Annotated in this window: 201 protein-coding genes and 2 pseudogenes; 121 read left to right on the top strand and 82 right to left on the bottom strand. The window is 70.9% G+C overall.

Features of this window, described 5'->3' with window-relative positions; genetic code table 11:
• Positions 1–132: 132 nt before the first annotated feature.
• Positions 133–669 carry a TetR/AcrR family transcriptional regulator gene (locus ACIRL2_RS19535; protein WP_395860482.1) on the top strand — a complete coding sequence of 179 codons (537 nt, stop codon included), beginning with the start codon at positions 133–135 and terminating at the stop codon, positions 667–669.
• 210 nt (positions 670–879) lie between these two features.
• Here ACIRL2_RS19535 and ACIRL2_RS19530 read toward each other — a convergent pair whose 3' ends face one another.
• The 6 genes from ACIRL2_RS19530 to ACIRL2_RS19505 form a co-directional block, all read right to left on the bottom strand.
• Entirely contained in the window at positions 880–1,263 is a 384-nt protein-coding gene (locus ACIRL2_RS19530) for a hypothetical protein (RefSeq protein ID WP_402233636.1), read from the bottom strand.
• Between the two features lie 85 nt (positions 1,264–1,348).
• Positions 1,349–2,947, bottom strand: a complete 1,599-nt coding sequence (locus tag ACIRL2_RS19525; RefSeq protein WP_402233634.1) for a nickel transporter — start codon at positions 2,945–2,947, stop codon at positions 1,349–1,351.
• Positions 2,944–4,242 carry a tetratricopeptide repeat protein gene (locus ACIRL2_RS19520; RefSeq protein WP_395860475.1) on the bottom strand — a complete coding sequence of 433 codons (1,299 nt, stop codon included), beginning with the start codon at positions 4,240–4,242 and terminating at the stop codon, positions 2,944–2,946. The genes ACIRL2_RS19525 and ACIRL2_RS19520 overlap by 4 nt, the downstream gene beginning before the upstream one ends.
• 3 nt (positions 4,243–4,245) lie before the next feature.
• Positions 4,246–5,697 (bottom strand): DUF4331 domain-containing protein, encoded by a 1,452-nt coding sequence (locus ACIRL2_RS19515; protein WP_402233632.1) that lies wholly within the window; start codon positions 5,695–5,697, stop codon positions 4,246–4,248.
• 290 nt (positions 5,698–5,987) lie between these two features.
• The gene (locus ACIRL2_RS19510; RefSeq protein WP_395860471.1) at positions 5,988–6,437 is read right to left on the bottom strand and encodes a MarR family winged helix-turn-helix transcriptional regulator; all 450 of its coding nucleotides are present in this window, start codon (positions 6,435–6,437) and stop codon (positions 5,988–5,990) included.
• A gap of 65 nt (positions 6,438–6,502) precedes the next feature.
• Entirely contained in the window at positions 6,503–7,759 is a 1,257-nt protein-coding gene (locus tag ACIRL2_RS19505; RefSeq protein ID WP_402233629.1) for an MFS transporter, read from the bottom strand.
• Positions 7,760–8,060: 301 nt separating this feature from the next.
• Between ACIRL2_RS19505 and ACIRL2_RS19500 the strand changes: the two genes are divergently transcribed.
• Entirely contained in the window at positions 8,061–8,987 is a 927-nt protein-coding gene (locus ACIRL2_RS19500; RefSeq protein WP_402233627.1) for a LysR family transcriptional regulator, read from the top strand.
• A gap of 98 nt (positions 8,988–9,085) precedes the next feature.
• Positions 9,086–11,575: a hypothetical protein gene (locus tag ACIRL2_RS19495; RefSeq protein ID WP_402233624.1), complete on the top strand. Its 2,490-nt coding sequence runs from the start codon at positions 9,086–9,088 to the stop codon at positions 11,573–11,575.
• 49 nt (positions 11,576–11,624) lie between these two features.
• Here ACIRL2_RS19495 and ACIRL2_RS19490 read toward each other — a convergent pair whose 3' ends face one another.
• Positions 11,625–12,206 (bottom strand): TIGR03086 family metal-binding protein, encoded by a 582-nt coding sequence (locus ACIRL2_RS19490; RefSeq protein ID WP_402233621.1) that lies wholly within the window; start codon positions 12,204–12,206, stop codon positions 11,625–11,627.
• Positions 12,207–12,464: 258 nt separating this feature from the next.
• Between ACIRL2_RS19490 and ACIRL2_RS19485 the strand changes: the two genes are divergently transcribed.
• The 5 genes from ACIRL2_RS19485 to ACIRL2_RS19465 all read left to right on the top strand — a co-directional run bounded on the left by ACIRL2_RS19485 (position 12,465) and on the right by ACIRL2_RS19465 (position 19,721).
• Complete coding sequence (locus ACIRL2_RS19485) at positions 12,465–13,634, top strand: alkaline phosphatase PhoX (RefSeq protein ID WP_395860462.1); 1,170 nt, start codon at positions 12,465–12,467, stop codon at positions 13,632–13,634.
• Positions 13,635–14,383: 749 nt separating this feature from the next.
• Complete coding sequence (locus ACIRL2_RS19480) at positions 14,384–16,627, top strand: MMPL family transporter (RefSeq protein WP_402233618.1); 2,244 nt, start codon at positions 14,384–14,386, stop codon at positions 16,625–16,627.
• A 309-nt stretch (positions 16,628–16,936) separates the two neighbouring features.
• Positions 16,937–17,155: a hypothetical protein gene (locus ACIRL2_RS19475; RefSeq protein WP_395860458.1), complete on the top strand. Its 219-nt coding sequence runs from the start codon at positions 16,937–16,939 to the stop codon at positions 17,153–17,155.
• A gap of 98 nt (positions 17,156–17,253) precedes the next feature.
• Complete coding sequence (locus ACIRL2_RS19470) at positions 17,254–18,114, top strand: hypothetical protein (protein ID WP_402233614.1); 861 nt, start codon at positions 17,254–17,256, stop codon at positions 18,112–18,114.
• 611 nt (positions 18,115–18,725) lie between these two features.
• A complete protein-coding gene (locus ACIRL2_RS19465; RefSeq protein ID WP_395860454.1) occupies positions 18,726–19,721 on the top strand; it encodes a phosphatidylglycerol lysyltransferase domain-containing protein in 996 nt (331 codons plus the stop codon).
• 349 nt (positions 19,722–20,070) lie between these two features.
• On the opposite strand, the gene ACIRL2_RS19460 is transcribed toward ACIRL2_RS19465, so the two are convergent.
• The 5 genes from ACIRL2_RS19460 to ACIRL2_RS19440 form a co-directional block, all read right to left on the bottom strand.
• Entirely contained in the window at positions 20,071–21,090 is a 1,020-nt protein-coding gene (locus ACIRL2_RS19460; RefSeq protein WP_395860452.1) for a LacI family DNA-binding transcriptional regulator, read from the bottom strand.
• Positions 21,091–21,375: 285 nt separating this feature from the next.
• Positions 21,376–23,010, bottom strand: coding sequence for a glycoside hydrolase family 13 protein (locus tag ACIRL2_RS19455; protein ID WP_395860449.1), 1,635 nt, complete (start codon positions 23,008–23,010; stop codon positions 21,376–21,378).
• A gap of 139 nt (positions 23,011–23,149) precedes the next feature.
• Positions 23,150–24,061: a sugar ABC transporter permease gene (locus ACIRL2_RS19450; protein WP_395860446.1), complete on the bottom strand. Its 912-nt coding sequence runs from the start codon at positions 24,059–24,061 to the stop codon at positions 23,150–23,152.
• Positions 24,058–25,086, bottom strand: a complete 1,029-nt coding sequence (locus ACIRL2_RS19445) for a carbohydrate ABC transporter permease (protein WP_395860444.1) — start codon at positions 25,084–25,086, stop codon at positions 24,058–24,060. The genes ACIRL2_RS19450 and ACIRL2_RS19445 overlap by 4 nt, the downstream gene beginning before the upstream one ends.
• Before the next feature lie 284 nt (positions 25,087–25,370).
• Entirely contained in the window at positions 25,371–26,666 is a 1,296-nt protein-coding gene (locus ACIRL2_RS19440; RefSeq protein ID WP_395860442.1) for an extracellular solute-binding protein, read from the bottom strand.
• A gap of 575 nt (positions 26,667–27,241) precedes the next feature.
• On the opposite strand from ACIRL2_RS19440, the gene ACIRL2_RS19435 reads away from it, so the two are divergent.
• The 11 genes and pseudogenes from ACIRL2_RS19435 to ACIRL2_RS19385 all read left to right on the top strand — a co-directional run bounded on the left by ACIRL2_RS19435 (position 27,242) and on the right by ACIRL2_RS19385 (position 40,849).
• On the top strand, positions 27,242–28,759 hold the full coding sequence (locus ACIRL2_RS19435; protein ID WP_402233608.1) for a carboxylesterase/lipase family protein: 1,518 nt from the start codon (positions 27,242–27,244) through the stop codon (positions 28,757–28,759).
• A 634-nt stretch (positions 28,760–29,393) separates the two neighbouring features.
• Positions 29,394–30,464, top strand: coding sequence for a FecCD family ABC transporter permease (locus ACIRL2_RS19430; protein WP_395860438.1), 1,071 nt, complete (start codon positions 29,394–29,396; stop codon positions 30,462–30,464).
• Positions 30,461–31,522, top strand: a complete 1,062-nt coding sequence (locus ACIRL2_RS19425; protein ID WP_402233606.1) for a FecCD family ABC transporter permease — start codon at positions 30,461–30,463, stop codon at positions 31,520–31,522. Before ACIRL2_RS19430 ends, ACIRL2_RS19425 begins: the two co-directional genes overlap by 4 nt.
• 105 nt (positions 31,523–31,627) lie before the next feature.
• The gene (locus tag ACIRL2_RS19420) at positions 31,628–32,497 is read left to right on the top strand and encodes an ABC transporter ATP-binding protein (protein WP_395860434.1); all 870 of its coding nucleotides are present in this window, start codon (positions 31,628–31,630) and stop codon (positions 32,495–32,497) included.
• Between the two features lie 106 nt (positions 32,498–32,603).
• Positions 32,604–33,674 (top strand): iron-siderophore ABC transporter substrate-binding protein, encoded by a 1,071-nt coding sequence (locus tag ACIRL2_RS19415; protein ID WP_402233603.1) that lies wholly within the window; start codon positions 32,604–32,606, stop codon positions 33,672–33,674.
• Positions 33,675–33,720: 46 nt separating this feature from the next.
• Entirely contained in the window at positions 33,721–35,598 is a 1,878-nt protein-coding gene (locus ACIRL2_RS19410) for an ABC transporter ATP-binding protein (protein ID WP_402233600.1), read from the top strand.
• A 114-nt stretch (positions 35,599–35,712) separates the two neighbouring features.
• Positions 35,713–37,413 (top strand): ABC transporter ATP-binding protein, encoded by a 1,701-nt coding sequence (locus tag ACIRL2_RS19405; RefSeq protein WP_395860428.1) that lies wholly within the window; start codon positions 35,713–35,715, stop codon positions 37,411–37,413.
• A 120-nt stretch (positions 37,414–37,533) separates the two neighbouring features.
• Positions 37,534–37,857 carry a YciI family protein gene (locus tag ACIRL2_RS19400; protein WP_402233596.1) on the top strand — a complete coding sequence of 108 codons (324 nt, stop codon included), beginning with the start codon at positions 37,534–37,536 and terminating at the stop codon, positions 37,855–37,857.
• A 12-nt stretch (positions 37,858–37,869) separates the two neighbouring features.
• Positions 37,870–38,019: pseudogene (locus ACIRL2_RS19395) on the top strand (transcriptional regulator); the annotation flags it as partial.
• Between the two features lie 60 nt (positions 38,020–38,079).
• On the top strand, positions 38,080–39,861 hold the full coding sequence (locus ACIRL2_RS19390) for an immunity 49 family protein (RefSeq protein ID WP_402233594.1): 1,782 nt from the start codon (positions 38,080–38,082) through the stop codon (positions 39,859–39,861).
• Between the two features lie 88 nt (positions 39,862–39,949).
• Complete coding sequence (locus tag ACIRL2_RS19385; RefSeq protein ID WP_395860422.1) at positions 39,950–40,849, top strand: hypothetical protein; 900 nt, start codon at positions 39,950–39,952, stop codon at positions 40,847–40,849.
• 22 nt (positions 40,850–40,871) lie between these two features.
• Here ACIRL2_RS19385 and ACIRL2_RS19380 read toward each other — a convergent pair whose 3' ends face one another.
• Complete coding sequence (locus ACIRL2_RS19380) at positions 40,872–41,813, bottom strand: DUF1838 family protein (RefSeq protein ID WP_402233591.1); 942 nt, start codon at positions 41,811–41,813, stop codon at positions 40,872–40,874.
• A gap of 164 nt (positions 41,814–41,977) precedes the next feature.
• Between ACIRL2_RS19380 and ACIRL2_RS19375 the strand changes: the two genes are divergently transcribed.
• Positions 41,978–42,874, top strand: coding sequence for a metalloregulator ArsR/SmtB family transcription factor (locus ACIRL2_RS19375; RefSeq protein ID WP_402233588.1), 897 nt, complete (start codon positions 41,978–41,980; stop codon positions 42,872–42,874).
• Positions 42,871–43,473 (top strand): dihydrofolate reductase family protein, encoded by a 603-nt coding sequence (locus tag ACIRL2_RS19370; protein ID WP_402233585.1) that lies wholly within the window; start codon positions 42,871–42,873, stop codon positions 43,471–43,473. The genes ACIRL2_RS19375 and ACIRL2_RS19370 overlap by 4 nt, the downstream gene beginning before the upstream one ends.
• Before the next feature lie 169 nt (positions 43,474–43,642).
• Here the strand turns inward: ACIRL2_RS19370 and htpG are convergent, their stop codons facing one another.
• Together htpG and ACIRL2_RS19360 are read right to left on the bottom strand one after the other, a co-directional pair.
• Entirely contained in the window at positions 43,643–45,568 is a 1,926-nt protein-coding gene (gene htpG / locus ACIRL2_RS19365; protein ID WP_402233583.1) for a molecular chaperone HtpG, read from the bottom strand.
• 102 nt (positions 45,569–45,670) lie between these two features.
• Entirely contained in the window at positions 45,671–46,378 is a 708-nt protein-coding gene (locus tag ACIRL2_RS19360) for a type III effector protein (RefSeq protein ID WP_402233580.1), read from the bottom strand.
• Positions 46,379–46,629: 251 nt separating this feature from the next.
• Between ACIRL2_RS19360 and ACIRL2_RS19355 the strand changes: the two genes are divergently transcribed.
• Entirely contained in the window at positions 46,630–48,330 is a 1,701-nt protein-coding gene (locus ACIRL2_RS19355; protein WP_402233578.1) for a DUF885 domain-containing protein, read from the top strand.
• 196 nt (positions 48,331–48,526) lie between these two features.
• Here ACIRL2_RS19355 and ACIRL2_RS19350 read toward each other — a convergent pair whose 3' ends face one another.
• Entirely contained in the window at positions 48,527–49,465 is a 939-nt protein-coding gene (locus ACIRL2_RS19350) for a LysR family transcriptional regulator (RefSeq protein WP_395860409.1), read from the bottom strand.
• Between the two features lie 101 nt (positions 49,466–49,566).
• Here ACIRL2_RS19350 and ACIRL2_RS19345 point away from each other — a divergent pair, with 101 nt between their 5' ends.
• Together ACIRL2_RS19345 and ACIRL2_RS19340 are read left to right on the top strand one after the other, a co-directional pair.
• Positions 49,567–50,580, top strand: coding sequence for a zinc-binding dehydrogenase (locus ACIRL2_RS19345; RefSeq protein WP_402233575.1), 1,014 nt, complete (start codon positions 49,567–49,569; stop codon positions 50,578–50,580).
• Between the two features lie 156 nt (positions 50,581–50,736).
• Positions 50,737–51,474 carry a hypothetical protein gene (locus ACIRL2_RS19340; protein WP_402233572.1) on the top strand — a complete coding sequence of 246 codons (738 nt, stop codon included), beginning with the start codon at positions 50,737–50,739 and terminating at the stop codon, positions 51,472–51,474.
• A 530-nt stretch (positions 51,475–52,004) separates the two neighbouring features.
• On the opposite strand, the gene ACIRL2_RS19335 is transcribed toward ACIRL2_RS19340, so the two are convergent.
• Positions 52,005–52,907 carry an RNA polymerase sigma-70 factor gene (locus tag ACIRL2_RS19335; protein ID WP_402233569.1) on the bottom strand — a complete coding sequence of 301 codons (903 nt, stop codon included), beginning with the start codon at positions 52,905–52,907 and terminating at the stop codon, positions 52,005–52,007.
• A 226-nt stretch (positions 52,908–53,133) separates the two neighbouring features.
• Here ACIRL2_RS19335 and ACIRL2_RS19330 point away from each other — a divergent pair, with 226 nt between their 5' ends.
• From ACIRL2_RS19330 to ACIRL2_RS19320, 3 genes are all read left to right on the top strand, one after another.
• Positions 53,134–53,619 carry a carboxymuconolactone decarboxylase family protein gene (locus ACIRL2_RS19330; RefSeq protein WP_395860402.1) on the top strand — a complete coding sequence of 162 codons (486 nt, stop codon included), beginning with the start codon at positions 53,134–53,136 and terminating at the stop codon, positions 53,617–53,619.
• A 221-nt stretch (positions 53,620–53,840) separates the two neighbouring features.
• Positions 53,841–54,500 (top strand): hypothetical protein, encoded by a 660-nt coding sequence (locus tag ACIRL2_RS19325; RefSeq protein WP_402233566.1) that lies wholly within the window; start codon positions 53,841–53,843, stop codon positions 54,498–54,500.
• Between the two features lie 401 nt (positions 54,501–54,901).
• A complete protein-coding gene (locus tag ACIRL2_RS19320) occupies positions 54,902–55,639 on the top strand; it encodes a 2-phosphosulfolactate phosphatase (protein ID WP_395860971.1) in 738 nt (245 codons plus the stop codon).
• 105 nt (positions 55,640–55,744) lie between these two features.
• Here the strand turns inward: ACIRL2_RS19320 and ACIRL2_RS19315 are convergent, their stop codons facing one another.
• A complete protein-coding gene (locus ACIRL2_RS19315) occupies positions 55,745–56,506 on the bottom strand; it encodes a TetR/AcrR family transcriptional regulator (protein WP_402233563.1) in 762 nt (253 codons plus the stop codon).
• A 302-nt stretch (positions 56,507–56,808) separates the two neighbouring features.
• On the opposite strand from ACIRL2_RS19315, the gene ACIRL2_RS19310 reads away from it, so the two are divergent.
• Complete coding sequence (locus tag ACIRL2_RS19310; RefSeq protein ID WP_402233560.1) at positions 56,809–59,055, top strand: MMPL family transporter; 2,247 nt, start codon at positions 56,809–56,811, stop codon at positions 59,053–59,055.
• 106 nt (positions 59,056–59,161) lie between these two features.
• Here ACIRL2_RS19310 and ACIRL2_RS19305 read toward each other — a convergent pair whose 3' ends face one another.
• Positions 59,162–59,833: a TetR/AcrR family transcriptional regulator gene (locus ACIRL2_RS19305; RefSeq protein ID WP_402233558.1), complete on the bottom strand. Its 672-nt coding sequence runs from the start codon at positions 59,831–59,833 to the stop codon at positions 59,162–59,164.
• 190 nt (positions 59,834–60,023) lie between these two features.
• Here ACIRL2_RS19305 and ACIRL2_RS19300 point away from each other — a divergent pair, with 190 nt between their 5' ends.
• On the top strand, positions 60,024–60,410 hold the full coding sequence (locus tag ACIRL2_RS19300; RefSeq protein ID WP_402233555.1) for a hypothetical protein: 387 nt from the start codon (positions 60,024–60,026) through the stop codon (positions 60,408–60,410).
• A 483-nt stretch (positions 60,411–60,893) separates the two neighbouring features.
• Here the strand turns inward: ACIRL2_RS19300 and ACIRL2_RS19295 are convergent, their stop codons facing one another.
• Positions 60,894–61,328, bottom strand: coding sequence for a hypothetical protein (locus ACIRL2_RS19295; RefSeq protein ID WP_395860390.1), 435 nt, complete (start codon positions 61,326–61,328; stop codon positions 60,894–60,896).
• A 61-nt stretch (positions 61,329–61,389) separates the two neighbouring features.
• Positions 61,390–62,052 (bottom strand): NADPH-dependent F420 reductase, encoded by a 663-nt coding sequence (locus tag ACIRL2_RS19290; protein ID WP_402233551.1) that lies wholly within the window; start codon positions 62,050–62,052, stop codon positions 61,390–61,392.
• A 663-nt stretch (positions 62,053–62,715) separates the two neighbouring features.
• On the opposite strand from ACIRL2_RS19290, the gene ACIRL2_RS19285 reads away from it, so the two are divergent.
• Positions 62,716–63,147 (top strand): ester cyclase, encoded by a 432-nt coding sequence (locus ACIRL2_RS19285; protein ID WP_395860387.1) that lies wholly within the window; start codon positions 62,716–62,718, stop codon positions 63,145–63,147.
• A gap of 306 nt (positions 63,148–63,453) precedes the next feature.
• Here ACIRL2_RS19285 and ACIRL2_RS19280 read toward each other — a convergent pair whose 3' ends face one another.
• Positions 63,454–64,164 carry a class I SAM-dependent methyltransferase gene (locus tag ACIRL2_RS19280; RefSeq protein WP_402233789.1) on the bottom strand — a complete coding sequence of 237 codons (711 nt, stop codon included), beginning with the start codon at positions 64,162–64,164 and terminating at the stop codon, positions 63,454–63,456.
• Positions 64,165–64,227: 63 nt separating this feature from the next.
• On the opposite strand from ACIRL2_RS19280, the gene ACIRL2_RS19275 reads away from it, so the two are divergent.
• From ACIRL2_RS19275 to ACIRL2_RS19265, 3 genes are all read left to right on the top strand, one after another.
• Positions 64,228–64,728, top strand: a complete 501-nt coding sequence (locus ACIRL2_RS19275; RefSeq protein ID WP_395860385.1) for a MarR family winged helix-turn-helix transcriptional regulator — start codon at positions 64,228–64,230, stop codon at positions 64,726–64,728.
• A gap of 104 nt (positions 64,729–64,832) precedes the next feature.
• On the top strand, positions 64,833–64,958 hold the full coding sequence (locus tag ACIRL2_RS19270; protein ID WP_402233547.1) for a hypothetical protein: 126 nt from the start codon (positions 64,833–64,835) through the stop codon (positions 64,956–64,958).
• A 557-nt stretch (positions 64,959–65,515) separates the two neighbouring features.
• Positions 65,516–66,604: a methyltransferase domain-containing protein gene (locus ACIRL2_RS19265; protein ID WP_402233787.1), complete on the top strand. Its 1,089-nt coding sequence runs from the start codon at positions 65,516–65,518 to the stop codon at positions 66,602–66,604.
• Positions 66,605–66,890: 286 nt separating this feature from the next.
• Here the strand turns inward: ACIRL2_RS19265 and ACIRL2_RS19260 are convergent, their stop codons facing one another.
• Together ACIRL2_RS19260 and ACIRL2_RS19255 are read right to left on the bottom strand one after the other, a co-directional pair.
• Positions 66,891–67,268: an aldo/keto reductase gene (locus tag ACIRL2_RS19260; RefSeq protein WP_395860965.1), complete on the bottom strand. Its 378-nt coding sequence runs from the start codon at positions 67,266–67,268 to the stop codon at positions 66,891–66,893.
• Between the two features lie 155 nt (positions 67,269–67,423).
• Positions 67,424–68,578: an MFS transporter gene (locus ACIRL2_RS19255; protein ID WP_402233544.1), complete on the bottom strand. Its 1,155-nt coding sequence runs from the start codon at positions 68,576–68,578 to the stop codon at positions 67,424–67,426.
• 372 nt (positions 68,579–68,950) lie between these two features.
• Between ACIRL2_RS19255 and ACIRL2_RS19250 the strand changes: the two genes are divergently transcribed.
• From ACIRL2_RS19250 to map, 3 genes and pseudogenes are all read left to right on the top strand, one after another.
• Positions 68,951–69,457: a MarR family winged helix-turn-helix transcriptional regulator gene (locus ACIRL2_RS19250; RefSeq protein ID WP_395860375.1), complete on the top strand. Its 507-nt coding sequence runs from the start codon at positions 68,951–68,953 to the stop codon at positions 69,455–69,457.
• A 78-nt stretch (positions 69,458–69,535) separates the two neighbouring features.
• Positions 69,536–69,985, top strand: a pseudogene (locus ACIRL2_RS19245) (MFS transporter); the annotation flags it as partial.
• Between the two features lie 217 nt (positions 69,986–70,202).
• The gene (map, locus tag ACIRL2_RS19240) at positions 70,203–70,970 is read left to right on the top strand and encodes a type I methionyl aminopeptidase (RefSeq protein ID WP_402233785.1); all 768 of its coding nucleotides are present in this window, start codon (positions 70,203–70,205) and stop codon (positions 70,968–70,970) included.
• Positions 70,971–71,116: 146 nt separating this feature from the next.
• Here the strand turns inward: map and bla are convergent, their stop codons facing one another.
• The 8 genes from bla to ACIRL2_RS19200 all read right to left on the bottom strand — a co-directional run bounded on the left by bla (position 71,117) and on the right by ACIRL2_RS19200 (position 79,119).
• Complete coding sequence (gene bla / locus ACIRL2_RS19235) at positions 71,117–72,028, bottom strand: class A beta-lactamase (RefSeq protein WP_395860369.1); 912 nt, start codon at positions 72,026–72,028, stop codon at positions 71,117–71,119.
• A gap of 474 nt (positions 72,029–72,502) precedes the next feature.
• Complete coding sequence (locus ACIRL2_RS19230) at positions 72,503–74,050, bottom strand: FAD-binding oxidoreductase (RefSeq protein WP_402233540.1); 1,548 nt, start codon at positions 74,048–74,050, stop codon at positions 72,503–72,505.
• A gap of 206 nt (positions 74,051–74,256) precedes the next feature.
• Positions 74,257–74,679, bottom strand: coding sequence for a hypothetical protein (locus tag ACIRL2_RS19225; protein ID WP_402233537.1), 423 nt, complete (start codon positions 74,677–74,679; stop codon positions 74,257–74,259).
• A 275-nt stretch (positions 74,680–74,954) separates the two neighbouring features.
• The gene (locus tag ACIRL2_RS19220; protein ID WP_395860363.1) at positions 74,955–75,548 is read right to left on the bottom strand and encodes a YbhB/YbcL family Raf kinase inhibitor-like protein; all 594 of its coding nucleotides are present in this window, start codon (positions 75,546–75,548) and stop codon (positions 74,955–74,957) included.
• A gap of 330 nt (positions 75,549–75,878) precedes the next feature.
• Positions 75,879–76,781: a hypothetical protein gene (locus ACIRL2_RS19215; RefSeq protein WP_402233535.1), complete on the bottom strand. Its 903-nt coding sequence runs from the start codon at positions 76,779–76,781 to the stop codon at positions 75,879–75,881.
• Complete coding sequence (locus tag ACIRL2_RS19210) at positions 76,778–77,575, bottom strand: MerR family transcriptional regulator (protein WP_402233532.1); 798 nt, start codon at positions 77,573–77,575, stop codon at positions 76,778–76,780. Before ACIRL2_RS19210 ends, ACIRL2_RS19215 begins: the two co-directional genes overlap by 4 nt.
• A gap of 174 nt (positions 77,576–77,749) precedes the next feature.
• Positions 77,750–78,217, bottom strand: a complete 468-nt coding sequence (locus ACIRL2_RS19205) for a hypothetical protein (RefSeq protein ID WP_395860357.1) — start codon at positions 78,215–78,217, stop codon at positions 77,750–77,752.
• 200 nt (positions 78,218–78,417) lie between these two features.
• Positions 78,418–79,119, bottom strand: coding sequence for a DUF4232 domain-containing protein (locus ACIRL2_RS19200; protein ID WP_395860355.1), 702 nt, complete (start codon positions 79,117–79,119; stop codon positions 78,418–78,420).
• A 176-nt stretch (positions 79,120–79,295) separates the two neighbouring features.
• Between ACIRL2_RS19200 and ACIRL2_RS19195 the strand changes: the two genes are divergently transcribed.
• Positions 79,296–80,876 carry a helix-turn-helix domain-containing protein gene (locus ACIRL2_RS19195; protein WP_402233528.1) on the top strand — a complete coding sequence of 527 codons (1,581 nt, stop codon included), beginning with the start codon at positions 79,296–79,298 and terminating at the stop codon, positions 80,874–80,876.
• A gap of 199 nt (positions 80,877–81,075) precedes the next feature.
• On the opposite strand, the gene ACIRL2_RS19190 is transcribed toward ACIRL2_RS19195, so the two are convergent.
• Positions 81,076–81,960 (bottom strand): alpha/beta fold hydrolase, encoded by an 885-nt coding sequence (locus ACIRL2_RS19190; protein ID WP_402233525.1) that lies wholly within the window; start codon positions 81,958–81,960, stop codon positions 81,076–81,078.
• A 726-nt stretch (positions 81,961–82,686) separates the two neighbouring features.
• Complete coding sequence (locus ACIRL2_RS19185) at positions 82,687–83,118, bottom strand: hypothetical protein (protein WP_402233523.1); 432 nt, start codon at positions 83,116–83,118, stop codon at positions 82,687–82,689.
• Positions 83,119–84,011: 893 nt separating this feature from the next.
• Between ACIRL2_RS19185 and ACIRL2_RS19180 the strand changes: the two genes are divergently transcribed.
• Positions 84,012–85,025, top strand: coding sequence for an NlpC/P60 family protein (locus ACIRL2_RS19180; RefSeq protein ID WP_395860347.1), 1,014 nt, complete (start codon positions 84,012–84,014; stop codon positions 85,023–85,025).
• Between the two features lie 151 nt (positions 85,026–85,176).
• On the opposite strand, the gene ACIRL2_RS19175 is transcribed toward ACIRL2_RS19180, so the two are convergent.
• The gene (locus tag ACIRL2_RS19175; protein WP_395860345.1) at positions 85,177–85,734 is read right to left on the bottom strand and encodes a pyridoxamine 5'-phosphate oxidase family protein; all 558 of its coding nucleotides are present in this window, start codon (positions 85,732–85,734) and stop codon (positions 85,177–85,179) included.
• Between the two features lie 351 nt (positions 85,735–86,085).
• On the opposite strand from ACIRL2_RS19175, the gene ACIRL2_RS19170 reads away from it, so the two are divergent.
• On the top strand, positions 86,086–87,108 hold the full coding sequence (locus ACIRL2_RS19170; RefSeq protein WP_395860343.1) for a zinc-dependent alcohol dehydrogenase family protein: 1,023 nt from the start codon (positions 86,086–86,088) through the stop codon (positions 87,106–87,108).
• A gap of 117 nt (positions 87,109–87,225) precedes the next feature.
• Here ACIRL2_RS19170 and ACIRL2_RS19165 read toward each other — a convergent pair whose 3' ends face one another.
• Positions 87,226–87,354 (bottom strand): LPFR motif small protein, encoded by a 129-nt coding sequence (locus tag ACIRL2_RS19165; protein WP_395860341.1) that lies wholly within the window; start codon positions 87,352–87,354, stop codon positions 87,226–87,228.
• 251 nt (positions 87,355–87,605) lie between these two features.
• On the opposite strand from ACIRL2_RS19165, the gene ACIRL2_RS19160 reads away from it, so the two are divergent.
• Entirely contained in the window at positions 87,606–87,830 is a 225-nt protein-coding gene (locus ACIRL2_RS19160) for a hypothetical protein (RefSeq protein WP_395860339.1), read from the top strand.
• 220 nt (positions 87,831–88,050) lie between these two features.
• Here the strand turns inward: ACIRL2_RS19160 and ACIRL2_RS19155 are convergent, their stop codons facing one another.
• Complete coding sequence (locus tag ACIRL2_RS19155) at positions 88,051–88,458, bottom strand: SHOCT domain-containing protein (protein ID WP_395860337.1); 408 nt, start codon at positions 88,456–88,458, stop codon at positions 88,051–88,053.
• A 395-nt stretch (positions 88,459–88,853) separates the two neighbouring features.
• On the opposite strand from ACIRL2_RS19155, the gene ACIRL2_RS19150 reads away from it, so the two are divergent.
• The 3 genes from ACIRL2_RS19150 (at position 88,854) to ACIRL2_RS19140 (ending at position 90,784) form a co-directional block, all read left to right on the top strand.
• Positions 88,854–89,501, top strand: a complete 648-nt coding sequence (locus ACIRL2_RS19150) for a GAP family protein (RefSeq protein ID WP_395860335.1) — start codon at positions 88,854–88,856, stop codon at positions 89,499–89,501.
• A gap of 557 nt (positions 89,502–90,058) precedes the next feature.
• Positions 90,059–90,481: a DUF6325 family protein gene (locus ACIRL2_RS19145; protein WP_395860963.1), complete on the top strand. Its 423-nt coding sequence runs from the start codon at positions 90,059–90,061 to the stop codon at positions 90,479–90,481.
• A gap of 36 nt (positions 90,482–90,517) precedes the next feature.
• A complete protein-coding gene (locus ACIRL2_RS19140; RefSeq protein ID WP_402233517.1) occupies positions 90,518–90,784 on the top strand; it encodes an SHOCT domain-containing protein in 267 nt (88 codons plus the stop codon).
• Between the two features lie 99 nt (positions 90,785–90,883).
• Here ACIRL2_RS19140 and ACIRL2_RS19135 read toward each other — a convergent pair whose 3' ends face one another.
• Positions 90,884–92,158: a hypothetical protein gene (locus ACIRL2_RS19135; RefSeq protein WP_402233514.1), complete on the bottom strand. Its 1,275-nt coding sequence runs from the start codon at positions 92,156–92,158 to the stop codon at positions 90,884–90,886.
• 278 nt (positions 92,159–92,436) lie between these two features.
• Between ACIRL2_RS19135 and ACIRL2_RS19130 the strand changes: the two genes are divergently transcribed.
• The 4 genes from ACIRL2_RS19130 to ACIRL2_RS19115 all read left to right on the top strand — a co-directional run bounded on the left by ACIRL2_RS19130 (position 92,437) and on the right by ACIRL2_RS19115 (position 99,191).
• Complete coding sequence (locus tag ACIRL2_RS19130) at positions 92,437–95,145, top strand: LuxR C-terminal-related transcriptional regulator (RefSeq protein WP_402233512.1); 2,709 nt, start codon at positions 92,437–92,439, stop codon at positions 95,143–95,145.
• A gap of 42 nt (positions 95,146–95,187) precedes the next feature.
• Positions 95,188–95,703 carry a hypothetical protein gene (locus ACIRL2_RS19125; RefSeq protein ID WP_402233510.1) on the top strand — a complete coding sequence of 172 codons (516 nt, stop codon included), beginning with the start codon at positions 95,188–95,190 and terminating at the stop codon, positions 95,701–95,703.
• Between the two features lie 184 nt (positions 95,704–95,887).
• Positions 95,888–97,501 carry an MFS transporter gene (locus ACIRL2_RS19120; protein ID WP_402233507.1) on the top strand — a complete coding sequence of 538 codons (1,614 nt, stop codon included), beginning with the start codon at positions 95,888–95,890 and terminating at the stop codon, positions 97,499–97,501.
• 250 nt (positions 97,502–97,751) lie between these two features.
• A complete protein-coding gene (locus ACIRL2_RS19115) occupies positions 97,752–99,191 on the top strand; it encodes a diacylglycerol/lipid kinase family protein (RefSeq protein WP_402233504.1) in 1,440 nt (479 codons plus the stop codon).
• Positions 99,192–99,296: 105 nt separating this feature from the next.
• Here ACIRL2_RS19115 and ACIRL2_RS19110 read toward each other — a convergent pair whose 3' ends face one another.
• Positions 99,297–99,581: an amphi-Trp domain-containing protein gene (locus tag ACIRL2_RS19110; RefSeq protein WP_395860323.1), complete on the bottom strand. Its 285-nt coding sequence runs from the start codon at positions 99,579–99,581 to the stop codon at positions 99,297–99,299.
• Positions 99,582–99,941: 360 nt separating this feature from the next.
• Here ACIRL2_RS19110 and ACIRL2_RS19105 point away from each other — a divergent pair, with 360 nt between their 5' ends.
• From ACIRL2_RS19105 to ACIRL2_RS19095, 3 genes are all read left to right on the top strand, one after another.
• A complete protein-coding gene (locus tag ACIRL2_RS19105; protein WP_402233501.1) occupies positions 99,942–100,223 on the top strand; it encodes a three-helix bundle dimerization domain-containing protein in 282 nt (93 codons plus the stop codon).
• 256 nt (positions 100,224–100,479) lie between these two features.
• Positions 100,480–101,124: a dihydrofolate reductase family protein gene (locus tag ACIRL2_RS19100; protein ID WP_395860318.1), complete on the top strand. Its 645-nt coding sequence runs from the start codon at positions 100,480–100,482 to the stop codon at positions 101,122–101,124.
• A 247-nt stretch (positions 101,125–101,371) separates the two neighbouring features.
• Positions 101,372–102,136 (top strand): SDR family NAD(P)-dependent oxidoreductase, encoded by a 765-nt coding sequence (locus ACIRL2_RS19095; protein ID WP_402233498.1) that lies wholly within the window; start codon positions 101,372–101,374, stop codon positions 102,134–102,136.
• Between the two features lie 166 nt (positions 102,137–102,302).
• Here the strand turns inward: ACIRL2_RS19095 and ACIRL2_RS19090 are convergent, their stop codons facing one another.
• The 3 genes from ACIRL2_RS19090 to ACIRL2_RS19080 form a co-directional block, all read right to left on the bottom strand.
• Positions 102,303–102,911, bottom strand: a complete 609-nt coding sequence (locus ACIRL2_RS19090) for a TetR/AcrR family transcriptional regulator (RefSeq protein ID WP_395860314.1) — start codon at positions 102,909–102,911, stop codon at positions 102,303–102,305.
• A gap of 124 nt (positions 102,912–103,035) precedes the next feature.
• Complete coding sequence (locus ACIRL2_RS19085) at positions 103,036–103,311, bottom strand: hypothetical protein (protein ID WP_402233495.1); 276 nt, start codon at positions 103,309–103,311, stop codon at positions 103,036–103,038.
• 463 nt (positions 103,312–103,774) lie between these two features.
• On the bottom strand, positions 103,775–104,611 hold the full coding sequence (locus tag ACIRL2_RS19080) for a class II glutamine amidotransferase (RefSeq protein WP_402233492.1): 837 nt from the start codon (positions 104,609–104,611) through the stop codon (positions 103,775–103,777).
• A gap of 588 nt (positions 104,612–105,199) precedes the next feature.
• Here ACIRL2_RS19080 and ACIRL2_RS19075 point away from each other — a divergent pair.
• The 13 genes from ACIRL2_RS19075 to ACIRL2_RS19015 all read left to right on the top strand — a co-directional run bounded on the left by ACIRL2_RS19075 (position 105,200) and on the right by ACIRL2_RS19015 (position 123,080).
• The gene (locus ACIRL2_RS19075; RefSeq protein WP_395860310.1) at positions 105,200–105,520 is read left to right on the top strand and encodes a cupin domain-containing protein; all 321 of its coding nucleotides are present in this window, start codon (positions 105,200–105,202) and stop codon (positions 105,518–105,520) included.
• Between the two features lie 74 nt (positions 105,521–105,594).
• Positions 105,595–105,747: a hypothetical protein gene (locus ACIRL2_RS19070; RefSeq protein ID WP_395860308.1), complete on the top strand. Its 153-nt coding sequence runs from the start codon at positions 105,595–105,597 to the stop codon at positions 105,745–105,747.
• Positions 105,748–106,082: 335 nt separating this feature from the next.
• Complete coding sequence (locus tag ACIRL2_RS19065) at positions 106,083–107,708, top strand: ATP-binding protein (RefSeq protein WP_402233488.1); 1,626 nt, start codon at positions 106,083–106,085, stop codon at positions 107,706–107,708.
• Complete coding sequence (locus ACIRL2_RS19060) at positions 107,708–108,145, top strand: roadblock/LC7 domain-containing protein (protein WP_402233485.1); 438 nt, start codon at positions 107,708–107,710, stop codon at positions 108,143–108,145. Before ACIRL2_RS19065 ends, ACIRL2_RS19060 begins: the two co-directional genes overlap by 1 nt.
• Positions 108,142–108,522, top strand: a complete 381-nt coding sequence (locus tag ACIRL2_RS19055; protein WP_395860302.1) for a DUF742 domain-containing protein — start codon at positions 108,142–108,144, stop codon at positions 108,520–108,522. Before ACIRL2_RS19060 ends, ACIRL2_RS19055 begins: the two co-directional genes overlap by 4 nt.
• Complete coding sequence (locus ACIRL2_RS19050; protein ID WP_402233482.1) at positions 108,503–109,096, top strand: GTP-binding protein; 594 nt, start codon at positions 108,503–108,505, stop codon at positions 109,094–109,096. The genes ACIRL2_RS19055 and ACIRL2_RS19050 overlap by 20 nt, the downstream gene beginning before the upstream one ends.
• On the top strand, positions 109,093–110,385 hold the full coding sequence (locus ACIRL2_RS19045) for a cytochrome P450 (RefSeq protein WP_402233479.1): 1,293 nt from the start codon (positions 109,093–109,095) through the stop codon (positions 110,383–110,385). Before ACIRL2_RS19050 ends, ACIRL2_RS19045 begins: the two co-directional genes overlap by 4 nt.
• Before the next feature lies 1 nt (position 110,386).
• Entirely contained in the window at positions 110,387–112,252 is a 1,866-nt protein-coding gene (locus ACIRL2_RS19040) for a helix-turn-helix domain-containing protein (RefSeq protein WP_395860296.1), read from the top strand.
• Between the two features lie 281 nt (positions 112,253–112,533).
• Entirely contained in the window at positions 112,534–113,283 is a 750-nt protein-coding gene (locus ACIRL2_RS19035; protein WP_402233476.1) for a restriction endonuclease, read from the top strand.
• Positions 113,284–113,393: 110 nt separating this feature from the next.
• Positions 113,394–117,965 (top strand): HAMP domain-containing protein, encoded by a 4,572-nt coding sequence (locus ACIRL2_RS19030; protein ID WP_402233473.1) that lies wholly within the window; start codon positions 113,394–113,396, stop codon positions 117,963–117,965.
• Positions 117,966–118,020: 55 nt separating this feature from the next.
• Entirely contained in the window at positions 118,021–120,579 is a 2,559-nt protein-coding gene (locus ACIRL2_RS19025; protein ID WP_402233471.1) for a SpoIIE family protein phosphatase, read from the top strand.
• A gap of 154 nt (positions 120,580–120,733) precedes the next feature.
• Positions 120,734–121,147, top strand: a complete 414-nt coding sequence (locus ACIRL2_RS19020) for an ATP-binding protein (RefSeq protein ID WP_402233783.1) — start codon at positions 120,734–120,736, stop codon at positions 121,145–121,147.
• 667 nt (positions 121,148–121,814) lie between these two features.
• Positions 121,815–123,080, top strand: coding sequence for a pyridoxal phosphate-dependent aminotransferase (locus ACIRL2_RS19015; protein WP_402233469.1), 1,266 nt, complete (start codon positions 121,815–121,817; stop codon positions 123,078–123,080).
• 44 nt (positions 123,081–123,124) lie between these two features.
• On the opposite strand, the gene ACIRL2_RS19010 is transcribed toward ACIRL2_RS19015, so the two are convergent.
• Together ACIRL2_RS19010 and ACIRL2_RS19005 are read right to left on the bottom strand one after the other, a co-directional pair.
• Positions 123,125–124,009 carry a MurR/RpiR family transcriptional regulator gene (locus ACIRL2_RS19010; RefSeq protein ID WP_395860283.1) on the bottom strand — a complete coding sequence of 295 codons (885 nt, stop codon included), beginning with the start codon at positions 124,007–124,009 and terminating at the stop codon, positions 123,125–123,127.
• A gap of 130 nt (positions 124,010–124,139) precedes the next feature.
• Positions 124,140–125,615: a PP2C family protein-serine/threonine phosphatase gene (locus ACIRL2_RS19005; RefSeq protein ID WP_395860281.1), complete on the bottom strand. Its 1,476-nt coding sequence runs from the start codon at positions 125,613–125,615 to the stop codon at positions 124,140–124,142.
• A 389-nt stretch (positions 125,616–126,004) separates the two neighbouring features.
• On the opposite strand from ACIRL2_RS19005, the gene ACIRL2_RS19000 reads away from it, so the two are divergent.
• Positions 126,005–126,271: a GlsB/YeaQ/YmgE family stress response membrane protein gene (locus ACIRL2_RS19000; protein ID WP_395860279.1), complete on the top strand. Its 267-nt coding sequence runs from the start codon at positions 126,005–126,007 to the stop codon at positions 126,269–126,271.
• Positions 126,272–126,587: 316 nt separating this feature from the next.
• Here ACIRL2_RS19000 and ACIRL2_RS18995 read toward each other — a convergent pair whose 3' ends face one another.
• Positions 126,588–126,983, bottom strand: coding sequence for a hypothetical protein (locus ACIRL2_RS18995; RefSeq protein WP_402233466.1), 396 nt, complete (start codon positions 126,981–126,983; stop codon positions 126,588–126,590).
• A gap of 360 nt (positions 126,984–127,343) precedes the next feature.
• Here ACIRL2_RS18995 and ACIRL2_RS18990 point away from each other — a divergent pair, with 360 nt between their 5' ends.
• Positions 127,344–127,832 (top strand): isochorismatase family protein, encoded by a 489-nt coding sequence (locus ACIRL2_RS18990; RefSeq protein WP_402233463.1) that lies wholly within the window; start codon positions 127,344–127,346, stop codon positions 127,830–127,832.
• A gap of 56 nt (positions 127,833–127,888) precedes the next feature.
• On the opposite strand, the gene ACIRL2_RS18985 is transcribed toward ACIRL2_RS18990, so the two are convergent.
• From ACIRL2_RS18985 to ACIRL2_RS18970, 4 genes are all read right to left on the bottom strand, one after another.
• Positions 127,889–129,598, bottom strand: a complete 1,710-nt coding sequence (locus tag ACIRL2_RS18985) for a hypothetical protein (protein WP_402233460.1) — start codon at positions 129,596–129,598, stop codon at positions 127,889–127,891.
• A 347-nt stretch (positions 129,599–129,945) separates the two neighbouring features.
• Positions 129,946–130,716 (bottom strand): class I SAM-dependent methyltransferase, encoded by a 771-nt coding sequence (locus ACIRL2_RS18980; protein ID WP_395860273.1) that lies wholly within the window; start codon positions 130,714–130,716, stop codon positions 129,946–129,948.
• Positions 130,717–130,729: 13 nt separating this feature from the next.
• Positions 130,730–131,542, bottom strand: coding sequence for an LLM class flavin-dependent oxidoreductase (locus ACIRL2_RS18975; RefSeq protein ID WP_395860271.1), 813 nt, complete (start codon positions 131,540–131,542; stop codon positions 130,730–130,732).
• Complete coding sequence (locus ACIRL2_RS18970) at positions 131,539–132,393, bottom strand: alpha/beta fold hydrolase (protein ID WP_402233458.1); 855 nt, start codon at positions 132,391–132,393, stop codon at positions 131,539–131,541. Before ACIRL2_RS18970 ends, ACIRL2_RS18975 begins: the two co-directional genes overlap by 4 nt.
• Positions 132,394–132,500: 107 nt before the next feature.
• Here ACIRL2_RS18970 and ACIRL2_RS18965 point away from each other — a divergent pair, with 107 nt between their 5' ends.
• Positions 132,501–133,406 carry a LysR family transcriptional regulator gene (locus tag ACIRL2_RS18965; protein ID WP_402233455.1) on the top strand — a complete coding sequence of 302 codons (906 nt, stop codon included), beginning with the start codon at positions 132,501–132,503 and terminating at the stop codon, positions 133,404–133,406.
• Between the two features lie 127 nt (positions 133,407–133,533).
• On the opposite strand, the gene ACIRL2_RS18960 is transcribed toward ACIRL2_RS18965, so the two are convergent.
• The 3 genes from ACIRL2_RS18960 to ACIRL2_RS18950 form a co-directional block, all read right to left on the bottom strand.
• Complete coding sequence (locus ACIRL2_RS18960; RefSeq protein ID WP_402233452.1) at positions 133,534–135,036, bottom strand: glycoside hydrolase family 6 protein; 1,503 nt, start codon at positions 135,034–135,036, stop codon at positions 133,534–133,536.
• A gap of 286 nt (positions 135,037–135,322) precedes the next feature.
• Positions 135,323–135,868 carry a tetratricopeptide repeat protein gene (locus ACIRL2_RS18955; protein WP_402233449.1) on the bottom strand — a complete coding sequence of 182 codons (546 nt, stop codon included), beginning with the start codon at positions 135,866–135,868 and terminating at the stop codon, positions 135,323–135,325.
• Positions 135,869–135,955: 87 nt separating this feature from the next.
• Positions 135,956–137,710 (bottom strand): type IV secretory system conjugative DNA transfer family protein, encoded by a 1,755-nt coding sequence (locus ACIRL2_RS18950; protein ID WP_402233446.1) that lies wholly within the window; start codon positions 137,708–137,710, stop codon positions 135,956–135,958.
• Positions 137,711–138,295: 585 nt separating this feature from the next.
• Here ACIRL2_RS18950 and ACIRL2_RS18945 point away from each other — a divergent pair.
• Positions 138,296–138,814, top strand: coding sequence for a cupin domain-containing protein (locus tag ACIRL2_RS18945; RefSeq protein ID WP_402233444.1), 519 nt, complete (start codon positions 138,296–138,298; stop codon positions 138,812–138,814).
• 305 nt (positions 138,815–139,119) lie between these two features.
• On the top strand, positions 139,120–142,059 hold the full coding sequence (locus ACIRL2_RS18940; protein WP_395860961.1) for an ATP-binding protein: 2,940 nt from the start codon (positions 139,120–139,122) through the stop codon (positions 142,057–142,059).
• Between the two features lie 491 nt (positions 142,060–142,550).
• Here ACIRL2_RS18940 and ACIRL2_RS18935 read toward each other — a convergent pair whose 3' ends face one another.
• On the bottom strand, positions 142,551–144,863 hold the full coding sequence (locus ACIRL2_RS18935; protein ID WP_402233780.1) for a HelD family protein: 2,313 nt from the start codon (positions 144,861–144,863) through the stop codon (positions 142,551–142,553).
• Positions 144,864–145,070: 207 nt separating this feature from the next.
• Here ACIRL2_RS18935 and ACIRL2_RS18930 point away from each other — a divergent pair, with 207 nt between their 5' ends.
• Together ACIRL2_RS18930 and ACIRL2_RS18925 are read left to right on the top strand one after the other, a co-directional pair.
• Positions 145,071–145,982, top strand: coding sequence for an RNA polymerase sigma-70 factor (locus ACIRL2_RS18930; RefSeq protein ID WP_402233441.1), 912 nt, complete (start codon positions 145,071–145,073; stop codon positions 145,980–145,982).
• A gap of 67 nt (positions 145,983–146,049) precedes the next feature.
• Positions 146,050–146,826, top strand: a complete 777-nt coding sequence (locus tag ACIRL2_RS18925) for an SDR family oxidoreductase (protein WP_395860255.1) — start codon at positions 146,050–146,052, stop codon at positions 146,824–146,826.
• A gap of 281 nt (positions 146,827–147,107) precedes the next feature.
• Here the strand turns inward: ACIRL2_RS18925 and ACIRL2_RS18920 are convergent, their stop codons facing one another.
• A complete protein-coding gene (locus tag ACIRL2_RS18920) occupies positions 147,108–147,731 on the bottom strand; it encodes a TetR/AcrR family transcriptional regulator (protein WP_402233439.1) in 624 nt (207 codons plus the stop codon).
• Between the two features lie 113 nt (positions 147,732–147,844).
• Here ACIRL2_RS18920 and wrbA point away from each other — a divergent pair, with 113 nt between their 5' ends.
• Together wrbA and ACIRL2_RS18910 are read left to right on the top strand one after the other, a co-directional pair.
• A complete protein-coding gene (wrbA, locus tag ACIRL2_RS18915) occupies positions 147,845–148,453 on the top strand; it encodes an NAD(P)H:quinone oxidoreductase (protein WP_395860251.1) in 609 nt (202 codons plus the stop codon).
• A 693-nt stretch (positions 148,454–149,146) separates the two neighbouring features.
• The gene (locus ACIRL2_RS18910) at positions 149,147–149,461 is read left to right on the top strand and encodes a DUF2795 domain-containing protein (protein WP_402233436.1); all 315 of its coding nucleotides are present in this window, start codon (positions 149,147–149,149) and stop codon (positions 149,459–149,461) included.
• A gap of 126 nt (positions 149,462–149,587) precedes the next feature.
• Here the strand turns inward: ACIRL2_RS18910 and ACIRL2_RS18905 are convergent, their stop codons facing one another.
• Positions 149,588–150,340, bottom strand: coding sequence for a phosphatase PAP2 family protein (locus tag ACIRL2_RS18905; protein WP_402233433.1), 753 nt, complete (start codon positions 150,338–150,340; stop codon positions 149,588–149,590).
• 196 nt (positions 150,341–150,536) lie between these two features.
• Between ACIRL2_RS18905 and ACIRL2_RS18900 the strand changes: the two genes are divergently transcribed.
• Positions 150,537–151,133, top strand: a complete 597-nt coding sequence (locus ACIRL2_RS18900; protein WP_402233430.1) for a hypothetical protein — start codon at positions 150,537–150,539, stop codon at positions 151,131–151,133.
• A 448-nt stretch (positions 151,134–151,581) separates the two neighbouring features.
• Here ACIRL2_RS18900 and ACIRL2_RS18895 read toward each other — a convergent pair whose 3' ends face one another.
• A complete protein-coding gene (locus tag ACIRL2_RS18895) occupies positions 151,582–151,992 on the bottom strand; it encodes a hypothetical protein (protein WP_395860243.1) in 411 nt (136 codons plus the stop codon).
• A gap of 91 nt (positions 151,993–152,083) precedes the next feature.
• Positions 152,084–152,347 carry a hypothetical protein gene (locus tag ACIRL2_RS18890; protein ID WP_395860241.1) on the bottom strand — a complete coding sequence of 88 codons (264 nt, stop codon included), beginning with the start codon at positions 152,345–152,347 and terminating at the stop codon, positions 152,084–152,086.
• Between the two features lie 268 nt (positions 152,348–152,615).
• Here ACIRL2_RS18890 and ACIRL2_RS18885 point away from each other — a divergent pair, with 268 nt between their 5' ends.
• Positions 152,616–153,554: a protocatechuate dioxygenase gene (locus tag ACIRL2_RS18885; protein WP_402233426.1), complete on the top strand. Its 939-nt coding sequence runs from the start codon at positions 152,616–152,618 to the stop codon at positions 153,552–153,554.
• A gap of 333 nt (positions 153,555–153,887) precedes the next feature.
• Positions 153,888–155,978: a SpoIIE family protein phosphatase gene (locus ACIRL2_RS18880; protein ID WP_402233424.1), complete on the top strand. Its 2,091-nt coding sequence runs from the start codon at positions 153,888–153,890 to the stop codon at positions 155,976–155,978.
• A gap of 161 nt (positions 155,979–156,139) precedes the next feature.
• Here the strand turns inward: ACIRL2_RS18880 and ACIRL2_RS18875 are convergent, their stop codons facing one another.
• Entirely contained in the window at positions 156,140–156,619 is a 480-nt protein-coding gene (locus ACIRL2_RS18875) for a winged helix-turn-helix transcriptional regulator (RefSeq protein WP_395860957.1), read from the bottom strand.
• Between the two features lie 127 nt (positions 156,620–156,746).
• Between ACIRL2_RS18875 and ACIRL2_RS18870 the strand changes: the two genes are divergently transcribed.
• Both ACIRL2_RS18870 and ACIRL2_RS18865 read left to right on the top strand, forming a co-directional pair.
• A complete protein-coding gene (locus ACIRL2_RS18870; protein WP_331770049.1) occupies positions 156,747–157,241 on the top strand; it encodes a PaaI family thioesterase in 495 nt (164 codons plus the stop codon).
• Between the two features lie 240 nt (positions 157,242–157,481).
• Complete coding sequence (locus ACIRL2_RS18865; RefSeq protein ID WP_402233421.1) at positions 157,482–158,486, top strand: YdcF family protein; 1,005 nt, start codon at positions 157,482–157,484, stop codon at positions 158,484–158,486.
• Between the two features lie 84 nt (positions 158,487–158,570).
• Here ACIRL2_RS18865 and ACIRL2_RS18860 read toward each other — a convergent pair whose 3' ends face one another.
• Entirely contained in the window at positions 158,571–158,969 is a 399-nt protein-coding gene (locus tag ACIRL2_RS18860; RefSeq protein WP_402233418.1) for a nuclear transport factor 2 family protein, read from the bottom strand.
• A 333-nt stretch (positions 158,970–159,302) separates the two neighbouring features.
• Here ACIRL2_RS18860 and ACIRL2_RS18855 point away from each other — a divergent pair, with 333 nt between their 5' ends.
• The 3 genes from ACIRL2_RS18855 to ACIRL2_RS18845 all read left to right on the top strand — a co-directional run bounded on the left by ACIRL2_RS18855 (position 159,303) and on the right by ACIRL2_RS18845 (position 162,350).
• On the top strand, positions 159,303–159,404 hold the full coding sequence (locus ACIRL2_RS18855) for a putative leader peptide (RefSeq protein WP_395860229.1): 102 nt from the start codon (positions 159,303–159,305) through the stop codon (positions 159,402–159,404).
• A 296-nt stretch (positions 159,405–159,700) separates the two neighbouring features.
• Positions 159,701–160,321, top strand: coding sequence for a cysteine dioxygenase (locus ACIRL2_RS18850; protein WP_395860227.1), 621 nt, complete (start codon positions 159,701–159,703; stop codon positions 160,319–160,321).
• Between the two features lie 307 nt (positions 160,322–160,628).
• Entirely contained in the window at positions 160,629–162,350 is a 1,722-nt protein-coding gene (locus ACIRL2_RS18845) for a type IV secretory system conjugative DNA transfer family protein (protein WP_395860225.1), read from the top strand.
• 69 nt (positions 162,351–162,419) lie between these two features.
• Here ACIRL2_RS18845 and eno read toward each other — a convergent pair whose 3' ends face one another.
• Together eno and ACIRL2_RS18835 are read right to left on the bottom strand one after the other, a co-directional pair.
• A complete protein-coding gene (gene eno / locus ACIRL2_RS18840) occupies positions 162,420–163,703 on the bottom strand; it encodes a phosphopyruvate hydratase (protein ID WP_402233414.1) in 1,284 nt (427 codons plus the stop codon).
• Between the two features lie 353 nt (positions 163,704–164,056).
• Positions 164,057–165,421, bottom strand: coding sequence for a phosphotransferase (locus ACIRL2_RS18835; RefSeq protein WP_402233411.1), 1,365 nt, complete (start codon positions 165,419–165,421; stop codon positions 164,057–164,059).
• 631 nt (positions 165,422–166,052) lie between these two features.
• On the opposite strand from ACIRL2_RS18835, the gene ACIRL2_RS18830 reads away from it, so the two are divergent.
• Together ACIRL2_RS18830 and ACIRL2_RS18825 are read left to right on the top strand one after the other, a co-directional pair.
• A complete protein-coding gene (locus tag ACIRL2_RS18830) occupies positions 166,053–167,300 on the top strand; it encodes a sensor histidine kinase (protein WP_395860219.1) in 1,248 nt (415 codons plus the stop codon).
• Positions 167,301–167,825: 525 nt separating this feature from the next.
• Positions 167,826–168,047 (top strand): hypothetical protein, encoded by a 222-nt coding sequence (locus ACIRL2_RS18825; protein ID WP_395860217.1) that lies wholly within the window; start codon positions 167,826–167,828, stop codon positions 168,045–168,047.
• A gap of 157 nt (positions 168,048–168,204) precedes the next feature.
• Here the strand turns inward: ACIRL2_RS18825 and ACIRL2_RS18820 are convergent, their stop codons facing one another.
• From ACIRL2_RS18820 to ACIRL2_RS18810, 3 genes are all read right to left on the bottom strand, one after another.
• On the bottom strand, positions 168,205–168,369 hold the full coding sequence (locus ACIRL2_RS18820) for a hypothetical protein (RefSeq protein WP_395860215.1): 165 nt from the start codon (positions 168,367–168,369) through the stop codon (positions 168,205–168,207).
• Between the two features lie 92 nt (positions 168,370–168,461).
• Positions 168,462–169,136, bottom strand: coding sequence for a hypothetical protein (locus tag ACIRL2_RS18815; RefSeq protein ID WP_395860213.1), 675 nt, complete (start codon positions 169,134–169,136; stop codon positions 168,462–168,464).
• A 354-nt stretch (positions 169,137–169,490) separates the two neighbouring features.
• The gene (locus ACIRL2_RS18810) at positions 169,491–170,768 is read right to left on the bottom strand and encodes a hypothetical protein (protein WP_395860211.1); all 1,278 of its coding nucleotides are present in this window, start codon (positions 170,766–170,768) and stop codon (positions 169,491–169,493) included.
• Positions 170,769–171,073: 305 nt separating this feature from the next.
• On the opposite strand from ACIRL2_RS18810, the gene ACIRL2_RS18805 reads away from it, so the two are divergent.
• A complete protein-coding gene (locus tag ACIRL2_RS18805) occupies positions 171,074–172,543 on the top strand; it encodes a hypothetical protein (RefSeq protein WP_402233406.1) in 1,470 nt (489 codons plus the stop codon).
• A gap of 203 nt (positions 172,544–172,746) precedes the next feature.
• Here the strand turns inward: ACIRL2_RS18805 and ACIRL2_RS18800 are convergent, their stop codons facing one another.
• Complete coding sequence (locus tag ACIRL2_RS18800) at positions 172,747–173,688, bottom strand: EamA family transporter (RefSeq protein WP_402233403.1); 942 nt, start codon at positions 173,686–173,688, stop codon at positions 172,747–172,749.
• 38 nt (positions 173,689–173,726) lie between these two features.
• On the opposite strand from ACIRL2_RS18800, the gene ACIRL2_RS18795 reads away from it, so the two are divergent.
• A complete protein-coding gene (locus ACIRL2_RS18795) occupies positions 173,727–174,293 on the top strand; it encodes a CGNR zinc finger domain-containing protein (protein ID WP_395860206.1) in 567 nt (188 codons plus the stop codon).
• 64 nt (positions 174,294–174,357) lie between these two features.
• On the opposite strand, the gene ACIRL2_RS18790 is transcribed toward ACIRL2_RS18795, so the two are convergent.
• On the bottom strand, positions 174,358–174,792 hold the full coding sequence (locus tag ACIRL2_RS18790) for a VOC family protein (protein ID WP_402233401.1): 435 nt from the start codon (positions 174,790–174,792) through the stop codon (positions 174,358–174,360).
• A gap of 511 nt (positions 174,793–175,303) precedes the next feature.
• Here ACIRL2_RS18790 and ACIRL2_RS18785 point away from each other — a divergent pair.
• Positions 175,304–175,642, top strand: coding sequence for an NIPSNAP family protein (locus ACIRL2_RS18785; RefSeq protein ID WP_395860204.1), 339 nt, complete (start codon positions 175,304–175,306; stop codon positions 175,640–175,642).
• A 126-nt stretch (positions 175,643–175,768) separates the two neighbouring features.
• Here ACIRL2_RS18785 and ACIRL2_RS18780 read toward each other — a convergent pair whose 3' ends face one another.
• The 3 genes from ACIRL2_RS18780 to ACIRL2_RS18770 all read right to left on the bottom strand — a co-directional run bounded on the left by ACIRL2_RS18780 (position 175,769) and on the right by ACIRL2_RS18770 (position 178,465).
• Positions 175,769–176,191: an ATP-binding protein gene (locus tag ACIRL2_RS18780; RefSeq protein ID WP_395860202.1), complete on the bottom strand. Its 423-nt coding sequence runs from the start codon at positions 176,189–176,191 to the stop codon at positions 175,769–175,771.
• 96 nt (positions 176,192–176,287) lie between these two features.
• On the bottom strand, positions 176,288–177,787 hold the full coding sequence (locus ACIRL2_RS18775; protein WP_402233398.1) for an MFS transporter: 1,500 nt from the start codon (positions 177,785–177,787) through the stop codon (positions 176,288–176,290).
• A gap of 63 nt (positions 177,788–177,850) precedes the next feature.
• Positions 177,851–178,465: a TetR/AcrR family transcriptional regulator gene (locus ACIRL2_RS18770; protein ID WP_402233396.1), complete on the bottom strand. Its 615-nt coding sequence runs from the start codon at positions 178,463–178,465 to the stop codon at positions 177,851–177,853.
• Positions 178,466–178,901: 436 nt separating this feature from the next.
• Here ACIRL2_RS18770 and ACIRL2_RS18765 point away from each other — a divergent pair, with 436 nt between their 5' ends.
• The 4 genes from ACIRL2_RS18765 (at position 178,902) to ACIRL2_RS18750 (ending at position 183,273) form a co-directional block, all read left to right on the top strand.
• Complete coding sequence (locus tag ACIRL2_RS18765) at positions 178,902–179,792, top strand: ABC transporter ATP-binding protein (protein ID WP_395860953.1); 891 nt, start codon at positions 178,902–178,904, stop codon at positions 179,790–179,792.
• Positions 179,789–180,661: an ABC transporter permease gene (locus ACIRL2_RS18760; protein WP_395860197.1), complete on the top strand. Its 873-nt coding sequence runs from the start codon at positions 179,789–179,791 to the stop codon at positions 180,659–180,661. Before ACIRL2_RS18765 ends, ACIRL2_RS18760 begins: the two co-directional genes overlap by 4 nt.
• A gap of 144 nt (positions 180,662–180,805) precedes the next feature.
• Positions 180,806–181,951 carry an ABC transporter substrate-binding protein gene (locus ACIRL2_RS18755; protein WP_402233392.1) on the top strand — a complete coding sequence of 382 codons (1,146 nt, stop codon included), beginning with the start codon at positions 180,806–180,808 and terminating at the stop codon, positions 181,949–181,951.
• A gap of 440 nt (positions 181,952–182,391) precedes the next feature.
• Complete coding sequence (locus ACIRL2_RS18750) at positions 182,392–183,273, top strand: HpcH/HpaI aldolase/citrate lyase family protein (protein ID WP_402233390.1); 882 nt, start codon at positions 182,392–182,394, stop codon at positions 183,271–183,273.
• 263 nt (positions 183,274–183,536) lie between these two features.
• Here the strand turns inward: ACIRL2_RS18750 and ACIRL2_RS18745 are convergent, their stop codons facing one another.
• Positions 183,537–184,532, bottom strand: coding sequence for an alpha/beta fold hydrolase (locus tag ACIRL2_RS18745; protein ID WP_402233387.1), 996 nt, complete (start codon positions 184,530–184,532; stop codon positions 183,537–183,539).
• Positions 184,533–184,676: 144 nt separating this feature from the next.
• Here ACIRL2_RS18745 and ACIRL2_RS18740 point away from each other — a divergent pair, with 144 nt between their 5' ends.
• Complete coding sequence (locus ACIRL2_RS18740) at positions 184,677–185,264, top strand: helix-turn-helix domain-containing protein (protein ID WP_395860189.1); 588 nt, start codon at positions 184,677–184,679, stop codon at positions 185,262–185,264.
• A 250-nt stretch (positions 185,265–185,514) separates the two neighbouring features.
• On the opposite strand, the gene ACIRL2_RS18735 is transcribed toward ACIRL2_RS18740, so the two are convergent.
• Positions 185,515–185,802, bottom strand: coding sequence for an elongation factor 1-alpha C-terminal domain-related protein (locus ACIRL2_RS18735; RefSeq protein WP_395860951.1), 288 nt, complete (start codon positions 185,800–185,802; stop codon positions 185,515–185,517).
• A 162-nt stretch (positions 185,803–185,964) separates the two neighbouring features.
• Between ACIRL2_RS18735 and ACIRL2_RS18730 the strand changes: the two genes are divergently transcribed.
• The 4 genes from ACIRL2_RS18730 to ACIRL2_RS18715 all read left to right on the top strand — a co-directional run bounded on the left by ACIRL2_RS18730 (position 185,965) and on the right by ACIRL2_RS18715 (position 190,442).
• A complete protein-coding gene (locus ACIRL2_RS18730) occupies positions 185,965–186,513 on the top strand; it encodes a cysteine hydrolase family protein (protein WP_395860187.1) in 549 nt (182 codons plus the stop codon).
• 729 nt (positions 186,514–187,242) lie between these two features.
• A complete protein-coding gene (locus ACIRL2_RS18725; protein ID WP_402233778.1) occupies positions 187,243–187,857 on the top strand; it encodes an RNA polymerase sigma factor in 615 nt (204 codons plus the stop codon).
• Positions 187,854–188,873, top strand: coding sequence for a CU044_5270 family protein (locus tag ACIRL2_RS18720; RefSeq protein ID WP_402233383.1), 1,020 nt, complete (start codon positions 187,854–187,856; stop codon positions 188,871–188,873). Before ACIRL2_RS18725 ends, ACIRL2_RS18720 begins: the two co-directional genes overlap by 4 nt.
• Positions 188,874–189,080: 207 nt before the next feature.
• Entirely contained in the window at positions 189,081–190,442 is a 1,362-nt protein-coding gene (locus tag ACIRL2_RS18715) for an SMI1/KNR4 family protein (protein ID WP_402233381.1), read from the top strand.
• Between the two features lie 80 nt (positions 190,443–190,522).
• Here the strand turns inward: ACIRL2_RS18715 and ACIRL2_RS18710 are convergent, their stop codons facing one another.
• Both ACIRL2_RS18710 and ACIRL2_RS18705 read right to left on the bottom strand, forming a co-directional pair.
• Positions 190,523–190,885, bottom strand: a complete 363-nt coding sequence (locus ACIRL2_RS18710) for a DoxX family protein (RefSeq protein WP_402233379.1) — start codon at positions 190,883–190,885, stop codon at positions 190,523–190,525.
• 197 nt (positions 190,886–191,082) lie between these two features.
• Positions 191,083–191,607 (bottom strand): cupin domain-containing protein, encoded by a 525-nt coding sequence (locus ACIRL2_RS18705; protein ID WP_402233376.1) that lies wholly within the window; start codon positions 191,605–191,607, stop codon positions 191,083–191,085.
• Positions 191,608–191,702: 95 nt separating this feature from the next.
• Here ACIRL2_RS18705 and ACIRL2_RS18700 point away from each other — a divergent pair, with 95 nt between their 5' ends.
• Positions 191,703–192,554 (top strand): LysR family transcriptional regulator, encoded by an 852-nt coding sequence (locus ACIRL2_RS18700; RefSeq protein ID WP_402233776.1) that lies wholly within the window; start codon positions 191,703–191,705, stop codon positions 192,552–192,554.
• 103 nt (positions 192,555–192,657) lie between these two features.
• On the opposite strand, the gene ACIRL2_RS18695 is transcribed toward ACIRL2_RS18700, so the two are convergent.
• The gene (locus tag ACIRL2_RS18695; protein ID WP_402233373.1) at positions 192,658–193,344 is read right to left on the bottom strand and encodes a hypothetical protein; all 687 of its coding nucleotides are present in this window, start codon (positions 193,342–193,344) and stop codon (positions 192,658–192,660) included.
• A gap of 257 nt (positions 193,345–193,601) precedes the next feature.
• Between ACIRL2_RS18695 and ACIRL2_RS18690 the strand changes: the two genes are divergently transcribed.
• The 4 genes from ACIRL2_RS18690 to ACIRL2_RS18675 all read left to right on the top strand — a co-directional run bounded on the left by ACIRL2_RS18690 (position 193,602) and on the right by ACIRL2_RS18675 (position 196,988).
• Positions 193,602–194,597, top strand: coding sequence for an STM4015 family protein (locus ACIRL2_RS18690; protein ID WP_402233370.1), 996 nt, complete (start codon positions 193,602–193,604; stop codon positions 194,595–194,597).
• Positions 194,598–194,681: 84 nt separating this feature from the next.
• Complete coding sequence (locus tag ACIRL2_RS18685) at positions 194,682–195,023, top strand: hypothetical protein (RefSeq protein ID WP_402233367.1); 342 nt, start codon at positions 194,682–194,684, stop codon at positions 195,021–195,023.
• A gap of 191 nt (positions 195,024–195,214) precedes the next feature.
• Complete coding sequence (locus tag ACIRL2_RS18680) at positions 195,215–195,541, top strand: DUF1330 domain-containing protein (protein WP_395860170.1); 327 nt, start codon at positions 195,215–195,217, stop codon at positions 195,539–195,541.
• Positions 195,542–195,737: 196 nt separating this feature from the next.
• Positions 195,738–196,988, top strand: a complete 1,251-nt coding sequence (locus ACIRL2_RS18675) for a protein-glutamine glutaminase family protein (RefSeq protein WP_402233364.1) — start codon at positions 195,738–195,740, stop codon at positions 196,986–196,988.
• Between the two features lie 321 nt (positions 196,989–197,309).
• Here the strand turns inward: ACIRL2_RS18675 and ACIRL2_RS18670 are convergent, their stop codons facing one another.
• Positions 197,310–198,764 (bottom strand): PhoX family protein, encoded by a 1,455-nt coding sequence (locus ACIRL2_RS18670; protein WP_395860166.1) that lies wholly within the window; start codon positions 198,762–198,764, stop codon positions 197,310–197,312.
• Between the two features lie 288 nt (positions 198,765–199,052).
• On the opposite strand from ACIRL2_RS18670, the gene ACIRL2_RS18665 reads away from it, so the two are divergent.
• The 8 genes from ACIRL2_RS18665 (at position 199,053) to ACIRL2_RS18630 (ending at position 206,366) form a co-directional block, all read left to right on the top strand.
• Positions 199,053–199,328, top strand: a complete 276-nt coding sequence (locus tag ACIRL2_RS18665) for a hypothetical protein (RefSeq protein WP_395860164.1) — start codon at positions 199,053–199,055, stop codon at positions 199,326–199,328.
• Positions 199,316–199,633 (top strand): hypothetical protein, encoded by a 318-nt coding sequence (locus ACIRL2_RS18660; protein ID WP_395860162.1) that lies wholly within the window; start codon positions 199,316–199,318, stop codon positions 199,631–199,633. Before ACIRL2_RS18665 ends, ACIRL2_RS18660 begins: the two co-directional genes overlap by 13 nt.
• A 543-nt stretch (positions 199,634–200,176) precedes the next feature.
• Positions 200,177–201,058 carry an STAS domain-containing protein gene (locus ACIRL2_RS18655; RefSeq protein ID WP_395860160.1) on the top strand — a complete coding sequence of 294 codons (882 nt, stop codon included), beginning with the start codon at positions 200,177–200,179 and terminating at the stop codon, positions 201,056–201,058.
• A complete protein-coding gene (locus ACIRL2_RS18650) occupies positions 201,055–201,453 on the top strand; it encodes an STAS domain-containing protein (protein ID WP_395860158.1) in 399 nt (132 codons plus the stop codon). Before ACIRL2_RS18655 ends, ACIRL2_RS18650 begins: the two co-directional genes overlap by 4 nt.
• Entirely contained in the window at positions 201,450–201,884 is a 435-nt protein-coding gene (locus tag ACIRL2_RS18645; protein ID WP_395860156.1) for an anti-sigma regulatory factor, read from the top strand. Before ACIRL2_RS18650 ends, ACIRL2_RS18645 begins: the two co-directional genes overlap by 4 nt.
• On the top strand, positions 201,881–202,945 hold the full coding sequence (locus ACIRL2_RS18640) for an ATP-binding protein (protein ID WP_395860154.1): 1,065 nt from the start codon (positions 201,881–201,883) through the stop codon (positions 202,943–202,945). Before ACIRL2_RS18645 ends, ACIRL2_RS18640 begins: the two co-directional genes overlap by 4 nt.
• Positions 202,945–204,711 carry an ATP-binding protein gene (locus ACIRL2_RS18635; RefSeq protein ID WP_402233357.1) on the top strand — a complete coding sequence of 589 codons (1,767 nt, stop codon included), beginning with the start codon at positions 202,945–202,947 and terminating at the stop codon, positions 204,709–204,711. The genes ACIRL2_RS18640 and ACIRL2_RS18635 overlap by 1 nt, the downstream gene beginning before the upstream one ends.
• Positions 204,708–206,366 carry a SpoIIE family protein phosphatase gene (locus ACIRL2_RS18630; RefSeq protein ID WP_402233355.1) on the top strand — a complete coding sequence of 553 codons (1,659 nt, stop codon included), beginning with the start codon at positions 204,708–204,710 and terminating at the stop codon, positions 206,364–206,366. The genes ACIRL2_RS18635 and ACIRL2_RS18630 overlap by 4 nt, the downstream gene beginning before the upstream one ends.
• 13 nt (positions 206,367–206,379) lie before the next feature.
• Here the strand turns inward: ACIRL2_RS18630 and ACIRL2_RS18625 are convergent, their stop codons facing one another.
• Positions 206,380–206,838, bottom strand: coding sequence for an ATP-binding protein (locus tag ACIRL2_RS18625; protein ID WP_395860149.1), 459 nt, complete (start codon positions 206,836–206,838; stop codon positions 206,380–206,382).
• A 464-nt stretch (positions 206,839–207,302) separates the two neighbouring features.
• Here ACIRL2_RS18625 and ACIRL2_RS18620 point away from each other — a divergent pair, with 464 nt between their 5' ends.
• The 4 genes from ACIRL2_RS18620 to ACIRL2_RS18605 all read left to right on the top strand — a co-directional run bounded on the left by ACIRL2_RS18620 (position 207,303) and on the right by ACIRL2_RS18605 (position 212,884).
• Positions 207,303–208,955, top strand: coding sequence for a PucR family transcriptional regulator (locus tag ACIRL2_RS18620; protein ID WP_395860147.1), 1,653 nt, complete (start codon positions 207,303–207,305; stop codon positions 208,953–208,955).
• A gap of 169 nt (positions 208,956–209,124) precedes the next feature.
• A complete protein-coding gene (locus ACIRL2_RS18615; protein WP_395860145.1) occupies positions 209,125–210,519 on the top strand; it encodes a diaminopimelate decarboxylase in 1,395 nt (464 codons plus the stop codon).
• Positions 210,516–211,349 (top strand): M55 family metallopeptidase, encoded by an 834-nt coding sequence (locus ACIRL2_RS18610; RefSeq protein WP_395860143.1) that lies wholly within the window; start codon positions 210,516–210,518, stop codon positions 211,347–211,349. Before ACIRL2_RS18615 ends, ACIRL2_RS18610 begins: the two co-directional genes overlap by 4 nt.
• A gap of 107 nt (positions 211,350–211,456) precedes the next feature.
• The gene (locus ACIRL2_RS18605; RefSeq protein WP_402233351.1) at positions 211,457–212,884 is read left to right on the top strand and encodes an amino acid permease; all 1,428 of its coding nucleotides are present in this window, start codon (positions 211,457–211,459) and stop codon (positions 212,882–212,884) included.
• 25 nt (positions 212,885–212,909) lie between these two features.
• Here the strand turns inward: ACIRL2_RS18605 and ACIRL2_RS18600 are convergent, their stop codons facing one another.
• On the bottom strand, positions 212,910–213,854 hold the full coding sequence (locus tag ACIRL2_RS18600; RefSeq protein ID WP_402233348.1) for an NAD(P)H-binding protein: 945 nt from the start codon (positions 213,852–213,854) through the stop codon (positions 212,910–212,912).
• Positions 213,855–214,116: 262 nt separating this feature from the next.
• On the opposite strand from ACIRL2_RS18600, the gene ACIRL2_RS18595 reads away from it, so the two are divergent.
• From ACIRL2_RS18595 to ACIRL2_RS18585, 3 genes are all read left to right on the top strand, one after another.
• On the top strand, positions 214,117–214,362 hold the full coding sequence (locus ACIRL2_RS18595; RefSeq protein ID WP_395860137.1) for a hypothetical protein: 246 nt from the start codon (positions 214,117–214,119) through the stop codon (positions 214,360–214,362).
• A complete protein-coding gene (locus ACIRL2_RS18590; RefSeq protein ID WP_402233345.1) occupies positions 214,349–214,825 on the top strand; it encodes a Clp protease N-terminal domain-containing protein in 477 nt (158 codons plus the stop codon). Before ACIRL2_RS18595 ends, ACIRL2_RS18590 begins: the two co-directional genes overlap by 14 nt.
• Positions 214,826–215,053: 228 nt before the next feature.
• Positions 215,054–216,214: a serine hydrolase domain-containing protein gene (locus ACIRL2_RS18585; RefSeq protein WP_402233342.1), complete on the top strand. Its 1,161-nt coding sequence runs from the start codon at positions 215,054–215,056 to the stop codon at positions 216,212–216,214.
• Between the two features lie 348 nt (positions 216,215–216,562).
• On the opposite strand, the gene ACIRL2_RS18580 is transcribed toward ACIRL2_RS18585, so the two are convergent.
• Positions 216,563–218,245 carry an FKBP-type peptidyl-prolyl cis-trans isomerase gene (locus ACIRL2_RS18580; protein ID WP_402233340.1) on the bottom strand — a complete coding sequence of 561 codons (1,683 nt, stop codon included), beginning with the start codon at positions 218,243–218,245 and terminating at the stop codon, positions 216,563–216,565.
• A 525-nt stretch (positions 218,246–218,770) separates the two neighbouring features.
• On the opposite strand from ACIRL2_RS18580, the gene ACIRL2_RS18575 reads away from it, so the two are divergent.
• From ACIRL2_RS18575 to ppk2, 5 genes are all read left to right on the top strand, one after another.
• Positions 218,771–219,364, top strand: coding sequence for a hypothetical protein (locus tag ACIRL2_RS18575; RefSeq protein ID WP_395860129.1), 594 nt, complete (start codon positions 218,771–218,773; stop codon positions 219,362–219,364).
• Positions 219,365–219,678: 314 nt separating this feature from the next.
• Positions 219,679–220,035, top strand: coding sequence for a PRC-barrel domain containing protein (locus ACIRL2_RS18570; protein ID WP_402233337.1), 357 nt, complete (start codon positions 219,679–219,681; stop codon positions 220,033–220,035).
• A complete protein-coding gene (locus ACIRL2_RS18565; protein WP_395860125.1) occupies positions 220,032–220,427 on the top strand; it encodes an ATP-binding protein in 396 nt (131 codons plus the stop codon). Before ACIRL2_RS18570 ends, ACIRL2_RS18565 begins: the two co-directional genes overlap by 4 nt.
• A gap of 89 nt (positions 220,428–220,516) precedes the next feature.
• Entirely contained in the window at positions 220,517–221,458 is a 942-nt protein-coding gene (locus tag ACIRL2_RS18560) for a YihY/virulence factor BrkB family protein (protein WP_395860123.1), read from the top strand.
• 295 nt (positions 221,459–221,753) lie between these two features.
• A complete protein-coding gene (ppk2, locus tag ACIRL2_RS18555) occupies positions 221,754–222,722 on the top strand; it encodes a polyphosphate kinase 2 (protein ID WP_395860121.1) in 969 nt (322 codons plus the stop codon).
• An 80-nt stretch (positions 222,723–222,802) separates the two neighbouring features.
• On the opposite strand, the gene ACIRL2_RS18550 is transcribed toward ppk2, so the two are convergent.
• Both ACIRL2_RS18550 and ACIRL2_RS18545 read right to left on the bottom strand, forming a co-directional pair.
• Positions 222,803–223,429, bottom strand: coding sequence for an alpha-ketoglutarate-dependent dioxygenase AlkB (locus ACIRL2_RS18550; protein WP_395860120.1), 627 nt, complete (start codon positions 223,427–223,429; stop codon positions 222,803–222,805).
• Between the two features lie 253 nt (positions 223,430–223,682).
• Positions 223,683–224,792: an acyl-CoA dehydrogenase family protein gene (locus ACIRL2_RS18545; RefSeq protein ID WP_402233332.1), complete on the bottom strand. Its 1,110-nt coding sequence runs from the start codon at positions 224,790–224,792 to the stop codon at positions 223,683–223,685.
• 188 nt (positions 224,793–224,980) lie between these two features.
• On the opposite strand from ACIRL2_RS18545, the gene ACIRL2_RS18540 reads away from it, so the two are divergent.
• Both ACIRL2_RS18540 and ACIRL2_RS18535 read left to right on the top strand, forming a co-directional pair.
• Positions 224,981–225,583, top strand: a complete 603-nt coding sequence (locus tag ACIRL2_RS18540) for a CGNR zinc finger domain-containing protein (protein ID WP_395860117.1) — start codon at positions 224,981–224,983, stop codon at positions 225,581–225,583.
• Between the two features lie 5 nt (positions 225,584–225,588).
• Positions 225,589–225,984 (top strand): SRPBCC domain-containing protein, encoded by a 396-nt coding sequence (locus tag ACIRL2_RS18535; RefSeq protein WP_395860115.1) that lies wholly within the window; start codon positions 225,589–225,591, stop codon positions 225,982–225,984.
• A gap of 188 nt (positions 225,985–226,172) precedes the next feature.
• Here ACIRL2_RS18535 and ACIRL2_RS18530 read toward each other — a convergent pair whose 3' ends face one another.
• Entirely contained in the window at positions 226,173–226,877 is a 705-nt protein-coding gene (locus ACIRL2_RS18530; protein ID WP_402233329.1) for a hypothetical protein, read from the bottom strand.
• 445 nt (positions 226,878–227,322) lie between these two features.
• A partial coding sequence (locus tag ACIRL2_RS18525) for an NlpC/P60 family protein (protein ID WP_402233326.1) occupies positions 227,323–228,288 on the bottom strand: 966 nt, incomplete at its 5' end.

Here is a 228,288-nt window from a genome sequence, read left to right as displayed (position 1 = left end):
GGGAGCGGGGGTCGGAGCGGAAGCCCGTCGAGATCGAACCTGTTCATGACCGGTCGGTCGGTCATAAGGTGTTCATCCGGGGCGCAACTGTCAAGACCACCAGGTGGTTTGACTCTCCAACAGAGGTGATCGATGGCACGACCGGCGGGACCGGGCCGTGAGGCGTTGTTGCGGGCGGGACTCGAAGTCGCGGACGCACGCGGGTTGTCCAGGATGTCGGTGAACGCCGTGGTGGAGACGGCGGGCATGGCGAAGGGCAGCTTCTACCAACATTTCAAGGATCGCCGCGGCTACCTCGTGGCACTGCACCGCAGGTACCACGGCGGCCTGGAGGAGCGCGTCCTGGCCGAGGTGGAGGGCCTCGCGCCGGGCCGCGAACGCCTGGTGGCCGGCGTGCACGGCTACCTGGACGCCGGCCTGGCGACCACCGGTACCCGTGCACTGCTGGTCCAGGCCCGTACGGACCCCGATCTCTTCGAGGAGACCCGCGAACGCAACGCCCGCACCAGGGCCCTGGTCCTGCCCGAACTCGTGGCCCTGGGCTGGGATCCACCGGAGCCGATGGCGCACCTGCTCGTCGCGATGGTCTTCGACATCACCCTCGAGGAACTCGTCGCCGGCCGCCGCGACGACCTGCGGGAGGCGCTGCTGCGGCTGCTCGTGCGCTGATCCGCACAGTCGAGCCGCGCGGCTCACGCGCTCGGGCCGGGTCGTTCGCGCCGTCCGCGAGGGCGCCTCGGCGCCGCGTGCGCGTCGAGCGACGGTGCCATCCGGCCCGCCGGACCGGACGTGAACGTCGCAGCCCGCGGCACCCGGGCCGATCGGCCCGGGTGCCGCGGTTGGGCCCGGGCGACGGGCCGGGCCGACTCGGACCGACCGTCACGGCGACGGTGTCGGGTCCTCGTCCGGCACGCCTCCGCCGCCGAGTTCGCCGGACAGATAAGCCGCGTCCGCGCCCATGTCGACGTACAACCGCGCCCACGCGAGGTCGGTCGCCGTCGCGGGTTTGCCGTCGCAGTAAGGCTTGCGCCCGTTCGCCGTGTAGTGCTCCAGCACGTTCAGGACCTTCGCGGTGTCGCCCTCCTCCTGCGACGTGTACTCCGGTCCGGGTCGCGACCGCTGGTGCTCCTGGCACGTCGCCGTCGTGGGCGCGGCCTCGAACGAGGCACGCTCGGGATTCTCGTCCTTGCCCGACCCCGTGCACCCGGCGGCGCAGGCCCACAGCGCGGCCACCGCGAGCGCCGTGCCCGTCGTCGCCCGCATCCTCGTCCTCATCGGGGTCCTCACCCTCGTCGTCATCGGGACCGACTCCCTTCCTCATGTGTGCGTCGACATACGGCGATGGGCCTCAGCCCACCGCGCGAACGGTGAACACCACGCCGACCGCGATCACGGACACGGCGGTGGCGAGCGGGAGATATCGCGACCACCACGAACCCCGCAGGTGCCGGGACGTGGGTCGCAGGCGGACCAGGACCAGGCCGGCGGCGGTCAACACGGCGGCCATGCCCAGTCCGTAGGCCAGCACGAGCAGGACGCCGAACACGGTGCGCCCGAGCGCGACGGCGCCCAACAGGACGACCAGCGCGGACGGGCTGGGCACCAGGCCGCCGACGACACCCATGCCGATCAGGACACCGCGCCCGGGGCGCGTACCGCGAACGGTCGGATCGGCTGGGGCGTGGGCGTGGGCGTGGGCGTGGGCGTGGGTGTGGGTGTGGGCGTCGGCGACGGTCGTTTGGTCGCGGGAATGCGAATGCGCGTGGGCGTGGGCGTGCGCACGTGTGTGGGAGTGGGAATGCGCGTGGGAGTGCCCACGGGCGTGTCCGTGTCCGCGGTACGCGTGCACGACCGCGCGATCGCCCCCGGCCCGACCCGCCCGCAGCGCGAATACCGCCGCGCGCAGCAGCCACACCCCGATGCCCGCCACGAGCAGCCCGCTCGCAGCCCCGAGCCACATCAACACTCGCTCGCCGGTCAGCGACGTCGACACGCTCAACAACGTCCCGACCACCAGCACCCCGGCCGTGTGTGTCAAGGTCACCGCGGCCCCCACCGTCACCGCGTCGCGCACTCCCTGACGACGCCCGTCCGCACCACGCGTGGCCAGGTACATCGCCATGATCGTCTTGCCGTGCCCGGGCAGGGCCGCGTGCGAGCCGCCCAGTACGAGTGCCAGCAGGACCGCGGCAACGCCCGCCCCCACGGTCAGGTGGTCCGCGCCCAGCACCGCGTCGAAGCGACGTTGCACACCCGCGTACGCCCCTTCGATCAGGTTCGGCGTCGATCGCCGCACGCCCGGCACGGGTGCATCCGTGCCAGGACGCACCCGCAGGTCCGCGCCGCGCACATCCGGCGGGGAGGAGAGCAAGTCCACCGGGTAGGAACGCAGTCCGCCACTCGTGCTGGTCCGGGGCACCGGGGAGGTGCCCAGCGCGACACCCTCGCCGGAGGCGGTGACCTCGTGCCACCCGGCCCGGCCCGGATGGTTGTCGTTCCGCACGGAGACCCTGGCGGGGCGGGACAGATCGGCCGCCGCGCCCAACCGACACTCCGTGCGCGTGGTCGACAGGCCCGCGGCGCCCGGCACCAGCTCGGCGCCCGCCCGCAGCACCGTCCAGGCCGCAGCCGGCCGCCCGTCGATCCACAGCCGCAACCCGTCGGCCAGACGCGGACATTCGGCGTCCGCGTGGGCCTGCAACTCGGCGGCCGAGACGTGTCCGTCGTGGTCGAGGTCGCGCCGTCCCGCCTCCTGGAGCGTGGGAATCTCCGCCTCGTCCACGAGCGCGAGGTCCTCCACCCGATCGGGACGCAGCGTCAACAGGTGGGCCTGATTGACGCTGATGTTCCCCAACGGGTGCGCCGACGCCCCGGGCGCTGCCCCGACGAGCACACCCATGGCGACCAACAGGGCCGCACACCCGGCAACCGCCCACCGCGCCCTCATCGCCCGCCTCCCGAGGTCCCGGAGGCCGCCGAGGTCCCCGTACGACCGGCGCCGGCCGTACCGCCGGCGTTCCCCGCGTCCGCCGCCTTCCCCGCATCCATCGACGCGGCAGCGCGGATCGCCGCCGCGTGGGCCAGTACGTCCGGATCACGCCACCCACCCGCCGTGGCCTCCGTCGCGTAGGGCAGCGCCGCGTCGGCGCGCCCCGCCCGATACAGCGCCCAGGCCAGCGCGTCCGCCGTGTGCACCGAACCTCGGCGGGCCCGCTCCGCCTCGGCGCGCCCGACCGCCTCGGCCGGATCGCCGTGGTCGGCCTCGAACACCGCCCGGGCCACGTCGTCCGTCGCGCCCTGCGCCTCCTGCACCGCGAACTGGGCCGCCACGAGCCGGAACTGCTCGCGGGCGAGCTCCGCCCTTCCGGCCCGCTCGGCCAACTCGCCGTAGCGGATCAGGTATTGGGCGATCGGCGCGGACGCGATCACCCGGTCGTACTCGGCGAGCGCCTCGTCCACGCGTCCCACGTCGGCCAACGCCGCGGCCCGCCCCGCACGCAAGGCCGGATCGCCCGGCGCCGTCCGCAGCCCCGCCTCGTAGGAGCCGAGTGCCCCGGCGGGATCCCCGTAACGGCGCGCCAGTTCGCCCTGCCACAACCGGCAGTACGCGACCTCGTCCCGAGTGAACGCGCCGTCGAGCGCCCGATCGAGCGCGGTGCGCGCGCCCTCCACGTCGCCACGCAGTTCCAGGTCGTAGGAGGCGCGGGTGAACGCGGCCACCGACGGGCGCAGGTCGAGCATGTGCTGGATCGCCTCGGTGGCGCCCTCGGTGTCGCCGAGTTGGGTGGCGGCGTCGGCCAGCGCCCCGTACGCGGGCGCGTGGTACGGATCGGCCTCGATCGCCCGGACCGCCGACTCCTTCCCGGCGGCGAAGTCGTGGCGGGCGTTCGCCAGCGCTGCGGACGCCACCAGCGCGGTCACCCGCGTCGGCGTCCCGGGCCCGGACAACGCCAGCGCCCGATCCAACGCCTGGCCCGCCCGGACGTACAACGACGCGTCGCCGGTGACCCGGGCCCGCTCCACGTACGCCCCACCCAGCGCGGCCAACGCCGCTGCGTCGTCCGGCACTTCACGCAACCGCGCCTGCGCGGCGGCGATCGGGTCGGCCGGTGACGCCGCCCGCGCCCCGACCGGGGAAGCCTGGCTTCCCCGGTCGGTGTCCAGTGAGCGCACGGCGACGGGAGCCGCGATCAGCACGATCCCCGCCACCGCACCCGCGCCCCACACTCGCAGCGTCGGCACGATTCACCCGCTCGGCGCGTCGACGGCACGGTTCACCGGCCAGTACTCCGGCAGCGCGACATAGGGGAACGTCGCCGCGAACGGCCGGTTCCCGGCGTCCACCATGTCCCCGCGCGCGAGCGCCGGCACCGGCCGGCCGGTGGCCACGGCCCCCTCCAGCGCCTGGAGTTCGATGTCCACGACGTCGTCGGTCAGCCGACGCCCATTGGGGAACCCGGCCAAGTCGCCACCGAGCACCCCGAGTCGGTTCGGCTTCGCGGTGGGCGGGATCGACATGTTCAGCCGCATCTCCTCCGCCGGCACGAACGTCTTCGGATCCACGTCCTTGTTCAGCAGTTGCGAGTTCAGGTCGACCTGGATGGGACCGTTGGTCGCCTTCGCGATGCCGGTCAGGAAGATCTCCACCAGGTCCGCGCGCGGGCCCTGCGGGGCCTTGATCCCGTAGATCTTCTCGATCAGCCCGGGTACCTCGGGCCGGTTCACCCGGTCGACGAGCTCGGGTACGGTCCGGTCCTGGTCCGGGGTCAGCGCGTTGAACCGGTTCTTCAGCCCGGCGGGCATCACGACCTCGTTCACCAGCGGATTGCCCAACCGCGACACCTGTACGTACCGGCCCCAGTCACGGTCCTTGCCGTCGGCCACCACCACGTTCATGCCGCGCCGCGACGTCGTGCTCCACACCCCCACGACCGGGTTGCGCCCGGGGTCGTTGCGCAACGCCAGTGCCGTCTTGGGGACTTGGAGTACCAATGTGTTCACGTTGTACCCGGCAACCGTGTCCTGCCCGACCTCCTTGAGGTTGCCGCCGTACAGCAGGTCGAAGACCCGCAGGTCCAGGAAGAACGGGTCCTCGGTCTGTCCCGCGAACACCCGCCCACCGCCCGGAAGATCGTGCAGCGCGGCGTCGCGCAGGCCCCTGTAGTCCGGCATCGACGCGGCACCCACCCGCGAGGGCGCCACGCGTCCCTGGTCCAGCAGCGTCCGCGCGTTCGTGCCGCGGATCTCCTGGAGTGTGTACCGCTGCCGGAACAGCAGGTTCTCGTCGTCCAGCGAGGTGACCGGCCCGTTGTTGTACAGGAAGGTGTCGTTGCCGCGCCGGTCCTCGTCGCGGAACGTCCAGCGGTAGGTGACGTCCGGCTTGCCGTCGCCGTCCGAGTCGATGTTGATCTCGTAACGCGCGTCGGTGGCGAACGGATGGAAGTTGGGGCCGCCGTTGGGCTCCTGGAACGGGACGACGTTGGCCACCAGCGTCACGGTGTCCGGACGGTCGGGGCTCACGAATGCGTACACGTCGGTGTTGTCCAGTTGCGGACCGGCCGCGATCAGCGGTGCCTCGCGATGGCTGGACGCCGTGGCCGGAGCGGCGTCGGTGAGCGCGACGCTGCCCGCCGCGAGCAGCGCGCCGACCGCGACCAGCGCCGCGGCGGACCGATGGCGGTGTATGTGGTGGTTCATGGCGGGGTTCCCCCTCGGCATCGCACGGCATGGCCTGCCGTGGCACCTCTGATTCGGTGTCGGCCGACCCGCGGTTTGCCCACGATTGCCGCGGAGGTGTAACAGCCTTGTCCCCGGCCGAGGTTCGCGCCGGGTTCCACCGACGACCCGGTGGCATGCGTATCGACGAGAGGCGTTCGGGCGCACACGCGGACGGGCCCGCGCACGTACGCCGTGCGCGGGCCCGTCCGGTGCGGGTCAGCGGCTTTTCGTCATGGAGGTCTCCGCATCCGCATTCGTCGTCCGTTTCGTCATGTCCCGATCCGCTCGTGCACGTTGGCGATCATGCGGCGCAGTACTTGCACGGTCAGGGCGTAGTCCTCGTCCGGGATGCCGGCGTGGATTCGCTCCCGGACCCGGGGCGCGATCGCCGCGAGACGGGCTCGGCCCGTGCGGCCGGCGGCGGTGAGGGTGAGTCGGCCGTCGTGGCCGGGTGTGATCCAGCCGCGATCGAGCAGGTCGTCGACGATCGTGGCGTAGGTGGACACATCGCCGACCTGGGGTGTCATGTACTCGCGCAGCGCCTCGGTCAGGGCTTCGCGGGTCAGACCGCCCTCGTCGGCGGCGAGCCGGTTCAGCGTCATCCAGTGCCGTTGGCTCAGGCCGAGCTTCGCGTGTTCGGCGTTGATGAAGGCGATGACCGCGGTGTGTGCCGCGCCGGTCCAGTACCCGGCGGGCTGATTGGCGAGTGTCTCGTCCATGGCGGCTCCGTTTCGGTATGTGCCGGTCGACGGCGTGCCCGGCCCGGCGACGGCGCGGGGGCCGCTCACCGAGGGGCCGTGACGTCTCGACCCCGGCGGGTGCCCCCGCCGGCGCGCCACATCGCCAGGGTCGTGGGGAGCGCGAGGACGGCGCCGGTGGTCAGCACGGCGGTCAGCGCGACATTGTTGGCGACGATGCCGCCGAACAGGGCGCCGAGCGCGATGGCCAGGTTGAACACGGACGTGTTCAGCGCGGTGGCCGCCTCGGTCGACTCCGGTGCCGACTTGAGGATCCAGGTCTGTACGCCGACCGGCACACCGCCGAAGGCCAGTCCCCAGACGATCATCAGGGCCGTGCCGCCGATCGGGGTGCGGCCGACGAGAGGGAAGATCGCCAGGACGGCGGTCAGTACGACGCTGATGGTGACGATGGTCACCCGGACGTCGCGGGCCGAGGCGGCACCCGCGAGGAAGTTGCCGGCGATGCCCGCGGCACCGAAGCCCAGCAGCAGCGGGCCGACCATGCCCTCGTCGATTCCCGACACGTCCTGTAGTACGGGGCTGACGAAGGTGAACGCGGCAAAGTGGCCGCTCACCAGCAGGAACGTGGCCAGGACGCCCGCCCGCACCACCGGATTGCGGAACTCCCGTGCCAGTGTCCTTAGTTGCACGGCCTGGCCGGCCGGCAACGGGGGCAACAGGACGAACAGGGCCACGAGGACGATCACCCCGAGCCCGGCGACGGCGACGAACGCGATCCGCCAGTCGCCGAGCCCGCCGATCAGCGTTCCGGCCGGTACACCGAGCACGTTGGCAGCCGTGGCGCCGCCGAAGACGATGGCGACCGCTCGGGGAACGGACCGCTCCGGGACCAGGCGCACGGCGAGCCCGGCCGCGAGGGCCCAGAACCCGCCGATGCTGATCCCGACGAGAAAGCGTGCGGCGAGCAGGATCGCGAAGTTGGGGGCGAGCGCGGACAGGACGTTGGCGGCCACCATCAGGACGATCAGACCGAGCAGCACGATCCGCCGGTCCAGGTGGCGGATCGCCACCGGCAGCAGCGGCGCCGTGGCGGAGGCGACCAGGCCGGGGACCGTCACCATCAGCCCGGCGGTGCCCTCCGAGACGTGCAGCGACGAGCCGATGAAGGGAAGCAGCCCCACGGGCAGGGATTCGACGGTGACCAGGGCGAAGGTGCCGACCGCCATCGCCGCGACGGCGAGCCACCTGCGCAAGGGCACACGCTCGTTGTCCCGAGGGGCGGGGGTGGGTGTCTCGGGCCTGTCGACGGCGATGTCGACGCCGACATCGACGGCGGTCATCGGGCCACCCCGATCGACCGGTGCGCGGGGGTCGGGAAAACGTCCCGGGGGACGGTGCCGCCGGTGGTTTGCGGGTTCATGCGTTGTCTTCCTGATGATCGTGCGGACATCGGGTGGTTGTGCGGGCACGCAGGACATGGCTCCGCGAAAAAGGGAGGGGGATCGGCGTGACCCGGCAACGTCCTCCCGGGCGGGCCCGGAGCCGGAAGGCGTGCATGTCCACCCTGCTGGGCACCGTCGGCGTCGACAAGGTGAGATAGTGGGTCGATCATTTAGCCGGATTCAACGATGGGGCGCGTCGATGCTCGAGCGGGTGGAGTTGGAGGCCTTCCTGACGCTGGCCGAGGAACTGCACTTCGGCCGCACCGCCGAACGCCTGCACCTGAGCACCGGCCGGATCAGCCAGACGATCCAGAGGCTGGAACGCCGGATCGGGACCCCGCTGTTCGAACGCACCAGCCGGAACGTCCGGCTGACCGCGGCCGGTCGGCAACTCCACGACGACCTGTTGCCGGTGTACCGGGAACTGGAGGCCGGGCTGCAGAAGGCGATCGACGCCGCGAAGGGCGTCGAGCACGTGCTGCGGGTCGGGTTCCTGGGGCCCGCGGTGGGACAACTCACGCTCCACGCCGCCCGGTTGTACGCCGAGCGGCTGCCCGGCTGCCGGGTGCAACCCAGGGAGTTGCAGATCTTCGACGCGCTCCCTCGGCTGCGCGACGGTGACGTGGACCTGGTGATCGTGACCCTGCCGCATCAGGAGCCGGGCATGGTCAACGGTCCGGTCCTGTTCTCCGAGCACCGCATGTTGGCCGTGTCCTCGACCCATGCCCTGGCCGGTCGCGACACGGTCTCCATGGAGGATCTCGCCGCCGTCAAGCTGTTGCGGGCGGGGCGAACCGCGCCCGACTACTGGCGCGCGGAACGCACACCCCCGCGGACCCCGTCGGGCGTACCGATCGAAGCCGGCCCTCGCTTCGAAACCCTCCAGGAGGCCCTGGCCCTGATCGGCGCCGGCGAAGGCGCCTTCGTGGTCGGCGCCCAGGTCACCCGCTACTACGCCCGCGCCGACGTCGCCTACATCCCGTTCCGTGACGCCCCACCGCTGGAATGGATCCCCACCTGGCTCGGCGTCACCCCGACGAGCAACATCCATGCCTTCAGCCAGGCCGCCAGGGACGCCGCCGGCCTGCTCCACCTCGCCGCCGTCACCACCGACCTCGGCACCTGACTCCGGTCCGGGAGCACGGAGGCGGCCGCGTGCTCCGGCGGGGGCGGGCGGGGGCCTGCTCGCGGCGGGGGCGGGGTGGATCGCGTAGCGTCCCGGCCATGTCGGTGGAGCGAGACTGGTGGTACGAGGGGGAGGCGACGCACGCCGGCGTGGCGGCGGCCTTTCGCGCCGTCCGGCCCGGTGATGCCGAGGCGTTGAAGGACCGACTGCGGGCGGAGTGCACGCGGTTGTTGGGCAAGGCGCACCGAGCGCCGCCCGCGCTCGTGGACGTGGTGCTCGCATCGGGCGACGTGGAACTGCAACTTGCGTTGGCGGAGGCGGAGTTCGCCGGGACGGCGGCGCTGTGCGCGCTCGCCCGGCTGGGTCGGCCCGAGTTGGGCCGCGCGCTGTGCACATTCCGGCGCAACGACTGGGATCGGGCCGAGGTGATGGCGGCGGTAATGGCCGCGGCCGACCCGACCGATCCGGGTTGGCGCGCGCCGGACGGACTCGTCCCTTGGCTCGTCGAGGGGGACCACGTCTTCCGGCACGAACTCCTGTACACCCCGTTCGGCGAGGTCCTCGCGGCCACGCTGGTGCGGATCGGCTCGCGAATGCCACCCGATCTGCTGCTCGACCGCGTGCGCGGGCTGCGCGAGCTGGTCGGTCCGGCCGAGTTCGCGGACTTCGTGCGCCGCGCGCGGGAGGAAGAGGACGAGCTGGGGCACCCCGGACTGCTCGCCCGGATCGACGAGGAGCCGGCCGGCCCACCGGGCCCCACGGGCCTGTGGCTACTGGCGACCGGGCGGGCCCGTACCGAGCGCGGCTCGACGGTGATCGACTGGGACCTGGTCCGAGCCGAACAGGTACGCAACCCGTTGCCGGCGCCTGTCCTCACCCGACTGGTGATGGAACCCGACTGCCCCGAAGACCTCGTGCGCGAGGCGTACCGGCACGATCGCGCGGGCACCGCCCGGCTCGCCCACCGGCTGCCGGACGACCTGTCGGTGGATCCCGAACTCGAGCACGACCCCAAGTGGTGGCCGGAGTTCATCCGCCGTCGACAACGATGCGGTTGGTTGTCCGCCGAGCGCGTCCTCGCCGAGATCGCGCCCGCGGTCGACGCCCTGCGGTGCCTGGACGCGGACGAGCCCGGGAATCGGAGGGCGATCGCCGAACTGGTCGCGCCGCTGGGAGCGGACCGCGCGGCGTGGGCGGCCGTATACACCCGACTGGGCGCGTACGGGGGATCGTCGGCCGCGCTCGTGACCGATGTCCTGGCGGCACGCACCGTGAGCGGGGCGGGGCCGGACGACATCGCGCGGGGCGACGTCGTACCGGTCGGCGTCACCCCGGATCATCTCGCACGGGACGCGACCCATGCCGGGTCGCCCGGGTCGCCCGCGTCGGCCGACGCGGCGCGGGCGGGATTCCTGACGCTCTTTCGGGCCGCGCCGCAGCACGTTCGCGACGCCCTCGTGCCCGACCTCGACCTGCCCACGCTGCGCGACGTCCTCGCGTCACCGTCGACGAACGCCGCCACCCGCGCCCGGATCACCGCCGTACACGGGAGGCGGGTGTACCTCGCGCGAGCCATGTGTGCCGAGCAAGTGCCGGAATCCGTCGAGGAGTTGCTGGACCTCGACGACCCCGACGTCAACGCCGTGCTGTTTCGGGACGCGCCGCTGACGGACGCCCAGCGCGTACGCGTCCTGGCCGGTGTGGACCGCCACGGCGAGCGCGGCGCGGTGCCGACGACCGACGACCTGTTGGAAACCCTGAGCCGGCTGAGCCTGATCGAGCGCAAAAGGCACCTGATGACCGGCCTGTTCTCCGGGGACCCCCGAGTGGTCCGGCTGATCCTGCGCCGCACCCGGGTGCACACCGCGGCCGCGGCGAGCCGGATGCTGGTCGCGATCTGGGAACGCGGCGGTGCGGACGCGGTGCGTGCGCTGCTGGACGACGTCACCCCGCCGGCGCGGCAGGGGAGAACTGCGGCTCCTCCCTTCGACGCCGAGGTGGCCCGGTACGTGCGCGAGGCGCTCGCCGAACCCGACGGTCTCGATCGCATGCGTCGGTACGCCGCGACCGCCGGGGATCCGGCGCACGTGGTCGCGGAGATTCGCCGGGGCAGCGATGCGATCAGGTACCTGACCCACGAGGGCATACCGATCCCCTGGCCGGAACTGGTCGCGGCGCGCGCGGTCCGACCGCTGACCCTCGGCCCCGTCGACGCTCTGGTCCAGCGGCCGGACTGTCCCCGCGAAATCCTGCTCGACGGCCTGCGATTCCGGCCGAACGCCTACACCGGAAGGGCGTCCTGGGTCCGGGACTCCATCGAGCGCGGCACCCTCACCGTGCGCGACATCAGCGCCCACTGCGCACCGGCCGGAATGGCGCTGATGCTCACGATGGGCGTGCCGATCACCAAGGATCCGCAGGAGCACGAACGATGGATCGTCCGGGACCTGCGCGCGGCCGGCGCGATCGACCGACTGGGCGACTCGGTGCAGACCTGGACGATCGCCATCCGCATGCTGCCCGAGTTCCCCGGCACGCTCCTCGAACTGCTCGACACGGTCGCGGCGATCGTCGCGGTAGGGCAATGACGTGACCCGTCGGGGCGCGGCGGCGCGGCGGGTGCGACGCCGGTCGTGGTCACGCCCTCGCGGGTGTCGGGCTCCAGCGGGGGTCGCGGCCGGTGCGCGAGAGCAGGTCGTCGAACGGCGAGGCGTTCTCGGCGGTCGGGACGGGCTCGGCGAAGACCTTCATCTCGCGCGCGGTCACGGCCATCGTGTCGACGAGTTCGTGCAACGCGGGGATCACCCGCGGGGGTGGTGTGTACTCCCGGCCGGTGGCGCGGGCGAGATCCCACGCGTGCACGGTCAAATCGAGGAGCGCCATGCACCCCACGATCCGCGCGGGCAAGCCCATGCCACCCGACATACCCTCCTCGGCACCGGGTGCCGCCCACGCCGCGACGAGCCGGGTCGTCTCGACCTCGAAGCCGGCCCGCCAATCGCCGACCAGGAAGTCGGGAGTCGTGGAGAAGTCCACCGATTCCTTGGCGGCCAGGGCCTGGAAGTTCACGACCACCTGGTAGAGGTGATTCAGCAGGTCGCGCACCTGGTAGTCGGCGCAGGGCGTGGGCAGGCGCAACTCCTCGTCGGTGATCGCGCCGATCACCGCGACCGCCTCGCGGGAGGCGTGCCGGAGAAGCTCACTGATCGTTTCGGTCATGTGTGAACCCTAGACACGGGCCTGCCGGCACGGATTGAACAAACGCGACACGCGGCGGCGTCGCCGCGGCCGGCCGACGGCGTCGGCCGGTACGCCCTCCCGGCGAGCGTCCCGCGCCGGCGGGGCGGCCCGGACGCCCGATCGTCACCGGGAGTTCACTCGCGCGCGTATCCCGTGACGGTGCTTCGGCCGTAACGTACCCACTGGTAACGCCAGTCGCATGCGGCGGTTCCGGCCGTCGCCGGAAGGGAGTACGACATGGATCGGCGTACATTCCTGCGGGGCACCACCGTCGGAACGGGCGGGCTGGTGCTCGGTGGCTCGCTGTGGGCGTCCGCCGCACACGCGGGCCCCGCGCAGCCGGGCACCGGACCCTACGGCGCGCTCTCGCTGCCGGACGCCAACGGCGTACGGCTGCCGGCCGGGTTCACCTCGCGCGTGGTGGCCAAGAGCGGACGGTTGGTCACGGGAACCACCCACCTGTGGCACGGAGCGCCGGACGGCGGCGCCTGCTTCCGGGACGGAACCGGGTGGATCTACGTCTCCAACTCCGAACTCCCGCTGGTGGGCGGGGTCTCGGCGCTGCGCTTCGCCGCGGACGGGAACATCGTCGGCGCCTATTCCATCCTCGGCGGCTCGAACGTGAACTGCGCGGGAGGGGCCACACCGTGGGGAACGTGGCTCTCGTGTGAGGAGATCGCGTTCGGGAGGGTGTGGGAGACCGACCCGTACGGCCGCACCGGAGCGGTCAAGCGCGACGCCATGGGGCGCTTCAAGCACGAGGCCGCCGCCGCAGACCCGGACCGACGCGTGATCTACCTGACCGAGGACGAATCCGACGGCTGCTTCTACCGATTCACCCCCGACACATGGGGCGACCTCTCGCGCGGACGCCTGGAGGTGCTGTGCGCCCCGGCCGCACCGGTGGCCGGTCCGGTGACCTGGCGGACCGTACCCCGACCCGGCGACTGGCTTGCCGGAACGCGCAACCAGGTCGCCGAGGCGCGCCGCTTCAAGGGCGGCGAGGGCGTGCACTATCGGGACGGGCGGGTGTGGTTCACCACCAAGGGCGACAACCGGGTGTGGGTGTACGACGCGGCGACGAGCGTGCTGGACATCGCGTACGACGACGACCTGGTGCCTGCCGGGTCCGCGCCGCTGACCGGGGTGGACAACATCACCGGGCGGCCCAACGGCGACCTGTTCGTCGCCGAGGACGGCGGCGACCTGCAGATCTGCCTGATCACCCCGGACGACACGGTCGCGCCGTTCCTCCAGGTGACCGGCCACGACGGCTCCGAGATCACCGGCCCGGCGTTCTCCCCCGACGGGCGGCGGCTGTACTTCTCCTCGCAGCGCGGCACCTCCAACTCCCCGGCGGCCGGAGTGACGTTCGAGGTGACGGGGCCCTTCCGCGACGCGGGTTGACGCCGGTGGTGCGGGGCTCCTCGGCCCCGAAGCGGGGATGGGCGGGCGGGCGAGCCCGGAGAGGCCGCCGCCGCCCGTCCCCGCTGCCGTCACCGGTGTTGCGGACCCGAGGGCGGACGACGTTCGCGAGGTCGGGGATGGTGAACCCATTCAGCGAGGCCGGCCGGCGGTGCGGGTGGGCACAGGGTGGAGATCGGGCGCAGTGCAGGGGCGGTAGTAGCGCTTCGTTTCTACGTCCCTCGTAGTACGCGACGTCAAGCCCTGCGGGGGAGTCGTGACGGCGATCCGGCCGCAATACTTTCTAGAGTCAGACCCATACACCAAACTTTCGCGGACCCCGGGTCGGTGGAGCATTCACCGCCCAGTCAGGAGACTCGCCGCATGCAGCATCCGCACCGTCGGCCCGGCACCCACGACGACCGTCCGGTGGACCGCCGACGTCCGTCGACTGCCCGGTCGTTCGGCGGACGCTGTCCGGCCTGACCCGGATCCGCCCCGTTCCACGCCCGACCCGATCGCTTCACCGACACGTGGCACCTCCTCCGGTGGGTGTGCCGCGCCCGGACTCCCGCCCGACGTGGTGAGTCCTCCCTTGCCTTGACCCCTCGTACCGCAGTTCCCGGCACGTCCGTATGCCTTGCCTCGGCGCGCCGACACTTCCGCGTTCCGCCCGACCGGCGATGCCTGCCGCCCCGGGCCGGGCCCGCGGGCCGTTGTCGACCCCTCGACCGACCCGGAGATCCGTTTCCATGGCTACCTTCCTGTATCGACTCGGGCGCTTGACGTTCCGCCGGAGGCGACTCGCGCTGCTGATCTGGGTGGCGATCCTCGTCGCCGTCGGCGTGGGCGCCGCATCCGCCTCCAAGCCCGCCGCCAAGCCGTTCTCGATCCCCGGGATCGAGGCACAGAAGGCCCTCGACCTGCTCGAGGAGCGCAGTCCGGACTCCGGAGGTGGCGGGGCCACCGCACGCATCGTCTTCCGAGCCCCCGACGGGCAGCGGATCGATGCCCCGCAGAACAAGGCCGGCGTCGAGAAGACGATGGGCGCACTGCGCGGCACCCAGGAGATCGCCGACGCCTCCGACCCGTTCTCGGCCGCGACGCTGAGCGCCGACGGGCGGACCGCGTACGCGACGGTGGACTACCTGGTCGGGGCCGACCTGCTCAAGGACTCGTCCCGCGACATCCTCAAGGGCGCCGTGAAGCAGGGCCAGAGCGCGGGGCTGACCGTCGAGGTGGGCGGCGACGCGCTGGTCGCCGAGTCGAGCGTCGGCAACGGCGAGATCATCGGTGTGGGGGTCGCGGCCGTCGTGCTCGCGATCACCTTCGGCGCGATGATCGCCGCCGGGCTGCCGCTGCTCACCGCGATCCTCGGGGTCGGCATCGGCATAGCCGGGATCACCGCGGTGGCCGGCATCTTCGACCTCTCCGAGAGCACGTCCACGCTGGCGATGATGATCGGTCTCGCGGTCGGTATCGACTACGCGCTGTTCATCGTCTCCCGATACCGCACCGAGCTGAGGCTGGGGCGTGAACCGGAGGAGGCCGCCGGGCGGGCCGTGGGCACCGCGGGTTCGGCGGTCGTCTTCGCCGGGCTCACCGTCGTCATCGCGCTGTCCGGCCTGGCCGTGGTGAACATCCCCGTGCTCACCGAGATGGGTCTGGCCGCGGCCTTCACCGTCGTGATCGCCGTGCTCGTGGCGCTGACCTTCGTGCCGGCGCTGCTGGGCTTCGCCGGCAAGCGCATCTTCGGCCGCAAGGACCGCAAGCGCGCGGCCAAGCACGAGGCCGGTCTCGGTCACGGTAACGAGAAGCCGAACATGGGCTCGCGTTGGGCCCGCTTCGTTCTGCGCCACCCGGTGGCCGTACTGCTGTTCTCCGTGGTCGGGCTCGGCGCCGTCGCGCTGCCCGCGGCGAGCATGAACCTCGGTCTGCCGGACGACAGCGCGCAGCCGACCAGCACCACGCAGCGCCAGGCGTACGACATGCTCGCCGAGAGCTTCGGCCCCGGGTTCAACGGTCCGCTGATGCTGGTCGTGGACACCGCCAAGAGCAAGGACAGCCCGGCCGCCGCCGAGGCGGTCCGCCGTCAGGTGGAGACCCTCAAGGGCAAGGGCGTCGCGTCCGTCGGTGCCGTCGCCTTCAACGACGCCGGCAACCTGGCCACCATCCAGGTCACGCCGACGACCAAGCCGAGCGACCCGAAGACCGAGACGCTCGTTCACGACATCCGCTCCACCGTCAGGACGGCCGACTCGGCGAGCGGGTCGAAGACGCTGGTCAGCGGTACCCCCGCGCTGAACATCGACTTCTCGCAGAAGCTCAACGACGCGCTGCTCCCGTACCTGATCCTCGTGGTCGGGCTCGCCTTCCTGCTGCTGATCGCGGTGTTCCGGTCGATCCTGGTGCCGCTCAAGGCGGCCCTCGGATTCCTGTTGTCGGTCGCCGCGGCGCTCGGCTCGGTGGTCATGGTCTTCCAGTACGGCTGGCTGAACGAACTGTTCGGTGTCGAACAGACCGGCCCGATCATGAGCATGATGCCGATCTTCCTGATCGGCGTGGTGTTCGGCCTGGCGATGGACTACGAGGTCTTCCTCGTCACCGGAATGCGTGAGGCGTTCGTGCACGGCGAGAGCCCGCGCGAGTCGATCGTCAGCGGCTTCAAGCACGGCGCACGCGTGGTCACCGCCGCGGCGATCATCATGATCGCGGTCTTCGCCGGCTTCATCGGGGCCACCGACTCGATGATCAAGATGATCGGTTTCGGCCTCGCCGCGGCCGTGTTCCTGGACGCCTTCGTGGTACGCATGGCGGTCGTCCCGGCCGTGCTCGCCCTGCTGGGCAAGTCCGCGTGGTGGCTGCCGAAGTGGCTCGACCGCATCCTGCCGAACGTCGACGTGGAGGGCGAGAGCCTGCGGAAGCACATCGACGCCCGGGCCGCGGGCAACGCCGGGGAGGAAGTACCGGGCCCCGACCTGGTCAAGGTCCACTGACGGGCCCTCGAGGTGACCGACTGACGGGAACCCCGAGGTGACCGACACCCGCCGTGCCGCCGATGGGCAGCGCGGCGGGTGTCCGTGGTTCGAGGGAGTTATTGCTTATAACGAACGGCAAGTCATTTAAGGAGGCTTGGCGGTGTGATCCCTCGGATCCGATGCGGCGGGGCGGTGGCGCCCGTCGTTTTCCACCTTTTAAGCCACCGGACTCTGTACCGGCGAGGCGACGCGGGGTTCACTCGGAGTATGGCCCGGTCGGCACGTCCCGACGCCCGGTGCCCGCACCGAACGGACAGGAGAAGCCTCATGGTTCGACCCCTGATCCTCACCCGCAGGGCCCCCGCGCCCGCCCCTGCCCCCGCCGACGGCGAGCACCGCCGGCCTCTGCCCGAGCACCGCTTCGATCCCGACCTCGGCCTCAACGTCGTCGCCGACGGAACACCGCTGATCCACACGGCCGACCCCGCCGCGATGGCGAACTACACCGGCACCCAGGAAGCCGGTCGCTGGAAGAAGGACGACTGACGACGCGCGCGTGATCGGCGTGCGCCCGACCGAAGTCGCCTCCGTGGCGACGGCTCGGCGGCCACGCCGACCACGCGCGCACCCGCGAGGATGTGACGATGGACCCGTTGCTCGCCGCCGCCCTGCGCCACCTGGGCATCGAGGACCCCCCACGCCCGCTCACCCAGGACCACACCACCGCCTGGCGTGCCGGGCAATGGAAGATCAAGACGGCGACCGAACCCGCCGACGCCGCACCGCTGTTGCACGAGGCCCGCGCCGTCGCACTCCTCCACGCCCGAGGTCTGCATCCCGTCGACGCCACCAGCGGACGCCTCGCCCAAGGCGTGTGGACCGCGATCCCCTGGCGTCCGGGCACCACCCTGTGGGACTGGGGCCTGGCCGCCCGCGAAATCCCGTCACCCGAGCACGCGCGGCGGCTCCGCGGCATCGGCCGCCACGCGTTCGCCGCCCTGCACCGACTCCACGCCGCGGGATGGCGCCACGGCGACATACAACCGGCCAACATCCTCGTCACCCCCGACGGCGCGATCGAGTTCATCGACCACGACCTCACCCACCACCGCGACCTCCCCCTGCCGGGCCCCTACCGAGGCGGCATGGACCAATCCACCGCCCCCGAGATCGCCCGCGAACTCCTCGGCACCGAACCCGACGTCGACATCACCCTCACCACCGAGGCCGAGATCTACAGCCTCGGCGCGTCCCTGCGCTGGGCCTGGACCGGCCACGCCCCCGCCACCACCCGCCTGCTCGGCCCCGACGTCACCCCCCGGGACATCCTCGAGGACATCGCCACAGGGCGACACCGCCCACCCCTGTCTCCCGAACTGCCCTGGGCCGACCCCGAACTGGAGAAGCTGATCGCGGCGACGACGATCCCGGATCCGAGCCGACGAAGCACAGGTGGCTTTTCCACCGAAGATCCCCGGGCGGTGAAGCCGTCTCCCCGGCACTGACGGCCTGACCGGCCACGCTTGCCCGCCCGCGCTCCCACCTGCATGCCTGTCCGTCGACCCGTCGACCCGTCGACCCGTCGACCCGCCCTACCGACTCCGAACGGGCTCCGTCGGAGTCGGTAGGGCGGGTCGGTCTCGGGTCCGTGGGTGGGGTTGTCGTGCCGATTCGGCCCGTCGCGGGCCGAGGGGCGGCTCTCCGGTCGGGCCCGGGGTGGTGGGCGGGACGGATCGAGTGAAACTCGTGGGTGATTTCGCGGGAAGGCGTGTCGGCACGTCCGGACGGCTCGTTTGTCCTTGCGACATGATCGCCCCGAGTGCAGGGAAGCCATGACCTTCGGCAGAGAAGAGCCGTCTTTCGTCGCGGCACGAGACAACGACACGAGTTCGCGGATCCGTTTCGGCGCGGAACGGCGATACCCGAGGTGGGTCGTACCCACGACGTTCTTCGGCTTCTGCGCCGTCGAGTGCGCGGGGGGCCGGCCTGCGCCGACGGTCGCATGGGGGCGACGATGAAGGCTGCCGTCCCGGCGTCGGGTGAGCGGGACCCGGGGTCGAGTGAAGGGGCGGCGGCCGAGGTCGCCGCGGTTCCGTCGCAGGGTGCGCAGAGGCCGGTGGCGAGCGGGCGGAACGCGATCGAGGTGCTGCGCGCCCACGCCGACCATCCGAGTGCCTTCCTGGCGGTCAATTCCCGGACCCGGCACTACTACGGGAGCGGCGTTCCCGGGCTCGTCGCCTTTCGGCCGGGGTACCCGCATCACATCCAGTTCGCCGGACCTTTCGCGGCGCCCGCGGACCGAGGACGCCTGCTGGACGAGTATCTGCATATGCTCGGCCACGGCCCGGGCCGGCCGAAGTCACTGACCGCGGTTCAGCTTCGCTCCCACGACATCGCCGTCTACGCCGACCGCGGATTCGTGATCAACCAGCTCGGTGTCTCCTACGGCATCGACCTGTCCCGCTTCACGCTGCGCGGTAAGGCCCTGGCCAAGGTCCGCCAGAACGTCTCCCGGGCCCGGCGGGAGGGGGTCACCGTCACGGAGGTGGAATCCGAAGCCCTGCCCGATCGACGCACCCTGGACGACATCGACCGGGAGTGGTTGCGCGACAAGGGCCGCTACGTGCGGCAATTGGCGTTCATGGTCGGCGAACACGGCGGGATCGGCCGGACGCTGCGTCGTACGTTCGTGGCGCGCCACCGCGGGACGACCGTCGCCTACATCACGTACGCGCCGGCCTGGGGGAGTCGACCGGGGTGGTTGTGCGATCTGTCCCGCCGTCGTCCACAAGCCCCGGTCGGCACACACGAGTTGATCAACCTCACGGCGTTGAGTCGTTTCACCGAGGAGGGGGCGGGCTGGCTGCATCTCGGGCTCGCACCGTTCGTCGGGCTGGCGGACGAGCACGAACCGCCCTGTGCCTCCGGTCTTCTCGGATGGGCGATCCGGCAGGGGGCGAGACCCGGGCGCGAGCTCTACCCGGCGAGGACGCAGGCGGCCTTCAAACTCAAGTGGGCACCGCACGTGTGTGAACCCGAGTACCTGGCTTTCCAGGATCGTGTTCGTGTGGCGGCGGTGTGGCGTCTGCTGCGGGCAACCCGGGTGTTGTGATCGGTTGTCCGTGACGTCTCGGTGGGTTCGCGGCGGCGTGGGCCCACCGGCGCCGCCCTCGCGCGATCGGAACGAGGTGCCGTGTGCCGGCCCCGGCCCGGATCGACGCGAATTCGCTGTTCCACATCCTGGTCACGGCCGAGTTCAAGGTCGACCACGAGTACCAAGTCACCGTGCACGGCCTGGAATCGGAGATCGGCACGGGCGTGGACCCGGAACACGACACTCTTCGCTTCCCACCGCGGGCACCCGTGATCGAGGGTTGGCGCGGACGTCGGCGGGTTCGGGGGGACCACGCCCTCCAGGGGCGATGTCGCACCGGCCGGATCGATCGGGCCGACCCGACGGGTCAGCGCTGGATTCTCGGCCCCGAGCCCGTCGACCCGCGCACGATGAGTTCGGGGCGGAAGACGAACTCCGACCGAGGCGCCGGGATGCCGGCCAACTCGTCGAAGAGCGCGCGGACCGCCGCCAGTCCGATGGCCTGCACCGGCTGGCGGATGGTGGTCAGCGGCGGGTCGGTGTACGCGATGAACGGCGAGTCGTCGAAGCCGATCACCGAGACGTCGTGCGGGACCGAGAGGCCGCGCTCGCGAATCGTGGTGATCGCGCCCAGGGCCATCACGTCGCTCCCGCAGACCAGGGCGGTGGCGTTCCGGTCGAGCAGCGTCCGGGCGCCGGCGGCACCACCCTCGAAGGAGAAGATGGTGTTCTCCAGAAGCGCGTCGTCCTCGTCGGTGCCCAGGAGCTCGGCCATCGTCCGCAGGAAGCCCTCGGCCTTGCGGATGACCGGCACGAATCGGCGCGGCCCGGACAGCAGGCCTATTCGCTCGTGCCCGAGCTCGACGAGGTGGCTGACCGCGAGCCGCATCGCGAGCCGGTCGTCGGTGGAGAGAAAAGGCGCGTCCACGCCCTCCGCGTAGCCGTTGATCATCACCATCGGCACGTTCTCGGCCGACAACTTCGTGTAGCGCTCGATACCCGCCGTGGTGTCGGCGTGCATGCCGGAGACGAAGATGATCCCGGAGACCCCGCGCTCGATGAGCAGGTGCGTGAACTCGTCCTCGGTCGCCCCACCGGGGGTCTGCGTGCACAGCACCGGGGTGAACTCGCGCTGGGTCAGCGCGCTTTCGATGACCTGCGCGAACGCGGGAAAGATCGGGTTGTCGAGCTCTGGCGTGATCAGCCCCACGAGGCCGGCGCTGCGCCGGCGCAACCGGGTCGGCCGCTCGTAGCCCAGCAGGTCCAAGGCGGCCAGGACGACTCGCCGGGTGGCCGCGGACACGCCGGGCTTGCCGTTGAGGACGCGACTGACCGTGGCCTCGCTCACACCTGCCTGAGCAGCGATGTCGGAAAGCCTGGGGGTCATGGGAGATGACTCTAGTTGACCGGACGAAGGGAAAGTCATGTCGGGGAAATCCTCCTGCTGCGACACAGGTGACGGGTCGTCAGCACGCTGCGGGGCGAAGGGTGGGACGCCGCCCGCGAAGGCGGAGCGGATCGTTACCGGCGGCGGACCGGGTGTAACGCGGCCCGCCCCGGACGATCATCGCGACGAACGGAAAAGGTACGGCCGGGCGCCGTCGGGCCGGCCCGCCGAGGTCACCGTCGGCGGCGCCGTGCCCGCACACGGCGCCGCCGAGCGGTGCACGGCTCACTCGGCCGTCCGCTCCCACCACACCGCGGTGTCGGCCGGCAGCAGCACGCCGCCCGCTTCGGCCGCGACCAGGGGCGCACCGGCGAGCAGTTGCCGGCCGTACGCGGGGATCGTCACCGGCGCGTCGCCGAAGTTGACCACGCACACGAACTCGGCGCCGCGCTCGAAGGCGAGGCAGCCGTCCGGCGCGTCGATCCAGCGCAGTGTTCCGCCGCCCAGCCCCGGCAGGGCGCGGCGCAGGCGCAGGGCCTCGCGGTACAACTCCAGCATCGAGTCGGGTCGGCCGCGCTGGGCCTGCACGCTCAGCCCCTGCCAGTCGGCCGGTACCGGCAGCCAGCTTTCGCGCGACCCGGGCGGACCGAAGCCGAAGGGCGCCTCGGCGCCGTCCCACGGGATCGGCACCCGGCAGCCGTCGCGACCGCGGTCGGTGTGGCCGGACCGTTCCCACTGCGGGTCCTGGAGGACCTCGTCGGGCAGGTCGGTGACCTCGGGAAGGCCGAGTTCCTCGCCCTGGTAGAGGTAGGCGGAGCCGGGCAGCGCGAGGGTGAGCAGCACCGCGGCGCGGGCCCGGGCCTGCCCGAGCGGCCCGCCGCCGTACCGGGTGACGTGCCGTTGCACGTCGTGATTGGAGAGCACCCAGGTGGCGGGCGCGCCGACGTCCGCGACGGCGGCGAGCGAGTCGTCGACCACCGCGCGGAAGGCCGGCGCCGACCAATCGGTGCCCAGGTAGTGGAAGTTGAAGGCCTGGTGCAACTCGTCCGGGCGCAGGTACAGCGCGAGCCGCGCGGCATCGGGCACCCATGCCTCGGCGACCGCGACCCGATCGCCGGGGTAGGTGTCGAGCAGGGCCCGCCAGTCGCGGTAGATCTCGTGTACCTCGTCGCGGTCGAAGTACGGCAGGGCCTGCGTGCCGAGCAGGGAGATCTGCCGGTCGTGCCCGATGTCGGCGAGGGTGGGTTCCTTGAACATGCCGTGTGCGACGTCGATCCGGAAACCGTCCACGCCGAGGTTGAGCCAGAAGGCGAGGATGTCCAGGAACTCGGCGCGGACCTCGGGGTGGTGCCAGTTGAGGTCGGGCTGTTCGGGGGCGAACAGGTGCAGGTACCAGGAGCCGTCGGGCAGCCGGGTCCAGGCCGGGCCGCCGAAGACGGACTCCCAGTCGTTGGGCGGGAGTTCGCCGTCCGCGCCCCGACCGTCGCGGAACATGTAGCGCTCGCGCGCGGCGTCGCCCGGTGCGGCGGCGAGGGCCTCGCGGAACCAGGCGTGTCGGTCCGAGGTGTGGTTGGGCACGATGTCGACGATCACCCGCAGACCCAGTGCGTGCGCCTCGCGTACCAGGGCGTCGATGTCGCCGAGCGTGCCCAGGGTCGGGTCGACCGCCCGGTAGTCGGCGACATCGTAACCGCCGTCGGCCATCGGCGACGCGTAGAAGGGAGTGATCCACAGTGCGTCCACGCCCAGGTCGCGCAGGTAGGGCAGCCGGGTGCGGATGCCCAGCAGGTCGCCCACGCCGTCGCCGTTGCCGTCGGCGAAGCTGCGCACGTACACCTGGTAGATGACCGCGTCCCGCCACCAGGGCTCGGGGTTGTCCCGGGTCCGCGATGGCTCGGGGAGAGTCAGGGGGAGGTTCATGGCTGTCCTGTCGTCCTGTCGTACGGTCGGCTCACGGTGCGTTGCGGTGCGGTGTGTCGCGGTGCGACGCGGTGCGATGCGGTGAGGTGCGAAGGGATGGTGTCCGGGCGCGGCCGGTTCCGAGTGCCCGGTGTCGGGGTCAGGATTTGGTCCCGCCCGCGGTGAGGCCGGAGACCAGGTGTCGCTGGACGAAGAAGAAGACCAGCGCCGCGGGAATGGTGATGAGTACCGAGGCCGCGGTCATCAGGCCCCACTCGCTCTTGAACTGGCCCACCCAGGTGCTCAGGCCGACCGCGAGGGTGTAGTGCTTGCGGTCGTTCATGAAGGTCGTCGCGTAGGCGACCTCGCCCCACGCGGTGAGGAAGCTGTAGAACGCGGTCACCGCGAGGCCGGGCCGGGCCAGCGGCATGATCAGCCGCCAGAACGTGCCGAACGGGGTCAGTCCGTCGACCCGTCCCGCCTCGTCGATCTCGCGCGGGATCGTGTCGAAGTAGCTCTTGAGCATCCAGGCGCAGAACGGCACGGCCACCGTGCAGTAGGCGAGGATCAGGCTGCCGTAGGTGTTGATCAGGTGCAGCTTCGCCATGATCGTGTACATCGGCACGATGAGCACGGCCACCGGGAACATCTGCACGACCAGGAAGGCCCACATCAGCGGTTTGTGGCCGGGGAATCGCATCCGGGACAGGGCGTAGCCGGCGCTCGCGGCGATGAACACGCCGAGCAGCGTGGTGCCGAGCGCGACGACGATCGAGTTGCCGAACCAGCGCACGAACGAGCCGTCGGAGAGCACGTCTCGGTAGTTGTCCAGGGACAACCCGGCGAAGCTGCCCGGCTTTTGCCAGTCGTCGCCCGGCTTGAGCGAGGTCAGCGCAACCCACAGGACCGGGAAGATCCCGATCGCGCTCGCGATCAGGAGGGCGGTGTGCAGCGCGATGGAGGCGAGTCGGCCGCGTTCGCCGCGGGCCCGCCTGCGCGGCCGTGCGGTGGGTCGCCGGCCGGGGATGGTGGGCTCGGCCCGGGCGGTTCGGGGTGTGCTGGTCGTGGTCATGCCGCCTGCCCCTTGCGGTCGAGGGTGCGACGGTAGGCGGTCGCGAACAGGATGAGCATCGACAGGATGATCGCCCCGTAGGTCGCGGCCCCGGCGTAGTCGCGGATGTTGGCGAACCCGAGCTTGTAGGCGAACGTCACCAGGATCTCCGTGGAGCCGAACGGCCCGCCCTCGGTGACCAGGTAGATGACGGCGAACTGGTTGAACGTCCAGATCACGCCGAGCAGGATGATCGTCGCGCTGATCGGGCGCAGGCCGGGCAGGGTGACGTAGCGGAAGCGTTGCCAGGGCGTGGCCCCGTCCATCTCGGCGGCCTCGTACTGCTCCTGGGGGATCGACTGGAGTCCGCCCAGGATCGCCACCATGTTGAACGGCACGCCGATCCAGACGTTGACCATGATCACGGCGATCTTGGCCGTGGTCGGCTGCCCGAGCCAGTCGACGGGGTCCATGCCCGCGCCGCCGAGGATCGAGTTGATCACGCCGTTGTCCTTGTTGAGCATCAGCCGCCACGCGAACGCGGAGACGAACGCGGGCACCGCCCACGGGACGACGAGCATGATCCGGTACATCCCGCTGAACCGGACCTTGCGGTTGAGCAGCACCGCGAGGCCCAGGCCGAGCGTGTAGTGCAGGACGACGCAGGAGACCGTCCAGATCATCGTCCATTGCAGCTTCGGGTAGAAGTTGCCGTCGCTGCCGGAGAGCACGTTGCGGTAGTTCTTCAGGCCCACCCACTCGTAGGTGGCGGGGATGTGGTTGACCCCGATCGTGCGGCCCATGTTGGCCTCGTTGATGTCGGTCAACGAGTAGTAGAGCCCGCGGACGAGCGGGTATCCCACCAGCACACCCAGGACCAGGACGACCGGGAGCACCATGGCCCAGGCGTACCAGTGCGAGTCGTACGACCTGCGCAACCGGCGCAGGATCCGACGGAAGCGGCCCGCGGCGGGTTTGCGCGGTGTCTTGCCTTCGGGGACGGAGGGCGACCCGGGGGACTCCGGTGCCTCGATGGTGGTGGTCATGATGGTCCTGCCTCGTAGCCTGCGACCGCACCGTCCGTGTTCCTGACGCAGCGTCAGCCACGGTGCGGTGCCTGGGGGTTGGGGCGGGTGGGCGCGGGGATCGAGCACGCGCCCACCCGTTCGACGTGCGCGGACCGCCGGACGTACGCGGAGGTCGGACTCGCCGGTCGGGACGTCGGGGGTCGGACTCGCCGGTCGGACGCGGGGTCGGATGCGCCGGTCGGACGCGGCGGTCCGGGCGTCTCCTCGGCCCGGGTGCGGGTGTGAGGAGACGCCCGTCGTCGCTACTTGAAGTCGGGCAGGATGCCCCGGGCCGCCTTGGCGACGTCGTCGAGACCGGCCTTGGTCGAGACCTGACCGCTGTAGATCTTCTCCATCGTCGTGTCCATCGGGTCGAACAGGTCGCTCGCGCGGGCCAGGGGCGGTCCCGGCACGGCGGTGTCGAGCGCGGCGCGGAAGGCGGTGATGGTGGGATCGGAGGAGACCGTGCCCATCGAGTACGCCTCGGTCCTGGTGGGCAAAACGTGGTTCTTCTCCGCCGTGAACGCCTGGTTCTCCGGCCGGGTGAGGAACTCGACGAACAGGTAGGACGCGTCGAGGTTCTTCGAGCCCGCGTAGACGACCAGGTTGTGGCCGCCGGTGGGGGAGCCCGCCTTGCCCGTGCTGCCTGCGGGGACCGGGGCGATGCCCAGGTTGGCCTTGTCCGCGAACGCCGGACCCTTGAGGTCGTCGCCGATCGACCAGGGGCCGTTGATCATCATGGCCAGCTTGCCCTCCTTGAACATGGCCTGCATGTTCGAGTAGGCATCCTTGGTCACGTCGGTGACCGCCGCGCCGGAGTCGATCAGGTCCTTGCCGATGCCGATGGCCTTCTGCGCCTTGTCGTCGTTGACGGTGATCTTCTTCGCCTGCACGTCGACCAGCCCACCGCCCTCGCCGTAGATGAGCGGCAGCGCGTAGAAGCCCTGCGGCTTCATGAACACGCCCGCGTTCCCGGTCTTGGCCTTGACCGCGAGCCCCGCGGCCTTGACCTCGTCCCACGTGGCCGGCGGCTTGGTGATGCCGGCCTTCGCGAGCAGTTCCTTGTTGTAGAGCAGCGCGAGGGTGTCCGTCACGAGCGGGACGCCGTAGGTCTTCTGCTTGTACTGGGTGCTTGCGAACGAGCTGGGCAGGAAGCCCTCCCGGCGGTTCAGCGCGGGCGTGCCTTCGAGCGGCTGGAGGTACCCCAGCTCGGCGAAGGCCGGGTTCCAGCCGACGTCGGAGCGCAGCACGTCCGGTGCGCCGGTGCCGCCCTGGGCCGCGGTCTTGAACTTGTCGCGGGCGTCGTCGAACGGGACGTTCTCGTACTTGATCTTGATCTTGGGGTACGCCGCCTCGAACTTGGCTATCAGTTCCTTGTAGGCGGGCGCCTCGCTGGTGGAGTCGGAGGTGTCCCACCAGGTCACCGTGCCGGACACCGCCGCGGGGTCCTTGGCCGCCGCGGGCTGTCCGCCCTTGGCGCCGCCGTCGTCACCGCCACATGCGGTGAGCGTGAGCGTGAGCGCCGCGGCTGCGGCCGCCGCGGAAATGCTCCGTCGCATCTGCACTCCTCGGGAATGGGTCCGGCCACCGGGGCATCGGACCGTCCGTTGGCCGGGGCGGCCACCGGACTGCGGGAAGGAACGTAGCAACGGGAGGTCCTCCAGTGGAAGAGCTTGCAAGATATTTCCGCAACGGTTTGCGGATTGCCATCGGGTGAACGCGCCGAGTGCGGGGAAGGTCGTGTGGGCGGCTCGATGTCTGGGGTGATGCTTGGCGGAGGCGGGGTGTCGCGGGGTGGAGACGGCTCCCGGCGCTTCCGTTTTGTCCCCGGTCGAGCCCGATCTCGGGGGAAGGGCCTTGGGGTTGCCGCATATTGACGTGGCGTCAGGGCGGGCCTAGGTTCACATCGGCTTGCAAGAACTTTCAGCAAGAGCGCGTGCGCGACTTGCGGGGGTGTCGCCGGTCGGCGGGTCTTCGGCCGGTGCGGGGCGTCGTTTTTCTCCGGGCGTTGTTCCCGAGGGCGGCGGTTCGTCGTGTGTCGAAAGGTGATCCGGTGGATGTCGGGAAGACCGGCAATGGTGTGAATGCCGGATATGAGGCCAATGCCGATATGGGAGTCGGTGCGGGTGCCGGAGTGGAAGGTGAGGGCGCGACCGCGGTCGGCGATGTGTTCGCGACGCGGTACGGCGCGGTGCGCGGGCATCGACGCGTTCCGGACATGGTCGCGATCCTCGGCATTCCGTACGCCGCCCCACCCTTCGGCGTCGACCGGTTCCGCGAACCCCGCGCGCCGGCGACGTGGACCGGGATCCGCGACGGCGCGCGCTTCGGGCCGATCGCCCCGCAATCGGCACGCCTTCCGGGCACACCCGGGTGGTCGCCGGGGGACGAGGACGTGCTCACCGTCAATGTCTGGACCCCTGCCCTCGCCGGCGAACGGCTGCCCGTCCTGGTCTGGATCCACGGCGGCGCCCATACCTTCGGTTCCTCCGCGCAGCCCGACTTCGACGGTGTGGTTCTGGCCCGGGCCGGACTGGTCGTGGTCACCGCCAACCACCGGCTGGGCTTCGAGGGTTTCGGGCACGTACCGGGCGGCGCGAGCGCCGGCCTGCCCGACAACCGGGGCCTGCTCGACCAGGTCGCCGCGCTGCGCTGGGTCCGGGACAACATCGCGGGCTTCGGCGGTGACCCCGACAACGTCACGGTGGCGGGCCAGTCCTCCGGTGCCACCGCCGCGGCCTGCCTGATGGTGATGGATCGCGCACGGGGCCTGTTCCGCCGCGTCATCGCACACAGTCCCGCGGCTCCGATCCACTCGCGTGAGCTCGCCGCCGCGACGACGGCCGAAGTCGCGGCGGCGGCCGGCTGTCGGGTCACCGCCGAGGCGCTGACGGCGGCTACGCCCGGCGCGCTGGTGGCCGCTTGCGATCGGGTCGTCGACGACTACCGGCGCAATCCACACTCCGGCCGCCGGCACTACGACCCGGTCATCCACGCACCGGTGGTCGACGGCGACGTGCTGCCCGCCGACCCCCTCACCGGCCTGGCCGACGGCCGGGCGCGGGGAGTGGACCTGCTGGTCTGCCACACCGCGGAGGAGTATTGGCTCCTCGACGCCGTGGGCAGCAGTGCGAAGGTCACCACCGAACGGCAACTGGCTGTCTTCGCAGCCGACTTCGGCCTGTCCGAGGACCTGGTGACGGCGTACCGCGCGGCGATGCCGCAGGCGCCGGTCCTGGACGTCTATCTCACGATTCTCGGCGAGGTGATGTTCGGCGAGTACAGCCGGCGCCTGGCCGAACGGCACGCCCGCGCGGGTGGCCGGGCCTTCCTGTCCCGCTTCACCCGCCGTCCGAGCGCCCCGGGTGCGGTGCCGCGCGCCTGGCACTGCGCGGACGTGCCCTTCGCGTTCGGCAACCTCGATCTCGACGAGGTGCGATTCCTCATCGGCGGCCCACCCGACGACGCGGACCGCGGACTCTCGCAACGCATGGTGCGTGCCTGGGCCGCCTTCGCCGCCGGCGGCGACCCCGGCTGGCCGCATCTGGACGACACGAGCCGGCACACCCACATCTGGGATACGCGGGACCGGCCCCACGCACCCGTCCACGCACCCTGGACCGACGTGGACTTCGGCCCGTTGCACCCGTGATCACGCGCTCGACCCCAACGGCCCGCCGTCCCGGGCGCGGGCGCCCGGGCCGCGTATGTCCGCCCGTCCGTCCGTCCGCCGTTCGTTCGGCGGACGTCGGGCGGGGAGGAGCGCGCGTCGGATGTGATGGGTGGCGGCGCGAGGGTTCGGCGCGCCGGGCGTTCGGTCGGCGGGGACGGCCCGTACCGGTGGGGTAGTTGATCGGAGTCGACCGATCGGCGTCGGAAGCGGCGATGGTTTCGGTATTGGTGGGATGCGCCACATTCGACGACGGTGAGCCCCGGGTTCTCCGGACTTGACGGGCGTCGATGATCAAGTGTCCGTATTGCCCTATCGACAGTTTCATGCGTTTAACTTAGGCTCACCTAAGTCCCGGCGTGCCGCTCTGTCGACGTGCCCACCTTTCATGTCTTTTGCACGCCTGACAGGCGACTGCCCCGCACGATGGGAGTGGTATGTCGCAGGGTCTTCCTGATGACGCACCGTTGGTCCTCGACCTCGCCGGCTTCCGCTTCGGATCGTTCGACCAGGCCGCGCCGGTCGTACTCCGCGGGCACCGCGTGCGCGTCGACGGGCGGGGCGCGGTCGGGGAGTTCGCCTCGCGTCGGTCGTGTGTCCCCGATGGATCGAAGGGATGACGCGCGTCGATTCGGGCCTGGCCGCCGTCGAGCACGTCGTGCCCACCGGCGCGGAGGTCCGACGCCGGCGGGTGGTGGGTCTGGTCGCGCTCGTGGTGGTCCTCGTGGTCGCTGCGCTGGTGTCGCTGGTTGTCGGCGCGCGGGCGTTGAGTCCGGCCGAGGTGTGGCACGGGTTGTTCGCGGCGCCGGACGCGGACCAGCGGCAGAACGAGGTCAGGCTCATCGTGCAGACCGTGCGGGTGCCCCGGACGGTGCTCGCGATCGTGGCGGGCCTCGCGCTGGGGGTGGGCGGGGCGCTGATCCAGGGCTACACCCGCAATCCGATCGCCGACACGGGCTTGCTGGGGGTGAACGCCGGCGCCTCCTTCGCGGTGGTCTCCGTCGTCTCCGTGTTCGGGTTCGCCGACCCGACGCAGTATGTCTGGTTCGCCTTCCTCGGTGCGGGGGTTGCCGGTGTCGTCGTGTTCGGATTGGCGAGTATCGGCCGGGGCGCCGGCAACCCGTTGACGTTGGCACTGGCCGGGCAGGGCATCACGGTATTCCTCGCGGCGATGACCACCGCGGTCGCGTTGTCGGACAAGGCGTCGCTGAACGCGCTGCGGTTCTGGAACTCGGGCTCGGTGGCCGGTGTCGGATTCGACGTCATCCGGCCGGTGACCGTTTTCGTCGGGGTCGGGTTGGTGTTGGCCCTGGCCACGCTTCCCACCATCAACCTGCTCAACCTCGGTGACGACGTGGCGCGGGGGCTGGGCGTGAACATCACGCGAAGCCGGATCATCGGCATCGTCGCCATCACCCTGCTGGCGGGCGCGGCGACCGCGGCGTGCGGTCCGATCGCGTTCCTGGGTCTCATGGTGGCCCACGTGGCCCGGTATCTGACCGGGCCGGACTACCGCTGGTCGGTGCCGTACGCGGGTCTGCTCGGTGCCGTCGTGCTCCTGGTCTGCGATGTCGTGGGGCGGGTCGTGGCGCGACCGGGCGAGTTGGACGCGGGTGTCGTCGTCGCCCTCCTGGGCGCCCCGTTCTTCGCGGCCTTGGTGTGGCGCGGAAAGTTCAAGAGGACATGAGCGCGACAGACGTCGAACGATCGTCGATACCGGGTGTACGGCTGGGGCACGTGTCGTTCGTGTGGCGACCCCGAATGGTGCTCGTCACACTGCTGTTGGCGGCGGCGACCTTCCTGGTGTTCTGCCTGTCCATCGGCATCGGGGACTTCCCCATCGGGCTGCCGCAGGTGGTCGCCACCATCTTCGGCCGGGGTGAGCAGGTCGACGAGTTCGTGATCATGGACCTGCGGATGCCGCGTGCCATGGCCGGTCTCGTGGTGGGGATCGCGCTGGGGGTGTCCGGGGCGATCACCCAGTCGATCGCCCGCAATCCGTTGGCCAGCCCGGACGTTCTGGGCGTCACCGGGGGCGCCAGTGCGGTCGCGGTGTTCCTGGTGACGGTTTCGGGCGGGGCATCCGCGGCGATCGCGGGCACCGTGGGGCTGTCCGCGGCGGCGCTCGCGGGTGGTCTCGGCGCGGGTCTGCTGGTGTACGTCCTGTCGTGGCGGCGCGGGATCGACGGCCTCCGTCTCATCCTGATCGGCATCTCGGTGAGCGCCGTGACTCAGGCCGTCACGACCTGGCTGCTGGTCTCGGCCGACATCAGGGATGTGGCCCGGGCCCAGGCGTGGTTGGTCGGCTCGCTGGAGGATCGGTCGTGGGACGAGGTCCGGATCGCGCTGTGGTGCACGCTCGTCCTGATGATCGTCGTGGCGGTCGTCGCGTTCCAGTTCAAGCCGCTGCACTTCGGCGACGACGTCGCCGCGGGCCTGGGCGTGCGGTATGGGGCGGTGCGCGCGGTCCTGCTGTTGTGCGCGGTACTGCTGGCCGGTGTGGCGGTGAGCGCGGCGGGTCCCGTCCCGTTCGTCGCGCTGGTGGCGCCACAGGTGGCGATGCGGCTGGTGCGATGTCCGACACCGCCGATGGTCGCCTCCGCGCTGGTGGGGGCGTTGTTGCTGATCGGCTCGGACCTGGTCGCGCGTACGGCGTTGCCGATCACCCTCCCGGTCGGTGTGGTCACGGCCGCGATCGGCGGACCGTTCCTCGTGTATCTGCTGGTACGGGCGAATCTCAGGTAGCCGACGGGGCCGGTGCGGGCAGCCGCGAACCATGACGAGCCGAGACGGCGGACACAGCGCATTTCGTGGATGCAAGGTCGAGCAAATCCGAGACAAGGGGACGTAGTGGCCGCTCAGTTCATGACCGAGACCGAAGACGAGTCCGAGGTCGGGCACGTGTCACGGCTGGCGGCCGAGGGCGTCACGGTGGGGTACGGCGGCCGGGTCGTCATCGACGGCCTCGACGTGGTGATACCGCCACGGCTGGTCACCACGATCATCGGGCCCAACGGCTGTGGGAAGTCGACCCTGTTGCGGACCCTGTCGCGGCTGCTCAAGCCGACCAAGGGCATGGTGCTGCTGGACGGCGACGACATCGGCAGGCTCAAGACCAAGGAAGTGGCCAAGAAGCTCGGGCTGTTGCCGCAGGCCCCGGTCGCGCCGGAGGGGCTCACGGTGGCCGACCTGGTCGCCACGGGCCGCCATCCGCACCAGAGTTGGCTGCGCCAGTGGTCGTCGGACGACGCCGCCGTGGTGGAGCGCGCGCTGGCCATGACCGGGGTGGCCGACCTGGCGGACCGCCCGGTCGACGCGCTGTCCGGCGGTCAGCGTCAGCGGGTCTGGATCTCGATGACCCTGGTCCAGGGCACCGACCTGCTGTTGTTGGACGAGCCGACCACCTACCTGGACCTGGCGCACGCCATCGACGTACTCGACCTGGTGGACGACCTGCACGAGGCGGGGCGCACCGTGGTCATGGTCCTGCACGATCTCAACCTGGCCACGCGCTACAGCGACAACCTCATCGTGATGAAGGCGGGGTCGATCCTGGCGCAGGGGCACCCGCGGGACGTGATCACCGCCGACTTGCTGCACGAGGCGTTCGGACTGCGTGCGCGAGTGATCGACGACCCGGTGGGCGACCGACCGTTGATCGTGCCGATCGGCCGTACGCACGTCGTACTCGGCCAGGGGTCCGACGAAGATCAAAAATAGGAAGACCAACGACAATTTAGGCTAGCCTTGCCTAAGTTGTACCTGTATGGTTTGCCTGCCCTTTAACAAGAGGGGCGGCGAACGGCACGAAAGCAAGGGATTTCGGATGCTCCACCATCGAACGACGCGTATGGGGTCCCGGCGACGGTTGGCGGCGATATTGTCCGCCGCGGCGCTCGGAGTCGGCCTTCTCGCGGGTTGCGGGTCCGACTCGGACGACAAGGACAAGAAGGCGGACACGTCGAGCGGCAACGCCCCGGTCGCCGCCGCCGACGGCGTCTTCCCGGTCACGGTGGAGCACGCGTTCGGATCCACGAAGGTGGCGAAGGCCCCCAAGCGGGTCGTCTCCGTGGGCTACACCGACGACCAGGCCATCCTGGCGCTCGGCATCAAGCCGGTCGGCATGGTCGACCAGTACCCCAACCCGCCGGGCAAGACCCCCGACGTCAACACCCAGTGGGCCTGGACCAAGGACAAGTGGGGCGACACCCGCCCCGAGGTCGTGATGAACAACGGGGACTCCGCCCCCAATTACGAGAAGATCGCCGCGCTGCGGCCGGACCTGATCATCGCGGTCTACTCCGAGATCGACCAGGCCGCCTACGACAAGCTCGCCAAGATCGCCCCGACGGTGGGCCGCACCAAGGCCGAGAAAGAGCCGTTCAGCGCGCCGTGGCAGGACAACGCGATCCACATCGCCAAGGCGCTGGGCAAGTCCGACGAGGGCACCAAGATGGTGCAGGGCATCCAGGACAAGCTGGACGCGGCCCGCAAGGCGCACCCGGAGTTCGCCAACCAGACCGCCGTCGCGGTGTCCTGGTACAAGGACTCGGTCGCGCCGTTCACCACCACCGACGTGCGCGGACGATTGCTGACGGGCATCGGCTTCAAGGGTGCGACGGAGATCGACAAGATCGCGGACGGCAAGTTCTTCACGGTGCTCTCCCCCGAGCGCATGGATCTGCTCAACGTCGACCGCATCTTCGTCATCAACGACCAGGTGGACCAGGACGCGCTGAAGAAGTTCCAGCTCTTCACCAACCTGCCCGCGGCCAAGAGCGGGAAGGTGTCGTACCTGCTGGACGGCGAGGGCCCGGCGGTCGGCGCGGCCATGTCCCAGGGCACGTTGCTGTCCCTGCCGTACGCCATCGACGAACTCGTCAAGGCGGCCGGCTAGTCATGTCGATCGGCATAATCCGTCCCCGGTCCACCTCGGGCCGGGGATGAGTACCACCGACACGCGTCCGGCGCAGGCGACCCTGCGCACGGCGACCGGACGCCGGGCCACCCGATGGGTCGCGGCGCACTGCCGCGAAGTGCCGTGGCTGACCGCCGGAACCGTGCTCACCACGGTGGCCGGGGCGGCGCTCCAAGTGCTTCCCGTGCTCCTGCTCGGCCGGGTGGTCGACGGCGTGATCGAGGGCGAGTCACGCTCGATCCTGGTCACCATCGGGCTGTTGCTGGGAGCCGCCGCGATCCTTGGCGCGGCGGCCGGCGCCGCGTCGACGTACCTGATCGGACGACTGGGCGCGGACCTGCTCGCGCGGCTGCGCGAAGGCGCGGTCCGGGCGGTGCTGGGCATGCCGAGCGCACGCGTCGAGCAGGTCGGCCGAGGCGACGTGCTCTCCCGGGTCGGCGACGACGTGGCCGTGCTGTCCAAGGGCATCCGAGCGGCCGTCCCCACGGTGTTCTCGGCCGGAGTGCTGGTCGTCATCGCCACGGCCGGTATGTTCGGACTGGACTGGCGACTGGGACTGGCGGGCGCCGGCGCGTTGCCCGCGTACGCGCTGGCCCTGCGCTGGTATCTGCCCCGGTCCGCCCCGCTCTACCGGAAGCAGCGGGTGGCGCAGGCCGACCGTGCGCAGGCGTTGATCAGCGGGTTGGACGGGATCGACACGGTACGGGCGTACCGCCTCGAGGACACCTTCCGGGAGAAGGTCACCCGCGAGTCGTGGCGGGTGCGCGAACTCGGCATCGAGGTGTTCCGGTTCTTCGGCCGGTTCGTCGGCCGGGAGAACCGCGCCGAGTTCATCGGGCTGGTCCTGATCATCGTGGTCGGGTACGCCCTGTTGGAGGCCGATGCCGCCACCCTGGGCGAGGTGTCGGCGGCCCCACTGATGTTCCACCGGTTGTTCACTCCGCTGGGCTCCATCATGTTCACCTTCGACGAGGCGCAGAAGTCGGGCGCGAGCCTGACCCGGCTGGTCGGGGTGCTGGAGGAGGCGGGCGAGGATCGACTGGTGGGCGACGCGGGTGTCGCGACCGTGGGCGTCGGGTCCGCGCAGGGCGCGCCCTCGGGCGTCGCGGCTGCCGGCATCGGATCCGCGGAAGTCGCGTCCACGGGCCGCGCGTTCGTGGACGGCGCGCCGTACTCGGTGACGGTGCGAGGGCTGACGTTTCGCTATCCCGACACCGAGGAGCCCGTTCTGCGGGACGTCGACCTGACGATCCCGGGCGGTGGTTCGCTCGCGCTGGTGGGGGCGACGGGTGCGGGCAAGTCGACGCTGGCCGCGCTGATCGCGGGCATCGGCACGCCGCAGGCCGGGTCGGTGTGCGTGGGGTCGACCGACCTCGCCGATCTGGACGAGGCCGGGGCGCGGGCCCTGGTGAGCATCCTGACCCAGGAGACGCACGTCTTCTCCGGCTCCCTCGCCGACGATCTGCGGCTGGCCGCACCGGCGGCGACGGACGCCGAACTGACGCACGCGTTGCGTACGGTCGGCGCCGACGGCTGGCTCGACGCGCTGCCCGACGGGCTGAACACCGCGGTCGGCGAGGGCGGCGAACGCCTGGACGTCACCAAGGTCGCCCAGATCGCGCTGGCCCGGCTGGTACTGGGCCGGTCGCCGGTGGTGGTGCTCGACGAGTCGACCGCGGAGGCGGGCAGCGCGGGCGCGGCCGAACTGGAGCGGGCCGTGCGAGCCGCGTGCGCGGGCCGAACCACGTTGTTCGTGGCGCACCGGCTGACCCAGGCGATGGCGGCGGACCGGATCGCCGTGCTGGACGCGGGACGCGTCGTGGAGGAGGGAACGCACGAGGAGTTGGTGGCGCTGGGCGGGCGGTACGCCCGGCTGTGGCGGGCCTGGCGAGAAGGTGGTTGACGGGCGGCTCCGTCCATCCCGCGAACTCCGCCGACCCCGCGAACCCTGTGAACCCCGAGAGCTCCGCGAGTCCCGCGAACTCCGCCGACCGGAAAGCGAATGCCCGTCACCTCGATGAACACTCCCGACACGCAGCGGCCCCGCTCGGGGTCCGCCATCCTGCGCACCGCGATCCGTCGCAACGCCGGCGCCATGACCTGGGGCACCGTCCTCATGGGCATGTACCAGGCGGGAGAGACCGCCTTCCCCATCGCGATCGGCCTGATCGTCGAGCACACGTTGCGCGACCGAAGCCTGGGCTCACTCGCCCTGGCGATCGCCGCGCTGGCCGTGATCATCACGACCGTGTCGTTGTCGTGGCGGTTCGGGATGCGCATCCTGCAGAAGGCCAACACGACCGAGGCGCACCACTGGCGGGTGGAGGTCGCGGCTTGCGGTCTCCAGCCGGTGGCCAGGGACGTCGACCTCAAGTCCGGCGAGGTGCTCACCATCGCCACCGAGGACGCCGACCAGACCGCCGACATCATCGAAGTGGTGCCGCTGCTGATCAGCTCCCTGGTCGCGGTACTGGTCGCGGCGATCGCGCTGGGCCTGGCCGACATCCGGCTCGGCCTGCTGGTGATCGTGGGGACCGTCGCGATCCTGTCCATTCTGAGTGTGATGTCCAAGCGCATCGGCGCCAGTACGCGCGAACAGCAGGCCCGGGTGGCCCGGGCGGGCGCGAAGGTCGCCGACCTGATCACCGGCCTGCGCCCGCTGCACGGCTTCGGCGGCAACCACGCGGCGTTCCTGTCCTACCGCAAAGTCAGCGCGGAGGCGCGGCGGCAGGCGATCACCGTGGCCAGGGTGAACGGCGCGTACGCGGGTACCGCCCAGGCCCTCAACGCGATCCTCGCCGTAGCGGTGACCGTCACGGCGGGTCTGTTGGCGTTCGACGGGGCGATCACGATCGGCCAACTCGTCATGGCCGTGGGGCTGGCGCAGTTCATCATGGAACCGCTCAAGCTCTTCTCGGACATGCCGAAGTACGTGATGATCGCGCGCGCGTCGGCCGAGCGGATGGCGCTGGTGCTGGCCGCGCCGCCGGCGACCATCCCGGGCTCGGAGCGCCCGGCGTCGGGCGGAGACCTCGAAATCGACTGCGTGCGATACGGGTCGCTGCACAAGGTGAAGTTCCGGGTAGGCCCCGGCGAGTTCGTGGCGCTCGCCGCCTACCAGCCGCGCGCGGCGGCCGAACTCGCGTCGATTCTGGCCGTACAGGTCCCGCCCGACGCCTACGAGGGAGTCGTACGGGTCGGCGGGCGGGAGATCGCGGACCTGTCGATCGAGGCGGTCCGAGAACACATGCTGGTGAACCCGTACGACGGGGAGATCTTCGCGGGCACGCTCCGTACGAACATCGACCCGTCGGGCGGCAGTCGGATGATCCCCGAGGCCGTCGAGGCGTCGATGCTGACCGACGTCGTCGCCCTGCACCGCGAAGGACTCGAGTACGGCGTCCGCGACCGCGGCGCGAACCTGTCCGGAGGGCAGCGGCAACGGCTGTCCCTGGCCCGCGCCCTCGCCGCCGACACCGACGTCCTCGTCCTGCACAATCCGACGACGGCCGTCGACGCGGTCACCGAACAGCTCATCGCGCGCAACATCGCGAAGCTGCGCCGAGGCCGCACGACCATCGTGATCACCGGCAGTCCGGCCCTCCTGGACGTCGCGGACCGTGTGCTGGTCCTGGACGACGGCGTCATCACGGCCGAGGACACCCATCGGAACCTGCTCGCCACGGACGCGGACTACTGCTCGGCCGTGGCTCGATGACGTGGGGGCGACGACTCGTCGCGTGGCGGACGATCGATGGTGCGGGCGCCGATCGATCTGTGGGTGTCGATCGATCGTGTGGGTGTCGATCGGCGGGTGTCCTGCGGGAGGATGACCCACATGCAATTCCTCTTGATCGCCCACGACGGAACCGACGAGCACGCCGCGACCCGTCGGCTCGCGGCCAGGCCACGGCACATCGAACTGGGTGACACGATGGTCGCCGCGGGGCGAATGTTGTTCGGTACGGCGATCCTCGACGCCGATGGACGGACGATCGGATCGATGTTGGTCCTGGACTTCCCCACGCGCGCGGAGCTCGACGCCTGGTTGGCGGTCGAGCCGTACATGACCGGCGATGTCTGGCGGGACGTCGACATTCGCCCGTGTGCGGTGGGGCCGTCCTTCGGCGGCGCGGCGGGGTCTCGGCCGGGGCCGCGCTGAGCGCACCCGAAGCGCGTGGAACGACTCGACTGGCTGCCCGCCGTGCTCGCGTCGCTGGACCGGCCGTTCCTCATCGAGCGACCGGATGAACTCCGCGACCTCGTCGTGGCACTGGCCGACCGGCTCACGGACTCGGCTCGGCGGACTCCACCGCAGGCGTGAGGGACGCCGGCGGCCGATACCGTGTCGGGCCGGCCCGGCCCGCCTGCGTAGAGTCTTCGGGTGACTCGACACGACATACCTGATCCGCACCTGTCCATGCTGACCGTGCCGCAGGCCGTGTATCTGCGCGAGCTGACGGCCGACTTCTTCTTCACCCGGCATGGGGTGCGCCCGGCCGTCGAGGGCGATGTCGTCGAGCACGCGGGCCGTCTCAGCCCGCTGAAGAACCTGGCGCAGCGGTGTCGCGCGGTGGGCGAGGAGCAGTGGCCCGCGCTGGTGGAGCAACACTTCGGCAACCTGGAGACCGCGTCCCGGGGTGAGGAGAGCACGCAGGAGTTGCTGCGAGCGGCTTATCCGCGGCTGCTGCCCGACGACTTCTTTCCCGCGGACGCCGCGTCGGGCTTTCGCTACGTGCAGCCGGTGGCCGAGGGGCTCATCCTGGCCTTCGCACTGGACGCGCCCGCTTCCGTGCGGATCCTGACCGACCGGGACGTGGCGGGCGCCGGGCACCGGGAGTTGTGGACGGCGGGCGTGGCGAACCTGCGGCGCGACCCCGTGGAACACGTGGAGGTGCGCGGGCCGCAGGGTGCGCTGCTGCACTCCGTCAGCGGTGGCTCCCACTTCGTCGCGAGCAGGGCGCTGGTACTGCCCGACCTGGTCCGATCCGTCACCGGACGAGAACTGCCGGCCGCCGGGGCGCTCGTCGCCGTGCCCACGAGGCACCTGTTGGCGTTCCACGCGATTGTCGACGGGACCGTGGTGGACGCGGTCAACGATCTCGGTGCGTATGCCCTCGGCGCCTACGAGGACGGACCGGGCTCACTGTCCCCGAGGTTGTACTGGTGGCACCAGGGGCAGTTGGTCTCGCTCACGGTCTTCGACCACGACCGGCGCACCTTCTCCGTGGTGCCGCCGCAGGAACTGATGGAGCTGATGAGAAACCTGCGCGACCGGGACGGCGGCGGAGGCTCGGCGCCCGAGGTCGCCGGCGGCAGGACCGACGTCGAGCAACCCGAGCCCGCCACCGTCGAGCAACTCGCGCTTACCGTGGCCGAGTTCACCGCACGGCTGGAGCAGGACGCGAGCGGCTTCGCAGACGGCTTCGGGGCGGCCGTGGACCTTGCCCACGCCCGCTGTGCGGACGACGCCGCGTCGGCGAAGCTGGAGACGTGGGAAGCCTGGGTCACCGCCATGCAGGTCGGCAGCGCGTTGTTCGCCACCGCCCTCGCCCGGGAGGGGACCGTGCCGTGCCGGATCGGCGACCGCGTGCTCGCCCTCCCCGGCACCGCCACCGCCACCGGCATCGCGCCGTACGCTCATGCCCGTGCCTGGCTCGATGCCTTCTGGCTCGCGGTCGTCTGCCGCGAACAGGAGCGGATCACCACCCTGTGCCGGGTGCCGGTGGAAAATCTGCGCAGTGCCGATCCGGTCGACGACTACGTCCTCCACTGGATCGACACCCTGCAGAGCTACTGGCTCGGGCGGCCCATGGACGACATCGTGCAGAAGTTGGTCGCCACCATGAACACGTCCGGGCGAGATGTGGCCACCCGTACTCCCCGGGACTTCCTGGATCTGATCGACTATCAGCCAGTGGCTCTCTTCCATCGCCTCGTCACGAAGGATCACGCGGCCTTCGCGGAGGCCCTCACCGAAGCGCTCGCCCACCACGACACCTACTGGAACGGCTCGCGCGCGCCGCGTGGTCGGGTGGCGCTGGGTCCGCTGGCGATGGCGTGCCTCGCGTACGAGATGGGCTTTCCGGTGGACGTCGACAAGACGTTGCCGTACCTGCCCAAGTACCTGCTGAACCGCGAGTGGCTCGGCGAGTTCACCACCTGAACCCGGCGTCGATCGACCGCCGGGTTGGGCGGGGGAGGGAAGCGGGAAGGCTCTCGACGATGGTCCGTCGCGTCGAGGGGGAATGTCCGTGGTGCGCAAGGGTGGTTCGGGTACGAGTGCCCAAAAGGGTCATCCGTTCGGTCGTCGGCCCTCCGGCGGGTGGGCCGATGTGGTGTGGGACTGGTCGAAGTCCGGTACCCGACACGCGGCCTTGAACCGGGTGTTACGCCGGCTTCCCGGTGTCGGGTCGGCGACCGCGTACCGGTTCGGCCTGGTGGAGCGGGCGCACTACGCGTACGGGGTGCGCCGGGCCACCGAGTCTGCCGCGCGTCTGGGGCATCGGGGCGTGACGGTCGTGGAGTTCGGGGTGGCCGGCGGCAACGGGCTGTTGGCGCTCGCCGAGCACGCCCGCTACTACGCCGCCGCCACGGGCGTCGCGGTGCGGGTGGTCGGCTTCGACGGCGGGGCGGGTATGCCGCCGGCCAAGGATCCCCGGGATCTGCCCTATCTGTTCGGCCCCGGCTTCTACCCGATGGACCACGAGCGCTTGCACCCCCGCCTGGGCGAGACCGAGTTGGTGATCGGCGACCTCGCGCGGACGCTGCCGGACTACCTGGACACCCACGAGCACGAACTCCGGGCCCACCCCGTCGGGTTCGTCTCCCTGGATCTGGACCACTACACCTCCACGGCGACCGCGCTGGATCTCTTCCGCAGGCCCGGTCACGGCCACCTGTTGCCCCGGGTCACCTGTTACCTCGACGATCTCCCGGGCACCATCGACCGGATCGGCGAGGCCGCCGCGATCGCCGAGTTCAACGCCGATCACCCGGACCGGGTGATCGGCCGGGTCCTGGGCCTGCGCGCGTTCATGCCCCTCGACCCCCCGTGGGCCGACCAGATCTATGTCCACCACCGTTTGGACCACCCCGACTACGCGACCCTGGAAGTCGGCGCCACCGGCGACCGCCTGCCCCTCACCCGCTGACGGCCGGAAGTGCCCGCGTGGCTCAGCGGGGCGAGTCGCGCCACTCGCGCCAGGTGAGGCCGCGCGGGGCCAGTTCGCCGGCGTGGAACGCGGTCCAGGTGGTGGTGTTGGGGCCGGTGCCGGGGGTGTCGGGGGCACTGGTGTAGAGCGGATGCCGGGTGCGTACCAGGTCGGCCAGCCACGGCTCCAGCGCGTCGAAGCCGTCCAGCGTCCATGCGCGCGCGTGGTAGACGAGGTTGCCCGGTGTCTCGCTCTCCGCGATGCCCATCGCCGGCACGTACGGGCAGATCCGGCTCCAGCAGTTGGTGACCGGCATCGCTCCCGTCCGGGTGTCGGCGTCCGTACCGGAGTACTCGCGGGCGTCGTCCTCGTGCACCAGGAAGTCGAACAACTCCCATGACGTGTACGTCGAGTTCGCGAGGCCGAAGTCGTCGTCGATGCCGTACCGGTCGGCGAGGCGGTAGACGGGAGGCACGTCCAGGGTCCAGACCAGGTTGCGGTGCACTCGACGCGGGGCGACGGAGCCGGCCAGCGGAACCTCGGCGGGGCCGAACAGCGCGAACAGGGCGCCGGCACGGATGCGATACGACAACTGCACGCGGTCGTTGGCGATCGGTGGAAGCGGGCGGGTCCGTCCGTCCAGCGGGTTCGTCCACTCCGTCAGGACGCTGCCGTCCTTCGGATCGGTGTAGAAGACGATCTCGCGCGAGACCATGTGCAGGTCGTCGGTGCCCGGCGTGTGGACGAGCCGGCGAATGTTGTAGCCCTCGACGCCGAACAGCACCCGGCCGTGCGGGAATACCTTGCCGTGAACGTCACCGGGCACGTGGTTGTGCACGGTTCCGCTGATGCGATAGAGCATGTCGCGGCCATCGGGACGGCCGAGCAGTCGCACGAAGAGTCGGGCGTTCGCGTCGTCGAGCGACGCGATCAGGGCCTCGGGCGATGTCTTGCCGGGTTCCATACGCGGTGTCCGTCCGTCCACTCGTCTCGATCGGGTCCGACCCCATCCTTTCGTGGAATCCGACCCCCGGTGCGCCGTCGGTCGGATCTCGCCGTCGAGGGTGTGGGCAGGAATCCGGATCTATTCCTTGACTAGAATATTCGTCATCGTGAATACTACGGGACATGGACGCACTCCTCACCGCACTGGCCGATCCGGCCCGTTGGCGGCTCGTGAGCCTGCTGGCCGAGCGACCCCGCTCGGTCGGCGTCCTCGCCCAGCTCGCCGACGCGCGCCAGCCGCAGACCACCAAGCACCTGCAGACCCTCGAGCGCGCCGGCGTCGTCACCTCACAACGCACCGGCCAGCGCCGCGTGTACGCCCTCCGTCCGGGTCCGCTGCGGGACCTGGCAGCCGCACTCGTGCGGCTCGCCGACACCGCGGACCGGGTCGCCGGTCCCGATTCGACCTACGAGCGCTATGGGCTCGGCCTCCACGCCGAGCGGCTCGCCGCGGACGGGACGGGGTGGGCCGACGGCCGCTCGTTCGGGTTCCGCCGATCGCTGCCCGCACGCCCGGAGTCGGTCTGGCGCCACCTGACCGAGACCGCCCCGCTCTCCCGCTGGTGGACGCCGGACGACCTGCGGGTCTCCGAACTCGTCTTCGAGGCGCGACCGGGTGGGCGGGTCGTCCTGGAGTACCGCGACGCCGAGGACGCCGACGGCACCGAACCGGTCGCAGGGCGGGCGGAGGGCGTCGTCGAGGAGGTACGCCCCGGTGAGCGCCTCGCCTATCGGCTCTCCCCACTGCTACCCGACGGCGGCCTCGCCTTCACCGCCCATGTCGAACTCGTCCTTCGGCCCACCGATACCGGCACCGAACTCGACACCCACTGGCGGATCACCGACAGCACGATCGACTCCGCGGACTTCGTCGCCGGCATCGAGATCGGCTTCGGCCAGAGTCTCGACACGTTGGCGGCGATCCTGGCCGCCGACGCACGGAACACCGCCGACACCGACAGCGGGCCCGACGACACCGACAACACCGAGTACGACGCCCACACCAGGAGTACGAAGTGACCGAGCAGACCGCCAACCGTCGGGTCGTCACCAACATCGCCCTCTCCCTCGACGGCCACTACGCCGGGCCGGACAACCCGCTCGACATGAGCTGGGTGATGCCGTACGCGCACACCGACGTCGCCCGCGACCACCTGACCGCCCTCTGTGAGCCGGCGACGACGGCCCTGCTCGGGCGGGTCAACGCCGAGGGCTTCCTCGGCTTCTGGCCCACCGTCATCGACATGGAGGGCGCCGACCCGCGCGACGTGGGCTTCGCCGAGTGGCTCGTCGAGGCCGACAAGGTGGTCCTCTCCTCCACCCTCGACCGGGCGCCCTGGGAGCGGACGACGATCGTCGACAAGCCGACCGCCGAGGCGATCACCGATCTGCGGGCGACCGAGGGCGGCGACATCCTCGTACTCGCGAGCGCGAGCGTCATCAAGGCCCTGCTGGCCGCCGACGAGGTCGACCGCCTCGCGCTCACGATCTTCCCCCTGTTCCTCGGCGGCGGACCGCGCCTGTTCGACGACGGCCTGCCCACGGGGAAGTGGGAACTCGTCAGCCAGACGGCGGGCGAACACGGCACGATGTCCGTCGTCTACGACCGCATCCGCTGACCCGGCCGCTCGAGAGCACCACCGCGACCGTGTCGGTGAGTCGAGCCCCCGCACGGCCGCAGGCCCCGGAACCCGTGTTCGGGTTCCGGGGCCTGCGTGTGTGCAGGTGCCGTCGGCATGGCCGCCGCTCGGCCGGTGGTTCAGGCCGTGGCGGGGCGTCGGCCGTCGCTTACAGGCCGCGGGCCAGGCGATCGGTCAGCAGGCGGGTGAAGCGGGCCGGGTCGGGCAGGTCGCCGCCCTCGGCGAGCAGCGCGCCGCCGTACACCAGCTCGACGACGTCCGCCAGCGCCGGGTCGTCGGCGTTCGCCTCGTGCGCCGAGCGCAGCGCGGTGATCAGCGGGTGCGTCGGGTTGAGCTCCAGAATGCGCTTGACCGGGGGCATCTGCTGACCCATCGCCCGGTACATCTTCTCCAGGGTCGGGGTCATGTCGTTGGCGTCGCCGACGATGCACGCCGCCGACGTGGTCAACCGCGACGACAGCCGGACCTGCTTGACCTGCTCGGACAGGGTGGTGGTCAGCCACGGCAGCAGGGCGGCGAAGTCCTGCTCGCGCTTGGCCTTCTCCGACCCCGCCTCCTCGTCGCCGTCGGCCGGTTCGTCGAGGTCCACCTGTCCCTTGGCGATGGACTGCAGGCTGTGCCCGTCGAAGGCCGGGACCTGGTCGACCCAGACCTCGTCGACCGGGTCGGTGAGGATCAGGACCTCGTACCCCTTGGCGGCGAACGCCTCCATGTGCGGCGAGTTCTCCACCATCGCGCGGGTCTCGCCGGTCAGGTAGTAGATCGCGTCCTGACCGTCCTTCATGCGCTCCACGTACTCGCGCAGCGTGGTGGTCTTCTCCGCGTCGTGCGTGGAGGCGGCGGACACCAGCTCCAGCAGGGCCTCGGTGTTGTCGGGGTCCTCGAAGAGGCCCTCCTTCAACGCGCGGCCGAACTGGGCCCAGAACGTCGCGTAGCGCTCGGCGTCCTTGGCCTGCATGTCCTTGATCGCGCCGAGGACCTTCTTGACCAGGCGCCGGCGCACGCCGCGAATCTGTCGGTCCTGCTGCAGGATCTCGCGGGAGATGTTCAGCGACAGGTCGTGCGCGTCCACGACACCCTTGACGAAGCGCAGGTAGTTCGGCATCAGCGCTTCGCAGTCGTCCATGATGAACACGCGCTTGACGTACAGCTGCACGCCGCTCTTGGTCTCGCGGGAGAACAGGTCGAACGGGGCCTGCGACGGGATGAACAGCAGCGCCTCGTACTCGAAGTTGCCCTCGGCGCGCATGTGGATGGTCTCGGCCGGGTCGAGCCGGTCGTGGCTGATCTGCTGGTAGAACTCGCTGTATTCGGCCTCGGTCACCTCGCTGCGCGGCCGGGCCCACAGCGCCTTCATCGAGTTGAGCGTGTCGACCCCGTGCGTGGTGACGCCGTCGGCGTCGGTGCGCTCGGTGGCCATCCGGATCGGCCAGCGGATGAAGTCCGAGTACTGCTTGACGATCTGGCGGATCTTCCAATCGGCCAGGTAGTCGGCCAGCCCGTCCTCGCTGTCGGCGGTCTTGAGGTGGAGGGTGACCGAGGTACCCACGGGCAGGTCGTCGACGGCCGCGATGGTGTAGGTGCCCTCGCCGTCGGACTCCCACTCGGTGCCGGAGTCGGTGCCGGCCCGCCGGGTGCGCAGGGTGACCTTGTCGGCGACCATGAACGCTGAGTAGAAGCCGACGCCGAACTGCCCGATCAGGCTCTGCGCCGCGACGGTGTCCTTGGCTTCCTTGGCCTCCTTGATCTTCTCCAGCAGACCGGCGGTGCCGGACTTGGCGATCGTGCCGATCAGGTCCACGATGTCGTCCCGGCTCATGCCGATCCCGGTGTCGCGGACGGTCAGCGTGCGGGCGTCCTTGTCCACGACCAAGGCGATGTGCAGGTCGGACGTGTCGACCTCGAGGTCGGAGTCGATCAGGGACTCCAACCGCAGCTTGTCCAGTGCGTCGGAGGCGTTCGAGATCAGCTCGCGCAGGAAGATGTCCTTGTTCGAGTAGATCGAGTGGATCACCAACTGGAGCAACTGACGGGTCTCGGCCTGGAATTCCAGCGTTTCGACGCTGCTACCCACCCTGGGGTCTCCTTTCGGGATGAAACATGTCGGGGTGAAACCCGACCGGATGAAAACACGACGATGAACCGATATGGCGCGGACCGGGAACGCGCGGGGCGTTCACCGCTGCCGTGCCCGGCGGCGGTGATCACACGCCCGGCGCACCTCGGCGGTACTGCGAACCACGGCGCCGACCCGCTCGGCCAGCGTCGGATGGCCGGACTGTAGATGGCCGCGAGCCTCGGCCAACGGACCCAGGAGGTCCGCGGGATCGTCCCGGCCCAGCGCCCGCCGCAGCGCGGCCAGGTCGGGCTCGGCGCCGGCCGGCAGGTCGGTCAAGGCGCCGATCTGCCCGGCCAATTGCCGCAGGCCGGCGGCGTGGGTCCGGGCCCAGCCGGCCACCGCCCGGTCACCGGCCCGCCGGTCCCGCTCGGCGGCCACCCGCTGGTCGCCGGTGGCCGCCGAACCGTCGGGCGCGGGTCGAAGCCGTAGATAGCGCCGCTCGGCCGCCTGCCGGCCGGCCACGCCCAGGGCCGGTGCCAGATCCGCCCAGCTCGTGCCCAACCGCCGGGCGGCCTCGATCAGATCGGGCTCCCAGCCGGCGATCTCCAAGCGCAGTTCGCGCAGCAGGGTGAGCGCGACCAGCACCTGATTCGCGCTCAACGGCGGGTCGGACGTATCGGGTGAACGCATCGGCTCCCGGACCGCGCGCATCGCGTCCCGGATCCGCCCGAGGGCCACACCGGTGTCCAGGGCGGTCGGGGCGGCGGGGGCACGGCCGGATGCCGTGCCGAGCGTCGGCCCCGAGTCGCGCTCGTCGTTTCCCATGTCCGTGTGCCCCGTCCCCTCGCGCCCCGTTCCCTGTGTGCCCCATGGGAGTCGTCTCCTCGGCCGGAGTCGTCTCCTCGGCGACGCCATATCGTGTCGTCGTAGCGACGACACGATATGGCGGAGTGTGCGAGCGCGTCCAGACGCTCACGGTTGGTGAGCACCTCGGCGTGCGCCTCGGGCGCGTGCGATCGCGGATGCAATGGGAACTCCGCGTGACGTCGGTGCCCTCGCCGTATGAGGATGTCCACATGTCAGACAACAGCCCCTCGTTGCCCCGTCAGGTCGCCGACGCGTACGTCGACGAACTCATCGCGCTCGACCCGGTCACCGGAACCTACCTCGGTGTCCCGGCCAGCTCCGCCAAGCTGCCCGATCTCTCTCCCGCCGGGCAGGAGGCGCGCGCCGATCTCGCGCGGGCCACCCTCGCCGGGCTCGCCGAAGCCGAGCAACTGCCCGGCGCGGACAGCGACATCGAGCGGCGCTGTGCGCGCTTGCTCCGCGAGCGGCTGACCGCGCAACTCGCGGTGCACGAGGCCGGCGAGGGCCTGCGCGCCGTCGGCAACCTCGGTACGCCGCTGCACGAGGTCCGCGAGGTGTTCCCCGTGACGCCCGCCGAGACCGAGCAGGACTGGGCCGCGATCGCCGAGCGACTGCGCGCGGTGCCGGGCGCGCTGGAGGGCTACCGCGCGTCGCTCGCCCTGGGCCTGGAGCGCAAGCTGTACGCGAGCCCTCGCCCGACCGCGACGTGCGTCGAGCAACTCGGCGAGTGGGCCGACACCGACGGCAACGGACGCGGCTGGTTCGAGGACTTCGCCGCCGCCGGACCGGAGGCGCTGCGTACCGAACTCGACGAGTCCGCGCGCGCCGCCACCGCCGCCGTCACGGCACTGCGCGACTGGATGCGGGACGTGTACGCCCCCACCATCGCCGACGCGCCCGACATCGTCGGGCGCGAACGGTACGCCCTGTGGTCGCGCTTCTTCAACGGCACGGACCTCGACCTGGACGAGGCATACGCCTACGGCTGGTCGGAGTACCACCGTCTCCTGGGCGAGATGCGCGAGGAGGCCGAGAAGGTCCTCCCCGGCGCCGCGACGCCCTGGGTCGCGCTCGCCCACCTCGACGAGCACGGCACGCACATCGAAGGCGTCGACGAGGTCCGGGCATGGCTGCAGGGCCTGATGGACCAGGCGATCGACCGCCTCGACGGCACGCACTTCGAACTGGCCCCGCAGGTGCGCAGGGTCGAGTCGTGCATCGCCCCGCCCGGGAGCGCCGCCGCGCCGTACTACACGCCGCCGTCCGAGGACTTCACCCGTCCGGGCCGCACCTGGCTGCCGACCATGGGCCGGACCAGGTTCCCGGTCTACGACCTCGTGTCGACCTGGTACCACGAGGGCGTGCCCGGCCACCACCTCCAGCTCGCGCAGTGGACGCTCGTCGCGGGCGACCTGTCCCGCTACCAGGCCACCATCGGCGGGGTGAGTGCCAACGCCGAGGGCTGGGCACTGTACGCCGAGCGCCTGATGGACGAACTCGGCTTCCTCACCGACGCCGAGCAGCGCCTGGGCTACCTCGACGCCCAGATGATGCGCGCGACCCGGGTCATCGTCGACATCGGGATGCATTTGGAGCTGGAGATCCCCGCGGACTCCCCGTTCCACCCCGGCGAGCGTTGGACTCCGGAACTTGCGCAGGAGTTCTTCGGTATGCACAGCAGTCGGCCCGCCGACTTCGTGGAGAGCGAGCTCACTCGCTATCTGACCATTCCCGGGCAGGCCATCGGCTACAAGCTCGGCGAACGCGTCTGGCTCCTGGGTCGCGAGAACGCGCGCAAGGCCCAGGGCGCGGCCTTCGATCTGAAGGCCTGGCACATGGCGGCGTTGTCGCAGGGGTCGCTGGGGCTCGACGATCTGGCGGACGAGCTGTCCTCGGTGCCGGCTCCGTAGTCCCGCGGGTCGGGCCGGCGCGGGCCACGTTGTCGGCCCGCATCGGGGAAGGCGTGGTGGTGGGTCCCCAGCCGGACACGCAGGACCCGCCACCGGCCGTCGGCGGGCCGAGGCGGGCCACCGTGTCGGAGGCGACGGCGGATGCGGCGTCGGACGGTGTGTCCGGCGGCGCGTCCGCCCGTCGTGTTCGAGGACGTCACTCGGCATCGACCCGCGACGGCGGGTTCGGGGGTATTCGGGGCGCGTTGGTGAGGCGGAGTTCGCGGACGAGTGCGCGGACCGCGGCGGACGCGGCGAGTTCGGGCGTGGTGAGGTAACCCACCGAGCGGGTCGGGCGCTTCGGGCCGAGGTCGGCGATCTCCACGGAGGGCGGCGCGTCGGCGAGGGAGAGCGCGGGCATGATCGCCATGCCGAAACCGCTTCCCACCATGGCGAGGACGGCTCCGTCGTCTTCCGCCTCCACCGTGGCGCGGGGGATCCAATCCTGGATCGCCCACCACTCCCGCGTGTACGAGGAACAGTTCTCGGACCAGTCGACCAACGGCAGTGAGCGCGGATCGGGATGCCCGGCGGGATGCACCAACGCGTAGGGCTCCTCCAGCAGGACGCCGCCGACCAGGCCCGGCGGCGTCGGCGTCGCCGTCTCCAGGGTCGCGATGCCCACGTCCGCGCGCCCCTCGGCAACCTCCCCGGCGGTGCCGGGACCGATCTCGCGCACGATCCGCACCCGTGGTTCGATGCCCGGGTGGCGGGCGGTGAGCCGGGCCAGCACCGGCGGCAGCAGGTGCAGGGCGGCGCTGCGGAACGCGGCGATGTGCAGCGACCCGCGGACGTCCCCCTCGTCCATGCCGGTGCCCCGACCGGCGCCGCGTGCGTCGGCGACCAGCACGTCCAGCATCCGCAACACGCGCCGCGCGTGGGCCGCGGCCGTCGTACCCGCCGGCGTGGGTCGGGCCCCGGTCCGGCCGCGTTCGAACAGGACCGCACCGACCTTGCGTTCGATGCCGCGCACCGCGTGCGAGACACCCGATTGAGTGGTGCCCAGCGCCGCGGCCGCGGCCGAGAACCCTCCCTCGTCGGCCACGGCGACGAGGATCCGCAGCTCTTGCGGAGAAAGGTCGGCTCGGGCCGTCATCAGGGCTCCCACCTGCTGCCATGAGCGTGGCTCATGGAAACGAATCGGTCATGAGCGCAACCCTCTGCCCGGCTCGCCCATTCCCGCATACGGTCCGTGCCATGAACTCGCTCCCGCCGAACAGCACGGCGGTCACCGTCCAGCAGATCGCCCGTCCCAGCGGCTTCCCCACGCGCGACCGGTTCCGGTTCGTCGAGACGCCGGTGCCCGAGCCGGTTCGGGGCACGGCGCTGGTCGAGAACCTGTACTGGTCGGTCGACCCGTACCACCGCGAGATGATGGACGGCGAGTTCACTCTGAACGCCCCGCTGGAGGGGCGCACGGTCGGCCGGGTCGTCGCCTCCCGAGATCCCGGGCTGGTCGAGGGCGCGCTGGTCTTCCACCGCCGGGGTTGGCGCACGCACGCGGTGGTCGGTCCGGACGAGGTGCAACTTCTTCCCGAACTGCCGGGCATTCCGCCGTCCGCGCACCTGGGCCTGCTGGGCGGTACGGGACTGACCGCGTACGTCGCCCTCACCCGCATCGCTCGGCTCCGCGCGGGCGACGACCTGTTCGTCTCCGGCGCGGCGGGCGGGGTCGGCACCGCCGTCGGCCGTTTCGCGCGCCTGTTGGGCGTCGGGCGACTGGTCGGCAGTACGGGATCGGCGGCCAAGGCGGCATACCTGACCGAGCAGGTCGGTTACGACGAGGTCTTCGACTACCGGGAAGGCGCGGTCGCGGACCTGCTCGCGCGGGCCGCGCCGGACGGCGTCGACGTATTCGTCGACAACGTCGGCGGCGACCACCTCGCGGCCGCGGTGGGTGCCCTGCGCGAGCGCGGCCGCATCGTCCGGGTCGGCACGATCAGCCAGTACAACCGGCCGGACACCCCGCCCGTGTGCTTCGATCACGCGGACTTCGTGGAGAAGAGCCTGCGCATGGAGGGCTTCCTGGTCCGCGACCACGGCGACGTGCGCGACGAGTTGTACACGTTCGCGGTCCCCCACCTGCTCGATGGGCGGCTCGCGTCGGACGAGACGGTCGTCGTGGGATTCGAACGGATCGTGGAGGCGTTCCTGTCCATGCTGCGCGGCGGCAACACGGGGAAGATGATCGTCAAGGCGGCGGACGCATAGGGTAGTTCGGGCACCGGGTGACGGACACCAGGCGGTGCGGGCTGCGGCGGATCCTGGTCGGATGGTGTACTCGGCGAGGGGATGCCGAGGGGAGTGGGCGAATTCGGCGACGAGGCGATCACCCTCCCCGAGGGCCGAGTGGGCCATCATGCGCAGATGGACGAGGTGTTCGACAGGTTGTTTCGGGCCGGTCGGGAGGCCGTTCTCGACGGGGCGGTCCAGGCGCAGGAACCGCCGAGGGTGAACGGACCGCGATGGGGAACCTCGATCGTCCTGAGACCGGAGGCCGCCGGCACGGATCGGGTGCACGCCCTCGCGTTCGAGGCACTGGCCGCCACGGGAAGCGGGCACTGGCCGACCGGCGCCCGCGGCTCGGCCCACATCACCGTCCGCGCGGTGGAGCCGCACCGCACGCCGATCCCCGCGGACGATCCGGCGGCGGCACGTTACCTCTCTGCGCTGCGCCGAGCCGCGGCGCGGTGTCCGAGCATCCGCTTCCGGGTGCGGGGCCTGACCTTGACGGCGAACAGCGTGATGTTGTGTCTGGGGCCGGAGGACGGCTGCGCCGACGAGTTCGCCGGGGCTCTCGCGCGGACGTTGGGCGCGGACGGGTGGCTCGAGGCGGACCACCCGCGCGACGTCTGGTATCTGACGTTGGTGCACTTCGCCGGCCCGATCGACCGCCCCGAGGCTCTCGTGGACTGGGTTGCCGCTCGGCGGAGGTTGGACCTGGGCGGGCTCGACGTGGATCGGGCCGAGCTTGTCGCGTGGCGCTTCGACGGGGTTCGGGTTGTGCCGGACGTCCTCGGGGCCGTCGGCATGCGGACCCCGGGTGCGGGTGCGGCCCCGGCACCGGATGGCTCGGGGCGAGGGCCGCATCGGGATGGTCGGTGAGCTGGATTTCACCGTCGACGGCAGGGCCTTTTCCTGACCCGATCGTCGAACCATCCACCCCTGCTTGCTCGTTCGCAGATCCGCCACTCCGGCTACGTCGACCACCGCAGGCGTGCGACGAAGGTCGACGCCGTCTCCACGGGCCGCGCGTGCGGACTGTGTGCGTGCACTTCCGGGGTCAGCCGTCGGTCGCGGCCCCGGCGGCGGCGAGGTGGTGGGCAAGCAGGGCGGGGTGGGTCGTCGCCCGCGTCCCGAGCGTCGAGGCCGAAGGCGAAGCGAGCGGCCGCGTTGTGGACGTCGCGTGCCTGCGGCAGCCCCGAAAGCGGACTTGTGATGTCGGCGGTGACGACCTTCAGACCGTCGGTGCCGGCACCTCGGGAGGCCGGCCACGTGGTGAGGGCGTCGTTGCCGTCGCAACCGTCAGCACCCGTTTCCCGTCGTTGCGGCCGGAGCGAAGGCCGGAGCCAGGGCCGGAGCCAGGGCCGGAGCGAGGGCCGGAGCAGGGCTCACGGAGCCGGCGGCTCACGGAGTCAACGGCTCACGGCGGTTTCCCGCTCGATCCGTATGCGTGACAACTTTTCGGGATTGCGGACGGCGTAGAGCGCGGTGATGAGGCCGTCGTCGACGCGTAGCGCGATGACGGTGTCGACGGCGCCGTCCAGGCGGAGGATCAGGGCCGGGTGGCCGTTGACCTGCGCCGGCTGGAGGAACGCCGCGGTGTCGATCCGGCCCAGGACCCGCGCCACCGCAGCGGCCCCCACGACGGGCGCCAGTGCGGCCTGGACGACTCCGCCGCCGTCGGTCAGCAGGACGACGTCCGGCGCGATCATGTCGAGCAGGCGCTGCAGATCTCCCGTTTCGATCGCGCGCCGGAACGCCGCCAGCGCGCCGCGGGATTCGGCCGGGGAGACGACTCCACGCGGGCGGCGCGCCGCGACGTGGGTGCGTGCCCGGTGCGCGATCTGGCGGACGGCGGCCGGGCTCTTGTCCACGGCTTCCGCGATCTCGTCGTACTCCAGGTCGAACACGTCGCGCAGGACGAACACCGCCCGCTCGGTCGGGGTGAGCGTCTCCATCACCAGCAGCATCGCCATCGAGACGCTGTCGGCCAGTTCGACGTCCTCGGCCACGTCCGGCGCGGTCAGCAGCGGTTCGGGCAGCCAGGGGCCGACGTAGGACTCCTTGCGCCGGCGAAGTGTGCGCAGCCGTCCCAGCGCCTGGCGGGTGGTCATCCGGACCAGGTAGGCGCGCGGATCCCGCACCGCGTCGAGGTCGACGCCCACCCAACGCAACCAGGTCTCCTGTAGCACGTCCTCGGCGTCGGCGGCCGAGCCGAGCAACTCGTAGGCGACGGTGAACAGCAGGTTGCGGTGGGCGACGAACGCCTCGGTGGCCGGGCCCATGCCGCCGTCGCCCACGGACGGTTCGACCATGTCCCCGGTTTGCTCGCCGCGCTTGCCCACAGCCCACTCCCGTCCGCTCGCCCTCGATCGTGTCACGCACAAGACACCGGCCCCGGTTGCCTTGTGACGTGGACAGGCGGTGGCCTTCGTCACAAGACCGCGTTGTCACAGGGGTCGGGCGGCCGGCATCTCGTGTTCGTCGGAACGCCGTGCGAACGATCCGCGCGGCACGAAGCCCCACAAGTGAGGACCCGTCATGGAAACCCGGATGAACCTGTTCGACAACGAGCTCGGCACCAGGATCGGCAAGCGGATCTACGCCGTCAGTCTGCTGATCCAGGAGTCGTCGCTGCCCAAGGCCACCCAGGAACTGGTGCAACTGCGGGCCAGTCAGATCAACGGCTGCGGATTCTGCGTCGACATCCACGGTAAGGACGCCGTGTCCGCCGGCGAAACCTTCGCCCGGCTCAACCTGGTCGCCGCATGGCGCCACTCGACCGCCTTCGACGAGGCCGAGCGGGCCGCGCTGGCGCTCGTCGAGGAGGGTACCCGGATCGCCGACGCCCATGAGGGTGTGTCCGACGAGACCTGGGCCCGAGTACGCGAGCACTACGACGACGACCAGACCATCGCGCTCGTCTCCCTGATCGCGATGATCAACGCGACCAACCGCCTCGGCGTGATCCTGAACAACCAGGGCGGTTCCTACGAACCCGGCAACCTCGCCGACATCGCGGGCTGACCACCGGACGAATCGCGCCCGGCGCGGGACCGGGTGATCCGCGCCGGGCCGGGTTCGGTTCGTGGACACCCCGAAAGCGACGCCGAGTTCGGCGACGCGGACTTCATCCGCCTCGCCTCCCCAGCCTGATGGATGTCCCCGTCGTGGCCGCGCGTCGGGCCGGCCAGGATGGGATCGTGTACGGCGAAGACGACGACGGTGATGCGAGGAGGGGCGAGTCGATGACCGAGGAGTCGAATTCGGCCACGCCGATTTCCGTGGGGGCCACGACCGGTTCGCGCGAGTCCGAGAGTGCGGGCGTCGATGCGTTGGCGCGGGCGAACATGGCTGCGTTCGCGGCCGAGCTCGTCGAGCGTGGTTGCGCGGCCGAGGGGCTGGTCGACCTGGACGCGGCCGAGGAGGACGACGACGGGCGGGCCGAGTATCGGCTGTTCGTGGTTCGGCCGTACGAGGGATACGAGCAGTGGATCGCCATACCCGGTGTGGAACTCGCGGTGGTTCGTGGCGCCGAGCCGGACGGACCCTGGTCGATCGAGTGCGAGGGCGATTCCTACGTGTGGGCCGACCTGGTGCAGGAACTGGCCGATGGAGCCGAAGGGTTGCGCGCCTTCGGCCGGAACGTCGCACTGCTGCGCGCCGAACTCGCCCGGCGCGGCCTGGCGTTGCGGGACGAGGAGGTGAACGTCGACGTGGATGCCTGCGGTGGATGCTACGAGGCGTTCACGCTGCGTACGCCGGCCGGGGTGGTCCGGCTCGGCGTCCCGGACCGGGAGGTGGGTCCGGGATCGCGCATGGAGCTGATGGTGGACGGACACGGGTACCTCTACGAGCAGGCGATCGAGGCGATCCTCGCCGCGGCGACACCGGCACCGTCGGCGTAGCGCCGGCGGGACCGAGCCCTCGGGCGGCACGGGCGGGTATCCACCTCCGCACCGTGCGGCCGATCGGCCGCCGACGTCGGTCGGCGGCGCGTCGTCAGTGGTCCGGTGGTCGACTGCGCATCCGGGTCGTCGGCGCGTCCTCGATCCCTGCCGCCTCCGCGGCGGCGGCAACGAAGGGCCCGCGGGCGTAGGCGGCCAGTGCCATCGTGCGGATGCGCCTGGCCGACCTCGACGCCCTGAACGCGCCCTTCTCCATGCCCGGGGCCCTCGACCTCATCGAACACTGGCAGGGCCGGTACCCGTACAAGGCGATCCGGGTCAACCACGAGCCGTTGGCACAAGCAGTCGCGCATTCGGTCGGTAGACGGCGCCGGGGGGCGGGTATGCGCGATCATCGCCGGATGGACGCTCGTTTCCTCGGCATCGCCGAGCTGGTCGAACCCCCGTCCGTGGCGGTCGTGGTCGACGTCATGCGCGCTTTCACGGTGGCTGCCTGGGCTTTTGCCCAGGGGGCGGAAAGGATCGTGCTCGCCGAGTCACCGGCCGAAGCCCTGGCGCTCAAGGGTCGCCACCCGGATTGGGTGGCGCTCAAGGACGGCCCGCCGGCGCCCGGGTTCGACACCGTCAACTCGCCGGGCCTGCTGCGGTCCATCGACCTCGGCGGACGGACCGTTGTGCAGAAGACCACGGCAGGGACGGTCGGTGCCCTTGCGGTCAAGGAGGCGTCGCTGGTGCTGTGCGCGAGCTTCGTGGTGGCGGAGGCAACGGCTCGACTCCTGCGGACACACGAGTGTGAGAGTGTCACGTTCGTGGTCACCGGCGACGACGGGCAGGCCGACGAAGATCTGGCCTGCGCTCAATACATCGCTCGCAGGGCCACCGGGGCCGGCACGGACGCAGCCGAGTTCCTCCGCCGCGCCGGCGAGTCGCGCGCCGCCGCCGAGTTGACGGAGGGGGTGCGTGCGGGAGCCCATCCCGACGACGTCGCACTCTGTCTCGAACTCGACCGGTTCCCCTTCGCGATGGTGGCGACCTTGGAGGACTCGCTCATGGTCCTCCGTCCCCGTGCCGCGCCTTCGCCGACCGACGGCGCTTCGATGCGATCGCCGGCGGTCCGACTCCCCCTGCGAGAGCCGTAACCCGGTCCCGTGCGCGGCGGCGGCAGCGGATGCGTGCGGGCCGGCCGTACGCGGATCGGGCTCGGTTGTCCCGCCGTGAGCAGGGCATCGAGCCTCGCCGCCCGGTCAGGCGGTTGGCTCCGGCGGCGCAACGCCCGCTTCGGCGGCAGGAATTCGGCGGTGCACGTCGTCGTACATGTCGAGCATCGCCATGCGGAAGATCTCGGCCTGGTGCGTGCCGATGAACGCGGTGTGCCCGAACACTTCCAAGGCGACGAGGCCGTGCATGTGCCCCCACGAGCTGAGGATGAGAGCGGCCGCGGCCGGCGGCAGATCTCCCAGACCGTCCGGTGGCAGGCCCTCCAGGTGTTTCCGGAGCGCGGGCGAGAGCGCGGGCGTGTCGGCGGCGCCCAGTTGTTCCGTGGTCAGCCCGGCGAACAGTTCCTGCTGGAAGATAGCGCTCATCCGGCGGACCGCCTGCGTGGTGGGGCCGTCGGCGGGCGCCCGGTAGTGCTGCAACGGGGCCCCGTAGATCAGTTGGAACCGTTCGGGATTGGCGATGGCCCATCGGCGGTAGCCCTCGGCCGCCACCACCAGGCGCGGTACGGCCGTGTCGTGCGCGGCGTCGACCGTGTCTTGCACGGCGTCGGCCAGGTCGTCGTACGCCTTGGTGATCAGGGCGGTGACGAGGTCGTCCCGGCTCGGGAAGTAGTGGTAGAGCGCCTGCACGGTCATGCCGAGGCTCCGGGCGACCGCTCGTAGGGACAACGAGTGAGGTCCGTGTTCGGCGATGTGGCTCTCGGCGGCGCTCAGGATCTCCTGGACGGCGACGGCACGGCGCCGTTGGCGCAGGGTGGGGACGGCCGCTGGGGCTTCGGCTGGAGGCATGCGACGACCGTACGACGAACCTTCCCGCACCGCACCAAAAATCGCACTCCGTGAAGAAAATCTAACACTGCCAAAGATTCTTGTACCTCACTAATGTCGTCCATGGCGACAGGGAAGGCGACATCGCATCCCGTCCCGAGAACGCGAAACACGTGGACGCGGAGGAGCGGTTTCTCCCGCCTCGTCGGCGCCGGCCCGGACGCCCGCTTCCGCTGCTCGGAAGGACGCCCGGCCCCACCCCCATCAGGTCGTTCCGACCTTTGTCGTGTCGTTTTCGCAGTGAGAGTGCAGAGGAGAAGTGCGTGTTCGACCGCATAGCCGAGCTGGTGGTTCGCCGGCCCAAGGCGGTACTCGTGGTCGCGGCCCTGGCCGTGGTCCTCATGGGCGTCGTGGGCTTCGGCGCGTTCGGCAAGCTGCTGGGCGGGGGCGGCTTCGACGATCCGGCCTCCGAGTCCACCCGTGCCGGGCGGGTCATCGACGAGAAGTTCGGCGGGGAGCCGAACCTGGTCCTGCTGGTCCGCCCCGCCGACGGCGGCGTCGACGGTCCCGCCGCGAAACAGAGCGGTCGAGCCCTGGTGGCGGACCTCCAGAAGGAACAGAAGCTCGACAACGTGATCTCGTACTGGGACACGGACAACCCGAACCTGCGCTCCAAGGACGGCCGCGAGGCCATCGTGCTCGCCCACGTGAAGGGCGACGACACGGAGCAGGGAAAGAACGTCAAGAGCATCGTCGACACCTACACCGGTCGGTACGGGGACGGTCTCACCGTCCGGGCCGGAGGGGCCACCGCCGTAGCCGACGAACTGGCGACACAGAGCGGCAGGGACCTCGTCCTGGCCGAGGCGATCGCCGTGCCGCTGACGCTCGTGCTGCTCCTGGTCGTCTTCGGCAGCGTGGTCGCGGCGCTGTTGCCGCTGGTGATCGGCACCGTCGCGGTCCTGGGCACGTTCGCCGTCCTCGCCGTCCTCGGCAGCGTCACCGACGTGTCGATCTTCGCGATCAACCTGACCACGGCCCTGGGCCTCGGACTGGGCATCGACTACGCGCTGTTGATGATCAGCCGGTTCCGCGAGCAACTCGCGTCGGGGGCCGAGGTGGACGACGCGGTCCGGCACACCGTGCGCACCGCGGGTCGCACCGTCACGTTCTCCGCCGCCACGGTCGCCGCCGCGCTCGGATCGCTGCTGGTGTTCCCGCAGTTCTTCCTCCGCTCGTTCGCGTACGCCGGCGTCGGGGTCATCATCGTCGCCGCGGTCGCCACCTTGTTCGTGATGCCCGCCCTCCTCGCCCTCCTGGGGCACAAGGTCGACAGCGGACGGATGCCGTGGGCGAAACTCGGGCGCACCGACGCCCGGGTGCCGCTGTGGGGCCGGATCGCCGGCACCGTCATGCGACGTCCCGCGCTCACCGCGATTCCGGTGCTCGCGGTGCTGCTGCTGGCCGCGAGCCCGCTCCTGGGGATCAGCTTCGGTACGGCCGACGAACGGGTGTTGTCCGAGGACGCGAAGACTCGTCAGGTCTCGACCGCGCTGCGGGAGAACTACAACGGCAACGACGCCGCGGCCGTGCACATCGTCATCGACGGGCCGGTGGGCGAGGCCCCGTTGGCCGCGTACGCTGCCGAACTGTCCAAGCACAAGGACGTCGTCCGCGTCTCGGCCTCCACGGGAACCTACGTCGGCGGGCGCTCCACCGCGCCGGGGCCCGGCAATACTGCCCTGGGCCGCCCCGACGCCCAGCGCATCGACGTGGTGAGTGCACTGGCGCCGAAATCGGGCGCCGCCCAGGACCTGGTCGCCGAGGTGAGGTCGCTGCCGGCGCCGGCCGGGACACACCCCCTGGTCTCCGGATCCGACGCCGAACTGGTGGATTCCAAGGACTCCATCGCCGGCCGACTCCCGATCGCGGTGGCCCTGGTCGCCGTCACCACCTTCCTCCTCCTCTTCCTGTTCACCGGCAGTGTCGTGCAGCCGCTGCGGGCGCTGGTCCTGAACCTGATCAGCCTGGGAGCGGCCCTGGGCGCCATGACCTGGATCTTCCAGGACGGGCACATGGCCTCCCTGCTCGGCTTCACACCGCAGCCGATGGACACCTCGATGACCGTGCTGATGTTCTGCATCGCCTTCGGTCTCTCGATGGACTACGAGGTGTTCGTGCTCAGCCGGATCAAGGAACTCCACGATCTGGGCGAGGGGACCGAGTCCGCGGTGGTCAACGGCCTCGGGCGCACGGGACGTATCGTCAGCGCGGCGGCCGCCCTGTTGGCGGTGAGCTTCTTCGCTTTCGGTACGGCCGAGATCAGCTTCATGCAGATGTTCGGCCTGGGCACCGGGCTGGCCATCCTGATCGACGCCATCGCGGTACGCGGCGTACTCGTGCCCGTCGCGATGCGGCTGCTCGGCCGTTCGGCCTGGTACGCGCCACGCCCGCTGCGGAAGTTCCACGACCGATTCGGGCTCGGCGAAGCCGGCCCGGCGCCGGTGGCCGCGACCTCGCCGGGGGCGGGGGCCGGCGCGCCCATGGAGAAGGACTCGGCGGCCGTCTGACCACGCGAGACCGCTGCCGTACCGTGCCCGCCTCCGCCGTCCTCGGAGGCGGGCACGCTCGTGCGGCTCGCGCTCGCCCGGCCGGCTCCGACACCTGGGTGCTCACTCACCCGTGACGGGGAGGCACCGCACCAGGGTTCAGCAGGTCTTCCAGTTCGGCCGCGAAGAGCAGGGCGGGGTCGAACCGCATTCCGGTGAAGTGTCCGGCGAGTTCCAGGGACAGTACGCCGTGCAGCCGGGTCCAGAAGGCCAGGACCCGGCGGAGGACGGCGGATGACGCGGGATGGTCGCCCGCCCAGTGCCGATGATCGTCGAGGTGCGCGTCGAGCGGCGTCGCACGGGTGTCCGGGGGCACCGCGGTGCAGGCGTCGAGCAGAGTCACCAGGATCTCGTCCGCGATGGCGGTGACGTCCTCGGGCGCGTGGTAGCCGGGGACGGGCGTGCCGTAGATGAGGAAGTACCGCTGAGGGTCGGCCAGAGCCCATCCGCGCAGGGCGTGGGCCGGCGCGGCCAGGTCACCACCGGAATGGGCGGCCGCGCGGAGGGTGTCGGCGAGGCTTCGGTACGCGTCCGTGATGAGTTCCGTGATCAGCTCGTCGCGGCCGGCGTAGTACCGATAGAGCGCCGGTCCGCTCACGCCCATCTGCTTGGCGATCGCGTTGAGGGAGAGCGCGGATGCCCCCGCCGAGGCGATCTGCTCCCACGCGTGTTGCTTGATCTCCGCGCGCACCTGGGCGCGATAGCGCTCGCGCGGGGTCGCCGTGCCGCTGTCCGCCATGCCGCCGTACCTCTCCCTGAGCCAACCTGCTACATATTCAAGTTCTGGTTAGAAGATATCACCCAGGCGGTTGACGTCGATCGTGCACGAAAGTTATAACTCATAACGAACGGCAAATCATCTAAGCGAGCTTGGTGGTGCGGGTCCTTGGGATCCGTACGTCCGGCCACTCGCATCCGAGGAGAGCGTCATGTCGGCTCCATCGAACGTCGTGTCGGCCTCGCCGACGTCCCCCGAGAACGCGGCGCCGCGGAACGCGGCGGCCCGGCGCATTCCGCGGGCGGTGACCGTCTCCGCGTGGGCGGTTCCGGTCATGGTCCTGGGTCAGTTCGCGCTGATCGCCGGCGTGCCGGTCATGGTGGCCCTGGTCGGCGCCCTGACTCGGGTTCGCGACCGGGCGGTGCGGGCGGGAGCCGTAATCGTGACCGTCGCGTTCGCGATCCCGCTCACCGTGTGGCTGGTGCGGCCCGACGGCGCGCAGAGCCTGTCCAAGGACATCCATCCGGCGTTCGTCGGCCTGATCGTCGCCGCCTCCGCGGCACTGATCTTCACGCTCCACCGCGCCCGCCGACGTTGAGCGCTGCAACAGGCAGCGAAGCCCGTCCCGCCGGCGCACCGAACGCGCGGGCCGAGGTACGGGAAGGCATCGGCCGGTGGATCGAGAACCCGGTCTGGTCGCCGGACGGGACCCGTCTGTTCGGAACCGACGCGATCTGCGTGGACGCCGGTACCCGTGAGGTGGGCTGGTACGTGCCCGCCTCGATGGCCGCGCTCCGTCCGGACGGGTCGCGCGTCGCCGCCGTGTCCAGGGACGGCTTGTCCTTCCACGACGTGGCCGCCGGCCGGAGCGGAGCCGGCCCCTTTGCCGAGATCGAAGCCGGCCGCTTCGATCTCGGCACCGCCTGTTCCCTGCGCTGGGCAGCCGGGCGTCCGAACCGACTCGCGGTGCCGACGCGCGGCTCGGACACGGCCGCGCCCGCCGTGCACGTCGTCGACACGGATGGGCACCGGCAACAACGGCGAGATCCGCACACGGGCCTGGCAGATGTCGGCGTGCCGATCAGCTGCCGGACAGGCGGAGGTCCCCCGACCAGGTCTCGCACCGGACACGACCGGAGCCGAAAGTGATCTCCAGTGCGAGCCGCCCGGTGTACGGGTCTCGCTGTTCGTCGATTGCCGATATGGTCTCGCCGAGGTGCTCCGCGAACGGGGTCTCGCCACCGATCGGTGCCACCTCGACGCGGCCGACCTCCCGCATGTCGTATGCCGCGAAGGGGGGCGACGTCTCCACGATCAGGCACCAGTCCGAGCCGGTCGTGATGTGGGTGGCGACGCCTTCGCTGTCGAGCAGCCACACGTCCAGCGGGCCGGACGGAGCCTCCGCGCCGTACAGGTGCCAGGAAGCGAGCACTTGCTCGAGACGCCGCCCCACCAGGTACTCGGGACGCACACCGACCCCGTGCAACGGACACTCGCTCGACCTCGTCGACTTCACCCGGCGACCGTACCGTCAGGAAAACCCGCCGTTGCCCTCATGCCCTCATGGGGGACCGGCCTCAGCCGCGGAAGGACTCCTTGCGCTCCGGGTCGGCCTCGGTCAGGGCCTTGGTGACCGCTTCGATGCCGGCGCGCAGGCCGTAGACGGGGGTGTCGGGCTGCTGGCGCCAGGAGTCGTCGAGGCCGCCCGCGTCCACGGAGTCGAAGCCGAGCTCGTCGATCAGGGCTCGTACGACGTTCTTGGCCGACTCGTCGTCGCCCGCTACCGGCAGGGCCATGCGGTCGGGCCGTCCGGCCGGGAGGGGCCTTTCCAGGAGGTCCTGGGCGTAGGTGCCGTTGAAGGCTTTGATCACCGGGTGTCCGAGCTGCTTCTCGACCCAGCGGCTCTCGGTCAGACCCTCGTCCTCGATGGCGGCGATCCGGCCGTCGCGCTGCCGCGGGTAGTAGTTGTTGGTGTCGATCACGGTGAAGCCCTCGGCGGCTTCGTCGAGGAGGCCGGCCGGTAGGTCGGGCACGTTCTTCAGCGGGACGGTGACCACGACGATTTCGGCGTCTCGGGCCGCCTCGGCCACGGTGACGGGGGTGGCGCCGGTCTCCTCGGCGAGGGCCGTCAGCGTCTCGGGGCCGCGGGAGTTGGCCACGGACACCTCGTGTCCGAGGGAGGCGAGCCGACGCGTCAGGTTGCCGCCGATGTTGCCGGCGCCGATGATGCCGATCTTCATGAACGCTCCAGTGCGTGCGGTATCGAGTGTCGCGCATGCCGGAACCCCGCGAGACGACATCGCATTCCCCGGCGGACCGGATGCGCGACACGAACGCGGCGCCGGGATCGTCGGCGTGGGCGCGCTGTTCACCGCGCCCGCAGGACACTGCGCAACGTCGCCGGACAGACCCGAATTCACCGAGTGCGCGATCGTGCGCCACTGTGGCCCGGCCAGGACGCCGATCCGTGTGATCAGCTCTTGGGCGGGCCGCGGTCGCGTCCGTCGGGCGGGCCTGGGCGGCCGGTGTCACGCTGCGCGCGATGTGTCGGCGGACGGCGTCGGCCCACCCCGATGCGCTCGCCGAATCCGCGCGGACTCGCGGTCGTGGCTGCGTCCGTCCACCCGGCGCTTGCGGACGCGCCAGGGCTCCGCTGATTCGTCAGGGCCGGCTCACTCGTCCTGGCCGGGCGCGACGACATCCCTGTCGGGCGCGATGACGTGGCCGCGTGGGAGACGGCCCGTCGGCGCGATCGGCTGCGTAGCCGAGGCGGGAGACCCGTGCCCGCCGCCCGGGGGACGGCAGCCCCGCGGCTCACGAGGCCCATGAATGCGTCGGCGACGGCCGTCCTCACCTTTGAGGAGGATCATGGTGGTGGGGGCCGAACCTACAGGAGGTAGGTCATGGGACAGGCACGTGAGGCCATGGACCGGCTCACCGAGGCGATGACGAAGTCCAAGGACGTCAAGTCCATCGCGGACTGTTTCGCGGAAGACGCCGTGGCCACGACGCCGGAAGGCAATTTCCGCGGCCGTGACGCGATCGCGGAGTACATGGTCGAGTTCGCCGTCGCCGTACCGGATGGTGAGTTCGAATATGAACACGAGTACGAAGTGGGTGATACCGCAATCGACGAAGGGTGGTTCCACGGGACCAACACCGGCCCGCTGAAGCTCCCCGACGGCGAGATGCTTCCGGCGACCGGCAAACCGGTCCGCATCCACGGCTGCGACGCCGGGACGGTCGAGGACGGACGGATCGTCGACTATCGGCTGTACTTCGACCAGTTGGCGTTCCTCGATCAACTGGGGTTGGCGCCCGCGACCGCGGGTTGATCCGGCAGCGCGCGCCGGCGGCCCGGGCCGCGCTCGGGCGTTCGACGCGCGAGGGGGCGGCACGGGCGCAGGGCACGCCCGGTCGCGGTTCGGGCGCGCCGGAGGCACGGCTGCTTGCGCCCACGCACCGCTGTGCCTCGACCGTCCGCGGCTACGTGCGGACACTCGGTGTGACCGCGTGCTCGGTACCGTGCCCGTGCCCGTGCCCGTGTCCTGCCCGTGCCCGCGCACATCCGCGTCCGCGTGCGCGCCCGTAGCTCCGACGGGTCCGCCCGGCTTACTCGACGGATCCCGCAGCCCCGGTCCTCATGCCTCGCCCTCCTCCACGGCCCCCGGGTCGCCGTCACCCGGACCGGGTGGACGTACAGCGGTGCCGAGGATGTGAGTGGCGGCGGGCGTCGGGATCCGGGTGTTCGGGAACGCGAAGCGGTCCATTTCGGTGACGGTGAAGCCGGCCCGGCGAATCGCGGCCTCGGTGTCGCGTGCGGTATGACAGCCACCGCACAGCAGCGGCCACACGGTCGCGTCCACAACGCGTTGCACCCGCCGCATCCGCGCACCGCCCGCTTGGACGTGTTCGAAGAACCGCAGTTGCCCGCCCGGCCGCAGCACCCGGAACCCCTCCCGAAGCGCCGCATGCGGGTCCGGCACCGAACACAGCGTCAGACAGAACACGACCGCGTCGAACGACTCGTCCTGGAACGGCAATTCGTCGGCCAAGCCGCCCCCGACGTCGACCGGGACCGCGCCGGCTCGGGCGGCCTCGACCGCAAGCGCCCGCAGCCGCGGCTCCGGCTCGACCGCCGCGACCCGTGCCACCGACGGCGGGTAGTGCTCGAAGTTCGCACCATGCCCCGCGCCGATCTCCAGCACCTCACCGGTCAGGCCGGCCAACAACCGCCTGCGGTGCTCACCGACCCCCGCCTTCTCCAGACCCGGACCGGCCACCTTCGCGTAGAACCGCGCGAACACCGGTCTGCGCACCGACCTCGCCGACGCCTTGGTCTCGTACACGATCGACCACCACCTTCCCGGCCGCCGCCGTCCGGCCGCTATCCTTGATGTGGGAGGGAGTACATAGTGAACTCTATTCACGATAACGCCGGAAAGGCCACGGCGGATGTGTCCCTGGACCGGCTGTTCGAACTCGCCGAAGTCCTGGGCAGTTTGATGACCCACGGCATCGACGCCCACGGCCTCACCGCCGCCCGAGCGCGCCTCCTGTGGGTCCTGCTCCACCACGGCCCGATGACCCAACGCGCCCTCGCCGACGCCCTCGGCGTGACTCCGCGCAACGTCACCGGCCTCCTCGACGCCCTCGAAACCGACGGCCACGTCGAACGCGTGCCCCACCCCACCGACCGCCGCGCCACGATGGTCCGGCTCACCGACCACGGCACCGCCGTCGTCACCCACCTGCGCGAAGGCCGCGACGTCATGGCCGCCGCCCTGTTCGCGGACATCCCCGAGGCTCACCTGGCAGGGTTCACGGCGACCATCGCCACGGTCACCGCCCGCCTACGCGGCACCACACCCGCGCCGGGATGCGACGGCGTGCCCGCCCCTCAACCTCCGCAGTGAACAGCGGATTCACCGCTACATGACGCACGGTCGGTGTCCCGCGCAACCGCAGCGCCGCGACGGTGTCCGGCGGGTGCGGCGTAGGCATTCGCGGGATCACCGCCATGACGGAGGTGTCGGCGTCCGCGAAGCCGGGCTGGTACGCCGGCTCGCCGGGTGTGAGCGCGGCCGGCGCCGCCATGTGGCCGCCCGCCGAACTCCCGGACGGGACAGCCTGGCGGCGATGCTGACCACCCTGCCGGCGAACGTGACCGGCCCGGGCCGGTCACGGATGCTCGCGTACGTCGAACTCCGCTCCGAGGCGGCCCGCAAGCCGTGGCCGGCCGTACTCCTGGACGAGATCGCCGCCGCCGACTTCGAGTCCTTCGCGCAAGCCTCGCGATCGACCGGGCTGCCGGTGACGCGGGAGCGCGCGACCGTGCTCACCCTGGCCTGCACGGCGCCATCCCGCACCTGCCGGCCGGTGGGCGGGAGATCCTGGCCGCAGCCGGGCTGGACGACCCGGACCGATTCGTCGCAGACCTGGTGGTCGCGGTCTTCGGGACGAGGCGACGGCCGTCACGCGCACACGATGACCGCCTTTGTACGCCCCGGCATCCCCGAAACGCAGAGATGCGGTGACCGGCAGGTCGTCGAGCGCCGGGCCCCGGCCGGTCCTGTTGCCCATGGCGGACTGCTCGTCGAACCGGCCGCGCCGCGCGCGCGGTATCGGAGCCAGGTGCTTGACCCTCACGTGGCGTCATGCCGCATTGTCGGTGGCGTGGAAGAGCACCTGACCGTGGGACGTGTGGCCGAGCTGGCCGGCGTGAGCGTCCGCACGCTGCATCACTATGACGAGATCGACCTCGTGCGGCCGTCCGCGCGTACCGCGGCCGGGTATCGGGCCTACTCGGCGGGCGACGTGGAGCGGTTGCGGGAGGTGCTCGCCTATCGGCGGCTGGGCTTCGGACTGCGCGAGATCGCGGATCTGGTCGACGACCCGACCACCGACGCGGTTGCCCATCTGCACCGGCTGCGCGGCCTGTTGTCGGAGCAGCGCGACCGCGCCGCCGCCATGGTGACGGCCATAGACAGGGAACTGGAGGCACGGGCAATGGGGATCAGGACGACGCCGGAGGAACAACTGAAAGTGTTCGGCGCGCAGTTGTACGAAGCCATCGGGTCCGCCTACCCGGCGACGCGGCGCACCGAGCCGCGAATCGCCGAGAGGGTGTGGGATGCGCTCGGGGACGCACGGACGGTGCTGAACGTCGGTGCCGGCACCGGCTCCTACGAACCTCCCGACCGCGACGTCACGGCGGTGGAACCGTCGGCGGTCATGCGGGCCCAGCGTCCCGCGGGCGCGGCGCCGTGCGTGACCGCCAGTGCAGAGAACCTCCCGTTCGAGGACCAGTCCTTCGACGCCGCGATGGCGTTCAGCACCGTTCATCACTGGCACGACCCGATCGCCGGGCTGCGCGAGATGCGCCGCGTGGCCCGCCGCGTGGTGGTGTTCACGCACGACGCCAGTGACACCGGCTGGCTGCACCGGTTCTGGCTCACCCGCGACTACCTGCCCGAGGTCGCCGGCCTGGTCGCCGACCGGCCATCGGTGGTCGAGTTGGCCAAAGTGATCGGGGCCCGCCTGGAGCCGGTGCTCATCCCGTGGGACTGTGCCGACGGCTTCTTCGAGGCGTACTGGCGCCGCCCCGAGGCGTACCTGGAGGAACACGTGCGCCGCGCGATATCGGTATGGACCAGAGTCGGGCCGGAGGCCGAGCAGCGGGCGGTGGACAGACTCCGCGACGACCTTTCCTCGGGCCGGTGGGGCGAACGCAACGGCGAACTCGTCGCCCTCGACGCGGCGGAGCTCGGCCTGCGCCTCCTCGTAGCCTGAACCATCCTGCGTGAGAACGCCCATCGTGCGAGAGAACGCCGCAGGGAGCCGGCCCGCCGGAAACGGTGGACGTTGTCGCGGCGTCAAGGCAAACCCGACCCGTGCTCGGGACCTGCCCTGATGAGGCGCACCCGTGCGTGCCCTGATGCCGCCGGCGGGTCGAACCGACCGGTCCGTGCTCGACCTGTACGGCGCGGCCTCCGGCGTCGCGTGCATCTCGGCACAAGGCGTAGCGGGCCGCACACGATCGAGGGCAGGTCCGTATGGGACCGCCCTCGATCGGGTATCAGCGGCGGGTTTCCACCTTCAGGTCGCCGCGGATCAGCGTGCGTGCCACGTCACCGGCGAACATCTCGTGCGGGAAGCCGAGTTCGATCGCGCCGGCCTCGTCGAGGCGGGCCGGTTGGGCCGTGGTGAAGTCGACCTCCAAGGCGCCCGGATTGCCCTCCAGTTGCGCGGGCGTTCGGGCGCCGATGGTTGGTGGCGTCACGCCCGGGTTCCGCAGGGTCCAGGCCAGTCCGACCTGGGCAGGTGTGCGGCCCAGTTCCGTGGCGACCTCCTTCACGACGTCCACGATGGCGAGATTGCGTTCGGTGAGCGCCCCGTTGGCGATGGTGAGGCTCTTGCGGGTGCCGTCGCCGGATGCGGTGTTCGCCCCGGTCAGGTCGTCGCGGCTGTACTTGCCGGTGAGTCGTTCCCGGTGGTTGCGAGCCGGTGGAGGGAGTGCGCCTGCGAGGCTTCGGGCTCCTGGGTGGCGCGAACTCGCCCATGGGTACGGTGCCGCGCGGTGCAGGGCCGGAGTGGATCGGGGGTGGTGGTTCAGCCGCCCAGTGTGATCGCGGCTGCGATCGCCGGGCCGAAGGCGCCGCCGAGCTGGTAGCAGAGGTTGAACAGGCCTATCGCGGTGGGGCGTTGGGTGGTCGGCGCGGCTGCGGTCGCGTACACCGCGAGCGTGGCCTGGCCCGCGCCCGCGGTGAAGACGGCCAGTGTCGCGGCCAACAGGAGCAGCGGCGCCCACGGGGTCAGAGCGGCGGTGAGCGGAGCGAGCGCGCCGACGGTGAGCAGGATGGTCAGGACCCGGGGGCGACTCATCCGAGCCGACACCGCAGCCAGCAGCATGGCGAGTGCCGAACCGGTGAGGAGAGCGGCCAACTGGCTCGTGCCGATGGTGGAGGCCGACCAGTCGGTGCGGTCGCGCAGCAACTGCGGAACGGTGAAGAGCAGCGTGAAGTACGAGGTCGCGAAGGCGCAGGCGAGCGCGGCGGAGAGGACGAAGGCGCGGGTGCGCAGCAGTGCCGCCGGTACGAAGCCCGTGGGGTTGGACCTGGTGTGCAGGGCCAGCAGCGCGCCCGTTGCCAGTGAGGCGGCGACCGCGGGGATCGGGTAGCGCGGAATGAGTACCAGGGCCGTCGCGGTCAGGACCAGCAGGGCGGCGCCCCGACCGTCGAACAGGGTGCTGCGCCGCGGTGTGGACAGGTCGGCGCGGCGCATGACCGCCGGCAGGGCGAGGAGGGCGAGCGTGCCGACGGCCATGGACAGTCGCCACGAGGCGATGTCCGCGATGGTCGAGCCGAGCAGCGGGCCGACCGCCCCCAGCGTTCCGAAGCCTGCCGTGATCACGCCCATCCGGCGGACCGAGCCCGCCAGGCTCATCGCCGCGGTGACCAGGCCCGCGCCGCCTGCGGCCTGGGCCGCCCGGCCCGCCATGGCCACCGGCAGCCAGGGTGCCGCGGCGAGGACCGCGGTGCCGGTCACGATCAGGGCGGCGCTCAGCTTGAGCGTGGTGCCCAGGCCGCGGCGGCGCAGCAGGTTGGCCATCAGCGGGGTGCCGACCGCCATGGCCCAGGCGAAGACGGTGACGAGCCAGGTCGCGGTGGCCGTACGGACGCCGAGCGAGTCGGCCGTGTCGGGAAGGATCAGGACCGGGCTGTTGGCGCTTGCGGCGATCGGGGTGGCCAGCAACGCAAGCCACATGACCGGTACTCGACGCGAAGCGGGCGCGGCGGTCGACGACGTGACGGACGGCCGGATCGGGGTGGAGGCGAGGGGCTTCGTCGGTGCGGTGTGGCGGGGGCCGGGACGGGTTTGGGCGTGCGGGGACACGGCAGCCTCCGGAAAGCGGAGTGGTCGGCAGGGGTGGTCGGCGGTTGTCGGCGGGGGAGCGGCGGTGAAGTCGGGAGAGCGATTCGGGCGGCGCACCGCTCGGATCCGACAATCTCAATAGCTACATACAAGCATTCGACTCTCCCAGGGTCAAGTATCTCGAATCTAAGAGAGTTATTACTGGTAGAGTTCCTATCGAGAGAGTCCGTACCGAGAGAGTCTGTGTCGAGAGGCGTGACGACGATGAGCGATGCCGTGGACGCGATCATCGGTCAGTGGGCCGAGGAGCGCCCCGACGTGGTGGATGAGCTCTGGACGGTGCAGCTCTTCGGGCGCATCCAGCGGCTGGCCCTGGTGGTCGAGAAGTCGGTCAAGGCAAGCGCCGTCAAACACGGCTTGGATGTCGGCGAGTTCGACGTCCTCACCACGCTGCAGCGCTCCGGACCGCCGTACGCCCTCACTGCCGGGACCTTCCTCAAGGCGTCCATGGTGTCCTCCGGCACGATCACCAACCGCATCGACAAGATGGAGGCCAAGGGCCTGGTGGAACGCGTGCGCGACGGGGAGGACCGGCGCACCGTCAAGATCCACCTCACCGAGCGCGGGCACGAGGTCACCCGGGCTCTGTTCGCCGACCATCTGGCGAGCTACGCGCGGCTGCTCGCGGACGTGGACCGTGACGTGGTCGAGAACTCCGCCGACAGCCTCCGTCGGGTGCTCGAAGCCCTCGGCGACACCAGCATCAAGTGACGGCCGCCCGGGCGGTTGCTCCCGGCGCCCCCGGACGGCCCACGGCCACCTAATCGACCGTCCCGCGTGCGCCTTTCCGTGCCGCGCCCCGCATGTCCTTCGAGCGCCGACCCATCCGGTGTCCCCGCCCCCGCCCCTGTCCCCGTCCCTGTCTCCGGCGACAGCGGGCCGGACGCGCGGCAGCGCCGCACGATCCTGATCGCCGTGTGCGTCGCGCTGATGGCGGTGATCGCCTCGGTCTCCGGGCTCAACGTGGCCCAGCCCGACTTGGCCGTCGAGTTCGACGCGTCCCAGGGCACCATCCTGTGGATCATCGACATCTACACCCTGAGCCTGGCCGCGCTCCTGCTGCCGCTCGGTGCCGTCGGCGACCGCCTGGGCCGCAAACCCACGCTGGTGGCCGGCCTGATCCTCTTCGGCCTCGCCGGCGCCGCGGCCGGGCGGGGGTCGCCGTCGGTCTCGCCGGGCGCCGCCGTGCGCGGTATCGCACCGGCCGGCGGCACGTCGAGTCGCAGATCGCGGCCGATCATCCGCACGATGCGCCGAGCCCCTCGGCGGCGACCCGACCACGGTGAACGCGCTTGCCGGTCAGACCTGTTCCGCCTCGCCCCGGGCACGAAGCGTCCGCGCGTCGAACACTCTTCGCGCTGTCGTCCCCCGGGGTGCGAAGGAGTCTCGTCTTGTGCGTGATACTAATACCGGTATAAGAATTGGATTCCGCACGTGAGACATGGAGACGCAGGACATGGTGGAGATCAAGACCGATACGGACCTGGACGCGATGCGGGAAGCCGGGCGGGTGGTGGCCCACGCCCTCGCCGCCGCCCGGGAAGCCGCCGGCGTCGGGGTGTCCCTGCGGGAACTGGACGAAGCGGCCCGCGCCGTCCTGAGCGAAGCCGGGGCACGCTCACCCTTCCTCGGCTACCTGCCCTCCTTCGCCCCCACCCCATTCCCCGCGGTGATCTGCACGTCGGTCAACGACGCCATCGTGCACGGCATCCCCACCGACTACCGCCTGCGGGACGGTGACCTGGTCGGCGTCGACTGCGGAGCGGAACTCGACGGCTGGACCGGCGACGCCGCCATCAGCTTCACCGTCGGCACCCCACGACCCGCCGACGTGGACCTGATCAACGCCACCCAGCGCGCTCTCGACGCCGGCATCGCCGCGGCCAAAGTCGGCAACCGCATCGGCGACATCTCCCACGCCATCGGCAACGTCGCCCGATCGGCACGCTGCGGCATGCCCACCGACTTCGGCGGTCACGGCATCGGCCGCCGCATGCACGAAGACCCCGACGTCCCCAATCGAGGACGCGCCCGCCGCGGCTTCCCCCTCCGCCACGGCCTGACCCTCGCCATCGAACCCATGCTCATGGCCGGCGGACACAACGACTATCGCGTCGGCCCCGACGGCTGGACCCTGTACACCGTTGACGGCAGCCGTGCGGCCCACATCGAGCACACGGTCGCCATCACGGAAGAGGGCCCCCGCATTCTGACCCTGCCCTGATCATCCGGACGGCGCGCCGTCCCGCCAGCAGACCCGCGTGTTCGATACGAATCGGTGGTGGGCGTACAGGCCCTGCCGGCCGCCGACGCGTCCGCCGCCCGTCGGGTCCCGTCGGCCCCGAGCGCGGTCCCGCGCGCGGCTGGAGGTCAGGCGAGTACCGCCGCTGGCAGCGCGGCGGTATCGGCGATCAGTGGTTCGTCCGCGGGTGCGGCGGAATCGTGCTTGGTGGACAGGACCGCCATGACGATGGGTCCCCGGCCGGGCGGCCAGGTGACGGCCACGTCATTGGTGGTGCCGTACCCGCCGGTGCCGGTCTTGTCCCCGACGATCCAGTCCTTGGGCAGTCCTGCCCGCAGGCGGTTGCCGCCGGTGGTGTTGGCGAGCAGCCAGCCGGTCAGCCGCTCGCGGTCCCGCGCGTCGAGGGCGTTTCCCAGGGCGAGCCGGGCGTACGTCCGGCCGATCGCGCGGGGGCTCGACGTATCGGTCGCCCGGCCCGGCTCCGCCGAGTTCAGGGCGGGCTCCCATCGGTCGAGCCGGGTCACCTCGTCCCCGATCGAACGGCAGAAGCGGGTGACCGCGCTCGGTCCGCCGAGTTCGCGCAACAGGAGATTCGCCGCGGTGTTGTCGCTGTGGTCGATGGCGGCCGCGCACAGGTTCGCGACGGTCATGCCGTCGGCGAGGTTCTCGGGCAAACCCGTGATCGGCGCGTAGCCCGACTCCGTGACGTCCTTCCGTGTGTACCGGATGCGCCGGGCGAGGTACTCGCCGTCCCGGTCGAGGTCCCTCAGGACCGCGGCCACGGCGATCGTCTTGAACGTCGAACACATCGGGAACAACTCGCGCGCGCGGTGGTGCACGGTCCTGCCCGTGACCGTGTCCCACGCGAAGACCCCCAGCCGTGCGGAATGCGCCTCCTCGAGAGCACGCAACCGCCCGACGATCCGCTCGTTGTCGTCCGTGCCCTGTGCGAAGGCCCTTCCGCCGACGGGGAGAACGAGGCCGAGAGTTGCTGCGGCGACCCCGCCGAGTACCCCACGCCGACTCGGACGCAGTTCCATGGCCACTTCTTCCCTCGGTTCGTGCGGCGCCGTCTGGCATGCGGACGCGCCCCTGCGGGCCGTCCAGACCCATCCATGCCTATGGCGGATGCGAGTTCACCCGAAACGGTTCCCACCCGCCGACCTGCCACCCGCGCCATGCGTCGACCCATGTGTCGGGGGACCACGGTGTGCAACGCGGTGTGCAACGCCGTGCGGATCCTCGGGACGAGCGCCAAGCCGCGTGCTTTCGCACCCCCGACACCAAGGACGGTTCCCAGGGCCGGAACCGCCGTGCGAGCGGCACGACACGAGCGACGGCCGACCGCCCGGCGTGGCCAGGACCGCTCGTCCGCGTCCGAATCCGCGCCGTCGTGAAGCCCTCCGGCGCAGGCGGACGCCGGGATTCGGAGCAGCCCGCGGAGCATCGCCGCGGTGCGTTCCGAGTTCCGGCCCCTGAGGCCCACCTCCACCGCCCCACGTGGACCGCGCCGCTCAGGCCCGCGCCACCGACTGGGGGAAGGTGAACACCTGGTCCGGGTCGTAGTGTCGGGACACCGCCTTCAGCCGCGACAGGTTTTCGCCGTAGTAGGCCGTACCCCAGTCGGGCAGGTTCGCGTCGATGTAGTTGACGTACGCGCCCGACGCGCCCAGCGCTTCGAGGCCGTCCCGGACGGCGTCCACCGCGGTTGTCGCCTCCTCCTTGCCGGCCGGTGTGGTGCTCGCGTAGATCTGTGCGGTGGCGAGGGCCGAGCGGTGTGGAAAGGCCGTTGCGTCGGGGGCGATCCGCGAGACGGCGCCGCCCATCGCGTCCAGCAGCAGGTCCATCCCGGTACGCCCGGCCATCAACCGCACCACCCCCTGCGCGTCCAGCGGAGCGGTCAGCACCCGGGAGACGGCGACGAAGGCCGCTCGCGGCAGCCGCCCGCCCTCGAAGGTCGGATGGCACTGCGCGATGGTGTCGTTCGCGCAGCCGGCCATGTACTTCATCGTGTCCAGATAGCTCTTGCCCTGCACGGTGCGCGAGCTCGGTTGGGTCGACGCGGCGGCGATCAGCCGGTCCAGGAGCGGATTCAGCCCGCCCTCCGCTCCGACGTAGCACCCGCCCACCCGACAGGTCGGTGGTGTACCGCCGGACACCACACAGTTCGACCACAGCTCCGGCGGCGCGTGCGAGACCCACTCCTGCCAGGCCCCGATCACCGACGCGGCCGAACCGGCCGGGAAGCGCAGCGAGAAGACGGTGAGCTCGGGCGCCGGCTCGGTGCTGAAGGTGAACCGGGTGACCACGCCGAAGTTGCCGCCGCCTCCGCCGCGCAGCGCCCAGTACAGGTCCGGCTCGGAGCACTCGGAGACGGTGAGCACCCGCGAGTCGGCGGTGACCACCTCCGCCGAGACCAGCCGATCGCAGGTGAGTCCGTACTTGCGGGTCAACACCCCGATCCCGCCGCCCAGGGCCAGTCCGCTGACCCCCACCGTCGGACACGAGCCGGCCGGCATCAGCCGCCCGGCCTCCGCCAGCGCCGCGTACACCTCGATCAGCCGGGCTCCCGACCCGACTCGCACGGTGCCGTCCGCCTGCACCTGGACCTGCGCCATCGGCCGCAGGTCCATCACCAGCCCGCCGTCGGGCACGCTGTACCCGAGGTAACTGTGCCCTCCGCTGCGCGCGGCGATCGGCACCCCGTGCCCACGGGCCGCATCCAGGCAACTCTGAACATCCGCCGCAGAGGTGCACTGGGCCACCGCCGCCGGAAGTTGATCGTCGTACAGTTCGTTGTATCCGAGGCGGGCCACGCCGTACGCCTGGTCCTCCGGCAACAGCAGCCGCCCATCGAGCCGCGCCTTCAACGCGGCCCAGTCCGGGGGTTCGGCCACGGACCCGGGCACCCGCTGCCCTGCGATGCCCCGCAACGGCCGGGCGTCGTACGCCGGCAACACCGGCATCCCGCTCCGCGCCTTCGCTGCGGCCGCAGGCCCCGTCACCGCCAGCGCACCCCCGACACCCAGAGCGGTCAGAAACCCCCGTCGATCGATCGTCATACGCTCACATCTCCCGGCGACCCGTGCGCACCGCGCGTCGGCTACGCGGCGCTGCATCGCTGCCATCCTGACCCGGGGACCGGTCGACGGCGGGTCGGACTACGCTCCGGCGCGCCGGATTACACCCATCGGTGGACGCGAGTCGGGCCTCGGCGACTGCGGCCGGCCACCCTGGGAGGGGTGCGGGTGGGCGCCGGGTATCGCACTCAGTCCCCGGACCAACCCCAGAACGCGATCCAGGCGGGCTCCCCGTCGTGGTGGAGGACCACACAGCTACCGCTCCACCGCTCGAGTTCGTTGTCCGGCATGCCGACCCGCTCGTAGTCCACGCGCGTCGGCCGCTCCGTCCCGAACACGGCCAGTGTTTCGGCGGGTGTCAACGGGCGGAAGGCACAGGACCGGTTGGCTGCTGCGGCGTCGACGATCACGGCGTCGACGTCGAGGATCGAATGCGTGCTACAGGTACCCAGGAATTCGCCGTACGTCTCGTCGCCGCCCAAAGCGTCGAACTCCGCGAGCGTTTCGGGTACCGGCAACCCCCACTCGGCCGGGCTGTGGAACTCACCGGCTTCGAAGACCTGTTCCCGAAGTTCTCGAAGGGCCGCCGACAAGTCGGTCCGATACGGCACGACGTGACTCCAACCCGAAGCTCCCACGAATCCCCCTCGATACCGGCGGCACGGTCACACGCGCCGACGGAACCGTACGGATGGGGTCCGACACTTGCGGGGGCCGCACCCCGGGGACGGGGACGGGGACGGGGACGGGCACGGGCGCGTTCGGGCACGGCGGGACGCCGGTCACGGGTCCGCGGCGGAGAGGACACCCGTGCCCGAACCCACGCGCCTACGCCATCCGGGCCAGGAGACCACCGTCAGGGATCGTCGGAGCGTCGCGGGAAGAACTACGACTCGCCGCGGATCCTGGTCGAGGCGATCGAGGCCGCGGCGATGGTCCTGGCGGCGGTCTGGGTGGACGAGCCGGAGTTCAGGCTGGGAAGGGACGGCTGGTTGAGCGCGTGAACGACGAACTCGTAGGTGTTCACCGTCGAGGGTGAACAGGGTCCCTGGTAGCCGTAGAGGCTCGCGCTTCCCCGGTAGTAGATCTGCCTGGCTCCCGCGGGGACCGAGGGGCGGTAGGCGTGGTCGACGTTCTGGGGGAGGGAGGTCGTGTTCGCCGGGATGTCGTAGATGACCCAGTGGATGAGGTTGGCGTTGTCGAGATCGCGCATGACGATCGCGTAGCTCTTGGCGGCGGCCGGGGCACCGGACCAGGTCAGGGGCGGGGACTCGTTCTTCTTGGCGGGGTCGTTGCCGCCCCCGCTGGTGCACTCGTGGATCTTGGGGATGAAGCCGCCGTCGACGAAGGCGGCGCTGGACAGGGCGAACGCGCTCCGATCCGCCGACGACGCCGGTGCGGTCGACGAAGCGGTGGCGGGTGAAACGCTGACGACCCAGGTGATGAGCAGTGCGCACAGCACAATTCGTGTGCTTCTCACTGGAGGCTCCCGAGGATGTTTGTGGTCCCTGTGGTCCGTCCATGGGGTAGGCGGGGATACGGGGCGAGTCGCAGTGGCGAGGTCGCAGTGGCGAGGTCGGAGTGACACCAGCGGGAGTGGGGCCACGCGTCACACGCGTGCGGTCGAATCAGCGTATGCACGCCGGATTCCGGCGGCCAATGCCACTTTCTCTGCGAACGATGCACTTTTCTCTCACGAACGACGGGTGTGCTGACCGGTGTTCGGTGACGGCGGCATCGAACGCGGTCGACCCGACGACGGGCAGGGCCGGATGGCCGACACGCCCCCGATGTGTCGGCGGGCCGCCGGTCAGCGGCTCCGGGGCTGTTCGGGCGCGGTGGACGTGCGGGTTTCGGCGCCGGCGTTGCTCCCGAGGGATGCGACACGGGTCTTCAGGGCTGCCACGGCCGGCTCGGGGTGTTCGGCGTAGAAGCGGAAGGCGCGGGCCTGGGCGGGTTTGCCGAGAGGGCGTCGGTACGGGACGGGCGCGGTGAGTTCGACGGTGATCGTGGTCTGGCTCGCCACCGCCAGGTCCGCGAGACCGTTGTCGTCGACGGTGGCCAACCTGCCTTCGGAGAACCTCCGTTCGAGGCGGACGGAGGCGATGTGGTCGGCGGGGATGTGGATGTCGAGGAGGGCTCCGTAGCGCAGACGCAGGGAACCGTCCGGGCCGATCACGTGGGGGCGGACCACGCACGAGGCGTGCAGGGCGACGATGAAGTAGCAGCCCCAGATATCCACGACCAGGGTGACGGCGTGCACGACCGGCCACGGAATCAGGAACGCGAGGGCCAGGGTCTCGACGACGGAGACGAAGAAGAAGCAGTACACGAAAGCCGTTTGACCGGGGGCGTACGCGACGGGCAGGTCGCCGTCGCGGACCCCGTGCGGGCCGCGACGGGTCGCCCAGCGCAGGAAGCTGGTGGAGAGGAACAACTCGTGGGCGGTGAGCCTGCGTACGGGCGCCGGAACGGTGTCGGCGATCGCGGCGAGGAAGGCGGGGCGGCGTGCGAGCCCGGCACGCCGGTGGCGGCGGTGGTCGAGGGCGAGCAGGACGGATGCCGCCACGACGATGGTGAGCGTCGCCGCCGCCGTGGCGGCCCGGGCGGTCGAAGGGACCCGTACGCCGCCGACCAGACACAGGATCACCGTGAACTCCCCGGGGAGGAGCGCGACGAAGGACCAACGCACGATCTTCCTCGGCCCCTTCATCCGGCACGCTCCCGGAGCAGCACGATGGCGCGGCGAATGGCCGCCGCCTGGGCGGGGGAGTGATCCTCGAAGAAAGCGTCCAGGAAACCGCTTTCGTCTTTCGCCACGCCCCGGTCCGGGATGCCCATCGCACGCAGCGCCGCGTCCGGGATGCTCTCGGCGACGGCCCGGGCGGTCTGCTCCACCCGCGGGTCGTCCTCGGCGGCGTCGGCCAGTTCGTCCAGTCGGGCGTAGACGTCGTACGCGCGCCGCATCGCCTCCGGGTCGGCGCCGAGGGTGTGTACGAGGGCGTCGAGCCAGCCTCGGTCGCCGTCCGGTGATCCGGTCTCCAAGAGGGCGAGTAGTTGCCGCTCCTTGGCGGCCATCGCCGGCTCCGGACCGGGGAGCAGCGCGGAGGTGCGGGCCATGTCCTCGAAGACGGCCGCGAGTTCGGGGGATACGGGGGCCTCGGCGGGCAATCGTCCGGTCCGCTCGGCCTGTTCGAGCAGTTGGCGCAGGCGGGCGCGGCGCTGCCGGATGGCGTCCTCCTGGCGGGCCAGGTCGACGTCCAGCTCGGTGAGGATTTCCACGAGATCCCGGCCCGCGTCGTTCGCCAACACGTCCTTGACCTCGTCCAGGCTCAGGCCGAGCTCGGTCAGTCGGCGCAGCCGGGCCAGTTCGGCGGCATCGCGTAGGGAGTACTCGCGATACCCGTTGGGCTGCCGGGGTGGCTCGGGCAGCAGGCCGATGCGGTGGTAGTGGCGCACGGCGCGCGTGGTGACGCCGGCGATGGCGGCCAGTTCTCCGATTCGCATGCCACCAGTAGAAACGTTGACGCTACGACAAGGTCAAGTTGTCGGCCCGCGAGTCGGTCGTGCCTGGCATCGCACCTCGCGCGCGGTGTGTGGACACCCCGCCATGTTCGCCATCGGCCCGGCGACCTCACGTCCGCACCGCCCGCCGCCGCCGTGTACGCGGACGCGACGGCGTCACCCCCGGTGTCGGGCCGGCAGCGGACCGATACCGCAGGCGAACGCGCGAAGTACGGCCTGTTGCACTGCCCGCGGGCCGCCCTTGCCGGGGCGAGCCGGCCCCGCCCGCCCCGCTCGGCGGGACCGGCCGGCGCGTCCGAGGGCCCGCCCGCCCCGGCGATTTCCGGCCCGCCGCCCAGGACGCGGCGGGCCCTCGACCGACGGCGCGCCGTCCGTTCGACCGTCTGCGGCTCGATACAGGCGGCACGCGAAACTCGTCGGCGTCCCCGGCGCCGCGAACGGGTCGTGGCCGTCGACCAGCGGGGTGGGAGAGCCGTGCATGCTCAGGCGCGCGGCCTGCTCCGCGTCGACCACCTCGCGGCGCACGACGTCGACGTCGTCCCGTCCGGTCAGAGCCTCGACCACCCTCGCCTCGATGACCGGAGCGTTCGGGCAACTCTGCACCGTCAGCACGTCGACCCGCATCGGGGGACCTCCACGTTGTTTGCTCTGTCATCGAGGCTGGTGCCGCGCCCGGCAACGTTTGCCGTTGTCCGGGCGCGGCACCGGGGGTTCCGGGGCGTCGGAAGGCCGGGGCGCAGCATGGAGACCTGCGCATCGGCGCTGCCGGCGCCACCGAGACCGGCACGAACGGGGCCGCTGCCCGCCAGTTCGACGACGAGTGCTTACCAGTCGGTTGCGGTGTCCATCGACTGCTGCCAGTACGTGACCTTGAGCGAGTCGTCGACATAGGTGCCTTTGGCGGGCAGCGACGGGTGGGCGCCCGTGCCGACGTTCTCGTTCCCGGAGGGGCCGTGGAAGTAGACGGTGAGGGACTTCTCGGTGTGGCCGGTGCCACCGCTGCCGTCGGCGGCGGACAGGTTGACGGAGGCGTAACCGGACTCGCCCGGCTCGAGCGTGACGACCGCCTGCGGCTTCGATGCCTCGATGACGGGAGGTACGGACTGGGCCTCGCCGAAGCGCACCGCCGGGTAGCCGTAGAGGAAGCAGCGCTTGCCACCCGTGTTGGTGACGGTGAGCAGCATGTGGTTCACGGGGCGGTTCAGTGGGGCCGCGACGGTCCTGGTGTTGGAGCCTTCGCAGGTGACCGGGTCGCCGGAGTCCGTGCGGCCGGCCGGGCCCTGGGTGTTGGCCGGGCCGGGTTTGCCGGTTGCGGAAGAGGGCCGGGAGGAGGGGGTACCGGCGGGGGCGGACGCGGACGGTGCCGCGGCCGGCGGCGCGGTGGAGGGGGCGCCGGGCGCCGGGGTCGAGGCCGATGCCTTCGCGTCGGCGTCCTTGTCGTCGTTGCACGCGGTCAGCAGGAGCGCGGCGAGCGCGAGCGTGGCGGCGCCGACGAGACGAGAGCGGGAAGTGCGGTTGCCGGACATGAGGTTGAGCCCCTTCGATGTTCGGGTGGGGGGTGCTGCTTGAATGAGCACGAGCTTGTGGGGCGAGCCGTCCCAACCGCCAGGCACGGCGGGCAGTTGGGGACGCCGGAACGGCAAATCCCGCTCTGAGCAGGGGAAACGCAGTGCCCCTGGAACGCGGGAATGGGACACGAGGCATGGAGGAACGGGTGCCGGGGGCAACGGGGGCCGAGGAAACGGAGGCGTTCGCGCGACTGCTGCGCGAGCTCAAGGACCGCTCGGGACTGAGTTACGGCGCGCTGGCCAAGCGGCTGCACACGGGCACGTCGACCCTGCACCGCTACTGCAACAGCACCGCCGTGCCGAGCGATTACGCACCGGTGGAACGCCTCGCCCGGGTGTGCCGGGCAACGCCGCAGGAACTGGTGGAGCTGCACCGGCACTGGATCCTGGCGGACGCGGCGCGGGGGCGCCGGGCGGATCCGGCGGTGGTTCCGAACCCGGCCGCGGATTCGGCTCAGGCCCCGGCGTCGGGTTCGGTGCCGGCTCCTGCCCCACTCCCGGCGTCGGGTTCGGCTCGGGGCGCCCGTCCGGATGGAGAGGCTCAGGCGGTCGGCTCGTCGGAGACGGTGGATGCGGGTGCGGCGGAGGATTCGGCCGAGCGAGCCGACACGACGTCTAACGAGCCGGATTCGGGCTTGGACTCGGACTCGGCGACGCTGCCGGGCTCCGCGGCGGCCCTCGCGGCGGCCTCCGGAACGGACCCGACGCGCGCGGCGACGTCGCGCGGACAGGGACCGGGCCAGGGCGAGGAGGGCGGTGAGTCGGCGGACGTCGACGCGCCTCGCGAGCCCGCGCCGTCACGGCGTCGCCGTACCGTGGCGACCTCCTTCGTCGCGGTCGCTGCCCTGCTGGGAGTCGTGATGGCCGTCGTACATCCGTTCTCCGACGACGAAGGCAACGATGCGGGCGACCGCCGGGCAGCCGGTCCCGCCGCCGCGATCACCGGCGCGGCGGATGCCACGGAGCGACCCACCGGGCGGGCCTCCTCCTCCCCGTCTCCCCACGGGACCGCGCCGGCCTCGGCCGTCACGACCGACTTCGGCAACGTCGGGCCCGGCGCCTCGAAGAGTGGTGGTACGCAGGGCGCGCGGGAGCCCTCCGGCGACAGCGGTGCCGGCGCCGTCCCGCTCCATGTGGGCATCCGCCCCTACGTCTACAACAATCCGTGCAGCCAGCACTTTCTCGTCGACAGTGCCCCCGAACAGGTCGGCCCGCCCGCGAACGAGCGGGACGCTCCGCGCTGGGCCTCCGCGTACGGCGCGGTCTCCTCGAACGAGCAGAAGATCGCCCTCACCATCCAGGGCCGCGGCCAGGACACCGTGGTCCTGGAGGCGCTGCACCTACGTGTCGTCGGCAAGAGCGCGCCGCTCGCCTGGAACGACTACTCGATGGGGGTCGGCTGCGGCGGCGGCGTCGAGACCAAGTCGTTCGACATCGACCTCGACAAGGGCAGCCCCGTCATCACCGCGAAGAACGGCCAGGGCGACTTCCCGTACAAGGTCAGCGCGTCCGACCCGGAGGTCTTCTACGTCACCGTGCACACCAAGGCGCACGACGTCCGCTGGGATCTCACCCTGGACTGGTCCAGCGGCGACCGCCGCGGCACGGAGCACATCGACAACAAGGGCACGCCGTTCCGCACCAGCGCCGACGCCGGCCGCCCCGGTTACGACTACCCGCTGGGCGGCGGGGAGTGGGTCGAACGGCAGGAATGACGGCGGATGGCACCACCGCCCGCATCGACACGATCGAAGGCCGGGCGGCCGGTGGGCGACGACGGGCGGGCGGCCTGGGGGAAGGCTGCGGCGTTCGGGGAAGGCTGCGGCGTTCGGGGAAGGAACCCGCGAGCCGGGACGGCCGGCCGGCGCGCTCCCTGTCCCTGCGTTCCGCGCGGCAACACCAAGCGCGCCCGGGTCACGACTGGTCCGTGAGGAACGCGTGCAGTGCGGTGGTCAGCGCCGCCGGGTTGTCCTCCTGGACGATGTGCCCCGCGTTCGGTACGACCACGAGTCTCCCGTCCGGGATGCGCTCGACCAGGCGTTCGGCGGTGGCCTGCGGGAGGACCTTGCTGCGTGCGCCGCGTACCACCAGGACCGGTACCGCGGTCAGCCGAGCGTCCAGCCGATCGATGGCCGCGAGGATGGCGGGGAAATCGGGGGGACGCGGATCGCCCTTCGGTATCCAGACGCCGTCGGGCGCACGACGAAACAGTGTGTTCATGCGGTAGGCGACGCCGGCGCGGTCGGCGCGCGGATTGACACACATCGCGGCCTGGACCACCGTCTCGAGTTCTCGCACGGGACCGAGCCCGGCCATGAACGCCCGTACCCGCCGGGTGCTTTCGAAGTCCACGCCGGGTGCGACGTCGACAAGAGCCAACCGCTCCACCAGGCCGGGCCGCGAGTCGACGACGTGGGCGGCGACCACACCGCCGAGCGACATGCCGACCAGCCGGACCCGATCGAAGCCGAGATGATCGGCCGCGGCGACGACATCGGCCGCCATGGTGTCGACGCGGTAGTCCTCGGACCAGTCGCTGTCGCCGTGTCCACGCAGATCCAGCGCGACCAGTCGGGCGGCGCCCCGCAAGCCGAGGCAGACGAAGTCCCAGGTACGCGCGGTCAATCCGCCACCGTGCAACAGGAATACCGGAGGTCCCGTTCCGCCCCAGTCGAGTCCGTGCAGCCGGCAGCCCGCGCGGGAGAAGCGGATCTCGCGGGGCGGCACCGCAGTGTGGACCCTGACGCCCAGGGCCGCCGCCACCTCGACCATCGCCGCGGTCGTGGCTCGTCCGTGCACGACGCCTCCCCTCATACCTTGGCCACTCAAGGTAAATCACTTACCTTGACCAGTCAAGGTAAGCGGAGCGGCCGGCCACCCGGGTACGACGCAACCCCGACGGCCCCGAGCGCATGTCCCCGAAGGCCGCGAACAACCTGCGCGCCGCCGCAGGCGATCCAGCCACCGCGCAGTTCCGCGTCGCAGCCGCACGGATCGGGGTCCCGTCTTCCACCGGGACAAATCAAGTACTGCTCCATCGAGGGCCGAGCGGGAGCGGGGGTTTCCGGAAATCGGCGCGCCGCACGCATGATCTCCACGCGCGCGAAATCGATCGGAATGGAATCCGATCGGCTCTCGCATCGCGAGTACCGTCCGAAAAGCGATCCGCCGACCGAAATCCGATCGTTTCGCGCCGATCGGTAATACGACACGGCGGGCAGCATGGTGGAAGGCGGTCATGGCCCGCTCGAGTATCGGATGTACACGGTTCCGGGCGACGACGGAGGACGGGACGGGGTATACGGAGATACGTGCGACGAGTAGTGCGATCGTGGGGAACCCCTCTCGCCATCCGCTCGCACGCCGTCACCGTCCGGTTTCCGGGTGGGTTCGCTCCGCCGAGGAGTGACTCGGTGGAGCGAACCCGCCCGCCCGCCTGTCGTCGTTGTTCGGCTGCGTCCCGTGTCCGCGATATCGGTTATGCCGCGGGGCCGGGTGCGTGTGGCCGGTTCGAGGGTTGTCGCGTCAGCCGCGGACGGCGGCGAGCGTCACCTTGACGTCATGGCCGCTGTGCCAGCCGGTGTCGATCAGGGGGCTGTGCCGGCTTTCGTCGCCCCAGCCGTAGTACTTGCGCCAGGTGGTGTACCAGATGCCGCCCTTGCCCCATCCGGTGACCACGTGGGCTTGGGCGATCTTGCCGTCGTGCTTGTTGTCCCACAGGTATATCTGCGCCTTGGTCTGCTTCTGGGAGCCGCTGCCCCGGTCGCACTCCCGGTACCTGAGGCCGGTGGAGTTGCCCGACGTCCGAATGTCTCGCCAGTCCGTGCAGCTTTCCGCCGCCACTTCGGCCGACGGCGGTGCGACAGGTGCGGCCCCGGCCGGTGTCGCCACTGCCGCGGATGCCGCGAATGCCGCGAGCATGCCGGCCACGAGTGCGAAGCGCTTGCCCATGTCCATGGTTCGAACTCCCTTCGACGGTTGTGCTCTTGGCGACGCGGAGTCGACCGCGCCGTGTGGTACCAGGGAAACCGACCGCGGATTTCACGGCTTCCCACCGCGGGTTGGTCTTGGTCGTCAACCTGCGCGGCAGTCGGCTCACCGCTTGCACCCTGCGCATCAGGCAACGGGGCAACCACCGAGGCAGGGGCGGCGCGAGGTCACACCGCCGCCATGGCCTGCGGCTGTACCCGATTCGCCGACACGGACTCCGATACGGACGTGCCGGATGCGGAGATCCCGCGTGTTCGTATGGGTTTATCAATCGGCCGGTTGTGGGATCGAGGGTGAATCCGAAAGGAGCGAATCCCGCATTTCGACGGCTCCCATTCGACGGCTTTCTTTTGCCGGGTCGACCACCGGCCGAGGTCGCGTCACACGGCCGGCCGGTCGGTGGACCACGGCGAGGTCATTCCGTCCCCATATGGACGCTCGCGCCTCCGAAATGTGCGTCGATCCACCCTCGGACAACCCTGCACCGGATGCGGCATTCGGGTGTCGTCGTCGAATTTCCCGCGAGACGCATCGGACAAAGCACTCATTTATGATCTTCTCGACTGCTCAAGGAACCGCCGCGATGAATTCGAAGGCGAAGCATGTACGATAAAGATTCGGTAACGTGAAGGCCGGGGTCATGGTCGTCGGATGGCTGGGGTGGGCCTTCTTCGACGGACGATCGCCTCGGGTCGGCCATCCGGGCCGCCCGGGCCGCCCGGTCGTCCCCGCCGAATCGAGTGTCCGCATTCGGCCCGGTAGGCGGCCGAGGAAGGAGAACCGCCCCAGTGGCGTCCAGACATCGGTGCGGACAGCACCGTAAGCCCAAACCGCGCACCTCGGCCCGCGCGGTGGCGACCGTGGTCACCGTCGCCGCGACCATGACCGGCACGATCGCCTTGGCCGGTACCGCCCAGGCCGACCCCCAGCCTTCGCTGCAGCAGATCCAGGAGCAGGTCAACAAGCTGCACAGCGACGCGATCAAGGCCACCGACGTCTTCAACGGTGTCCAGGAGCAGGCCGACAAGCTGCGCGAAACGGCCAATCGAACGCAGGCCCGGGTCACCGACGAGCAGAATCAGCTCAACATCCTGCGTGACCAGATCGGGGTCGTCGCGGCCGATCGGTACCGGGGCGGCACCCTCCCGGCGACGCTCTCGCTGGCGCTGAGCGGAGACCCCGAGAACTACCTGCAGAAGGCGCAGATGATCGCGCAGCTCGACAGCCAACAGGCCGCCAAGCTGCGCCAGATCGCCGCCCAGGCACGTGCTTTGAGTCAGGACCGCACCGAGGCTTCTTCGCAACTGGCGGAGTTGGAGAAGTTGCGAACCGAACTCAACCGGAACAAAACCGAGATCCAGGGGAAACTCGCCGAGGCCGAGCGCCTGCTCAACACCGTCACCAGGGAGCAGCGGGCCAAGATCCTCGCCTCCTCGGAGCATGAAGCCGACCCGGGAAGCCGTACACCCGAGCGCAGTTCGCGCGACAAGCCGAAGGACACACCCACGGCGGATGTGCCGGCTTCCGGACGGGCGGCCGTCGCGATCCAGTTCGCGCGTGCCCAGATCGGCAAGTGGTACGGCTGGGGCAAGACAGGCCCCACCAACTACGACTGTTCGGGCCTGACCCAAGCCTCCTGGGGTGCGGCGAACGTCAAGTTGTCACGCGTCACGACCACACAGATCAATGACGGCAAGAGGGTGACCAAGGCGGAACTGCAGCCCGGGGACCTGATCTTCTTCAACAGGGACAACTCGCATGTCGGCCTGTACATCGGTGGCGGTCGCATGATTCACGCACCGCGTCCCGGTACGCAGATCACCGAGGCCTCGATCGACACCATGTTCTTCTACGGGGCTGTTCGTCCCGGCTAGAGACGATCGTCAGCTCGCCGGCGAACGTACCGCCCGCGCATCGGCACGGAGACGAGAATCCGCCCGTTCGCTGATCCGCGCGTCCGGTCCCGGCCGCGCCGCCCACACCTCCCGGTGTCGGCGGCGCGACCCGGGAGGCGGAGCCGGTTGCTCAGAATGTCCACCGTGTGTGGGTGTAGACCCCCTCGTCCCGGCCGAAGCCGTACGCGGTCGCCGGGGCTACCGCGAACACCAGCACGCTCCCCTTGCGGATCCCATCCCCCATCCCGTGGAAGGTGCCCTCGGGCGACGTGATGTGCGCACCGTACTTGGCCTCGTAGGCCCCGATCACCTGCTCCAAAAGCGCCGGATCGTCGATGCGTTTCGCCGTGCCCTCGACCACGACGTCGAGTCCCTCGGTGAGCGAGTTCCCCCCGGTCAGCAGTGCGCAGTGCTCGTCGTGGGCCAGGTTCCTGGCCTTCTGCTCTCCCGGACCGGTGGAGAAGTACAGCGCGCCGTCGTGCCAGGCGGCGATCAACGGGGTGATGTGCACCCGTCCGTCGGGTCGCACGGTGGTCACCCAGAAGATCTCGGCCGCGTGCATTCGGCGTTGGGCCTCGGCCCATTCGGTGGCCGTGACATCCGCGGCGCCGGGGCGGGGGTTGAGTGCGGAACTGTAGCGGGCGTCGAGTTCGGTGGTGGGTTGTTCTGCGGGTCCGTTCCGAGACATGGCGGACTCCTTCCTGTCCTTGCTCATGTAGACCGAAAGTCCGCGCCGAAATCATCGCGGAACGCGTGCCGTCTTTCCGTACGTCCGATCAGGTGCCACTCACGACACCGGGGAGGGTGCGCGTCCGCGCCGACCTTCGGCTGTCGGGCCCGGCGGTGACGGGATCTTGGACGCGCATGCGGGTGACAACCGGGCGACACCGCGAGCGCGGCCCTCGTTCGGCTCGGGGCACGCCCTTCAATGATCCGAGGGCCCGCCGCCCCATCGGCGGCGGGGCCTGGCGGCAGGCTTCCAGCAGAGCCGTCCGGTAGGCCCTTCCGGCAGGCCCTGCCAACAGACAAGGACGTTTCCATGCGTGGTGTCGTGATGCATGCCCCCGGCGATGTGCGGGTCGAGGAGCGCGCGGACCCGGCGATCCTCGCCCCGACCGATGCGGTGATCCGGCTGGCGGCGACGTGTGTGTGCGGGTCGGACCTGTGGCCCTACCGGGGGATCGAGTCGTTCGACGCGCCCGCGCCGATGGGCCACGAGTACGCCGGCGTCGTCGAGCAGGTCGGCAGCGCGGTCACCACCATCGAACCCGGGCAGTTCGTGGTCGGGTCGTTCTTCGCCTCGGACAACACCTGCGAGATCTGCCTCGCGGGCTACCAGTCCTCCTGCGTTCACCGCGAACCGGTCGGCGCCCTCGGCTCGCAGGCGGAGCGGCTGCGCGTCCCCTTGGCCGACGGCACCCTGGTCGCCACGCCCGGCATTCCGGAGCGTGACCTGGTCCCGAGTCTGCTCGCCGCGTCGGACGTGCTGGGCACCGGGTGGTTCGGCGCGGTCGCCGCGCAGGCCGGGCCGGGCAAGACCGTCGCGGTGGTCGGCGACGGCGCGGTCGGGCTACTCGCGGTACTGGCCGCGAAGCAGCTCGGCGCGGAGCGGGTCATCGCGATGAGCCGACACGAGCCGCGACAGAAGCTCGCGCTCGAGTACGGGGCGACCGACATCGTCACCGAGCGCGGCGACGACGGTGTGGCGCGGATCAAGGAGATGACCGACGGCCTGGGCGCGCACTCGGTGATCGAGGCGGTCGGCTCCCAGGAGTCGATGATGCAGGCCATCCGCTCCACGCGCCCCGGCGGCCATGTCGGCTACGTCGGCGTCTCCCACGACGTGCGACTGGACGGACAGGAGCTGTTCTTCTCCCATGTGCATCTGCACGGCGGCCCCGCCCCGGTCCGCCGGTACCTCCCGGAGCTGATCGACCTGATCTGGCACCGACGGATCGACCCCGGCAAGGTATTCGACCTCGAACTCCCTCTCGACCGAGCCGCCGAGGCGTACCGGGCCATGGACGAGCGCCGCGCCATCAAGGCCCTTCTCACCGTCTGATCACCCGGCGGTTCCGAACGCGGCCCTCGGCGCGGCCTGCGCCGGGGCAGAGGTTATCGGCCCCGGCCCCACGCACGCCGGAGGTCGAGGTCGACCCGACGGGCACCGAGTCCGCGGTCAGTGCCGCCCGCGCGTCGACTCGGACGCGCCGCCGAACAACCGGGCCACTGCCCGGAACGGCAGCGTGACGACGGTCGCGATCGCATGCCCGATCTTGGCGAAGACGTCACCGATGGCTCTCAACATTTCCGACCTCCCATCGCCTTGAACAACGCCGCACGCCTCTCGCGATGCGGTGCTCCATGGCTGCCCCCGGAGAGCAACGGAAAACATTGCGGACGGGATGTGGCAGCGGGATATATCGGACGGCAAAGGTATAGACCTATTGTCCCGCGGTATGGCGGACGGCTAGCTTGAGTTCGCCGCGCGGCACGAACCGTCAGTCCTTGCACGTCGTTTCCCCGGGCCGGACCGCCCGGGAGAATGGGGTTGGGCTCATGCGCAAGCTTTTGATCGGTTCCGCGTTCGTCCTCGCTCTCGTGGCCGGCTCCGTCGCACCCGCGGCCGCCCGGGGCGGGCCTCCGGACTTCACCTACATCGTCGGCTACTACACGTCCTCCGAGGACTGCCGCGCCGGAGCCGTCGCGCAATACCCCAACCACGGGGCGTACTTCTACTGCCAGCAGGTCAACGACCACCTCTGGGCGCTGTGGATGCACTAGCCCACGCTCACCCGCTCCCGGAAGCCCCGTCCCTCGACGAGGGCTTCCGGGTAGACGACAAAGCCGCGACCCGGCAACGACGTCAACGCTGCCACCGGGAGTCGGCCCTCGCGGTCGACGAAGTCGAGGCGTCCGCCGCGGATCCGGTGGCGCGGCTGCGTGCGGCCATCCTGGTGCCGAGCGCGTGGGCCTGCGCGTCTCGGGGTCGGGCGGTGCGGGCTCAGGTCAAAAGCTTTTGCTTGGCCCTTTGGAACTCGTCGTCGGAGATGGTGCCGTTGTTCTTGAGGTCGGCGAGCTTCGAGAGTTGGTCGATGGGGCTCGCGGTCGTACTCGCCCCGCTCGTGGGGCCGGCGGCGTCACGGACGTATGCCTTGAAGGCGGCCTCGTTCTCCTTGGCCTCCTCGACGTCGCGGCGGTTCATCGAGTGGCCGCGGACGACGAGGTAGATCAGGACTCCGACGTAGGGCAGCACGATCGTGAAGATGAGCCAGCCGGCCTTGCCCCACCCGCCCAGGTCGTGGCTGCGGAAGATGTCGCCGATCACCTTGAACAGGAGGAAGAACCACAGGACCCACAGGAAGAGCCACATCATGGTCCAGAACAGGTTCAACAGCGGATAATCGTCCATCGAAAACTCCCAGTTCAGGGCCGCGGTCGGCGCCGTTGGGGCGCGGGCTCGCCGGCTTGCCGGACTGCCGCCGGACATCGCCGTGACGGGCACGTCGGACATCGGGCACGGCAATCATTCAAGGCATACCACTGGTTTCGGGCGGGAGCATTTCGGGAGCCGTGCGCGCCTCACCTCGCCTCGGTCGCCGCGTCCGCGCAGCGCCGCGCATCGCGACCGAGCCGAGCGACACGTCCGCTTCGACGGACCGTAGGCCGGGTTGCCGTTCCCCGGAAACAGCGGAACCGTTGTGCTCACGATGTGGCTGCGTCGACCCGCCGCGTGAGGCGGTGATACCGGCTGCGCCGAGGAATACCCTCGACTTCGCCCCGCGGTTACCGTCATGGGGGCAACCAATGGTCCTTGACCTCGTCATCATCGGTACAGCCATCAGCTTGGGGCCGTTGCACAACTGCGCGTTCATTCTGCTGCTGTCCACGGACAGAGGGTTGTTGAAGGGGCTCGTCTTCATCCTCACCTGGCTCGCCGAACTCGTCCTCGTGGTCGCCGGTGTGGTGTGGCTGACCGGTGGCAACCCGCCCTCGCGCCACAGCGCGTCCTCGACGGCGGCCCTGGCGACGAAGTTGGCCGTGGGCGTCGTACTCGTCGCCTATGGCGAGCGCAAGCGGCGTCGGGGGCCCACCCGACCTCGAAAGACACCCAAGTGGCTGGCACGGCTGGATCACGTCTCCGCGTGGACGGCCGCAGGACTCGCCGTCCTGCTGCAGCCCTGGGCAATGGTCGCCGCCGGTGGTGCCACCGTGGTGCAGGCGGACATGTCCTCCGCCCTCACGTTCGTGGCCTTGATGAGCTACTTCCTGCTTGCCACGGGCAGTGTGCTGGCAATGGAGCTGTATGCGGCGTTCGCGCCGACCGAGGCGCGGGCCGAACTCGCGCGGCTGCGCACTTCGATCGAATCACACCAGGACCAGGCGATCGTCGTCCTGTCGCTGCTGACCGGCCTGTGGCTCGTCGCACAGAGCACCTACGAACTCGTCACGTAGAGGCCGAAGCCACGCAGGGGCGCGACGACGTCTCCAGGCGCCGGGTTGGGCTGGGGACGGGTGGCCGGTGAGGGGGTGACGTCGCCCAGAGCGTCGTCTCGTCGCGGCGTCGCGGCGTCGCGGCCTGTCGGCATCGGCGCCGCGGTTCACCTGCCGCGCGATCCCGGCCCGTCGGGTAGTCCCACCGGGACCGGGGCCGGTGGTTCGCCGGGAATCACCCCTGGCAGGTGATCCCAGGGGCACCCGAGTGGGCTAACTTCGCACTATCCCGGTCGGCGCACTCATTCCCGATCGGCGGTAGGGCGCCGCCCGGGGCCGGGTGAGGAGACACGGCATGCGTGCACCGGGGCCACGGCATGCGTACACCGGGCCGCCGGCCCGTTCGTCGGGGAGATCGGTCGGTCCGGCGAGCGACCCGGCAACTTCCTCAGACTTTACGCACCGCGCGCCGGCCGCAGCGGCCATCGCGCTCGACGAGCGACTCGACCGTGTCGAGGCGAAGCCCGTCGTTCCCGACGCACCCACCTGGAACCGCCGTGAGCAATGAAGCCAACGACATGGGCCCGATCGACTACCTGATCATCGAGTTCCCGGGCAGCCACATGACCGGAGAGGGCCTACCCCTCCTCGTCGACCTGGTGGACCGCGGCATCATCCGGATCCTCGACCTGGCCTTCGTGCGGAAGCAGCAGGACGGCACGGTCTCGGGCCTGGCGTTGGCCGATGTGACCGGCGACGGGCTGCTCGACCTCGCGGTCTTCGACGGCGCGTCCTCCGGCCTGTTGGGCGAGGACGACACCGCGGAGGCCGCCTCCTCGCTGAGCCCCGGGGACTCCGCCGCCCTGCTTCTCTACGAGAACCTGTGGGCCGCGCCCCTCGCCGCCGCACTGCGCCGCGGCGGTGCCCGCATGGTGGCCGGCGGTCGGATCCCGTTCGAGAACGTCGTCGACGCGCTGGACGCGCTGGAAGCCGCCACCTGACCCGCGGGCCCGTCCCGCCTTCCCGAGGAGGAAATCATGCCCGGACTCCTGCGCGGCGTCGCCCGTACGGCCGTCGTCGCCGGAACCGCCACCGCCGTGTCCAATCGCGTCTCGCGCCGCCAGGCCGGCCGTTGGGCGCAGCAGGGCGAGGAACAGGCCGCCCCGCCGCCCGCCGCCGCTCCACCCGCCGCGGCGCCGGCCGACCCCATCGCCCAACTCAAAGACCTCGCCGCGCTCAAGGAGCAGGGCGTCCTCACCGACGACGAGTTCGCAGCCCAGAAGGCCCGCATCCTGGGCACGTGAAGTCGGGGAGCACACCGCCCCCGCGCACGCGACCGGGCGCGCGTCCCGCAGCTGCCTCGACACCGGAGCCCACTGCCGCCCGCGCGCGCGACCGGGCGGTTACCCGTGCGCCCGCGAGTCCTCGTGGGAGCGTGTCACACGCCCCGATGCCGCCAACAGCGCGACCACGGCAAGCAGCACCAGCAGGATGACCAGCAGCAGCACGATCGTCAGCGCGGTGGGGTGGTTCCACAGTGCGAAGCAGAGGGCGACGAGCAGCACCAGGGCGAGGACGAGCCATCGGCGGTAGGCGTCGACCCAGGTGCCGACCGGTCCCGCCGTGAGCCCGTGCGTGTTCCCCCACCGTGCGACGGAGTCGGCCGTGCGGTCGGCACCCCCGCGCAGCGCGCGCGGCAGGCCGCCGGTGCCGGACAGGTACGCGCCGATCGCCACCACCAGGCCCAGGACCAACCCGGTGACGGTGCTGACCTTCAGGAAGTGCAGGAGCGTGTCGAAGACCGCTCCCGCCGCCGCCGGGGACAGCACCTCCGGCGGCAGGTGGTCCATGTAGTAGCGGCGCACGATCGCCAGCGCGACGAGCATGACCACACACGCGGTCGCGACCCCGAAGGCGGTCGCCACCAGGGCACGACGGCGCCTGCGGGCCAGCGCGATCCCGATGGCGCCGATCACGACGGTGATCACCGGCAGCCAGTTGCCGACGACATCGAGCGCGTGCGCCGCGTCCCTGACCTTGTTCATCTGGTCCGACCGGAAGAGCACCATCTGCTTGTCGACGTCGGGAATCTGTGACGCGGGCTTGACTCCCGCGTCGACGAGTTCCCGCCGGACGTTCTCCACCGCGTCGCCGACATCGAGCGTGACCGTGCCCCCGTTGACACCGACCGCGCCGCGTCCCTCGCCGGTCAGCACGTCCACGACCGCTGTGTGCGCCTTCCGGTTGGCCTGGGTCCAGAACGTTTCGAACCTGTCGCTCGTCACGAAGCGGTCCGCCGCCTTCCGGGCGACCTGGGTGACGGCATCGTCCAACTGCGGGGCGAGGGAGCGTACGGCGTCACCCACCCGCGGCGGCAGCCCTTGGGATTCGAGCCAGCCGGCCACATCGGAGGTGACCGCCTTGCCGTCCGCACGCACGTCGACCGCGCGGGTGATCCGGTTCGCGGCGGCGTCCTCGATCGCGGAGTCGGTCGCGAGCGGCTTGACCGTCTCGACGTAGCGGTCGGTGTCGAGCACGATGTCGTGCACCCACACCGTGATCAGCGAAACCGGCACCAGGACGCAGGTCAGCACGATGAGCACGGTCGAGGCGAAGGCGCGGATGAACCCGAGAACGCGCGAACCCGCCCCGCGGTGCGGTTGCGAAGCAGCCGACACGCCCCGCGAGCCTTTGGCTGCTCCGTGATGAGGCTCCGGTGAGCTGGACATCGCGCTCCTTCTCCAGGGCCGAACTCCACGTGATCGGCCGACTCCGCATCTTCGAGTGTCACCCACGGTTACCGACTCGGCACATCGGGTTCCGCCACTCGGCCGTGCCCGGTCGCGATGTCGGCGGGGGTTCGAGGGCGGATCGCCCCCGCCGGCGGGCCGCGCACAACTGGGGTTGAGTGGAAAGGAGGCCTGATTCCAGCTCCCCGGACGTGGGTGACCCCACCATGCGCAACCTCTCGGCGCTCGACTCCTCCGGATCGGCGCCGCCCCCGGAGCGGGCGCGTGCGACGGCGCCGATGCTGACCGACCGGTTCGTCGTCCCCGCGACACCGAAGGAGTTCGTCGAGCGCCCGGCGCTGCCGGCTCGGCTGTCCGCCGCAATCGAGGGACCACTGACCCTGGTCGGTGGGTCCGCCGGAGCGGGGAAGACCGCGCTCGTCGCGCACTGGATCACCTCGGGCGCGGCCCCTCGGGGCACCGCCTGGCTCACCGCGGAGGAACGCGACGGCCCCGGCGCGTTCTGGGCCTACCTGCTCGAGGCACTGCACCGGAACGGGGTGCGGATCCCGGTCGAGGTCGGCACGCCGGTGCGCGACGAAGCGCCGGACTCTTCCGTCCTGGTACGCCTTGCCGCGGCGCTGGCCGCCTGCCGGGACCCGGCCGTGCTGGTCATCGACGACTTCGACGCGGTCTCCGCCGAGGGAGTACCGGAGGACCTGCACTTCGTGCTCGCGCACGCCGCCGGCGGCCTGCGGCTCGTCCTGACCGCCAGAACCGAGCCGCCGCTGCCGCTGCACCGTTACCGGCTGGCCGGCGACATCACCGAGATCCGCGATGCCGACCTGCGCTTCACCGCACCGGAGACCGAGCGGATCCTGCGACGCCACGGACTGCACGTGTCACCGGCAGCGGTCGACCTGCTGACGGAACGCACCCGAGGCTGGGCCGCGGGGCTGCGCCTGTGCGCCCTGGCCATGGGGCGCAGCCCCGATCCCGAGGCGTTCGTGCGGCAATTCGCGGCCGACCGTACGACGATCGCCGACTATCTGCTCACCGAGGTCCTCGACGCGCAACCACCGGCCACGCAGGACCTGTTGCTGCGTACCTGCGTCAGCGACCGGATCCACCCGGACCTGGCGGACGAACTCACCGGTCGCCGGGACGGGGCCTGGACGCTGGGCCGACTCGCGCGCGACAACGCCTTCGTCGACCGCGAGGAGGGGTCGGAGTACTACCGGATGCACCCGTTGTTCGCCGAAGTCCTGCAAGCGCACCTGAGCCGCCGGTTTCCCGGCCGGGCACCGCTGTTGCGTGCCAGGGCCGCCCGGTGGCTCGCTCGGGCCGGCCGACTCGGCGACGCGATCGCCCAGGCGTCCGCCGCGGCCGACTGGCCGTTCGCGTCCGCGCTCCTGACCGACAATCTGGCCCTGGGCAAACTGTTCACGGGCCTGGAGACGTCCACCCTGACCCGCGCGTTCGCCACCATGCCGACGGACCTGCCCGGCGCGGCGCCGGCCCTGGTGGCGGCGGCGTGCCGGGTTGCCGAGGGCGACCACCGGGGTGCAACGGCCGCACTGCGGCGCGTGGACGCATGCCTGACCGGTGCCGCCGACCCGTGCCTGTTGCTCGGCCGAGCCCTGGTCGGCGTGCTCGTGGCCCGTCCGGCGGCGGACGCGGAGGCCGCCGAGCACGCCGCGGCCGACGTCGACCGTCTCATGCGGCAAATCCCACGACCGCTGCGCGAGCGGCACCCGGAATTCCTCGCCCTCACGCTCGTCAACCTCGGCGCGACCGAGCTGGGCGGCGGGCGGCTGGATCGTGCCGAAGCCACCCTCAGCGCCGCGCTGGAGGCCTGTTCTCGACCGGGCACCGAGGAACCGCGCTGCGACGCGCTCGGGTCACTGGCCCTGGTCGACCTGCTGCGGGGGCGCCTGCACGACGCCCGGGCACACGCCTCCGATTCGCTCGCATTGGCACGCGGATGCGCGCTGTCGCCGGACCGGGTGACCGGGCTCGACCATCTGGTCCTGGCCGGCGTCGCCACCGAACACGACGACCTGGACGCCGCCCGAGCCGGCCTCGACCTGGCGAACGCGGCGGCGGACACCTTCCACGAACCCGTGGCGAACGTGCAGGCGGCCGTCATCGGCGCCCGGTTGGCGAGCGCGAGAGGGGACGGCGAGCGAGCCCTCGCCGTACTGCGGGGCGCGGCCGGCTCGACGCCGGATGTCGTGGCGGCCACGGCGCGATGGGAGGCGGACGAACTCGCCGTCGCGCAGTCCTCGGCCCATCTGGCCCGGGGCGACCCGGAGGCGGCGTTGCGCGTGCTGGGCGGCATCGCCGAAGAGCGTCCCCGGTACGTCGTCGCCCGGGCGCGCGCCCTGCTTGCCGCCGGCGAACGCACGCGCGCGCTGAAGCTGCTGACCGACCTGCCCGACCACGCGACGAACGCCGACCGGGTCCAGGCCCGCCTGGTGCAGGGCGCAGCCGCCGCCGAGGCCGGCCGCCTCGCGGAGGCCGGCCGCCTACTGGGCGAGGCGCTCGAACTCGCCCGCGCCGAAGGACTGCGGCGGACGGTCGCCGAGGCGGGCCCTTGGGTACGCCGGCTGCTGTGCCGGGACCCGCGCCTGGCGATGGCGCACGGGTGGCTTCCCGCCCGAGTCCTCGGACGGACCGGCGCCGGCCCGCCGGCGACGCGGGCGCCGGGCCGCACCGGCGAACAGACGTCGGCCGTACCGGTGCCGCTGACCGACCGCGAGAGCGAGGTGCTGCGCGAGGCCGCACGGATGTCGTCCACGGAGGAGATCGCCGCGGCACTGTTCATCTCACCGAACACGGCGAAAACCCACCTGAAGAGCATCCACCGCAAGCTCTGCGTCACCCGCCGCAGCGAGGCCGTGCGTCGGGCGCGCAGCCTGGGGATTCTCGAGTGACGGCGGGGACGATTCCACGTTGAACAGGACAAGGGAACCTCGATGTTCAAAACACGCCGGTCCGACCACGAGCGCAGGGCACAACGGCGCGCCCACGCCGACTACACCGGTGGCGTCTACGGATCGATGCTCGCCTCGTCCGTCATCGTCGGCGCCGGGGCACTGGGCTCCTTTCCACGCGTGGAACTCATCCTGCTGCTCCTGGCCACCGGACTGGTCTTTTGGATCGCCCACGTGCACGCGGAACTCTTCGGCGAACGCATGTCCCAACGGCGGCTGAATCGCGACGTCGTCTTGCGTGTGTGCAGGGAGGAGTGGCCGATCTTCAAAGCCGCCATCCCGCCGGCGATCGCGGTGGCGGTCAGCCCGATGTTCAGCCTGGGAGCACAGGGGACGGTCTGGCTGGCGCTCATCGTCGCCGTCGGCGGGCAGGTCGGATGGTCGCTGGCCGCCGCCTTCCGATCCGGTGCCTCCACGCGGCTCGTGGTCGTCTCCGCGGCGGTGAACCTGGTGCTCGGGGTCCTCATCATCGTCCTCAAGGTCGTCCTGACGCACTGAACCCGGCGCGGCCGGGGCGGGACGCGGTGGGCGGTGGACGTACTCGAAGCCGCGGTCGGAATCGGTGGTGGTGGACCGGTGTGGCGTCGGCCGGTAGGGGATTCCGCGCGTCGGCTGCCGCCATTCGACGTACCGCCGTGGCGAGCCGCGAGCCCGCCCTTTGGGACGCTGCGACGATGTGGCCATGACGGACACGGCCGGGACCGCGAAGCGTTCGGCGGCGGGACTCGTCCTGGGGACACTGGCCGCCGGGCAGTTCGTGATGGCGCTGGACAGCTCCGTCATGAACGTCTCGATCGCGACGGTCGCCGAGGACGTGGGCACGACCGTGACGGGAATCCAGGGCGCGATCACGGCCTACACCCTGGTGATGGCGATGTTCATGATCCCCGGTGGCAAGGTCGGCCAACTCATCGGCCGTAAGCGCGCGTTCATGATCGGCTGCGTCGTCTACGGCTGCGGCTCCCTGACCACGGCGCTCGCCCCGAACCTGCCCGTGCTCCTGTTCGGCTGGTCGTTCCTCGAGGGGATCGGGGCGGCGTTCATCCTGCCCGCGATCGTGGCACTCGTCGCCGGGAACTTCCCCGCGGAACGCCGGCCCGCCGCGTACGGACTCGTCGCCGCCGCGGGGGCGGTGGCGATCGCGCTCGGGCCACTGATCGGGGGTGTCGCCACGACGTACTTCTCCTGGCGGTGGGTCTTCGCCGGCGAGGTCCTGATCGTGCTCGTGATCCTGCTGCTCGCCCGACGTGTCGCCGACGCGCCGACCGGCGAACGTGCCCGCATCGATCTCGTCGGCGCCGTGCTCTCCGCCGCCGGACTCGGGACCTTCGTCTTCGGCGTACTGCGTTCCAGCGAATGGGGCTGGTTTCTGCCGAAGGCCGATGCGCCCGCCTGGCTCGGCATCTCGCTGGTCGTGTGGTTGATGCTGACGGGTCTGGCCGTCATCCGGCTCTTCCTGCACTGGGAGGCCCGCCTCGTGGAGCGGGGGAGGGATCCGCTCGTGGACCCGGCCATGCTGCGCAACCGGCAGCTCACCGGGGGCCTGACGATGTTCTTCTTCCAATACCTCGTGCAGATGGGCGTGTTCTTCGTCGTACCGCTGTACCTGTCGGTGGCACTCGGGCTGTCCGCGCTGGACACGGGCGTGCGCATTCTGCCGCTCTCGCTCACGCTGCTGGCGGCCGCGATCCTGATTCCGCGATTCCTCCCGAACGTCTCGCCGCGGCGCGTGGTACGGCTGGGGATCCTCGCGTTGCTCGCGGGCGCGGTGGCGCTGATGGCCGCACTCGACGCGGGCGCGGGCGCGGAGGTCGTGACCGTCCCGTTGTTGTTGATCGGGCTCGGCATGGGTGCGTTGGCCTCCCAGCTCGGATCGGTCACCGTCTCGGCGGTGCCGGACGAGCAGAGCGCGGAGGTCGGCGGCATCCAGAACGCGGTCACCAATCTCGGCGCCTCGATCGGCACGGCGCTCGCGGGGTCCGTCCTGATCGCCACGATGACCACTTCGTTTCTGACCACCATCGAGCAGAACCCGGCGGTCCCGCCCCAGGTCACGAGCCAGGCGACCGACGAGCTCGAGAGTGGGGCCCCCTTCCTCTCGGACGCCCAACTCGAGTCCGCCCTCGACAAGGCGGGCACAAGCCCGGAGGTGTCCCAGGCCGCGCTCGACGCGAACAACGACGCCAGGCTCGACGGCCTGCGCGCCGCGCTCGCCATCCTCGCCTTCGCCGCACTCCTCGCGATCTTCTTCACCCAACGGATCCCGACGACCCAACCTCGCTCGAAACCGGCGTAGACGACGCGGATCCCGACGACCCGACCCGGCTCGAAACCGGCGTGGACGACGCCCCTCCGCCGCGACCGCGCGGGCGCGGCACGACGCCGTGGGCGGCGCTCGCGCAGGTGTCCTGCCGTCGGTGGTGCTCCGGCCCGTCGCGGGTCGGAGGGTGCCGGACCGAGTCCGGCACTAACGTGGATAGCACGATGACCGGCGCGGAGGCTCGGGCGGATCCCGCGTCCCGAGTGCACACGGTCACGGAGGAGTCATGACGGATTCCGAGAAGCCCGGCCGGGGCCCGGGAACAGGCCGCGGCCCTGGGCGTCCTCTCGGGGCGGCCGAGACCCCCGAGAAGCAATGGCCGCCGGTGACGGGCTCCCAGCGCCGGCCGGCCCGGCTGGCCTTCGTGGCGGCGCTCGGCGCCGCGGCGATCCTCGTCAGTGGTGGTCGCAGCAGCCTGCTGGTGCTGATCGTGGGTGTGCTCGGACTCGTGGTGACGGTCGCGGCGCTGTGGGGCTTCCTGAGCAACCGAAGCCCACTGCGCTGGATCTGCGCCGGCGTCGCCGTCGCCGCGCCGATCACCGTGATCGTCTGCTACATCGCCCGCGGCCATGTGTGGGACATCGTGCTGACGCTGCTCCTGGCGGCACTGGCGGTTGCCGCCGCGAGGGCCGCCCTGATCCTGGCCCGGCCGCCTGCCGGCATGCCCGAGCGCGAGACGCCGCCCCCGATCCGACCCTTTCTGATCATGAATCCGCGCTCGGGCGGGGGAAAGGTGGCCCGGTTCGCACTGGACGACAAGGCGACCGCGCGGGGCGCGGAGGTGGCGCTGCTCGACGGCCCCGGCCAGATCGACGTCGCCGCACTGGCCCGGAAGGCGGTGGCGGACGGGGCCGATCTGCTCGGGGTCGCGGGCGGCGACGGCACCCAGGCGCTCGTCGCCGGCATCGCCGCCGAGAACGACCTTCCGTTCCTCGTGGTCTCGGCGGGCACACGCAACCACTTCGCGATGGACCTCGGGTTGGACCGGGAACGGCCGGACGCCGGCCTCGACGCCTTGAACGACGGCGTCGAGGTCTGCGTGGACCTGGGGCTGATCGGCGGCAGGACCTTTGTCAACACCGCCTCGTTCGGTGCCTACGCCGATGTCGTGCAGAGCCCGGCGTACCGGGGCGACAAGCGGGGCACGATGCTCGAACTGCTTCCCGAAACGCTCTCCGGCCGGCGCGGCCCGCACCTGGTCGTCCGCATCGACGGCGAGGTGGTCATCGAGGGCCCGAAGACGCTACTCGTCAGCAACAACCCGTACGAGTTCGGCGGTCCGACCGAGCTGGGCCGGCGGGCCCGCCTCGACAGCGGCCTGCTCGGCGTCATCGCGATCACGGTCGGCAACGCCGAGCAGGCCGTCGAACTGCTGCGTGGCCGCCGTGGCCGAGGACTGCGCACACTCGTCGCACACGAGGTGCTCGTCGAGTCGCACGCCACCCGGATCCCGGTCGGCATCGATGGTGAGGCCGTGCTCATGCCCACCCCGGTGCGACTGACGATCCGGCCGCTCGCCCTGCGGGTGCGCGTGCCGCGGGAACGGCCGGGCGTGCCACGGTCGAAGCCGCCGATCGACCTGGCCCTGCTGCGTCACCAGGCGCTGAACACGACGCGTCCCGCGGGTGGCGGTACCTCCTCGACCCGTCGCGGGCAGCGGGAGTGACGGCCGACCGACGGCCCACCGCGAGCTGACGGCGCACCACGGCGTGACGACCCACCGCTCTTCGGCGGCCGCTGGTGCCGCGCCCGGCAACGGGCGCGGCAACAGTCACCGCTCGGTGGGTGCCTCGCCGGACTTCGACTTCGGAGCGGCTGCTGTCTTGGCCTGCGTGGTCGACCACTTGAGTTCGATTTCGAGCTCGATCTCGCCGTCGCCCACTTCCACCTCGACCTCGCTGCGCAGCTCGTCGGGAACGTGCATGCTCAGCACGCCGGGGCCGAGCTCCAACTCGACGTGACCGCCGCGCCTCAGCGCGGTCGCAAGCGCGGAGAGCAATTCGGCCGCCTCGGTCCGTGACAGGGAGCCCTTCTGCTCGAACTTGAGGTCCTTCATGGGAAGCCTCCCACTCCGCTACGAACAGTCTCTGCAGTCGAGTCTGCGCCCCGCGTGGCACCTGGGCATCCGGTGGCGCCGGACGGGCTGCGGCGTTGGACGAGCGGTGTCGGCGGTACGAAGCTCCCGAGCGTCGTACGGTCGCATTCCCGGTGCGGCGCCCGACGGACCGCCCCGACTGGACGCCGGGAGTCGGGCGAGTTCCCATGGAGACGGGGCCGATCGCCTCCGTGGCCGGTCCACACCTGATCCGCCGCAGCCCCCGGGTCGCCCGGCGATGCGGTCATGACGCCCCGGGTGGGTGACCCGACCGCATCATCTGTGGAAGGCACCGTCGGTGACGTCCTCGAGGATCTTCGGATGAACGCCCGGCAGGATGAGCAGGCAACGGTCCGGCATGCGGCGGCCCGGCTCAAATGCGCCTTTCCCTCCGTGGATCCGGCCACCGTCGACGCGCTCGTCGAGGCGGCCCAGGACGCGCTGAGGGAGGCCCCGATCCGGACGTACGTCCCGATCCTGGTCGAACGGCGCGCCAGAACCATGCTCGCGGACGGCGTCACGCCCCCGGCACCGGCGACGTTGCCGCCCGACATCGAGTCCCGGGGACACGGAGCCACGGCCTGGCACATCGTGGAGCGGTGAGCCGAACACGGTGGTCACCCCGGCAGGCAGCGGCGCCGTGCCGCCGACAAGGCCGTGCGGCCGGGCACGTGTCAGACGGCCCGAAAGATTGCTCGGGATTTCCCGCGCAGCCGTGTCGAGAACGGGAGAGCGATTCCGACCCACCCGTGAGAGCAGCGCGCGAGCCCGGTCGAACCCGTGCGGAGGACATCGACCGGGCACCGCCGATCCGCGGCGGTGGGTCTCATCGCCGTTGTCGACAACATGGGAGGAAATCATGACTCAGCTATTGAGGGTGCAGAACTTCAGCGTCTCCGCCGACGGTATCGGCGCCGGTGAGGATCAGACCTTCGAGCGCCCGTTCGGCCACGTGGAGCCGGAGCGGTTGTTCGCCTGGGCCGGTGCCACGGCGAGCTGGCCCATGCGTACCGATCCCGGGGGCAGCCGGGGCCTCGACGATCACTTCACGCGCGACTACCCGCGCAACATCGGTGCCGAGATCATGGGTCGCAACAAGTTCGGGCCCCAGCGCGGGCCCTGGCTCGATCACCAATGGCGCGGCTGGTGGGGCGACGAGCCGCCGTTCCGTACCCCGGTGTTCGTCATGACCCACCACGGGCGGCCTTCGTTCACGCTCTCCGACACCACGTTCCACTTCGTCGACGGCGACCCGGCCACGGTTCTCGAACAGGCGCGGGAGGCGGCCGGGGGCAAGGACGTGAGGCTCGGCGGCGGGGTCACCGTCATCCGGGAGTTCCTCGACGCCGACCTGGTCGACACCATGCACGTGGCGGTGTCGCCGGTGAAGCTCGGGTCCGGACTTCGACTGTGGCAGTCACCCGACGAACTACTCGACCGCTTCCACCTGGAGGTCGTGCCCAGCCCGAGCGGCGTGACGCACCACTTGTTCTGGCGGAAGTGACACGAATTTCGCCCACGTGAGGCGCACGGGGCCTCGGATCCCGAGGTGGGTCCGGGGCCCGCGGGCGTCTCGGGTCTCCAATGTCGACCCGTGGTCCGGAGCATCCCCAGGTTTGGACTTGCTGGTCCAATTTTTCCGTCGCACAGTGGCCCTGCGCCCTGGTCGTCCAGGGCCCTCGTCCGGTCGACGGCGGTATGCGGTCCGGCCGTTCGGGTTCACGGTGGAGCACCGAACAACGGAGTGGACCATGTCTATGCGACTCGAGGGGCGGACCGCCCTGGTGACCGGAGCGACCAGCAACATCGGACGTGCGATCGCGGAGGCATTCGCCGCCGAGGGAGCGTACGTCGCCGTTTCGGGCCGCAGCGCCGAGCGTGGCGGGGAGGTCGTCGACGGGATCCGCGCCCGGGGCGGCCGGGCCGAGTTCGTGCAGGCCGACCTGGACGGAAGCGCCGCCGCGTCGCAGGCGCTGGCCCGGGAGGCGACGCGGGTTCTCGGCGGTCGCATCGACGTCCTGGTCAACAACGCCGGCATCTACCCCGGCGACACCACGGCGGCCACCGACGAGAGCACGTTCGACCGGGTCTACGCGGTCAACGTGAAGGCCCCGTTCTTCCTGACCGCGGCCGTGGCACCCGTCATGGCGGAGGCCGGCGACGGAGCGATCATCAACCTGGGCTCGTGGATCGCCCGCTTGGGCATTCCGGTCGGCGCCCTCTACAGCTCCACCAAGGGAGCCATGGAGACCCTGACCCGGGCCTGGGCGGCGGAGTTCGGGCCGCATGGTGTTCGGGTGAACGCGATCTCCCCGGGTGTGGTGCTGACGCCCGCACCCGAGGAGGCCCACCCCGGCGAGATCATGATGAAAGGCACCCCCGCCGGACGGATGGGCACCCCCGACGCCATCGCGAACGCCGCCGTGTACCTGGCCGGTGCCGAGTCCTCGTTCGTGCACGGCATCGTGCTCGACGTCGACGGCGGGCGCACCACCGCCGCCGTCATCGCCGGCTGAACCAGGGCGCGCCCCGGGAACGGCCGTGGGGCGGGTGGTTCCAGCGGAGCCGCCCGCCCCGGTCCGGGGCCGGACGCGCACGCACCGCGCCTGCCGGGCGGGTGCGCGGCGGCCGGGCAGGACGGCGCCCGACCCGGATGGGCCCGTGCGTCGGCCCGACGGCGGATCACGCCACCGCGCCGCCCGCGCGGCGCAGGTCCGCGATCCCTTGATCGAGAGCGGCGCGCAAATGCGTGGACCGACCCGTCGACAGGAGGATCGACACACCCCCTTGAATCGCCGCCAGCAGCGAGGCGGCCCGCACGTCGACATCCAGCTCGGCGGGAAGCATGCCGCCCGCCTGCAGCGCCCGGATGCCCGCGGCCAGGCTCTCCTGCCAGCGGCGCAGCAACTCGATCACGATCGCGCGCGCCCCGGGAGTCGAACGCCCGACCTGAAGGAACAGCGACCCGAGCGGGCACTGGTCCCCCTGCGCCTCGTAGCGCTTGATCACCACGTCCCGCCACTGCTCCCAGGCCTCCCACGAGTCGAGGCGGCCCAGATACGGCTGCTGGTCCTCCAGGACCTGCTCCGCCTCGAACCGAGCCACCGCGACGAGCAGTTCGTCCTTGCCGGCCGGGAAGTAATGGAAAAGCTGGCTCTTGCTGGTGCCGGTCCGCGCCATGATGTCGTCCAGCGTCGTCGAGGCGACGCCTCTTTCCCGCAGGACCGCCGCCGCACCCGCGACGATCCGACTTCGCGTCGCCTTGCCCTTCGCGGTCAGCTCCCCGGGCATGCCCCGCCTCCTTGCAATGGACTGAGTGGTCCACTTTAGTGGACGGCCGAGCGGCCGGGGCGCTGCGGGCGGTGGGGGAGTGGTGGCCGGCCGTGGTCGCGACCCTCGCCGCGGTCGAGCGGGCTCATACCGGCGCGGACAAGGCCGTGAGGTAGGCGGACAGGGCCGCCGCGGTGTCGGTGAGCGGGAAGCGTGCGCCGAGGTACCCCTCCGGGCGGACGACCAAGCCGGTCGGGCCGTCGGGGCGGTGGAGGCGGGCGAACTCCCCGGCGGCATCGACGTATTCGGGGACGGGCAGCATGCCGGGCACGGTCGAAGCGGTTCCGCGGGCGAGGACGGCGATGGTGCGCGGGCCGGACAGCCGAATTTCCCGTCCCGCGCCGAGCGTGCCGCTGCGCACAGCCTGTCCGCCGCAGCCGCACAAGCCGTCGCTCCGACCTCGGCGGGCTTCGCACCCGCCACGCGAATCGCGGAGCAGCACAAGACCGCCGCGCGCCGGCCCGAGCACGCCCCGGTCAACAACCCGGCACGCGCACACCACGCCTCGCCCCGACCACGACCCACGCCGCGAAGCCATCGCCCAAATTCTCTGATCCGCGTCGAGAGAGGAACCCATCCCACCGCGAACCCTCCTGAGCGGGCGGCATGCCGGCAGGCGAACTGAGCGAGATCCCGCCGGCCGAGCCGAGCCCGCGCCGCCATCTGGGCATGGTCCTCTCTCGACGCCGCGACGGCCCCGCCGTACGGCCGGCCGAGCAGTTGGCGTCCCGAATCGTGGACCAGGCACAAGAGTGGACGCCGACCGGCCCGGCTTTTGGGTCGCGCCGGGCCGGTACGTCCCCGAGAAGGAGGAGCGTGATCCCTCAGGTGGGCGGGCTGGGGGCGAAGGGGTGTAGTTCATTCTCGCCGGACTGCACGATGCCGTAGCTGCCCTCGGGGACCTCGTTCCAGGCACCGGGAAGGTCGCCGGGGGGCTCCGACACGATCAGGCGGGTCTCGTCGGAAACCTCGCGCAGGAACGCCACATCGGGGTGGAGCGCGCGCAGCGTGTCCACTCGGGTGCTGTAGAAGAGCGAGCGTGACTGCGTCTGGCTGGAGTAGCGGAATGCCCACAGTCGTCGGCCGTCGGTCACCGCGACCGTCATCTGCAGCGGGAACTCCACGCCGTGCCGTCGACCGGTGTGTTCCACCAGGCCGGCCATCCGCGCCACGGCGCCCGGCGGGTCCTGCTCCAAGCCGAAGGTCAGTGCCAGGAAGAACATGAGCTCGGAGTCCGTCGACCCCTCGATGTCGGGGAAGAGGTCCGGATCGACGGCCAGGGCCAGGTCTCGTTTGGTGCGGTGGAAGTCGGTGATGGAACCGTTGTGCATCCACATCCAACGCCCGCGACGGAACGGGTGGCAGTTGCTCTGCTGTACCGCCGTACCGGTCGAGGCCCGGATGTGCGCGAAGATCAGGGGAGAGCGGACGTGGTCGGCGATCTCCCGGAGATTGCGGTTGCTCCAGGCCGGGCCGGTGTCCCGCACGAGCGCCGGAGCGTCGACGCCGGGTGTGTACCAGCCGACGCCGAAGCCGTCGCCGTTGGTCGTCTCGACGCCCAGCCGGGAGTGCAGGCTCTGATCGATCAGCGAGTGAGTCGGTTTGTAGAGGATGGTCTCGAGCAGGATGGGGGTTCCCGCGTAGGCGAGCCAACGGCACATCGTCTACCGCCTCCGGTCTTGGGATTGCGCTGCGGAACCCGCGCCGCGGAACCGCGTCGTGGGTCTGCGCCGCCGGGCCCGGGCCGCCGCGCCCGACACGAGCGCGTTGTGCGGATCCGGCCTTGGCACATCGCCCCCGTCACACGGCTCCCGGGGCTTCGGCGACGTAGCGACGGACCGCTTCCGCGTCGACGTCGTGGATGTCCACGCCGCCCGGACTCCACGGTCTCCTCCTTTCGACTCTAGGCACGTCCGCCGGTGGTTGCACCCGGGCGGAAGCCGATGCGGCAAGGGCGGCGGCCGGATCGGGCCGCGGACACGGCCGGCCGCGGTCCCGCGGTGTGCGCGGCCGTCATCGGCGTCGCACTCGCCGGTGCACGCGCGCCCTTGGTTCGGTCGACGCGGTGACCGGCACGCACATCCGGTGGGAAGAGATGGTGCACGGGGCCCCATTCGGCGCCGGAAATTGGTGCACGGAGGTCGTAGTTCCGGCCACGCGCGTCCCTCTAGCGTGCTCATCACCGCCGGCCGGACCGAGACCAGGCTCCGGGCGGTCGAGATGTGTGCCGTGCAAGGGAAGGGACGATCATGCAGCCAGGATTCCGAGTGACCTCGATCCAGGACACGCCGCCGTCGACGGTCGCCGACGGGATCGTCGCCCGTGTGCTGAAGGAAGGCAGCACCGAGGACCCGTCGGTCGTCATGGAGTTGAACTTCGCGCCGGGCGCCGCCTTCGGGAAGGACGCCCATGCCCAGCCGGAGATCCTGATCGTCACCGAGGGCGTGTTCCTGGACGGACACGCCGAGTACGGCAAGGGCAGCGTCATCGTGGGCACCCCGGGCTCGGTGCACTTTCCGCAGTCCGAAGTGGGCTGCACGGTGCTCGCGATCCACCCCGCGGGCCTGTAGCGCCGAAGGGCCGGGTGATGTCGATGACCAGCGCACCGGAGTCCCGTTGGCCCGGGCAACCGCGACCTCGCCGGATGACCTTGGCCGTCTACCGGGTCGACGAGACGACCGGCGACCGTATCCCGGTTGCCGCACCGCAGACCGTCGTCGTCTCCGAGCGGGTGTGCGCGCAGACGAGCGCGTACCCGGCCTGCCGCTGTCGGCGCTGCCGCCCGCCCGGTTCCTGACGACGGCTCGGCCCGGGACAAGCGGGCCGACGGCTACCGCGTGTTCAACGGTGTGTACCGGCGGCTCCGGCGCGAATCCGACGGACTCGACGCCCCGACGCACCGGAAGTGCACCGCTGCCCACCCCTGGCCGCCGAAGCGGCCGATGGGGGCATCCGGTGCTTCAAATGGTGCACGAGTGCCCTATGGATGGCCGAAATTGGTGCATCAGGGTCGTGGCTCCGCGCTCCGGTCGTCCTCTAGCGTGCTGATCTCCGCAGCCGGAACCGGGAAACCGGGTTCCGGATCACCGGTGCACCACCGGCTCCTTTCGTGCGGCGATTGGTTTGAAATTCGTGATCGATGACGTGCATATCTGGGTCGGCGCTTCGAGTGCGGGCCTCGCCGCCGGCCTGACGTGGCTCGGCCACCTGCCGGGGCGACGCAGAGCCGCGCAACACGTCCGACAGGTGCACGACCGGGCCCGGCAGGCCGCGGCCCGGTCGGAGCAGACGGCCGGGCAGGCCGCTCACGAGGCCCGTTCCGCGGTGCTCCGCGAGGTCGAGGAGGTCAGGGCGGAAGCCGCCGCGAACTGGTCGCAACTCCAGCTTGTGATGGCCGAGCTGGAACACCTGGTCGCAGTACGTCTGCCCGCGGTGGCGCAGCGCCTCCAAGGTGTGTCGATCGCCGCGCCCACGGGGCTGCGCCGTCCGGAGGTGTTCGACGGTTCCGAGGTGGCGGAGCGCATGGCGGAGATCGAGGAGGCGCTGCGCGAGGCGGCGGCCGCGGTCCGGCGCCGCGTCGAGGATTCGGCCCGCGCCGGAGTGCGGGTCGCGGCCGAGGAGATCCAGGCGGCCCTGACGCGTGCCCAGCGGGACATCGACAACGCGCTCGACGACCAGGACGACCCGGAATTGTCGGCACGTCCGGACGGGGCGTACACACGCACGCTCGCCCGGGTGGACCACAGCGTCACACTGGCGGGGCACACCGTGCAGCGCCTGCGGATCCTGACCGAGTCGTGGCCGGGCGTGCAACGGGCGAACTGCACCGTCGCGGAGATCGTGGAGAGCGCGCGCGGACGCGTCCGGCAGAGCGAGGCGGTCGACTACACCTACCGGGCGCAGACCGGCGAGACGGTGGTGGAAGGTCTCGTGGTGGAGCCGGTCATCGTGGTCCTCACGGAGTTGCTGGACAACGCCACCTCCTACTCGGGGGCCCCGGCCGCCACACACGTCGTCAGGGTGGCGGCCGGCATGCGCATCACGGTCGAGGACCAAGGGCTGGGCATGAGTCCGCTCCAACTCCGGGAGGCCGAGCGCGCACTCGCGTCCGGCGAGACCGACGTCACGGGCCTGGGCGATCCCGGGCGCCTCGGATTCCTGGTCATCGGGCGTCTGGTACACGCCTACGGGCTGCGGGTCGGCCTGTCCCCGTCGGCTTCCGGCGGCGTCCGGGCCGACCTGCTGATCCCCACCGGGCATCTGGTCGCGGACGGACCCGAGGAAACGCGGTATCCACCCATGGCAGTGGAACAGGAGCCGTCGTCCGCCGCCGCGCCGTACCCGGCCGAACTGCCCGCGGGTCGGACGTACGCCGCCGAACCGGCCGCGGCCCAGGGCGAGTTGCCCGAGGATCACCAGTACACGGCCGAGTTGCCCGCGGCTGAGCCGTACGTCTCCGAACTGCCCGCGGCGCGGCTGCCCACGGCCGGGACGGGTGGCGGGACCGACATCCCCACCGCGGTGTCCCCGGCGACCTCTCCGTCCACCACGGCGGGGGAAACGCCCGCCGCACCGGAGCTGACCGCGTACGGGCTGCCCAAGCGGCAGCCGCGGCGCCCGGCGCGCAGGGACCCGGCGCCGCGACAGGAGGAGGTGGCCGACGCCGAGGCGTTCACCGAGGGGTTCGCTCGGCTCAGGGGTGTCCTGGCGGCCGAGTACGACCGAAGCGACAGCGTCAACGAAGGTTGGAGCACGTGATGTCCGAGTACCCGCACGCCACGGCCGACACGGCCGACCTGCGCCCGCACCTCAACGCGCTCCTCGGGGAGGGCGTCGTCTCCGCCGTGCTGTTCTCGACCGACGGGCTGGCGCTGGCGGCCACCGACGGCCTGGGCCGTGACGAGGCCGAGCGGTCCTGCGCGGCGTTCGCCGGCGTGGCCTCCCTGCAGGACACGTTCGCCGACTGTTGCCGAACCACGCCCGACGACCTCTTGATGCGCTATCAGATCATGGACTTCACGCGGTACACGGTCCTCCTGCTCGCGGCAGGCCGCAACAGCGGCCTGGGCGTCGCCGTCGAAGGCGACTCGATCAGCCAGAACGTGCAGTTGGCACTGTCGAAATCGCTCAAACTCATCAAGGCCCTGGGACCGTTCCTTGCCGCCCGGGACCGCCAGGCACCCGCCCGGGCATGACCTCCGGCGCGGGTGGTAGCGGCCACACGCGCCGCGGCGTCGTCCGCTCGCACACGGTCATCCGCGCGGAAGCGGCGGCACCGCAGGGCGAACGCCCCCGCATCGACGTGGCGACGCTGCTGTCGGTCGACCCCACGGCCCCGGTGACCGGACTCGGCGTCCAAGCGCGTCGCGTGGTCGCGCTGTTGGTGCCGGGGGTGTTGTCGGTGGCGGACGTCTCCGCGCATCTGGAGCTTCCGGGGGCCGTGGCGCGTGCCGTCGTCGCGGACCTGGTCGTCAGCGGCCACGTACGTGCCGCGGACCCCTTCACGCCGCTCGCACAACCGCACGACCGGGACTTCCTCGAAAGGGTTCTGCATGGCCTCCAGCGTCTCTGACCGCGGATATCTGCCCGCCAGGGCACGATCGGTGAAGGTCGTGGTCCTGGGGGCGTTCGGTGTCGGCAAGACCACCTACGTGGCGACGCTCTCGGAGATGCGTCCGCTGCACACCGAGGAGCGACTGACGCGTGCCGGCGAACTGGTGGACGACGTGGCGGTGGACACGAAGTCGACGACGACGGTGGCCATGGACTTCGGGCGGCGCACGCTCGGCGACGGCGACATCGTGGTCTACCTGTTCGGCGCACCCGGGCAGCCGCGCTTCGCCGCGATGATCCGTTCGCTGCTGACCGGTGCCCTGGGCGGGCTGGTGCTCGTCGACACCCGGTACATCGACCGGTCCTACGAGTCGATCGACCTCCTCGAGGAGGCCGAACTGCCCTACGTCGTGGCCGTCAACACCTTCCCCGGAGCCCCCGAATACCCCGAGGACGCGCTGCGCGACGCACTGACCCTCCCCGGCGACCGCCCCCTCGTCTTCATCGACGCCCGCACCATGCACTCGGCGAAGCGCGCCCTGGTCGCGCTGGTCACCGACATCCTCCGACCCGCAGGGAGCCGCGCCCGATGACCGACCGGGACCAGCAATCCGCCGCCGTGCCACGGTTGTTCGGCACCGCGTTTCGCGAACACCCGGAAGCGGCCCACAGATCGCTGCGCGCCGCCGGACCGGTGGCCTGGGCCGAAGTCGCGGACGGCGTACGGGTCCTCGTGGTCACCGACCACGCCGCCGCCCGCGAACTCCTCGGCGACCCGGCGTACACCAGGGACCCGGGCACGTGGGAGGCCCTGGCGCGCGACAGCGTCCCGCCCGGACTCGCGCTCATGTACGCCGGCGGTCTCCAGCACACCGACGCCGAGGAGCACCAGCGGTTGCGGCGGGTCGTGGACGACTGCCTGGCCTGCGTCGATCTGCACTCCATCCGGCGCGGCGTCCAGCGCTACGCACGGGAACTCGTCAAGTCCTTCGCCCGCCGCGGACACGCGGACCTGATGGCCGAGTTCGCCGAACGCGTCGCCGTACACACCCTGGTCGAGCTGCTCGGCGGCACGGCGGACATCGCCGAACAAGTCCGTGCGTACGCCTGGCCCGTGGTCGACGCGCTGCCGGAGGCGGCCGAGGCGTCCGGGGAACTGAACCGTGCGCTGGGCGAAGTGGTCGCGGCCAAGCGAGCCAGGCCCGGTGCCGACGTGACGTCGTGGATGTTGGCGCACCCGGCGGCGCTCGGCGACCGGGAGGCCGAACTGCTGCTGCGCTCGATGGTGCTGCTCGGCGCCACGTCCACGGCCGCCTGGATCGGCACCACGCTGCACGCGCTGCTCACCGAACCGGCGTATGCCGGCGAACTCGTCGGCGGCGCGGTGACGATCCGCGACGCGATGGACGCCACCCTGGCGACCCGGTGTCCGGTGGTGAACGCGTCGGTGCACTACGCGCGGCGGCCCACGACCCTGCACGGTGTCGCGATACCCGCCGGGGTGCCGATCCTGATCGGCCACGCCGCCACCGGACCGGCCCCGGCCCGGCCCGGCATGCCGCGGTCCCGGGACCGCAGCCACCTGGCGTGGTCGGCCGGCCCCCACCGATGCCCCGCGCAGGCCGTGGCCTCCACCATCGCCGAAGCGGCGATCGAAACGGTCGTCGACGCCCTGTGGGACCTGTCCACACCCACTCCGGCGATCTCCGGCAGGCCCGGCCCGTTCCGGCGGTGCCCGGCGCACCTGGGCGTCCTGTTCGCGCCCGACGGCGGACGCGGCGCCGACGGGCCGCCCGCGCGAGGCGACGGCGAACCCGTCGTGGACACTGATTCCGGTTCCGGTCTGAAAGGGGTGACCGCAGGACATGTTGTCCCTGCGTGACTTGAGTGCGATTCCCGAGTTCGGGCTGAATCCGGTGGTCGGCGCGGATCGGGAGGTGCACCGCGCCCTCATCCTGTCCGGCCGCGAGTGGATCGGCGCGGACATCGCGAACGCCCTGATCGTCGCCAACGCCGCGAACCTCCAGGTGGTGGACCGGCTCCTGGCGACGCTCGCCGCGGGTGGGGCGGCCGGGCTCGCGGTCGCGGAAGCCCCCGACGAAGCCTCCATCGCCGCGCTCCGGCGAGCCGCGGAGCACCGCGGCTTCCCGCTGCTCACCTCCACGCGCCCGCTCTCCGCGTGGCGATCCGGCCTCGCGCAGAGCGTGCTGGACCTCGGCGCGGACCGGGCCCGGCGGCACGCCGCCAGATTGGCGGAACTGATCGGGCAGCTCAAGACCTCCCACGACGCCGTCGGGGCGATCAGCCGGCTCCTGGCCGACGAGTTGGACGCGGAAGTCGTCGTACGCGGCGCGGACGGCATCCTCGCCGCGGTGCCACCGGCCGCCCCGCTCACGCTGGCCTCCGTCATCCAACGGCCGGACCGCCCCTTGCAGACGACGCCGGCCGGCCTGTTCGCCGGCACCGTGCACCTGTCGGCCGACCAGGTCCTGATCGTCGCGACCAAGGAACCCGCCGGGCGGGCGGACCGGGAGATCGTCCATCACGCGGCCACGGCGCTGACGTTCGCCTTGGCGCCCCGGCCCCGGCAGACCGACACGGCCCTGACCACCGCCGTCCGCGGCATCCGGCTCTCCGCCTTCCAACTCCTGATGACCGGCAACACCACCCATGCCCGACGGGTCATGGCCGGCGTCACCCCCGGGCTCCTGGACAGCGAGTCCGCCCGGGTCTTCGTGGTGGACTGCGCACGCGCGGACCGCGACACCGTCATGGCGGAGGTGGAACGCAGCCTCCACGACCGGGCACTGGCCATCCGCTGCCCCGCCTACCACGAGCACGTCATCGTCGTCGTCCCGGAACACCCCGGAACCGACGCGGAACGTGAACTTCGAGCCCTGCGCCAGGCGTTCGGCAGCGCGGACGTCGCGGTCGGAGGCAGCCCGGTGCATCCGCTGGAAGGGGTCGGCGACGCCTACGGGGAAGCGGCCGACGCCCTGTCCCGTGCGGTACACCACCCGGAGCGCACGGTCATCACCTCGTCCCGCACCCCCGGCCTGGTGGACGTCCTGCCGGACGCCGCCCGCGGGTGGGCCGCCGGGTTCCTCGAGCCGATCCTGAGCCTGCCGCGAGCCGGGCAACAGATCCTGGAAGCCACCGCGATGGCACTGGAGTTCCGGACGTCGGCGGCAGCCCGGATCATCGGCGTGCACCGCAACACGATCGCCCGGCGGGTCAACCACGTGTGCGCCGAGATCGGGATCAACCCGGACCGCACGCTCGACCGCATCACGCTGTCCCTGGCAATCCAGATCGTCAGCACACTCCCCTCCACGCCCCCTGGGCAGGGCTCGGACGTGTCACTGCACGGCGTACTCTCCCATCCCCAGGTCCGCGGGTGGGCGGAGCGGACGCTGCGGCCGCTGGCGGACGATCGACGCGACCTCATCCGTACCCTGCGAACCTGGGTGCTCACCGAGTTCAACGCCGACGCGACGGCGGCACGCCTGGGGATCGCCACCAAGACCGTCCGCGCGCACATCCACGCCGCGGAACCCCTCCTCGCCAGGGACCTGATCACCGGCCTGCCGCAGGACGTGGCGGAGGAGGGGGAACAGCGCCTGAGCGGCCTCAGGACGCTGACCGTCGCGCTGTACGCGACCACGCCACCGGGAGGCGCGCACCCCGCGCTGCCCGGCGACCCGCCCCGGCCCGCCCAGGGCGCCGGCGGCTTCGCCGCAAGCCGCTGACGGCCGCCCTCGTCTCGCCCCGCCGCCGACCCGGCCGGCGCGAAGCGCACGGCAATGGCCGGCCGACCGAACGCGGGGGTTGGAACCGGCGATCGAGGGCAGCGTCAGGGAAGCTTGAACGTCGCCTGACCATCGGCGAGTTGCGTGCTCCGGCAGGGTCCGCATCGGCCGGGGCGCGGAGCGGCGTCGAGGTGGGAACACGGGACGCCGGATGGTCCGTTGTGGCGGAGTCCGCTGCTCGGGTCGGGGAAGAGGGAGGGGACTTGAGCACGATACGTCCCATGATCGAGGATTCGGTGGCCGAATCCGGCCCGGGACTGCTCGGGCGCGGCACCGGTCGGGAGGCGCGAATCGGTGGATTCGTGCGATACGACCGCGTGTTCTGGTGGCTCGCGCCCACCGTGTGTGTCGTCGCGGCGTATTGCGGTGCGCGACAGGAGTGGGACCTGTTGGCGGCGATCGTGGTCGTCGCCGTGACGGCGATCGGCGTGTTGTACGCGTGTGGTCGGCTCCGACCGGCGGTTCGCTCCGAACGGCGGCGATGGGCGCCGCGTACGCGGGCGATCGCGCGAGGGCGGGCGGTGTCCTTTGCCGCCGTGGACGCCATGACCGGAGCCGGATTCGAGGAACACGTCGCGGAGTTGTGTCGTCGTGACGGGTGCCGCGACGTGGTGGTCAGCGGTGGAGCGGGCGACCTGGGGGCGGATGTCGTCGCCCGGCTCCCGGACGGGCGCAGCCTCGTCATCCAATGCAAGCGGCTCGGCAGGACACGGGCGGTGGGCAGTCCGGACATGCAACGCTTCGTGGGAACCGCGCGTCCGGTACACCATGCCGACGTCGCGGTGCTCGTCACGAACTCCAGGTTCACGGCTCCCGCCCGTCGGCTCGCCCGGGCCCAGGACATCGTGACCCTGGACCGGCGGGCCCTGGGTCGGTGGATGGCGGGCAGCGAACTCTCGACGGTCCTGCTCGGCGGAACGGGAGCCCCGACAGAGGCGATCATCGACTTCGACGCACCGCGCCTCGGATAACATTCGGTGTATTTGCCGATGGGCCGCGGTGACGCGGATCCGAGGCGAACTGTACGCGGATGTCCGGTGTGGGGCCGGGTCACCGGGGACCGAGACGAGGTTGCGATTTCATGACCGATACTGCGGACACCGGTGCGGTTCCCGCCCCGCGTGCGCGGGCGCGGCGCAAGACGGACGTGGTCGGCAACGCGGAACTGCGGCAACTTCTGGCCGGGTTGACCGCTGTCCGCGACGGCGACTTCGGCACCCGGTTGCCCGACGACGGCGATGGTCTCCTCGGCGAGATCGCCGGGGTGTTCAACGGCATGGTCGACCAGTTGGCGTTGTTCACCTCGGAAGTCACCCGGGTGGCCCGGGAGGTGGGGTCGGAGGGCACACTGGGCGGGCAGGCCGGCGTGCCCGGGGTGTCCGGGACATGGGCGGATCTGACCGATTCCGTCAACGCGATGGCGGGCAACCTGACCACGCAGGTCCGCGACATCGCCCAGGTCGCCACCGCCGTGGCGCGCGGGGACCTGTCGCAGAAGATCGATGTGGACGCGCGCGGCGAGATCCTGGAGTTGAAGAACACCGTCAACACGATGGTCGATCAGCTCTCGGCGTTCGCGGACGAGGTCACCCGGGTGGCCCGCGAGGTGGGCAGCGAAGGTCGGCTGGGCGGGCAGGCGCAGGTCCCCGGTGTCGGCGGGGTCTGGCGCGACCTGACGGACTCGGTGAACTTCATGGCCGGGAACCTCACGGACCAGGTGCGCAACGTCGCGCAGGTGACGACCGCGGTCGCGTTGGGCGACCTGTCACAGAAGATCACCGTCGACGCGCGCGGCGAGATCCTGGAGTTGAAGAACACCATCAACACGATGGTCGATCAGCTCTCGGCGTTCGCGGACGAGGTGACCCGAGTGGCCCGCGAGGTGGGTACCGACGGGCGGCTGGGCGGGCAGGCCGACGTCAAGGGCGTCTCCGGCACCTGGCGCGACCTGACGGACTCGGTGAACTTCATGGCCGGGAACCTCACCTCCCAGGTGCGTTCCATCGCCCAGGTCGCCACCGCGGTGGCGCAGGGCGACCTGTCGCAGAAGGTCCGGGTGGACGCGCGCGGGGAGATCCTGGAGTTGAAGAACACCATCAACACGATGGTCGATCAGCTCTCGGCGTTCGCCGACGAGGTGACCCGGGTGGCCCGCGAGGTGGGTACCGACGGGCGGCTGGGCGGGCAGGCCGACGTCAAGGGCGTCTCCGGAACGTGGAAGGACCTGACCGAATCCGTCAACGTCATGGCGGACAACCTCACCGCGCAGGTGCGTTCCATCGCCCAGGTGACCACCGCCGTCGCACAGGGCGACCTGTCGCAGAAGATCCGGGTGGACGCGCGCGGCGAGATCCTGGAGCTGAAGGAGACCATCAACACGATGGTCGACCAGCTCTCGGCGTTCGCCGACGAGGTCACCCGGGTGGCCCGCGAGGTCGGTACCGAGGGCAACCTCGGGGGACAGGCCACGGTCCGGGGCGCCTCCGGAACCTGGAAGGACCTCACCGACAACGTCAACGTCATGGCGTCCAACCTGACCGGACAGGTGCGTTCCATCGCCCAGGTCGCCACCGCCGTCGCGCGCGGCGACCTCTCCCGCAAGATCACGGTCGAGGCCAAGGGCGAGGTAGCCGCCCTCGCCGAGGTCATCAACACCATGGTCGACACGCTCTCCGCGTTCGCCGACGAGGTCACCCGGGTGGCCCGCGAGGTCGGTACCGAGGGCATCCTGGGAGGCCAGGCCCGGGTGCCGAACGTGGCCGGCACCTGGAAGGACCTCACCGACAACGTCAACTCGATGGCGAACAACCTCACCGGGCAGGTCCGCAACATCGCGCTGGTCACCACCGCGGTCGCCAACGGCGACCTGTCGAAGAAGATCGACGTCGACGCGCGCGGGGAGATCCTGGAACTGAAGACGACCATCAACACCATGGTCGACCAACTCTCGTCCTTCGCCGCCGAGGTCACCCGGGTGGCCCGCGAGGTCGGCAGCGAGGGCCGCCTCGGCGGACAGGCCGAGGTCGAGGGCGTCTCCGGAACCTGGAAGCGGCTCACCGAGAACGTCAACGAACTCGCCGGCAACCTCACCCGGCAGGTACGCGCCATCGCCGAGGTGGCCAGCGCCGTCGCCGAGGGAGACCTGACCCGTTCGATCACCGTCGACGCCTCCGGCGAGGTCGCCGAACTCAAGGACAACATCAACGCGATGGTGGGTTCGCTGCGCGAGACCACGCTCGCCAACGAGGAACAGGACTGGCTCAAGACGAACCTGGCGCGGGTGTCCGCGCTCATGCAGGGCCATCGCGACCTGGCGGTCGTCGCCGAACTGGTGATGGACGAGCTCACCCCGCTGGTCTCCGCGCAGTACGGCGCCTTCTACCTCGCGGAGGAGACCGGATCGGGAACGGTGCTGCGCCTGATCGGTTCGTACGGCATCGGTCTGGACGACGCCCACGCGTCGGGCATCCCGCTGGGCCGGACCCTGGTGGGTCAGGCCGCCCGCAGCCGGCACACCATCGCCGTGGACGACATCCCGGCCGACTACGTGGTGTCCTCCGGACTGGGTCGCACCGCGCCCACGGCGCTGATCGTGTTGCCCATCGTGGTGGAGGAGCAGGTGCTCGGGGTCATCGAACTCGCCTCGATCACCGCGTTCACACCGGTCCACCGGGGCTTCCTCGACCAGCTCATGGAGAACGTCGGCGTCAACGTGAACACCATCGTCGCGAACGCGCGCACCGACGAACTCCTCGCCGAGTCCCAGCGCCTGGCCGGCGAACTGCGGGCAAGGTCCGAGGAATTGCAACACCAACAGGAGGAACTCCAGCACTCCAACGAGGAACTCGAGGACAAGGCCGCGCTGCTCGCGTCGCAAAACCGCGACATCGAGGCCAAGAACCTGCAGATCGAACAGGCTCGGCAGGAACTCGAGGACCGGGCTCGCCAGTTGACGCTCGCGTCGAAGTACAAGTCGGAGTTCCTGGCGAACATGAGCCACGAACTGCGCACGCCGTTGAACAGTCTGCTCATCCTCGCGCAACTCCTGGCGCAGAACCCCACCCGCAACCTCAGCCCCAAGCAGGTGGAGTACGCGGGCATCATCCACTCCGCGGGCTCCGACCTGCTGCAATTGATCAACGACATCCTGGACCTGTCCAAGGTCGAAGCCGGCAAGATGGACGTGCACACCGAACGCGTGTCCGTGCGGCGACTCCTCGACTACGTCGAGGCGACATTCCGGCCGATGACCACGCAGAAGAGTCTGTCCTTCGACATCACCACCGGCCCCGGCGTGCCGACCGACCTGCTCACCGACGACTCGCGACTGCGGCAGATCCTGCGCAACCTGCTGTCCAACGCGGTCAAGTTCACCGATCGCGGTCGGATCGCCCTGCACATCGAAACGGCCGGCAACCACGAGATCCCGCAGGGCGTACACCCCGGCGGCGCGGTCGTGGCCTTCCACGTGCGCGACACCGGCGTGGGCATCGCCGAACACCAACTCGAGACGATCTTCGGCGCGTTCCAACAGGCCGACGGCACCACGAGCCGCAAATACGGCGGGACCGGTCTGGGCCTGTCCATCAGCCGCGAGATCGCCCACCTCCTCGGCGGCGCCATCATCGCCGACAGCACGCCCGGACAGGGCAGCACGTTCACCCTGTACCTCCCCGTCGTCCACACGGTCTCCACCACCACGTCGGCGACCGACGAGCAGCCCCTCACCCCCCTCGCCCGCGACGCCGACCCCCTGGAACGACGGGCGGTCGAGCACGCCGCGCCGCCGGCGAAGCGCCGCGTACTCGTGGTCGAGGAGCGACCGCACGGCCTGTTGAGCCTGGTCGCGCAAAGCGCCGTGGCCGACATCGCCGCGGGAGGCCACGACGGCGCCGCCGGCCCGGGCGTGGACGTGCTGACCGTCGTGGACGCCCAGGAGGCCGCCGGTACGCTCGCCACGGCACCCTGCCACTGCGTGGTGCTGGACCTGGACATGCCCGACGGCCAGGCACTGACCCTGCTCGATGCCCTCGACGCGGACTCCGCCTCGGCGAACGTGCCCGTGCTGGCCCACAACAGCCGTCGACTGCCCCAGGAACAGGCCCGCGCACTCCAGGCCCGCGCGGACAGCAAACCCCTGGAACTGCTGTCCGGACTGGACGAACTCCGCGAACGCATCGCGCTGCACCTGTCCGCGGAACAACCCGGCGACGTATTGCCCCTGGTCCACGCCACCGGACGCACCCATCACACGGCACCGGCCGTCGACGGCTCGTTCACCGGCCGCACCGTCCTGGTCGTCGACGACGACGCCCGCAATCTCTACGCGCTCAGCGGCATCCTCGAACTGCACGCCGTCAACGTCCTGCACGCCGAGAACGGTCGCGAGGGCATCGCCACCCTCGTCGCCCACCCCGAGGTGGATCTCGTCCTGATGGACGTCATGATGCCCGAAATGGACGGCTACACGGCCACCACCGAGATCCGACGCATGCCTCGCTACGCGGACCTGCCCATCATCGTCGTCACCGCCAAGGCCATGCCCGGCGACCGCGACAAGAGCCTGGCCGCGGGAGCCAGCGACTACGTCACCAAGCCCGTCGACACCGACGACCTGCTCGCCGTCCTGCGACGCTACCTCGTCCACTCCTGAGACAACCGTCCCACCGGCGACTCCTGCCGCCACCACCTCGGGAGCGAACACCTCGATGAGCAACATCCCGCCCCCTCGCGAGCCGGCGGCGCACGACGCGGAGGCCCCCGGGACGGCCGCGGACGCCCGTGCGGACGTCGGCGAACCCGCCGCGGCCCCGTTCCGGGAAGGGGGTCGCGCCCGCGCCCCCGGCAGCGCACCGTCCGACCTCGCCCCCCGCGCGAACGGCGCCGACCACGAGGCCGCGGCCCGGGCGCCGGAGTCGACCCCGCGGACCCCACTCGACACCGCGTCCGCGGTGGGCCGACTCGCGGCGACCGTGGAACGCCTGAGGCGCGAAATCCAGGCCGCGCACGCCGCAGCCGACGGCCGCGCCCTGATCGAGATGGCCAAAGGCATCCTGATCGAACGCCTGCGCTGCGGCCCCACCGAAGCGGCCCGGCAACTCGCCACCCTGGCCGAGCAGTCCGGCGTGACCCGGTTGGAACTCGCCGCCGACATCGTCGACCGCACCGCGGCCGACCGCCTCACCGAAGCCGCCTGCGACTTCGTCACCGAGACCGCCACTCCGCCACCGGGGGCGCCCCGCGACGCCGGACCCGTGAGCGTGCGGCTGCGTACCGCGGAAAGCGGCGCGTGTGCCGCCGGCGACACACAGGCCGTCGCCCAGTCCCTCCTCGAACACGCCCTCGCGCCGCTGGGGGCGACCGCCGTCGCGGTCTGGGCCGTCGCGCCCGACTCCTCCCTCACCCTCGCCGGCAGCGCCGGCTTCACCGACCACGAGGCGGCCCGCTGGAGGCACGTTCCGCCCGGAGTGGTGACCATCGCCCGCCAAGCCCTGGCCGATCTCGCCTGGACGTGGACCCCCGCGCTGTCCCAGGCGCAGATCCCCTCCATCGGCCAACACCACCTCACCGGCGCCCGCTCGGCCGCGCCGGCCGGCACCGGCGGCCGGGTCCACGGCATCCTGGAGATCTGCTGGCCGCACCCCCTGCCCGAGCAACCCGCGCGCGTGCGACGCCAGATCGAGGCCCTGGCCGAACTGTGCGCGCACACCCTCGAGGCACACCTCGCCCCCGGGGACACCGATACGGCGCACGCCGCCACCGTCGATCTCGTCGAGATCGCGAACTGCCTCCACGACCCCGCACTGGTCCTCGTGCCCTGGCTCGACCAGGACGGACAACTGGTCGACTTCCGCGTCCGGCACCTCAACGGCCGCTTCCTCGACCCCGCGGGACGCCCCGCCAACCTGATCGACGGCGCACTCCTCCTCGAGGCATACCCCCTCGCCGCCACCGCCGGAGGCCTGTACGACATCGTCGAACGCGTCTACGCCACAGGCGAGTCCTACCGGGCCGAAAGCCTCACCCTCACCGCCCTCGTGGACCAGGTCCGCCTCGACGCGATCGCCGACGTCGCCGTCAGCCGCCACGCGAACGCCATCCTGCTCGTCTGGCGCATCGAACGCGAGTCCGCCCGACTCGCGCGCCTGCTCCAACACGCCCAGCGCCTGGGCCGCATCGGCGGCTTCGAGGAGGATCTCACCACCGGCGTGATCACCTGGAACGAGTCGCTGTTCGCCCTCCACGGTCTCCCTCCCACGGCACCACCGGTCGCCCTGACGGACCTGTCCGAGCACGCGCACCCCGACGACGCCGCCGCGCTCACCCGCTTCCTGCGCACCCTGGTGGACCGCCGCCGGCACGCCACGGTCTCCTTCCGCATGGAACGCTCCGACGGGGTCACCCGACGCATTCGCATCGTCGCCGAGCCCGTCCTGGGCACGGACGGGCGGCTGTTGGCGATCCGCGGCGCCTATCAGGACGTCTCCGCCCAGCACTGGACCGAGGTGGCCCTCGCGGCGACCCGCGACCGCCTCGCGCACAGCGAGCAGGAATCCGGCGAACGCAACCGCCTCGCCCGCCAGTTGCAACACGCCATCATGCCGCCCACGCACGCCCCGCCGAACGTCGACGGCCTGCGCGTCGCCGTCCGCTACCGGCCGGCCGAATCCGACACCGCCGTCGGCGGGGACTGGTACGACACGCTGGTCCTGCCGTCCGATCGGATCCTGCTGTGCGTCGGTGACGTGGCCGGCCACGGTATCGACGCCGCCACCAGCATGATCGTGCTACGCAACGCACTGCGGGGCCTGGCGATCACCGGTGCCGGCCCCGCCCAACTCCTCACCTGGCTCAACACCGTCACCCACCACCTCACCAACGACGTCACCGCGACCGCGATCTGCGCGCTGTACGACCCGAGCACCCGCATCATGCGCTGGGCCCGCGCCGGTCACCTGCCTCCCGTGTGCATTCGCGACGACACCGCGCACTACCTGCCCCTGCTCACCGGGCCCCTCCTGGGCGCCTTCGCCGAGGCCACGTACGTCGAGGGGGAGATCCGCTTCGAACTCGACGACGCGTTGTTGCTCTTCACGGACGGCCTGATCGAACGCCGTGACCACTCCCTCGAAACGTCCCTGGATCAGCTCCTGATCACCGCCTGCGCACCCGCGCCGACCCTGGACGACCGGCTCGACCGGCTCCTCACGCACAGCCGAGCCGACACCGACGACGACACCTGCGTGGTGGGAATCCAGATCACCTGACGGGAGGGAATCGGCTCCACGGCGCGGTGGTGTTCTCACCCGGAGGGGTCATGGCGGCACGGCAGGCGTGGGTCGGACCGTCCGGGGCAGACGCCCTCCGGCGGCCGTCGGCCGTGACCGTCGGCCGTGAAGAGGAGGGAACGACATGGCGGGCATGCGTGCCGTGGGGTGGGCGCGATCCTTCCCCGTCTCCGGGGGCATCGAGGCGGGACGACGCTGGACCCGGGACCACCTCGAGTCCCTGGCCTGGACGAAAGACGCACCCGAGACGGTGGACGACGTCCTGCTCACCGTCTCGGAACTGATCACCAATGCCCACGTTCACGCGCACAGCACCGCCCATCTGGTCCTGGCCTGGGACAACCGATGCCTGAACGTCTACGTCAGTGACACGGGCCCGGGCCTGCCCGTCGTACGCGGGGAGGGCGACACGCCGGCGACGTCGGGGCGCGGTCTGGCCATCGTCGACGCGGTCGCCGACGAGTGGGAGACCCACCCCGTCCCGCACGGCAAGGCGGTGATCGCCTGCTTTTATCCGCCGGGGCACGACCCTCACGCGGCAGGCTGACACTCGCGCCGCCGGATTGGGGCCCGATCGCAACGATGCCGAAGTCTTCGTCGCCGGTGCCGGGTTCCCGGGCCGGGACGCGTGGGCAGCGTCCCGGCCACGGGCCATCGTCGGTAGCGCGGGTCCTACGCCGGCTTCGTGCGGACGAACGAGTCGCTCTCGCCTTCCGTACACGACGGTGTGCTTCGACGACCCCCACCACCGTCGTCACTCGAACAACCGATCACAACAAACGACCCCGCGAGAGCGACGGTCGCAGCGATGACTGCGCGCAAAACTCTTCCCCCGTCTTCGTGACCTCTTCGGCGGACTCGCGTGTGGCCCACACTCGGAGGGCACGCTGTCCACGGCCGGGACCAGCCGTAATCGGCGATCCCGCAAAGGCCGTTCGAACCTGACGGCCGAGCACGGCGGCGACGATACACGCAACCTCCGGCGATCCCGCAGCCGTCATCCGTTGCCCGCGCACACACTTCGCGAGGCAACGAGGTCGCGACGAACGGCCGGCCCGCGACCGGGACTTGGGCCCGCCCACGCCTTCACGGCCCTGGGGGCGTCCGGATCGGGCCGGCTGTACGGGATCGAGTGTATGCACCCTCTTTTGCATTCTTTGGTTGGATGCAACGCTTGTTGCAGAAAGGTTCCGATCTCGGGGAAGTGATGGCCCATGACGAATCATTCGGCGACCCTCGCCATCGACGAACGGCTGCGGGCCCGTCGGGCCGCGGGTGAGAAGGTCCTGCATCTGGGCTTCGGTGAAGCGGGGTTGCCGGTGCCGCCGGCCGTCACCGAGGTGCTCACCGGTGCCGCCTGTCGTAACGGCTACGGGCCGGTCGCCGGTTCGGTCGAGGCCCGGGAGGCCGCCGCGGGGTGGTTCTCGCGGCGTGGTCTGCCGACCGACGCCGACCGAATCCTGTTCGCGCCCGGAAGCAAGGCACTGTTGTACGCGTTGCTCAAGGCCATCCCCGGGGACGTGGTACTTCCGTGCCCGGCATGGGTGACCTACGCGGCGCAGGCCGCCCTGGCGGGCAAGCGGGTGATCGGTGTGCCCATTCCGGATGAGGCCGGCGGCGTACCCGACCCCGCGCTGCTGGAACAGGCCCTCAGGGACGCCCGGGCCGACGGCGCCGACCCCGGCATCCTGATCCTGACCGTGCCGGACAACCCGACCGGGACGGTGGCCCGTGCCGAGCACGTCCGCGACGTCTGCGCGATCGCCGAGCGATTCGGGCTCGCCGTGGTCTCCGACGAGATCTACGCCGAACTGTGCCACGCGGACCGGGAGGCACCGCGAGCGGCGCGACACCTGCCGGAACGGACCGTGGTCACCTCGGGTCTGAGCAAGTCGATGGCGCTGGGCGGTTGGCGGATCGGCTTCGCCCGAGTGCCCGACGGGGAGTGGGGAGACCGCCTGCGCGCGGACCTGATCGGAGTGGCCAGCGAGATCTGGTCCGGACTGGCCGCGCCGATGCAGGCCGTCGCGACCCACATCCTGGGCGACCCGCCGGAGATCCTCGCCCATGTCCGGGCCGCCCGTGCCCTCCACAGTGTCGTCGCCCGCGCCGTGCACACCCGGTTCACCGCCGTAGGGGCCCTGTGCAGGCCCCCGGAGGCCGGGTTCTACCTGTATCCGGACCTCGAGCCGCTGCGCCGGAACCTCGCGGCGCAAGGCATCCACGACGGAGCCGCCGTGTCGAGAGCGCTCCTGGAGCGACACGGCGTCGGCGTACTGACCGGGGAGGCGTTCGGCGACCGCGCCGGCGCGCTGCGGTTCCGGGTCGCGACGAGCCTGCTCTACGGCGACACCGACGCGGAGCGATGGCAGACCCTGCACAGCGACGATCCGCTGGCCCTGCCCTGGGTCGCCGCGTCGATGGAACATCTGCGCGACGCTCTCACCGGGCTCGCCACGCCCTCCGCGAGCCCGCGATGACCACGGACGAGGCGGCCCGTGGATCGCGCGCGGCCCACCCGCCCCTACCGCCCGCCGTACACGTCGAACTCCCGGAGCAGCCCCTCCTCCTCCAACAGGATGGCGCGTGCCTGCGGACCCCGGAGTTCGGCGACGCCCGCGGCGAGTGCCTGGATCAGCGACGTGAAGGCGGTCATCGACCGCAATACCGACGGCCCCGCTGCATCGACGTATAGGACGTACTCTCCGGAAGCCGCCAGCGGGGACGCGGGGTTGTCGGTCAGCGCCACGCTCCGCGCCCCGCGTGTGCGCGCCCACGCGGCGGCCCGGACGATCTCGGCGCTGTAGCGGTGGATCGAGATGGCCACGAAACAATCGCCCGCGCGTACCCGACGCAGGCTGTCGATGAGCGTGCCCGCTCCCAGGTCGACGGTCTCCACGTCGTCGTGCATCATCCGCAGCAGATACGCGAGCAGGTACGCCGGACCGTGGCACTTGCGCAGCCCCATCACGTGCACACGGGGCGCTTCGGCCAGTGCGCGCACCGCTCCCCGCCAGGTCTCGGGATCCACCCGTGCGAACGTGCGGGCGATGTTGGCCGTGTCGAACGCGGCGACGCGATCCAGCAGATCCCCGCCCTCGGCGAGACGCTCGAGGTTGTCGTAACGACGCAGAAGCTGGGCCTGTTCGCGCAGACGTTCCCGACACAGTTCGGTCAGCCCGGGATATCCCCTCAGCCCCAGACTCGTGGCGAAGCGCACGACCGTCGCCTCGTTGACCCCCACCGCCGACGCCAGATCGGACACCGTCATGAACGCCACCCCCTCGGGGTCCGCCATGACACGATCCGCGAGCAACCGCTGCGACCTGGTCAGCCCCGCCTCCCGTTCGCGCAGGACGAGCACGAGATCGTCATAGGTGCCCGGCGGGGTGTTCGCGATATCGGCCATGCCCGGGATTCTCCCGCGCCCGCGCGCCGGGCGAAACGGAGCACCCCGCTGCGGTTCGGCCCTGCGCGGCTCGCGCCGACGGGCGTGATGCTCGCCGGCGCCGGGCGCGTTGCCGTAACGGCGGCGGTTGCTACAGCGGCAGGATCATCAGGGCGGTGTCGTCGGTGGCGCCGTCGGGCGGGAGGAGGTCGGCGAGGAGCGCGTCGGCCAGGGATTCGGGGGCGAGGGTGCGGTGGCGCGCGAGGGCGTGGGCGAGACGGGCGAGGGACGCGTCGATGTCCTCGCTGCGGCGTTCGACCAGGCCGTCGGTGTACAGGACCAGGATCGCTCCGGTGGGGTACCCGATCGCCGCCTGGGGGCGCGGGAGGTGTTCGGGGTGGGCGCCGAGCGGCGGGTCGGTGGCCCGGTCGAGGAAGGTGACCGCGCCGTCGGGGCCGAGCAGTGCGGGAGGGAGGTGCCCCGCGCTGCTGTAGAGGAGACTGCGGCGCGTCGGGTCGACGATCACCGCCACCGCGGTAGCGGACTCCGCGCCGGGCACCGAGCGCGCGTGCAGCCCGAGCGCCTCCAGAGCGTGGGCGGGCCCGTCGGCGATGCGCAGGGTCGCGGTGAGAGCGCTGCGGAGCTGACCCATGACGGCCGCGGCCTTCAGGCCGTGTCCGACCACGTCGCCGACCGCGACGGCGGTGCGTCCCTGGGGCAGGTCCACCAGGTCGTACCAGTCGCCGCACACGTTCAGCGCCCCCTGCGCGGGGCGGTACCGCACCGCCGCGGCGGCGAGCCCGGCGTGCGGCGACGGCGCGGGCAGCATGGCGCTTTGCAGGACGAGCGCCACCTCACGTTCGCGGGCATAGGCCCCGCGCAGGCGTTCGTTGACCTCCTGGAGTTCCCGGGCCCGGTTGTACAGCTCCGCCTCCATGAAGCTCGCGGGGCTCCCGCTCTTGGCGCGCAGGAGTTCGGTGACCTCCTCGACCCGGTGCAGCACCCACTGCACCCGGCCGCCGGAGTCGAGGACCGGGACGTTGAGAATGCTCCAGTACCGCTCGTCCCACACGCCGGGCTCGCCGGGCGGCTGCGTGTCGTACCGCTGTATGGCCATCGCGTCGCGCTGTCCGGTGGTCGCCACCCGGCGCAGCGACGCGGCGAGGTTGCGCGTGCCGGTCGCCGACCGGTCGTGGGGATTGTCGGGGAACGCGTCGAAGATGTACCGGCCGATGAGCTCCTCGCGTCGGCGCCCGGCCAGGAGCAGGTACGCGGGGTTCGCCTCCACATAGACCAGCTCCGGCGTCAGCAGTGCCACCCCGGCCGGCAGCGCCTCGTACACCGCGTGGAAATCCACGTGCCGGTTCACTCGGCCGGCACGGACGGGTGCCGCGGCGTCCTCGCCGGCTCCCGAGCCGCCATCGTCCGCGAGGCCCGGGACGTCGGCCGGGCCGGTCCCGGGTGCGGCGGTGGAACGCGCGGCGGAACCATCGGTCGGATCGAGGTCCGGAACGGCGTCCGGGGGAATACGGTGGCGCGTCGTCCCTGCCCGCGGCTGTCGGCGGGCCCGGTCGTTCGTCCCGCCGTCCATGTTGCCGTCGGCTCGATGGCTCGTGGACGCGCCCATGGCCACCACCCTTCGTTGGTGAAGCCCCGAGCCCGTTCGCTTCCACCGTACGCGCGCGGAACAGCGGCCACATGTGCCGTGGCGGACCCGGTGGCCGCGTCCGACGCGGGCCGCTCGCACGGCGGCCGGCCTGGTCCGCGGCCCGGGCCCGCTCCCGTGGGATCCCACACGCGCGGACCCGCCGGCATACCGTTCGCCGAACGGGGCAGTAGCGCGTTGGTTGGACGGTGGGTACGCGCGCGGCCTGCGCGCCCGCCCCCGTTCGCGGAACACAGGCGTGGCGACCCGCGTCGGGTCGGCGGTTCGTCCCCTGGCCGGCTCGACGATTCACCGTGCCGCCTTGGCCTGAGTGGCACCGCTTCGCCGCCGTCTTCGAAGGGCAGGACACCGTGGGCATCTTCGCGTGGATCATTCTCGGCCTCATCGCGGGAGTCATCGCCAAGCTCCTGCTCCCGGGACGCGATCCCGGCGGGTGCCTGATCACGATCCTGATCGGAGTCGCCGGCGCGGCCCTGGGCGGGTGGATCGCCGCCGAGGTGTTCGACCGGCCCTTCGAGAAGCACTTCTTCGATCTCAAGACCTGGGGTGCGGCGATCGGCGGATCGCTGATCCTGCTGATCCTGTACCGCATCATCTTCGTCCGCACCCGGCGCTGACCGCCGGCGTTCACGAGGACGGCGTCCGTACCCGAATCCCACGCGGGGCACGGACGCCGTTCTCGTGCGATCGGACCCGTCCGGACCATCGACGGCGGCCGTGTGGTGACCAGCCGGTCCCGGTCCGTGAGCTGGTCGGTCGGAGCACGTCGCGGCGGGGCGGCGTGGGCCGCGCGCAGGCCGATGACGGCGAGCCGGTGCGCGGCGGACTCGGCGGCGAGGATGCGGCGGCGGGTCGTCTCGGTGTCGGTCGCCGCCCGGGCGGGCAGGGCCTCGACGAGACGGGTACAGGCGCGTAGCCGGCCCAGGCTTCGGTTCAGGGCGGGTTCGGCGTGGCGCGTGGGCGGGGCGTACGCGAGACCGTCGCGGTCTGTCGTACCGTCGCCGCCAGGAGCCGGTCCCACGCGCGAAGCGCCCGTGTGCGCGTCGCCGGGCCGGGTGTCGGGAGCACGGCCACGCGCACGAGCGCGGCGATCGCGAACGCGGCCGGCGTGACGGCGAACAGTGGCGGGCATGGGCCGGCCGCGGTCCCGAGGAATGGGGTGAGGAAGAACGTCATGAAGCCGAACACGCCCAACCCGTGGCCGCGTCGGCCGAATCGACGGACGTAGACGGAGCCGAGGATCACCGCGAGGAACGTCGACACGCGGACCGGGGTCGGCGCGGAGGCCAGGAGCCCGCCCGCGACCAGCGCGGCGAGCGACACGAACAAGCCGCCGAACAAGTGCGGCTGCCGTCATCCCGTCCGGTCCGGATCCGACTCATGCCGCGCACGGGTCGGGCCATCCACAACCGGACGAGCCGGCGTGCGGCGCACGGTCACGGTGCTCGGCGCGTGACCGGGACGGCCGTCGTCCGGCGGTCGACCTACGAGACTTGCGCAGACTCAGGTTGGGCCGGCACCGGAACGAAAGACGCCGATCCGGCGATGCGAAACGGACGGTCCGCACGCTCGGTGCCGCTCGCACATCCTCGGGAACCGACCGCGGGTACCGCCGGCCGATTCGCGCGGCGAGCAAGCGCGCCCGACGTCATGGAGGGGTGCTTCCGGCCCTGGCCTACCATCGTCTCCGTGACCTCCGCGCTGCTCCTCATCGATCTGATGCCACGCATCATCGCCCTGCCCCTCGCCCCGCACTCCGGGGAGCAGGTCCTGGCACGTTGCCGCCGGTTGGCCGAGGCGTTCAGGGCGAGTGGCCGCCCGGTGGTGGCCGTTCGCGTGGAGAGGCCGAACGTCACCGAGCAGCCGCCAGGCAGCGGTTTCGCCGACGATCTCGTCCGGCCCGGCGATGTCCTGGTCGTCAAGCGCACCGTCGGGGCGTTCCACGGCACCGACTTGCACGACCGGTTGCGCGATCTGGGCGTGGACACGCTGGTGCTCGCCGGATTGGTCACCACGATGGGGGTCGAGTCCACCGCGCGGGCCGCGAGCGACCACGACTACGAATTGGAGTTCGTCGCCGACGCGATGTCCGGGTTCAGTGCGGACGAGCACGACTTCACCGTGGAGCGGATCTTCCCCCGATTCGGCGAAGTGCGTGACACGGCGGCCTACACCTGACCGTCATCGCCCGGCCCGAACCCGCCGCCGGAGACCGGCCACAGGTCATGGTCGCGCTACCGGCCACCTTCCTCCACCGGCTTGGCCGAGGGAGCGGCGGAGGCATCGCCGAGGGCGGGCGCGTGGTCTTCCGTGGTGAGCAGGCCGAGGGCTGTTCTCAGCATGGCCGTGCTCCAGTTCAGCGGTGTGTGGGGTGAGGGCACGATCAGCTCGTTGCCCTGTTCGTCACGGTAGGTGACATGGCATTCCGGGACTCGGTAGGGCGGCACTTCCCGCACGTGGTAGCCGTCGTCCTCGCGGAGCACGGCGTGCCACTGATTCTCGCCGGTGACGCCGGCCAGCATGCGGTTCAGGTAGCGCACCGCGAATTCGCGGTAATTTTGGGCCTGTTCGGGGTCGGTCCGCCGGGTGTGCAGACTTCGGCGAGCGGCCCACGCGGCCAGTTGGCCGAGTGGGTGCGTCCAGGCGGCCTCGCGCCCCCGCGGCGTCAGGCGGCCGCGCAGCTCCTGCTTGCGGTCGAGGTCCATGTCGCCCCCGCGGGCCTCCGCGTCCGCCTTGATCTCGTTCTTGATGGCATGGACGGTCGCCTGCACCTCGTGCGTGTGGAAGTTGACGCGCTGGTACGAGTCCTCGGCATAGCGGATGAGGCCACCGGTGGCCGGGTCCTCCAGGGAGCGCAGCGCGTCGAGGACCACCGTCTCCACTTCGCGCGCGGTCGTGGGCCGGGCCGAATCGCCGATGGGGACGCGGCCTTCGGCGAGCAGTTCCGGCAGGCCGTACATCAGGAGGTAGACCAACGACGCGTCCGCCCGGCGGTGCCGGATCGAATCGGCGTCGTAGTCCGGCGATTCGAACGGGATCCGCCGGCCGATTTCCCGGAGACCGGCGTCCACCATCGTGCCGACGGTCGCGGTGAAATCCTCGCCGTCCGCCAGAAAACCGAGTTCCGCGTGGTCCGCGAGCCCCCTGATTCTGTCGAGCAAGGCTGTTTCGACGGCCATCACCGAGGTGCGTCGCGCGGCGACCTCCTCCCACGATCCCGAGCTTTCGTAGCACGGGAAACCGACCGCCCGGAGAAACGGCACGACGAAGCGAAGGAACTCCTTGTGCGCCGGCAACAGTTCGCCGGTGCCGATGAACCCTCGATCCAGCGCGTCCAGGACGAGGAACGCGAGCATCTGGAACGAATCCTGCTTGTTTCGCCACCTGTTCGGCTTTTCGGCCTCGAGGTCGTCGAACCACAGGGATATGTGGGGCCATTCCTCCTGCCCGGTGTCCCCTCGTTCCACGACGGCGGCGAACCGGGCGAGTTGCGCGGGTGTGGAGATCAGGTGCAGCGCGCTGTGGATCAGCTCGCGCCCGATGGCCCCTTCCGTCGCGTATCGGTCCGGGGCGCTCAGGAAGAGCTCCATCATGGCGCTCGCGGCCTGCACGTGATCGCGCAGGTAGAACATCGTCGACATCTCGCCGTGCCGCACCGTGGGGTCGGCGGCGATGTCCGTCGCGGCGACGATGGAGACCCGTCGCGCCTCTCCGTCGACCCGCACGCTCCCGGCCTCGATCACCGGCAGATCGAGCGTGCCCCGCTCCTTCAGCAGCGTCTCCACCGTGCGCAGGTGCGTCGGCGAGCCCTCCGCCGTCACCAGGCGGGCCAACGTCGCATTGGCGAACGGGATCCCGACGCCCTCGGACGCCCGATGCGCGCGATTCCTGGTCATCAGCTCGCGCAACAGCGCCTGGTCGTCCTGCCGGTGAAATGCGGGCACATTTGCTCCGTCGTACATGGCCGATACCGGTGCGGCGCGGCTCGATTTCATGAGAACCGTCGCGGCGAAACACAGGACGACGGGCGATCCACGGAGTCTCACGGTATTTCCGGAAATCGCGTCAACGCCTTGATCGTCCGATTTCACCGTCCACGGCATCCTCATCCACTGCGGACTTTTGGACACGCACGGTAACCCCAATCGATCCGCCTTTGCAAAGCGCAAAGCCGACCGCTGTGACCCTGGTTATATTTTGCCACGCACAGTGGCGGAATTTGATTCGGGGCAATGGTCCGGCATATCCCGATGGGTGCCCCGCCGGGTCGGTGCGGCCTCGTGCGGGGGTGTCAGGGCCGGCGCGCGGTGATCAGCCAGGCGCGGGAGTCGAACCACACGCCGTCGCCGGTGTCGTGTGCGTCCAGGGTCGCGCGCAGCCGATCGAGTGCGCGCTCCGCGGACGCGGCGTCCAGGTCGGCGAGCGGGTCCCGAGCCATCAGCAAGCGAAGCACGGCCGCACACGCGTGATCGGCGTCCGGGCCGTAGTAGACGGGTTCGCGAACGTCGACGACGTCCACCGCGGTGAAGCCGGCGGCGGTCAGGACGCCGGCCGCGAGGTCCGGATCGGCCAGTGCGAAGGCGGCGTCGGCTTCGCCGGCCGAGGTCGACACCGGGTGTCCGGTCGCGAGCGCCGCCCGGATCGCGGTGGCCCACTCCTGGCGGTCGCGGGCCTGCCAGACCAGCTGTACGAAGGGCGCGCCCGGGCGCAGGGCTCGCCCGATGTTGGCGAACGCGGCGAGCGGGTCGGCGAAGAACATCGTGCCGAACCGGCTGATGCCCACGGTGAATTGCTCCGGTGCGAAGGCATGGGTCTGGGCGTCGGCCTGTACGAAGCCGACATTGTCGAGCCCTTCCGTCTCGGCCTGTTCGCGAGCCCGCGCCGTCATCCGGTCCGAGACGTCGATGCCGAGCGCGGTACCCGGCGATGCGGCGCGGGCCGCGCGCCGAGTGGTCTGCCCGGTGCCGCAGCCGATGTCGAGGACACGATCGCCGGGATGGATGTCGAGGGCGTCCCACAGCCGTTCCTGGTACCGAGCGAGTTCCGAGTCGTAGTCGAACATGGTGATCGCCTCCTCACACCGCGGGGCCGTCGCGGAGCACGCCGCGCACGGTGTCGAGCCGAACGCCCGGGTCCAGCTCCGGCAACCACCATGTCGCGCCGGCCCGCACGTACGGCTCGGGATCGACATCGGGCGGCACAGCGATGGCGATGTCGTACGAGGCCATCTCACCATGGCGCAGTTCGGTGAGGGTGCCGACGGCCTCGGCGAGTTGGTCCGGGTGCTCGAGGTCGACCGGGAAGAAGCCGTCGAGCCGGGCGGCCCGGCGGATCGGCTTGGGGCTGCCCGGGAACGCGGCGGCCCACACCGGCACGCCGGGCCGCTGGACCGGTCGCGGCCGGAACGCGATGGCGTCGACGGTGTAGTGCTCGCCGCGATGGCGCACCGGTTCGCCGGACCAGGCGGCGCCCAGGATCGCCAGGGACTCGTCGAGCATGCGCCCGCGCACCCGGTCGTCGAGTTGCTCGCCGGTCTTGGACAGCTCGCCGCCGAACCGGTCGCCGCCGAGTCCGACACCAAGAGTGAGCCGGCCGTCGCTCAGCCGATCCAGCGTCGCCGTCTCCCGCGCGACCTTGGCCGGCCGTCGACGGGGAAGCGGCGAGACCATCGGGCCCAGCCGCAGCCGCTCTGTCGCGGTCGCGATCGCCGCGAGCACGATCCACGGATCGGCGACCCGGCGTACCGGCGCCCGCCAGCACAGGTGATCCCACACGAAGCAGCCGTCCCACCCGGCTTCCTCCGCGTCGGCGGCCAGGTCCGCCACCACCCGCGGGTCGGCGAGGTCGTCGAAGAGCGGCAGCCACAGTGCCGAGCGCAGCCGGCTCACGATCGGTCTCCTGTCGTGTGCCGCACCAGGGCCGCCACGAATGTGTCCCACACCGGCCGCGGCAGGTCGTGTCCGGCCCCCTTCAGGGCCAGCAACTCGGCACCGGGGATCGCCTCCCGCAGCGCCTCGCCGTGCGCGAGCGGCAGGAGCGGGTCCCGGTCGCCGTGGACCACGAGCGTCGGCACCGCGATGTCGCCGAAGCCGCCTCGGGTCGGCCCGTCGAGCTCGATGGCGTAGTGGTTGACCAGAGTCGACGCGTAGCTCTTGGCGCGCGCCACATCGTGTTCGACCAATGCTCGAATGGCGTCCTCGTCGAAGTACGGCGAACCACCGGCGTACGCCCGCGCGGCGGCGACCACGTACTCGACGAGCGCGGCGGCATCGGAGGAATCCGGCTCGGGCGGCATGGCCAGGTCGCTCGACGGCGGCGGCAGGTCGTCGGCTCCGGTCGAGCACGAGAGGAACGTCAGCGACGCGAGCCGATCGGGATGGTCCACACCGAGGATGAGTGCGATCCCGCCGAACATCGATTGACAGACCACATGGGCGCGTTCGATGCGCAAGGCGTCCAGGAGTCCGAGCACGTCCAGTGCCAGGTCGGTGAACGAGTACGCGGGCCGTCCCGGCGGGTAGGCGGTCGACCGGCCGGTGTCCCGATGGTCGTACCGGACCACGAACCGGTCCCGGGCGGCGATCCGTTCGCACAGATCGGTATCCCACCACAACATCGAGGCCGACGACCCGGCGACCAGCACGACGGCCGGGGCCGTGTGGTCTCCGAAGGTCTCGACACACAACTCGGCGCCGTTGATTTCGAGGAGTTGCTCCCCGTGTGATTGCTGAGGGCTCATGTCCGGAACGTTAGAGCCCGTGACTCGATCGCGAAAAGCGATGATTTCCGATCGGTTCAATCGCTTGTCGCAATGGTCATCGCCGGTGCGGCACTATGTTGGAACACATGACCGATGTCGAGCTGCGCCACCTGGCGGCGTTGGCCGCCGTCGCCGAGGAGGGCTCGTTCGGCCGGGCCGCCACCCGCCTCGGGTACACCCAGTCGACGGTGAGCCAGCAGATCGCCGCATTGGAACGGGCCGTCGGCGGCCTGGTGTTCGACCGGCCGGGCGGGCCCAAGCCCGTGCGGCTCACCCCACTCGGCTCCGTGGTCCTCGACCACGGTCGCGAACTGCTGGCGAAGTCCGAGGCATTGGCCGACGCCGTGGACCGATTCAAGGCCGGGGAAGGCCGCATCGACATCGGCACGTTCCAGAGCGTGTCCAACGTGATCCTGCCGTCGGTCGTACGCCGGCTGCGAGACGAGTACCCCGGTTGCGACATCCGGTTGTCCGAAGACGAGCCCGACCAGCCGCGGCTCGGTGACCTCGACCTGCTGTTCTACGACGGCCGCATCGACGGCGACGTCGAGCACCTCAAGCTGCTCGACGATCCGTACCTGTTGGTGGCGCGCGCCGGCACCTTCCCCGACGGTCCGGTCCCGCCGGCGCTGCTCGACGGCGCACCGCTGCTGGCCTGGCCGCTCACCTGCGACCAGCCCCGAATGGAGCAGGCGATCGCCCGGAGCGGCGCCCGTCCGCAGATCGTGTTCCGCACCGCGGTCAACGACACCCTGCTGTCGATGGTGCGCGCCGGCATGGGGTCGGCGGTACTTCCCTGGCTGGCCATCCGCGGTGCCGACATCGCCTCCGACGACAGGCTCCGCATCCACGAACTGCGGCCTTCCCTGCCGCCACGCGAGATCTACCTGCACTGTCGGATCGGACGGACCCACTCACCACTCGCCACCAGGGCCATCGAGATCGCCGTGGAAGTCGCCACCGACCTCGCGCCGCCACCGACCACCGAGTGAAGCCTCACAACGTGCGGTCGGGCTGCTCGACCCCGGCGCCGGCGGGGGCGTCGATCGCACCGACGACGCGCCCCGCCGTGCCTCCGGCCGACCCGACCCGACGCGGATGCGGGCCCGGCCGGCGCGGTCAGGTGCCGTCGATCAGGCGGGTGGCCAGGTTCGGGTCGAAGGTTCCGGCCGCGACGCCCGGAGCGATACCGCACGGGCCGTCGGAGTCACCCGGCACCTTGATCCACAGCTCGTACTCGGCACCGCCGGTGCCCGCTCGGGACGGCTTGCCGAGCTTGCTGCCGGCCGGGTTGCACCACGCGCCGTCGGCGCCGCCGTTGCCGTTGCGACTGGTGTCGATGAGGTACTTGGCGGTTTGTGCCCCGCCGTTCGGCAGTGCGGCGCGGACCTTCTCGGCGTAACCGGCCGAGTCCGCGGTGGTCTTGTAGTTCGAGACGTTGACCGCGAATCCGCGCACATTGGCCACTCCGGCCTGGGCCAGCCGCGAGGCCATGGTGGTGGGCGCGATCCAACCCGCGTTGCCGCCGTCGAGGTAGACCTTGGCGTTGGGCGCCTTGGCCTTGAACTGCTCGGTGGCGTAGCGCAACAGGGCGAAGCGAGCATCCTTTCCCTGAGCCGACATGCAGTCGACGTTGGCAACGGCGTCGGGCTCGATGACCACGATCGCCGAGCGATCGCCGACCGCGCCCGCGAAGTCGGAGATCCAACGGCGGTAGGCATCCGGACCGGCGGCGCCGCCGCCGGACGCGCCGCCGCAGTCCCGATCCGGGATGTTGTAAGGCACCAGGATCGGCGTGCTCCGGGTGGCGGTGGCGGCGTCGACGTAGGTACGCACCGCCTTGCCGATGTCTCCGCTCCAGGCGCCGAACCAGCGGGCGCCGGCCTGCGTGGCGATCGAGGTGCGAATCTTCGCCGCACGCGGGTCGGACCCGTGCTCTCGTACCCACGCCGCCGCGTTGTTCGTCGGGTCGGTGTAGAACTTCTCGCCCGAACTCGCCGGGGGGACCTTGGCGGTGGGCGAGGACGTCGACGTGCCGGCCGGTGGGGAAGCGGAGGACGGTCGAGCGCTGGGGGTACCGACAGGCTTCGTGCCGGGGCGGGAGGAGGCCGAGGGTTTCGCGGGCACGCCGGGGGCCTGCGAACCGGTGGGCACCAGCGACACGTTGTCCAGGGTCGCCTGGAACCCCTTGGCACGGCCCCCGAGTTGGAAGGTGATCTGGGTCGCGTCGATGCCGGGCATGGCCAGGAAGCGCAGCGTGTGCCTGCCGGTCTTCTCGGCGAACGTGACGGTGCGATCCAAGACGGTCTTGTAGGGCGGGAGATGCGACTGGACGGTGACCCGAACCTTGGCGGATGTGGTCGCCGAGGCGTCGAAGGAAAGCGTGTACACGGCGAGGTTGGTCAGATGCAGACCACCCTGCCCGAGCATCGAATCCCAGGGCGCGCGGGTGTGATCGGGAACCGTGACCCGCGCCCGCCCGTCCACGGTCTTGGCCGTGGTCGCACCGGTGGTCCACCAATAGGCGGGATTCGGCTCGAAGGCCCCGTTGGTGACGAGATCCCTGCCGCCGGCCGCGGGTGTGGCCTGCCCGACGCCCGGCAGGCCCACAACACAGGTCACCGCCACCATCGTTGCGAGCGCTGCACGCCGACCCTGCATGTGTCCTCCGTGAGCCCGAGCGAACGGTTGGCTTGCCGCGCATGTTAGGGCCGGGCCCACGGCACCGCTATCCACCGAACGCGAAGAGACGAACCCGCGCGGAATCGTGTGAGCGGGAGCCGGTGGCCGGACCGCTCGCAACGGGCCCGAGGCGCACGCGCGTTGCCGCGATACGGAACACGCGGAACACGCGGTAGACGTGGGACACGCCGAATACGCCGAGCACGGATGACGCGTGGCAGACGCGCTAGGAGGATCTCTCGTTCTCGATCGGGTCGTCGGATCGGTCCTCGACGAGGGCCCGCGCGTAGTTGCTCAGCGAGCGGTTGTAGCGGGTCAGGTGTGGCGCGAGCGCGCCGAGGGCGAGCGAGACGGCCTCGCGCTCGCGGCCCGCGTCGACCAGTGACAGGGCGAGGAACGCCGCGATCGCGTCGTCGAGTTCGTCGGTCGCGGCGGCCGCTTCGGCGGTGAGCAGCGCGATGCTCTCGGCCGACTCGCCGAGATTGCGCAACGTACTGGCGAACTGGATGGTGGCGGGTCGACGCAGCTCGTCCGGCAGTCCGGCGGCGAACGCGCGGCGGTAGTGCGGCGCGGCCTGCGCCTCGTACCCGGTCGAGTCGTATGCCGACCCCATCCAGTACGCGGCGACGGCGTCGTCCTCCGGCCGCTCCGCGACCAGCGCGCCCACGGCCGCCACGAAGTCGTCGCCCTCATGCGCGTCGAGGTCGGCCCACAGCGCCTCCATGCGTCGCTGCCAGTCCTGCCTGTCATCGTCCAGCGGATGGGAAGTCATGATGTGGACGATCTTTCCACAGGACGAGTGCGGCCCACGAGGAGATGGGCGCGCGCAGGGCGCCTCGGACGCGCGCGGTGCGGGGATTCACCTCGACTTCGCCATGCCGACTCCGGCGGGGAGGGCGTGGGAGGGGTCGTGGGTGGCGATCGATTCCCGGATCCGGTCGGCATACTCCGTCTCCCACCACGGTACCGTGCGAACCAGGGTCGGGCGTGAACCGCTGATCTGGACGAAGGCCCGGCCGCGGGGCATCGACATCAGGTCCGCGGCGTCGAGTACCGCCTCCGACCGGGAGGACCGGCTGATGCCCCGGTGGTCGCCGAACTTGTGGCTGGTGCTGGTGGTTCGCGGCTCGAAGCTGCCGCCGGATTTGGCGAGTTTCTCCAGAAACGAGATGTCCGAGACGCCACCGCCGTACACGCGGACGTTCGCCGCGCCCCACAATTTCGACATGCCGTTCTCGCCCCATACCGAGACGCCCTGAGCCCAGGACTGGAGGATCACCATGACGATCACGCCGCGCGAGCCGAAGTGTGTGAACTTGTCCGGAAGCGCCTTCCAGGGACACACGTTCGCGGCCTCGTCCAGGACGAACAGCGCCGGAGTGGGCAGCCGTCCGTTGGGCAGGACTCGGGAGTACTTGTCCGCCTCCTCGGCCAGGATCGTGGTCAACGCCATCACCAGCGGAGCCGCGATCTTGTTCGTCTCCTCGGACAGCAGATAGAGCGTGTCCGAGGGAGAGCGCACGAACGCCTTGTGGTCGAATTCGGGCCGTGAGGGGTCGCTTCCCGGAGTGACCCACTCGTTGATGTTGTCCGCCACCAGAAACGAGGCCATCTGGATCGCCGTGCCGTAGACACCCGCGCGCTGCCGGTCCGGCTGACCGATCACCGACTCGACCGACTCGGCCGGCATCCGGTGCCCCGCGTCGCGCAGGATGCGTACGGGGGTGTCGTCGGTGGGACGGGTCAGCCATACGTAGACCTGCGTGATCGGACGCTTGTCGATCGACGCCGCAAGGAGCAGGTTGGCGAACAGATCCTGGGCCGCGGGCTCGAAGTACGCGTCGCTTCGGGCGTGGCTCTGGCGATTGACGGACACGAACCTGCCGGCGAGCTTGACCGCGCTGACGATGCTGTCGCCGACGTAGGTCAGCGGGTTCCACCAGAACACCGGCTTGCCGCCGGCCTGGTTCTGCGGATCGAAGATGTAGACGGTGCCCTTGTCCTCGCGGATGGCCCGGGTGGCATCCACCACGTCACGCTTGTTCGACGTCACCACCACCGCCCCCGGCGCCGCGACGATGTTGGGAATGGCCCGGGTCGCCGTCTTGCCGGTACGAGGACCCCAGATGTCGACGTGCATGTCCTCCCAGGAACCCCAGAGCTCCTGGTCGCCGCGAATGGCCCGGCCGATGAACACGCCCGGTGTCGTGCCCTGCGGCACCCCGAGTTTCGTCGCGGTACGGGTCACGCCCGCGGTCGTGGACGCGTGCAGTTCCCTGGACGTGGCCAGATGGCGATCGGCGCGGTCGATGCGTTCGCGCTCGCCCCGAAACCTGGCGAACACCCGCCAACCGACCACCGCGACGATCAACAGCGCGGCGACCTGTAGGCAGAGCAGGACGGTCGCCGCGGTACCCGGCCACCGGTAGTCGCCGATCATCAGCCGCACGCCCAGCACCAGCGGGTTGGACCCGGGCTGTTCCGTCGGTCCGCCACCCCAGGAAGCCGCGAGCCACATCATCCCGTGCAGGACCACCACGGCGATGATGCCGAACAGGAAGACCAGCGCTTCGAGTTCGACGTTGGGCCCTCTGCGCTTCTGCAGGGAGCTCATCGGTTACCCACCGCCGGCGGCTCGGAGGGCTGCCTCGTCGAGGAGGAAGCTCGCTGGGTAACCGTCGACGGAGGCAAACCCCACACGCGTAAAGCCCTTTCGCATGTCCGGGCAACCCGTGGACAAGGCGGCCCCAACGGTGGGTCGTGATCGGCTGACCGGATCTCGACGCTTGGCTGCATCGACCGTGCCGGCACCAGGTGAACGCGCGGCACCGCGATGCCCGCCGACGGGCGAACTCCGCACGCCGGATTCCGTCCCGTAGATGAACACCCTTGGGATCGCCGGGACATCGCCGATGTGTCACGCACCGGATCGGTGACCGAGTTTTCGGTCAGGCAGTGCTCCTCACACCGCGACCGCCGGCGGATGGATGAGCGCGAGCGTCCGCGCGGGGAGCGATGACACCCGTACAGGTCCACCGGGCCGCCCACGGCCGCTCCGCGGGGTCCGCGATCGGCCCGGTCGTCCGGCGTGGCAGCACCCGCCGCGTGAGCCGGTCCTGCGAACACGACGCAAAAGGAGCAGACTCGAATATTGGAGGAACACCTTTCCATCGGTAAATCTCCCAAGGAGGCCGCAGCCATGAGCGGCACGACTCCGGCACCTCACCTGACCATCGTCCGGCCCGGCGAAGGCGCCGCTGGCGACCTCGGCAGCATCGGCGTCGCCTTCAAACTCTGGGGCCGGGACACCGGCGGAAGTGTCTCGATCGTCGAGCACCCGTTCCCCGTCGGCGCGCTCGTGCCCCCGCACCTGCACACTCGCGAGGACGAGTACTCCATCGTCACCGAGGGCGAGATCGGCTTCCGCTCGGGTGAGCGCGAAACCGTCCTCGGCGCGGGCGGCTACATCACCAAGCCGCGCGGCGAAATGCACACGATGTGGAACGCCGGCTCCACCCCGGCCCGCATGATCGAGGTGATCAGCCCGGCCGGCTTCGAGCACTTCTTCCGCGAAATCGCGGACCTGATCGCCGACGGCCCGCCCGCCCCGGAGGACTTCGCCGCACTCGGCGCCGCGTACGGCCTCGAGTTCGGCCACCCGGATTGGCTGCCGGACGTCATCGCCCGCTACCACCTCACCCCGCCACCCGGCGGATGACCCGGCCGGACTTCGGGTCCCGGGGTCCGTCAGCGGTCCCGACCGGGGACGGCGCCGGAGTCGCGGCCCGGTTCCCGGTCTCGTTCCCGAGCCTGGGCTCCGGCGCGACTTCCTCGGTGTCGCCGCGTCCGAAGGTGCCGCGAGTGCCGCGAGTGCCGCGGGTGCCGCAGATGCCGCGCCAAAGGGATAGCTCGGCCGCCGCCGGTGCTCTTGAATGAGGGGATATAGGAGACCTGCCAGGGCGTCCGGTCCGCGCCCGGTGACCTTGGCATGCGCGGACGCGAGGAGAGCGACGCTTGGAAAGCGTGTATCACGGGTTTCGGTTCCATCAACTGCTCGCCCTGCCGAAGGCGACGGCGGATCCGGACCTCGGAGCGATCGGTTCGGGCGCGGCGCGGCATGCGCAAGCGGCCACCTTCGCGGCGTTGACCGCGGCGCACGCGAGGCTGGCCACCCAGCTCGTCGGCCCACCGCCTGCCCTGTCCGTTGCCTGGGTACGGTCGACGCCGGGCGGACCACTGCGGTTCCTGATGGGCGGCAGACCGTACTTTCCGCCCGCCGGCGGCACCGAGCCGGTCGGTGGGCACGGCAGGGTCGCGTATCCGCGCGGGGCGCGCGTCATGTCGCTCCCCGAGCGCGAAGTCGCCGACATGCTCGAGGCGTTGCCGTACTGGGTGCGGTGTGTCGGCGCCCCCGACATGTTGTGGACCCAGACCTTGTCGACTTCGCGGCCGGTGGGCGGGCCGAGGCCGATCCTGGACACCGCCGCCACGTACATCGACACGCCGTTCGCGTGGCTGGTGATCGCCGAGCCCGTGCCCAGAGAGGTGCTGGACTGGGCGGGTCCCGACCCGGCCGATCTGTTCGTGCCGCCGGCCCGGACCGACCAGGCGGTCATGGAGCGCGACGCCGAGCGACGCCGTGCGTTGGCCCGGTCGCGGGCGACCGGTATGTGGGACGTCCGGATCCTGGTCGGAGCCGCGGACCCCGCGACGGCACATGCCGCCGCGGGATTGTTGTGCGGTGCCGCCGATGTGACCGACCAACCGTTCCTGCTCACACCGACACGCGGTGTGAGCGACCTCGCCGGGAGCTGGGCGGCACCGGAGGATCGCCGACCCGACCCGGTGAGCGGCGGCACCTGGCCGTTCACCGCCACGACGGAGTTCCTGGGGGCGCTCGCGCGCCCGCCGGTCCTGGAGACGGCGGGACTGCACATGTTCCCGCCCAACACCTTCGGTCTCACCTACCCGGAGCTCGATGACGGCGCGTTCCTGATCGGTGACGCGCTCGACGAGACGCAGACCCCGATGGGACCCATGCGGGTCGCGCGGTCGACGCTCAACAGGCACACGTTCGTCTGCGGGGCGACGGGTTCGGGCAAGTCCCAGACCGTACGCTCGCTCCTGGGTGAACTGTCCAGACACCCCCAGCCCGTGCCGTGGCTGGTGATCGAGCCGGTCAAGGCGGAGTACGCCCGGATGGCCGGCCGGCTCGGCCCCGATCACCGGGTGACCGTCATCCGCCCCGGCGACCCCGACACGGCGCCGGCCGGACTGAATCCGCTGGAGCCCGAACCCGGGTTTCCCCTGCAGAGCCACATGGACCTGGCACGGGCACTCTTCCTGGCGGCATTCGACACGCACGAGCCGTTGCCGCAGGTGTTGGCCCGAGCCATGAGCAAGTGCTATCGCGACTCCGGGTGGGATGTGGTCGGCGGGGAGCAACGCCCGCCGTACAAACCCAAGTTCCTGGTGGACGAGCCGGACGTCCCGCGCGCCGCGCGCTATCCCACGCTCGACGATCTCCGCACGGCCGCGATCGACGTGGTACAGACGATCGGCTACGGCAGCGAGGTCACCAGGAATGTCCGAGGCTTTGTGGACGTCCGCATCGGCGGCCTTCGCGAAGGCGCGTGCGGCCGTTTCTTCCAGGGTGGACACCCGCTCGACATCGCCGCGCTGCTCGAAGGCAACGTCGTGCTCCAACTCGAGAACATCTCCAATGACCAGGACAAGGCCTTCGTCATCGGCACGGTCCTGATCCGCATCGTCGAGTATCTGCGGGTGCGGACCGATTCCGCCGTGCCCGGCAGGCTGCGTCATGTCACCGTCGTCGAAGAGGCCCACCGCCTTCTGCGGGCGGGTGGCAACCGGATCTCCCTCGCGGCCGCGGAACTGTTCGCCGGTCTGCTCGCCGAGATCCGCGCCTATGGCGAAGGCGTCGTGGTCGTCGAACAGATCCCCAACAAGATCCTGTCCGACGTCGTAAAGAACAGCGCGTTGAAGATCATCCATCGGCTCCCGGCCGCCGATGACCGCGCGATGGTCGGCGGCGCGGTGAACCTGCAAGGCACCCAGCACGAACGGGTGGTGGCGCTGCCTCCGGGGCATGCGGCGGTGGCCACCGACGGCATGGACGTGCCCGTCCTCGTCGCCATGCCGTACGGCGAAGGGTCCGAGAGCGAGGACGGAGTCGCCACCGACCCACCGCTGCGCGGCCGACGCAGCGTACTGTGCGGCACCGCCTGCGCCGAACAGCCATGCACGCTGCGCGTCATGAGCCACTGCGCCCATACGGCCGGCGATCCCGAACTGGTCCTGTGGACGGAGGCCAACGCGGTCGTGATCGTGACCATGCAGGGTTCGTTGCGACCCGGCGAACCCCTCCTTCGGCGACTGCGCGACCTGGACGACCGCGAGCTGCACTGCACCCTGGTGTACGCGGCCGAACGCGCGGCGGCCGCACGCGTGGAGGTCATGTCGGGCGATATCGATCCGGACGACTTCGCCGGCCGGCTCGCGGCCGTGCTCGCCCACCGCTGCGACCGGGGTCCCGAACCGCAGGCCGTCGATCCGCGAGCCCTCACCTACGGGACCTTCCGCTGGCAGGACATCAAGGACGCGCTGCAAGCGGCGAAGGAGGCCGATCCGAGCACGCCGTGGCAACACCCGGACAGCGCCGAGTGGGCCCGCCGGGGCTTGCGGCTGACCGGCGCGACGCCCGCCGGCCAGTTGCAGGAGTTGTGGCAGAAGCCCTTCTACTGGTCGGGTTCGAACATCGCCCGGTACGGGAACCCGTTCCGCAGCGGACTGCACGACGCGGTCGCCACCGTCGCGGGGGCAGTCAATGCCGAGGCCATCAAGCGGGCCTTCCGCATCGCGTGTGCGGACACACCCGAACGCGGAAGATTCCTGAACTGGACCACGACAAAGCTGGCGGAACGCTTCAAGGCCGGCGTGTGACGCGGGCGCCGAGGCGATCCCCGCGGCGCCCGGCGGAGCACCTCCGCGACGCGCGTGGCCGCCCGGAGTTCGGGCGCGCAGCCCCCTGAAGGTGATCAACCACCTTTGCGGTGACGCGTATCGCCGCCGAGAACGATGGTGAGCAGGGGGGCGATGTGGACGAAGTCGTGGTGCGGTCGCGGCATCACGCGGTGCTGGAACCGGGCGCCGGGGGTGATCCGACCGATTAGGCCATGGCCGTCGCGCTCGCCCCGGGCGGCCGGGCCCGTCGTGCTCTGGACGGCTCGGGCACGCGCCGAGACGACCCGTACGCGCAGCGAGTGGGGACGATCTGCCCCGACGTCGGCGGCATCGGGGGCGGATGGGGTGGTGGCCGGTGCGGATTCCGCGTTTGCCGGCGGCGAGCGGGCCGGGGATGGCGCGGGACGCATGCGCGCGGGCGGGACGGATCTCGCCCGCGCGCTGCGGTCACCTCGCCCCGGCCGGGCCGGTCACCCCGCCTGGGTGAGACCGGCGAGTCCCGGCGGGAGGTCGCGGGTGTGCACGACGCCCAGTCGCTGTGTCGCGCGGGTCAGCGCCACATACAGGTCGGCCAGGGCGAACGCGGCCGGCTCCACGACGATCACCGCGTCGAACTCCAGGCCCTTGGCCTGCTTGGGCTCGAGCAGCACCAAGGGCCGGGTGAGGTCCGGCTCGACGCCTCGTTCGGCGTGCGGGACCGCCGTCGCCACCGCGTCGATCAGGTCACGCGGCGCGATCACCGCGAGGCGTCCCTCGGCCGGAACCTGCGGATCGCGGCCGGCGGCCCCGTCCCCAGGGTCCGACTCCGGGGCGACCCCCTCGTGCGCGACGGCCCACGCCACAGCCCCCGGCAGGTCCCCGGTGTGGTGCGACCACGGCTTCACACCGGTCGAGCGCACCGATTTCGGCGGTTCGAAGCCCGGGTCGGCGGCACGCATGACGTCGGCCGCGACCTGCATGATCTCGGTCGGCGTACGGTAGTTGACGCCCAGCCGGACCCGCTCCCAGCGACCTTCGACGTACGGCACCAGGATGCGCTCCCAGGATCCGCACCCGGCCGGCTCCGAGGTCTGCGCGGGGTCGCCGACCAGGGTCATCGACCGGGTGGGGCTGCGCCGCATGAGCAACCGCCAGGTCATCGCCGAGAGTTCCTGGGCCTCGTCGACCACGATGTGGCCGTAGGCCCAGGTGCGGTCCGCCGCCGCGCGCTCGGCGGAGGTGCGGTGGTCCAGCTCCTCCTGGCGTTCGGCGAGGCGCTCGGCGTCCACGAGGTCGTGCGCACTCAGCACCTCGGACTCCTCGTCGTCGCGGTCCTCGAACTCCTGCGTGCGCGAGCCGTAGGACAGGTCGAGCACGCCCTGCGCGTAGGCGATCTGCCGCCGGCGCTCGGCATCCGCCGCGGCCCGCGCCAACGAGTCGTCCTCACCCAGGAGTTCGGCGGCCTCGTCGAGCAACGGCACGTCGCCCACCGTCCATTCGTCGGTGGTCCACGTCCCGAAGACCGGGTCGTACGCGGCCGGCCGCCGGATCGCGGCGGCGTCCTCGTCGGACAGGTACACCGGTTCGGCGAGATAGTCCGCGAGCAACGTCTGCGGGGTCAGGCGCGGCCACAGCTCGTCGACGGCCGCCTGCACGGCCGGGCTCTCGGCGACCGACATCGCCAACTGCGCGACCTCCTCCGAGCCGAGGAAGTTCGGCCCACCGAACGGGTCCGCGCCGAGCCGGTCGACCAACTGCTCGGCGAGGCCGTCGATCACCCGCGACGCGAACGCCGCGCGGGCGAGGTTGTGCGGCAACAGCGTCGCACGTGCCTTGCTCCGGGCGGCCCGAACGATCCCCGCGTCGAGGAACAGGTCGCCGTCGTCGTGTCCGATCACCAACGGCGTCTCGGGCACCGTCTGTTGGTCGGCCACGAAGCGGGCGAGCACCTCGGCCATCGCGGCCCGACCCTTGACCTCGGCGGCCGCGGGGGTGTCGACGGCGGTCGTGGTGACGCCCGGGAACAACTCGCCGGGTGTGGCGAACTGCACGCCCGTCTCGCCGAGCGAGGGCAGGACGTCCTCGATGTAGCCGAGGAAGGCGGGGTTGGGGCCGACCACGAGCACGACGCGGCGGGTCAGGTGCTCACGGTTGGCGTACAGCAGGTACGCCGCGCGGTGCAGCGCGACGACCGTCTTGCCGGTGCCCGGGCCGCCCTCGACCACGAGGATGCCGCGGTGCGGCGCACGGATGATGCGGTCCTGCTCGGCCTGGATGGTCTGCACGATGTCGTGCATGCGCCCGGTGCGGCGGGCGTCGAGCGACGCGAGCAGGACCGCGTCGGCGTCCGAGCCCTCGAAGCCGGTGCGGGTGTCGTCCGTGAGGTCGAGGATCTCGTCGTGCAGCGCGGTGACCCGCTGCCCGGACGTGGTGATGTGCCGCCGCCGGCGCAGGCCCATCGGAGTGTGCCCGGTCGCGAGATAGAACGGTCGTGCGACGTCGGCGCGCCAGTCGATGATCAGTGGGGTGTGTTCGGCGTCGTCGCGACGGATTCCGATCCGTCCGATGTGATGGTCGGCGCCGTCCCGGAACAACAATCGCCCGAAACACAGGCCGTTGGCGCCGGCGTCGAATGCCGCGCGCAGGCTCGAGTGCTCGAAGACCGCGATATCCCGCTCGACGCGTGCCTGCCGGGTGCCGTCGTGCTCGCGCCCGAGCGCGCTCGTCACGGCGGCCTCCGCCTGGGCACGCAGGTCCGCGAGGCGTGCGTAGAGCGCGTCGACGAATTCCTGCTCGTATCGCAATTCGGCGTTTGACAATTCGTCTCCCGGACGGGTATTATGCCTTCATTGAGATTCCTGAATGCCGTGAGAAAACCGGTATTCAGAACCATCCAATATACCTTGAGTAAAGGCCCCGGACGTCAGGACGTCCGGGGCTTTCTCGTTGCCCCGGCGGCCGTGGAGACGCCGAGGACGAACGACTCGGTGGCCGGCGGTACGGTGGATTTCGTGACGATCGACGCCTTCCCCGACCCGACCGCGGAGTTCGAGGCGCAGCGGGGGCGGCTGTTCGGGATCGCGTACCGGATGCTGGGGTCGGCGGCCGAGGCCGAGGACGCGGTGCAGGACGCGTACCTGCGCTGGCACGCGGCCGATCGAGGACACATCGAGGTGCCGGGGGCGTGGTTGGCCAAGGTGTTGACGAATCTGTGCCTCAACCGGCTGACGTCCGCGCGGGCGCGGCGCGAGGAGTACGTCGGGCCGTGGTTGCCCGAGCCGGTGCGGACGGACGCGGGGGCGCTCGGGCCGTTGGAGACCGCCGAGCAGCGGGACGCGGTGTCGATGGCGATGCTCGTGATGCTGGAACGGTTGTCGCCGCCGGAGCGGGCGGTCGTGGTCCTGCGGGACGCGTTCGGGTACAGCCATCGGGAGATCGCCGAGGTGCTGGACTGGCCGGAGGCCAACTCCCGGCAGACCTACCGGCGGGCGAGGCAACATCTGGTGTCCGGGCGGCCGCGCTTCGAGGCTTCCGCGGAGGTGCGTTCCGACCTGCTGGCGCGTTTCCTGACGGCGGCGGCCGAGGGGGCGCTCGGGCAACTGGAGTCGCTCCTCGCCGACGACGTCGTGACGTGGACCGACGGGGGCGGCAAGGTCTCCGCGTCGACACGACCGGTCTCCGGGCGCGAGAAGGTGGCCCGGTTCCTGCTGGGTCTGGTGGAGCGCTTCTCGTCCGATATGGAATTCGGCTTCGCCGAGGTCAACGGCGAGGCGGCGCTGTTGGGCTGGGAGGGCGGGGCGCTCACGACCGTGGCGGTGGCGCAGTTCGGCGCGGAGGGCATCGCGGGCGTGCGGATCGTCCGCAATCCGGAGAAGCTGAAATTCCTCGAAGAACAATGCCGAGGGTTGTCACGTAACGCATAGCCGTCCGGTTCCTTGCTGACGAGGGCGACGTCGCGACGGTGCGGCGTCCCCGTAGCGAGGAGGACCGATGAGCGAGAACGTGATCCTGGTGACGGGCGCGACCGGTGTGCTCGGGCGCGAGGTGCTGGATCGGGTCCGGCGCACCGGGCTGCCGGTGCGCGCGATGACCCGCAGGGCGGCGCTGCCCGACGACGCGGCGGTCACCTGGGTGACCGCCGACCTGCAGACCGGCGAGGGTGTCGACGCGGCGTTCGACGGCGTCGCGACGATCATCCACTGCGCGTCGGACACGCGGAAGCCGAAGCACGACCTTCCCGGCTGGCGGCACCTGCTGGGCGCCGCGAAGCGGGCCGGAGTCGGGCACATCGTGAACATCTCGATCGTCGGCATCGACCGGATCCCGTACTCCTACTACGAGATCAAGATCGAGGGTGAGCGGTTGCTCGCCGAGTCCGGTATCCCGTGGAGCAATCTGCGCGCGACGCAGTTCCCCGAGCTGCTGCACAAGGTGTTCGGCCTGTCGTCCAGGACGCCCTTCGTCATGGTTCCGTCGAAGACCGTGTGCCAGCCCGTCGACCAGGGCGAAGTGGCCGACCGACTGGTGGAGTTGGCGCAGGGCGCGCCGGCCGGGCGGGTCGCGGACCTGGGCGGGCCGCGGGTGTACCAGGCGGGGGACCTGGCTCGTTCCTGGCTGAAGGCGGTGGGCAAGCGGCGGTGGGTCCTGCCCGTGCGGGTCCCGGGCAAGGCCGGCGCCGGGCTGCGCGCCGGGGGGCTGGTCACGCGGGAGAACGCGGTGGGCGTCAGGACGTGGGAGGACTACCTCGCCGCGAAGGTGGCCGGCTGAGCACGACCCGCTGAGCGTGGCGCGGGCTTCGGTCCCGCGGGTCGCCTCGGTTTGCTTTCGGGCGGTCTCGGCCTGCCCGTTCTCGCCGAAGGCGTGACCTGATCGGGCGCGGCCCTCCGGCAGGGTGCACGAAGAGCTCGTGCCGGAGGGTCCCGAGCCCGTCCGCGACCACCCCACACGTCCTCGCGGAGCTGCTCCGGGCGGCCGGACCGGCGCGGGGCGGGCCTGTTGGCGGGACGTCGACGGGCGTGGGCGACTCGTGGCCCGATGACGCGTGCCCGTCAGTCGAGGCGTGCGTCGAGACCGTACAGCTCCAGCGTCTGGTCGAGTGCCCGCTTGATCTCCGTGGGCGTCAGTCCTCGGTCGGTGCGCAGGTGGTGCAGCAGGCTCGGTCCGCACGGGCCGAGCAGGAAGTCCGCGAGGGTCGTGGCGTCGGCGTCCGGCCGCAGCCGGGCGATCAGCATCGCCGTGTGGATCCGCATCGCACGGTAGGGCGCGCTGGTGTAGCGCGCGCACGGATCGGCGACCTCCGCCGCCAACAGCATCGCGTGCTGCTCCACGACGCGATCGACGAGTGCGTGCAGGAACGCGCGCAGGCGGTCGGCGGTGGGCGCCCCCGGGCCCAACGGGGGCGGGCCGGAGAGGAAGGCGGCCTGGAAGACCTGTTCGCGCTCGTCGAGGAGTGCGAACAGTAGGCCGGCCACATCGCCGAACCGGCGGTAGACCGTGCCGACGCCCATCCCGGTGGCATGCGCGACCGCGTTCATGGTGAGCGCGTCGGGGCCCTGCTCGGCGACGATCCGGCCGGCGGCATCGAGGATCCGGCGACGGTTGCGGGCGGCGTCGGCCCGTTCCGGCGGAGGTTGTTCGGCCATCGGGAGATCGATGCGGGGCGGTGGGCTCATGATCGCAGCCTAACGGATAGTCATCCGCTTCCCACTTGCCAAAGGGATTCCTATCCGCTTGACTCCTCGTCGAAGCGGATAGCAATCCGATTAGTCCTGCCGGAGGTTTCGCCATGACCACCAAGATCGCCGTCGTCTACTACTCGTCCACGGGCAACGTCCACCAACTCGCCCGGGCCGTCGCCGAAGGAGCGGAGAAGGCCGGTGCCGAGGTACGCCTGCGCCGGGTGCCCGAACTCGCGCCCGACGAGGTCGTCGACTCCGTACCGGCATGGCGCGCGCACCTCGATGCCACCCGGGACGTCGAGGTCGCCACGCTGGACGACCTCGTGTGGGCCGACGCCTACGCGTTCGGCTCGCCGACGCGGTTCGGCAACATCTCCTCGCAGCTCAAGCAGTTCATCGACACGACCAGCGGGCTGTGGCAGCAGGGCGTGTTCGTCGACAAGCCGGCCACCGGATTCGTCAGCGCGGCGAACCTGCACGGCGGCAACGAGTCGACGCTGTTGGCGCTGTACAACACCCTGCACCACTGGGGCTCGCTGATCGTGTCGCCGGGCTACACCGACCCGGTCGTGTACGGCGCCAACGGCAACCCGTACGGCACCGCGCACGCCTCCGGGGCCGGCGAGCCCGGCGACAACATCCTCGAAGCCGCCCGCTACCAGGGCGCGCGCCTGACCACCGTGACCCGAAAGCTCCTGGCCGGCCAGGCCGCGTAGGCGCCGCCTCGCATGTGCGCACCCGTGTTCGCGCGCGAGCGCGGGATGCGAAATCCGGGACACCCCAGCCCGGTTGGATGGCTTCGCCGGCCTTTCCTCGCAATTTCGATATTCGTCGTGCATGTCCGCGGCCGACGTGGACAGCCTTGCTGGAGGCGCCCGGGACGGGCGACCGGCCGGGTGAAGGGACGTGCGTCATGGGGACGAACGGGTTCGGTCCGCATCGTTTCGCGGAGCGAGCGGAGCGAGAGGCGGCGGAGTCGGCCGAAGGTGAGGGGATGGCCCTGGCACTGGTGTGGTTGGCGGACGAGTATCGGCGCTCCGCGCCCTCCGATGGGGGTCGTCGCGTGACACCGATGCGGACGCGGTCGGATGCGGACGGGCCGGACGCCTTGCTTCGGTGACGACGGGCCGGGCGAGTTCCCGGTCCTCCCCGTCGGTGGGCGGCGTCCGCTCGCCCGGAGACCGGCGGCGCGATGCCGGGGTCCGGAGACGGGTTCAGGTCCGGTGCCGGGTGAACGCGGTGGCCGGTGGGTCGTCGCGTGCGCGCTCGGTTTCGGGCCGCGACCGTCCCGGCGCGCGGGTACGGATGCTCGTGGGCAGCGGGGATGCGGGTGATTCGCGTCCGGGGCGGGCTCGACCGGTTTGCCGTACGGGATTCCGGATCGCAGTGAATCGGGTAGGCATCACGACATGACCACTCACGAGCATGACAACGTCCCCACCGGCGCGCCGGAGGACCTCGTCGAGCGCGCTTCGGGTGTGGGTGGCACGCCATCCGGGATGAGCGCGACCGACGTGCGGGTACGAAGTGATTTGGCGCGCCACCTGGGACGCGACATCTACCCCGCCGATCGCGAGGCGCTCCTGGCACGGCTGCGCGGGACGTCGGCGCCCGACCACCTGGTGGATCTCCTCGCCGGGTTGCCGGTGGACGGCTTCGACTACGAAAGCGTGCAACAACTGTGCAGGGCCCTCGGCCTGGGCACGGAAGAGCACCACACCTGACGAGAGGCGACCGGCGCCGCCACCGTTGTCGGTGGCGGCGCCGGTCGCGGGGCCGTCGTCCCCGTTGTCCGCCGTCCCCGTCTCGTCGGCGCTCCCGATGCGCGGTCACGATGCCACGTTCGGTCGTCAGTGCCCGGGTTTCGCCGGGTGGATTCCCGGTTCGAGTCCGGCGTCCGTGTCCGGGGCCGGCGGGCCGGTGTCGTGCCGCCACCACGCGAAGGCGCCGGAGGTGGCGGCCAGGACGGCGATGCCCAGGATCCAGCCGCCGACCACATCGGAGAGGTAGTGAGCGCCCAGGGCCACACGGGTGCACCCGACCCCGAACGCCGAGACGACTGTCGCGCACCACACCACCGGGCGGGACCGACGGGGAAGGACGGGCAGCAGGATCAGCAACAGCACGCCCGCGCCGACGGTCGCGGTCAACGTATGCCCGGAGGGAAACGATCCGCCCGGGGCGCTCGTGACGGCGTCCTCGGGGCGGGCACGCGCGATCACCACCTTGGTCAGGCCGCTGAGCGCCGCCGCGATCACCATCGCCGTGACCGCCCACAGGACGAGCCGGCGGGCACCGCGCCGCCACAACCACACGCAGAGCACAAGCACCAGAATTCGAAAGACGAAAGGGTCCCAGACCCAGTCGCTGAGCGTGTGCGCCAGTCGGCGCCAACGCGGTCGCGCCGACATCCACGCCTCCATCGTCCGAGCGATGTCGACGTCCAACGCCTGCAATGGCGACCAGGAGTTGCGCACCAGCAGCGCCAGGAGCGTGAAAGGCACAACCCCGACCAGGAAGGCGCCCGCGACCAGGACCAACCTGAGGCCGAATCGTGAATCGGACCGAGACAGGCCATCCCGGGACGGGTCGTGGGTGCTCACCGTCGACGCCTTCCCCGGAAGCCCGAGTCGACACGGGCGCGCCACCACCTCCCACGCCGTCCGCGCAGACGCCGAGTCCCGTGCCCACCCGGACAGGCGGGTCCATGTCCGCTTGTCCACGCGGGCGTTCGGGGTGCGCCGTTCGCGACCGCACAGGGGCGCGGCCGTGTCGGGCGAGGTCGATAGGTTTGGCGGCATGAGTCTTTCGCTGTCTTTGTTCATTGCGGACCCCGAGGCCGTGCGTGCGGTGGTGGGGTCGGGGGACGTACGCGTGCGCCGGGCCATCGGCGGACGCTTCAAGCAGGAGATGGCCCGGGACGACGACTATTTCTCGAGCGAGATCGCGGCCGGCGCGCCGACGCTGTACGAGGCGCTGACCGCGGTGGTGGACGGCGGGCCGTTCGCGGACGGGCACGCGTTCCAGTACGGCTACGCGTACCGGATGATCTGCGCCTTCCACGGGCGGCGGATCTACAGCAACAACTTCTCGCCGTTCCGGTTCGGGTGGCTCGAGCGCGTCGACGAAGGGCTCGCGTCGCTCGGCGTGGACGCCGTTCGGGTCTCGGAGTTCGGCTACGGACTTCCCTCGCCGCTCCCGTACACCGACCTTCCGGGGCACGGAGTCTGGTCGCCGGCGGACTGCGCCAAGGCGCTGGAACAGTACGCCGCCGCCACTGGCGAGCAACTGGCCGCACTCGACGGGGAGGTGCGCGAGGCCATCGAGGACTGCGCGGAATGGCTGAACGCGGCACGGGCGAGCGAGGGCCGCGGAGTCCTGGGGTTCATGTCCTGAGAGCGCTCGCGAGGCCGCCCGAACTCCCTTACGGACAACCTGCGATGCCGTCGTTCCCGAACTCGTCGGGGAGATCGCGCTCGACTCCGCTCCGTGTCCGGGGACGGGAAGTGGCGCCGGGCCGGCCGTCTGCCGCGCCCGAGGGAGGACCCGGACGCGGCGGAAGTGCCGCTGCTCGGTGCGGGAACCCGGCCGGCCGTCGGTGGACACGCGCCGCGGCGAAGTGGTTCACCCGTTCGGGTGGGCGCGGGTCGCCGCGGGCGGGGCAGGCGTGGGGCGCGGGCGGTTCCTCCCCTTCGGGGGCTCCGGGGGATCGCCGGCGGTGGGTGGGCGTCTCCTCCCGACCGAGGGGGAGGAGACGCCCGACCGGGATGCCCGGTCCGAGGCCCCGCGTCGCCCGCCTCGTGAATGGGGCCGGCGGGCGTCGGGGCGGCGGCGTGGGGAAGGGTCAGTGCCTCGGTCGGCGGCTTCCCGCTTGGTGCCTCGCGGAGGCGACCAGGTGGGAGAGGATGCCCGTCGCGCCCACGCTCGCGAGTCCGACCATGGTCACGCCCACCATGTACAGTCCGCTCGAGTCGTCCGACCAGTCGAGATAGGCGGCGAGGGTCAGGCCCGTGGTGGTGCCGATCGTCGCCGCCGCGACATGGCCGCGGGAGGCCGCCCGGCAGACCGCCGCGAACAGGGTCAGTACGAGCCCGACCACCTGCCAGGCCTGGTAGGGGCCGGTCGTCGAACCGTCGGGATGCACGTCGCGGTGCTGATCCCAGCCCAGCCATGCGGCCCATGCCGCCGCCGCGATCGCGGCCAGGACCGGGGTCGCCAGGAACGTGGGCACTGCTTTTCGTGGTCCTTCGTCCATGGCGCCAGTTTTCCGGCCTACGCGAGCACCCGGCAGAGTACGGATACTCAGATCCGGTCGGGCGACCCGGTCCGGGAGGGGGCGGCCCCGGTCACACGGTCCTGCGTCCGCTGATTCGTGTCACGTGGTGCCCGGCGGCGATGACGACGAACGGGTGTCCGATTCCGGCGGGCTCGGTGTCCAGGCGCAGGAAGCCCTCGGTGTCGGGCTCCAGGACGGGGCCGTTGTCGATGACCGCGCTCCACGTACGCGCGAGGGTCTCGCCGTTGATCGGCCAGTCGAACAGGTCGAGGGTGACCTCGACATCCCCGAGGTCGGGGAGGATGAGGTAGCCGCGCGCCGACATGATCTCCACCATTCGAGTGTGCGTCGAACCGCCCGGTCCCGCCGGCGGCGGACCCGGCCGCGCGTGCGGTTCGGGTGCCTCGCCTACAAGGACGGCGACGGTGGCCCGTTGCGGTGTCCGCTCGCACGCGTGGTGTGCGGGGCGGGCGCGGCGAGGTCGGGATCGGCGAAGGGCCCGCCGACGGACGATCCGTTTCTCATCCGGCTCACAGACGGCTCTCATGCTGCGTTCCTACGCTGCCGATGACCGAGAGTGACTCGGAAGGAGTCGACGGACCATGAGCCATGACCACCACGAAGGTCAACGCGTCAGTCGGCGCACCGCGCTGGCGGGCATCGGCAGCATCGGCCTGGGCGCGCTCCTCAGCGCCTGCTCGGGAGCAAAGAACGGCGGCAGCGCCCAGGCCACCACGACGACGGGCGCCACTGCCACGGTCTCGCCCCAGGCCGGCAGCACCCAGGACATCGCGAAACTGTTCGAGGGGGCGGGCACCTGCGCTCTGACCCCGCAGACCACCCAGGGCCCGTACTACTTCGACGCCGACAAGATCCGCAGCGACATCCGCGAGGACCGCGCGGGCGCCCGGCTGCGGCTGGCCGTCCGGGTCCAGGACAGTGAGACGTGCCAAGCGATCCCGAACGCGGTGGTGGAGATCTGGCACTGCGACGCGGCCGGTCTCTACTCCGGGGCCGAAAGCCTCTCCGGCGGGGGCGGCGGCGGAGGCGGTCCCAGCGGCGGGAGCGGGGGGAGCGGGGGGAGCGGCGGTCCGGGTGGTGGCCCGCCCCCGTCCGGAGCGCCCGGCGGCGCACCCCCCTCGGGAGCGCCGGGCGGGGGCGCAGGCGGTGGCGGGGCACAGGGGGACCTCACGCCGCAGGACGACAAGCGCTACCTGCGCGGCGCTCAGGTGACCGACAACCAGGGGATCGTGCAGTTCACCACCATCTGGCCCGGCTGGTACCGGGGCCGTACCGTCCACGTCCACGCCATGGTGCACTTCGACAACGCACGCACACTCACCACCCAGCTGATGATGGACGAGGCGCTCAACAGTGCCGTCTTCGCCGAACAGCCGTATGCCAAGCACACCGGCCGGGACACGTTCAACGATGGCGACAACATCTACAAGCCCACCATGCTCCTCAAGGTCGTCCAGGACGGCGACGGCTATCTGGGCGTGATCACCCTCGCCGCGGATCCCGACAAGGACGGCAAGTAGGTCCGGCGTCCGGGGCCCGCCGTCGGGCGTCACCGCCGTTCCCGCAGTCGACGGCGGACGGTTTCGTGATCGGGGCGACAGGGCTTGGCCGACGCCACGGCACGCCGCCTTCGGCCCCTGCGGCGGGCCCGTTCACCGTCCTCGACGCCGAACCCCGCCTCGCGCAGCGGCATCGGCGGCATCGAACGACGCGCCCGGCGGCCGGGAGCCCGCACGGCCCAGGCGGGGTGGGGCGGGCGGGTCCGGGGCTCTGGTGGCAGGCGATGGTCGGGTGGCGTGAGAATGGAACGTCACGAAGGATTCCGTGGCTCGGGGAGGCAGGGCGGGCCGAGGATGCGGGCGTCGCGTGCCGTCGAAGCGGACGAGGGGATCCCCCCTGACCTCGCGGCGGTGCTGTTGGACGCGGACGGCAACGTCCTCATGTGCAGCCCGTCCGCGCGGAGACAGTTGGGTGATCCGTTGCCGCCGGCCGCTGCCGCGGCGCTGCGCGCGGTGCCCGGGCGCGGGCCGGGCGCGCGGGTGACGATCCCGGGCGCCCTGGGGCCGGTGCACGCTCGTTCCCTGACGACGCCGCTGTCCGACCACGGCCCGGACAGGTCGAACCTCGTCCCCAGCGCCCGACTGGTCCTGCTGCTGCCGGTTCGGCGCGCCGCCGGCGATGCGCGGGACCCGGAGGCTCGGGCCCGCGAACACCACGAGTTGGCGCACACGGCGGCGGTCGACATCGGCGCGAGCCTGGACCTGGACGCGGCGGCCCGGGCGTTCGTCGACGTGCTGGTGCCGGACTTCGCGGACCTGGCCTCCGTGGATCTGACCGAGCCCGTCCTGCACGGGGACGAGCCCCGCCCGACCGGTGAAAATCAGCTCGCCCTGCTGCGGGTCGCGGTCGCCGCCCGGCCGGGCACCCGCTGGCCCGCCCCGATGCTGGGCGTCGGCGACCGACTGCCGCAGTTTCCGGAAAGCCCGATGCTCGGTCCGCTCGCCGAGGGCGTCCCGGTCCGCGCCACCGACATGGCACAACTGCGCGCGTCCCTCAACCTGGATCCGGAGACGCTGGACACGATCATTCCGGCGGTGGCGTCCTCGTCCATGGTCGCCACGCTGCTGGTCCGCGGGCTGATCCTGGGCAGTATCACCGTCTGGCGCACCGGCGACCGACCCGCCTTCGACGACCGCGACGCGACCCTGCTCGCGGAGATCGCCTCGCGCGCCGCGCTCAGCGTGGACAACGCGCGCCGCTACACGCGCGAGCACCGCACCGCCGTGGCCCTGCAGCGATCGTTGCTGCCCCGGCTGGTCAACCGCACCGCGGCCGCGGAAACCGCCGGCACCTACCGTCCCGCCGAGGGCGACGCGGGGGTGGGCGGCGACTGGTTCGACGTGATCCCGCTGTCCTCGATGCGCACCGCGTTCGTGGTCGGGGACGTCGTCGGCCACGGGCTGGGCGCAACCGCCGCGATGGGGCGCCTGCGTACCGCCGTGCAGACCCTCGCCGACCTGGATCTGGAGCCCGACGAGCTGATCGGACACCTGGACGACCTGGTGCTCAGCTACTGGCCCGAGCACGATCCCGACGACGCGACCGCGGAACTCGCCGCACTCGGCGCCACGTTCCAGTACGCGGTCTACGATCCGATCGGCCGTACCCTCGCCATCGCCAGTGCCGGACACCCGCCGCCGCTGGTGATGCGCCCAGGCATGGACCCGCGGTTCGCCGAGGTGCCGCCGGGGCCTCCGCTCGGCGTCGGTGGACTGCCGTTCGAGGCCGTCGAGATCGAGCTGCCGCCCGACTCGCTGCTCGCCTTCTACACCGACGGGCTCGTCGAGCGACGGGACACCGACCCCTCCGCGAGTCTGGACGAATTCGCGGCGGTCGCGGCCGAGAACCGGGACCGGCCGCTGGAGGCCATCGGCGCCGCCGTGCTGGCCCGCCTCGATCCGCGGCGTGACGACGACGTCGCGTTGCTGCTCGCGCGTACTCGCGGCGTCCCCGACGACGCGGTGGCCCGCTGGGAACTGCCGGCCGACCTCGCCCAGGTCTCCCGCGCCCGGGAGTTGGTCACGAGCAAGCTCGCGGACTGGGGCCTCGGGGAACTCGCGTACACCTGCGAACTCGTCGTCAGCGAGTTGGTCACCAACGCCATCCGGTACGCGGGCGGGCCCGTCGGTGTGCGGCTCATCCACGACGGCATGCTGGTGTGCGAGGTCTCCGACCCCAGCAACACCCAACCCCGGCTGCGCCGAGCCCGCGACACCGACGAGGGCGGGCGCGGCCTGTTCCTCGTCGCCCAGCTCACCGCCCGCTGGGGCAGTCGCTACCACCGCACCGGCAAGACCATCTGGACCGAACTACCGACCGCCCCCGCGCCGCCGACCGCCGCGCCGTCCGAGGACGACCTCCTGGCCGCCTTCGGCGACGGGTGAACCGGGCGCGATCGCGGGGGACGACTCCGAGCAGCCCCCGCATCGGGTCGGGGACTCGACAGCGTGACTCGGCCGAGGTGGGTTCCCCCTCGGGGCTGTTCCGGCGAGCCGCCCTGCGTGGGGAAGCGTGTGGTGCGTCGGTGGAGGGTGCGGACGGGCGCTCAGCGGGTGGGTCTGGTGAGCGGACGGGCGGCCGGTCCCGGTCGTGCCGTCACATCACGATGCGTCAGATGCGGGTGCCCCTCGGCGCATTCGACGACGACGCGGACCGGCGCTCCGCAGTCGCGGTGCCCTACGTCGAGCATCGGCCCCGCCGGATCGGCCCAGTGCTTCTCGCCGAACTCCTTGAGGGCCAGCAGCACCGGCCACAGGTCCCAGCCCTTGGCGGTGACCCGGTACTCGTTGCGCGTGCGCGCTCCGGGCTCGCGGTAGGGCCGGGTCGCGAGCACACCACCGGCGACCAGTTTGCGCAGTCGGTCGGTGAGCACGGCCTCCGACAAGCCGACGTGGCGTCGGAAGTCGTCGAACCTGCGCACACCGTTGACGGCGTCCCGCAGGATCAACAGCGACCACTTCTCTCCCACCAGGTCGAGCGTGCGCCGGACCGGGCACTGCGCGGGGTCGATGTCCAGCCACTCCAGGTCCATGGGAGTAGTGTGACACCTGACTTCGGAAACCGCAGTCAGTCGGTGCCGGCCGCGGCGCCGGTCACGGCACAGGACAGCCCGTCGCGCCACGGCACGGCCGGGAAGGAAACGGAGGACGGGCATGGGCAGGTCGCGGACGTATACGTGGGACGACCCGGCGATCACGGCAGGCGCCGCCGCCTCCATGGCCGGCCTCGATTTCCTCAAGGCGATGATCGCCGGCAGGTATCCGGGGCCGCCGATAGCCGCCACCCTCGACTTCACCCTCGATGAGGTCGAGCACGGGCGCGCCGTGTTCTCCATGACGCCGGGCGAGGAGCACTACAACCCGATCGGGAGCGTGCACGGCGGCGTGTACGCGACCCTGCTGGACTCGGCGGCCGGTTGCGCGGTGCACACGACGCTGCCCGCGGGCATGGCGTACACCTCGCTCGACCTGTCCACGAAGTTCCTGCGTCCGATCACCTTCGACACCGGCCGGATTCGCGCCGTGGGCCGGGTGCGCAGCCAAGGCCGGCGCACCGCGCTCGCGGAGGCCGAGCTGTTGGACGCGAACGACCGTCTCCTCGCGCACGCGACGAGTAGCTGCATGATCTTCCCGATCCCGGGGGCGTGACCGCGCGGGCAGCGCGGGCCGACGGGGAGGTGCCGAGCCCTCGGTCCCGGCACTGTGATCCGACCGATATCGGAGGAAGGCTCGTCGCCTTCGCCCGGCGCTCCGCGGGCCCGGGAGGGTGGGGCCGCAGGGACCCGCCTCCCGGATTGGTGGACGTGACGGTCGGCCGGTTGCCGTCGCCGGTCGGCGCCCCGGGTGTGCCCTGCGAGCGGGGTGGGTCGCGCTGCATAGGATTCGGCGGTGTTCGCCTACGCCTTTGCCGCGCTGTTCTTTGTGCTCTTCCTCGTCGGAGTCCTGAGGGACCGCCGCCGGTTCGGCAACGCCGTGTATCTCGGCCTGGCCCTCGTCGCCCTCATCGTCGGGCTGATCGGTGAATTGAGCCGGATACCACGGCCGCTCGTGGCGGTGCTGACCGTGCTCCTCCTGCTCGCTCCGGCCGTGGGTGTGCTCGTGCTCGCCGGCGCGCTGGTGTCCAACGGCGTGACGATGGTGCGCCGGGAGGGCGTCCGTCCCGCCAACCTGCTCTCGCTGTTGACGGGGCTGGCCATCGTCGCCGTGATCGCACTTCTCGTGACGGCCACGGTCACCCGCTCGCGTACGCTGATCGTGGTCTCGGGCACCGTCGTTCTGGTGGTCGGCTACGTGTCCTTCCTGCTTCTGTGCTTCGTCGGATACGCCTTCCTCTACGAGCGATTGCGGGTGCGCCGCTCGGTCGACTTCGTGGTCGTACTCGGCTCCGGCCTCGTCGGCGGCGAGAAGGTGCCACCCCTGCTGGCCAGTCGGCTCGATCGCGCGCGAACCCTCTTCGAGGCCCAAGTCGCACGCGGGAACCAGCCCGTGCTCATCACGTCGGGCGGCCGGGGCCCCGACGAGGACCTACCGGAGTCACACGCGATGGCCGACTACCTGGTCGCAGGCGGGTTCCCCGCGGAACGCATCGTGCGCGAGGACCGTTCGCGGAACACCGAGGAGAACCTGCTTTTCAGCAAGGCGATCATGACGGCCGCCGACCCCGGTTACCGGTGCGTCATCGTCACCAACAACTTCCACGCCTTCCGCGCCGCCCTGCTCGCGCGCCGCACCGGGGTGCGCGGCCAAGTGGTCGGCGCGCCGACGGCTTCGTACTTCCGCCCCAGCGCGACGATCCGCGAGTTCGTCGCGGTGTTCCTGACCTACAAGGTCGTCAACCTCGGCGTGTGCCTGCTCATCGCCGTATCCGGAGTGGCCGCCTGGCTGTGGCGCTGAAAGCCGCCGCGCGACGCGGGCCCGGGTTTGACGGCCCGCGCCGGTGATCCCGCACCGATCCCCGGCCGGATGCGGCCCGGCCGGTCAGACCACGCCGAACGCGCGGGCCAGGTTCAGACTGTCCTCGTAGGTGACGTAGCGAGTGATCAGGCCGTTTTGCACCGTGAAGCGGAAGGCGAACGGGGAGACGAACAGGTCGCCGGTGGTCACGACCACCTGTCGCATGTAGCCGAGGGCGACCGCGTCCTCGCCGTCCACGACGACCTGGTGGATGGCGAACTCCTCGGCCTTGAGGTGCCGGGGAAGGATGTCGAAGAAGTCGGCGACCTCGGCCCGCGTGGTGCGACGACCGATCCATGGCACCTCCTCGGCGCCGTAGACGTCCCAGTTGACCTCCTCGGCGAACAACTCCGGCATCCGCGCGAAGTCACCGGCCCCGGCGCGACGGAAGAACTCCTCGACGACTGCCCTGGTCTCGCTCATGGCCCAACCTTCCTTCGAAAAGGCACGTGCCGAAGTAGGCACCTGCCACAACAGGGTTCGTGCCGCACGAGCACGTGCCGACACCATATTGGATCGCTCAGTACAAAACAAACACCACGCACACCGATGTGGGTGAGCGACAGATTCCCCGGCTCGCGCGGCTGCGGCCGGCCCCGGCGGGCGGGCCCGTCGCAGGGAGCGAGTCGGTCGCCCTCAGGAGGAGGACGAGTGGGCCTGCATGCGGACTCGCCTGCCGCGGAGCAGCCGGAAATCGCCAACTCTGCTTCGAAGGCAGGCAGTTGGAGCAAGCCGATTTGACTGTGCTGAACCTGCGTGATTGTGTCCGTGAGCGTGAGCAGTCACGAAATCCTCGTTGGGCGCATCCACCTGGATCTTCTCAGGTACGCCGGGTGTCTGTGTCGCGCTTCGCGCTGACCTGAGCCCCGGCCCTTTCGCGCGCCCCACTTGCCGACGCGCGCACTTCGCATCTCGCCGCGGTCCATTGCCTGGACCGAACGATCCGCAACGAGGATTCGCCTCGCCGCGAAGTGCAAGCGACGTGCCCTCACGCACCTCCTGACGCCGTCCGGCCGACCCGGTATCCGGGCCGCCCTTCGGTGCGACGAGACGTCCGCCCACGCCCGACCCCGACACGCGACGCGTGTGCGTGGGCGGAAGGGTGGAGGGCATGCGGCAGCAACAGCGCGCAGCACCCCTTTCGAGGACGTTGCATGCGTACAGACTCCGTTGCCTCCGACAACTTCACGCCCCGATCGTCCGGACTTCCCGGACTACCCGGACCCGACGTCGACGGGTTGGGCTCGCAGACCTCGGCCGCCGTGGCCGCCGCGGCTCCATCGCATCCGTCGACGCGATCGTCCCTGGATTTCGTGCTGACCGCGGTGAGAGACCGGGAACTTGTCTCCACCCTGCGGTTGGACCCCGAGCAACGCACCTGGTCGCGGCTCCCTGTGCCGGGCGGTGGCGAGGCGTGGTTGATCGGATGGCCACCGGGTTCCTCGACCGGCTTTCACGACCACGGCGGGGCACGGGGCGCGTTCGCGGTGGCGCGTGGTGAACTCACCGAGCAGGTCCTGCGGGTACGGAGCCTGCCCATCGTTGTGGGAGGCGCGGTCGAGTTGGAGCCCCGGCAACCGGAAGCGCGGCTTCTGCGCGCGGGCCGAGGGCGGGCCTTCGGCGCATCGCACGTGCACGACGTACGCAACCGTTCCGATGTCGAACACGCGATCTCGGTCCACGTGTACAGTCCCGCGCTTCCCTCGATGCGCCACTATCTGCGGGTCGGCAACCGGCTCACCCTGACCACCATCGAGAACGCGACGGACTGGTGACGACGGTGGCGGGCAGGCCCGGATCGGGCGCGGGCGCGGAGGATCGGCCTCGGCGTTCCCGGCCCTGGTGTCGTTTTCTCGTATCCGCTACGCGCTGTCGCCGTAGCCGTAGCCACAGCTGTCGTCGCTTCGACCCGTAGCCGCCTTCCTTGTCGACTTCCGCCCGCTCGACACGACGCGCTCGCCGCCTCCCTCGCGGTCGAGGGGCCTTCGTGCCGGCGTGCGGGCGAAGCCATCGTGCACCGACTTCCCGTGCTGCCGCGCGTCCGGGCGCCGTCAGCCGCTTCACCGATCGGATCACTCCGCAATGAGCGCTACCACCACCAGACGTGGCCCCTCGCCGCACACCGAGATGATCATGCTGGCCGCGCTGCCGGCAGCCGCCCTGCTGGTCTGCTGCTGGCTCTGGTCGGCGGCATTCGTCATCACGTGGGCGGACGGCACCCGGCCGCGTCCCGCCGCCTTCCCCCCGAGGTTCGTCCTCGAGTGGCTCGCCGGCACCTACTCATGGCCCGGCGTACCGGCGACGCTCGTCGCCGTGGGGGAGTTGGGTCTGCTGGGCGCGGGTGCGACCGCCCTGATCCGCGCTCGGGCCGACCGGCCGAGGGTCGATCGCGCCGCCCGGTACCTGGCGCGAGCCGGCGACCTGCGGCACACGACGGGACGTGCCGCCCGCGCGAGGGCGCTGCGCATGGGCGTGGCCCGCGATGCCGGCCCCGGCCTGCTCGTGGGACGTACGGTGCGCGGCAACCGGGAACTGTGGGGATCGTGGGAGGACATGCACGTCGACATCTGGGGACCGCGCACGGGCAAGACCGCCACCAGGGCGATCCCCGCCGTCGTCGCCGCGCCCGGGAGCGTGGTCGTCACCTCGAACAAGCGCGACATCCTGGACGCGACCCGGGGCGTACGGGCCCGCGGTGGCCCGGTCTGGGTGTTCGACCCGCAAGGACAGGCCGGGGAACCGGCGTCATGGTGGTGGAACCCCCTGACCTTCATCGGCGACAACGTGGTGAAGGCGGTCGTCCTCGCCTCCATCTTCGCGAGCGTCAATCGGGGCTCGCACGTCCGCAGCGACGGCTACTTCGAACCCGCCGGACAGGATCTCTTCGGCCACCTCATGCTCGCCGCCTCGATCGACGACCGGCCCATCACCGACGTGTACGGGTGGCTGACCCGCCCCAACGACGACACGCCCAGCCGGATCCTGCGCCACCACGGCCACCACACGGTGGCGAACGCCGTCGAAAGTGTCCATCAGGCTCCATCCGCGCAACGCGCGGGCGTGTACGGCACGGCTCTGCAAATGGCGTCGTTCCTGTCCGCGGCCGAGGTCACCCAATGGGTGACGCCGAACGAGGACGCCTCGCGCCCACAGTTCTCGCACAACGCCTTCGCGTCGACCGTGGGCGGCACCATCTACCTGCTGTCCGAGGAAACGAACAAGATGGCCGCCCCACTGGTCCTGGCGCTGACCACGGCGATCGCCTACGCGTCGGAGGGCGTGGCGATCGAGAGTCCCGGCGGCCGACTGCCGGTGCCCGCGGTGTTCGTCCTGGACGAGGCGGCGAACGTCTGCCCCTGGAAGGAACTCCCCACCATGTACAGCCACTACGGGTCGCGTGGCATCCTGATGATGACGATCCTCCAGTCCTGGGCACAGGGCGTGGCGGTCTGGGGTGAGCACGGCATGGCCAAGCTGTGGGGCGCGGCGAACGTCCGGGTCTACGGCGGCGGCGTCGCCGATACCCGCCTCCTCGGCGAACTCTCCGCCGCGGCGGGCATGTTCGAGCCGGCCACCACCAGTACGTCGAGTACGTCCCCGGCTCTGTGGACCCAGTCGACCACCCGGGCATCCCGCCCGGAATCGGTACTCGACATCGCCGACCTCGCCGCGCTGCCGCGCGGTCGCGCGCTCGTGCTGATGAGTGGCACCCCTCCGGTCCTGGTCAAGACCGTGCCCTGGTGGGAGGGCCCACGCGCGAACGCCATCCGCGCCTCGCTCGCCCGCCACGCCCCAAGGGGGTGACCGGTCTTCACCGCCCGGCCACCGGTGCGACCGGCGGCCGGGCCACGTGGGGCGTTGTTCGAGGAATCGTCAGCCGGCCACGTACAGCGCAGAACGGCCGGCGTACCGGGCCTGGGAGCCGAGTTCCTCCTCGATCCGGATCAGCTGGTTGTACTTGGCCGTGCGGTCCGAACGCGACAGCGAACCGGTTTTGATCTGGCCGCAGCCGGTGGCCACGGCGAGGTCGGCGATCGTGGTGTCCTCGGTCTCGCCGGAACGGTGCGACATCACCACCGTGTAGCCGGCCTTGTGCGCGGCGTCGACGGTGGTCAGCGTCTCGGTGAGGGAGCCGATCTGGTTGACCTTGACCAGGATGGAGTTGGCCACCCCGTCACGGATGCCGTCGCGGAGCCGGTCGACGTTGGTGCAGAAGACATCGTCACCGGTGAGCTGGCACTTGCTGCCCAGCACGTCCATGAGCAGCTTCCAGCCCTTGAGGTCGTCCTCCGCCATCGGGTCCTCGATCGAGGCGATCGGGTAGCGGGAGACCAGACCGGCGAGGTACTCGGCGTGTTCCTCGATGGAGCGCTTGACGCCCTCCCCGGCATAGTCGTAGACGTTGTCCCGGAAGAACTCCGAAGAGGCCGGGTCCATCACCAGCGTGATGTCATCCCCGGGCGTGTAGCCGGACTTCTCGATGGCGTCCACGACGAACTGCAGCGCCTCGTCCGCGGTGCTCAGCGAGGGGGCGAAGCCGCCTTCGTCGCCCACCCCGGTGCTGTGACCGGCGTCGGACAGGGACTTGCGCAGGGTGTGGAAGACCTCGGAGCCCATCCGCACCGCGTCGAAGAAGTTCTCCGCGCCGATCGGGGCGATCATGAACTCCTGGAAGTCCAGCGCGTTGTTGGCGTGCGCGCCACCGTTGATGATGTTCATCATCGGCACCGGCAGCAGCCGTGCGCCGGCGCCTCCGACATAGCGGTACAGCGGCAGCCGATGCGCGGCGGCGGCGGCCTTCACGGTCGCCAACGACGCACCGAGGATCGCGTTGGCTCCGAACCTGCCCTTGTTGGGCGTGCCGTCGAGGGCGATCATGGCCTCGTCGACCAGGGCCTGGTCCTCGGCCTCGAGCCCGACAAGTGCTTCGGCGATGGCACCGTTGACCGCGTCGACGGCTTGGCGTACACCCTTGCCGTGGAACCGGGCCTCGTCGCCGTCGCGGAGTTCGACGGCTTCGTTCGCGCCGGTGGAGGCACCGGAGGGAACAGCCGCACGGCCCAGCGAACCGTCCTCCAGCAGGACGTCGACCTCCACCGTGGGGTTGCCCCTGCTGTCGATGACTTCGCGTCCCACGACACGGCCAATCGCAGTCATGTTTGCTCCTACTGTCGTCGGCTGCGCGCCCGTCGGTCCGGGTGACGTGATGCCGGTGGTCCTACGGCTTCATCGCCGTGCCTCGCCGGCCACCCTATCCAGGCCGGTGAACGGAGCTCACGCAGCGGTCGGGGCAGGTGCTTTCGGACAGTCGGGACAGCCGAATTCCCGTGCGTTCTTCGATGATGGCGATCGCTCATCGGCGGCTCCGCACCCCTCGGGCAGACCACGCTCGCGCCCGGCGCTGTGGAACGCGTACCCCACGCAATACATTTCCGCGACGGGCCCGGACGCGGCGCCCCCGACCTCCTCGGGTGGAGAGCCGTCGGCGTCCGCCGCGATGAAGACGTCGGTTACGCCTGCCACCCCGAGATGGGGTCGCTTCGGGTGTTCCGCGCTCGCTGCTCCGGGGCGAGTCGAGGGGTGTGGGAAGCGTGTTCCGTTGAACCGGGCAGGACGGGCGCCGGCGACGCACGGTGTGGACTGGTGACCGGCCAAAATCCCACGACCGGGATCATCGCGGGGTTCCGGGGGAGCGTGCCGCCGAGGCGGTCGCGGACCCAGGCGGTGGTGACCCGTGCGTCGCGACCGTACTCCATGGCCGGTGCCACGCAGGCCTGGATCTTTCGGGCGGCCTCGTCGAGGGTGTGTTCAAGACTCGACCGATCACGTTCGGCGGCCTCTCGCACGGCCTTGATCACGTTGGGGATGAGCACCGTCGACTGCGTCGCGGAGACCGCCGCCATGGCGGCGGGAAGGTCGTGCTCGATCCCGGACGTTCTGCCGGCATCCAGCCGACGGGCCCAGCCGACGGCCAGATCGGCGACCTCGTCCCTCGTGCAGTCGAGCTTGACCGCAGCACACGCGAGGTCCTGTACCGGGTCGCCTTCGGTCACGAACTGCAGGTCCAGCAGGCAGACCGCCCTGCTCGGCATCCGACCGTCTCGCGGCACCGGCCGCACCAGCATGTTGTCGTAGTGCAGGTCGTTGTGCAGGATGCCGGGGGTACGCGGGGTGAACGCGGCGGCTCGATCGCCCAGGTCGTCCAGGAGGGCGTCGTCGATTCCGAAGGTGGCCGTCCCACGCAGTTGTTCCTCGCTGAAGCGACTGCGGCGCACGGTTCGCGCGCGGTCGATCATGGCCACGGTCGAGTCCACGTTCTGGTGGCGTCGTACCTCTCGCGGGATCCGTATCGTCGTGAAGTCGGTCAACGCCTGGGGCAGTCCCTGGAGGAGCAGTCGACGAACGACGGTGCCGGACGGGTCGCGGTCCCTCCGCGGGTGTGTCCCGAACTCGAAGCTGGTCACGATCAGCTTCTCGTCCTCGTGGTGGAACAACCGAGGGGTGAGTCCCGGTCGTTGCCCGTTGGCGATACGCAGTGCCTGCGGCGTCGTCACGATCGGTTCCGCCTGCAGGACGGGATGTGTGGGGCGGTAGTTCTCGCTGGTCCGTTGCCCGACCACATAGCCCTTCGTGGTCAGCGCCACGACCCCGGTGCTGAAGGCCCCGCGGACGGGGGGCCTGCCCGAAAGCGGGAAATTTCCCAGCCCCGCACTCTCGTACGCGTCGGTGAGCACCTCCGCGTACGAAGCGGGAATGCCTTCGCCATACGCGAAATCGGCAGGCGAGTCGTTGACCGCCATGCCCAGCAGGTGGCGGACGACGTCGATCTCCGGCGGCGAAAGGCCGTCTTCGGGTGCGGCCGGTGCCGGTCTCACCACTGCCCCCCTCGCCGGGTCCGGAACCGCCGTGCCCGGCTGCGACCACAGCCACGGCCGGTCGTGCTCGCCGTGCCGGCGCTCACCCGGTGGCCCTCGCGCCACGGCCGGGGCGTCGGCCGCCCGAGGCCCCTGGCACGACTTGCCGCGAACACCCGCATGACCCCGTTCACCCTCCGGACTTGGGAACCGGCTCTCACGAGACGAGAGAAACCGGAGGAACTGTGACATGGATGAGGCGACGGGGAGAAGTGACCGAACGGGCGACTCCCCGTGCGGAGACGCGCCCGGACAACCTCTGCGAACACCTCGAGCCGGTGCGCATCCGGGCGCCCGGGCCTGGATCGACATCACCGGCACCGACGAGAGATTCACTCGAACGAGAGCGTCACATCCGTTCGAGAGAACGGCGCTCGGTGCGCCACGCCACCACCGCGGACCCACCCCCGACCGCATGCGGCCGTGCTCGCGCGACTTTGCGCGAAGGGTCCTCCGGGACACGGCATTCGGCGCTGTGCGTCGCCGGCCGGGCTTGCACGGTCCGGACCGTGTCTCGCCGTGAATGTCGTCGGGCGGAGACTTCGGGAGGTCGAGCCGTTGTGCGCAGGACCATTGCGTACTTTTGTCGACCATGAAAGATGACACGACGGTGCCGGAGCCACGGGCGTTCGGCGAGCGGCGGTGGTGGCTGCCATCCGCGGTGGTGGACCAGCTCGATCCCGACAGGAGCGGGCACGGTCGATCCCGCCGCACGGCCCGCGACTGGATCGTCGACACCTGCGGTTTCCTGGTGGCCGTCGGTATCGGCCTCGCCGCCGTCGACGCTCTGCAGGAGTCGGATCTGCCACGCGGCCTCGTGGTCGCCGACCTGGCACTGGGTGTTCTGGCCTGTGGCGCGGTCTGGTTTCGCCGCCGGTGGCCGTTGGGACTGGCCGTCGCCATGATCCCGGTCGGTCTTGTCTCCACCGCCGCGGGCGGCGCCGCCCTCATCGCGCTGTTCACCCTCACGGTGCACCGTCCCTTCCGGTACGTGGCGTGGGTGGGCGGTCTGCAACTCGCGCTGGTCCCGGTGTTCTACCGGCTGCGCCCGGATCCCGATCTGTCGTACCTCGGCGTCGTGGTGTTCGCCGTGCTGTTGACTCTGTCGGTCATCGGCTGGGGCATGTTCGTACGCGCCAAGCGGCAACTCATGCTCAGCCTGCGGGACCGGGCCCGCCGCGCCGAGGCGGAGGCGCGGTTGCGGGCCGAGCAGGCGCAGCGCCTTGCCCGCGAGGCCATCGCCCGCGAGATGCACGACGTCCTCGCGCACCGGCTGACCCTGTTGAGCGTGCACGCCGGCGCGCTGGAGTTCCGGCCGGACGCGCCACGCGAGCAGGTCGCGCGCGCGGCCGGGGTCATCCGGGAGAGCGCCCACGAGGCCCTGCAGGATCTCAGGGAGATCATCGGTGTGCTGCGCACGGGCGATGCCGACGACCCCGGCGGCCGGCCCCAGCCGACGCTCGCCGCGCTGGACGGTCTGGTCGCCGAGTCGCGCGAGGCCGGCATGAGGATCACTCTGACCCACGAGGTCACCGACGCGGCGACCGTACCCGCCTCCGTCGGCCGCACCGCCTACCGCATCGCCCAGGAGGCACTGACCAACGCCCGCAAGCACGCCCCCGGAGCCGAGACCACGGTCACGGTCGCGGGCGCACCCGGCGAGGGCCTGACCGTGTGCGTGCGAAACCCGGCGCCGCCGGGCGAGGTGCCGCACGTGCCGGGCTCCGGTCAGGGCCTGATCGGCTTGACCGAACGCGCCACCCTGGCCGGCGGAACCCTCGCCTGCGGCCCCACCCCGGACGGCGGTTTCGAGGTACGCGCCCACCTGCCGTGGGGCTGAGCGTGGTGTCACCGTCCACGCCCGCCTGTCGCGGAACCGGCGGGGCGAGCCGCCGCGGGTCGCGATGAGTTCGTGTCGGTGCGCGGGTCCACGTTTCGAAAGCACGGGACACCACGAGGATTTGAGGAGCCACCTGGGCGGTGGACGTACCCGTCCGACCCTGCGCCAGACCGGCGTCCCCGAGCAATTCCGCGGCGGGGGGTGCCCACTTGGGCTTCGACTCCATTCGACTCCAGTTGGAACCCGCCGGCACGACACCTGGCGGCCTGACGAGGCGGGCGATCGCCGAACCACAGGTGCACGGACACCGAGGGTCGTTCCCTCGCCCGATCGATCGTCCGTGTGACGCCGAGAACGGCTCCGCTCGGGTGGGTTGCCGTGGTCGGGGCCGTACCCCGGAAGGTCTGGACCTTGGTTGGTCTAGACCTTTCCGGTGTTGCGTCCGTAGTATGCGGGTGGCATCGCACCATCTCCGACACGAGCCGACGAGCAGGCGGATCGCGTCCAGGCAAAAGGAGTTGGCACGTGAGACAACGCATCGGGTTGCTTGTCGCCGTCGTTGCGGCGGTTCTGTTCCCCATCTGCGCCGCGACCTCCGCGAGCGCCGGCGGCGAGTTCCATGTGAGTGGCGTCTACACCACGTATGCCGAATGCAACGCGGCCGGCCAGGCGGGCATTCAACTCTGGGGCCCGAACTTCTTCTGCACGTCGGGTTCCCAGGGCTGGTTCTACCTCTACACGCACTGATCCTCCCGCGCCGGTTCCTTCCCGCGCCGGGTTCCTCCCGCTCCTTCGGTGGCCGCCGAAGGAGCGGGACGGCGGGCCCTTCGAGACGCGACGAACGCAGGCGAAATCCCCGACCCTCCCGGGGATCGGCAGTCGGCCGGCCTCGGGACGGCAGCGGCTACGCGTACACGTCGTAGTGCCGGTCGCCGGTAAAAGCGTGGGTAGGTTCGGTATTTGCATCCAGCAGCGGTTCTCCCGCGTCTTCGAAGGACAAGGCGAACTCGTCGACCACCTGCTGGTCGGCCACGCGTTGCGGCCGGCATGCCGGCCGGTCCGGCTCCATGCGGTCTCGCCGTGCCTGATCACTGCCCGTTCGCCGATGGCTGAGGACCGTTTCCCGCCTCGAACACAGAGCGAACGTTGCCTGATACGGCGCTAGCCCTGGCCCTGGGTCAGCACCAGTTGCTGCACGGGGCGTACCGCTCGGCCGAAGTGGGCGCAGCGCGCCTCGAAACCGGGAGGGAGCCAGGTGCCGCCGAGGAGCCGGGGGTGTGCCGGGAACGCCGCCAGGGCTGCCAGGGCGAACATCAGCGACGCCCACGGGGTGGTGACGCGCACGCACATGTAGCCCTTGCCGTACATGTCGTGGTAGCGGGCCTCGAAGACGCCGGGCTCGGGCAGGTCGATCTGGTCGAGACCGGTGAAGCCGAGGCTCAGCGGATTGCGGGGATGAGCGAGGTACGCCGACAGTTGGGTGATGGTCAGTTCGCCGCCGCCGTCGTGCACCCAACGTGGGACGGTGTCCTGCTGCGCACGCTTGCGGCGCGCCGCGTTGCCCAGGGCGTTCAGGGCCAGCGCGCCCACCACGAACCCCGGCTTGCCGATTGCGGCCACGCCGGTGCTGCGGTAACTGCCATTGCCCACCGCGCGCAGTCTGAACTGATCCCCCGGCCCGGTCGCGAGTACGCGTTCCCCCGCCTCGATCCGGGCCGTGCTCGCTACGAGCGGGCGGCGGTGCGCCTGGCCGGTGACGACATCGGCCACGATGTCGCAGGTGTACCAGAGGTATTCGTCATTCTGCGTCCACCCGTCGGCCGGTTGGGAGTCCATCCGGTTCCACCCTTGTTCTTTGCCCGGCGAGCCCCGTGCTACGCCGCACCTTCGAGTCTAAGCGTGCCCTCCGGGAGCCGGCCGGCATGTCGTTGTGACCGAGGTCGACGGCAGGTGCCCGGCCGGGCTCTTCGGCCGGGGCGTCGCGAGCGTCCGGTTTCCGCGCAGGGGACGCACACCGAACCCCGAGCGGCGACCGGCGATCCCGAGTGCGGTCGTGGACGGGCCGGCGCGTACGCGACTCGGCGACCTCTCGCTGAGACCGCTCGGTATTTCCGGTTCGCCGGTCGGCCGCCAGGGTCCCCATGCCTGTGCGGCGGTGTGCACAGGTGTCTTGCCCACGCGCGACCCGGGCTACTGCTCTCGGGTGCAGTTCTCCAGGTACGGGTCGTCTCGCCAGAGGCAGATCTTGACGGTGACGGCACGGTTGTTGATGACGGTCGGAACAGCCGGAGTACGCACGTAGTCGCGTTCCTCCGTGGGAAGCGCCTTGCGGCACTCGTGCCACGCGGTTTCGCCGTCGAGCCGCCACAACAGGCGTACGCCGCCGGAGTGCGGGTCGTGGTCGTCGGACCCGGCCCTGCCCCAGTAGTACTTGCGGCCCTGGTGACTCAGGTAGCGGGCCGAGCCGTTCATGGTGTCGAAGTCCAGAGTGGGCAGGACCATCGTGGCCTGGCTGTCGACGAAGATCGTCGCGGGGGATTCGATGATGCCGGCGTCGACGACACCGTCGCGGCAACTGAGCACGGTCGGCGCCGACTCGGAAACCGGGTCGATGTGCTGTGTGGCCATGGGCCGCGCGTCGGCGGAATCCGACGGCCGCGCGTCCGAGTCTCCCGAGGTCGCCCACCACGTGATCCCCGCGGATGCCGCCGCGACGGCGGCCAACGCGGCGACAGCGGTGAGTCGGGGCGGTTGACGTCGCCTCGACGCGGTGGTCGGAGAGCCTTCGGACGATGCTGCCGGCGACGTGGCCGACCCACCGTCCGGCGATGTACCCGGCGATCCGTCCGGCGAGGCACCCGGCGATCCGCCCGAAGCAGTGTCCGGTGCCTCGGCGCCGCCGGCGCCCGGCTCGGTGACCGCGTCCGCCGTCGCACCCGCGAGCGGGCGTTCCGGCGGGCTGCCGACCGGGTCGAGCGGGCGGGCCTTGGCCGCGATCTCCGCCCTCCTGCGGAGCGCGTCGGCCTGCCGGGCCGCCGCTGTGTAGGTCCGGGCCTGGGCGTCACCGAACTCCTGTCCGGCGATGTGATGGCAGGCGCGGGCGACGGCGAGCACCAGGTCGACGTTGGCGACGCGGCCGGGCCTGCCCTTCAGAGCCTGGTCGATCGGGTTGTGGTCCGGACCGTCCGTCGGTGACACCGCCAGGTCGTACAGGCGTAACTCGATGACGACCGCCGCGATATGACGCAGCGACCCGGGACGTCGGGGCTTGGCGCTGCCCTTGCGCGGCTCGGGGACCGCGCCGTGCGCGACGGCGCGATTCTGGGCCTCCCGCAGCAGACGGGCGACGTGCTGTTCCGCCGCCACGGCCGCGGCGTGGGCGGACCGTTCGTCGTCGGCGTTCGTACCGCTCGTGTCCCCGGCGACGTCCGCGTCCGCGGAACTGCCCGTACCGGTGGTGTCGCTCATGCTCGAGTCCCCGTCCCATCGCGTAGGCGAGCACCGATTCTGCCGCAGCTATGCGCCTCATCTGTTTCGATCCGTCGCGGAAGACACATCGCGCCAGGTCACAGACACGTCATGGGCGCGATGAACGGTCTCTCCATCACTCGATCGTGGAAAGCTCCACATCGGTGGGGACTGCGGACGGGGCGTCGCGGCGTGCGGCGCCACTCCCACTTCCTCCTCTCACTGTCGTGCCGGTCCTGTGCCGACACCTGTTCTGTTCGCGTGCTTTCGCGGCCCTTGATGAACTCGGAGAAGCCGTGCGGTTGATGTCCAGGAACGTGGCCCTCGCCGGTGCCGTCGCCTTCACGCTCACCCTGGGCGGGTGTTCGGGCGACGGGGACAGCGCGGACGAGCGCCGTCCGGCCGGCGCCAACAGCGATGCCCCGACTGCCGGGGACGGCGCACCGGGCGGCGGCTCGGCGATCCGCAACGGCCCCGCGTACGCCGGGCCCGCGCTGCCGGGTCTGACCGACAAGCCGCTCTGGTCCGTGGCCGCTGGCAAGGAAGGTGCCAAGGTCGACACCTCGACGGGCAAGGTCACCGGGCCGGCCGAACCGCGGATCGTCGGCAACACGGTGGCGCTCGTGCGTACCGAACTGGCCGCGAACGTGCCCAAATCGACACCCGCGCCCGGTGCCGACACCATCGTCGGTGACTGGAACACCGTGGAACTGCGCGACGCCGAGAGCGGCGCGGTCCGCGCGACCGTGAACCTGCGTGGCCGCATCGTCGCCGGAACGTGGGCCGGCAAGCCGGTGCTGTACGCCGTCTACACCGAAAAGACCGCGTCCGACGGGTTGAGCACCGCGAAACGCACCACCGTGTGGTTGGCATTGGACGAGAACGGTCGTGAAGCGGGAAGGGCCGCGCTTCCCGAGGACAGCGACGCCGACACCACGGAGACCGTCGTCGACGGGTGGGTGGTGCGTACCGTGCACGACGGCTCCAAGGCCACGGTGAACGTGCGCCCCGCGCAAGGAGGTTCGGCGGGTGTGACGGTCGAGCACAACATCGCCGACTTCGACGGCGGCAAGGACCGGCAAATCTTCGGCGGCCTGCTGTTCTCCTACGACAAGGCGGACAAGGACGGTGTGAAGCACTTGGTCGCCACCGACATCGCCACCGGTCAGCGCAAGTGGACGACCGCGAGCGTACGCAAGCCCGCCGGCACTCCCGAGGCATCGACGACCAGCGGTCATGCTCCGGCGATCGTACGGATGATCGGCGGCGACAAGATCGTCATCGCCTGGGACGCGGGCTCGAAGGGCAGCTTCAGCTTCGCGACGCAGTGGGGACTGTACGACCTGGCGACCGGAAACCTCGTCCACGACGGACCGCGCATCACCAGCGGCTACTACCGCGCGATCGTCGACCGCGAGGAGTCGCTGATGTTCGTCGCGGCCGGCACCGGCGGCGAAGTGCGAACCACGGCATGGGACCTGAGGACCGGTCGGATCGTATGGCAGCAGCCCAAGGAGGGTGAGTTGCCGATCGAGTCGTTCGTGGTGGTCAACGGCGCCCTGTACGCGAGCAAGCGCGGCTACAGCCCCAGTGGGAGCATGAACGGCGACAACCCGCGCGCCGGCGATCCGCTCGTGGTCGACGCTCGAACCAGGAAGGTCGTGCTGCCCGAAGGGGTGCCGGGCGAGCTGTTCCCCAGGATGACCGCCGACGGCCACGGTCTGGTGAGCACCAGGGACGGCATCTTCGTCTTCGGCGCCAAACCACTCGCATAACCACCGTCGGTTGGTGAGCGGTCGAACCGTCTGCGGCTGGGGCGACGCGGGGTATGTGACGCCGCGCTCGCGGTGCGGGGAACCGGGCCACTCGTTCTCGCGACGGATCGATGCGGGACTTCACCGGAGCCGGTTGCCCGTTGCCCGGCTCCGGCGTTTCCCGAGCGCGTTTCGGCAGCGGTCGTTCCTGTGCTCCGGGGGGATCAGCGGTCGTCGAGCTTGGCCAGGACGACGCCGCCGATGATCAGGAGGCCGCCGACGGTCTGGGACGTCGTCGGTGCCTCGTCGATCAGCAGCCAGGCGAAGCCCACACTGGCGACGACTTCCAGCAGGGCGATGAAGGAGGCGGTGCGTGAGCCGAGGCGGCGGCTCGCCGCGGTTCCCGTCGTGTAGGCCAAGGCGGCGGTGACCAGGCCGAGCAGGAGCACCGGCACCCACCACGGTGTGCTGCCGGTCGTGTAGGAAGCCGGTTCGAGGGTGGCGTGCATCGGCAACAGGCCGACGGCCGCGAGGGCGGCGAGGGTGACCGTGCCGATCACGAGACCGGCACCGGTCAGGGCCACCGGCGGCAGCCCGGTGTCGGTGTCCGCCGCGATGAGGAAGTACGCCGTCAGGCCCACCATCGCGGCGAGCGCCCAGGCGACGCCCGACCATGCCAGGTCGGCGCCGGAGAGCAGGTCGACGGCCAGTACCAGGCCGGCGGCTGCCATGCCGGCGCCGGCCAGGGTGTACGGCCGCGGGCGCTGACCGCGACGCACCCACAACCACACCACGACGGCCGCCGGAGCGGTGTACTCGATGAGCAACGCGGGCGCGACGTCCATCGTGGCGACCGCGGAGAAGAAGCAGAACTGCGCGCCGGCGAGCCCCAATACGCCGTACACCAGCACGGTCGGCAGCTGCGCGCGCAGTTGCCGCAGGCGCCCGCGCAGGGACGCGACCGCGAACGGCGCCACGACGAGCGCGGCGATGCCGACCCGGGCCAGCACGATGGCTCCCGGGCTCCACCCGGACGAGAGCAGTCCTCGTGCCAACGATCCCGACATGCCGAAGGACATCGCGGAGACGAGGGCGAGGAACAGGCCGCCGCCGAGGGCGCCGGAGGAGGCGCGTACACGCAGCGTGTCATCGACTACCTGGGTCATAGACCATGACGCTAAGAGAGAAGATGTAAGATGTCAAAATGATTTTTGGTCATGACACCGAGTCCGACCTGCAGGCGGCCGTGGCGCTGGTCAACAGCGCGGAGGGGTCGGACACCCTCACCACCGTCCAGGAGTTGGACGCGTGGTGCGCCGAACATCGCTACACCGGACGCCGGGACCGCGATGCCGAGGAACTCGCGAGCATGCGCGAGCTGCGGCCGGTTCTGCGCGAGCTGTTGACCGCCGACCGCGACCGCGCCGCGAGCCTGGTGAACACGATGCTCATCGACGCTCGTGCGCTCCCGCAGCTCGTTCGTCACGACGACCAGGACTGGCATCTGCACGCCGTGTCCTCCGACGCGCCCCTGGCAACCCGCGTCATCGTGGAGACCGCGATGGCCATGACCGACGTGGTGCGCGTCGATGAGCTGTCCCGCCTGTTCCTGTGCGCGGACGAAGGCTGTGCGGGCATCGTCCTGGACCTCACCCGGAACCGTTCGCGCCGCTACTGCAGCACCGCGTGTGCCAACCGCAACGCGGTGGCCGCCTACCGCGCCCGCCTCGGCACACGCCGGCCCGCGGACAGGCCGAGCACGGCGACCTGAACGGCGGCGCCCCTGCTCGTCGTCAGGCGGCAGGACCGGCAGGTGGCGACGCGTTCACGACCGCTCAGTCGAGACAGAACTCGTTGCCCTCGATGTCCTGCATCAGGATGCAGGATTCGTTCACGGCATCGGCATGCAATACCCGCACCTGTACCGCTCCGAGCGCGACCAGTCGTGCGGACTCGGCCTCGAGTGTGGCGAGGCGCTCTTCACCCACGAGCCCGGTGCCGGCCCGTACATCGAGGTGCACCCGATTCTTGACGACCTTGCCTTCCGGAACACGCTGGAAGTACATGCGTGGGCCCACACCGGTGGGATCCATGCAGACGAACGCCGCGCCCCGGCGCTCGGGCGGCAGCGAGCGGTGGTATTCGTCCCAGGTGGCAAAGCCCTCCGGCGGCGGCGGTACGACGTACCCCAACACCTCGCACCAGAAACGAGCGACGCGCTCAGGCTCCGCGCAGTCGAAGGTGACTTGGAACTTCTTGATCGATGCCATCGGTCCACGGTAGCGGCGCGTGCCGTTCACCGGGAGCAGGGCTTGATCGCCGCGCGGCGGACGTGGCCCGCCCAGGTCCGTGAGCACCCTCATACCGCCTTCTCTGCCCAGAAGGCGACACCCCATGCGCTGCCCGCGGATCGCGGGGAGAGGCACGGATGCTCCCGGCACGGGGTGAGCGATCGACGGGGCGCGCTGTGTCGCGCCGTAGTCGGCCAAGACGGCTGATCACAGCGAAGACGGCTGGTCCGTAACGCATGTGCTGCGAACGGATCGCCTGGGCGGCTTTCGAGATTGTCGACGGCGAGGACCGCTACCCGGTCGTCATGTGGGGCTTCGCCGCCGAACCGGGCGTCGTTCCCGTCGCCCATCGCCCGTCGCCTGTCGGCCGTCGCCCGTCGCCCGTCGCCGGCGGCGGCGAAGGGAAGCGCCGAAAGCCTCCGCTTCGGTCGCTCCGCCGCGCCGCCGGACGACCGTGACTGGAAGCTCTGCGGAAGGGAAGGATGTTCGGGTGATCACTTGCGTCGTCGACTACACGATCGATCCCGCCAAGATCGAGGCGTTCGAACGGTTCGGGCGTTGTTGGATGGAACTGGTCGGTCGCCACGGTGGAATCCATCATGGCTACTTCCTGCCTGCCGAGGGGGCGAGCGACCGGGCCCTGGCCCTGTTCACCTTCCCGAGCCTGGCCGCCTACGAGCGGTACCGCGGCCTGTTCGGAGTGGATCCGGACTTCGTGGCAGCGGACCGTATCCGGGACGAGAGCGGTTGTGTCGTGCGCTACGAACGCACGTTCATGCGGCCGATACTGCCGGGGGACGTCGGTCCCGAAGCCGCGCCGCGGGATTGACGGAATCGGCGGCGCATCGCGAACGCCGCCGCCCGCCGTCGTGGTCGTCCCGTACGGGGATGGGGATGTGCGATCTCGCAGGCATCCGGTGGGTGGCCATCCCGCGAACCGCGCTGGGGAGTTGCTTCAGGGCTTCGTCGACTCGCTCGTTGTCGGAGGGCGGAAGCAAGTGTCGATGGTTTTGCCGTGGCGGTGGGGGTGGATGTTCCAGTCGTCGGTGACCGCGTCGACCAGGGCCAGGCCCCGTCCGCCGGGGGTGAGGCTGTCGGGGGTTCGTGGTGTCGGCAGAGTGGGGTCGTCGTCGCACACGTGCACGTGCAGGCAGTGGCCGTCCCAGGAGATGACCACGTGAGCGCGAGTGTGGGCGTGCAGGTGAGTGTTGGTGACCAGTTCGGTGACCACGAGCAGAATCGCGTCCACCGTCTCGGGGGCGTCCTCGGTCCACTCCAGCATGGCCAGGCGTTCCCTGGCCCATCGCCGCCCGGCGCCGACTCCCGTCTCCACGGGGAACGCCCGTGCCCATCCCTTGGCCCGCATCGCCTCGCCCAAAACCGTCCTCCCGGATCGTGTTGTCGCGGGTGCCTACCCGGTGAAGGCCACGCCATCCGTTCCGGGAGAGGTCAAGAAGACGGGCCGGGACATCGACTACATGTGCACGGTGGGGGCCGTGTTCGGGTCGACGACGGGGGCGCCGCGACGGAAGAGCAGCGCCGTGGCGACCAGGCCGACGGCGAAGAACGCGGCGGACCAGCGGTAGGCGGTCGCGTAACTCTCCAGCGCGGCGCGGGCGAAGGTCTCCGGGCCGGCCCGATGGTCCTTCAGGTAGTGCGATCCGGCCGACGCGGACAGCGTGCTCAGCAGCGCGATGCCGACCGAACCGCCGACCTGCTGCACGGTGTTGACCGCGGCCGAGGCAACCCCGGAGTCCTGCGCGCGTACGCCGAACGTGGCCGCGCTCATGCACGGCGCGATGACCAGTCCCACGCCCGCGCCGAACACGATCAGGCCGGGCATCAGGTCGGTCGCGTACGCACTGTCCAGATCCAGGCGGGTCATGTGGAGCAGGGCGAGCGCGGCCAGGCCCATCCCGGTCGGCACGATCGGCTTGGGCCCGAAGCGCGGCAGCAGGACGACGGTTGCGCTGGTCGCGGTGAGCATGATGCCGAACACCATGGGCAGGAAGGCCAGCCCGGTCTTCACCGGGCTGTAGTGCAGGGTCTGCTGCATGTAGTAGGTCAGGAACAGGAAGATGCCGAACATGCCGGCGCCGGCCACGAGCATGCCGATCAGGGCGGCGCCCCGGTCGCGGTCCAGGAGTACGCGCGGCGGCAGGAGCGGGTTGGCCACGACGGTCTGGATGCGGGCGAAGACGGCGAGCAGTACGACGGCGGCGATCAGGCAGCCGTAGGTGATCGGGTCGCGCCAACCGTCGCTCTCCGCGTGCGAGAAGCCGTAGACGAGCGCGAACAGACCGGCGGAGACGGCCAATGTGCCCGGCAGGTCCAGACGGGGGCGGTCGGCGGCGCGCTCGTGCCCGCCCAGCAGCAGGACTCCACCGACGATGGCGAGGCCGGCCAGGATCAGGTTGACGTACAGGCACCAGCGCCAGTCGAGGTGTTGGGTCAGTACGCCGCCCAGGAGCAGTCCCACGCCGCCGCCCGCGCCGGCGACGGCGCCGAACACGCCGAAGGCCTTGGCACGTTCGGTCGGGTCGGTGAACGTGGTGGTGAGCAGCGACAGTGCGGCCGGGGCGAGGAGCGCGCCGAAGACGCCCTGGAGGGCGCGGGCGGCCACCAGTACCTCGAAGTTCGGCGCGGCGCCGCCGGCGGCGGAGGCCAAGGCGAAGCCGAACAGGCCGATCAGGAAGGCGTTTCGGCGGCCGAACAGGTCGGCGATCCGGCCGCCGAGCAGCAGCAGGCTGCCGAACGCGAGGGCGTAGGCGGTGACCACCCATTGGCGATTGCCGTCGGAGAAGCCGAGGTCGCGCTGTGCGGACGGCAGGGCGATGTTGACGATGGTGGCGTCCAGGACGACGGTGACCTGGGCCAGCGCGATCACCGCGAGGATCCACCAGCGGCGGGGCACGGCGCCGGCAGCGGCCGGGTCCGGTGGTGCCACGGCCGGGGCGGCGGTGTTTTGTGGCATGGCGAATCTGCTCCTGTCGGGTGGGAGAGGACGCGCTTGGGGAAATGGCCTGCGGCCGGCGGTTCAGTGCCGGAGCAGCGCCGGGAGCACGACGGCGTCGATGTAGCGCTGTAGGTATTCCTCGTCGGCGATGCAGCCCTCGATCAGGGGTCGGCCGGTCACCGCGCCGATCAGCAGGTGTGCCAGCAGGCCCACCGCGGGGTTGTCCGGGGCGACTTCGCCGCGCGCGACAGCGTTCGCGAGCACCCGGTCGAGCACCGCCGCCTCGGGATCGACGATGGCTTCCCGTACCGCCAGGCCGAGTTCGGGATCGCCCAGGATGGCGTGCGCGACACTCGCGAGCAGTGCGGTGTCGGGGGCGGCGCCGTACGCGATCCGGTGCACGGTCTCGTACAGGTCGCCACGCAGCGAACCGGTGTCCAGGCCGACCAGGGACGCGCCCTTGTTGTGCCGCAGTGCCGCCGCGACCAGACGCGGCTTGCTCCGCCACTGGCGGTACAGGGTCGCCTTGCCGGCCTTGGCTCGCGTGGCGATGGCCTCCATGGTCAACGCGGCGTAGCCCATCTCACGGAGCAGGTCCAGCGTGGCCACGTACAACTCGGCCTCGCGCTCCGCGGTCAGCCGCGAACGTCGTCCGGAGGGCGCGGAGTCGGTGGTCCCGGTCGAGTCGGTGTGCATGCGGGGGTACCTCGTCGGTTGAAATAGCGAAACGACGTCGTTTCGCCAACGCTAGAGGTGGCGCTATCGAAACGCAACCGTTTCGATAGCGAGTTTGGTGGGGGTGGAGGTGGTCGGTCGTGAATATCGGTTCCAGGACCGGGATTCTCGGCATCGAGTCCGCGCGAAGACGACGCTGTCGAGCACGCCTGAGACTCCGTCAGGTCTCGTGGTGGACACATCTCAGGGTCAATGTCATTTTGTCGATTCGATCGATTGAGAAATCTGACGCATCGTCATATTGTCACGCCGGTCGAACGGAATGATCGACTCCGGTGGGGACACCGGCTGTGCTCGAACACGGACGCATACGGGCACCGGACGCAGACGGATCGCGACGGATCGACGGATCGCACGGACCGCACGGACTTCAGGGGTGAGACACGTGGGCCAGGAGCTGCCCGAACCGGCCGCGCAGGCCGGCAGGATCCGAGCCGCGGGGGTCGAGCGCCGATTCGGTCGCGGCGCGAGCCGGGTGCACGCGCTCGGCCCACTCGATCTGGACGTCGAACCCGGGGAATTCTGCTGCATCGTCGGCCCGTCAGGGTGTGGCAAGTCCACATTCCTGCGGATCGTGGCCGGGCTGGTCAAGCCGACCGCCGGCCGGGTCGAGGTGACGGCGGCGACCGCGAACCCCGCCGCGATGGTGTTCCAGAACTACGGCATCAGCCCGTGGAAGACGGTGTTGGCCAACGTTCGGTTCGGCCTGGACCTGCGTCGGGTGCCACGCAAGGAGGCGAACGCGCGAGCGCGCGACTGGCTGGGTCGACTCGGCCTCGCGGACTTCGCCGACCGCTACCCCGCGGCCCTGTCCGGCGGGATGCAGCAGCGCGTGTCGATCGCCCGCGCGCTCGCGGTCGAGCCGGAAATCCTGCTCATGGACGAGCCGTTCGCGGCCCTGGACGCGCAGCTGCGGACGATCCTGCAGGACGAACTCCTGGAGATCTGCCAGGCGGACAAGCGCACCGTCCTGTTCGTCACACACAGCCTGGAGGAGGCGCTGGTGCTGGGCGACCGCGTCCTGGTGATGTCCGCACGGCCCGGCCGACTGATCGCCGAGCGGGTACCGCCGTTCGCCCGCCCGCGGACCGGAGAGGTGCGCAGGTCACCGGAGTTCGCCGCGATGCAGGCCGAACTGTGGGAACTGCTGCGCGGGGAGGTCGAGACGACGACCACCCGCGAGCAGGAGACGGACCGGGAGCAGGACCGGGACCCGAAGCAGGGCGGCAAGCAGAAGCAGGACCCGAAGAGGGAGCAGGAGAAGGACAAGGAGGAGGTCGCGCCGTGACGGTCACCGTGAAGGACAACGCGTCGATCCGAGTGCTGGTCCGCGAACCGGGCACCGCCGAACGCGACCCCGGCCGGGCGCGGACGCGACGGCGACTCCTGGAGATCGGCCTGGCCGTCGCCGTTCCCGTGGTCCTCCTGCTGTGGTGGCAACTCGCCGCGAACCAGGGGTGGATCGACGACCGGCTCTACCCCGCGCCCTCGACCATCGTCGCGGACGGCTGGACCGACGCCACCGACGGCAAGCTGTGGCCGGACGTGTGGGCCACGCTGGCCCGGGTGCTGCCCGGCTACGCGATCGGCGCCATCGGCGGATTCGTCGTCGGCCTCCTGATGGGTACCAACGCGCTGGTTCGGGCCGCGCTCGAACCCACCCTGGACGCCCTGTACGTGGTGCCCAAGCTCGCGCTCCTGCCGATCTTCATGACCATGTTCGGTCTCGGCGAGGCACCGCACATCGCGCTTGTCGCGGTGACGGTGTTCTTCTTCGTCTGGATCGCCACAATGGCCGCGGTCATCGCCGTGCCCGACGGCTACCGCGAGGCCGGGGCGGTCTTCGGCGCCGGTCCGTGGCAGATGTTCCGACACGTGTTGCTGCCCGCGTCGCTGCCGCAGGTGATGGTGGGCCTGCGGATCTCGGCGGGCGTCGCGGTCCTGGTCATCATCGCCTCCGAGGGGATCGCCTCGCCCGACAACAAGGGCCTGGGCTACGTGATCTTCAATTCGCGCCAACTCTTCGACAACCGCGCGATGTTCGTCGGGATCATCGTGGTCGCGATCGTCGGCGTGCTCTTCTCCGAGTTGATCCGCCACGTGGGCCGACTGTGCACTCCGTGGGCACCGCGCGACCGCGGTCCCGGGCAGTCCTGACGCGCCGTCAACCACGACGCGGTCCCGACGCGACGTCACCACCTCAGCGCAGGCCCGATGCGATGCCACCACCTCGGCCGGGCCGCCCGCCTCGTGCGCGGCCTCCCGACCACACCTCGGCGCACCGACCCCGAAAGGCACATCATGGCGAGACGCGGATTCCTGACGACCACCGCACTGTTGGCCTGCACCACGCTGCTCGCCGGATGCGGCGGTTCCGCCGACTCCGGTTCGGACCGGGACAAGACCCCGCAGCCCAAGCGCCCGATCGAGGCGGTCGCGGGATGCGAGCACGCCTGGACCGATCCGGCCGACCTGGCCCCGACCCGCAAGCCGGCGCGCTGCACGGCGGGTTCGCCCGCCGCCAAGCCGCTCGCGCAGAAGGCGAAGATCACCGTGACGGCGGGCTCGTTGTCGGCCGAGTACCTCGGCCCGCTGCGCACCGCGATCGCCAAGGGCGAGTTCGCGAAGGAAGGTCTGGACGTCGAGCTCAAGCAGATGCCGGCCACCGACGCGATCACGCTGCTCGCCAAGGGCCAGGTGGACGTGCTGTATTCGGCGCCCGAGGCCGGCATGGTCAACGCGGTCAAGCAGGGCTTCGACATCAAGTGGGTCGCGGGCAACTATTCGGTGGCCCCCGAATCCAAGACCGGGGTCTGGGCCCGGGTCAAGGACGGCAAGACCGGGGACGCGGTCGACCTGAAGAACGCGCGCTTCGGCACGCTGGTGGGCAAGACGTCGGTGATCATGTACCCGATCGAGAGCGTGCTCGCCCAGCACAAGACCAAGCCCACCGACGTCTCCTTCCAGCAACTGGACGGCGCGGGTGTGCCCGAGGCGTTCAAGAACGGCGGCATCGACGCGGCCTGGCTGCTCGACCCGATCTGGAAGGACTTCGAGGGCAAGCCCGAGTACACATTCCTGGGCGGTCAGCCGGTCGGTGAGCCGCTCGGCGGAATGCTCTACGGGCAAAACCTTCTGGCGAAGAACCGGGACGCCGGCGTCGCGTTCCTGCGCGCGCTGATCCGCACCGTGAACACGTACTTCGCGGGCGACTACAAGCAGGACCCGGCGTTCGTCCAGGAATTGGCGACGACGCTGGGCAGCAAGCCCGAACTGCTGAAGTCCGTGCCCGCGCAGGTGGTCGACTGGGAGATCCGCGGCGGCACGACCGACCGGGTCCAGAAGATGTACATCGAGGGCAAGGTGGTCGAGGCACCGGCGTTGCCGGAGGACAAGCTCGTCGACCGCTCCTTCTACGCGGAGGCCGTGGGCCACACCGGCCCCTGAGCACGACGGCCGCTCACGCGGGCGGCATCGGATCGAACGCGGCCTTCCCGCCCGGGCGGCCGCGTTCGATCCGGAACCACGGCGTCGGGTGTTCTCCCACGGTACGTCGGCGGCCCCGACTCACGCGGCGCCGCTCGTGGGAACCCGACGCCGACACCTCGCTCCCGCCGCCTTCGACCACGGTCGGCTCGGATGCCGATCCGATCGAATCGAGCATCGGTACACGCAGCGAAACGGAACCTTGATCCTGGGAACGAGCGCGCCTAGGGTGGCGGAGCATCCCGCTCCCGCCGCACGACTGCGCAGTTCGCCCACAGCCGTGCCTTGCGCCCGCGAGGAGACATCATCACCGTCATCGAGCACGTCCCCCCGAAGCCGGTCGCCGGTCCGACTCCCGCTCCGCGTGGCCGAGTCCACCGCGAGGCGGACAGGCGGACCGGATGACCGGCCGCTCATGGCTGTACGTTCCCGGGGACCGACCCGCCATGCTCGAAAAGGCACTGTCCCGAGGTGCGGACGCCGTCATCGTCGACCTCGAGGACGCCGTGCCCGCCTCGGCCAAGTCCGCCGTGCGCGCCGAGGTCGCGCGGTGGCTGACCGGGCAGGACCCCGAGGGACAATGCGCGATCTGGGTCCGCATCAACTCCGGTACGCCGGGCCTCGTCGACGCCCGTGCCGTCGTCGCGCCCGCCCTGCGCGGTCTGGTCCAGGCCAAGTGCGCGGGTCTCGACGAACTGCGCGCACTGCACGACGTCCTCACCGAGCGGGAACACGAAACGGGCATCGACGCGGGCCGGACCCAGGTGTCCCCGCTGCTGGAGGACGCGGCGGCGATCCTCGCCGCACCTGCCATCGCGCGTGCGCCCCGCGTGACTCGACTCCAGGTCGGCGAGGCGGACTTGTGTGCGGACCTGGGCATCGAACCCGGTGACGACGAATCGGAACTCCTCGCGATCCGGTCCCGGATCGTGCTCGCTTCGGCGGCTGCCGGCATCGCCCCTCCGGTCGCCCCCGTGTCGACCGACTACCGCGACCTGGACGCCCTGCGCCGTTCCACCGAACGGTTGCGTCGTCTCGGCTACCGATCGCGTGCATGCATCCACCCCGATCAACTGAGGGTCGTTCACGACGTGTTCACTCCCTCGCCGGAGGCCGTCGAGCGCGCCGGACGACTCGTCGCCCGCTTCGAGGCCGGCCTTGCCGCAGGACAGGCGGTCTGTGTCGGCGACGACGGCAAGATGATCGACGAGGCGGTGGTCCGCAACGCCCGCCGGATCCTGGCTGCGGGAAACGCGGCGTCAGGGGGATCGGCGTCCCGATAGGGGTGCGTGCAACTCGTCGACCACGGCGTGCAGTCGGCCGCCCGGCACGCGGGCGATCCCGATCGCGGTCGGGCAGCGCCGGCACCCGGCGTGACGCACCTGCGCCACCGCGTGGAGCGATGACCTCGACCGCTTCGACAACGCCTCCCGGAGCAGGGATTCGACCCCGTGGGGCCCCGAGGTTGTCGAGCCCTCGACCCCGGGCACCGCGCGGCGGTGGAAGTCGCCGGTGGGGTCGAGAGGTCGCCTGGGCGAGGGAGCGGTCATCCGGCCGGGGGCAGGGAGTCGAGCCAGGCAGTCAGGAGATGGTTGACTTCGTCGGGGCGTTCCTGCTGGATCCAGTGGCCGCAGCCGTCCACGATGTGCGAGGAGACCAGGCCGGGCAGCGTGGACGGGTACGCGTCGATCGCGTCGGCCATCCACGTCGTGGAGGCGTCCAGGCCGCCGCCGATGAACAGGGACGGCTGCTTGATGGGCGCGCCGGCGTAGGGGGCGAGGTCCTCCCAGTCGCGGTCCATGTTGCGATAGCGGTTGAGTGCCCCGGTCATGCCGGTGCGCTCGAACTCTCCCGCGTACACGTCGAGGTCGCCCTCGGTCAGCCAGGAGGGCAGCCGACCGCTCGGAAAGCGGTCGCGCAGCAGCCCTCCGCCGCGGCTCACGAAGTGCGGGTCGGGTTCGCCCCGCGCCGGCATGATGTCGGCGGACAGGGCCGCGAAGAAGCCCGCGAGCCAGCCGCGGACGTCGGGTTCCATCTCGGCCTCGGCGCGGCCGGGCTCTTGGAAGTAGGAGACGTAGAACTCCGCCTCCCCGCCCATCCGGGTGAACACGTCGGTCGGGCGGGGGCCGCCGGGCGGTGCGTAGGGGACGCTCAGCAGTCCGACCGCGCGGAAGCTCTCGGGGTGGAGCAGGGCGGACCCGGCCGCGATGTTCGAGCCCCAGTCGTGTCCGATGATCACCGCCGTGTCCTCACCCAGAGCGTGCACCAGGGCGACGTTGTCCTCCACCAGGGCGAGCATCCGGTAGTCCTGCGTCGCGGCCGGCTTCGAGGAGCGGCCGTAGCCGCGTACGTCCAGTGCGACCGCCCGGTATCCCGCCGCCGCGAGTGCCGGGAGCTGGTACCGCCAGGAGAACCAGGACTCGGGGAAGCCGTGGACGAGCAGGACCAGCGGCCCGGTGCCCTGTTCGACCAGGTGCAACCGGCCGGCGGGTGCCTCGATGGTGCGGTGGCGCAGGTCTGCGGCTGGTGCGGGCTGGTACATGGCCCCTCCTCGGGTTCCCGGGTGGCTGCGGCGACGCACCGATCATGCGCTGCCGCGGTCGACCGACGCGACTTCCCTTGCCATCCTGGCAAACTGGTAGGCCAGGGCGGTGAACACGGCCCGACCGGAAGGGGTGAGGCGAGAATGAGGGACGACGGCACAGCCGAAGCACTGGCGGCCATGGGCCCGCGGCTGCGGACCGTTCGCGAGCGGCACGGTGCCACGCTCACCGACGTGAGCCGAGCAACCGGCATCTCCCTCAGCACGCTGTCGCGCTTCGAGAACGGACGGCGCAAGCCGACCCTGGAGGCGCTGCTGAGCCTGGCCAAGACGTACGGCGTCACGCTCGACGAACTCGCCGGCACCGCGTCCGCCACGGCGGAGAGACCGCGAAGTGCCGGGCCGCGGCGCCCCGGGCAGGACAAGACGATGTTGCCGCTGACCCCATACGTCGGGGGCCTGCACGCCCACAAGCACATCCTGCCCGCCGACGGCGAGCCGCCGCTGCGCCCACGACAGGTATCCCACGAAGGCTACGAATGGCTGTGCGTGTTGTACGGGCGGTTGTGGCTGGCGCTCGGCGAACAGGACCTCGTCCTCACCGCCGGAGAAGTCGTCGAGTTCGACACCCGTACACCCCACGGAGTCGCCAACGCCGCCGCTGACGGAACGGTCGAATACCTGATCATGTTCGGGCCGCAGGGTGAACGGCTGCGCCCGCGCACCCTCTAGGAACCGGGTACGAGTTCGCGCAGGGTCGTGTGGCGCGGAACTCCCGAAGCCGGCGCGTCGCGGCAGCCGGGTCCCTTGCGGCCGGTTGGCTCAGTGGCGATCGCCGGAGGATGTGGGCCGCCGTGCAATGGAAGCCGCCGCACGAATCCCGGCGGGCCGTGCTGCCGGGTCGTCGGGGGCCGGCCGCGCACTGCGTGTTTCGGTGTGCCGGCGGACGTCGGGTGACGGCGCCGCGTTGGTCGGTGTCGGTTCACGCGTCGTCCGGGAGGATTCCGGCGGCGACGGTGTTGTCGGTTGCCTCGTCGACGAGGATGAAGCTGCCGGTCGCGCGGTTGCGGCGGTAGGTGTCGTGGACGAGCGGGGCGGTGGTGCGCGGGGTGACGCGGCCGATCTCGTTGAGCGCGAGGGCCATGGCATCGGGTTCGCGGTGTCCGGTGTTCACGTCGAGGCGATGGCGCCGTTCGGCGACCTCGGAACGGTCACGAGCTTCGACGGAAAGGCCCGATGGCGTAGGCGCGTTGGGACGTGCGCCGGCGATGGGTGGGGGCGGGTCGGGGCATCGGGGCGACGAGCGTCGTCCTCGGGCTCGCCGGGAGGGCGGCCTCGGCTACCGGCTGTCGGTGATCGTATGATCGTGGCGGTCGGAGCGGTTGTCGTGCCGGCCACGGGTGTTGGATACAAGACTGGATGTGGGGCTGTCGTGACCTCCGCACTGATCATCGGCGATATCCAGCAGGGCATCACGAGCGGATACCCGTTCGCTGGGCGTGTCGTGCCGACGCTCACCGAACTGCTTCCCCGTGCCCGCGAGAGCGGTGCTCTCGTGGTGTTCGTGCACTTCGCCGTTCGGGGCAATGGGGCCGATCTGCCGCCGGGCAACGAGCTGTTCAGGACGTTCCACGAAGCCGGGGACACCTTCCATGAGGGATCGGCCGGAACCGAGATCGCGCTGCCGGTGGTCGACGAGGACGTCGTCGTGGTGAAACGCCGCGCAAGCGCGTTCGCCGGTACGGATCTCGACCTGGTGCTTCGCGCGAGGGGGGTCGACACTCTCGCGATCGCCGGAGTCGCGACCAGCGCGATGGTGGCCGCGACGTGCTACGACGCGGCGGACCGTGGCTACGGAGTGACCGTGCTCCGCGACGGCTGCGCCGACGGTGACGCGGCGATACACGACTTCTTCATGGACGCGGTCTTCCCGAGCCGGGGATTCGAGGTCGTACCCTGCGCCGACTGGCCCGGAAAGTAGCGCCGCCACGCCGCACCGGGTGATCTCCGCTCCCGGGCTGCGGATCGCCGGGAGACGGAGGTCGGTGGATTCTGCGCTCCCCACCCTTCAGGCGTGGTCGCGGCGGTGCCGGCGGATGGCCTCGGCCATCGCGGCGGCGGTGGAGAGGACGGCGCGGGTCTTGGCCGGGCCGGTGTTGCCCGCGGCGGCGAGTGCCTCGTTGAGGGGGACGTTGATGCCGTAGTGACTGCTGCATCGAGCCCACGAAGTCCGCGTCGTGCTTGGTGCCGAGCAGCGGCATGATGTACGGCACGGCCCCGACGTGACCGTCGTGCCGCGAACCGTGCGCCGAGGTTCGCGGCTGTACGCGATCCACGGCGGTGGGCGTGGGTCGGTCAGGGTTTGCGTGCCACCGTGCGTGGCGGGAGTGACAGCCGTGCGTGGCGGGAGCGGCGGTGAGGCCCTGATCGCGTCGGGGTCCCGGCTCCGGATGGCGAGGAGCCCGGTGGTTCAAGGCGGGCGGCCTCGCCGGTGGCCGATATTTCGTGATTGCGGACCATCCGGCTATTTCACGATCTCGTAGCGCAGAAGTACCACGCCGTTTGCGAACGATGTGGCCCCGACCGGCTTCAGTGCCGATCAAGGACGCCCGCGCAGGCGCGCGTCGGCGGCCCGGTTCCTGCGCGGCGTCGCATCGTGTGTGGCGCCGGTCACAGGAACCCGCCGATGCCGCCGGACAGGTCCAAGGACATGACGACGAAACTGCGCGCGCGTATTCGCGACGGGGACGACGACGCTTTCGCGGAGTTGTTCGATCAGTACGCACGGTCCGTCTACAACCACGCCTTCCGATTGACGGGGGACTGGTCGACGGCCGAGGACGTCGTGTCCCTGACCTTCTTCGAGGCGTGGCGGCTGCGTGGCCGGTTGGACACCGAGGGCGGATCGTTGCGGCCGTGGCTGCTGGGGATCGCCACCAACACCGTGCGGAACATCAGGCGCGCGGCCCGACGTCACGCTGCCGCGATGTCGCGGTTGCCACCGGGCGGTGTCCTGCCGGACTTCTCCGACGAGGTCGTGGGCCGGATCGACGACACCGAACTGCTGGACGCGGTACGGCTCGCGCTGGACACGCTGCGCCGCACCGAACGGGAGGTGTTGGCGCTGTGCGTGTGGTCGGGTTGCGACTACGCGACGGCGGCCCGGACGCTGGGCATTCCGGTGGGCACGGTGCGCTCGCGGCTCTCCCGCGCCCGGCGCAAACTCGCCGCCGCGGCGGAGAAACGGGAACCGCTTCGCCGCTCGGGACAGGTGAGAGGTGCCCACACATGCGCGAGCAGGCCCATTCAGGAAGGAAACGAATGAACGCCACGACGTCGCTCCCCGAGAAGGACCTTCCGCCGGGTCGCCATCAGCAGATCAAGGAGCATCTGATGCGCGAGATTCGGCACGACCACGCTCCGACCGGGAGTCCTTCCCGACGCACCCCGTGGCTGCGACCCGTCATCGTCGGACCGGCGGCGGCCGGTGCCCTGGCCCTCGCGGTCCTCGCGGGCGTCAGCGTGAACGGTACGGACAATCCCGGCAGGACGATCGGTCGGGCCGGGCCGGCGACGTCCGCCTTCGCCCCGCGGGTCAACGGCGACACCACCGGTGGTGCCGCCGACCTGCTCAACCGCATCGCGATGGTCGCGGCCGAGTCGCACGCGGCGGAGGGCATTCGGGACGACCAGTACGTCTACGTGCGCAGCCGGGTCGCCTCGGCGACGGTCGGCGAAGGCATCCCCACCACCATGACCCCCTTGCACCTGCGCGAGGTATGGAGGGCCGTGGACGGCTCCCGCCCGGGACTGGTCCGAGAGCCGGGTCAATCGCACCTTGCCGACGGGGAGCCGCTCGAGGCCGAGGCGCGTCCCGGCGAACTCGGCTACGAGTCGACCACCAACTACCGGCACCTTTCGACCCTGCCGACCGACCCGGACGCGATGTACCGCTGGCTGCGGGCCCAAGGCGACAAGGAGGCGGACGACCGGAACCCGGACCAGGACGCCTTCGTCCTGGTGAGCGACCTGCTCCGCGAATCCCTGATGCCGCCGAGGGTGGGGGCCGCGCTCTACCGGGCCGCCGCCAGGATCCCGGGCGTGCTCGTCGTACCGGACGCCGTCACCGCCGCCGATCGACACGGCGTCGCGATCGTGCGATACGACTCCTACAATCCCGGTGTCCGCGACGAACTGATCTTCGACAAGGACACGTTGCGGTACATCGGTTCGCGCCGTGTCGCGACGAAGGCGACCGACAGCATCGAGGCGGGGCAGGTGCTCGACACCTCGGCGGTATTGGAGACCGCGGTGGTCGACAGGCCGGGCATGCTGCCCTGATCGACACCCGACGCGAGTCCCGAGGACCGGCGGAGCCGGCGGCGGATGGTCGACGCGAACATCCCCGGTGGTGACGTGACGCAAGGCCCGGGCGCCGCCGAACGGTTCCGGGGCCCGCTTCGTGCGGGCCCCGGGCCGAGAGCGCGGGCCGTTGTCGCACCCCTGTGGTGGGGTGCTGTCGGACGGTCGACAGCGAGGGCGGGGACGATGGGTGAACGTACGGTCTGGCGGCCGTTCTTGGACCAGTGGAGCGAGGAGTGGGTCGCGGGGCACGATCCGGAGCGCGACGGGCCGCTCGCGGAGGAAGTGGTAAGGGACACCTGGCTCGGGTTCGCGCCGGCGAGCGAGGCCGAGGTCGCCGAGGCCGAGGCCCGACTCGGGCGCCGACTGCCGCCTTCGCTACGGGAGTTCCTGCTCGTCACCGACGGGTGGCGGGATGCGGGGAACTTCATCTACCGGCTGGCGGGCAGCGCGGAACTGGAATGGCTGAGGGACACCGACGACCGTAGCTGGATCGACGTCTGGGAAGAACTCGCGGAAGACGAGGACGACGAGGAGGCGTTCGGCGTCCAGGAGGCGAAGGTCCTCGCGCGTTCGCTGCGTCTGTCCCTCGATGGTGACGCCGCGATCATGCTGCTCGACCCGGACGACGTGGACGGGGACGGCGAGTGGGCGGGGTACTGGCTCGCCTCCTGGTCCGGCGAAGGGCCCCAGCGGTACGAATCGTTCCACGACCTCATGCACCGGCAGTGGGTGTCCTTCCACGCCCTGCGCAAGCCGCCGGGTGCCACTCGGGACCACTGGGACGCGGAGGTCGAGCGGGCTCGCCGTGAGGCGCTCGCCGGGGCGGTGAGCGGGCCGTTCGCGGTGTTCGCCCAGGCGCGCGAGTACGGACGCGAGCGCGCCGATGTGCTGAGCACGCAGATGGAGGCGATGCTCGGCGATTGGCGCAGGCACCTCGCCGGCCTGCTGTGGTACGGCCCGAGCAAGGACGATCTCCTTGCCGGCCCGCTGTTCGCCGCGGAACTCCTGCCGCTGCTGGTCCGGCACGACCGGCTCGCCCACGCTCACGACCTGCGGCCCCTGCCGCGGCTCAAGGAGTACGCGCCCGAACCGATACGGGAGCTCATCGCCGACTACGAGGCCCGTGCCGATGCACCGGGCTTCCGGCTCACCTTCGGCGGCGGCCCCGAGTTCGACGCGGCCGTGCACGCCGTCGCCGACTTCCTTGCCGCACACCCGGCCTTCCAGGTTCCTGTCGAGCCGACGCCGCGTACGGGCCCCATCGTCATCACTGCGTACGCGAGCGGCGACCCGGCGCCCGAAGTCGACCCATGGGCCGATCCCATGAAGGCGCGGGCGGCCCGCGCGGCCCTGTGCGACGAAGCCTGGCCCGAACTCCGGGCGGCGCTGCGCCTGTGGAGGCCGGTGTGCGAGGACCACATCGCCCCGATATCCCTGTTCGCCGCACCTGTCCTGGCCGAGATGATCACCGGGGCCCGCGGCCGCGAAATCCTGGCCATGCCTCGTGGTGCGGGCTCCGGCGTGCGCCGGGTCGGGAGGGCGTGAAGGCCGCGGGCCGGCCGGCGGTCGGACCCGGCGGGTCGTGCTCTCGGTGGTCGCATCCACCGGTCGAGGGCTCTGCTCGATCACAGCCAAGCGGTGGCAAGCCAGATGGTCGCCGCACCAGCGGTGATCAGCCCGATGTTGAGCGTGACTCGGCGGTCTTCGCCGGTCAGGTGGACGGCGATCGCACCGATCTGCAGCAGGGTGAACCCGATGGCCGCGGCCAGGGCCGGCCAGGGGGCGACGCCGGTCGCCGGCGGCAGGAGCAGGCCGACGGCGCCCAGCACTTCGACCGTTCCCAGCGCCCTGACGGCGGGCAGCGGTATGCGGTCCACCCAAGCCATCATCGGCCGGAGCAGATCGGGGCTGCGGACCACCTTGAGCCCTCCCGCGTAGAGGTAGAAGGAGGCGAGCAGTCCGGCAACGATCCAATAGGCGGTGTTCATGATCTCCGTTCGGGGTCACCAAGCGTGGGTGACCCGCCGGTTCCGGGGTGACCCGGAAGGTGTCCATAGGCGTGTGTGAGTGACCCGGACGCCGAGGGTGGCCGAGGGGTGGCAGCGCCCGGGTCGTGCCGCACGCCGCCGGGTGCGGGGCGGCCGGGCGGCGCCGGGCAGCCCTGCGGTGCCGGTCGCCGCAGGCTTCAGGCGAAGTCGGTGGCGGGCTCGGTGGCGTAGCGGCTCATCGTGTGGAGGCCGGCCCGTGGTGTCGGCGGTCGGCCGTCCGTGGTCATGCCCTGGAGGTCTCGGAAGTACTGCACGTAGAGGTCGGGGGTGAACATGCTGAGCATCACGGCGGGTTGGTCGCTCCGGTTGGCGAAGGTGTGCGGGGCTCCGCGCGGGACCATCACGAGTGTGCCCGCGGTCGCGTCGTGCTCCCTGTCCCCGATGGTGAACCGCAGCGTGCCGGAGACCATGTAGAAACCCTCGTCGTGCCGGGCATGGCGGTGTTGCGGCGGCCCGGAGGTGTGCGGGGCGAGGATGGACTCGGTGACCCCGAGACGGTGCTCGGTGTGGCTGCCGTCCTCGAGGACTCGCATGCGCGTGGTGGCCAAGACGATCACCTCACCGTCGTCGGGGCCGACCACCGATACGCCGGGGTGGAGGGCCGGCGATTCACCGGTTGTCGCTTCATCGGGTGCGCTCTCGGATGTGCTCTTGTCGGGCATGCTCCAAGTGCACCGCCGGGGCTCGGCCGCTGTCCAAGACCGATTCCGGCACGCCGATACCGCGCGGGTATCGTTGCAGCGTGGAGCTACGTACCCTGCGCTATTTCGTGGCGGTCGCCGAGGAACTCCACTTCGGCCGGGCCGCCGCCCGGCTGCACATGAGCCAGCCGCCGCTGAGCCGGGCGATCAAGCAGTTGGAGGCGGAGGTCGGTGCCGCGCTGTTCGTCCGCTCGCCCGGCGGCGTCACGCTCACTCCGGTGGGGGCGATACTGCTCGACGAGGCGCGTGCGCTGCTCGACCAAGCCGACCTCCTCCGCGCGCGCGTGGCCGCGGCGGCCGGCCTGGCCGGCATCACCGTGGGCATCCTGGGCGACAGTACCGATCCCGGCATCACCAGGCTGGCCGCCGCCTTCCGCCGCAGCCACCCCGGCGTCGACATCCGCATCCGCGACGCGGACCTGACCGACCCGACCTGTGGGCTGCGCGCCGGGCTGGTCGACGTCGCCCTGACGCGTGCACCGTTCGACGAGACCGCCCTGACGGTGCGCGAACTGCGCGCCGATCCGGTCGGTGCGGTATTGCGCGTCGACGATCCGCTGGCCCGCCGCGACCACTTGGACCTGGCCGATCTGGCCGACCGCCGCTGGTTCCAGTTCCCGCGGGGAACCGACCCGATCTGGCAGTCGTACTGGAACGGCGGCGAGCCGCGCGAGGGCCCGGTGGTGCGCGTCGTCCAGGAATGCCTGCAGGCCGTGCTCTGGAACAGCACGGTCGGCCTGGCTCCGCTCGGACACGGCCTGCCGGAGAACCTGCTGCCCGAGAACCTGACCGTGGTTCCGCTGGCCGACATGGCACCGAGTCGAGTGGTCTCGGTGTGGAACGCCGGCGACAACAACCCGTTGATCCGCTCGTTCGTCGAAATCGCGACGACCGCGTATCGCCCCTGAACACCCGAGCACCCGAGCACCCGACGGTCCGGCCGCGCGCGGACCGGTACCCGACCGTCCGTCAGGTTTCGGTAGTCGAGATCCGTCGCAGCCGGTGCCCGGGTTACTGCGGGTGGGGGGAGGGGCGGCGTGGTCGGGTGTGGCGGGCTCCGATCTGAGGGATGAGCAGGGCCGCGAACACCACCACGGTGAAGGACCGTTCGGCCTTCCGCAGCGAAGCGCCCGGTCGGGCGACTCCACGCTCGGGCACGGTGTCCAGTCGGCCCTTCGGGTCGTAGCGGATACGCAGCGACTGGCCCTTCTTCGCGGCGGCGCGGCTCGTGGTCATGTCGGTCGGACCGCCCTCGGGGCAGTTCAGTCGGTGGTCGTTGTACGTGCGCGTCGTGGTCGTGGTGTGGCCGTTGGCGTCGGTGGAGGTGGATGTCTCGGTCCGGGCGCGCACGTCGAGGACCAGGCAGGTCGTGGAGACGCCGCGCTTGGCCAGCGCGGTGTCGCCGACCGCGTTGGACGCATGCTGGATCGTGACGAACATGGCGAAGAAGACGACGAGTCCACCGACGACGGCGCCGCCCGACGGACACGACCACACCACGGTGGTGGTGGCGAGAACCATCGCCATCGAGGCGAGCGCCAACACCACGACGCACACCGACCGCCACCACGTGGCGGGTCCGTAGGCGTTGAGGAACGCGGCGGCAACCGCGATGCCGACCGTCGCCGATGCCAACCCGACGGAGGCCAAGCCCACGAGGAATACCTGCCCGGCGTCGCCTCGCCCGTGCCTGATCATCGCACCTCCCGCGGTCGGTCTCCCTCTTGTTCAGGGTGCGGGAACGGAGCCCCGACGCGGGAGTGGAGATCCCTCGGATCACGCGACGAACGGAACGAGGACATGAACACGACGACTTCGTCGGAGGAAGCGCGAACCGCCCTGCGCCGCGTGCGTCGGTGTGCTCTGGTAGGCAGGACTCGTCCGTGAGTCGACCGATCCACGCGTGCCACCGTACCCACCGCGCTCCCGACGCCGCGAAGGAACGAACCACCACCATGACCTTGAACGGCCACCGGAAACGATTCGGCGGGCTGCCCGTCGCCGAACTGCACGAGATCCCGCGTCCCACGACCACGGAGGCGAACAGCGCGCCCTCCACGCCGCCGGACCCGCGGCCTCGGGCCGGGGACGCCGCGTGGGCACTGCGCGTCGGCAACAGCTACCGCGGCCACAGCATCACCGAATCCTTTCCCGATCTCTTCGCGCGCTTCCTGGAAACCGTGGACACCACCGAGGTCTCCGCGATCGTGATCGGTCTGTGGGGTGACCACAACGAGTCGGCCGCCGTGCCCATCGAACTGCTTGCCGCGGCTGCGGATCGGCTTCCGGCGCTGCGGCACCTGTGCCTGGGCGACATCGTGGCCGAGGAGAACGAGCTCTCCTGGATTCAGCAGAGCGACATCACGCCCCTCCTGACCGCGTTCCCGGCGCTGGAGACACTCATCGTCGCCGGCGGCGAGGATCTGCACCTGGACCCCGTCGGTCACGACGCTCTGCGTGTCCTGGAGTTCCTGTCGGCGGGGCTGCCCGCCGAGTTCGTCCGCGCGGTCGGCGCATCGCTCTTCCCGACCCTCCGAGCACTGGACATGTGGCTCGGTGTCGAGCGCTACTACGGCGACAGCACGATCGAAGACCTCGCCGGCATCCTGAACGGCGAGGGTCTGCCGATGCTGACCCGGCTGGGCCTGATGAACAGCGAGATCCAGGACGAGATCGCGGCTGCCGTCGCGGTGGCTCCCATCCTCGACCGGCTTACCGAACTCGACCTGTCCATGGGCACGTTGGGCGACGAGGGTGCCGCAGCACTGCTGGTCGGGCTGCCGGACGCCCACCTCACACACCTCAATCTGCGTCACCACTTCATCAGCGAGTCCCTGCAACAGCGTCTGCGCGACTCACTGCCCGGGGTCCGCCTCGATCTCGACGAGGAAGAGGAACCGTACGAATCGGCGGACGGCGAGACCGGACGTTACGTCGAGGTGGCCGAGTAGTACTCGCCGCTTCCCCGGCCCGCTTCCCCAGCCCCTTCCCAGCCCGATGCCCCGCGCCCCCCAGGCACGGCCCGACCTACTCAGGTGAGCAACCGGCATGAGCATCCCGGGCTGCCCGCCCTCAACCACCTCGGCCTCATGGACAGCGAGATCTCCGACGAGATCGCAACAGCCCTCGCGAGCGCCCCCATCGTCGCGCGGCTCAAGGAACTCGACCTCTCCATGGGGACGTTGAGCAACGCGGGCGCCGAGGTGCTGATGGCCGGGCAGCCGCTCACCCACCTCGACCGGCTCGACGCACGCCACCACTTCCTCGACGAGGCAACGCAATCGCGCCTGCGCAGTGCCTTGGCGGGGGTCGACGTGGACCTCTCCGACACCCGGAACGACTGGGGCGGCAAGAGATACGTCGAGGTCTCCGAATGAGGTCGTCTCGATCCGCCACACGGCATCGATCCGCAGCACAGCGCCGGTCGGCGGAGCCGGATCATGCCGATGCGGAGCGGGGAGCGGGCGAGAGCGATACCTATACGTGACAGATTCCGCGTACGCCGTCGGCACGTAACGTTTCGACCCGTAAGGAAACCCACCGCCGACACAAGGCCGAGGAGGCCCTCATGACCGCGTACGCGTTCGCGCACCTGCGCTCCGTCGACTTCAACGCCGAGATCGTCGAGTACGTGGAGAAGATCGACGCCACCCTGGACGCACATGGTGGTCGGTTCATCGTGCACAACAAGGTGCCCGAGGTGATGGACGGCTCGTTCGAGGGCGTGTTGGTCCTCATCGAGTTCCCCTCCGCCGAAGCTGCCAAGGCCTGGTACCACTCCGCCGGCTACCAGGAGATCGTCGACTTCCGCATCAACAACTCGGACGGCGGCGCGGCTATCGTCGAGGGAGTCGGACCGGGCTACCGCGCGGCGGACATGGTTGCGGGCAAGTAGCTCGCGCAGGTCGAATGTCCGGGGCATCGCACCACCCGGGTCGGCCGAACGCAGCCGTGCCGCTCCGAACTGTCCCGCACTCCAAGCGAGTTGGTTCCGAATGTGCGGCGCGCACGAAATCGCGATTGTCGCGTCGGCGGGCATTTCGGTCCGTAGGCTGGGCTGCGGGGTGGAGGGACTTCCCAGGGGAGGATCCATGAAACGCGATCGCGATCTCAAGAATCCGAGCAGCCAGGGCGTGGAGCCGATCGAGCGGGGGCCGGACGACGACACCAAGCGTGCGAAGCTCACGTATCCCGCGCCGGACACCGAACCCGTCGGGGACGCACCGGTGATCGTGCCCGAGCAGGCGCACGTGCCCGGGGCCGGGTCGGGGACCGCAGCGGCCGACACACCGGCGCACACCGACACGGCGGCTCCGGCGACCTCGCCCGCGCCGGAGACCGGACAGACGGGCGCGACGCCGGAAACCCAGCCGGCGCCGCAGCCGTACCGCTTCCAACGGGCCCCCGGCTTTCTCGCTGCCGAGAAGGCCGAGGAAGAGCGCGCGAGGCGCAAGGCCGAAGCGGAAGCCGCAGCCGCGGCCAAACCCCGTGGTCCGGGTGCCGTGGCCGAGCCGAAGGTGTCGATGGTCCCCGGTACACGGACCGGGGTCGACCAGGAATCCGATGAGGAGCAGGGGCCGGCGCAGTTCGAAGAGCTGAGCCGAACCTCGATCGCCGGCATGCCCCTCGACCGGATCACCGCCGCCATCGAGGAACGCTATGACAACCTCGGCGGACTGACCCCGGATATGGGAGCCCTGATATTTCGTCAGTCCGCGCTCGGCCTGTGCGCCAACCTGTCCTTGGCCAGGAGTGTCGGGTGTGTCGGACGGGTTCGGTCGTGGCTCGCGACACAGGCCGATCTGGTTCCCGAGTTGATCGTGATGTGTGATCAACGGGAGGCCGATCTGGCGTCGCCGGCCGAGCCGCCTCCGAGTGTGGCCGAACTGATCGGCGTATGGACGCAACTCACCGATGCGTTGATCGTGCCCAAGGGCCAGTCGCAAGACGGTTGCGAGTTCCTCGCGCACGCCGTCTGTGAATGGATCGAGAGCACGCACCCGCACTGGACCCGGTTGCACCTGAGCAAGCGGTGGGTGGTGGCGCCCGGCGGCACCATGCACCCGCCGTACAACTGGAAGCACCACGTGGCTCCGCAACTCGTCTGTACCGAGGGTACGTTCGTCATCGATCCGCTGCTCGGCCCGACGACGCCCATGGCCGCGGACGCGTGGGTCGTGGCGGCCAAGGGCAAGAGGCCGCCTGTCGACGTCTTCGAACAGACCGCCCCGTGGGAATTCCTGGGAGCGCCCGCCTCCACGACAACCGACCTCGATCCGGAGATGTTGTCCCCGATCGGCGGCACCATCCTTGCGAAGATCGCGGCCTGCCGCCGGGCTTGACGCCCACAGCACAGGGATTGGAGAACCCACCGCGTCGCCGCACCGCATCCCGCGAGATCCGGACATCAACGCCGCACGGTCGGCTTCGCGTTCGGGTGTCTTCCGTCATTCCCCGGCGCCCACGAACGCGACGACCCTGTCGTGGAGTTCGACGAGCGGGCGCTGGGGAAGACGGGCAACACCGGTACCCGACCCGCTCCCGAGGACCGCGCAACACCTCGTGGGGCGGGCGCGGGGCGGCGGCAATCCCGATCGCCCCGCCGCCCCGCGTCGCGGGCCGCGCCGACAAAAACCCCGCCGAACCGCTCGACTTCTCGCGATTCAGAAGCCTCCCCGGTGCCAGGGCCCCCAGATGGCGATGCTCATGCCCAGCTTCGACTGGATGTTGACATACAAGGTGTGCCCGTCCGGACCGAAGGTCGCGCCCGCGAACTCGGCGCCCGGGTCGCCGGTGACCGGCTCCATCCTCGACAGGTCGAAGATGCGGCCGTCCGCGGTCAGGCCGCGCAGGAAGTTGTCCCCGTCGCCGTCCTCACACAGCACGAGCGTGCCGCGCGGGCTGACGGTGACGTTGTCCGGGAGGTCGAGCCTGGTCGCGGACGGCGATTCGTACACGAGCCGAAGGCGCCGCGTGACGGTGTTGTACGCCCACACCTGGCCGCGCCCGTCGCCGAAGCCGTCCGGCGCCGCTTCGCCGGGCGCGGTCGCGCCGCCCTGCGTGGACACGAAATAGACGACGCCGCGCTGGTGGTACGCGCCTTCGAGGCGCGAGAAGAGCGCCGCGCCCTGGGCCCGACCCTGGTTGCCGACGGCCTGAATGGCCTGGTCGTTGGTGGTGCCCGGGGCGAATGTGGGGTCGGGGTCGTCGATGTCGACCCAGGTCACGTCGTACGCCGCGCCGGGACGCTGCGCCGCCGACAGGTCGATCCCGGGACGCCCGCGCACCGCGAGCATCTGGAGTCGGCCGCCGTCGCGCAACCGGTCGCCGACCCAGGGGCTGACGGGCGGCAGGTAGCGGTAGAAGCCGGACGCGAAGCCGAAATTGTCCTCGGTCAGGTACACGGCGCCGCTGATCGGGTCGTATGCCGCCGACTCGTGGGCGAACCGGCCGGCGCTGCGGATCGGCACCCGTGTCGAGACGCCGTCGGTCGGCACCTCGAACAGATAGCCGTGCTTTTGCGTGAGCTTCTTGTTGTCGGCGCCGGTGAAGTCGTTGCCGACATCGGGGCCGTTGACGGTCTCCTCGCAGGAGAGCCACGACCCCCACGGCATGGGACCGCCCGAGCAGTTCATCTGGGTGCCGTTGAGGCTGACGTACGACGTCTGCACGGTGCCGTACCGGTCCACCACCACGGTGGTGGTACCGCCGCCCGTCGCCGGGTCGTAGGCGTGCGCCGCGTCGCCGAACGCGCCCACCGGCCCGTTGACTTCGTGGTTGCGGACGAGGACGGTCGTGCCTCGGCGCCCGCGGAAGGCGGCCATGCCGTCGTGCTTGCCGGGGGTCGGGCCGCCGTCGGTGAGCGGGGACCCGGCCGGGGTGAAGGAGCGGTAGTGAAAGCCCTCGGGCAGGTGCAGCCGTACCGCGCCGTCGCGTTCGTCGGGGACCGGCCCCAGCGGACCGTATCCGCCGGAGCCGGGGCGTCCCCGGTCGGCGTTCGAGGCGGTTCCCGAGGCGGCGTGCGCGGCGCCCGCGACGAGACCCTGGAAGGGGCCGCCGACGACGGCGGTACCGGCCGCGATCACAGCGCCGCGGGCGAGGAAACGACGACGGTCCACAGGCGTACAACCTCCTTGACGGCCCGTCAGGCGGGCCGGATGCGCGACCGAACGCCGAAACGCTACTCGCGTAGAGCCGGTGTCGCCAGTGCATCGTGGATGTTTCCGTCGCGCCGCCGACCCCGTGTCGAGTCCCGGTACCACCCACGACGCCGACCGCCGCGGCCGAAGCTCGGGCGCGAGCACCTGTCGTTGCGCGGGTGTGTGTGGGGAAGTCCCTGTGGTGGCCCGGCCGTGCGGGTGCGACGTTGATCCCTCGGACGCGCGGTGCGGGGGACGGGGGAAATCATGGGAAGAGTCGGATGGGGCGTCGTGCCTTTCGCGGTGGCCGGCGTACTGCTGTTGTCGGGGTGCGCCGAGGAGGACGACAAGCGCGGCACGGGAGACGCCCCGGTGGCGAACCAGCGCGGTGACGACACTCCGGCCCAGGTGTTCAACATGCCCGACGGTTTCGGGAATCTCGCGACCAAGTGCGTCGGCCACGGGTTTCGCGCCTACGTGACCACGAACGCGAGCGGTCCCTCCAATGTGCAGATCGTCCCCGACGGCACGTGCGCGGGCTGAACGCGATGCGGTGTGCGCTGATCGTGGCGATGTGTCTGGCCCTCGGCGGCGTCGCCGGTTGTTCGCAGGGGTACTACGACGAGCGCGGCAAGGCCGACGGACCGGTGCTCGACGGTCGAGGTGAGGACGGCCCCGCGGAGGTGTTCAACTTCCCCGACGGTTTCGGGAATCTCGCGACCAAGTGCGTCGGGCCCGGCAAGCGTGCCTACGCGACGACGAAGGGGTCCGTGTCGATCGGGGAGGACGAGGTGATCATCCCCGCGAACGCGCTGATCGTCGACGATCCGACCTGTAAGGGGCGCTGAGTCGGCCCCGGACCGGGGAGGCGGCCCGCCGGGTTCGATGGCTTCCGACCGTCTCGGCCGGGTCGGCCCTCGCCACACCCGCACGAGCCGACAGCGCTGTGTCCCGGCGCCGGCGCCGCGAGCACACGGACCCGGCGCCGCGAGCACACGGACCGAACCCGTCGGCCACTCCGGCGCAGGCCCTCGCCTGGCCGCTCACCCGTCCCGCGCCGGCCTCTCCGGCACCCGGCACCGTTTCCGCCGGCCCGTCCCACGCCGCCTGTCCCGACGCCCGCCCGGCGCGGGACAGGCTCCCGAGGTATGTATCCCAACTCTCGGGGCAATCGTCATCCGTCGAGGGAAGCCCGGGCGGTGGGCACGTCGTCCCCCGGCTTTCGGCGATCTGCCGGGGCCGCGAATCCTCGTGCACGACCGGTGGGGTGGGCCGTCGGGGGAGGCCGGTCCCGATTCGTGGTGGGGAAGAGGGAGCGCCTTGTGGGCGGGCGAGACCGATGCCCTAGTCTTTGTTGTCCTGTGACAATCAATCGGTGATGGGAGCGCGGCGTGGCGGAAGACGGCGCCATCGGGGTTCGCCTGCGGGTTCTGGAGTTGTTGAAGTCGAACGAGGCCATCGTGACGGAGCGGTGGTCGGCGAAGGTGGTCGCAACCCTGCGCGGACGCGTTTCCGCAACCGAGGCGACCGGTGAGTTGCGCGACTTGTTCTCGGCTCTGGTCGCCGGACTCGAGGCCGGTGGTCGCAACGACGAGCCGGAGGACTCCGGGAGCGAGTCGTTCGGCGAACTGCGGGCCCTGCTGTCGGAGTTGTCCCGCAATCGGGCCCGGCAGGGCTTTACGCCGTCCGAGACCGCCGTCGGCGTGTTCGGGCTCAAGGACGTGGTCTTCGACCTCGTCGCGACGGACGATGCCTCGCTGCCGAACTACCAGGCGGCGCACCGGCTGGGGCGGCTGCTGGACGGGTTCGGCCTGTACACCTTCGAGACGTACTCGAGGGCGCGCGAGGAGGTCATCGCCGATCAGACCGAGCAATTGTTGGAACTGTCCACCCCGGTCGTGAAGTTGTGGGACGGCGTGGTCGCGGTGCCGTTGGTGGGCACTCTCGACTCCGCGCGTACCCAGGTGGTGATGGAGAAGCTGCTCCAGGCCCTGGTGGACACCGGTTCGGAACAGGCGATCATCGACATCACCGGTGTTCCGGCCGTCGACACCCAGGTCGCCCAACACCTGTTGAAGACCATCGTGGCCGCACGCCTGATGGGCGCGGAATGCACCATATCGGGCATCAGCCCGCAAATAGCGCAGACCATCGTCGCTCTCGGTATCGAGTTCGGGGACATCACGACCAAGGCGACCCTCGCGGACGCTTTGTCGCATGCCTTGCGCCGGAGCGGGATCGCGGTGCCCCGGCCGCATGCGGGGAGGTCGTGATGGAACGTGTGCCGATCCTGAAGATCGGTGACGTCCTGTTGGTGTCGATCCAGATCGACCTGCAGGACGAGAGCGTGCTCGCGCTCCAGGAGGACCTTTCGGAACGCATCGTGCGGACCGGGGCGCACGGAGTGGCGATCGACATCTCCGCCGTCGAGATCGTGGATTCCTTCATCGGCCGCATGTTCGCCACGATCGCGGCCGTCTCGCGCATGCTCGACGCGGAGACCGTGGTGGTGGGCATGCGACCCGCGGTCGCGATCACGCTGGTGGAACTGGGGCTGTCGATGGGCGGGGTGCACACCGCGCTCGACTTGGAGAAGGGTTTGGCGCTCCTGGCCCGTCGACGGACGGACCGGCACGGTGACCTCTCGTTCGACGTGTCCGGCGGATGACCGCGCCGATCGCGGGCCCGGCGGGCGGGGACTCGGACGTCCTGTCCCTGCCCATCCGCGGCAACGACGACGTGGTACGGGCACGTCAGGCCGTGCGGGACTTGGCGCAACGCATCGGCCTGTCCCTGGTCGACCAGACCAAACTGGTCACGGCGGCCAGTGAGATCGCCCGAAACACGCTCATCCACGGCGGCGGAGGAACAGCGCACATGCACCTCGTGGCCGAGGGCCGGCGGCGCGGGGTGCGCGTGCGCTTCGTCGACGAGGGGCCCGGGATCCCCGACCTCGACCAGGCGTTGACGGACGGCTGGACCAGTGGTGACGGTATGGGTCTGGGGCTCAGCGGTTCACGCCGCCTCGTCGACCAGTTCCGGATCGACACCGAAGTGGGGACCGGTACCGAGGTGGAGATCGTCAAGTGGTCCCGATGACGCCCGGCGTCGGCGAACCCACGAGCAACGAAGGCCCCGCGTCCTTCAGGCCCGCGTTCGCGACGGACCCGACCTGGTTCCGCCACGGCGAGCCGAGCATGCCGGGGGCGGTACGGCGAGCCGCCGTCGCGCTCGCGCTCCGAGTGGGGTTCGGAGCCGTGCGTTCCGAGGAGATCGGGATCGCCACCCAGGAGACCGCCACGAACCTGCACAGACACGCCGACGACGGCGCGCTGCTGCTCCGGTCGGTATCCGTGGGCGAGTCCGTCGCGGTCGAGTTGGTGGCCGCCGACAGCGGCCCCGGGATCTCCGACGTGGCGTGGGCGAGCCTGGACGGCAACTCCAGCCGCGGAACCCTGGGGATCGGCCTGGGCGGCATCCTGCGCCTGGCCGACGACGCCGACCTGTACTCGGTGCCCGGTCGCGGAGTCACGCTGGCGTTGCGGTTTCGGGCCGAGGGGGCGCGCGGGGTGCCGCTGGACGAGGTGAGCGGGCTGACGCGGGCGATCGCCGGCGAGACGGTGTGCGGCGACGCGTACGCGGTGCGTGTCGACGACGGGGTGACCACCGTCATGCTGTGCGACGGCCTGGGCCACGGTCCGCTGGCCGCGCGTGCCTCGGAAGTGGCGGTGAACGCCTTCGTGGCCGCTCCCGCGGGGCGACCGGACGCGCACGCCGATCGACTGCACCGTGCGATGGCCGGCACCCGAGGCGGCGCGGTCTCGATCGCCCAACTCGCACCCGGTGTCGTGCGTTTCTGCGGCATCGGCAACGTCTCCGGCACGATCCTCGGCGACTTCGGCCGCAGAGGCATGACGCCCCTGCCCGGCATCGCCGGCCAACACGCCCGCACCCGGCGGGTGTTCGAGTACGACCTGCCGGACGGCGCGATGGTCGTCCTGCACTCCGACGGCCTGACCGACCGAGGACGCGTCCCCGACGCCCCCGGCCTGACGTCGCACACCCCGCTCGTGGTGGCGGCGACGCTCCTGCGGGACGCGGGCACCCGTTCCGACGACGCCTGCGTCGTGGTGGCGCGAGCACCACGCCGGTCCGGCTGATGGTGGACGACGCACGGTACGAGTGGCAGCCGACGTTGACCACGCTCATCCGCTGTCCACTCGTCGACGCCAACGACGTCTTCGTCGTGCGCCAACTCGCGCGCGATGTCGCCGAGGCTGTCGGCCTGGGGCGACAGGATCGCGTTCGGGTGGCCACCGCCCTCAGCGAGATCGGCCGCGAACTCATCGACGCCGTCGGTCCGGCCGTTGTGGACTTCGGCGTCGAACTCGACGGCGTCGCCCCTTCGCTGGTGGTGGAGATCACCTGGGAGACGCCGAGTCCCGACAGCCCGAACGCGCCGTTGCCGACGGCGGGTGCCGCGGAACGGCTGGTGGAACGCGTCGAACGCCTCGACGGTCGCATCGTCGTACGCAAGCGCCTGGGCGACTTCCGCCCCGGTGACGTGGAGAGGGCACGGGCTGCGGTCGCCGCCGCGAGTCCGCGCGGGGCGCTGGAGGAACTGCGCTCGCAGAACCAGGAATTGGTGAGCGCGCTGGACGACCTCCAGGCCCGCCAGGAGGACCTGCTGCGCCTCAACGGCGAACTGGAGGAGACCAACCAGGGCGTGCTCGCGCTGTACGCGGAACTGTCCCAGGAACTCGCGGAGACCAATACCGGCGTGGTCGCGCTGTACGCCGAACTGGAGGACAAGACCCGCCAGTTGCGCGAGATCGCGGAGACCCGCACCCGGTTCTGGGCCAACGTCAGCCACGAGCTGCGCACCCCGGTCAACTCCGTGATCGGCCTCGCCCGACTGCTCCTGGATCCGGCCGGCGACCCGCTCACCGAGGAACAACACCGTCAGACGCGGCTGATCGCCTCGTCCGGTGCCACGTTGTTGACCCTGGTGAACGAACTGCTCGACATCGCCAAGGCCGAGTCGGGTCGCATGGAGCCCTCACTGGCCCCGGTGGACCTGGTCGAACTGCTCACCCACGTGCACGGCGTGATGCGCCCGATGGCGGCGCCGGGTGTGACGTTCCGCGTCGACGCCGACGGCCGACCGCCCGCCGTGGTCACCGACGAGGTCATCCTCACACGTGTCCTGCGCAATCTGCTGTCCAACGCCCTGAAGTTCACCCCGCGCGGCGAGGTCGTGCTCATCGCCGAGCACGACGCGCTTGCGAACCGATTGGTGTTGACCGTCCGCGACACCGGCATCGGCATCACCGCCGAGCACGCCTCGCGAGTCTTCGAGGAGTTCTACCAGATTCCCGGGCCCTTGCAGGCGCGGGCCGCCGGCACCGGCCTCGGCCTGCCGTACGCCCGCAGTCTCACCCGCCTGCTCGGCGGCACCCTGACCCTGGAGAGCACTCCGCAGGTCGGAACCACCGCCGTGATCCGTCTTCCGCTGCACGGCACCACCGCCCCGACCCGAGCCGAACATGCCCTCCTGATCGACGACGACCCCGCCTTCCGGGAGTTGTTCCGCGGCTTGACCCAGGGACTTGTCGCCCGACTGACCGAGGCGGCCGACGGAACCCGCGGACTCGCGCTGGCCGCCGAGGACCCGCCCGACGTGATCTTCCTCGACCTCCACATGCCCGACCCGGACGGATTCGAGGTCCTGCGGCGACTGGCGACGCACGACACGCTGTCGCGGGTACCGGTCGTCGTGGTGACCTCCCTCGACCGGTCGGTACTGCCGGCACAGGCCGCCGTCGCGAACATCCTGTCCAAGAGTGACCTGACCGCCGAACGAATCGCCGACACCCTCACCGCGCCGCGGGCCGATGACGGAGACGGAGACGGAGACGGCACGTGACCCGAGCCCTCGAACCAGGCGCCGCGACGGAGCACGACCCCATGCTCGACGACGGCCCCGCCACCGTCCTGGTCGTCGACGACACCGAGACCAAGCGTTACATCATCGGCAGTTGGCTACGGCGCGCCGGACACCGTGTCCTCGAAGCCGAGACGGGTGCCCAGGCGCTGGATGTGGCCTTCGGTGCGGCCGACCACGGCGATCCCGTGGATGTGGCCATCGTCGATGTGCGGCTGCCGGACACGAGCGGTTTCGAGGTGTGCGAACGCCTGAAGTCCGACGTCCGCACAGCCTCCATGCCGGTCGTGCACGTCTCCGCCTCCGCGATCACTGTCAGCGACCGCGCCCAGGGCCTGTATCGAGGTGCGGACGCCTACCTCATCGACCCGATCGAACCCGAAGTACTGCTGGCCACCCTCCAGGCCGCGCTGCGCTACTCGCGTGCCCGACGCCGTGCCGAACACCGGGTCTCCGTCCTGTCCGAGCTCGCCCGCGCGACCATGCTCGTCAACGCCGCCGGCACCCTGGAGGAACTCGGCAACGCCATCGCGACGGGAGCCTCCCTGATCAGCCGAGCGCCGGCGGCCTCCTACATAGACGGGCCGGGCGACAGCGCCCGGCGCACCGTGATCGGCGAGTACGGCGTCGAGCCGAAGCAGGCAAACGTTCCCCCCGCCCTGTTCGACGCCCTGTCACGCTTCACGGACCTCGGTGAGGCAACGGGTTCGACATCGGTGGAGATCACTGCCGAGGAGTGGTTGCGCACACTCCCGGACAGCCTCGCCTCGGGCCCGGTCCACCTGTCGATGTGCCGAACGAAGACCGCCCGCCCACCGACCGCCCTCGCCGTCCCGGCGGACGCCGCCCGACACCCCGAGGAGAGGCGGGCGCTGCGCGAACTCGCCCGCACCGGAGCCCTCGCCGTCGAGGCGTTTCGCTCCTACGCCCGGGAACACGCGCTGGCCCTGGACCTGCAACGTTCCTTCCTGCCGTCCGTGCTCCCCGTATCCGACCTCGTGGACATCGCGGTGCGCTATCGTCCCGCGTCCGACGAAGCCGAGATCGGCGGCGATTTCTACGAAGCCGTCGCCATCGAGGACCGCCTGCTCGTGGCCATCGGCGACGTCGCGGGCCACTCCCTGCACGCGGCGACCATCATGGGCGAACTACGCCACGGCCTGCGCGCCTACGCGAGCGACGGACACGAGCCCGACGCGATCCTGGAACGCCTCAACACCATGTTGACGCGCTACCACCGCTACGAGACCGCGACGGTGTGCGTCCTGATGTTCGACCCCCGCACGGGCGTGATCGACCTCGCCAACGCCGGCCACCTGCCACCCCTGGTACTGACCGAGGACGGTCACGCGCACTACCTCGTGGCCGGCGGCCCCCTGCTCGGCCTCGAGCTGCCCAGACCCGGAACCACCCGGTTCGAACTGCCCGAGAAGGCGACCCTGCTCCTGTACACGGACGGACTCGTCGAGGAGCGCGGCAGCGACCTCGACGAAGGCATGGAGCGGCTGCGGGCCGAGACCGTTCGGGAGACCACACCCCGAACCGACCTGGCAGCCCTCGCCGACCACCTCCTGTCCGCGCTTCAAGGCGACGAACGCGACGACATCGCCCTCCTGTTGCTGCGCAGGACCGGCTAGCCGCCCCGGCGACTCACCCGGGTGGCGGGGTGTCGGGGGCGCGGATGTGGGCGGTGACGGTCTTGCCGGTGGCGGTGGCGGTCACGACGAGGTCGGTGCTGAGGGCGCGTACGAGTTCCAGGCCGTGTCCGCCGACGCGGAGGGGACCGTGGTCCCGGGGAGTGGGTGCCGCGTGTGCGTCGTCGTGGACGGACACCCGCACACCGCGGTCGACATGGGCGAGTTCGAGTCGACACGGCCCGGTCGCGTGACGTATCGCGTTGGTCACGAGTTCGCTGACGACCAGCTCCACGGTGTCCGCCAGGCCGGGAGCGGCCCCGGGGCTTTGGGCGAGGAACTCCCGTGCGGCCCGGCGCGCGGCGGCCGCGGCGCCGACGCCCGTGAGCGTGATCGAGCGTGGACCTCTTGCCGGTGACCGCCGCGCGTCGTGCGGTGAGGAATCCCCGGAGCGAAGTTCGAAATCGGCGGCCATGGGTTCCCCCCGGGGTGAACGTCGGTTCAGGCATGGGACATCGCGTGCCGACCACCCGTCTCGGCTCCCCCGTGCGGCAATGGGCCCAGTTCTCGACATCGGATCCCACCGTTGTACCGCGCCGGAACGACGCTCGTCTCGCCGGGCCGTCGTACCGGCGAAGCCCGCGCGCCACCGGACGGGCGCACGGCGGCGCGTGGCCCCGTCCCCGTCCCCAGGCGGATCCCGGCCCGGCCCGGCCCGGCCCGGCCCGGCCCGGCCCGGGGCGGGGCCGGCATCGGCCGGCCGGCTCGCCCGCGCGGGCATCGACGCGTTCGCTCCGACGATCGTCCGCTTCGCCGGCGTCCGACCCGTCCGTGGTGAACCCCGGCGAGGTGGCCGGGACGCCTGACGGGGCGGGCGAGGACGCGGGGGGAGCGGTGCCGGTCCCACCGGTGCGTCGACACGCACGCGATCATGGACGTATGAGCGAGCGTGAATCCTCCGGCCGTCGCGCCGCGACGACGCTGGCGCGGGTGCTGGATCTGATCGACCCCGGGATCCTCGACGTCGTGGTCGCGCCGCGCGGGACCGAGGTGCCGGTGAACGGGGTCACCCTCTACGACCTCGGCGACGAGGACGCCGACGAGTCGACGCTCACCGGGATGATCCTCCTCGCGGTCGGCGTGGAGCCGCGCGGGCCCGGTGCGGTCGAGGCCGTGCGCGCGGCCCGGCGCGCGGGGGCGAGCGTGTTGGTGATCCGGCGCGGCGCGACCGGCGCGGATCCCGCCGCGGTCGAGGCGGCCGAAGACGGCGGGATCGCCCTGCTCACCCGGCAGCCCGGACGTGGCTGGACCGACGTGCTCGGCCTGTTGCGCAACGCCTGTGCGCAGAGCAGCCCGTCCGAACTCGCCGCGGTCGACAGCCTGCGCCCGGGCGACCTGTCGGGCCTGGCCAACACGGTCGCCGACCTGGTGGGCGGCGCGATCACGATCGAGGATCCGCAGTCGCGGGTGCTGGCCTACTCCCGGATGGACCACGAGCCGGATCCCATGCGCCGGGCGACCATCCTGAACCAGGAGGTGCCCCGCTGGCGGGTGGCCGAACTGCGCGAGAGCGGCTTCTTCCGCACCCTGTGGGGCACCGACGACGTGGTCCGGCTGCCCGCCGACGACCGCTACGCGGAGCGGTTGGCGATCGCGGTGCGCGACGGCGGCGAGGTGCTCGGGTCGATCTGGGCCGCGGCGGACGGGCACCCGCTCGCGCCGGACGCGGTGGCGGCGTTGCGCACCGCCGCCCGGGCGGCCCTGCCGCACCTGGTGCACCACGAGACCCGCGGTCGCGAGGCGGCACGCCGTCGGGAGGAGGCGGTGCACACGTTGCTGAGCGGCGGCGCGGGTGCCGACCGGGCGGCCCGGACGGTGGGGGTGCGCCCGGACCGGCCGTACGCGGTGATCGTGGTCGAGGCGTACGAGAACCCCACGACGGAGTCCGCGTCCGACGCGCCCACGCCCGCCGAGCAGCGGGTGCTCGACGTACTCGCGTTGCAGGCGGCGGCGCTTCGTCCGGGGTGTGTGACCGCGCGGGCCGGTCGACGGTTGTTCGTGCTGACGCCGGCGGGCGAGGCGCACGCGGACCCGGCGCGCGACCTGGTCGCCACGGCCCGGTCGGTACCGGGCACCGTGGTCTTCGCCGGTGTCGGTCCCATCGCGGGTCGGCCGGCCGAGTTGCCCGACGCGCGCGAGGAGGCCGAGATCGTGGTGCGGGTGCTGCGCGAGCGGGCGTCGGCGGCCGGGGTGTCCGCGTCGGCGTCGGCGCTGTCGGCCGACGTGGTGTCGGAGGCGGCCCTGGTGCGCTTGCTGGACCGGGTCGAGCCGCTGTGGCCGATGGCCGGACCGGTGTACGCGATGGTCGAGCACGACCGTCTGCACGGATCGGGGTACTCCGCGTCGGTCGGCGCCTACCTGGGCGCCTTCGGCGACACCGTGGCCGCCGCGCGCGGGCTCAGCGTGCACCCGAACACCCTGCGCTATCGGCTGCGCCGGGCCAAGGAGCTCTTCGGCGTCGACCTGGACGACCCGACGGGCCGACTGCTCGCCGACATCGGACTGCGCCTGGCCCACCGCGAGCACGGGTGAGCCGCGGGGGCCGGCGACCATTTTCATGATCATTTTCCTGTTGAGGCAAACAACCGATGCGTCCTCCTTTGGTCGGGCCGGACGCTGACGCCCGCCCACGCCCGGATCCAAGCTGTGCATGCGACTCGAACGGGTCGCGAACACTTGAGATCTTCGAGGTGTGGTGGACGTGACTTCCGCAGCGGCCCGACGGCGTCGATCGGCCCGACAGGCGGCCCTGGCCCGAGTCGTCGAGCAGGGCCTGCTGGGCCCCGAGCAGCCCCTGGTGGGACTGCTGGACGTGGACGGCATCCGGGCGTCGGTCGGCGCGCTGTCGGCTGCGTTCGGCGACGCGCCCGTGCTGCACACGTTCGCCGCCAAGGCGTGCGGCCTGGTCCCGGTCCTGCGCCTGCTCGCCGACGCGGGGATGGGCTGCGAGGTCGCCTCGCCGGGCGAACTGGAGCAGGCCCTCGCGGCCGGGTTCACTCCCGATCGGCTCGTCCTGGACAGCCCCGCCAAGACGGTCGAGGAGTTGCGGTACGCCCTCGCGCACGGCATCGCCGTCAACGTCGACAACTTCCAGGAACTGGCCCGCATCGACGCGATCGTGGCCGAGCGCCCGGCCGCGGGACCGATCGGGATCCGGATCAACCCGCAGGTCGGCGCCGGCACGATCGGTGCGATGAGCACCGCGACCACCACGTCCAAGTTCGGCATCGCCCTGCGCGACCCGGGGGCCGTCGACGCCGTGGTCGAGGCGTTCGCCCGCCGACCGTGGCTGAACCGGCTGCACGCGCACGTCGGCTCCCAGGGCTGCCCCCTGTCGCTGATCGCCGCCGGCCTGCGCGCGACCTACGAATTGGCCGAGCACATCAACTCCGTCCTGGGCCGCCGACAGATCACCGGCCTGGACATCGGCGGCGGCCTGCCGGTGAACTTCGCCGGCGACGAGGACGACCCGACCTTCGCCGACTACGTCGCCGAACTGCGCGCGGCCGTACCCGAACTCCTGGACGGCCGCTACCGGTTGGTCACCGAGTTCGGCCGCTCGCTGCTCGCCAAGAACGGCACGATCGCCTCGCTCGTGGAGTACACCAAGAGCGCGGGCGGCCGACGGATCGCGATCACCCACGCGGGCGCCCAGGTGGCCACCCGCACGGTGTTCATGCCCCAGGCGTGGCCGCTGCGCGTGGGCGCGTTCGACGCGCACGGCCGGCCCAAGACCGCGCCGGAGGAGATCCAGGACGTCGCGGGGCCGTGCTGCTTCGCCGGCGACCTGACCGCCGTCGGCCGCGCCCTGCCACTGCTCGAACCGGGCGACGTCGTCGCGCTGTACGACACCGGCGCCTACTACTTCTCGTCCCACTTCGCCTACAACTCGCTGCCCCGACCGGCGGTGTACGGCTACCGCGTCGTCGACGACGAGGTGCGCCTGGCCACCGTCCGCGAGGCGCAGACCGTTCGCGAAGTGGTCCAGGAGAGCGGCGCGGCACACGTGCACGCCCTGGTGGACCTGGTGTCCACGACTTCCTCGGGGAACCGGTCCGAGCACGACTGTCCCGACCCCGAGGAGGTTGCGGTATGACCCGCGTCCTGATCTCCGCCGACATGGAGGGCGCCACCGGCACGGTGCTGCCCGCCGACGTGAGCGCCGGCAACCCGCGCTACGAACGCTTCCGACGCCTGCTCACCGGCGACGTCAACGCGGCCGTGGCCGGATTCCTGGACGGCGGCGCGGACGAGGTGATCGTCAACGACGCGCACTGCGGCATGGACAACGTGCTCCTGGAGGAACTCGACCCGCGCGCGGTGCTCATCGTCGGCCGCAACAAACCGCTGGGCATGCTGCAAGGACTCGAACTCGACGTGGACGCGCTGGCGTTCGTCGGCTACCACACCGGTGCGGGCGAGGCCGGCGTACTCGCGCACACCTACCTCTCGCACAGCGTGCTCGCCGTACGTGTCGACGGACGCCCCGTCGACGAGGGAAGCTTCAACGCACTCGTCGCCGCGGAGGCCGGCGTCCCGGTGGTGCTGGTCACCGGTGACGACCTGACCTGCGCCGAGGCCGAACGGTACGCGCCGGGCTGCCGCACGGTCACGGTCAAGACGGCGATCTCCCGCCACGCGGCGATCTGCCGCACACCGGCCGCGACGGCGACCGACATCCGCCGCGAGGCCGCCGCCGCGCTGGCGGGCCCGCCGGATCGGCCCACCGCGACGCCCGCCGCACATCTGGTCGAGGTGGACGTGGACAGCCCCTACCTCGCCGAACGCGCGAGCGCGATGGGCGGGGTCGACGTCGTCGGCCCGCGCACCGTCCGCCTGCAAGCCCCCGACGCCCGCGAGGCGTTGCGCCGGTTCCGGGCACTGACCTGGGTGATCGGCGCCGGCCGCGAGGGCGACTGGACCTGACCGGTCCCGCCTCCGCCGCCGATCGGGCTTCCGTACCGGCTCACCGCCGCACCCTCACGCCGTTGTTTCCCGCTGCCTCCACCGTTCCCCGCTTCGCAGGAGTCTCCATGTCGCAGCACACACCCCCGACCGAACAACCCCAACTCAGCCGCTCGCTCCGCAATCGGCACATGGCGATGATCGCGATCGGCGGGGCGATCGGGGCCGGTCTCTTCGTCGGCAGCGGCAGCGTCATCAAGACCGCCGGGCCGGCCGCGATCGTGTCCTACTGTCTCGCCGGCGCGCTGGTGTTGTGCACGATGCGCATGCTCGGCGAGATGGTCGTCGCGAGACCGTCCTCGGGTTCGTTCTCGGACTACGCGCGCAGCGCCATCGGCCCCTGGGCGGGTTTCACGATCGGCTGGCTGTATTGGTACTACTACGTGATCATCGTGGCCGTGGAGGCGGTCGCGGGCGCCGCGATCCTGCACGCCTGGCTCGACCTGCCCCTGTGGGTGCTGGCGATGGCGCTGATGGCGGTGATGACCGCGACGAATCTGCTGTCGGTGAAGTCCTTCGGCGAGTTCGAGTTCTGGTTCTCCTCGGTCAAGGTCGCCGCGATCATCGCGTTCCTCGTGGTCGGCGGCCTACATGTGTTCGGCGCGTGGCCGGGCAGTTCGCTCGACTTCTCCAACCTCACCTCGCACGGTGGCTTCGCGCCGAACGGCTTCACGTCGATCTTCTCCGCCATCGTCGTGGTCATCTTCGCCTTCGGCGGCGCCGAGATCGTCACGATCGCCGCCGCCGAAAGCAAGGAACCCGAGCGCTCGGTGGCGCGGGCCACGACCGGCATCATCTGGCGGATCATCCTGTTCTACGTCGGCTCGATCTTCCTCGTCGTCACGATCGTCCCGTGGGACGGCGCCGAGGTGCTGGCGAGCCCGTACGTCGCCGCGTGGGACATCATCGGCCTGCCCGGCGCGGGCACCGTGATGGACGTCGTGATCCTCACCGCGGTGCTCAGCGTGCTCAACTCGTCGGTGTACGTGTCCTCGCGCATGCTCTTCGCGCTGGCCTCGCACGGGGACGCCCCCAAGTGGTCGGTCAAGACCAGCAAGCGCAACGTCCCGGTCCGGGCGATCCTGGCGGGCACGGTCGTCGGCTGGGTCTCGGTGGTGCTCGCGTACCTGTCGCCGGACACCGTGTTCACGTACCTGGTCAACTCCTCCGGCGCGATCGCCATCTTCATGTACGTCATGATCGGCGCCTCGCAACTGCGCATGCGCCGGCGGCTGGAGCGCGAGGCCCCGGAGCGACTGGCCCTGAAGATGTGGCTGTTCCCCTACCTCACCTGGATCGTGATGGCGGGCTTCGTCGCGGTGCTCGTGGCCATGGCGGTCATCGACGACCAGCGCACGCAACTGTTCACCAGCCTGGGCAGCCTCGCGGTCGTGCTCGTCGCGTACGGGGCACGCCGGGCCTACGGCCCCCGTGCGACCGGATCGGGTGACGTCCGGGGCACGAAGGCCGTCCCGGAAGCCATGTCCACTCCGTAGCGAACGGATCCGACACCCCCAGGCGTTACCGCCCCGGGTCCTCCCCGCCTCGGGCGGCCGGGCGGAGAGCCGCCGGGTCGGCCGGGGCATCGGCGGTTTCGTCGATCCGGTGTTTGAGATGGTCGTGGGCCCAGGCGGCGAGCGTGGTCGGGGTGGTGGTCCGCACGGTGCGCGGTTGTTCGGGCTCGAAGTTCTTCCGCAGGCCGGTCGACATGCCGAGCACCGCCTCGACCAGTGCGTCGGTCATCCCGGCCCGGTGGAGCAGGTCGCGCATGGCGTCGTCGGTGACGCGTTCGACGTCGATCCGGCGGCCGGTGGCGGCGGTGAGGATTTCGGCGACCTGTCGCCAGGTGAGGTCGGTGGGTCCGTGCACGGCCTGTACGTGGCGTCCGGACCAGTCGGGGGAGAGCAGGCGGGTGGCGGCGACTTCGGCGATGTCGCGCGGCGCCACCCAGGCCATCGGCCGGTCGAGCGGAAGGATCACCTGGAGGAGGCCGGCTCGCAGGGCGTCGAGTTGGAGTTCGAGGTTGGTGAAGAAGTAGCCGCAGCGCAGGTGGGTGACGTCGACGCCGGTGTCGTCCAGGGCGGTTTCGGTGTGTGCCAGGCCGTCGATCTCGCCGGCGCCGTGCCGCTTCTCGGCGCCGACGCTGCTTTGGAAGACGACGCGGCCGATCCGGTTGGCGGTGACGGCGCGGACCACGCTTTCGGTGGCGCGGGCGTAGTCGGCGAGGGGGTCCTCGCCGCCGGTGGTCGGGTCCACCCAGAACAGTGCGTCGACAGCCTTGGTGGCGGCCACCACGGCGTCGGCGTCGTATTGGTCGACCCGCACCGCGTCCACCTCCTCCCGGATGTCGGGAGCCAGTCGGTCGGGCTCGCGCAGCAGCACGCGCGGCCGGATTCCGGCGCGAAGCAACGTCGCCACGACGTGACGGCCGACGTTGCCGGTCGGGGTTGTGACAGCGATCTGCATGGTTGTCTCGTCTCTCGATCGGGGCCCGGGTCGAGACGCTCCGGCACCCGACGCCGGGTCGGATCGGCCGCGGCACCTTCCGGCCGGCCGCAGGTTCGGGTGTATCACCAGGCCCCGGCGCCGCGCCACCAGGAGATCCCGGCCGCGGTGGGGCGGGAGTGTGCGGATGATCGGGGCCGCGAGGAATCGATGGCGACCCGGCCCGTCCCGGTCTTTGGCAACTCGGGTTGACTATCTCCATTAGTCAACTACAGTTGCTTGTATGTCGGCCGCCAAGAATCCCCTTCCACCGGAGCCCGCCGACAGCCTGGCGGCTGTCGTGGCGTTGCGGCGCCTCGCCGATCAACTGGAGGACGCCGCCGTCGAGCAGGCCATGCGAGCGGGCTGGGGTTGGCCGCAGGTATCCGAGGCGCTCGGTATCACCCGCCAGGCCGTCCACAAGAAGCACGCCAAGCGGCTCATCGCCGCCGGAGTCAAGCTGAGGAGACGCGGCGATGAGCGCGTTTGACAAGTACCTGCACGCGGTCATCGTGCGGGCGACGCACGAAGCCCACGAGGACGGGTCGGCGACGATCGACGCGCACCATCTCCTGATGTCGATCGCCGCCGATCAGGGGTCCACCGCACAGCAGGTCCTGGCCTCGGCCGGGCTCGATCGCGTTGCTGTCCGCGAGGCACTGGACCGGGAGTTCGAGCACAGCCTGAGCATGATCGGAGTGTCTCCGGCGGCCTATGACCTTCCCGGGCCGAGCCGCGCTCGCGAGCAGCCCAGGATGGGCGCGTCCGCCAGACTCGCACTGGAGCGGAGCTTCGCCCTCGCGCGCAAGAAGGACCTGCGGTCGACACATCTGCTCCTCGGGATCCTGCAGGCTCGCATCGGCACCGTGCCGCGCGCTCTCGCCTTGGCCGGTGTCGATCGGGCCGAACTGGCGGACCACGCGCGGCAGACGCTCGACAGCCGGGACCGCTGAGCACCGAAAGCAGCCGACCCGGCCGACCCGCCTCGCGGGCGTGCCCTGGCCGGGATGTGCGCAGAGCCCTGTGGGCGTACGCGACGGATCGCACGGGCGCTGGGCCCAAGCCTGGGGTAGAAGCCGGTGCGCCCGGGGGCCGGAGTCAACGGGTCGGTGGGCCGACGAAATCACGCCGTGGAGAGGGCCGGGCGGCCATCTTCGCGTTGCGCGCGACAAGGAGAATGAATGCACCGACACACCGCTCGTACGGATGGCAGCGGACCGGACGCCGAACCGGCCACGGATGTGGGCGCCGTATCCGAGGCCGCGTCGGCATCGGAGGCCGAGGGCTACGAGGCGATCCGGCTCCTGCTTCGGCAAGCCGTGACTCGCGGTGGCCTTCCCGGCATTCTCGCCGAGGTCCGCGACGGCGACCGGCAGTGGTTCGGGACCGCGGGAGTGGCCGACACCCGAACCGGCCGCACGCGCTCACGGCAGGACCGATTCCGCATCGGCAGCATCAGCAAGACGTTCGTGGCCACCGTCGTGCTGCAACTGGCGGCCGAAGGCCGGCTCAGCCTGGACGACACCGCGGAACGGTGGCTGCCCGGCGTGGATCACGGCCTGCGCCACGACGGTGCCGGGGTGAGCATCAGGATGTTGCTCAACCACACCAGCGGGATCTTCAACTACACCGATGACCAGGAAGCGCTGAACCGTTCCGAGACACACACTCCCGAGTCACTCGTGCGGATCGCCGCATCCCATCCGCCCACCTTCGCCCCGGGCTCGGGCTGGGCGTACTCGAACACCAACTACATCCTGGCGGGCATGATCATCGAACGGGCCACCGGCCGCACGCTTGCCGAGGAGATCACGGAGCGGATTGCCCGCCCGCTCGGTCTGGCCGGCACGTATCTGCCACGCGGCAGCGACCCGACGATCCACGGGACGCACTCCCGGCACTACACGAAGCTCTTCCGGACCGACCCCGGCGCGCCGGTTCACGACGCGACCGAGTTCGACGCATCGATGTTCTGGGCAGCCGGCGGCATGATCTCCACCGCCGGTGACCTCAACCGATTCTTCGGTGCCCTGCTGGGAGGCCGGATACTCCCGGCGGACCGACAACGCGACATGTTCGAGACCGTGCCCACCCGCGACTGGATCTCCGACTCCGCCTACGGCCTCGGCGTTTCCTCGGTGAGACTGCCCTGCGGTGAAACGGTCTGGGGCATGGGCGGCGCGCTCTTCGGATCGTGGTCCTACACCTATGGCGCTCGCGATGGCGAACGCATGTTCACCGTCAACGTCAACGGCGACTGGAGCGAAGGCGGGTGGGACGACCCCATCGGCATCTTCACCGATCTACTCCAGGCGTGGTTCTGCCGCCGCCTCCATACCTGAACACCGAGTGACAACATCGGCCGCGCGGCCCGCGTCCCGTCCGTCCGCGAACCCGGCGACGCGAGGGTTACCGCATCGACCCCGTGCGAACTCTCCTTCCGCGTGGGGTCGGTGCCGTGGCCGGTGGCGCTACTGCCGGATGGTGGGCGCCTGTTGCCCCGCTGCCGGAGGCGCCGGGTCGGTCCGCTCGCAGGTGGGGTGCGAAACAGGACTCGGCGCTCCTCGGGGATGGTGTGGGTCGACGGGAGCGGCCGGTCCTCGCGGATTCCGGACGGAAGCACGGTGACCGCCAGCGTCGGTGTGGCCGGGTCGATCGCCCGGTTCGCCTCCGGGGCGGACTCGAACCGATCAGGTCGCGGCCAGCAGGTCGACGACGAACACGAGGGTCGCGTTCGGCCGGATGTCCCCCGGGGGCGCGGCGCCGTACGCCTTGCCGGGTGGGATCACCAACTGCACGCGGCTACCCACCCGTTGGCCGACCAGACCCTCGTCCCAGCCCTGGATCAACTGCCCGACGCCGATGGCGAAGCTGGACGTGCTGCCGCTGGTCCACGTGGAATCGAAGACCACGCCGTCCGCATAGTAGAAGCCGGTGTAGCGCACTTCGACGCGTTGCCCGGCCTTGACCTCGGCGCCCGATCCGAGCGCGAGGACGCGAACGTCCATCTTGTCGGCAGGGCCGAGGGTGAGCCGGCGCATGTCGGGCGCGCCGCGCGACGTGTCGTCCCCTGTGCTGGTGGCGGAAGGTGAGGTTGGTGCCGTTCCGCCGGACGGAGGAGCGCCGATGCCGGGGGTCGTGACGACGGGCTTCGGCGAAACGGCGCCCGTGCCGGTCGCGTTGCGGTGGTCGCGGCCGTCCTCGCGCGTGGCGAGCAGGGCCGCGACGACCGCGGCCGTGACCACGATCGCCGCAACCGCTGCCGTGAGGACCCGACGTGGGCGCCGCCGTGTACCCGACGTCGTCGGCGGTGGCGCGAACGGTGTCGGGGGCGCCGTCACCGGCGGCGGGGGGATCGGTGGCAGGGGCTGGTCGTCTGCCGGCGGGCCGACCGGGGCCGACGCGTGTGGCGGGTGTGGCGGGTGTGCCGTATGGGCCACGCCCTCGGCATCCGGCGTGGCGGCGGGGGAGGCCGCAGCTCCCGCATCGACCCCGTCCCCGGTCTCGGCGCGACCCGCGATCGCCTCCGCCACACCGTCCGGCAGCCACCGGCGCCTCCCCGACCCCGGGACGGTCGTGACCGCCAGTTCGGTGAGCACCTCGGCCGCCGTCGGACGGTCCTCCGGCGACTTGGCCAGGCACGCGGACAACAACGGGAGCAACGCCGGGGGTACGCCGTCGAGCGCGGGCGGGTTGTGCACGACGCGATACAGCAGCGCGGGTGTGGGCCCGGTGCCGAACGGGCCCTCTCCGCGTGCCGCGAAGACCAACACCGCGCCGAGCGAGAAAACGTCCGACGCCGGTCCGATCGCGAGCCCGCCACACTGCTCGGGCGACATGAAGCCGGGGGAGCCGACCGTGCTGCCGGTATGGGTGAGCGCGCTCGCCTCGGACGCCAACGAGATGCCGAAGTCGATCACCACGGGCCCGGCCGGGGCCAGCATGACGTTCGACGGCTTCAGGTCGCGGTGGATCACCCCGACCCCGTGGATCGCGGCGAGGGCCTCGGCCAGCCCGGCGCCCAACATCCGCGACTCGGCGCTCGGCCACGGGCCGTGGGCCGCCACCGCTTCGGACAACGACATGCCGTCGACGTACACCGTGGCAAGCCACGGACTCGGCGCGTCCGGTGCTGCGTCCACCACGGCGGCCGTGAACGCCCCGCCTACCGCGCGGGCGGCGGCCACCTCGCGTGCGAATCGCCGCCGGAAGTCCGCGTCGTCCGCGAGTTCGGGCCGGACGACCTTGATCGCCACCGCCCGACCGGACGGCGACCGGCCGAGGTAGACCCGCCCCATGCCGCCTTGGCCGAGCCGCCGCTCGATCCGGAACGGCCCGATCCGCGACGGGTCGTCAGCCGTCAGTTCGCTCATGCCGCTCCCCACCAGCGCCCGCCCCGCGGCACACGGGAAGGCCCGCCGCAGACCGTCGACCAGCATCCATCGAACCGAACCCTAGCGTGGGCTTGACGCAAGCCCCGGCCGCCGCCCACGCGCCGCCTTCGGCGACCGCCGACGCCCGGAGCCGAGTCCGACCTCGCTCCGGGTGCGGACCCTGGCGGGAGGCGACGGTGTTCACCGACGCCGGCCGCGCGGCCCCGGAAGCGGCGGAGCAGGGCACCCGCCCGACCGAAGGAGCGGGCGTCGCTTCGGGCGAAGCCCGGGACACGATGCGCGCACGCGTCGCCGCTCCCGCCGGGCCGTGCCGCATGCGGCCGCGCCCGGTTTCCCGCGCATGCGGCTCGGCCGGCCCGGCCCGGAGGGACGTGCCGGCCCTTCCACCCGACCCGGCCCGGAGGGACGTGCCGGCCCTTCCACCCGACCCATGGGTCCGGGTATCGAGTCGTTCCAAGCGGGTACCCGGGCCTGGCGATGTAGCCCATCCGGAAGGAGCCCCCCATGTCGGACCCGTCGCGGCGACAACCTTCTCGACCGGCGCCACCCACGGCCTTCCAGCAGGCGCGGCGGCGCAAGCACCCCGGGAAGCCGTCCTCCGGGGACGACTCCGACGCCGCGCGCCTGCTTCGCATCTACCTGGGCGACCACTTCGCCGGCTCCACCGGTGGCGAAAGCCTCGCCCGCCGCATCGCACGCAACCACAGGGGCCGGGTGCACGGGCCCGCGCTGTCCGCCATCGCGGACGAGGTGGCCCAGGATCGCCAGTCGCTGAAGCGGATCATGAGCGATCTGGGGATCGCGCCACCACCCGCGAAGGCCGTCCTCGCCTGGGCCACGGAACGAGCGGCGAGGCTGAAACCCAACGGCCGACTGCTCGGGCGTTCGCCCCTGAGCAGCGTCATCGAACTCGAGACCATGCGCATGGGCGTCGAAGGCAAGGCGTCGTGCTGGCGGAGCCTGCGCGCCGTGGCCGACCACGACCGGCGCTTGTCCGCACAGGAACTGGACGAACTCCTGAACCGCGCCGAAGCGCAGTCCCGTCGTCTGGAGGACACGCGGACCAGGATCGCCGCGGCAACCTTCGGCCGACCCTGACCGCACCGACCCCGCCACCCGGTGTGATGCGGCCACCGTCCGGGCTCGCCGCACGGTGGATCCTGGGGACGCCGAGCCCCACCCGGGATAGGGGCGTTACAGAGCGGCCTCGATCGCTTTCGCGGGTGGGCGCCGCGTCGGCCGAGACCTTCACCGAGGGTCTCGGCGGCGCCCCGGGCCGATGAGGATGCGAACGAGGCATGGAGTGGGGGCTGCGGGGCAGAGGAGCGTCCAACCATCGCATCCCACGAGTTCCGACCACATGGTGCTCCGCCACCCACTGCGGGATTCGTCGAGAACCGAGGAGAGTCTCCATGAGCACCGGGCCCAGCGTGTGGGGTCACCGTCCCGAGTCCGGATACACCGCCGGCACGAGCCTGACCGGCTACAAGGTGGACGCCTTCGACGGCCACATCGGCAAGGTCGACAAGTACAACGACGACGTCGACATATCACACCTGGTGGTGGACACCGGTGCGTGGATCTTCGGCAAGCACGTCCTGCTCCCCGCGGGCACGATCGCGAGCATCGACCCGGAGAACAAGGTCGTCCACGTCGTGTGCAGCAAGGAACAGCTCAAGAACTCACCCGAGTTCGACAAGAACAAGCACGTCGATCGACACTGCGGACGTCCACCCCAACCACCAGGAGCGGCTGGAGCCAGGACATGACCACCCCGCCGCCCGACCCGTCCGCCGCCACCCGGAGTTGGGCCGTGTCGAACGCCCCCGGCACCCTGGCCGAGGTCCGTGCCACGGTTCGAGACGTCCTCGGCGCCTGGGGATGGACCGAGGACCGCGTGGACGATGTCGTGCAGATCGTCTCGGAACTCGTGGGCAACGTCATCCGCCATGCCTACGGCCAGGCCGAGTTGACGCTGACCCGCACCTGTGACGGAGTCGAGATCGGGGTGGGGGATCGGGCCCGCGACCTCCTCGTACTCCAGCGTCCCGCGAACGGCGACGGTGGTTACGGACTGCGCCTGCTCGACTTGCTCACCACCCGGTGGACCGTGGAACAGCACGCCACGGGCAAGCACGTGCGCGCCCACATCATGCGCTGAATCCGCCACCGCGTCGGCACGGTGCGTGCACGAACCGACACGCTCCCTTCCCGAGTGCTGCATTCGTGACCGGTGGGCAGAAGCGGTGCATGGGCACAGCGAAACGAGTTCCACAGACGCGGGACATGAAGGGCGAGGAACTCTCCGCCGACGAGGCGTGGTTGACATTGCGCCGGTACGGCGGCTGGACACTGGTCAAGAACGCGTTCGTTCGCTTTCGCTATGCGGACGGGTTCACCCACTCCCGCGCGCTCGCGCTCCAGGCGGTGCTGTCGGTACTGCCGTTCGCGATCGCCGTCGTCGGACTCTCTCGGGTCCTGCACACCGACAAATTCGGCCGGTTCGTCTCCGCGGTGCTCGCCCGGCTGTCGACGGGCCCCAGTTCGGCCGTCGTGCAGGACACGCTGCGCGACGCGGGCGGGGGCAGCGCGGTCGCGCTCTCCCTGGGACTGGTGTTCTCGCTGGTCAACATCGCGACCGCGATGAGCCAGATCGAGCGCGGCGCGAACCGCATCTACGGCGTCGAGCGTGATCGCCCGTTCCTCCACAAGTACGGCCGCGCCGCAGCGATGACCGTGGTGGTCGGCATCCCGATCGGCCTCGGCGTGCTGTTGACCGTGGCCGGCCGCGACATCGTCGGGGCCGCCGCCGACGTGTACGGCTGGAGCGACACGCAGCGCACGGTGTGGGGCATCCTGTGCTGGCCGGTGGGCGTCACACTCGCGCTGATCTCCGCGTCCGCGGTCTTCCGGTGGTCGCCGCGCCGCCGCCAACCCGGGTTTACCTGGCTGGCGTTCGGGGCGGCCGTGTACCTGGTGTTGTGGGTGCTGCTGTCGTGGCTGCTCGGCCTCTACATTCGGCTCAGCGGCTCCTTCGACTCCGTGTACGGCCCCCTCAGCGCGTTCGTGTCCTTGATCCTGTGGGCCTACCTGACCTCGATCGCGCTCTTTCTGGGCCTGGCGTTCGCCGCCCAACTGGAGGCGGTCCGCGCCCACTTGCCCGAGCCGGTGCAACCGGATCCGGGCACCTGAGGATCCGGCGGACGACGACTTCCCGTGGCGGGCGCCGGTTCGAAGTGTTCGTCCGGGTCGCCCTGCCCCGCGCGGCCCGGTCATCGACCGCCTCGTGCGGCGCCACCGGCGCGGGCGACCTTCGTGCCGGAAACCGTGAGGGGTGTGCCGGGGTCCCGCCGCCGAATACCGAAACACCGGCGCCGACGTACGTCGACCTCCTGGTCGACGGCCCGCTCCCGGACGTGCCGAGCATCATCATCATCTCCGACCGGCCGGCCCGCGTACGAGCGGGACGGGCGGGCACACGCAGTGTGTGAATACCGGAGACGTCGACAGTGGCCCAGAGCCGCGGTTGCTCAAGGGGCTGACCGTGGATTCCAGCAGGCCGGAGCAGCCCGTGCTGCTGGATGCGAGGGGACAGCCCCTTCAGACCTGGCGGGAGAATTTTCCGTACGAGCGCAAGATCCGCCGGGTGGAGTACGAGCGTGCCAAGCGGGTGCTTCAGATCGAACTGCTGAAACTCCAGCGGTGGGTCAAGGAGACCGGACAGCGCTTGGTGGTGATCTGCGAGGGCAGGGACGCCGCAGGCAAGGGCGGCACGATCCAGCGATTCACCGAGCGCCTGAACCCGCGTGGTGCTCAAGTCGTGGCCCTCGGCACACCCACCGAGCGCGAAGCGTCACAGTGGTACTTCCAGCGGTACGTCGAGCATCTTCCCGCGGGCGGGGAGATCGTCTTCTTCGACCGGTCCTGGTACAACCGGGCCGGCGTCGAACCGGTGATGGGATTCTGCACCGAAGAGCAGCACCGGCTCTTTCTCGCCCAGTGTCCGGATTTCGAGCGGATGCTCGTGGAGGACGGGATCCTGCTGGTGAAATTCTGGTTCTCCGTCTCCCGGGCGGAGCAACGTACACGCTTTGCGATCCGCCAGGTCGACCCCGTGCGCCAGTGGAAGCTCTCCCCGGTCGATCTCCGGTCGCTGGACCGCTGGGACGACTACACGAAGGCCAAGGTCGACATGTTCCGGGCGACCGACACCGAGCACGCGCCGTGGACGGTGGTCAAGACCAACGACAAACGGCGCGGCCGGCTCGAAGCCATGCGCAGCCTGCTGACGCGCCTGGACTACCCCGCCAAGGACGAGGCGGTGATCGGCGTACCCGACCCGCTCATCGTCGGCGCCGCCGGAACACTCCTGGAACCCGGCGAGGAGAGCAGCGACCTTTCCCCCACTCCCCTCGCGCACCCCGACGGCACACCCGGCGAGCATCCACAGCAGTAGGCCCGTCCGCCTTTCGACCTCGCCGCACGGTGAGGTCGAAAGGCGGTGCTCGATGCCCGTGGCGGCCGGGTCGCCGCCGCTCAGCCGATGCCGCGTGGCCGGAACTGGATGCTGATCCGCGGTCCTGTCGCCCTGGTCGTCTTGGGGATCGCGTGCTCCCAGGTGCGCTGGCAGGTGCCGCCCATGACGATCAGGTCACCGTGGCCGAGTGGGCGCCGTACCGTTTCACCGCCACCGCGCGGGCGGAGCAGGAGATCTCGCGGAGTGCCGACGGACGCGATCGCGACCATGGTGTTCTCGCGGGCTCCGCGGCCGTTGCGGTCGCCGTGCCAGGCGACGCTGTCGTGGCCGTCGCGGTACAGGCACAGCCCCGCGCTGACGAAGGGCTCGCCGAGTTCCGCCGCGTAGTGCTCGGAGAGCCGGTCGCGCGCCTCGGCGAGGGCGGGGTGGGGCAGCTCGTCGGCAGCGCCGTAGTAGGCGAGCAGGCGAGGAACGTCGACCACCCGTTCGTACATGCGCCGACGCTCGGCCCGCCACGGGACGCTCTCGGCCAGCGCGGCGAACAACGCGTCCGCGCCGGCAACCCAGCCCGGCAGCTCGTCGATCCAGGCGCCGTCGCCCAGCATGGTGCGTCGCAGGCCGCGCGGCGGCCCGACACGGATGACGTCGCTCTGGTCGAAGAGCGAACCCTGGAGACAATCCGACATTCCGCCACGATACTCCATCCAGCCGAACATGCGTTCGAGACGCGATCGGGGTGTCGAACGCGGGCGTCGAGATGCCCGTCCAGATTTGTCCCGGTCGGGCGCTGTTCGTCGCCGCCGGTGTCTGGTGCGTGCCGTGGGCCGTCGGCGGTGGACGCTGGTCGCCGTAGTCGACCGCCCGACGGCCACCGCCGCCACCGACCGCCACGGCACGGCACGGCGAGGAGCGGCGGTGGGCGGCGGCAGTCGGCCGGCTTCAGGGCTGTTCGCCGCCGGTGAGGCCTTTGCCGATCATGTCTCGGCAGACCTCGACCGAGAAGGCCATCAGTGCGCCCGCCTGGGCGTCGCGGAAGTGTCGCTGGATCGGGGAGGACCGCAGAAAGCCCGAGCCGCCGCCGACCCGGAGCCCGAACTCCGCGATCGATTTCGCCACTTCGTTGGCGTAGAGCTTCGCTTCCACGGCGGCGACGAGGGCGCCGGGCGCGTTCCGGTCGGCGAGCCACATGGATCGTTCCGCGAGGGTGCGTGCCGCCAAGAGCCTCACATGGGCGTCGGCGGCGTCGAAATGGACCCATTGCATGTCGCCGACCGGTTTGCCGGTACTCGGAACGACACGTTTGCGGGCATGGTCGGTCGCCGCGTCGAGCGCGGCCTCGGCGATGCCGATCGACAGCCACGGTAGGCCGAGCGCGATGATGTTCGGCGCCGTCGGGTCGACGATCCGGCATCGGTTCTCGTGACGCAGCAGGGTGTTGCGGAAGTTCACCAACTGGCTGCGGGTGCCGCGCAGGCCCATCGAGTCCCAGATCGACACCATCTCGATGCTGTCGTCCCGGCTCACCCCGAAGAACGCCGGTCCCTCGTCGAGCAGCGCATTGACCAGGAAGTGGTCCGCGATCTCGCACCCGGACACGAACCGCTTCGCGCCGTCCAGTTCGAATCCGCCGTCCACCGGTTCGGCCCGCTGGAGCGGCATCAGGAAGAGGTTCCCGCCGGTCGGCTCCGACAGCGCGTTCGCGAACCGTTTGCCCGCCGCCAACTCCTCCGCGTAGAACTGCGGTCCGTAGCCGACCAGCGCCTGCGCCGCGCCCAGATGCATCATCCAGACGCACGCCGTCGACGGGCACGCCTTGCCGACGATGCCGAGGATCTCTCCGAGCGCCTGGTAGGACAGCCCGGAACCGCCTCGCTCCCGGGGCATCGCGGCCAGGTCCAAGCCGGCCTCGTGTAACGCCGTCAGATTGGCGACCGGGAGGGTGGCCTCATGATCGTGCCGGTCCGCCGCTGCCGCGAACTGCCGGGCCAGATCCCGCGCCGCGTCGACGAACCGCTGTTCTTCCCTGGAAACCGCAAACGGTGAAGTCACCGGCCCAGCCTAGAAGTCTCGTGGGGACGTCGGAGTGGGTTCCCGCGACGCGAACGGCGGGCCGGACTCGTCGTTTCGAAGGGCGAGCCTCCCATGCCGAAGCCGAAGCCGAGTCGAAACCGCAGCCGAAGCTCACAAGCGAAGCCGGTGCTTGGCACGTCCAACGTGTAACCGGTTATATTGGTTACATGGATTCGTTCGGCAGCAAGGGTCTGACCCTGCGTTCCCATACCGGCGTCGCCTACCGGTTCGACCCTGGCGCGCTGTGTCTGGAGCTGTTGGTCACCGGCGGTCCCGGCCCCTACCGCCGGTACGAGGTGTTGCACGAGCCCGTCGACGTGGCCGCCTGGGCGGAGCGGTCGCGGCTGACGCCGACGCCCGTGTTGGAGGTCACCGAAGCCCAGGTGGCCGACCTGCGAAGGCTGCGCGACGCACTGCTGCGGGTGATCCTCGCCCACACACGCGGCGAGCCGTACCCGCCCGGCGACCTGGAGGTCGTCAACGAGGCGGCAGCCCGTCCGGCGCTGGCCCCCGCCATCGCACCGACCGGGAAGCGGCAGTGGGCCGAAACCCATGGCGGCACGCACCTGGCGGCCACCGTCGCCCGGGACGCGGTCGAGTTGCTGACCGGACCCTTCGCGCACCGTATCCGTACCTGCGCCGCCGAGGATTGCCACCTCGTCTACGTCGATACCTCACGCCCCGGCAGCCGCCGCTGGTGCTCCATGGAGCACTGCGGCAACCGTCACAAGGTGAGGGCGCTGCGCGCCCGTCACTCCGAGGAAGGATGACAACGATGCCCACAGGACTGACCAAGGACGCCGGCTGGCAGATCGGCGTGTCCCGCACGTTGCCCCACCCCGTGCCGGTCGTCTGGGACTTCATCAGCAGCCCGGAGGGGATCGCCATCTGGCTCGGCTCCGGGGCGGCCCTCGCCCCGGAGCGCGGCACCCCCTACCGGACGGACGCGGGCGCGGCCGGGGAGGTGCGCGGCTACCGCCCGCAGGACCGTATCCGGGTCACCCACGGCACCACCACGATCCAGGTCGCCGTCGCCCCCACCGCCGACGGGGCCCGGACGATGCTCCGCTTCCACCAAGAGCGCCTGGCGAGCGCCCAGGAGCGCGAACGGCAGCGGACACGGTGGGAGCACGTCATGGACCGGGTCGCCGGCGTCCTCGACGGGCACTGACGGCGGCGCGCAATCCGCACGCCGGCGATGCCGCGTGATCGTCACGGTGAGCGCGACGAAACGGCTCGGGCGATGCGGCAGCAGAGCCGACCGCGCTCGCCGACCGTCTTACCGCGCGCGGCCCGGTGTCGGCGATGCTCGCCGGCGTGTTTCCGGGTCGCCGTCCCCGCGCAGATGCAACGCTCTTGTCAGGGGCGGGCGTTCGCGGACGGGATCGCCGGTGTTCTGCCGTCGAGGACCGGTCGGCTCGGCACGGATGCGCGCGGGACCTCGAAGCGCGCGAGCCGGATGTACGGGGCGAGGCATTCCGGCGGGGTGTTGCGATCGGGGAAGCGCACGTCGAGCCTGAGCCGGCTCCCGTTCGCGTACAGCCGGGCGCCCTCGGGGTCGAGGCAACCCGCTTCGACGGTCACGGAGATCACGACGTTGTGGGCGAAGTCGGTCGCGGGAACGGGTTCCGAAGGCCGCTTGGTCGGGGCCCCGGCGAACAGCCCCGCCAGGACGTCCGCATCCTGTGTCGCCGATTCGGCGATGGCGAACACCTTGGGGAGGCCGCGGGCGTCGGCGAAGGAGATGGTCCGCGTGTCGAGGCGACCGTCGGTGGGTTTGGCGGGCGGTCGGCTGCCGGGTGATGTGGTGCCCGGCGGCGTAGCGCTCGGGGTGACCGGAGTTTCGGTGGAGCCGGCGGAGGGTGAGGCGACGGGAGTGCCGACCGATGCGGTGACCGGAGTATCGGACGCCGTTCGGATCGGCTCTCCGGCCGTGGGTTTGTCGTCGTCGTCTCCTGCGAGCAGGAGCCACAGTCCGATCCCGAGGCAGGCGGCGGCGATCAGTGTGGCGGCGACGACGATGATCGTCCGGGTGGCGGGTGGTCGTGCGTTCGACTCGGCCATGGTGATGTGACGTCGTCGCCCTGCGACTGGTTCCCCGCATCGCAGAACGTGGCGGTGCGGTGGGGACGGCCTGGCGTCGTCTGTGCCGGGAAGGTCGGTTCAGGGCATGCGCGTGGGACGAGCAGCGGGACCGACACGGGGCACGGGGGTACGTACAGGGGTAGGTGCTCTATCGGCCAACTACCAGGAGCCGTCCGGGCTTTGCCGCGCCCAGGTCGACCACGGCGCGGGTTCCGGACGTACCCCTCGGCAGCCTCGTGTGGTCGATCGGCGGGCCGCACGCGGACTTCGACGTCGACGGACGTGGGCAGGACAGCCGCCGGTCGCTTCGGGCCTCGCGGCTGTCCTGACGCGCGCACGCTCTCGGTCGATGCGCGCCGAGCGGGCCGGTCGGAATGTGTCCGGGAGAGGAAACCGTAGAAGGCTCGGCGCGCGACCGATGGGCCTAACCGGGTCGAACGGCCGCGTAGAACTCCATCGAGAAGACCGGCGCTATGGTCACGTTCTTGCCCGGGCGCGGGGCGTGCACTATCTGGCCGCCGCCGATGTAGATGCCCACGTGCGAGTTGTCCGAGTAGTAGAACACCAGGTCGCCCGGCTGCAGCGCGTCCTTGGAGATCCGCGGGCCGTCGTTGACCTGGGTCCAAGTGGTGCGACTCAGCGAGACGTTGGCGGCCTTCCACGAAGCCTGGGTCAGTCCCGAGCAGTCGTAGGAGCTGGGACCCACGGCCCGAGGCGAGTACGGCTTGCCGATCTGCGCCTTCGCGAACGCGACCGCGGCCGCGGCCCGGCCGGAGACGGGGACGTTGTTCGCCGGCGGCGGTGTGTCCGGCTTGTCCCGCGAGCTGCGGTCGGTGTCGCCACGGGGAGCGGCGGCGTCGGTCTTGTGCTCGTTCGAGTCGAGGACTTCCTTCTTCTGCTTCTCGCTGAGCGTGTTCAGCAGTCGTTGGGCCTCGGCGAGCTTGGTCTGGATCTCGGTCTTGTTCTTGTTCAGTTCGGAGCGCAGCTTCTCCAGTTCCGCGAGCTGCGAGGAGGCCTCGGTGCGGTCCTGTTGGAGAGCTCGGGCCTGCGCCGCGATCTGCTTCAGCTTGGCGGCCTGTCGGCCGTCGAGCTGGGACATCATCTGCGACTTCTGCAGGAAGCCTTCGGGGTCGCCGCTGAGCGCGAGCGAGAGCGACGGCGGCAGGCCGCCGCTGCGGTACTGGTTGGCCGCCAGGACTCCGATCTGGTCGCGCAGGGCGTTCAGCGCGGCCTGTTCCTCGGCGATCCGGGTCTGCGTCTGGTTCGCGGTGGCCTGTTGCTTGGTGATCTGCTCGTCGACGCCGTTGGCGGCGTCGGTGGCCTTGATCACGTCGCTGTGCAGTTGGTTGACGCGTTCCTTGGTCTGCTGGAACGACTGCGCGGGATCCGC

Source organism: Embleya sp. NPDC127516 (assembly GCF_044765325.1).
In the GTDB taxonomy this organism is placed as follows: Bacteria; Actinomycetota; Actinomycetes; order Streptomycetales; family Streptomycetaceae; genus Embleya.
This window is presented reverse-complemented; position numbering and strand designations above follow the sequence as displayed.

What these genes read in the sequence shown, in the direction of transcription:
- ACIRL2_RS19035 (WP_402233476.1), top strand. Translation starts at nt 112,534, where the DNA reads ATGATCGAGGATTCGGTGGCCGAATCCGGCCCGGGACTGCTCGGGCGC.
- ACIRL2_RS19300 (WP_402233555.1), top strand. Translation starts at nt 60,024, where the DNA reads ATGTCGGCTCCATCGAACGTCGTGTCGGCCTCGCCGACGTCCCCCGAG.
- ACIRL2_RS18795 (WP_395860206.1), top strand. Translation starts at nt 173,727, where the DNA reads ATGATTTTTGGTCATGACACCGAGTCCGACCTGCAGGCGGCCGTGGCG.
- ACIRL2_RS18680 (WP_395860170.1), top strand. Translation starts at nt 195,215, where the DNA reads ATGACCGCGTACGCGTTCGCGCACCTGCGCTCCGTCGACTTCAACGCC.
- ACIRL2_RS18790 (WP_402233401.1), bottom strand. Translation starts at nt 174,792, where the DNA reads ATGGCATCGATCAAGAAGTTCCAAGTCACCTTCGACTGCGCGGAGCCT.
- ACIRL2_RS18830 (WP_395860219.1), top strand. Translation starts at nt 166,053, where the DNA reads ATGAAAGATGACACGACGGTGCCGGAGCCACGGGCGTTCGGCGAGCGG.
- ACIRL2_RS19355 (WP_402233578.1), top strand. Translation starts at nt 46,630, where the DNA reads ATGTCAGACAACAGCCCCTCGTTGCCCCGTCAGGTCGCCGACGCGTAC.
- ACIRL2_RS18550 (WP_395860120.1), bottom strand. Translation starts at nt 223,429, where the DNA reads ATGTCGGATTGTCTCCAGGGTTCGCTCTTCGACCAGAGCGACGTCATC.
- ACIRL2_RS18870 (WP_331770049.1), top strand. Translation starts at nt 156,747, where the DNA reads ATGGGCAGGTCGCGGACGTATACGTGGGACGACCCGGCGATCACGGCA.
- ACIRL2_RS18690 (WP_402233370.1), top strand. Translation starts at nt 193,602, where the DNA reads ATGACCTTGAACGGCCACCGGAAACGATTCGGCGGGCTGCCCGTCGCC.
- ACIRL2_RS19120 (WP_402233507.1), top strand. Translation starts at nt 95,888, where the DNA reads ATGACGGACACGGCCGGGACCGCGAAGCGTTCGGCGGCGGGACTCGTC.
- ACIRL2_RS19115 (WP_402233504.1), top strand. Translation starts at nt 97,752, where the DNA reads ATGACGGATTCCGAGAAGCCCGGCCGGGGCCCGGGAACAGGCCGCGGC.
- ACIRL2_RS19255 (WP_402233544.1), bottom strand. Translation starts at nt 68,578, where the DNA reads ATGTGGCTTGCGTTGCTGGCCACCCCGATCGCCGCAAGCGCCAACAGC.
- ACIRL2_RS19400 (WP_402233596.1), top strand. Translation starts at nt 37,534, where the DNA reads ATGCAATTCCTCTTGATCGCCCACGACGGAACCGACGAGCACGCCGCG.
- ACIRL2_RS19285 (WP_395860387.1), top strand. Translation starts at nt 62,716, where the DNA reads ATGGGACAGGCACGTGAGGCCATGGACCGGCTCACCGAGGCGATGACG.
- bla (WP_395860369.1), bottom strand. Translation starts at nt 72,028, where the DNA reads ATGGAACTGCGTCCGAGTCGGCGTGGGGTACTCGGCGGGGTCGCCGCA.
- ACIRL2_RS19505 (WP_402233629.1), bottom strand. Translation starts at nt 7,759, where the DNA reads ATGACCGCCGTCGATGTCGGCGTCGACATCGCCGTCGACAGGCCCGAG.
- ACIRL2_RS19150 (WP_395860335.1), top strand. Translation starts at nt 88,854, where the DNA reads ATGGTCCTTGACCTCGTCATCATCGGTACAGCCATCAGCTTGGGGCCG.
- ACIRL2_RS18620 (WP_395860147.1), top strand. Translation starts at nt 207,303, where the DNA reads ATGAGCGAGCGTGAATCCTCCGGCCGTCGCGCCGCGACGACGCTGGCG.
- wrbA (WP_395860251.1), top strand. Translation starts at nt 147,845, where the DNA reads ATGACCACCAAGATCGCCGTCGTCTACTACTCGTCCACGGGCAACGTC.
- ACIRL2_RS19045 (WP_402233479.1), top strand. Translation starts at nt 109,093, where the DNA reads ATGACCGACCGGGACCAGCAATCCGCCGCCGTGCCACGGTTGTTCGGC.
- ACIRL2_RS18605 (WP_402233351.1), top strand. Translation starts at nt 211,457, where the DNA reads ATGTCGCAGCACACACCCCCGACCGAACAACCCCAACTCAGCCGCTCG.
- ACIRL2_RS18775 (WP_402233398.1), bottom strand. Translation starts at nt 177,787, where the DNA reads ATGCCACAAAACACCGCCGCCCCGGCCGTGGCACCACCGGACCCGGCC.
- ACIRL2_RS18860 (WP_402233418.1), bottom strand. Translation starts at nt 158,969, where the DNA reads ATGAGCGAGACCAGGGCAGTCGTCGAGGAGTTCTTCCGTCGCGCCGGG.
- ACIRL2_RS19315 (WP_402233563.1), bottom strand. Translation starts at nt 56,506, where the DNA reads ATGCCTCCAGCCGAAGCCCCAGCGGCCGTCCCCACCCTGCGCCAACGG.
- ACIRL2_RS19430 (WP_395860438.1), top strand. Translation starts at nt 29,394, where the DNA reads ATGACGCGCGTCGATTCGGGCCTGGCCGCCGTCGAGCACGTCGTGCCC.
- ACIRL2_RS18880 (WP_402233424.1), top strand. Translation starts at nt 153,888, where the DNA reads ATGCGGGCGTCGCGTGCCGTCGAAGCGGACGAGGGGATCCCCCCTGAC.
- ACIRL2_RS19050 (WP_402233482.1), top strand. Translation starts at nt 108,503, where the DNA reads ATGGCCTCCAGCGTCTCTGACCGCGGATATCTGCCCGCCAGGGCACGA.
- ACIRL2_RS18590 (WP_402233345.1), top strand. Translation starts at nt 214,349, where the DNA reads ATGAGCGCGTTTGACAAGTACCTGCACGCGGTCATCGTGCGGGCGACG.
- ACIRL2_RS18640 (WP_395860154.1), top strand. Translation starts at nt 201,881, where the DNA reads ATGACGCCCGGCGTCGGCGAACCCACGAGCAACGAAGGCCCCGCGTCC.
- ACIRL2_RS18820 (WP_395860215.1), bottom strand. Translation starts at nt 168,369, where the DNA reads ATGGAGCCGGACCGGCCGGCATGCCGGCCGCAACGCGTGGCCGACCAG.
- ACIRL2_RS19525 (WP_402233634.1), bottom strand. Translation starts at nt 2,947, where the DNA reads ATGAGGGCGCGGTGGGCGGTTGCCGGGTGTGCGGCCCTGTTGGTCGCC.
- ACIRL2_RS19270 (WP_402233547.1), top strand. Translation starts at nt 64,833, where the DNA reads ATGACGGAGGTGTCGGCGTCCGCGAAGCCGGGCTGGTACGCCGGCTCG.
- ACIRL2_RS18815 (WP_395860213.1), bottom strand. Translation starts at nt 169,136, where the DNA reads ATGGACTCCCAACCGGCCGACGGGTGGACGCAGAATGACGAATACCTC.
- ACIRL2_RS19170 (WP_395860343.1), top strand. Translation starts at nt 86,086, where the DNA reads ATGCGTGGTGTCGTGATGCATGCCCCCGGCGATGTGCGGGTCGAGGAG.
- ACIRL2_RS18955 (WP_402233449.1), bottom strand. Translation starts at nt 135,868, where the DNA reads ATGACTTCCCATCCGCTGGACGATGACAGGCAGGACTGGCAGCGACGC.
- ACIRL2_RS18715 (WP_402233381.1), top strand. Translation starts at nt 189,081, where the DNA reads ATGGGTGAACGTACGGTCTGGCGGCCGTTCTTGGACCAGTGGAGCGAG.
- ACIRL2_RS18920 (WP_402233439.1), bottom strand. Translation starts at nt 147,731, where the DNA reads ATGAGCCCACCGCCCCGCATCGATCTCCCGATGGCCGAACAACCTCCG.
- ACIRL2_RS19080 (WP_402233492.1), bottom strand. Translation starts at nt 104,611, where the DNA reads ATGTGCCGTTGGCTCGCCTACGCGGGAACCCCCATCCTGCTCGAGACC.
- ACIRL2_RS18560 (WP_395860123.1), top strand. Translation starts at nt 220,517, where the DNA reads ATGGGCACAGCGAAACGAGTTCCACAGACGCGGGACATGAAGGGCGAG.
- ACIRL2_RS19425 (WP_402233606.1), top strand. Translation starts at nt 30,461, where the DNA reads ATGAGCGCGACAGACGTCGAACGATCGTCGATACCGGGTGTACGGCTG.
- ACIRL2_RS18845 (WP_395860225.1), top strand. Translation starts at nt 160,629, where the DNA reads ATGAGCGCTACCACCACCAGACGTGGCCCCTCGCCGCACACCGAGATG.
- ACIRL2_RS19360 (WP_402233580.1), bottom strand. Translation starts at nt 46,378, where the DNA reads ATGGGAAACGACGAGCGCGACTCGGGGCCGACGCTCGGCACGGCATCC.
- ACIRL2_RS18745 (WP_402233387.1), bottom strand. Translation starts at nt 184,532, where the DNA reads ATGTACCAGCCCGCACCAGCCGCAGACCTGCGCCACCGCACCATCGAG.
- ACIRL2_RS19535 (WP_395860482.1), top strand. Translation starts at nt 133, where the DNA reads ATGGCACGACCGGCGGGACCGGGCCGTGAGGCGTTGTTGCGGGCGGGA.
- ACIRL2_RS18600 (WP_402233348.1), bottom strand. Translation starts at nt 213,854, where the DNA reads ATGCAGATCGCTGTCACAACCCCGACCGGCAACGTCGGCCGTCACGTC.
- ACIRL2_RS19075 (WP_395860310.1), top strand. Translation starts at nt 105,200, where the DNA reads ATGCAGCCAGGATTCCGAGTGACCTCGATCCAGGACACGCCGCCGTCG.
- ACIRL2_RS18710 (WP_402233379.1), bottom strand. Translation starts at nt 190,885, where the DNA reads ATGAACACCGCCTATTGGATCGTTGCCGGACTGCTCGCCTCCTTCTAC.
- ACIRL2_RS19335 (WP_402233569.1), bottom strand. Translation starts at nt 52,907, where the DNA reads ATGGTCGAACCGTCCGTGGGCGACGGCGGCATGGGCCCGGCCACCGAG.
- ACIRL2_RS19490 (WP_402233621.1), bottom strand. Translation starts at nt 12,206, where the DNA reads ATGACCGAAACGATCAGTGAGCTTCTCCGGCACGCCTCCCGCGAGGCG.
- ACIRL2_RS18800 (WP_402233403.1), bottom strand. Translation starts at nt 173,688, where the DNA reads ATGACCCAGGTAGTCGATGACACGCTGCGTGTACGCGCCTCCTCCGGC.
- ACIRL2_RS19015 (WP_402233469.1), top strand. Translation starts at nt 121,815, where the DNA reads ATGACGAATCATTCGGCGACCCTCGCCATCGACGAACGGCTGCGGGCC.
- ACIRL2_RS19380 (WP_402233591.1), bottom strand. Translation starts at nt 41,813, where the DNA reads ATGGAACCCGGCAAGACATCGCCCGAGGCCCTGATCGCGTCGCTCGAC.
- ACIRL2_RS18585 (WP_402233342.1), top strand. Translation starts at nt 215,054, where the DNA reads ATGCACCGACACACCGCTCGTACGGATGGCAGCGGACCGGACGCCGAA.
- ACIRL2_RS18850 (WP_395860227.1), top strand. Translation starts at nt 159,701, where the DNA reads ATGCGTACAGACTCCGTTGCCTCCGACAACTTCACGCCCCGATCGTCC.
- ACIRL2_RS18530 (WP_402233329.1), bottom strand. Translation starts at nt 226,877, where the DNA reads ATGGCCGAGTCGAACGCACGACCACCCGCCACCCGGACGATCATCGTC.
- ACIRL2_RS18805 (WP_402233406.1), top strand. Translation starts at nt 171,074, where the DNA reads ATGTCCAGGAACGTGGCCCTCGCCGGTGCCGTCGCCTTCACGCTCACC.
- ACIRL2_RS19250 (WP_395860375.1), top strand. Translation starts at nt 68,951, where the DNA reads ATGAGCGATGCCGTGGACGCGATCATCGGTCAGTGGGCCGAGGAGCGC.
- ACIRL2_RS18950 (WP_402233446.1), bottom strand. Translation starts at nt 137,710, where the DNA reads ATGAGCTCCCTGCAGAAGCGCAGAGGGCCCAACGTCGAACTCGAAGCG.
- ACIRL2_RS19410 (WP_402233600.1), top strand. Translation starts at nt 33,721, where the DNA reads ATGAGTACCACCGACACGCGTCCGGCGCAGGCGACCCTGCGCACGGCG.
- ACIRL2_RS19345 (WP_402233575.1), top strand. Translation starts at nt 49,567, where the DNA reads ATGAACTCGCTCCCGCCGAACAGCACGGCGGTCACCGTCCAGCAGATC.
- ACIRL2_RS19130 (WP_402233512.1), top strand. Translation starts at nt 92,437, where the DNA reads ATGCGCAACCTCTCGGCGCTCGACTCCTCCGGATCGGCGCCGCCCCCG.
- ACIRL2_RS19100 (WP_395860318.1), top strand. Translation starts at nt 100,480, where the DNA reads ATGACTCAGCTATTGAGGGTGCAGAACTTCAGCGTCTCCGCCGACGGT.
- ACIRL2_RS18535 (WP_395860115.1), top strand. Translation starts at nt 225,589, where the DNA reads ATGCCCACAGGACTGACCAAGGACGCCGGCTGGCAGATCGGCGTGTCC.
- ACIRL2_RS19005 (WP_395860281.1), bottom strand. Translation starts at nt 125,615, where the DNA reads ATGGGCGCGTCCACGAGCCATCGAGCCGACGGCAACATGGACGGCGGG.
- ACIRL2_RS18625 (WP_395860149.1), bottom strand. Translation starts at nt 206,838, where the DNA reads ATGGCCGCCGATTTCGAACTTCGCTCCGGGGATTCCTCACCGCACGAC.
- ACIRL2_RS18980 (WP_395860273.1), bottom strand. Translation starts at nt 130,716, where the DNA reads ATGTTCGACTACGACTCGGAACTCGCTCGGTACCAGGAACGGCTGTGG.
- ACIRL2_RS18740 (WP_395860189.1), top strand. Translation starts at nt 184,677, where the DNA reads ATGAGGGACGACGGCACAGCCGAAGCACTGGCGGCCATGGGCCCGCGG.
- ACIRL2_RS19440 (WP_395860442.1), bottom strand. Translation starts at nt 26,666, where the DNA reads ATGCGACGGAGCATTTCCGCGGCGGCCGCAGCCGCGGCGCTCACGCTC.
- ACIRL2_RS19340 (WP_402233572.1), top strand. Translation starts at nt 50,737, where the DNA reads ATGGACGAGGTGTTCGACAGGTTGTTTCGGGCCGGTCGGGAGGCCGTT.
- ACIRL2_RS18900 (WP_402233430.1), top strand. Translation starts at nt 150,537, where the DNA reads ATGAGTCTTTCGCTGTCTTTGTTCATTGCGGACCCCGAGGCCGTGCGT.
- ACIRL2_RS19405 (WP_395860428.1), top strand. Translation starts at nt 35,713, where the DNA reads ATGAACACTCCCGACACGCAGCGGCCCCGCTCGGGGTCCGCCATCCTG.
- ACIRL2_RS19375 (WP_402233588.1), top strand. Translation starts at nt 41,978, where the DNA reads ATGGACGCACTCCTCACCGCACTGGCCGATCCGGCCCGTTGGCGGCTC.
- ACIRL2_RS19060 (WP_402233485.1), top strand. Translation starts at nt 107,708, where the DNA reads ATGTCCGAGTACCCGCACGCCACGGCCGACACGGCCGACCTGCGCCCG.
- ACIRL2_RS19415 (WP_402233603.1), top strand. Translation starts at nt 32,604, where the DNA reads ATGCTCCACCATCGAACGACGCGTATGGGGTCCCGGCGACGGTTGGCG.
- ACIRL2_RS18610 (WP_395860143.1), top strand. Translation starts at nt 210,516, where the DNA reads ATGACCCGCGTCCTGATCTCCGCCGACATGGAGGGCGCCACCGGCACG.
- ACIRL2_RS19165 (WP_395860341.1), bottom strand. Translation starts at nt 87,354, where the DNA reads ATGTTGAGAGCCATCGGTGACGTCTTCGCCAAGATCGGGCATGCGATC.
- ACIRL2_RS18965 (WP_402233455.1), top strand. Translation starts at nt 132,501, where the DNA reads ATGACCGATGTCGAGCTGCGCCACCTGGCGGCGTTGGCCGCCGTCGCC.
- ACIRL2_RS19160 (WP_395860339.1), top strand. Translation starts at nt 87,606, where the DNA reads ATGCGCAAGCTTTTGATCGGTTCCGCGTTCGTCCTCGCTCTCGTGGCC.
- ACIRL2_RS19145 (WP_395860963.1), top strand. Translation starts at nt 90,059, where the DNA reads ATGGGCCCGATCGACTACCTGATCATCGAGTTCCCGGGCAGCCACATG.
- ACIRL2_RS19480 (WP_402233618.1), top strand. Translation starts at nt 14,384, where the DNA reads ATGGCTACCTTCCTGTATCGACTCGGGCGCTTGACGTTCCGCCGGAGG.
- map (WP_402233785.1), top strand. Translation starts at nt 70,203, where the DNA reads ATGGTGGAGATCAAGACCGATACGGACCTGGACGCGATGCGGGAAGCC.
- ACIRL2_RS19500 (WP_402233627.1), top strand. Translation starts at nt 8,061, where the DNA reads ATGCTCGAGCGGGTGGAGTTGGAGGCCTTCCTGACGCTGGCCGAGGAA.
- ACIRL2_RS18570 (WP_402233337.1), top strand. Translation starts at nt 219,679, where the DNA reads ATGAGCACCGGGCCCAGCGTGTGGGGTCACCGTCCCGAGTCCGGATAC.
- ACIRL2_RS19495 (WP_402233624.1), top strand. Translation starts at nt 9,086, where the DNA reads ATGTCGGTGGAGCGAGACTGGTGGTACGAGGGGGAGGCGACGCACGCC.
- ACIRL2_RS18580 (WP_402233340.1), bottom strand. Translation starts at nt 218,245, where the DNA reads ATGAGCGAACTGACGGCTGACGACCCGTCGCGGATCGGGCCGTTCCGG.
- ACIRL2_RS18750 (WP_402233390.1), top strand. Translation starts at nt 182,392, where the DNA reads ATGACCGGCCGCTCATGGCTGTACGTTCCCGGGGACCGACCCGCCATG.
- ACIRL2_RS19290 (WP_402233551.1), bottom strand. Translation starts at nt 62,052, where the DNA reads ATGAAGATCGGCATCATCGGCGCCGGCAACATCGGCGGCAACCTGACG.
- ACIRL2_RS19020 (WP_402233783.1), top strand. Translation starts at nt 120,734, where the DNA reads ATGCGTGCCGTGGGGTGGGCGCGATCCTTCCCCGTCTCCGGGGGCATC.
- ACIRL2_RS18635 (WP_402233357.1), top strand. Translation starts at nt 202,945, where the DNA reads ATGGTGGACGACGCACGGTACGAGTGGCAGCCGACGTTGACCACGCTC.
- ACIRL2_RS19210 (WP_402233532.1), bottom strand. Translation starts at nt 77,575, where the DNA reads ATGCGAATCGGAGAACTGGCCGCCATCGCCGGCGTCACCACGCGCGCC.
- ACIRL2_RS18885 (WP_402233426.1), top strand. Translation starts at nt 152,616, where the DNA reads ATGAGCCATGACCACCACGAAGGTCAACGCGTCAGTCGGCGCACCGCG.
- ACIRL2_RS18565 (WP_395860125.1), top strand. Translation starts at nt 220,032, where the DNA reads ATGACCACCCCGCCGCCCGACCCGTCCGCCGCCACCCGGAGTTGGGCC.
- ACIRL2_RS19070 (WP_395860308.1), top strand. Translation starts at nt 105,595, where the DNA reads ATGACCTTGGCCGTCTACCGGGTCGACGAGACGACCGGCGACCGTATC.
- ACIRL2_RS18540 (WP_395860117.1), top strand. Translation starts at nt 224,981, where the DNA reads ATGGATTCGTTCGGCAGCAAGGGTCTGACCCTGCGTTCCCATACCGGC.
- ACIRL2_RS18770 (WP_402233396.1), bottom strand. Translation starts at nt 178,465, where the DNA reads ATGCACACCGACTCGACCGGGACCACCGACTCCGCGCCCTCCGGACGA.
- ACIRL2_RS18725 (WP_402233778.1), top strand. Translation starts at nt 187,243, where the DNA reads ATGACGACGAAACTGCGCGCGCGTATTCGCGACGGGGACGACGACGCT.
- ACIRL2_RS19105 (WP_402233501.1), top strand. Translation starts at nt 99,942, where the DNA reads ATGAACGCCCGGCAGGATGAGCAGGCAACGGTCCGGCATGCGGCGGCC.
- ACIRL2_RS19305 (WP_402233558.1), bottom strand. Translation starts at nt 59,833, where the DNA reads ATGGCGGACAGCGGCACGGCGACCCCGCGCGAGCGCTATCGCGCCCAG.
- ACIRL2_RS19195 (WP_402233528.1), top strand. Translation starts at nt 79,296, where the DNA reads ATGGAGGAACGGGTGCCGGGGGCAACGGGGGCCGAGGAAACGGAGGCG.
- ACIRL2_RS18695 (WP_402233373.1), bottom strand. Translation starts at nt 193,344, where the DNA reads ATGATCAGGCACGGGCGAGGCGACGCCGGGCAGGTATTCCTCGTGGGC.
- ACIRL2_RS19025 (WP_402233471.1), top strand. Translation starts at nt 118,021, where the DNA reads ATGAGCAACATCCCGCCCCCTCGCGAGCCGGCGGCGCACGACGCGGAG.
- ACIRL2_RS18595 (WP_395860137.1), top strand. Translation starts at nt 214,117, where the DNA reads ATGTCGGCCGCCAAGAATCCCCTTCCACCGGAGCCCGCCGACAGCCTG.
- ACIRL2_RS19530 (WP_402233636.1), bottom strand. Translation starts at nt 1,263, where the DNA reads ATGCGGGCGACGACGGGCACGGCGCTCGCGGTGGCCGCGCTGTGGGCC.
- ACIRL2_RS19460 (WP_395860452.1), bottom strand. Translation starts at nt 21,090, where the DNA reads ATGACCCCCAGGCTTTCCGACATCGCTGCTCAGGCAGGTGTGAGCGAG.
- ACIRL2_RS19185 (WP_402233523.1), bottom strand. Translation starts at nt 83,118, where the DNA reads ATGGACATGGGCAAGCGCTTCGCACTCGTGGCCGGCATGCTCGCGGCA.
- ACIRL2_RS18895 (WP_395860243.1), bottom strand. Translation starts at nt 151,992, where the DNA reads ATGGACGAAGGACCACGAAAAGCAGTGCCCACGTTCCTGGCGACCCCG.
- ACIRL2_RS18645 (WP_395860156.1), top strand. Translation starts at nt 201,450, where the DNA reads ATGACCGCGCCGATCGCGGGCCCGGCGGGCGGGGACTCGGACGTCCTG.
- ACIRL2_RS19230 (WP_402233540.1), bottom strand. Translation starts at nt 74,050, where the DNA reads ATGACGATCGATCGACGGGGGTTTCTGACCGCTCTGGGTGTCGGGGGT.
- ACIRL2_RS19140 (WP_402233517.1), top strand. Translation starts at nt 90,518, where the DNA reads ATGCCCGGACTCCTGCGCGGCGTCGCCCGTACGGCCGTCGTCGCCGGA.
- ACIRL2_RS19475 (WP_395860458.1), top strand. Translation starts at nt 16,937, where the DNA reads ATGGTTCGACCCCTGATCCTCACCCGCAGGGCCCCCGCGCCCGCCCCT.
- ACIRL2_RS19215 (WP_402233535.1), bottom strand. Translation starts at nt 76,781, where the DNA reads ATGAAGGGGCCGAGGAAGATCGTGCGTTGGTCCTTCGTCGCGCTCCTC.
- ACIRL2_RS19450 (WP_395860446.1), bottom strand. Translation starts at nt 24,061, where the DNA reads ATGACCACGACCAGCACACCCCGAACCGCCCGGGCCGAGCCCACCATC.
- ACIRL2_RS18945 (WP_402233444.1), top strand. Translation starts at nt 138,296, where the DNA reads ATGAGCGGCACGACTCCGGCACCTCACCTGACCATCGTCCGGCCCGGC.
- ACIRL2_RS19350 (WP_395860409.1), bottom strand. Translation starts at nt 49,465, where the DNA reads ATGACGGCCCGAGCCGACCTTTCTCCGCAAGAGCTGCGGATCCTCGTC.
- ACIRL2_RS18970 (WP_402233458.1), bottom strand. Translation starts at nt 132,393, where the DNA reads ATGAGCCCTCAGCAATCACACGGGGAGCAACTCCTCGAAATCAACGGC.
- ACIRL2_RS18665 (WP_395860164.1), top strand. Translation starts at nt 199,053, where the DNA reads ATGGGAAGAGTCGGATGGGGCGTCGTGCCTTTCGCGGTGGCCGGCGTA.
- ACIRL2_RS19445 (WP_395860444.1), bottom strand. Translation starts at nt 25,086, where the DNA reads ATGACCACCACCATCGAGGCACCGGAGTCCCCCGGGTCGCCCTCCGTC.
- ACIRL2_RS19030 (WP_402233473.1), top strand. Translation starts at nt 113,394, where the DNA reads ATGACCGATACTGCGGACACCGGTGCGGTTCCCGCCCCGCGTGCGCGG.
- ACIRL2_RS19200 (WP_395860355.1), bottom strand. Translation starts at nt 79,119, where the DNA reads ATGTCCGGCAACCGCACTTCCCGCTCTCGTCTCGTCGGCGCCGCCACG.
- ACIRL2_RS19320 (WP_395860971.1), top strand. Translation starts at nt 54,902, where the DNA reads ATGGACGCTCGTTTCCTCGGCATCGCCGAGCTGGTCGAACCCCCGTCC.
- ACIRL2_RS18575 (WP_395860129.1), top strand. Translation starts at nt 218,771, where the DNA reads ATGTCGGACCCGTCGCGGCGACAACCTTCTCGACCGGCGCCACCCACG.
- ACIRL2_RS19155 (WP_395860337.1), bottom strand. Translation starts at nt 88,458, where the DNA reads ATGGACGATTATCCGCTGTTGAACCTGTTCTGGACCATGATGTGGCTC.
- ACIRL2_RS19515 (WP_402233632.1), bottom strand. Translation starts at nt 5,697, where the DNA reads ATGAACCACCACATACACCGCCATCGGTCCGCCGCGGCGCTGGTCGCG.
- ACIRL2_RS19325 (WP_402233566.1), top strand. Translation starts at nt 53,841, where the DNA reads ATGACCGAGGAGTCGAATTCGGCCACGCCGATTTCCGTGGGGGCCACG.
- ACIRL2_RS19470 (WP_402233614.1), top strand. Translation starts at nt 17,254, where the DNA reads ATGGACCCGTTGCTCGCCGCCGCCCTGCGCCACCTGGGCATCGAGGAC.
- ACIRL2_RS19090 (WP_395860314.1), bottom strand. Translation starts at nt 102,911, where the DNA reads ATGCCCGGGGAGCTGACCGCGAAGGGCAAGGCGACGCGAAGTCGGATC.
- ACIRL2_RS18720 (WP_402233383.1), top strand. Translation starts at nt 187,854, where the DNA reads ATGAACGCCACGACGTCGCTCCCCGAGAAGGACCTTCCGCCGGGTCGC.
- ACIRL2_RS19455 (WP_395860449.1), bottom strand. Translation starts at nt 23,010, where the DNA reads ATGAACCTCCCCCTGACTCTCCCCGAGCCATCGCGGACCCGGGACAAC.
- ACIRL2_RS19010 (WP_395860283.1), bottom strand. Translation starts at nt 124,009, where the DNA reads ATGGCCGATATCGCGAACACCCCGCCGGGCACCTATGACGATCTCGTG.
- ACIRL2_RS19095 (WP_402233498.1), top strand. Translation starts at nt 101,372, where the DNA reads ATGTCTATGCGACTCGAGGGGCGGACCGCCCTGGTGACCGGAGCGACC.
- ACIRL2_RS19330 (WP_395860402.1), top strand. Translation starts at nt 53,134, where the DNA reads ATGGAAACCCGGATGAACCTGTTCGACAACGAGCTCGGCACCAGGATC.
- ACIRL2_RS19205 (WP_395860357.1), bottom strand. Translation starts at nt 78,217, where the DNA reads ATGCGGGTCGACGTGCTGACGGTGCAGAGTTGCCCGAACGCTCCGGTC.
- ACIRL2_RS18925 (WP_395860255.1), top strand. Translation starts at nt 146,050, where the DNA reads ATGAGCGAGAACGTGATCCTGGTGACGGGCGCGACCGGTGTGCTCGGG.
- ACIRL2_RS19175 (WP_395860345.1), bottom strand. Translation starts at nt 85,734, where the DNA reads ATGTCTCGGAACGGACCCGCAGAACAACCCACCACCGAACTCGACGCC.
- ACIRL2_RS18755 (WP_402233392.1), top strand. Translation starts at nt 180,806, where the DNA reads ATGGCGAGACGCGGATTCCTGACGACCACCGCACTGTTGGCCTGCACC.
- ACIRL2_RS19125 (WP_402233510.1), top strand. Translation starts at nt 95,188, where the DNA reads ATGTTCAAAACACGCCGGTCCGACCACGAGCGCAGGGCACAACGGCGC.
- ACIRL2_RS18675 (WP_402233364.1), top strand. Translation starts at nt 195,738, where the DNA reads ATGAAACGCGATCGCGATCTCAAGAATCCGAGCAGCCAGGGCGTGGAG.
- ACIRL2_RS19055 (WP_395860302.1), top strand. Translation starts at nt 108,142, where the DNA reads ATGACCTCCGGCGCGGGTGGTAGCGGCCACACGCGCCGCGGCGTCGTC.
- ACIRL2_RS19485 (WP_395860462.1), top strand. Translation starts at nt 12,465, where the DNA reads ATGGATCGGCGTACATTCCTGCGGGGCACCACCGTCGGAACGGGCGGG.
- ACIRL2_RS19510 (WP_395860471.1), bottom strand. Translation starts at nt 6,437, where the DNA reads ATGGACGAGACACTCGCCAATCAGCCCGCCGGGTACTGGACCGGCGCG.
- ACIRL2_RS18810 (WP_395860211.1), bottom strand. Translation starts at nt 170,768, where the DNA reads ATGAGCGACACCACCGGTACGGGCAGTTCCGCGGACGCGGACGTCGCC.
- eno (WP_402233414.1), bottom strand. Translation starts at nt 163,703, where the DNA reads ATGACTGCGATTGGCCGTGTCGTGGGACGCGAAGTCATCGACAGCAGG.
- ACIRL2_RS18910 (WP_402233436.1), top strand. Translation starts at nt 149,147, where the DNA reads ATGACCACTCACGAGCATGACAACGTCCCCACCGGCGCGCCGGAGGAC.
- ACIRL2_RS18705 (WP_402233376.1), bottom strand. Translation starts at nt 191,607, where the DNA reads ATGCCCGACAAGAGCACATCCGAGAGCGCACCCGATGAAGCGACAACC.
- ACIRL2_RS19110 (WP_395860323.1), bottom strand. Translation starts at nt 99,581, where the DNA reads ATGAAGGACCTCAAGTTCGAGCAGAAGGGCTCCCTGTCACGGACCGAG.